Origin of the sequence: Cellulomonas shaoxiangyii (assembly GCF_004798685.1) — a bacterium.
Classification (GTDB): Bacteria; Actinomycetota; Actinomycetes; order Actinomycetales; family Cellulomonadaceae; genus Cellulomonas; species Cellulomonas shaoxiangyii.
Genome location: NZ_CP039291.1, coordinates 286,206 through 516,891 on the forward strand (window position 1 = coordinate 286,206; position 230,686 = coordinate 516,891).

Annotated in this window: 199 protein-coding genes, 3 tRNA genes, 1 other RNA gene, 1 pseudogene and 1 riboswitch (2 of these 205 only partly in view); of the genes and pseudogenes, 112 read left to right on the plus strand and 92 right to left on the minus strand. The window is 75.0% G+C overall.

All coding sequences use genetic code 11. The features are described 5' to 3' along the window. The 3 genes from E5225_RS01330 to E5225_RS01340 form a co-directional block, all read left to right on the plus strand. Nucleotides 1-833, plus strand: partial view of a magnesium and cobalt transport protein CorA gene (locus E5225_RS01330; RefSeq protein ID WP_136225264.1) — the 3' portion only. 256 nt of this gene lie to the left of the window's left edge; 833 of the gene's 1,089 nt are visible here — the last part of the coding sequence; its start codon lies beyond the left edge, outside the window; its stop codon occupies nt 831-833. 80 nt (nt 834-913) lie between these two features. Beyond that, nucleotides 914-2,197 (plus strand): MFS transporter, encoded by a 1,284-nt coding sequence (locus tag E5225_RS01335; protein WP_135974283.1) that lies wholly within the window; start codon nt 914-916, stop codon nt 2,195-2,197. 80 nt (nt 2,198-2,277) lie between these two features. Continuing rightward, complete coding sequence (locus E5225_RS01340; protein ID WP_135974282.1) at nt 2,278-3,843, plus strand: outer membrane protein assembly factor BamB family protein; 1,566 nt, start codon at nt 2,278-2,280, stop codon at nt 3,841-3,843. 13 nt (nt 3,844-3,856) lie between these two features. Here E5225_RS01340 and E5225_RS01345 read toward each other — a convergent pair whose 3' ends face one another. Both E5225_RS01345 and E5225_RS01350 read right to left on the minus strand, forming a co-directional pair. After that, a complete protein-coding gene (locus E5225_RS01345; RefSeq protein WP_135974281.1) occupies nt 3,857-5,323 on the minus strand; it encodes an outer membrane protein assembly factor BamB family protein in 1,467 nt (488 codons plus the stop codon). Between the two features lie 385 nt (nt 5,324-5,708). Further along, on the minus strand, nt 5,709-7,493 hold the full coding sequence (locus E5225_RS01350; protein WP_135974280.1) for a pyruvate dehydrogenase: 1,785 nt from the start codon (nt 7,491-7,493) through the stop codon (nt 5,709-5,711). A gap of 175 nt (nt 7,494-7,668) precedes the next feature. Between E5225_RS01350 and E5225_RS01355 the strand changes: the two genes are divergently transcribed. Then, nucleotides 7,669-8,226: a DUF2231 domain-containing protein gene (locus E5225_RS01355; protein ID WP_135974279.1), complete on the plus strand. Its 558-nt coding sequence runs from the start codon at nt 7,669-7,671 to the stop codon at nt 8,224-8,226. A gap of 37 nt (nt 8,227-8,263) precedes the next feature. Here the strand turns inward: E5225_RS01355 and E5225_RS01360 are convergent, their stop codons facing one another. Then, a complete protein-coding gene (locus E5225_RS01360) occupies nt 8,264-9,598 on the minus strand; it encodes an MFS transporter (protein WP_135974278.1) in 1,335 nt (444 codons plus the stop codon). Nucleotides 9,599-9,699: 101 nt separating this feature from the next. Between E5225_RS01360 and E5225_RS01365 the strand changes: the two genes are divergently transcribed. The 7 genes from E5225_RS01365 (at nt 9,700) to E5225_RS01395 (ending at nt 20,920) form a co-directional block, all read left to right on the plus strand. Continuing rightward, on the plus strand, nt 9,700-9,990 hold the full coding sequence (locus E5225_RS01365) for a GNAT family N-acetyltransferase (protein WP_135974277.1): 291 nt from the start codon (nt 9,700-9,702) through the stop codon (nt 9,988-9,990). Between the two features lie 433 nt (nt 9,991-10,423). After that, nucleotides 10,424-11,944: a glycosyltransferase gene (locus E5225_RS01370; RefSeq protein WP_135974276.1), complete on the plus strand. Its 1,521-nt coding sequence runs from the start codon at nt 10,424-10,426 to the stop codon at nt 11,942-11,944. Beyond that, nucleotides 11,937-13,835, plus strand: a complete 1,899-nt coding sequence (locus E5225_RS01375; RefSeq protein ID WP_244243675.1) for a glycoside hydrolase family 26 protein — start codon at nt 11,937-11,939, stop codon at nt 13,833-13,835. Before E5225_RS01370 ends, E5225_RS01375 begins: the two co-directional genes overlap by 8 nt. 65 nt (nt 13,836-13,900) lie before the next feature. Beyond that, a complete protein-coding gene (locus E5225_RS01380; protein WP_135975470.1) occupies nt 13,901-15,322 on the plus strand; it encodes a UDP-glucose dehydrogenase family protein in 1,422 nt (473 codons plus the stop codon). 510 nt (nt 15,323-15,832) lie between these two features. Further along, nucleotides 15,833-17,392: a glycosyltransferase gene (locus E5225_RS01385; RefSeq protein WP_135975472.1), complete on the plus strand. Its 1,560-nt coding sequence runs from the start codon at nt 15,833-15,835 to the stop codon at nt 17,390-17,392. Then, nucleotides 17,385-19,340, plus strand: a complete 1,956-nt coding sequence (locus tag E5225_RS01390) for a glycosyl hydrolase (RefSeq protein ID WP_136225266.1) — start codon at nt 17,385-17,387, stop codon at nt 19,338-19,340. Before E5225_RS01385 ends, E5225_RS01390 begins: the two co-directional genes overlap by 8 nt. Nucleotides 19,341-19,498: 158 nt before the next feature. Continuing rightward, nucleotides 19,499-20,920: a UDP-glucose dehydrogenase family protein gene (locus E5225_RS01395; protein WP_135972793.1), complete on the plus strand. Its 1,422-nt coding sequence runs from the start codon at nt 19,499-19,501 to the stop codon at nt 20,918-20,920. 91 nt (nt 20,921-21,011) lie between these two features. Here E5225_RS01395 and pgm read toward each other — a convergent pair whose 3' ends face one another. Continuing rightward, nucleotides 21,012-22,697, minus strand: a complete 1,686-nt coding sequence (pgm, locus tag E5225_RS01400) for a phosphoglucomutase (alpha-D-glucose-1,6-bisphosphate-dependent) (protein ID WP_135972794.1) — start codon at nt 22,695-22,697, stop codon at nt 21,012-21,014. A gap of 145 nt (nt 22,698-22,842) precedes the next feature. Next, nucleotides 22,843-23,823 (minus strand): diacylglycerol/lipid kinase family protein, encoded by a 981-nt coding sequence (locus E5225_RS01405; RefSeq protein WP_135972795.1) that lies wholly within the window; start codon nt 23,821-23,823, stop codon nt 22,843-22,845. A gap of 180 nt (nt 23,824-24,003) precedes the next feature. On the opposite strand from E5225_RS01405, the gene E5225_RS01410 reads away from it, so the two are divergent. Both E5225_RS01410 and E5225_RS01415 read left to right on the plus strand, forming a co-directional pair. Continuing rightward, nucleotides 24,004-24,825, plus strand: a complete 822-nt coding sequence (locus tag E5225_RS01410; RefSeq protein ID WP_135972796.1) for a DUF5926 family protein — start codon at nt 24,004-24,006, stop codon at nt 24,823-24,825. A 106-nt stretch (nt 24,826-24,931) separates the two neighbouring features. Then, complete coding sequence (locus E5225_RS01415) at nt 24,932-25,753, plus strand: glycosyltransferase family 2 protein (RefSeq protein WP_424945124.1); 822 nt, start codon at nt 24,932-24,934, stop codon at nt 25,751-25,753. Here E5225_RS01415 and E5225_RS01420 read toward each other — a convergent pair. Continuing rightward, nucleotides 25,677-28,169, minus strand: a complete 2,493-nt coding sequence (locus E5225_RS01420; RefSeq protein ID WP_135972797.1) for a hypothetical protein — start codon at nt 28,167-28,169, stop codon at nt 25,677-25,679. The genes E5225_RS01415 and E5225_RS01420 overlap by 77 nt on opposite strands. A gap of 138 nt (nt 28,170-28,307) precedes the next feature. Between E5225_RS01420 and pheA the strand changes: the two genes are divergently transcribed. Then, the gene (gene pheA / locus E5225_RS01425) at nt 28,308-29,264 is read left to right on the plus strand and encodes a prephenate dehydratase (protein WP_135972798.1); all 957 of its coding nucleotides are present in this window, start codon (nt 28,308-28,310) and stop codon (nt 29,262-29,264) included. Between the two features lie 217 nt (nt 29,265-29,481). Further along, a riboswitch (TPP riboswitch) is annotated at nt 29,482-29,592 on the plus strand. Then, on the plus strand, nt 29,581-30,960 hold the full coding sequence (locus E5225_RS01430; RefSeq protein ID WP_135972799.1) for an MFS transporter: 1,380 nt from the start codon (nt 29,581-29,583) through the stop codon (nt 30,958-30,960). Its footprint overlaps the riboswitch before it by 12 nt. A gap of 64 nt (nt 30,961-31,024) precedes the next feature. Here the strand turns inward: E5225_RS01430 and E5225_RS01435 are convergent, their stop codons facing one another. Then, entirely contained in the window at nt 31,025-32,170 is a 1,146-nt protein-coding gene (locus E5225_RS01435) for a diacylglycerol/lipid kinase family protein (RefSeq protein ID WP_135972800.1), read from the minus strand. Between the two features lie 106 nt (nt 32,171-32,276). On the opposite strand from E5225_RS01435, the gene serS reads away from it, so the two are divergent. The 6 genes from serS to E5225_RS01465 all read left to right on the plus strand — a co-directional run bounded on the left by serS (nt 32,277) and on the right by E5225_RS01465 (nt 38,931). Continuing rightward, nucleotides 32,277-33,587 (plus strand): serine--tRNA ligase, encoded by a 1,311-nt coding sequence (serS, locus tag E5225_RS01440; RefSeq protein WP_135972801.1) that lies wholly within the window; start codon nt 32,277-32,279, stop codon nt 33,585-33,587. After that, on the plus strand, nt 33,584-34,381 hold the full coding sequence (locus tag E5225_RS01445) for an HAD family hydrolase (RefSeq protein ID WP_135972802.1): 798 nt from the start codon (nt 33,584-33,586) through the stop codon (nt 34,379-34,381). The genes serS and E5225_RS01445 overlap by 4 nt, the downstream gene beginning before the upstream one ends. 189 nt (nt 34,382-34,570) lie before the next feature. Continuing rightward, nucleotides 34,571-35,962 carry an ABC transporter substrate-binding protein gene (locus E5225_RS01450; RefSeq protein ID WP_135972803.1) on the plus strand — a complete coding sequence of 464 codons (1,392 nt, stop codon included), beginning with the start codon at nt 34,571-34,573 and terminating at the stop codon, nt 35,960-35,962. Between the two features lie 104 nt (nt 35,963-36,066). After that, nucleotides 36,067-37,056, plus strand: coding sequence for a carbohydrate ABC transporter permease (locus E5225_RS01455; RefSeq protein ID WP_135972804.1), 990 nt, complete (start codon nt 36,067-36,069; stop codon nt 37,054-37,056). Then, nucleotides 37,053-37,991, plus strand: coding sequence for a carbohydrate ABC transporter permease (locus E5225_RS01460; protein ID WP_135972805.1), 939 nt, complete (start codon nt 37,053-37,055; stop codon nt 37,989-37,991). The genes E5225_RS01455 and E5225_RS01460 overlap by 4 nt, the downstream gene beginning before the upstream one ends. Nucleotides 37,992-38,058: 67 nt before the next feature. Next, nucleotides 38,059-38,931 (plus strand): EamA family transporter, encoded by an 873-nt coding sequence (locus E5225_RS01465; RefSeq protein ID WP_135972806.1) that lies wholly within the window; start codon nt 38,059-38,061, stop codon nt 38,929-38,931. Between the two features lie 18 nt (nt 38,932-38,949). Here E5225_RS01465 and E5225_RS01470 read toward each other — a convergent pair whose 3' ends face one another. Beyond that, the gene (locus E5225_RS01470; protein ID WP_135972807.1) at nt 38,950-39,561 is read right to left on the minus strand and encodes a bacterial proteasome activator family protein; all 612 of its coding nucleotides are present in this window, start codon (nt 39,559-39,561) and stop codon (nt 38,950-38,952) included. Between the two features lie 150 nt (nt 39,562-39,711). Here E5225_RS01470 and E5225_RS01475 point away from each other — a divergent pair, with 150 nt between their 5' ends. Then, on the plus strand, nt 39,712-40,944 hold the full coding sequence (locus E5225_RS01475; RefSeq protein WP_135972808.1) for an AGE family epimerase/isomerase: 1,233 nt from the start codon (nt 39,712-39,714) through the stop codon (nt 40,942-40,944). A gap of 19 nt (nt 40,945-40,963) precedes the next feature. Here the strand turns inward: E5225_RS01475 and E5225_RS01480 are convergent, their stop codons facing one another. Beyond that, nucleotides 40,964-41,977, minus strand: coding sequence for an NAD(P)H-quinone oxidoreductase (locus E5225_RS01480; protein ID WP_135972809.1), 1,014 nt, complete (start codon nt 41,975-41,977; stop codon nt 40,964-40,966). A 242-nt stretch (nt 41,978-42,219) separates the two neighbouring features. Here E5225_RS01480 and E5225_RS01485 point away from each other — a divergent pair, with 242 nt between their 5' ends. From E5225_RS01485 to E5225_RS01515, 7 genes and pseudogenes are all read left to right on the plus strand, one after another. Beyond that, nucleotides 42,220-46,626, plus strand: coding sequence for an ATP-binding protein (locus E5225_RS01485; protein ID WP_135972810.1), 4,407 nt, complete (start codon nt 42,220-42,222; stop codon nt 46,624-46,626). A gap of 84 nt (nt 46,627-46,710) precedes the next feature. Further along, complete coding sequence (locus E5225_RS01490) at nt 46,711-47,160, plus strand: roadblock/LC7 domain-containing protein (RefSeq protein WP_062100949.1); 450 nt, start codon at nt 46,711-46,713, stop codon at nt 47,158-47,160. A 10-nt stretch (nt 47,161-47,170) separates the two neighbouring features. Next, entirely contained in the window at nt 47,171-47,548 is a 378-nt protein-coding gene (locus tag E5225_RS01495; RefSeq protein WP_135972811.1) for a DUF742 domain-containing protein, read from the plus strand. Then, nucleotides 47,529-48,140 (plus strand): GTP-binding protein, encoded by a 612-nt coding sequence (locus tag E5225_RS01500; RefSeq protein WP_135972812.1) that lies wholly within the window; start codon nt 47,529-47,531, stop codon nt 48,138-48,140. Before E5225_RS01495 ends, E5225_RS01500 begins: the two co-directional genes overlap by 20 nt. Before the next feature lie 152 nt (nt 48,141-48,292). Beyond that, nucleotides 48,293-48,382 (plus strand) — tRNA-Ser (locus E5225_RS01505). A gap of 56 nt (nt 48,383-48,438) precedes the next feature. After that, nucleotides 48,439-48,807 (plus strand): annotated as a pseudogene (locus tag E5225_RS01510) (NUDIX hydrolase); the annotation flags it as partial. A gap of 192 nt (nt 48,808-48,999) precedes the next feature. Next, nucleotides 49,000-49,461 carry an ASCH domain-containing protein gene (locus tag E5225_RS01515; protein ID WP_135972846.1) on the plus strand — a complete coding sequence of 154 codons (462 nt, stop codon included), beginning with the start codon at nt 49,000-49,002 and terminating at the stop codon, nt 49,459-49,461. Nucleotides 49,462-49,513: 52 nt separating this feature from the next. Here the strand turns inward: E5225_RS01515 and E5225_RS01520 are convergent, their stop codons facing one another. Continuing rightward, nucleotides 49,514-49,969 (minus strand): iron chaperone, encoded by a 456-nt coding sequence (locus E5225_RS01520; RefSeq protein WP_135972813.1) that lies wholly within the window; start codon nt 49,967-49,969, stop codon nt 49,514-49,516. 160 nt (nt 49,970-50,129) lie between these two features. On the opposite strand from E5225_RS01520, the gene E5225_RS01525 reads away from it, so the two are divergent. After that, entirely contained in the window at nt 50,130-51,716 is a 1,587-nt protein-coding gene (locus E5225_RS01525) for an MDR family MFS transporter (RefSeq protein ID WP_135972814.1), read from the plus strand. A 45-nt stretch (nt 51,717-51,761) separates the two neighbouring features. Here E5225_RS01525 and E5225_RS01530 read toward each other — a convergent pair whose 3' ends face one another. From E5225_RS01530 to E5225_RS01540, 3 genes are all read right to left on the minus strand, one after another. Continuing rightward, on the minus strand, nt 51,762-52,601 hold the full coding sequence (locus E5225_RS01530; protein ID WP_135972815.1) for a MetQ/NlpA family ABC transporter substrate-binding protein: 840 nt from the start codon (nt 52,599-52,601) through the stop codon (nt 51,762-51,764). Nucleotides 52,602-52,678: 77 nt separating this feature from the next. Further along, entirely contained in the window at nt 52,679-53,359 is a 681-nt protein-coding gene (locus E5225_RS01535) for a methionine ABC transporter permease (protein ID WP_135972816.1), read from the minus strand. Then, on the minus strand, nt 53,359-54,387 hold the full coding sequence (locus E5225_RS01540) for a methionine ABC transporter ATP-binding protein (protein ID WP_135972817.1): 1,029 nt from the start codon (nt 54,385-54,387) through the stop codon (nt 53,359-53,361). The genes E5225_RS01535 and E5225_RS01540 overlap by 1 nt, the downstream gene beginning before the upstream one ends. Nucleotides 54,388-54,717: 330 nt before the next feature. On the opposite strand from E5225_RS01540, the gene E5225_RS01545 reads away from it, so the two are divergent. After that, nucleotides 54,718-55,647: an Fpg/Nei family DNA glycosylase gene (locus E5225_RS01545; protein WP_135972818.1), complete on the plus strand. Its 930-nt coding sequence runs from the start codon at nt 54,718-54,720 to the stop codon at nt 55,645-55,647. A 36-nt stretch (nt 55,648-55,683) separates the two neighbouring features. Here the strand turns inward: E5225_RS01545 and E5225_RS01550 are convergent, their stop codons facing one another. After that, nucleotides 55,684-56,331: a DUF1684 domain-containing protein gene (locus E5225_RS01550; RefSeq protein ID WP_135972819.1), complete on the minus strand. Its 648-nt coding sequence runs from the start codon at nt 56,329-56,331 to the stop codon at nt 55,684-55,686. 93 nt (nt 56,332-56,424) lie between these two features. Between E5225_RS01550 and E5225_RS01555 the strand changes: the two genes are divergently transcribed. After that, nucleotides 56,425-57,369, plus strand: a complete 945-nt coding sequence (locus E5225_RS01555) for an LLM class F420-dependent oxidoreductase (protein ID WP_135972820.1) — start codon at nt 56,425-56,427, stop codon at nt 57,367-57,369. Between the two features lie 29 nt (nt 57,370-57,398). Here E5225_RS01555 and E5225_RS01560 read toward each other — a convergent pair whose 3' ends face one another. Beyond that, nucleotides 57,399-58,772 (minus strand): glycosyltransferase 87 family protein, encoded by a 1,374-nt coding sequence (locus E5225_RS01560; RefSeq protein WP_135972821.1) that lies wholly within the window; start codon nt 58,770-58,772, stop codon nt 57,399-57,401. 173 nt (nt 58,773-58,945) lie between these two features. Further along, on the minus strand, nt 58,946-59,248 hold the full coding sequence (locus E5225_RS01565) for a hypothetical protein (protein WP_135972822.1): 303 nt from the start codon (nt 59,246-59,248) through the stop codon (nt 58,946-58,948). Between the two features lie 171 nt (nt 59,249-59,419). Between E5225_RS01565 and E5225_RS01570 the strand changes: the two genes are divergently transcribed. Then, nucleotides 59,420-60,754 carry a uracil-xanthine permease family protein gene (locus E5225_RS01570; RefSeq protein ID WP_135972823.1) on the plus strand — a complete coding sequence of 445 codons (1,335 nt, stop codon included), beginning with the start codon at nt 59,420-59,422 and terminating at the stop codon, nt 60,752-60,754. A gap of 51 nt (nt 60,755-60,805) precedes the next feature. Here the strand turns inward: E5225_RS01570 and E5225_RS01575 are convergent, their stop codons facing one another. Both E5225_RS01575 and E5225_RS01580 read right to left on the minus strand, forming a co-directional pair. After that, a complete protein-coding gene (locus E5225_RS01575) occupies nt 60,806-61,435 on the minus strand; it encodes a LytR C-terminal domain-containing protein (protein WP_135972824.1) in 630 nt (209 codons plus the stop codon). A 13-nt stretch (nt 61,436-61,448) separates the two neighbouring features. Further along, nucleotides 61,449-61,745 carry a type II toxin-antitoxin system VapB family antitoxin gene (locus tag E5225_RS01580; RefSeq protein WP_135972825.1) on the minus strand — a complete coding sequence of 99 codons (297 nt, stop codon included), beginning with the start codon at nt 61,743-61,745 and terminating at the stop codon, nt 61,449-61,451. 228 nt (nt 61,746-61,973) lie between these two features. Here E5225_RS01580 and E5225_RS01585 point away from each other — a divergent pair, with 228 nt between their 5' ends. Continuing rightward, the gene (locus tag E5225_RS01585; protein ID WP_166435924.1) at nt 61,974-64,583 is read left to right on the plus strand and encodes a rhamnogalacturonan lyase; all 2,610 of its coding nucleotides are present in this window, start codon (nt 61,974-61,976) and stop codon (nt 64,581-64,583) included. Between the two features lie 119 nt (nt 64,584-64,702). On the opposite strand, the gene E5225_RS01590 is transcribed toward E5225_RS01585, so the two are convergent. From E5225_RS01590 to cspE, 3 genes are all read right to left on the minus strand, one after another. Next, nucleotides 64,703-65,455 (minus strand): DUF1129 domain-containing protein, encoded by a 753-nt coding sequence (locus E5225_RS01590; RefSeq protein ID WP_135972826.1) that lies wholly within the window; start codon nt 65,453-65,455, stop codon nt 64,703-64,705. Then, the gene (locus E5225_RS01595) at nt 65,452-65,871 is read right to left on the minus strand and encodes a PadR family transcriptional regulator (protein WP_135972827.1); all 420 of its coding nucleotides are present in this window, start codon (nt 65,869-65,871) and stop codon (nt 65,452-65,454) included. Before E5225_RS01595 ends, E5225_RS01590 begins: the two co-directional genes overlap by 4 nt. Before the next feature lie 245 nt (nt 65,872-66,116). Next, the gene (gene cspE / locus E5225_RS01600; protein ID WP_135972828.1) at nt 66,117-66,320 is read right to left on the minus strand and encodes a transcription antiterminator/RNA stability regulator CspE; all 204 of its coding nucleotides are present in this window, start codon (nt 66,318-66,320) and stop codon (nt 66,117-66,119) included. A 267-nt stretch (nt 66,321-66,587) separates the two neighbouring features. Between cspE and E5225_RS01605 the strand changes: the two genes are divergently transcribed. Further along, nucleotides 66,588-67,643: a P1 family peptidase gene (locus tag E5225_RS01605; RefSeq protein WP_243738145.1), complete on the plus strand. Its 1,056-nt coding sequence runs from the start codon at nt 66,588-66,590 to the stop codon at nt 67,641-67,643. A gap of 37 nt (nt 67,644-67,680) precedes the next feature. Here the strand turns inward: E5225_RS01605 and E5225_RS01610 are convergent, their stop codons facing one another. Continuing rightward, complete coding sequence (locus tag E5225_RS01610; RefSeq protein ID WP_135972830.1) at nt 67,681-68,190, minus strand: mycothiol transferase; 510 nt, start codon at nt 68,188-68,190, stop codon at nt 67,681-67,683. Between the two features lie 176 nt (nt 68,191-68,366). On the opposite strand from E5225_RS01610, the gene E5225_RS01615 reads away from it, so the two are divergent. Next, nucleotides 68,367-69,395 (plus strand): CPBP family intramembrane glutamic endopeptidase, encoded by a 1,029-nt coding sequence (locus tag E5225_RS01615; RefSeq protein ID WP_135972831.1) that lies wholly within the window; start codon nt 68,367-68,369, stop codon nt 69,393-69,395. 9 nt (nt 69,396-69,404) lie between these two features. On the opposite strand, the gene E5225_RS01620 is transcribed toward E5225_RS01615, so the two are convergent. The 7 genes from E5225_RS01620 to E5225_RS01650 all read right to left on the minus strand — a co-directional run bounded on the left by E5225_RS01620 (nt 69,405) and on the right by E5225_RS01650 (nt 74,047). Continuing rightward, on the minus strand, nt 69,405-70,259 hold the full coding sequence (locus tag E5225_RS01620) for an SDR family NAD(P)-dependent oxidoreductase (RefSeq protein ID WP_135972832.1): 855 nt from the start codon (nt 70,257-70,259) through the stop codon (nt 69,405-69,407). A gap of 42 nt (nt 70,260-70,301) precedes the next feature. After that, on the minus strand, nt 70,302-70,751 hold the full coding sequence (locus E5225_RS01625) for a GNAT family N-acetyltransferase (RefSeq protein WP_135972833.1): 450 nt from the start codon (nt 70,749-70,751) through the stop codon (nt 70,302-70,304). A 20-nt stretch (nt 70,752-70,771) separates the two neighbouring features. After that, complete coding sequence (locus E5225_RS01630) at nt 70,772-71,257, minus strand: hypothetical protein (RefSeq protein WP_135972834.1); 486 nt, start codon at nt 71,255-71,257, stop codon at nt 70,772-70,774. 95 nt (nt 71,258-71,352) lie between these two features. Next, complete coding sequence (locus E5225_RS01635; RefSeq protein WP_135972835.1) at nt 71,353-71,646, minus strand: DUF1905 domain-containing protein; 294 nt, start codon at nt 71,644-71,646, stop codon at nt 71,353-71,355. Nucleotides 71,647-71,710: 64 nt separating this feature from the next. Continuing rightward, nucleotides 71,711-72,811: a DNA glycosylase AlkZ-like family protein gene (locus tag E5225_RS01640; protein WP_135972836.1), complete on the minus strand. Its 1,101-nt coding sequence runs from the start codon at nt 72,809-72,811 to the stop codon at nt 71,711-71,713. Between the two features lie 24 nt (nt 72,812-72,835). Continuing rightward, nucleotides 72,836-73,483 (minus strand): NADPH-dependent F420 reductase, encoded by a 648-nt coding sequence (locus E5225_RS01645; protein ID WP_135972837.1) that lies wholly within the window; start codon nt 73,481-73,483, stop codon nt 72,836-72,838. Between the two features lie 102 nt (nt 73,484-73,585). Continuing rightward, nucleotides 73,586-74,047, minus strand: a complete 462-nt coding sequence (locus tag E5225_RS01650) for a GNAT family N-acetyltransferase (RefSeq protein ID WP_135972838.1) — start codon at nt 74,045-74,047, stop codon at nt 73,586-73,588. 181 nt (nt 74,048-74,228) lie between these two features. Here E5225_RS01650 and E5225_RS01655 point away from each other — a divergent pair, with 181 nt between their 5' ends. Beyond that, the gene (locus E5225_RS01655; RefSeq protein WP_135972839.1) at nt 74,229-76,130 is read left to right on the plus strand and encodes a M48 family metallopeptidase; all 1,902 of its coding nucleotides are present in this window, start codon (nt 74,229-74,231) and stop codon (nt 76,128-76,130) included. Between the two features lie 66 nt (nt 76,131-76,196). Here the strand turns inward: E5225_RS01655 and E5225_RS01660 are convergent, their stop codons facing one another. From E5225_RS01660 to E5225_RS01685, 6 genes are all read right to left on the minus strand, one after another. Continuing rightward, nucleotides 76,197-76,661, minus strand: a complete 465-nt coding sequence (locus tag E5225_RS01660; protein WP_135972840.1) for a ScoMcrA-related endonuclease — start codon at nt 76,659-76,661, stop codon at nt 76,197-76,199. Nucleotides 76,662-76,756: 95 nt separating this feature from the next. Next, nucleotides 76,757-77,374: a TetR/AcrR family transcriptional regulator gene (locus E5225_RS01665; protein WP_135972841.1), complete on the minus strand. Its 618-nt coding sequence runs from the start codon at nt 77,372-77,374 to the stop codon at nt 76,757-76,759. Nucleotides 77,375-77,499: 125 nt separating this feature from the next. Further along, on the minus strand, nt 77,500-78,399 hold the full coding sequence (locus E5225_RS01670) for an SDR family oxidoreductase (RefSeq protein ID WP_135972842.1): 900 nt from the start codon (nt 78,397-78,399) through the stop codon (nt 77,500-77,502). A gap of 93 nt (nt 78,400-78,492) precedes the next feature. Further along, nucleotides 78,493-79,236, minus strand: a complete 744-nt coding sequence (locus E5225_RS01675) for an SDR family oxidoreductase (RefSeq protein WP_135972843.1) — start codon at nt 79,234-79,236, stop codon at nt 78,493-78,495. A gap of 705 nt (nt 79,237-79,941) precedes the next feature. Continuing rightward, nucleotides 79,942-80,628 carry a hypothetical protein gene (locus tag E5225_RS01680; RefSeq protein ID WP_135972844.1) on the minus strand — a complete coding sequence of 229 codons (687 nt, stop codon included), beginning with the start codon at nt 80,626-80,628 and terminating at the stop codon, nt 79,942-79,944. 128 nt (nt 80,629-80,756) lie between these two features. Beyond that, nucleotides 80,757-80,841: transfer RNA gene (locus E5225_RS01685), tRNA-Ser, on the minus strand. A 183-nt stretch (nt 80,842-81,024) separates the two neighbouring features. On the opposite strand from E5225_RS01685, the gene E5225_RS01690 reads away from it, so the two are divergent. The 6 genes from E5225_RS01690 (at nt 81,025) to E5225_RS01715 (ending at nt 88,385) form a co-directional block, all read left to right on the plus strand. After that, complete coding sequence (locus E5225_RS01690; protein ID WP_135972848.1) at nt 81,025-81,762, plus strand: AAA family ATPase; 738 nt, start codon at nt 81,025-81,027, stop codon at nt 81,760-81,762. A 46-nt stretch (nt 81,763-81,808) separates the two neighbouring features. After that, nucleotides 81,809-83,032, plus strand: coding sequence for a hypothetical protein (locus tag E5225_RS01695; protein ID WP_136225271.1), 1,224 nt, complete (start codon nt 81,809-81,811; stop codon nt 83,030-83,032). Nucleotides 83,033-83,091: 59 nt separating this feature from the next. Continuing rightward, nucleotides 83,092-83,188, plus strand: an RNA gene (gene ffs, locus E5225_RS01700) — signal recognition particle sRNA small type. Nucleotides 83,189-83,314: 126 nt separating this feature from the next. Further along, the gene (locus E5225_RS01705) at nt 83,315-84,181 is read left to right on the plus strand and encodes an ABC transporter ATP-binding protein (RefSeq protein WP_135975553.1); all 867 of its coding nucleotides are present in this window, start codon (nt 83,315-83,317) and stop codon (nt 84,179-84,181) included. After that, nucleotides 84,178-85,548 (plus strand): FtsX-like permease family protein, encoded by a 1,371-nt coding sequence (locus E5225_RS01710; protein ID WP_135975554.1) that lies wholly within the window; start codon nt 84,178-84,180, stop codon nt 85,546-85,548. The genes E5225_RS01705 and E5225_RS01710 overlap by 4 nt, the downstream gene beginning before the upstream one ends. A 122-nt stretch (nt 85,549-85,670) precedes the next feature. Further along, the gene (locus E5225_RS01715; protein ID WP_136225273.1) at nt 85,671-88,385 is read left to right on the plus strand and encodes a DNA polymerase III subunit gamma and tau; all 2,715 of its coding nucleotides are present in this window, start codon (nt 85,671-85,673) and stop codon (nt 88,383-88,385) included. Between the two features lie 65 nt (nt 88,386-88,450). Here the strand turns inward: E5225_RS01715 and E5225_RS01720 are convergent, their stop codons facing one another. Continuing rightward, a complete protein-coding gene (locus tag E5225_RS01720; RefSeq protein WP_243738214.1) occupies nt 88,451-88,828 on the minus strand; it encodes a VOC family protein in 378 nt (125 codons plus the stop codon). Nucleotides 88,829-88,905: 77 nt separating this feature from the next. Between E5225_RS01720 and E5225_RS01725 the strand changes: the two genes are divergently transcribed. The 3 genes from E5225_RS01725 (at nt 88,906) to E5225_RS01735 (ending at nt 90,968) form a co-directional block, all read left to right on the plus strand. Further along, nucleotides 88,906-89,631 (plus strand): TetR/AcrR family transcriptional regulator C-terminal domain-containing protein, encoded by a 726-nt coding sequence (locus E5225_RS01725; RefSeq protein WP_135973425.1) that lies wholly within the window; start codon nt 88,906-88,908, stop codon nt 89,629-89,631. 49 nt (nt 89,632-89,680) lie between these two features. Further along, nucleotides 89,681-90,280 carry a recombination mediator RecR gene (recR, locus tag E5225_RS01730; protein ID WP_135973424.1) on the plus strand — a complete coding sequence of 200 codons (600 nt, stop codon included), beginning with the start codon at nt 89,681-89,683 and terminating at the stop codon, nt 90,278-90,280. 82 nt (nt 90,281-90,362) lie between these two features. Next, the gene (locus E5225_RS01735; RefSeq protein ID WP_135973432.1) at nt 90,363-90,968 is read left to right on the plus strand and encodes a DUF5063 domain-containing protein; all 606 of its coding nucleotides are present in this window, start codon (nt 90,363-90,365) and stop codon (nt 90,966-90,968) included. Nucleotides 90,969-91,030: 62 nt separating this feature from the next. On the opposite strand, the gene E5225_RS01740 is transcribed toward E5225_RS01735, so the two are convergent. The 4 genes from E5225_RS01740 to E5225_RS01755 form a co-directional block, all read right to left on the minus strand. Beyond that, nucleotides 91,031-92,236, minus strand: coding sequence for an ABC transporter permease subunit (locus E5225_RS01740; RefSeq protein ID WP_243738213.1), 1,206 nt, complete (start codon nt 92,234-92,236; stop codon nt 91,031-91,033). After that, nucleotides 92,233-93,207 (minus strand): ABC transporter ATP-binding protein, encoded by a 975-nt coding sequence (locus E5225_RS01745; protein ID WP_135973430.1) that lies wholly within the window; start codon nt 93,205-93,207, stop codon nt 92,233-92,235. Before E5225_RS01745 ends, E5225_RS01740 begins: the two co-directional genes overlap by 4 nt. Before the next feature lie 127 nt (nt 93,208-93,334). Further along, nucleotides 93,335-93,943 (minus strand): cellulose binding domain-containing protein, encoded by a 609-nt coding sequence (locus E5225_RS17395; RefSeq protein ID WP_167306011.1) that lies wholly within the window; start codon nt 93,941-93,943, stop codon nt 93,335-93,337. Between the two features lie 25 nt (nt 93,944-93,968). Beyond that, nucleotides 93,969-95,309, minus strand: coding sequence for a cellulose binding domain-containing protein (locus tag E5225_RS01755; protein WP_135973423.1), 1,341 nt, complete (start codon nt 95,307-95,309; stop codon nt 93,969-93,971). A 235-nt stretch (nt 95,310-95,544) separates the two neighbouring features. Between E5225_RS01755 and E5225_RS01760 the strand changes: the two genes are divergently transcribed. Further along, nucleotides 95,545-96,822 carry an aspartate kinase gene (locus tag E5225_RS01760; protein ID WP_135973422.1) on the plus strand — a complete coding sequence of 426 codons (1,278 nt, stop codon included), beginning with the start codon at nt 95,545-95,547 and terminating at the stop codon, nt 96,820-96,822. Nucleotides 96,823-96,825: 3 nt separating this feature from the next. Further along, nucleotides 96,826-97,884: an aspartate-semialdehyde dehydrogenase gene (locus E5225_RS01765; RefSeq protein WP_135973421.1), complete on the plus strand. Its 1,059-nt coding sequence runs from the start codon at nt 96,826-96,828 to the stop codon at nt 97,882-97,884. Between the two features lie 147 nt (nt 97,885-98,031). On the opposite strand, the gene E5225_RS01770 is transcribed toward E5225_RS01765, so the two are convergent. The 5 genes from E5225_RS01770 to E5225_RS01790 form a co-directional block, all read right to left on the minus strand. Next, nucleotides 98,032-98,856, minus strand: coding sequence for a hypothetical protein (locus tag E5225_RS01770; RefSeq protein ID WP_135973420.1), 825 nt, complete (start codon nt 98,854-98,856; stop codon nt 98,032-98,034). Then, on the minus strand, nt 98,853-99,563 hold the full coding sequence (locus E5225_RS01775) for an RNA polymerase sigma factor (protein WP_243738212.1): 711 nt from the start codon (nt 99,561-99,563) through the stop codon (nt 98,853-98,855). Before E5225_RS01775 ends, E5225_RS01770 begins: the two co-directional genes overlap by 4 nt. Continuing rightward, nucleotides 99,560-100,645 carry an amidoligase family protein gene (locus tag E5225_RS01780; RefSeq protein ID WP_135973419.1) on the minus strand — a complete coding sequence of 362 codons (1,086 nt, stop codon included), beginning with the start codon at nt 100,643-100,645 and terminating at the stop codon, nt 99,560-99,562. The genes E5225_RS01775 and E5225_RS01780 overlap by 4 nt, the downstream gene beginning before the upstream one ends. A 35-nt stretch (nt 100,646-100,680) precedes the next feature. Next, nucleotides 100,681-101,289 (minus strand): hypothetical protein, encoded by a 609-nt coding sequence (locus E5225_RS01785; protein ID WP_135973418.1) that lies wholly within the window; start codon nt 101,287-101,289, stop codon nt 100,681-100,683. A 122-nt stretch (nt 101,290-101,411) separates the two neighbouring features. Further along, the gene (locus tag E5225_RS01790; RefSeq protein ID WP_135973417.1) at nt 101,412-103,676 is read right to left on the minus strand and encodes an LLM class flavin-dependent oxidoreductase; all 2,265 of its coding nucleotides are present in this window, start codon (nt 103,674-103,676) and stop codon (nt 101,412-101,414) included. Between the two features lie 75 nt (nt 103,677-103,751). Here E5225_RS01790 and E5225_RS01795 point away from each other — a divergent pair, with 75 nt between their 5' ends. Then, on the plus strand, nt 103,752-104,210 hold the full coding sequence (locus E5225_RS01795) for a MarR family winged helix-turn-helix transcriptional regulator (RefSeq protein ID WP_135973416.1): 459 nt from the start codon (nt 103,752-103,754) through the stop codon (nt 104,208-104,210). Between the two features lie 31 nt (nt 104,211-104,241). Here the strand turns inward: E5225_RS01795 and E5225_RS01800 are convergent, their stop codons facing one another. After that, complete coding sequence (locus tag E5225_RS01800; RefSeq protein WP_135973415.1) at nt 104,242-104,997, minus strand: SDR family oxidoreductase; 756 nt, start codon at nt 104,995-104,997, stop codon at nt 104,242-104,244. Between the two features lie 171 nt (nt 104,998-105,168). On the opposite strand from E5225_RS01800, the gene E5225_RS01805 reads away from it, so the two are divergent. Next, the gene (locus tag E5225_RS01805) at nt 105,169-105,969 is read left to right on the plus strand and encodes a GTP pyrophosphokinase (protein ID WP_243738211.1); all 801 of its coding nucleotides are present in this window, start codon (nt 105,169-105,171) and stop codon (nt 105,967-105,969) included. A 12-nt stretch (nt 105,970-105,981) separates the two neighbouring features. Here the strand turns inward: E5225_RS01805 and E5225_RS01810 are convergent, their stop codons facing one another. Beyond that, nucleotides 105,982-106,467, minus strand: coding sequence for a MarR family winged helix-turn-helix transcriptional regulator (locus E5225_RS01810; RefSeq protein ID WP_135973414.1), 486 nt, complete (start codon nt 106,465-106,467; stop codon nt 105,982-105,984). 104 nt (nt 106,468-106,571) lie between these two features. On the opposite strand from E5225_RS01810, the gene E5225_RS01815 reads away from it, so the two are divergent. The 3 genes from E5225_RS01815 (at nt 106,572) to E5225_RS17400 (ending at nt 108,899) form a co-directional block, all read left to right on the plus strand. Then, entirely contained in the window at nt 106,572-107,669 is a 1,098-nt protein-coding gene (locus E5225_RS01815; protein ID WP_135973413.1) for an alkene reductase, read from the plus strand. After that, the gene (locus E5225_RS01820; RefSeq protein ID WP_135973412.1) at nt 107,666-108,613 is read left to right on the plus strand and encodes an NADP-dependent oxidoreductase; all 948 of its coding nucleotides are present in this window, start codon (nt 107,666-107,668) and stop codon (nt 108,611-108,613) included. Before E5225_RS01815 ends, E5225_RS01820 begins: the two co-directional genes overlap by 4 nt. Nucleotides 108,614-108,752: 139 nt before the next feature. After that, nucleotides 108,753-108,899, plus strand: a complete 147-nt coding sequence (locus E5225_RS17400) for a hypothetical protein (protein ID WP_166435950.1) — start codon at nt 108,753-108,755, stop codon at nt 108,897-108,899. A 6-nt stretch (nt 108,900-108,905) separates the two neighbouring features. Here E5225_RS17400 and E5225_RS01825 read toward each other — a convergent pair whose 3' ends face one another. Then, nucleotides 108,906-109,811 (minus strand): hypothetical protein, encoded by a 906-nt coding sequence (locus tag E5225_RS01825; protein ID WP_135973411.1) that lies wholly within the window; start codon nt 109,809-109,811, stop codon nt 108,906-108,908. 172 nt (nt 109,812-109,983) lie between these two features. Between E5225_RS01825 and E5225_RS01830 the strand changes: the two genes are divergently transcribed. The 7 genes from E5225_RS01830 to E5225_RS01860 all read left to right on the plus strand — a co-directional run bounded on the left by E5225_RS01830 (nt 109,984) and on the right by E5225_RS01860 (nt 117,715). Then, the gene (locus E5225_RS01830) at nt 109,984-110,385 is read left to right on the plus strand and encodes a GntR family transcriptional regulator (protein WP_135973410.1); all 402 of its coding nucleotides are present in this window, start codon (nt 109,984-109,986) and stop codon (nt 110,383-110,385) included. Then, on the plus strand, nt 110,382-111,314 hold the full coding sequence (locus E5225_RS01835; protein ID WP_135973409.1) for an ATP-binding cassette domain-containing protein: 933 nt from the start codon (nt 110,382-110,384) through the stop codon (nt 111,312-111,314). Before E5225_RS01830 ends, E5225_RS01835 begins: the two co-directional genes overlap by 4 nt. Next, nucleotides 111,311-112,051, plus strand: coding sequence for a hypothetical protein (locus E5225_RS01840; protein ID WP_135973408.1), 741 nt, complete (start codon nt 111,311-111,313; stop codon nt 112,049-112,051). The genes E5225_RS01835 and E5225_RS01840 overlap by 4 nt, the downstream gene beginning before the upstream one ends. 62 nt (nt 112,052-112,113) lie before the next feature. After that, nucleotides 112,114-112,893: a hypothetical protein gene (locus E5225_RS01845; RefSeq protein WP_135973407.1), complete on the plus strand. Its 780-nt coding sequence runs from the start codon at nt 112,114-112,116 to the stop codon at nt 112,891-112,893. A 150-nt stretch (nt 112,894-113,043) separates the two neighbouring features. After that, nucleotides 113,044-114,015: an ABC transporter ATP-binding protein gene (locus E5225_RS01850; RefSeq protein WP_135973406.1), complete on the plus strand. Its 972-nt coding sequence runs from the start codon at nt 113,044-113,046 to the stop codon at nt 114,013-114,015. Nucleotide 114,016: 1 nt separating this feature from the next. Next, nucleotides 114,017-114,829, plus strand: a complete 813-nt coding sequence (locus E5225_RS01855) for an ABC transporter permease (protein WP_135973405.1) — start codon at nt 114,017-114,019, stop codon at nt 114,827-114,829. 342 nt (nt 114,830-115,171) lie between these two features. Beyond that, complete coding sequence (locus E5225_RS01860; protein WP_135973404.1) at nt 115,172-117,715, plus strand: glycoside hydrolase family 48 protein; 2,544 nt, start codon at nt 115,172-115,174, stop codon at nt 117,713-117,715. Between the two features lie 160 nt (nt 117,716-117,875). Here E5225_RS01860 and E5225_RS01865 read toward each other — a convergent pair. The 3 genes from E5225_RS01865 to E5225_RS01875 all read right to left on the minus strand — a co-directional run bounded on the left by E5225_RS01865 (nt 117,876) and on the right by E5225_RS01875 (nt 121,741). Continuing rightward, nucleotides 117,876-117,949: transfer RNA gene (locus tag E5225_RS01865), tRNA-Pro, on the minus strand. Nucleotides 117,950-118,189: 240 nt separating this feature from the next. Next, nucleotides 118,190-119,161, minus strand: coding sequence for a metallophosphoesterase (locus tag E5225_RS01870; protein WP_135973403.1), 972 nt, complete (start codon nt 119,159-119,161; stop codon nt 118,190-118,192). 3 nt (nt 119,162-119,164) lie between these two features. Beyond that, nucleotides 119,165-121,741, minus strand: coding sequence for a penicillin-binding protein (locus E5225_RS01875; protein WP_135973402.1), 2,577 nt, complete (start codon nt 121,739-121,741; stop codon nt 119,165-119,167). 188 nt (nt 121,742-121,929) lie between these two features. On the opposite strand from E5225_RS01875, the gene E5225_RS01880 reads away from it, so the two are divergent. The 3 genes from E5225_RS01880 to E5225_RS01890 all read left to right on the plus strand — a co-directional run bounded on the left by E5225_RS01880 (nt 121,930) and on the right by E5225_RS01890 (nt 122,955). Further along, nucleotides 121,930-122,241 (plus strand): WhiB family transcriptional regulator, encoded by a 312-nt coding sequence (locus E5225_RS01880; RefSeq protein WP_424945134.1) that lies wholly within the window; start codon nt 121,930-121,932, stop codon nt 122,239-122,241. 64 nt (nt 122,242-122,305) lie between these two features. After that, nucleotides 122,306-122,461, plus strand: coding sequence for a Sp36 family protein (sp36, locus tag E5225_RS01885; protein ID WP_135973401.1), 156 nt, complete (start codon nt 122,306-122,308; stop codon nt 122,459-122,461). Next, nucleotides 122,458-122,955, plus strand: a complete 498-nt coding sequence (locus E5225_RS01890; protein WP_135973400.1) for a RidA family protein — start codon at nt 122,458-122,460, stop codon at nt 122,953-122,955. The genes sp36 and E5225_RS01890 overlap by 4 nt, the downstream gene beginning before the upstream one ends. Before the next feature lie 82 nt (nt 122,956-123,037). Here E5225_RS01890 and E5225_RS01895 read toward each other — a convergent pair whose 3' ends face one another. Beyond that, on the minus strand, nt 123,038-123,715 hold the full coding sequence (locus tag E5225_RS01895) for a Crp/Fnr family transcriptional regulator (RefSeq protein WP_135973399.1): 678 nt from the start codon (nt 123,713-123,715) through the stop codon (nt 123,038-123,040). A 239-nt stretch (nt 123,716-123,954) separates the two neighbouring features. Continuing rightward, nucleotides 123,955-124,374 carry an RsiG family protein gene (locus E5225_RS01900; RefSeq protein WP_135973398.1) on the minus strand — a complete coding sequence of 140 codons (420 nt, stop codon included), beginning with the start codon at nt 124,372-124,374 and terminating at the stop codon, nt 123,955-123,957. A 137-nt stretch (nt 124,375-124,511) separates the two neighbouring features. On the opposite strand from E5225_RS01900, the gene nth reads away from it, so the two are divergent. Then, on the plus strand, nt 124,512-125,210 hold the full coding sequence (nth, locus tag E5225_RS01905) for an endonuclease III (protein WP_135973397.1): 699 nt from the start codon (nt 124,512-124,514) through the stop codon (nt 125,208-125,210). A gap of 3 nt (nt 125,211-125,213) precedes the next feature. Here nth and E5225_RS01910 read toward each other — a convergent pair whose 3' ends face one another. The 3 genes from E5225_RS01910 to E5225_RS01920 all read right to left on the minus strand — a co-directional run bounded on the left by E5225_RS01910 (nt 125,214) and on the right by E5225_RS01920 (nt 128,438). Continuing rightward, entirely contained in the window at nt 125,214-126,164 is a 951-nt protein-coding gene (locus E5225_RS01910; protein ID WP_135973396.1) for an alpha/beta fold hydrolase, read from the minus strand. An 11-nt stretch (nt 126,165-126,175) separates the two neighbouring features. After that, complete coding sequence (nhaA, locus tag E5225_RS01915; protein WP_243738210.1) at nt 126,176-127,591, minus strand: Na+/H+ antiporter NhaA; 1,416 nt, start codon at nt 127,589-127,591, stop codon at nt 126,176-126,178. 121 nt (nt 127,592-127,712) lie between these two features. Beyond that, the gene (locus E5225_RS01920; RefSeq protein WP_135973395.1) at nt 127,713-128,438 is read right to left on the minus strand and encodes a winged helix-turn-helix transcriptional regulator; all 726 of its coding nucleotides are present in this window, start codon (nt 128,436-128,438) and stop codon (nt 127,713-127,715) included. Between the two features lie 157 nt (nt 128,439-128,595). Here E5225_RS01920 and E5225_RS01925 point away from each other — a divergent pair, with 157 nt between their 5' ends. Further along, nucleotides 128,596-129,330, plus strand: coding sequence for a hypothetical protein (locus E5225_RS01925; protein ID WP_135973394.1), 735 nt, complete (start codon nt 128,596-128,598; stop codon nt 129,328-129,330). A 6-nt stretch (nt 129,331-129,336) separates the two neighbouring features. On the opposite strand, the gene E5225_RS01930 is transcribed toward E5225_RS01925, so the two are convergent. Further along, nucleotides 129,337-129,708: a DsrE family protein gene (locus E5225_RS01930; protein ID WP_135973393.1), complete on the minus strand. Its 372-nt coding sequence runs from the start codon at nt 129,706-129,708 to the stop codon at nt 129,337-129,339. A gap of 283 nt (nt 129,709-129,991) precedes the next feature. On the opposite strand from E5225_RS01930, the gene E5225_RS01935 reads away from it, so the two are divergent. The 6 genes from E5225_RS01935 to dtd are packed head-to-tail and all read left to right on the plus strand — an operon-like array spanning nt 129,992 to nt 134,782. Continuing rightward, the gene (locus tag E5225_RS01935; RefSeq protein WP_135973392.1) at nt 129,992-130,576 is read left to right on the plus strand and encodes a heme-binding beta-barrel domain-containing protein; all 585 of its coding nucleotides are present in this window, start codon (nt 129,992-129,994) and stop codon (nt 130,574-130,576) included. Nucleotide 130,577: 1 nt separating this feature from the next. Continuing rightward, the gene (gene ygfZ / locus E5225_RS01940; RefSeq protein ID WP_135973391.1) at nt 130,578-131,795 is read left to right on the plus strand and encodes a CAF17-like 4Fe-4S cluster assembly/insertion protein YgfZ; all 1,218 of its coding nucleotides are present in this window, start codon (nt 130,578-130,580) and stop codon (nt 131,793-131,795) included. Nucleotides 131,796-131,798: 3 nt separating this feature from the next. Next, nucleotides 131,799-132,911, plus strand: coding sequence for an FUSC family protein (locus tag E5225_RS01945; RefSeq protein ID WP_243738209.1), 1,113 nt, complete (start codon nt 131,799-131,801; stop codon nt 132,909-132,911). A 28-nt stretch (nt 132,912-132,939) separates the two neighbouring features. Continuing rightward, the gene (locus tag E5225_RS01950; protein ID WP_135973390.1) at nt 132,940-133,284 is read left to right on the plus strand and encodes a DUF2516 family protein; all 345 of its coding nucleotides are present in this window, start codon (nt 132,940-132,942) and stop codon (nt 133,282-133,284) included. 8 nt (nt 133,285-133,292) lie between these two features. Continuing rightward, nucleotides 133,293-134,348, plus strand: coding sequence for an asparaginase (locus tag E5225_RS01955; protein WP_135973389.1), 1,056 nt, complete (start codon nt 133,293-133,295; stop codon nt 134,346-134,348). Next, entirely contained in the window at nt 134,345-134,782 is a 438-nt protein-coding gene (gene dtd, locus E5225_RS01960) for a D-aminoacyl-tRNA deacylase (protein ID WP_135973388.1), read from the plus strand. Before E5225_RS01955 ends, dtd begins: the two co-directional genes overlap by 4 nt. A gap of 58 nt (nt 134,783-134,840) precedes the next feature. Here dtd and E5225_RS01965 read toward each other — a convergent pair whose 3' ends face one another. Further along, on the minus strand, nt 134,841-136,328 hold the full coding sequence (locus E5225_RS01965; protein WP_136225275.1) for an outer membrane protein assembly factor BamB family protein: 1,488 nt from the start codon (nt 136,326-136,328) through the stop codon (nt 134,841-134,843). Between the two features lie 789 nt (nt 136,329-137,117). Between E5225_RS01965 and E5225_RS01970 the strand changes: the two genes are divergently transcribed. The 5 genes from E5225_RS01970 to E5225_RS01990 all read left to right on the plus strand — a co-directional run bounded on the left by E5225_RS01970 (nt 137,118) and on the right by E5225_RS01990 (nt 146,323). Then, nucleotides 137,118-137,573, plus strand: coding sequence for a DUF4913 domain-containing protein (locus E5225_RS01970; protein WP_135974069.1), 456 nt, complete (start codon nt 137,118-137,120; stop codon nt 137,571-137,573). A gap of 664 nt (nt 137,574-138,237) precedes the next feature. Next, a complete protein-coding gene (locus tag E5225_RS01975; protein WP_167306012.1) occupies nt 138,238-143,331 on the plus strand; it encodes an RHS repeat-associated core domain-containing protein in 5,094 nt (1,697 codons plus the stop codon). Next, nucleotides 143,312-143,545, plus strand: coding sequence for a hypothetical protein (locus tag E5225_RS01980; protein WP_135974067.1), 234 nt, complete (start codon nt 143,312-143,314; stop codon nt 143,543-143,545). The genes E5225_RS01975 and E5225_RS01980 overlap by 20 nt, the downstream gene beginning before the upstream one ends. 1,400 nt (nt 143,546-144,945) lie before the next feature. Next, nucleotides 144,946-145,509 (plus strand): O-acetyl-ADP-ribose deacetylase, encoded by a 564-nt coding sequence (locus E5225_RS01985; protein ID WP_135974066.1) that lies wholly within the window; start codon nt 144,946-144,948, stop codon nt 145,507-145,509. Between the two features lie 91 nt (nt 145,510-145,600). Continuing rightward, complete coding sequence (locus E5225_RS01990; protein ID WP_135974065.1) at nt 145,601-146,323, plus strand: PIG-L deacetylase family protein; 723 nt, start codon at nt 145,601-145,603, stop codon at nt 146,321-146,323. A 21-nt stretch (nt 146,324-146,344) separates the two neighbouring features. Here the strand turns inward: E5225_RS01990 and E5225_RS01995 are convergent, their stop codons facing one another. The 9 genes from E5225_RS01995 to E5225_RS02035 form a co-directional block, all read right to left on the minus strand. Beyond that, the gene (locus E5225_RS01995; RefSeq protein ID WP_135974064.1) at nt 146,345-147,211 is read right to left on the minus strand and encodes an aldo/keto reductase; all 867 of its coding nucleotides are present in this window, start codon (nt 147,209-147,211) and stop codon (nt 146,345-146,347) included. Between the two features lie 108 nt (nt 147,212-147,319). After that, nucleotides 147,320-148,162: a Cof-type HAD-IIB family hydrolase gene (locus E5225_RS02000; protein ID WP_341765674.1), complete on the minus strand. Its 843-nt coding sequence runs from the start codon at nt 148,160-148,162 to the stop codon at nt 147,320-147,322. A 14-nt stretch (nt 148,163-148,176) separates the two neighbouring features. Further along, nucleotides 148,177-149,379 (minus strand): hypothetical protein, encoded by a 1,203-nt coding sequence (locus E5225_RS02005; protein WP_135974063.1) that lies wholly within the window; start codon nt 149,377-149,379, stop codon nt 148,177-148,179. Beyond that, nucleotides 149,376-150,443, minus strand: a complete 1,068-nt coding sequence (locus E5225_RS02010; RefSeq protein WP_135974062.1) for a vWA domain-containing protein — start codon at nt 150,441-150,443, stop codon at nt 149,376-149,378. The genes E5225_RS02005 and E5225_RS02010 overlap by 4 nt, the downstream gene beginning before the upstream one ends. Beyond that, the gene (locus tag E5225_RS02015; RefSeq protein ID WP_135974061.1) at nt 150,440-151,459 is read right to left on the minus strand and encodes a vWA domain-containing protein; all 1,020 of its coding nucleotides are present in this window, start codon (nt 151,457-151,459) and stop codon (nt 150,440-150,442) included. Before E5225_RS02015 ends, E5225_RS02010 begins: the two co-directional genes overlap by 4 nt. Next, complete coding sequence (locus E5225_RS02020; RefSeq protein WP_135974060.1) at nt 151,456-151,959, minus strand: hypothetical protein; 504 nt, start codon at nt 151,957-151,959, stop codon at nt 151,456-151,458. The genes E5225_RS02015 and E5225_RS02020 overlap by 4 nt, the downstream gene beginning before the upstream one ends. Beyond that, complete coding sequence (locus tag E5225_RS02025; RefSeq protein ID WP_135974059.1) at nt 151,946-152,911, minus strand: DUF58 domain-containing protein; 966 nt, start codon at nt 152,909-152,911, stop codon at nt 151,946-151,948. The genes E5225_RS02020 and E5225_RS02025 overlap by 14 nt, the downstream gene beginning before the upstream one ends. Before the next feature lie 18 nt (nt 152,912-152,929). Next, nucleotides 152,930-153,925, minus strand: a complete 996-nt coding sequence (locus tag E5225_RS02030) for an AAA family ATPase (RefSeq protein WP_208012565.1) — start codon at nt 153,923-153,925, stop codon at nt 152,930-152,932. Between the two features lie 11 nt (nt 153,926-153,936). Then, the gene (locus tag E5225_RS02035; RefSeq protein WP_135974057.1) at nt 153,937-154,512 is read right to left on the minus strand and encodes an alpha/beta family hydrolase; all 576 of its coding nucleotides are present in this window, start codon (nt 154,510-154,512) and stop codon (nt 153,937-153,939) included. A 167-nt stretch (nt 154,513-154,679) separates the two neighbouring features. Here E5225_RS02035 and E5225_RS02040 point away from each other — a divergent pair, with 167 nt between their 5' ends. Genes E5225_RS02040 through E5225_RS02065 form a run of 6 tightly spaced genes read left to right on the plus strand, consistent with a single transcriptional unit; the run spans nt 154,680 to nt 157,880 of the window. Continuing rightward, nucleotides 154,680-154,973 carry a WXG100 family type VII secretion target gene (locus E5225_RS02040; RefSeq protein ID WP_135974056.1) on the plus strand — a complete coding sequence of 98 codons (294 nt, stop codon included), beginning with the start codon at nt 154,680-154,682 and terminating at the stop codon, nt 154,971-154,973. Continuing rightward, a complete protein-coding gene (locus tag E5225_RS02045; protein ID WP_135974055.1) occupies nt 154,970-155,512 on the plus strand; it encodes a hypothetical protein in 543 nt (180 codons plus the stop codon). Before E5225_RS02040 ends, E5225_RS02045 begins: the two co-directional genes overlap by 4 nt. Before the next feature lie 3 nt (nt 155,513-155,515). Then, the gene (locus tag E5225_RS02050; protein WP_135974054.1) at nt 155,516-155,854 is read left to right on the plus strand and encodes a hypothetical protein; all 339 of its coding nucleotides are present in this window, start codon (nt 155,516-155,518) and stop codon (nt 155,852-155,854) included. Continuing rightward, complete coding sequence (locus E5225_RS02055) at nt 155,851-156,624, plus strand: hypothetical protein (protein WP_135974053.1); 774 nt, start codon at nt 155,851-155,853, stop codon at nt 156,622-156,624. The genes E5225_RS02050 and E5225_RS02055 overlap by 4 nt, the downstream gene beginning before the upstream one ends. After that, the gene (locus E5225_RS02060; RefSeq protein ID WP_135974052.1) at nt 156,621-157,370 is read left to right on the plus strand and encodes a hypothetical protein; all 750 of its coding nucleotides are present in this window, start codon (nt 156,621-156,623) and stop codon (nt 157,368-157,370) included. Before E5225_RS02055 ends, E5225_RS02060 begins: the two co-directional genes overlap by 4 nt. A gap of 45 nt (nt 157,371-157,415) precedes the next feature. After that, nucleotides 157,416-157,880 carry an acyl-CoA thioesterase gene (locus tag E5225_RS02065; protein WP_243738306.1) on the plus strand — a complete coding sequence of 155 codons (465 nt, stop codon included), beginning with the start codon at nt 157,416-157,418 and terminating at the stop codon, nt 157,878-157,880. A gap of 3 nt (nt 157,881-157,883) precedes the next feature. Here E5225_RS02065 and E5225_RS02070 read toward each other — a convergent pair whose 3' ends face one another. From E5225_RS02070 to E5225_RS02095, 6 genes are all read right to left on the minus strand, one after another. Continuing rightward, nucleotides 157,884-159,152: an allantoate amidohydrolase gene (locus tag E5225_RS02070; RefSeq protein ID WP_279536559.1), complete on the minus strand. Its 1,269-nt coding sequence runs from the start codon at nt 159,150-159,152 to the stop codon at nt 157,884-157,886. Between the two features lie 2 nt (nt 159,153-159,154). Beyond that, entirely contained in the window at nt 159,155-160,372 is a 1,218-nt protein-coding gene (locus tag E5225_RS02075; RefSeq protein ID WP_243738305.1) for a pyridoxal-phosphate-dependent aminotransferase family protein, read from the minus strand. Beyond that, nucleotides 160,369-162,060, minus strand: a complete 1,692-nt coding sequence (locus tag E5225_RS02080) for an AtzH-like domain-containing protein (protein WP_244243676.1) — start codon at nt 162,058-162,060, stop codon at nt 160,369-160,371. Before E5225_RS02080 ends, E5225_RS02075 begins: the two co-directional genes overlap by 4 nt. 53 nt (nt 162,061-162,113) lie before the next feature. Next, complete coding sequence (allB, locus tag E5225_RS02085; RefSeq protein WP_136225277.1) at nt 162,114-163,580, minus strand: allantoinase AllB; 1,467 nt, start codon at nt 163,578-163,580, stop codon at nt 162,114-162,116. Between the two features lie 64 nt (nt 163,581-163,644). Continuing rightward, the gene (locus E5225_RS02090) at nt 163,645-164,439 is read right to left on the minus strand and encodes an aspartate/glutamate racemase family protein (protein ID WP_135974500.1); all 795 of its coding nucleotides are present in this window, start codon (nt 164,437-164,439) and stop codon (nt 163,645-163,647) included. A 25-nt stretch (nt 164,440-164,464) separates the two neighbouring features. Beyond that, entirely contained in the window at nt 164,465-166,132 is a 1,668-nt protein-coding gene (locus E5225_RS02095) for an NCS1 family nucleobase:cation symporter-1 (protein WP_135974502.1), read from the minus strand. A 208-nt stretch (nt 166,133-166,340) separates the two neighbouring features. Here E5225_RS02095 and E5225_RS02100 point away from each other — a divergent pair, with 208 nt between their 5' ends. Continuing rightward, a complete protein-coding gene (locus E5225_RS02100) occupies nt 166,341-167,039 on the plus strand; it encodes a helix-turn-helix domain-containing protein (protein ID WP_243738350.1) in 699 nt (232 codons plus the stop codon). A gap of 50 nt (nt 167,040-167,089) precedes the next feature. Then, entirely contained in the window at nt 167,090-167,779 is a 690-nt protein-coding gene (locus E5225_RS02105; protein WP_135974504.1) for a YoaK family protein, read from the plus strand. A 111-nt stretch (nt 167,780-167,890) separates the two neighbouring features. Here the strand turns inward: E5225_RS02105 and E5225_RS02110 are convergent, their stop codons facing one another. Together E5225_RS02110 and E5225_RS02115 are read right to left on the minus strand one after the other, a co-directional pair. Next, a complete protein-coding gene (locus E5225_RS02110; protein ID WP_135974505.1) occupies nt 167,891-168,373 on the minus strand; it encodes a PPOX class F420-dependent oxidoreductase in 483 nt (160 codons plus the stop codon). A gap of 64 nt (nt 168,374-168,437) precedes the next feature. After that, nucleotides 168,438-169,337 (minus strand): hypothetical protein, encoded by a 900-nt coding sequence (locus E5225_RS02115; protein ID WP_135974507.1) that lies wholly within the window; start codon nt 169,335-169,337, stop codon nt 168,438-168,440. 390 nt (nt 169,338-169,727) lie between these two features. On the opposite strand from E5225_RS02115, the gene E5225_RS02120 reads away from it, so the two are divergent. The 7 genes from E5225_RS02120 to E5225_RS02150 all read left to right on the plus strand — a co-directional run bounded on the left by E5225_RS02120 (nt 169,728) and on the right by E5225_RS02150 (nt 180,628). Then, nucleotides 169,728-172,307 (plus strand): ATP-dependent Clp protease ATP-binding subunit, encoded by a 2,580-nt coding sequence (locus tag E5225_RS02120; protein ID WP_135974509.1) that lies wholly within the window; start codon nt 169,728-169,730, stop codon nt 172,305-172,307. 193 nt (nt 172,308-172,500) lie between these two features. Beyond that, nucleotides 172,501-173,031, plus strand: coding sequence for an isopentenyl-diphosphate Delta-isomerase (gene idi / locus E5225_RS02125; RefSeq protein ID WP_208012600.1), 531 nt, complete (start codon nt 172,501-172,503; stop codon nt 173,029-173,031). 315 nt (nt 173,032-173,346) lie between these two features. Continuing rightward, nucleotides 173,347-174,639, plus strand: a complete 1,293-nt coding sequence (locus tag E5225_RS02130) for an extracellular solute-binding protein (protein ID WP_135974511.1) — start codon at nt 173,347-173,349, stop codon at nt 174,637-174,639. 9 nt (nt 174,640-174,648) lie between these two features. Further along, on the plus strand, nt 174,649-175,671 hold the full coding sequence (locus tag E5225_RS02135) for a carbohydrate ABC transporter permease (RefSeq protein ID WP_208012601.1): 1,023 nt from the start codon (nt 174,649-174,651) through the stop codon (nt 175,669-175,671). Then, nucleotides 175,671-176,555: a carbohydrate ABC transporter permease gene (locus E5225_RS02140; RefSeq protein ID WP_135974513.1), complete on the plus strand. Its 885-nt coding sequence runs from the start codon at nt 175,671-175,673 to the stop codon at nt 176,553-176,555. The genes E5225_RS02135 and E5225_RS02140 overlap by 1 nt, the downstream gene beginning before the upstream one ends. Before the next feature lie 147 nt (nt 176,556-176,702). Then, a complete protein-coding gene (locus E5225_RS02145) occupies nt 176,703-179,072 on the plus strand; it encodes a beta-xylosidase/alpha-l-arabinosidase (RefSeq protein ID WP_135974523.1) in 2,370 nt (789 codons plus the stop codon). Continuing rightward, nucleotides 179,069-180,628, plus strand: coding sequence for a glycoside hydrolase family 43 protein (locus tag E5225_RS02150; RefSeq protein WP_135974515.1), 1,560 nt, complete (start codon nt 179,069-179,071; stop codon nt 180,626-180,628). The genes E5225_RS02145 and E5225_RS02150 overlap by 4 nt, the downstream gene beginning before the upstream one ends. Before the next feature lie 73 nt (nt 180,629-180,701). Here E5225_RS02150 and E5225_RS02155 read toward each other — a convergent pair whose 3' ends face one another. The 4 genes from E5225_RS02155 to E5225_RS02170 all read right to left on the minus strand — a co-directional run bounded on the left by E5225_RS02155 (nt 180,702) and on the right by E5225_RS02170 (nt 185,561). Continuing rightward, a complete protein-coding gene (locus E5225_RS02155) occupies nt 180,702-181,961 on the minus strand; it encodes a hypothetical protein (protein WP_136225279.1) in 1,260 nt (419 codons plus the stop codon). Between the two features lie 292 nt (nt 181,962-182,253). Continuing rightward, nucleotides 182,254-183,585 (minus strand): ABC transporter substrate-binding protein, encoded by a 1,332-nt coding sequence (locus E5225_RS02160; protein ID WP_135973517.1) that lies wholly within the window; start codon nt 183,583-183,585, stop codon nt 182,254-182,256. A gap of 97 nt (nt 183,586-183,682) precedes the next feature. Beyond that, the gene (locus tag E5225_RS02165; RefSeq protein WP_135973518.1) at nt 183,683-184,624 is read right to left on the minus strand and encodes a carbohydrate ABC transporter permease; all 942 of its coding nucleotides are present in this window, start codon (nt 184,622-184,624) and stop codon (nt 183,683-183,685) included. Beyond that, complete coding sequence (locus tag E5225_RS02170) at nt 184,617-185,561, minus strand: carbohydrate ABC transporter permease (RefSeq protein ID WP_135973519.1); 945 nt, start codon at nt 185,559-185,561, stop codon at nt 184,617-184,619. The genes E5225_RS02165 and E5225_RS02170 overlap by 8 nt, the downstream gene beginning before the upstream one ends. 264 nt (nt 185,562-185,825) lie before the next feature. Here E5225_RS02170 and E5225_RS02175 point away from each other — a divergent pair, with 264 nt between their 5' ends. Then, nucleotides 185,826-187,808: a DUF6807 family protein gene (locus E5225_RS02175; protein WP_243738226.1), complete on the plus strand. Its 1,983-nt coding sequence runs from the start codon at nt 185,826-185,828 to the stop codon at nt 187,806-187,808. Next, nucleotides 187,799-189,094 carry a Gfo/Idh/MocA family protein gene (locus E5225_RS02180; protein ID WP_135973520.1) on the plus strand — a complete coding sequence of 432 codons (1,296 nt, stop codon included), beginning with the start codon at nt 187,799-187,801 and terminating at the stop codon, nt 189,092-189,094. Before E5225_RS02175 ends, E5225_RS02180 begins: the two co-directional genes overlap by 10 nt. A 198-nt stretch (nt 189,095-189,292) precedes the next feature. Here the strand turns inward: E5225_RS02180 and E5225_RS02185 are convergent, their stop codons facing one another. Next, entirely contained in the window at nt 189,293-191,569 is a 2,277-nt protein-coding gene (locus E5225_RS02185; protein ID WP_135973521.1) for a rhamnogalacturonan lyase family protein, read from the minus strand. Between the two features lie 209 nt (nt 191,570-191,778). Further along, on the minus strand, nt 191,779-192,990 hold the full coding sequence (locus tag E5225_RS02190; RefSeq protein ID WP_135973522.1) for an alpha-hydroxy acid oxidase: 1,212 nt from the start codon (nt 192,988-192,990) through the stop codon (nt 191,779-191,781). Nucleotides 192,991-193,195: 205 nt separating this feature from the next. Between E5225_RS02190 and E5225_RS02195 the strand changes: the two genes are divergently transcribed. The 4 genes from E5225_RS02195 to E5225_RS02210 all read left to right on the plus strand — a co-directional run bounded on the left by E5225_RS02195 (nt 193,196) and on the right by E5225_RS02210 (nt 197,332). Beyond that, on the plus strand, nt 193,196-194,521 hold the full coding sequence (locus tag E5225_RS02195; protein ID WP_135973523.1) for an ABC transporter substrate-binding protein: 1,326 nt from the start codon (nt 193,196-193,198) through the stop codon (nt 194,519-194,521). 205 nt (nt 194,522-194,726) lie between these two features. Then, the gene (locus E5225_RS02200; protein ID WP_424945135.1) at nt 194,727-195,623 is read left to right on the plus strand and encodes a carbohydrate ABC transporter permease; all 897 of its coding nucleotides are present in this window, start codon (nt 194,727-194,729) and stop codon (nt 195,621-195,623) included. Beyond that, complete coding sequence (locus E5225_RS02205) at nt 195,620-196,552, plus strand: carbohydrate ABC transporter permease (RefSeq protein ID WP_208012537.1); 933 nt, start codon at nt 195,620-195,622, stop codon at nt 196,550-196,552. Before E5225_RS02200 ends, E5225_RS02205 begins: the two co-directional genes overlap by 4 nt. 108 nt (nt 196,553-196,660) lie before the next feature. Then, nucleotides 196,661-197,332 carry a YesL family protein gene (locus E5225_RS02210; RefSeq protein ID WP_243738227.1) on the plus strand — a complete coding sequence of 224 codons (672 nt, stop codon included), beginning with the start codon at nt 196,661-196,663 and terminating at the stop codon, nt 197,330-197,332. Nucleotides 197,333-197,504: 172 nt separating this feature from the next. On the opposite strand, the gene arfA is transcribed toward E5225_RS02210, so the two are convergent. Further along, nucleotides 197,505-199,043 carry an arabinosylfuranosidase ArfA gene (arfA, locus tag E5225_RS02215; RefSeq protein ID WP_135973525.1) on the minus strand — a complete coding sequence of 513 codons (1,539 nt, stop codon included), beginning with the start codon at nt 199,041-199,043 and terminating at the stop codon, nt 197,505-197,507. 245 nt (nt 199,044-199,288) lie between these two features. On the opposite strand from arfA, the gene E5225_RS02220 reads away from it, so the two are divergent. The 3 genes from E5225_RS02220 to E5225_RS02230 are packed head-to-tail and all read left to right on the plus strand — an operon-like array spanning nt 199,289 to nt 202,598. Next, nucleotides 199,289-200,887 carry a Gfo/Idh/MocA family protein gene (locus E5225_RS02220; protein WP_135973526.1) on the plus strand — a complete coding sequence of 533 codons (1,599 nt, stop codon included), beginning with the start codon at nt 199,289-199,291 and terminating at the stop codon, nt 200,885-200,887. Further along, nucleotides 200,884-201,858, plus strand: coding sequence for a DUF6807 domain-containing protein (locus E5225_RS02225; RefSeq protein ID WP_135973527.1), 975 nt, complete (start codon nt 200,884-200,886; stop codon nt 201,856-201,858). Before E5225_RS02220 ends, E5225_RS02225 begins: the two co-directional genes overlap by 4 nt. After that, on the plus strand, nt 201,855-202,598 hold the full coding sequence (locus E5225_RS02230; RefSeq protein WP_135973528.1) for a cupin domain-containing protein: 744 nt from the start codon (nt 201,855-201,857) through the stop codon (nt 202,596-202,598). Before E5225_RS02225 ends, E5225_RS02230 begins: the two co-directional genes overlap by 4 nt. 55 nt (nt 202,599-202,653) lie before the next feature. Here the strand turns inward: E5225_RS02230 and E5225_RS02235 are convergent, their stop codons facing one another. The 4 genes from E5225_RS02235 to E5225_RS02250 form a co-directional block, all read right to left on the minus strand. Next, a complete protein-coding gene (locus tag E5225_RS02235; protein WP_243738228.1) occupies nt 202,654-203,862 on the minus strand; it encodes a PrsW family intramembrane metalloprotease in 1,209 nt (402 codons plus the stop codon). Between the two features lie 57 nt (nt 203,863-203,919). Then, the gene (locus E5225_RS02240; RefSeq protein WP_135973529.1) at nt 203,920-205,593 is read right to left on the minus strand and encodes a bifunctional 3'-5' exonuclease/DNA polymerase; all 1,674 of its coding nucleotides are present in this window, start codon (nt 205,591-205,593) and stop codon (nt 203,920-203,922) included. Between the two features lie 76 nt (nt 205,594-205,669). Beyond that, entirely contained in the window at nt 205,670-205,996 is a 327-nt protein-coding gene (locus tag E5225_RS02245) for a hypothetical protein (RefSeq protein WP_135973530.1), read from the minus strand. 194 nt (nt 205,997-206,190) lie between these two features. Next, nucleotides 206,191-208,227 carry a beta-galactosidase gene (locus E5225_RS02250; protein WP_135973531.1) on the minus strand — a complete coding sequence of 679 codons (2,037 nt, stop codon included), beginning with the start codon at nt 208,225-208,227 and terminating at the stop codon, nt 206,191-206,193. Nucleotides 208,228-208,345: 118 nt separating this feature from the next. Here E5225_RS02250 and E5225_RS02255 point away from each other — a divergent pair, with 118 nt between their 5' ends. The 4 genes from E5225_RS02255 (at nt 208,346) to E5225_RS18185 (ending at nt 213,218) form a co-directional block, all read left to right on the plus strand. Continuing rightward, nucleotides 208,346-209,443, plus strand: a complete 1,098-nt coding sequence (locus E5225_RS02255; RefSeq protein ID WP_243738229.1) for a Gfo/Idh/MocA family protein — start codon at nt 208,346-208,348, stop codon at nt 209,441-209,443. 456 nt (nt 209,444-209,899) lie between these two features. Continuing rightward, entirely contained in the window at nt 209,900-212,197 is a 2,298-nt protein-coding gene (locus E5225_RS02260; protein WP_135973533.1) for an exo-beta-d-1,3/1,6-glucosidase, read from the plus strand. Between the two features lie 108 nt (nt 212,198-212,305). Then, on the plus strand, nt 212,306-212,755 hold the full coding sequence (locus E5225_RS17405) for a hypothetical protein (RefSeq protein ID WP_166435953.1): 450 nt from the start codon (nt 212,306-212,308) through the stop codon (nt 212,753-212,755). After that, nucleotides 212,745-213,218: a transcriptional regulator gene (locus tag E5225_RS18185; protein WP_135973534.1), complete on the plus strand. Its 474-nt coding sequence runs from the start codon at nt 212,745-212,747 to the stop codon at nt 213,216-213,218. The genes E5225_RS17405 and E5225_RS18185 overlap by 11 nt, the downstream gene beginning before the upstream one ends. A 137-nt stretch (nt 213,219-213,355) precedes the next feature. Here the strand turns inward: E5225_RS18185 and E5225_RS02275 are convergent, their stop codons facing one another. Continuing rightward, entirely contained in the window at nt 213,356-214,399 is a 1,044-nt protein-coding gene (locus E5225_RS02275) for a LacI family DNA-binding transcriptional regulator (protein ID WP_135973535.1), read from the minus strand. A 210-nt stretch (nt 214,400-214,609) separates the two neighbouring features. Between E5225_RS02275 and E5225_RS02280 the strand changes: the two genes are divergently transcribed. The 6 genes from E5225_RS02280 (at nt 214,610) to E5225_RS02305 (ending at nt 223,807) form a co-directional block, all read left to right on the plus strand. Beyond that, entirely contained in the window at nt 214,610-215,008 is a 399-nt protein-coding gene (locus tag E5225_RS02280) for an L-rhamnose mutarotase (protein ID WP_135973536.1), read from the plus strand. Then, entirely contained in the window at nt 215,005-216,222 is a 1,218-nt protein-coding gene (rhaI, locus tag E5225_RS02285; RefSeq protein ID WP_135973537.1) for an L-rhamnose isomerase, read from the plus strand. Before E5225_RS02280 ends, rhaI begins: the two co-directional genes overlap by 4 nt. Before the next feature lie 5 nt (nt 216,223-216,227). After that, nucleotides 216,228-218,291, plus strand: coding sequence for a bifunctional aldolase/short-chain dehydrogenase (locus E5225_RS02290; protein WP_135973538.1), 2,064 nt, complete (start codon nt 216,228-216,230; stop codon nt 218,289-218,291). Between the two features lie 8 nt (nt 218,292-218,299). Continuing rightward, on the plus strand, nt 218,300-219,829 hold the full coding sequence (locus tag E5225_RS02295; protein WP_135973539.1) for a rhamnulokinase: 1,530 nt from the start codon (nt 218,300-218,302) through the stop codon (nt 219,827-219,829). Between the two features lie 356 nt (nt 219,830-220,185). Beyond that, nucleotides 220,186-222,687, plus strand: a complete 2,502-nt coding sequence (locus E5225_RS02300) for a non-reducing end alpha-L-arabinofuranosidase family hydrolase (RefSeq protein ID WP_135973540.1) — start codon at nt 220,186-220,188, stop codon at nt 222,685-222,687. 178 nt (nt 222,688-222,865) lie between these two features. Beyond that, nucleotides 222,866-223,807 (plus strand): diguanylate cyclase domain-containing protein, encoded by a 942-nt coding sequence (locus tag E5225_RS02305; RefSeq protein ID WP_166435954.1) that lies wholly within the window; start codon nt 222,866-222,868, stop codon nt 223,805-223,807. Nucleotides 223,808-223,810: 3 nt separating this feature from the next. Here the strand turns inward: E5225_RS02305 and E5225_RS02310 are convergent, their stop codons facing one another. Further along, nucleotides 223,811-224,116, minus strand: a complete 306-nt coding sequence (locus E5225_RS02310; RefSeq protein WP_135973542.1) for a helix-turn-helix domain-containing protein — start codon at nt 224,114-224,116, stop codon at nt 223,811-223,813. Nucleotides 224,117-224,180: 64 nt separating this feature from the next. On the opposite strand from E5225_RS02310, the gene map reads away from it, so the two are divergent. Further along, on the plus strand, nt 224,181-224,963 hold the full coding sequence (gene map / locus E5225_RS02315; RefSeq protein ID WP_135973543.1) for a type I methionyl aminopeptidase: 783 nt from the start codon (nt 224,181-224,183) through the stop codon (nt 224,961-224,963). Between the two features lie 36 nt (nt 224,964-224,999). On the opposite strand, the gene E5225_RS02320 is transcribed toward map, so the two are convergent. The 4 genes from E5225_RS02320 to E5225_RS02335 all read right to left on the minus strand — a co-directional run bounded on the left by E5225_RS02320 (nt 225,000) and on the right by E5225_RS02335 (nt 229,558). After that, entirely contained in the window at nt 225,000-226,670 is a 1,671-nt protein-coding gene (locus E5225_RS02320) for a leucine-rich repeat domain-containing protein (RefSeq protein WP_136225281.1), read from the minus strand. A gap of 87 nt (nt 226,671-226,757) precedes the next feature. Further along, the gene (locus tag E5225_RS02325) at nt 226,758-227,534 is read right to left on the minus strand and encodes an ABC transporter ATP-binding protein (RefSeq protein ID WP_166436059.1); all 777 of its coding nucleotides are present in this window, start codon (nt 227,532-227,534) and stop codon (nt 226,758-226,760) included. Between the two features lie 123 nt (nt 227,535-227,657). Then, nucleotides 227,658-229,160, minus strand: coding sequence for a multicopper oxidase family protein (locus E5225_RS02330; RefSeq protein WP_243738403.1), 1,503 nt, complete (start codon nt 229,158-229,160; stop codon nt 227,658-227,660). Next, nucleotides 229,157-229,558: a hypothetical protein gene (locus tag E5225_RS02335; protein WP_135975321.1), complete on the minus strand. Its 402-nt coding sequence runs from the start codon at nt 229,556-229,558 to the stop codon at nt 229,157-229,159. The genes E5225_RS02330 and E5225_RS02335 overlap by 4 nt, the downstream gene beginning before the upstream one ends. A gap of 155 nt (nt 229,559-229,713) precedes the next feature. On the opposite strand from E5225_RS02335, the gene E5225_RS02340 reads away from it, so the two are divergent. Then, nucleotides 229,714-230,686: the 5' portion of a sensor histidine kinase gene (locus E5225_RS02340; protein ID WP_208012639.1), read on the plus strand. It continues 197 nt past the right edge of the window; only the first 973 of its 1,170 coding nucleotides appear in the window; it begins with the start codon at nt 229,714-229,716; the stop codon falls past the right edge of the window.

Genomic DNA, 230,686 nt, shown 5'->3' on the forward strand with positions numbered 1-230,686 from the left:
TGCCCCCGCTCGCGGTCGAGGACGCCGTCAAGGCGCACCAGCGGCCCAAGCTCGAGGTGTACGACGACGTGGTGTTCGTCGTGCTCAAGCCCGTGCGCTACGTCGACCACGACGAGGTCGTCGACGTCGGCGAGCTCGCGCTGTTCCTGGGCCCGCACTTCGTCGTGACCGTGCGCCACGGCAAGGGTGACGTGCTGCGGCGCGTGCGCGAGGAGCTGGACCGCGGCGAGGGCCCGGCGGCCGGCTTCGGGCCCGCGGGCGTGCTGTACCGGGCGGCGGACCTCGTGGTCGACGGGTACGAGTCGGCCCTGGGTGAGATCGACATCGACGTGGACGACATCGAGGCGCGCGTGTTCGGGCCCGGGCAGGTCAACCACGCGGAGCGCATCTACAAGCTCAAGCAGGAGGCGGCGGAGGTGCGCCGCGCGGTGCTGCCGCTCGGCCGCCCCCTGCAACGGCTCGTCGACGGCGACGTGCCGCACGTGCCGGCCGAGGCCGCACCGTACTTCCGCGACGTGCAGGACCACCTGCTGCGCGCGGCCGACGCGGTCGAGACCGTCGAGCGCCAGCTCGCCGACGTGCTGCAGGCCAACACCGCACGCGTCACCGTCGCGCAGAGCGAGGTCGCGCTGCGCCAGAACGGTGACATGCGCAAGATCTCCGCCTGGGCGGCGATCGCGCTGGTGCCCACGGCCATCGCGGGCGTGTACGGCATGAACTTCGAGTACATCCCCGAGCTGCGCTGGCGGTTCGGGTACTTCCTCGTGCTCGGCGTGATCGCCGGCGCCTGCGTCGGGCTGCACCGCCTCTTCCGGCGCAACGGGTGGCTGTAGGGGCGGCCGTGCGCGGCGGCGAGGCGCGCGTCACGTCGCCCGCGGCGGGAGCACGGCCTGCGCGCACGTAGCATCACCCGGTGCGCCACCTGCTCGTCGACCTGACCCCCGTCCGGGTCAGCCCGGCGTTCCGGCGCCTGTGGCTCGGCCTGTCGGTCGCCAACCTCGGGTCGCAGCTCACGGTCGTGGCGGTGGGCCTGCAGGTGTACGCGCTCACCGCCTCGACGCTCGCCGTCGGCGTGCTGGGCCTGTGCGCGCTCGTGCCGCTGGTCGTCTTCGGGCTGTACGGCGGGGCGCTCGTCGACCACTACGACCGCCGGACGGTCGCGGTCGTCGCGTCGGTCGTCAGCTGGGTCGCCGTGCTGGCGCTGGTCGCGCAGGCCGTGGTCGGCAACGAGCAGGTCGGGCTGCTGTACGCGCTCGTGGCGGTGCAGTCCGCCGCCGGCGCCGTGAACTCCCCGGCCCGGTCGGCGATCATCCCGCGCCTCCTCGAGCCGCGGCTCATGCCGGCCGCCAACGCCCTGCAGACCATCGGCTGGAACACGGCCCTCACCATCGGGCCGCTCGCGGGGGCCGTGCTGGTCGCGTCCGTCGGGTACGCGTGGGCGTACGCCGTCGACGCGGTCCTGTTCACGTTCGCCCTCACCGCGCTGCTGCGCCTGCCGCCCGTCCCGCCCGAGCCGTCGGCGAACCGCCGCGCGCGCCTCGGCCTGGGCTCGGTCGTCGACGGGCTGCGGTACCTGGGCACGCAGCCGAACGTGCGCATGACGTTCCTCGTCGACATCGTCGCGATGGTCACCGCGATGCCGCGCGCGCTGTTCCCCGCGGTCGGCGTGCTGTACCTGGGCGGCGGCGAGGCGACGACGGGCGCGCTCACGGCCGCGATCGCCGTCGGCGGCATCGGCGCCGGGCTGTTCTCCGGCGGGCTCGCGCGCGTGCGCTGGCAGGGCCGCATCATCGCGGCCGCGATCACCGCGTGGGGCCTGTCGATCGTCGGCTTCGGGGCCGTGCTCGTCGCCGCCGGGCGTACGTCGCCGGACCAGGTGGTGCCGGTCGCGCTCGTCCTCGCGCTGGCGATGCTCGTGCTCGCGGGCGCGTCCGACACCGTCTCGTCGGTGTTCCGCCAGACCATCCTGCAGACCGCGACGCCCGACGACATGCGCGGGCGGCTGCAGGGCGTGTTCGTCGTGGTCGTCGCCGGCGGGCCGCGCCTGGGCGAGCTCGCGCTCGGCGCCGCGTCGACGCGCGTCGGCGAGGGCTGGGCGGCCGTCGCGGGCGGCGTCGCGTGCGTCGTGCTCGTGTGGGTGCTCGTCCGGGCGCAGCGCACGTTCTGGGACTACGACGCGCGCAACCCGACGCCCTGACCCCGGACTCGGCCGGCCGGCGGTGCACCCGCCCGCCGGACCCCGCCCGCGCGGCGCACCCGCGCCGGTAGCGTCCGGCCATGACCCTGCACGACGTCGAGCTGGTCGAGGACGACGAGCCCGCCGCGCCGGCCGCGCGCGACGAGGAGCCGGCCGCACGCGCGTGGCTGCGCCGGCACCCGGGCGTGGTGGTCGCGCTCGCGGTCGTGCTCGTCGGGGCCGTGGGGACCGGGGTGCTGCTCGAGCACCGGACGCGGCAGCGGGACGCGGACCGCGTCGCCGCGCTGCAGGAGGTGCCCGGTGTGCTGCGACCGGTCGACCCGGCGCTGCCCGTCGCCCAGCACCTGACGTGGTCCGCCACGGACGGGCCGTCGGTGGAGAACCAGGCGCTCCTGGCCGGGGTCCAGGTGGGCGACGTGACGGTGGTCGGGGACTGGGACTCCGGGCCCGACGCGGTCGTCGCGGGCGTCGGTGCGCAGGGCGAGCAGCTGTGGCGCACCACCGTCCCGCCGCCCGACAGGGTCGACCGGCAGCAGGGGTCGTACGCCTCGTGCACCGAGCCGCTGCAGGACTCGCCCCCGCGGGACCGCGAGCGGCCACGCGAGCTGACGGCAGACGTCGTCGCGTGCGTGGTGCAGTGGAGCCGGCCGGTCGACGCCGCCACCGCGCCGGACGGCCGCGTCCCGACCGTCGTGGCCCTGCTCGAGCTCGACCCGTCCGACGGGCGCGTCGTCCACCGGGCCGACCAGCCGGACGACGCCTCCGTGACGCGCGTGCCCGGCGGGTGGGTGACGTCCCTCCACGGGGACGACGACGTCGTCGTCAGGCTGCTCGCCGGCGACGGGACGCCGCGCTGGAGCACGACGCTGCCCCTGCCCGGGGCCGAGGAGTACCCGTGGTCGCACGCGACCGTCCGGGACGACCGCGTGCTCGTCATGATGGAGGGCGGTTCGGCGCTGCTCGCGCTCCCGGACGGGGCCGTGCTGGCGCGCTACCCAGGAGGCGGCGGCGGAGGAGGCATGATCCTGCCCGGCGGGTCGGTGCTGCTCCACGACAGCACCGGCGGCGTGCGCCCCGCCGCCCACCTGCACCGCCCGGACGGCACGGCCACGGACCTCGACGGCGAGTCGCTCGGGTGGGTCGCCGTCGACGACGGCAGCCTCGGCGACGTCCTGCTGACGAGCGGCGAGGGCGAGGACGCGCGGACGACCCTGCGCGACGTCGACGGCGCGGTGCGGTGGCGCGTCGACGGCGAGCTCCGCTCGGCCCTGGTCGTCGACGGGAGCGTCCTCGCCGCGGTGGGCGACGAGCTCGTGCGCCTGGACGGCAGCGACGGGCACGCGCGCTGGCGCGTGGCCCTGTCGCACGAGGACGTGCAGCTCATGACCGACGGCGCCGTGGTCCTCGCGACCTCCCCGACGCGCATCGACGCGTGGACGTACGACGGCGCGCCGACCTGGTCCGGGCAGGTGCGGCGCGAGGACGGCGGCGTCACCGTCCGGGCGGGCACGCCCGCACCGTCGCCGTCGAGCGGGCGCCCGCGCGGCGGCGGCGGAGGGACGTGGTGGGTGGCCCTGCGTGACGGGCGGCTCGCGCTGCAGGTGCTGTCCGGCGACGGGGACGAGGAGGTCCTCGTCCTCGGCTGACGGGCGCCGGCCGTCACCGGAGCACGGTCACCCCCGCTGCCTCGAGCTCGACGAGCCGCCCGCCCCACGGGATGACCGACCACACGTCCGGCGGCAGGGAGACGACGCCCCGCTCGGCACCGTCCGCGGGGTCCAGCCCGACGAGCTCCGGCCGCCCGGCCTCCCGGGTCGACGCGCGCGGCTCGTACAGCAGCGTCCCGTCGGTGAGGACCCCGGCGCCCCACACGGTCGACCAGCGCTCCCGCTCCCACAGGCGCGCGCCCGTGCGGCCGTCGAGGGTCACGAGCGTCGCCGGGGAGGGCACGTGCACCCGCCCGTCGAGCACCCCGACGGCGTTCGGCAGCGCCACGGCGGCCTCCCACCGGACCTCGCCGGTGCGCGCGTCGACGGCGTGCACCCGGCCGGCTCCCTCGGTGAACAGGACGCCGGGCACGGAGCCGTCGTCCACCATCACGTTCAGCAGGCGCCCCGGGACCCGGAGGTCGCCCGCGGCGCGGACCACGTCGGCGTCCTCGCCCCGGGGGACGGCCAGGTCGGTGCGTCCGTCGATGTGATGGGTCACCACGGCGGGCGACGTGCCGCGCAGCGGCCCGCGCACGACGCGTGCGTCGGCCGGGTCGAGGACCAGCGCGGAGCCGTCCTGGGCGGCGACGCCGACCGTGCCGTCGCCGAGCGCGTACGGGATGTCGGCGGCGGCGGCCGGCAGCAGGCGGTCGTCGGCGGCGGGCAGAGCCTCGCCCCCGGCCTGCAGCCCGGAGGCGAGGTCGAGCGACCACGCGTGCGACGTGCCGTCCGCGGCCGTGCCGACCAGCACGACCCGCTCGCCCGCCAGCGCGAACGCGTGCGCGTGCACCCCCTCCGCGGAGCGCGCGGCGTGGTCCGCGGCGACCTCTCCGGTGCGCACGTCCACCACGACGACCCGTGACGTCGTGCCGGCGCCGGTGGTGGCGCGCGGCTCGTCGCCCGGGCGCGTCAGCACGGCGTCGCTGCCGAGGCACACGAGCCGGTCGTCGTCCGCCGCCGCGCACCGGCTGCCCACGCGGAAGGCCTGCGCGTCGTCCGCCTCCGGCGCGGGGACGAGGGGGAGCACCCACCGGTCCGCACCCGTGAGCGCGTCGACGGCCGCGACCTCCGTCGCACCGTCGGACGTCGTGCGCAGCCCGGCGAACGTCCGTGGGTCGTGCCAGCCGTCCGCGTAGGGCGGCACGTCCGGCGCCGTCCACAGCACCTCCAGCGCGCCGGCGGGTGGGGCGACCGCGCCGGGGACCTCCCGGACGTCGTCGAGGCGGGCACGCTCCCGGTCGTCGACCACGGCCTGCGCGGCGACCAGCGCGCCCACCAGGACGACCGCGCCGGCGCCACCGACGACCCACCACCGGCGCCGGCCGGCGGGACGACCGTCGCCGTCCTCGCCCGCGGCAGCGCGTGCGGGCTCGTCCTCGACGAGGTCGACCTCCTGCGTGGGGCGTGCGCGCGCCATCCGCGCACGCTAGCGGCGTGGTCCGGGCCGCGTCACGGCCGGGACGGCCCGCCCTGAGAGCGCCCCCGCCCGACCGGACACTCCGCCGACCCGTCCCTCCGCGCGACCTCGTCACCCCCGCCCGACCTCGCCGCTGCGCGCGACCTCGTCACTCCCGCCCGAGCTCGTCACCCCCGCCCGACCTCGTCACTCATGGGTGACGAGGTCGACGCACGAGTGACGAGCTCGCACGCGGCGGGGCTGGGGCGCGGCCGAGGGCGTCGCCGCGTGGCGCGACGCCGGCGGGGCCCGTCGTCAGGGCGTACGCACAGCGTGCGTACGCCCGCGGGAGGACGTCCCGGTCCCGCCCGGCGCACGGGCGACACGCCGGCCGCGCACCCGTGCGCTACGGGCGCGGGACGTTGCGCAGGTTCGAGCGGGCCATCGCCATGACCTCGCCGAGCCCGCCGCCGAGCACCTCCTTGCTCATGGCGGCGGTGAACCCGGCGACCTGCTGGCGCGTGATCTTCGGCGGCAGCGACAGCGCGCGCGGGTCGGTCACGAGCTGGACGAGCGCGGGCCCGTCGTGCGCGAACGCCTCCCGGAGCGCCCCGCGGATCTCCCGCGGGTCCTCGACGCGCGCGGACGGGATGCCGATGGCCGCCGCGATGCCCGCGTAGTCGACCGCGGGGGAGTCCGTGGCGTACGACGGCAGGCCGTCGACGAGCATCTCGAGCCGCACCATGCCGAGCGACGCGTTGTCGAACAGCACGACCTTGACGGGGAGCTCGTAGTGCTTGGCGGTGATGAGCTCGCCGAGCAGCATGGACAGGCCGCCGTCGCCGGCCATCGCCACCACCTGCCGCGGCCGGCCGTCGAGCCCGCCGCCGTCCCGGGCCCGGCCCGCGAACGCCGCGCCGATGGCGTGCGGCACCGCGTTCGCCATCGACCCGTGCCAGAAGGACCCGATGACGCGCCGCCGGCCGTTGGGCGTGACGTACCGCGCCGCCCACACGTTGCACATGCCCGTGTCGACCGTGAAGACCGCGTCGTCGGCCGCCTCCTCGTCGAGCACGACGGCGGCGTACTCGGGGTGGATGGGCCGGTGCCTCTCGACGTCCTTCGTGTAGGCGCCGACGACGCCGGTCATCGCGCGGTGGTGCTTCTCGAGCATCGCGTCGAGGAACCGGCGGTCGCGGTCGCGGGTCAGCAGCGGCAGCAGCGCGCGGACGGTCTCCCCGACGTCGCCGACGACGACGAGGTCGTTGCGCGTGCGCCGGCCCAGGTGCGTCGGGTCGACGTCGACCTGCGCGGTGCGCACGTCCGACGGCAGGAACTGGTCGTACGGGAAGTCGGTGCCGAGCAGCAGGAGCAGGTCCGCACCCTCCATCGCCGCCTGGCACGCGCCGTAGCCGAGCAGGCCGGACATGCCGACGTCGAACGGGTTGTCGACCTGCACGTGCTCCTTGCCGCGCAGCGAGTGCCCGACCGGGGCCCGCAGCGCGTCGGCCAGCGCGAGCACGTCCTCGCGCGCCCCGGCGCACCCGGCGCCCGCGAAGATCGTGACCCTGCCGGCCGCGTCGAGGGCCGCCGCCAGCGCGGCCACCGCACCCGCGTCGGGCACGACGCGCGGCGCGGGCGGCGGCGTCAGCACGTCGACGTCGTCGCCCTCCGCGGGCAGGTCCGCGACGTCGCCGGGCATGGTGAGGACGGCGACGCCGCGGTCGCCGTACGCGTGGTGGATCGCGGTGCGGAACACCCGGGCGGCCTGCGTGGGCGTCGAGACGAGCTCGCAGTACACCGAGCAGTCGGCGAACAGCCGGTCGGGGTGCGTCTCCTGGAAGAAGTTCGTGCCGACCTGCGCGCTCGGGATGTGCGAGGCGATCGCGAGCACCGGAACACCGGTCCGGTTCGCGTCGTACAGGCCGTTGATCAGGTGCAGGTTGCCGGGGCCGGCCGACCCGGCGCAGACGGCGAGCCGGCCGGTCACCTCCGCCTCGGCCGCGGCGGCGAACGCGCCGGCCTCCTCGTGGCGCACGTGCACCCACTGGATGTCGACGCCGGCCTCGTTCGCCCGGCGCACCGCGTCGACCACCGGGTTGAGGCTGTCACCGACGATCCCGTACACGTGCCGCGCACCGGCGGCGACGATCTGGGCGACGAGCTGGTCGGCGACGGTACGGCGCGCCACGGTGGACCTCCTGGGGGTGTGGGGACGGTCCTTCCATCGTCCGACCGTCACCCGCGGGCCGCGACCGGGCGCGGTCGCGCTGCGTGGTGAGCCGCGCACGGCCATGCTGGACGAGGCGTCGAGACCGCGCCGCACCCGACGCACCGAGCCCAGCAGCGACCGCCCGGAGGCCCCCGTGTCCCACTCCCGCTCGTCCGACACCGACAACACCGCCCTGCAGTGGGCCCACGGGCTCGAGGCGGACGCCCGCCTCGACCGCCCCGTGGCGGCCGCGCGCGCGGCGTACGCGCCCCTGCTCTCGCACGACCGCATCCGCGGCCTGCTGAACGGCGAGCCGATCGGCCACGCGCTGCACCCGCTGATGACGGACCTGCCGCTGGGCCTGTGGATCAGCGCGACGACGCTGGACCTCGTCGGCGGCGAGGACGCGGAGCATGCCGCGGACCGGCTCCTCGGGCTCGGTGTGCTGGCGGCGCTGCCCACGGCGCTGACCGGTGCGGCCGACTGGTTCAACGGCAACCGGCGCGTGCAGCGCGTCGGTGCGGTGCACGCCGCGCTCAACAGCGTGGGGCTCGGCATGTACGCGGGCGCCTACCTGCTGCGCAAGAAGGGCAGGCGCGGGCTCGGCAAGGCGGTCGTGCTGGCCGCCGGCGCCGTCGTGGGTGTCAGCGGGTACCTCGGCGGGCACATGACGATCGTGCAGAAGTACCCCGAGGGCGGCCTCGCCGACTGACGTCCCGGCGGGGCGCCGGGGGAGGTGTCCGGGCCCCTCAGGCGTGCGGCGCGCCCGGGCGCGGTGCCGCCTGAGCCGCGGTCTCGCAGGCGGCGACGGTCGCGCCGCCCGTCGCGCTCGGGCTCAGGTCCTCGACCCGCCGCTGGCCGGGTGCGTCCGGCGCCGGCGCGCGGCTGCCGGCCCGCGGCCGCAGCACGGGCAGCGCGACGAGCGTCGCGACGAGCGCGGCGGCCGCGGCGACGACGACGACGAGGAACCCCGCGTGGGCCCCGGCGGCGTCGATGCGCGACCCGGCGACCGACGACCCGACGGACACCCCGACACCGAGGGCCGTGCTGACCCAGGTCAGCCCCTCGGTGAGCCGGCCCGCCGGCACGAGCCCCTGCACCAGCGCGTTGCCGTTGATGAGCGTGGGCGCGATCGAGAACCCGACGACGAACATGACGACGGCCAGCACGGTGAGCGACTGCGCGAGGAAGAACGCGCACACGCCGAACGCCAGGGCGATGACCCCGATCGCGAACCGGCGGTGCACCGGGGAGGCCCAGTGCCGGGCGCCGTAGAGCAGGCCGGACAGGAGCGAGCCGAGCGCGAACACGGCGAGCACGACGCCCGCCATCCCGGGGCGGCCGACCTCCTCCGCGAACGCCACGGTGGACACGTCGGTGGCGCCGAAGATCGCGCCCATGGCGATGAAGACCACGACGAGCACGACCATGCCGGGGGAGCGCAGCACGCTCCCGCGCGGCCGGTCGGCGACGGGCAGGGTGCCCGTGGCGGGTGGCTCGGTGGGGCGCTGCGCGAGGAACCAGATCCCGCCGACGACCATCGCGACGACGGGCACGACGAGCCCGGCGGCGGGCGCCACGGACGTGGCCAGCACGGTCGCCAGCACGGGGCCGATGACGAAGACGAGCTCGTCGAGCGCGGACTCGAGCGAGAACGCGGTGTGCACGCCGCGCGGGTCCTCGCCCAGCGCGTGGGTCCAGCGGGCGCGCACGAGCGCCCCGAAGGACCCGATCGTCGACCCCGCGAGCACGGCGGCGGCGTACAGCCACACCGGGTGCGCCCGCTGCGTGGCGGCGAGGACGAGCAGCACGATCCCGGCGGCGGACACGAGCACCGCGGGCCGCATGACGCGCGCCTGCCCGTACCGGTCGACGAACCGCGCGATCTGCGGGGAGCACGCCGCCTGCGCGACGACGAACACGGCGGAGACCCGCCCGGCCAGGCCGTACGAGCCGTACAGCGCCTCGACCATGAGGACGATGCCGATGCCGACCATCGACATGGGCATGCGGGCCACGACGCCGGCGGACGAGAACGCGAGTGCGCCGGGACGCGCGAGGACGTCCCGGTAGGGCTGGAGCATGCCCTCACTCTCGCACCCGGCGGCGACACCTCCGCGCCCCGGTCCGCGCCGGTGGTTCCTCTCCGGCTGCGGCGCCCGCGCCGGTCGACGATGATCGCGGCATGACCGATGTCGTCGTGACGGACGTGCCGGACGCGCTGCGCTTCGAGGCGCGCACGCCGGGCGGCGACCTGGTCGGCACCGCCGCGTACGAGCGGCGGGGGGACGACGTCGTCCTCACCCACACCGTCGTGGAGCCCGCGGCGGAGGGGCACGGGATCGGCAGCGCGCTCGTGCGGCAGGCCCTCGACCAGCTGCGTGCGGCGGGCGCCCGGGTGGTGCCGCAGTGCGCCTTCGTGCGCGCGTTCGTGGCGGAGCACCCCGAGTACCGCGACATGGTGATCGATCACTGAACGTCCGGCCAGCGCTCGCGCGCGCGTCCAAATGAGTGAGATCTACGTCACACCGCCACGGCCGTTTCGTGCATCCTGGACATTTGTACGACTAGGCCTCTGACCTGCGCAATAACCCGGTCTGTCCGGGGCGGTCATGGACATCTGTCCGATTAGACCGTTTGCGAAATCATGACTGATACGAATTTGTGGTCACTCGTTCGTGCGGTGCATCGTCACCCCATCGAGGCACGGCGACGCACCCAGCGGCGGCCGGTACCGCCGCGGAGCAGGACCGGACGAAGGGGCCGGCCGCACCGCCCGGCCCTCGCGCCACGCGGCCCCGGCCGCTCACGTCCCGACGCCCGGCCGGCCACCCCGACCCGCGCGTCATGCGGCTGCGCCGACGACGCCCCAGCCGGACCGCCGACCGCCCGGTTCTCAGGAGCGCGACTTGTTCATCTTCATCCTGCAGATGCGGCACATGATCGAAGGCCCCCACCACGAGGTGTACCTCTTCGCGGTGTTCTCGGCCCTCGTCTGGGCCCTCTGGATCCTCAAGGTGGTGCTGTCCCGGCGCTACCGCCCCGTCACGGCGCCGTACGCCGTCGGCACGTCCGTCGTCGTCCCGGTCGTCGACGAGCCCCTCGAGCTGTTCCGCGACGTGCTCCGCCGCATCGTCGAGCAGCGCCCCGACGAGGTCATCGTCGTCATCAACGGCGCACCCAACCCCGACCTCGAGTCCGTCTGCGACGAGTTCGCACCCCTGGTCCAGCGCGTGCACACCCCCATCCCCGGCAAGCGCAACGCCGTGAAGATCGGCACCGAGATGTCGCGCGGGGAGATCACGGTGCTCGTCGACTCCGACACCGTCTGGACGGACGGCACGCTCGCCGAGCTGGTCAAGCCGTTCGCCGACGCGTCGGTCGGCGGCGTCACGACCCGCCAGCGCATCCTCGAGCCGAACCGCTCCTGGATCACCCGCTGGGCCGACTGGCTCGAGAACACCCGCGCCCTCTACTCGATGCCGGCGCAGTCGGTCCTCGGGCAGATCGGCTGCCTCCCGGGGCGGACCATCGCGTTCCGCCGCCGCATCCTCGTGCAGGTCATGGACGCGTTCATGCACGAGAAGTTCCTCGGCGTCTTCCTCGAGGTCTCGGACGACCGCACGCTGACGAACCTCACGCTCAAGGCCGGCTACCGCACGGTCTACCAGTACTCCAGCCTCGTCTACACCGACGCCCCGCTGCAGGTGAAGAAGCTGTTCAAGCAGCAGCTGCGCTGGTCGCGGGGCAGCCAGTACAACACCCTGCGGATGCTGCCCTGGATGCTCGGGCACGCACCCGTCCTGGCGATCTTCTTCCTCACCGACATCATCCTGCCGTTCCTGCTCTTCGGGACGATCGCCGGGTGGGTCTACCGCGCCGCCACCGGCACGGGCGTCAACCTCTACGAGGCGATCCTGCAGAGCGGCGCGGGCCTGCACGGCTGGGCGTGGGTCGTCGCGCTCATGATCGTGTCGTCGGTGCTGTCGATGGCGATCCGCCAGATCCGGCACCTGCAGGAGAAGCCCTCGGACTTCTTCCGCCTGCCCGTGTTCATCATCGTCTCGACGCTGTTCCTCATGCCCATCCGGCTCATCGGCTTCTTCCGCATGGCGCACGTCGCCGGCTGGGGCACCCGGGCCGGCGCCTACACGGCGGGCCAGGAGGACAGCGTCGGCGACGACCCCATGGCCGAGCTCGCGAGCACCCCCGGCGACGTCCCCGTCGACCTGGTCGACCGTGACGGCCCCCGCACGCCGGCGACCGGCACCCCGGCGCCGGGCACCGGTGACGGGCGCCTCGCGCTGCGGGCACCGGTCCGGCAGCGCACACGCGTCGAGCAGCCGCGCCGCACGCACAACCCCCTGGCCCTCGTCCCCTACGCGATCGGGATCATGATGTTCGCACTCATGGCGGTGTTCTATGTCTGAGCGCACCGGGAACCACTGGTGGACCATGACGGGCCGGCTGGGCTTCGCGGCCCGGCTCGGCGCCCTCGTCACGGCGCTCGCCCTCGGAGCCGTGACCGGCATCGTGTGGCTGTCCCCGTCGGGCGCGTCGCCCGGCAGCCCCAAGACCGAGGCCGAGCTGCGGCTCGAGCGCGAGGTCGCCGACCTCCAGGCCGTCCTCGCGGACCGTGACGACGAGCTCGCCGCGATCGAGCGCGGCCACACCAAGTCGGCGACCGAGCGCGCCGCGGGGGCCGAGCGCGGCAAGGCGAAGGCGGCGCAGGAGCGCGCCGCGGCGGCCGCCGCCGGCAAGGCGAAGGCGGCGGGCGACCAGGCCGCGTCCGCCGCGGCCGGCAGGGCGAAGGCGGCCGCCGAGCGTGCCGCCGCGGCCGAGGCCGGGCGCACCAAGGCCGCGGCCGAGCGTGCCGCCGCCGACCGGCGCGGCCAGCAGAAGGCGGCGCTCGAGCGCCAGCTCGCCGACGCGCGCGGAGCCGCCGAGGGTGCGGCGATCCGCGAGGCCGTGGCGCGCCAGGCGGCGGACGCGGCGGCGGCCGCCCGTGCGGCCCGTGAGGCGGCGGCCCGGCCGGTGAAGCCGACGGCCCCGTCGCTGGCGAGCCTGCTGCAGCCCGCGGACCGGTACTTCGGCCTGTACACGCCGCAGTCGCCGTTCAACTGGGCCGAGGTCGACGACGTGGCAGGACAGGTCGGCGTCGCGCCCGACATGGCCGGCTACTTCCAGGGCTGGGACACCCCGTTCCGGCCCGACGCGGTGACGCGCTCCTGGAGCAAGGGGATGCTGCCCATGCTCACGTGGGAGTCGCGCCCGATGGCCGCCGGCAACGACCAGGTCGACGAGCCCGAGTACGCGCTGCCGCGCATCATCGACGGCGCGTTCGACGAGTACCTGCGCCAGTACGCCCGTGAGATCCGGGACCTCGGCCTGCCCATGGCGATCCGCCTGAACCACGAGATGAACGGCTCCTGGTACCCGTGGGCCGAGCAGGGCAGCCAGGGCGTGCCGATCAACGGCAACCGCTCGGGCGACTTCGTGGCGATGTGGCGCCACGTGCACGACATCTTCGAGGCCGAGGGTGCGAACGCCCACGTCATCTGGGTGTGGGCGCCGAACATCGTCAACCGGCTCCCCGCGGTCAACCAGTCGCTCGAGTACACGCGGAGCCTGTACCCCGGCGACGAGTACGTCGACTGGGTGGGCCTGTCCGGCTACTTCCGCCCGCCGTACGCGGACGGTCAGCAGCCGACGTTCGACGACACGTTCGGGCGCTCGCTCACGCAGCTGCGGGCCATCACCTCCAAGCCCGTCGTCCTCGCGGAGATCGGGGCGTCGGAGAGCGGCGGGGAGAAGGGCGCGTGGGTCACGGACCTGTTCGACGCGCTCGCGCGTCCGGAGAACACGGACGTCATCGGCATGGCCTGGTTCCACCACTCCGTCACGACGATCACCGGTGGCGAGCGGGTGACGAACGACTGGCGGATCACGTCGCGGGCGGACTCCCAGGCCGCGTTCGTCGAGGGCATCCGTGACCCGGCGGCGAGGTTCCTGCCCGGTGCCCCGCTCGGTGCGGCGAGCACGCTCGCCGCACCCGCGGCCCGGCTCGCCGCGCCGGCCGATCCGGTGGCGGCGGTGCTGGCCCCGGCCGAGCCCGCCCCCGCCGGGCCGGCCCCCGCCGAGCCCGCCCCGCTCCCGGGCGCACCGGCCGATCCGGCCCCGGCCGAGGCGCCCGCCGCCCCGGTGCAGGGCCCGCCCACGCCCGCCCCCGCGGGTCCCACGGCGACGCCGGCCCCGGCGTCCCCGACCCGCACGGACGGCCCGGCTCCCACGCCGACGCCGACCGTGTCGCGCACCCGATGAGCCCCCGCAGCCCCGGTGCGGGCGCGTCCCCCGCGCCCGCACCCCTCGACACCCGGAGCGCCGCCATGGCCACCACCAAGGTCCCCCGCACGACCCCTCGCCCCACCGACGAGCACGCCGTTCCCGCCCCGGAGCTCGCGCCGGCACCCGCCCCCGCGGACGCTCCGCTCCGCATCACGGTGCTGGGCACCGGGTACCTGGGTGCGACGCACGCGGTGGCGATGGCGGAGCTGGGTTTCGACGTGACGGGGGTGGATACCGATCAGTCGAAGGTGGACGCCCTGGCGGCGGGGAAGGTGCCGTTCTTCGAGCCGGGGTTGGACGTGCTGCTGGAGAAGAACCTGGCCACGGGGCGGCTGCGGTTCACGACGGACGTGGCCTCGGCGGTCAGTCAGGGTGATGTGCACTTCGTGTGTGTGGGGACCCCGCAGCAGCGGACCTCGCACGCGGCGGACCTGCGGTTCGTGGAGGCCGCGACGAGCGCGATCGCGCGGCACCTGACCAAGGACGCGGTGATCGTGGGCAAGTCGACGGTGCCGGTGGGGACCGCGGCGCGGCTGCGGGAGCTGGTCGCGAGGGAGGCGCCGGCGGGGGTGGAGGCCGAGCTGGTGTGGAACCCGGAGTTCCTGCGGGAGGGCAAGGCCGTCGCGGACACCCTGCACCCGGACCGGATCGTGCTCGGTGGGACGTCCCCGAAGGCGGAGGCCGTCCTCCGGACCGTCTATGCCGGTCCGATCGCCGAGGGCACCCCGGTGGTGGTGTGTGACCTGCCGACCGCGGAGCTGGTCAAGGTCAGTGCGAACGCGTTCCTGGCGACGAAGATCTCGTTCATCAACGCGATCGCGGGGGTCTGCGAGGCCGCCGGCGCGGACGTGACGGTCCTGGCCGACGCCCTCGGGCACGACGTGCGCATCGGGCGCCAGTTCCTCGACGCCGGGCTCGGGTTCGGCGGCGGGTGCCTGCCCAAGGACATCCGCGCGCTGATGCACCGCGCGAACGAGCTCGGCGCCTACCGGGCGTCGGCGCTGCTGCAGCAGGTCGACGAGATCAACATGGGCCAGCGTGAGCGGGTCATCGACCTGGCCCTGGCCGCGTGCGACGGGTCGGTGCTGAACAAGCGCGTCGGGGTCCTGGGTGCGGCGTTCAAGCCGCTGACCGACGACGTGCGTGACTCCCCGGCGCTGAACGTCGCGGCGGCGTTGCACCTGCGCGGGGCGCAGGTCACGGTCTACGACCCCGAGGCCGGTGACACCGCGCGCCGGCTGTTCCCGACCCTGTCCTACGCGACCTCCGCGGAGGAGGCCGTCGAGGGCGCCGACGTCGTCCTGGTCCTGACCGAGTGGGACGAGTTCCTCACCGCCGACGCCGCGCGGCTGGCGCCGCTGACGCACCGGGCGAAGGTCATCGACGCCCGCGGCAAGCTCTCCGCGGACGCCTGGCGCGAGGCCGGGTGGCAGTTCACCGGACTGGGGCGCGTCGCCGCCTGACCACAGCCGCACCCGTACGACCGTGAGCGCGCGGTCCGGCCCCTCCCGGGGGTCGGGCCGCGCGCTCCTGCGTGGGTGGGCGCGGGCCCGACGCGGACGATCGCGCGCTGCACAACTCCGGACCGCCCGGCGCCGCGCTGGACGCCGGGATCGTCCCGGCCGCGGCCCGCCGGCGGGGTGAGACGTGCGTCACGCGGGCCGTCGCGACGGGCGCCCCATCGGGGGAGGCGAACCGCGTCTGCGACCAGCGAATTCACCCCGTTGCCCGGCTTTGTCCAGGACGCGCGTCCAGAACGAGCGTTCACATCGAATTTTCCCTGGGCGCCTATCGCGGTGCGCGACGGGGCCTGCAAGGTGGGCTCGCACCACTGCACCGGTGGCGCCGCATCCAGCGGCGCTACGGCCTCGAGGCCGTCGACCGCACGCACCGGGTCGACCCTCCGGACCACGCTCCTGCTGCGCGCCGATGACGCCGTCAGCTCATCCGCCACCGGCACCGCCAGGAGACCCATGTTCATCTTCATCCTGCAGCTACGGCACATGCTCGAGGGCCAGAACGAGATCTACCTCTTCGCGGTCTTCTCGGCCCTCGTCTGGGCGCTCTGGATCCTCAAGGTCGTGCTGTCCCGGCGGTACCGCCCCGTCACGGCGCCGTACGCCGTCGGCACGTCCGTCGTCGTCCCGGTCGTCGACGAGCCCCTCGAGCTGTTCCGCGACGTGCTCCGCCGCATCGTCGAGCAGCGCCCCGACGAGGTCATCGTCGTCATCAACGGCGCACCCAACCCCGACCTCGAGTCCGTCTGCGACGAGTTCGCACCCCTGGTCCAGCGCGTGCACACCCCCATCCCCGGCAAGCGCAACGCCGTGAAGATCGGCACGCAGATGTCGCGCGGGGAGATCACGGTGCTCGTCGACTCCGACACGGTCTGGACCGAGAACACCCTGTCGGAGCTGGTCAAGCCGTTCGCGGACCCGTCGGTCGGCGGCGTCACGACGCGCCAGCGGATCCTCGAGCCGAACCGCTCCTGGATCACCCGCTGGGCCGACTGGCTCGAGAACACCCGCGCCCTCTACTCCATGCCCGCGCAGTCGGTGCTGGGCCAGGTCGGCTGCCTGCCGGGCCGGACCATCGCGTTCCGCCGCCGCATCCTCATGCAGGTCATGGACGCGTTCATGCACGAGAAGTTCCTCGGCGTCTTCCTCGAGGTCTCGGACGACCGCACGCTGACGAACCTCACGCTCAAGGCCGGCTACCGGACCGTGTACCAGTACACGAGCCTCGTCTACACGGACGCCCCGCTGAAGATCAAGAAGCTCGCCAAGCAGCAGCTGCGCTGGGCCCGCGGGAGCCAGTACAACACCCTGCGGATGCTGCCCTGGATGGTCGGGCACGCACCCGTGCTGGCCGTCTTCTTCGTCACCGACATCCTGCTGCCGTTCCTGCTGTTCGGGACGATCGCGGGCTGGGTCTACCGCGCCGCGTCCGGCACGGGCACGAACCTCTACGAGGCGATCCTGCAGAGCACGACCGAGCTGCAGGGCTGGGCGTGGGTGGTCGGCCTCATGATCGTGTCGTCGGTGCTGTCGATGGCGATCCGCCAGATCCGGCACCTGCAGGAGAAGCCCTCGGACTTCTTCCGCCTGCCCGTGTTCATCATCGTCTCGACGCTGTTCCTCATGCCGATCCGGCTGCTCGGCTTCTTCCGCATGGCGCACGTCGCCGGCTGGGGCACCCGGGCCGGCGCGTACACCGCCGGTCAGGACGGCGGCACCGACGCCGACCTGATGGCGGAGCTCGAGAGCGTCCGCGAGGCGGACGCCCCGGTCGACCTCGTCGACCGGACCCCGCCCGGCGGCACGCCCGTCGTCGCGGGCGCCGTCACCGGCCCCGCCGGTGCACCCGGTGCGAGCCCCGGCACGGCGCGGCTCGCGCTGCGCACCCGGGCCCGCGACCGCGCCCAGGTCCGCGGGGCGGTCCCCGCCCCACGCCCACGTCGCAACCCGCTCGCCCTCGTCCCCTACGCGATCGGACTCGCGATGTTCGCCCTCATGGCGGTGTTCTATGTCTGAGCCCACGAGCACGCCCACCCGGCACTGGTGGACCCTCACGGGGCGGCTGGGCCTGGCCGCCCGGCTCGGTGCCCTCGTCCTCGCCCTCGCCCTGGGCGCCGTCAGCGGCATCGTGTGGCTCTCGCCCTCGGGCGCGGTCACGTCCGCCGAGAAGACCGAGCTCGAGAAGCAGCTCGAGCTGGAGAACGCCGACCTCAAGGCCGTCCTCGCGGACCGCGAGGACGAGCTGTCCGCCCTGGAACGCTCGCAGGCCAAGGCGAAGACCGAGCGGCAGGCGGCCGTCGAGCGGGGCCGCGAGAAGGGGGCCGCTGAGAAGGCGGCGGCCAAGGCCGCCGAGGAGCGCAGCGCGCAGAAGGCTGCCGCCGAGAAGACCGCGGCGGCCCAGCGCGGCAAGCAGAAGGCCGCCCGCGACAAGGCCGCGGCGGCCCAGCGCGGCAAGCAGAAGGCCTCGGGCGAGAAGGCGACTGCCGGCGCGCGGGCCAAGCAGCGGGCCGCCGCCGAGCGGGCCGAGGCCGAGCGCCGCACCGCGCAGAAGGTGTCGCTGGAGAAGCAGGCGGCCGACGCGCGAGGTGCGCTCGACGCCGCCCGGCAGGCCGCCGCGCACGCCGCTGCGCTGGCCGCGGCCGAGAAGGCGCGCGGCGACGACCTGAGCGACCAGCTCAACAACCCGGCACCCAAGCCGCCGCCCGCGCCGGCGCCCAAGCCGGTGACGCCGTCCCTCGCCGAGCTCATCGCACCGAAGGACCGGTACTTCGGGATGTACACGACCCAGTCGCCGTTCAACTGGGCCGAGTTCGACGACATCACGCGCAAGGTCCAGGCCACGCCCGACATGTCGGGGTACTTCCAGGGCTGGGACGGCGACTTCCGCCCGGACGCCGTCACGCGCTCGTGGCAGAAGGGCATGCTCCCGCTGCTCACGTGGGAGTCGCGGCCCATGAACGCCGCGAACGACCAGGCGATCGACCCGAACTACTCCCTGCCGGTCATCATCGGCGGGAAGTACGACGACTACCTGCGCAAGTACGCCCGCGACGTGGCCGCCCACGGCATGCCGCTCGCGATCCGCCTCAACCACGAGATGAACGGCTCCTGGTACCCGTGGGGCGAGCGCGAGTGGGGCGGCGGCCCGCTCAACGGCAACCGCAAGGGCGACTTCGTGAAGATGTGGCGCCACGTGCACGACATCTTCGAGGAGGAGGGCGCCAACGAGTACGTGCTGTGGGTCTGGGCGCCGAACATCGTCAACGCCCTGCCCGACTACGGCAAGAACTCCTCCTGGTACATGAAGTCGCTCTACCCGGGCGACGAGTACGTGGACTGGGTCGGCCTGTCCGGCTACTTCCGCCCGCCGTACCGCGCCGACCAGACGCCGACGTTCTCCTACACCTACGACCGCTCGCTCGGGCAGCTGCGGGAGATCACGGACAAGCCGATCCTGCTCGCGGAGATCGGGGCGTCGGAGGTCGGCAACCAGAAGCCGCAGTGGGTCGCGGACCTGTTCCGGGGCCTGGCCAGACCCGAGAACCAGGACATCATCGGCATCGCGTGGTTCCACCACACGGTGACGACGATCAGCGGGGGGCAGCGCGTCACGAACGACTGGCGCATCAACTCCCGCGCCGACTCCCTCCGGGCGTTCGTCGACGGGATCCACGACCCGGCCGCCGGCTTCGGGTACGAACCGCTCGCGTCGCCGCTCGCGGCGGCGACGACGGAGGCCGCACCCGCGGCCCCCGCCGAGCCGGCCCCCGCGGCACCGGCGGCGCCGGTCCAGGGCCCGCCGGCACCGGCCGCGCCGTCGCCGACGACCACGTCCCCGCCCGCACCGGCGGCGCCCGTCCCGGCGGCCCCGGAACCGGCGCCCGCACCGGCCCCGGAGCCCACCCCGGAGCCGACGGTCGCGGCCCTGGCGCCCGCCGGCGCCACGCCGTCACCCACGCCCTGACGGCCCCCCCGGCCGGCCGGCCGCGCCCACCGCGCGCCCGGTCGGCCGGGGCACCGGGCGCCCGCGCGCCCGTCGGACGCCCCGCGCGTCCCTCCGCTCTCGCCCGCCGGTCGTGCGTCTCCGCACGCCGGCGCCCCACCCCTACCCAGGGAGACGCCATGAAGAGCCTGCGCACCGCCGTCCGCCCGGACGCCCTCCCCACCCCCGACCTCGCCCCGACCTCGGCCCCGGATCTCGCCCCGCCCCCCGCGGACGCTCCGCTCCGCATCACGGTGCTGGGCACCGGTTACCTGGGTGCGACGCACGCGGTGGCGATGGCGGAGCTGGGTTTCGACGTGACGGGGGTGGATACCGATCAGTCGAAGGTGGACGCGTTGGCGGCGGGGAAGGTCCCGTTCTTCGAGCCGGGGTTGGACGTGCTGCTGGAGAAGAACCTGGCCACGGGGCGGCTGCGGTTCACGACGGACGTGGCGTCGGCGGTGTCGCAGGGTGATGTGCACTTCGTGTGTGTGGGCACTCCGCAGCAGCGGACCTCGCACGCGGCGGACCTGCGGTTCGTGGAGGCCGCGACGAGCGCGATCGCGCGGCACCTGACCAAGGACGCGGTGATCGTGGGCAAGTCGACGGTGCCGGTGGGGACCGCGGCGCGCCTGCGGGAGCTGGTGGCCCGTGAGGCGCCGGCGGGGGTGGAGGCGGAGCTGGTGTGGAACCCGGAGTTCCTGCGGGAGGGCAAGGCGGTGGCGGACACCCTGCACCCGGACCGGATCGTGCTGGGCGGGGTCTCGGCCAGGGCGGAGGCGACGCTGCGCAGGGTCTATGCCGGTCCGATCGGCGAGGGCACGCCGGTGGTGGTGTGTGACCTGCCGACCGCGGAGCTGGTGAAGGTGTCGGCGAACGCGTTCCTGGCGACGAAGATCTCGTTCATCAACGCGATCGCGGGGGTCTGCGAGGCCGCCGGCGCGGACGTCACGGTCCTGGCCGACGCCCTCGGGCACGACGTGCGCATCGGGCGCCAGTTCCTGGACGCCGGGCTCGGGTTCGGCGGCGGGTGCCTGCCCAAGGACATCCGCGCGCTGATGCACCGCGCGAACGAGCTCGGCGCCTACCGGGCGTCGGCGTTGTTGCAGCAGGTCGACGAGATCAACATGGGCCAGCGTGAGCGGGTCATCGACCTGGCCCTGGCCGCGTGCGACGGGTCGGTCCTGAACAAGCGCGTCGGGGTCCTGGGGGCGGCGTTCAAGCCGTTGACCGACGACGTGCGTGACTCCCCGGCGCTGAACGTGGCCGCGGCGTTGCACCTGCGCGGGGCGCAGGTCACGGTCTACGACCCCGAGGCCGGTGACACCGCGCGCCGGCTGTTCCCGACCCTGTCCTACGCGACCTCCGCCGAGGAGGCCGTCGAGGGCGCCGACGTCGTCCTGGTCCTGACCGAGTGGGACGAGTTCCTCCAGGTCGACCCGGCGGCCCTCGCGCCGCTGACCGCCAGCCCTCGCCTCATCGACGCCCGCGGCAAGCTCGCGGCCGACGCGTGGCGCGCCGCGGGCTGGCAGTTCACGGGTCTGGGACGCGTCGCCGCCTGACCCACCGACGCGGGCGCACGCGTGACGCGCCGAGGGCCCGACCGCGTGCCGGCGGTCGGGCCCTCGCGCGTCCGCGGCCGGAGCCGGTGCCTCAGGCGCCGAGCGCGTCGCTGACGACCTGCTTGGCCTCCTCCTGCACCCGCTGCAGGTGCTCGGGGGAGACGAAGGACTCGGCGTAGATCTTGTAGACGTCCTCGGTGCCCGACGGCCGCGCGGCGAACCAGGCGTTGTCCGTCGTCACCTTGAGGCCGCCGATCGCCGCGTCGTTGCCCGGCGCGTGCGTGAGGCGCGCGGTGATCGGCTCCCCGGCGAGCTGGGTCGCGGTGACCTGGTCGGCCGACAGCGCCGCGAGCGTCGCCTTCTGCTCGCGCGTGGCGGGCGCGTCGACGCGCGCGTAGAACGACTCGCCGAACCGGCCCACGAGCTCGGCGTGGTGCTGCGACGGGCTGCGGCCGGTCGTCGCGAGGATCTCCGAGGCCAGGAGGGCGGGCAGGATCCCGTCCTTGTCGGTGGTCCACACGGTGCCGTCGGTGCGCAGGAACGACGCCCCGGCGGACTCCTCGCCGCCGAACCCGACGGACCCGTCCACCAGCCCGGGCACGAACCACTTGAACCCGACCGGCACCTCGAGCAGGCGGCGGCCGAGCGACGCGGCGACGCGGTCGATCAGCGAGGACGACACGAGCGTCTTGCCGATCGCCGTGCCGTCCGGCCAGCCGGGCCGCGCCCCGCCGTAGAGGTAGGAGATCGCGACCGCGAGGGAGTGGTTGGGGTTCATCAGGCCCGCGTCGGGCGTGACGATGCCGTGCCGGTCGGCGTCGGCGTCGTTGCCGGTCGCGATGTCGAACGGCGCGGCGCCGCCCGCACCCGGGCGCATGCGCTCCAGCAGCGACGCCATCGCGTACGGCGACGAGCAGTCCATCCGGATCTTGCCGTCCCAGTCCAGCGTCATGAACGCCCAGCGCGGGTCGACCGTCGGGTTCACGACCGTCAGGTCGAGCCCGTACCGCTCGCCGATCGCGCCCCAGTACTCGACCGACGCGCCGCCCAGCGGGTCGGCGCCGATGCGCACGCCCGCGGCCCGGATCGCCTCGAGGTCGACGACGTTCGCGAGGTCGTCGACGTAGGAGGAGAGGTAGTCGTGCTTGCGCGTCGTGTCCGCGGCCAGCGCCTGCTCGACGCCCACGCGCGGCACGTTGCGCCAGCCGGAGCGCAGGATCTGGTTGGCGCGGTCGGCGATCCAGCCGGTCGCGTCGGAGCCGGCCGGCCCGCCGTGCGGCGGGTTGTACTTGAAGCCGCCGTCGCGCGGCGGGTTGTGCGACGGCGTGACGACGATGCCGTCGGCGAGCCCGGGCCCGGACGTGCGCACGCCCTCGCCGGTGCCGGCGCCGTTGTGCCGCAGGATCGCGAGCGAGACGGCGGGCGTCGGGGTCCAGGAGTCGCGCGCGTCGACGTGCACCTCGACGCCCGCCGCGGCGAGCACCTCGAGGGCGGTCGTGAACGCCGGCTCGGACAGCGCGTGCGTGTCCCGGCCGATGAACAGCGGGCCGTCGGTGCCCTGGCCGCGGCGGTACTCGACGATCGCGGCCGTGATGGCGACGATGTGGGCCTCGGTGAACGCGCCGTCCAGCGCGGACCCGCGGTGGCCGCTCGTGCCGAAGACCACCCGCTGCGCGGGGTCGTCGAGGTCCGGCTCGCGGTCGTGGTACGCCGCGAGCAGGGCGTCCACGTCGACGAGGTCGGACGGTTGGGCGGGGGTTCCGGCGCGCGGGTCCATGCGCCGATCCTCCCGCACGGGAGGGGCGCGCCGCACCCGGTCGGGCGTGCGTCCAACGCCGACACGTCGGGCCGGGCGTGATGTCCGCCGGCGGCGCACGCGCCGTGCGGCGGTCTGCGCGCCCCGGACGGAACGGCGTGCGAGCTCAGCGTGACCCGGCCGACGGGCCGCGCCGCAGGCCCCGCTGCGGGACGCGCACGCGCAGCGCGCCCGCGTCGACGTGCACGAGGAGCGGCTCGTCCGGCCCCACGGTGCCCGTGAGCTCGCCGTCGACGTCGAGGCGCAGGACGCGGTCCGTGACGACCCGGATCTCGGTGCCCGTGACGTGGCCCTTGTGCCCGAGCGGCCGCCACGGCGTCGTCGCCTGGTGCGCCGCCGCGGCGAGCACCGACGCCGGGTGCGCGCCGCCGAGCGCGTACGCGACGAGCAGGCGGTCGTCGATGCCGGCGTCGGCCGCGATGGCCGTGCCCGCGTGCACGCGGCCGTTGGCGACGTTGAGCTGGTGCGTGCGCACGTGCAGCACGCGACCGTCCACCGTCACCTCGGCCTCGAACGGCCGGTGCGTCGCGAGCGCCCGCGCCGCGGTGAGCGCGTACGCCGCCCGCCCGAGGTGCCGCTTGAGCGCGTGCGGCGTGCGCCCGGCCACCTCGGACGACAGGCCGACGCTCACCAGGTTCGCGAACCAGTCCCCGTTCGCGCGGCCGAGGTCGACGCCGACGGTGCGTCCGTGCGCGACGACGTCGAGCGCGGCGCCCAGGCGCAGCGGCAGGCCCAGGCTGCGGCCCGTGTTGTTCGTCGTCCCCAGCGGCAGGTAGCCCAGCACGGTGCGGCGCCCCGCGAGGTGGTCGACGACCGTCGCGAGCGTCCCGTCGCCGCCGCCCAGGACCAGCATCTCCGGGTCGGTCGCCAGCACGCGCGGGAGCAGGTCCGGGAGCTGGGCGGCCGGGTCCCGGACGACGTGGACGTCGAGCACCCGCACGCCGCGCTCGGTCAGCGCCGGCGCGATGCGGTCGTGCAGCGCGGCGCCGCGCCGGGACCGCGCGTTCACCACGACGACGGCCTCGGGCGCGCGCGAGGTCTCCGGCACGGCGGGCGCGGGCACGCGGCGGCGGTCGACGGGTGGCACCGGACCTCCCTGGACGAGGTGGACGTGCCTGGACGAGGTGGACGTGCGTCAAGGATGCCCGAAAGGCCCCGCCCCGCGCCGCGCGGACCCGTGCCGCGAGACCGTCGTCGAGGGGGCGTGAGGTGCCCGCCGACGCGGTCTCACGGGTCGCCGTCGGACGCCGCCCGGTAGCCTCGGCCCGTGCCCGCCAACGACACCTTCGTCCTGCGTCCCTTCGAGGGCCTGCCCGGTGAGCCCGACTGGGTCGCGCTCCGCGAGCTGGTCCCCGCCGCCACCGCGACCGCCCGGACCACCGCCGAGCACGGCGCGCGCGACGTCGTCGTGACGACCGTGCTGCCCAGCTCCTGGTCCGCGCTGCACCGCGCCGACGGCACCGTGCTGCTCGCCCTGCAGACCGGGACGAGCTCGGGCGACGCGAGCCGCGACCTTGCGACCGCGCTGCTGCTCGCGCTCGACGCCGAGCCCGGCACCGCGATCGAGACGATCGGCCTGCCGACGCCGGGTCCCCGCCTGCAGGACGTGCTCGACCTGTCCGTGCCGTTCGAGGTCACGGTCGAGGAGAGCTTCTCCTACTGGCTCGACCCCAGCACCGAGAAGACGCCGGAGCTCGAGGCCGCCATCGAGGAGGCCGACGCCGGCATCATCGACACCCGCAAGCTCGCCGCGGTGGACTCCGCCTACTGGTGCCGGATGGGCGCCAGGGAGTACGTGCGCTGGGCGCAGGCGGAGGACGAGCAGGTCGTGCTCGACGGCCTCGCGCGCCTGCACGGCCGCCGCGAGTCCGGCTTCGACGGCGGGCGCTTCCTCGGCTACTTCCGCGCCGCCGGCCTGGTCGTGCCCGTGTGGGAGCTCGCCCGCGGGTCCGAGGCCGACGACGTCGAGGCGCCCCTCGCCGAGTTCGCGCCGCGTCTGGCCGCGGCCATGGCCGACACCGCACCGCTCGACCCGAACGCCCGCCGCGCCCGTGCCGGGCTGGTCGCGCGGCAGGTCACGCTCCGCTGAATCGTGCGCGACCTGCGCGTCCGTCCGGGTGGCGGCGGGGTCGCACGGCTCGGACGGGGCGTGGTCGTGAGGCGGCCGCGCCCCGTTCGTCGCTAGGGTGGGAGCCGTGACACCCACGGGGAGCGAGGCCGGCCGCAGCCAGGAGAAGGCCGTCGAGAGCCGCCCCCGCGGGCCCCGGCAGCGTCAGCGCGTCGCCGTGATCATCCCGGCGAAGGACGAGTCCCGGCGCATCGCCGCGACCGTCCGCTCCGCGCGCGCCATCCCGCACGTCGACCTCGTCCTCGTGGTCGACGACGGGTCGGAGGACAACACGCAGCACGTCGCGCGTGAGGCCGGTGCGGTCGTCGTGCGGCACTCCCACAACCGCGGCAAGGCGGCCGCCATGGAGACGGGCGCCGCGGTCGTCGCGATGCGCGACGCGCCGGACCGCCTGCCCCGCATGCTCCTCTTCATCGACGGCGACCTCGGCGACACGGCCGTCAACACCGCGCCGCTGGTCGCGCCCGTCCTCGACGGCGTCACGGACCTCACGATCGCCCTGCTGCCGCCGCAGCCCGGTGCCGGCGGCCGCGGGCTCGTCGTCGGCGCCGCGCGCCGGGCGATCGTCTCGATGACGGGGTGGACGCCGACGCAGCCGCTGTCCGGCATGCGGTGCCTCACGCGCGCGGCGTTCGAGGCGGCGACGCCGCTCGCCCGCGGGTGGGGCGTCGAGGTCGGCATGACCATCGACCTGCTGCGGCAGGGCTACCGCGTGCTCGAGGTGCCCTGCGACCTGCGGCACCGTCCGTCCGGCACGGACCTCAAGGGCCAGCTGCACCGGGCCGCGCAGTACCGCGACGTGCAGATCGCGGTCAACGCCCGCCGCGCGCGCTCGGCGGCGTCGTCGGTGCGTCGGACGCTGACGCCGGGGGAGCGCCCGGTCCGCTGACCGTCGGCCGGTCCGCGGCCGCACCGTCCCGCCCGGCCGCGTCGCCGTCCGCGTGGTCGCCGTGCGCGTGGGCGCCGTCGGTCGCGTCCGTCCCCGGCCCGGGGCCGACGCCCGGCGCGTCGTCCGCCGGGTGCGCGAGCCGCCACTGCGCGGCGGCCGCGACGAGGCACGGCACGGCGACGGCGATGCCCGTGGCCAGCACGACGATGCCCGAGTCGTTCATGAGGAACCCGATGGTCAGCGCGACGCCGCTGGCGGCGACGGCCGGGCGCAGCAGCGGGACGGCGCTCTGCAGCCCCGCGAGCGGCGAGCCCTCGCCCATGAGCGCGCCCCGCCGGGGTCGCGGCCCGGCGAGCACGAGCCACGTCAGGGCCACGCCGCCGATCGCGAGGACGAGGTAGCGCCACGACGCGAGCACGCGCAGGTTCACCGAGAGCTTGCGCCACACGACGTCCCACAGGCCGCCGTCGAGCACGGTGGCGAAGAACCGGCCCAGGTGCGTGCGGTCGGCGGGCGCGCGCAGCCAGTCGAGGAACGCGAAGCCCAGCACGAGCGCACCGCCCACCACGCCGACGAGCAGCACGACCTTCCAGGACACCCGCCGCCCGCTCACGGCGACGGCGAGCATCGCGAAGGCCACGAGGATCGCGACCGGCCCGCCGAAGTCGGCGCCCCACTGCGGCGCCCCGTCGACGACGGCGAGCACGAGCCCGAGCAGGACCACGAACGCGACCGCGGCGCGGCGGCGGCCCGCACGCAGGAGGGCGTCGGCGACGACGACGGCGACGAGCACACCGGCGGCCGTGATCAGGGCGAACGCCTGGTTGCTCATGCCGTAGAACCGGGCCGCCATGATGCGCTGCGCACCCATCGGCGCGTCGATCACCAGCGGCGAGCCGACGAGCGCGTCGACGACGAGCGTCACGACGGTCACGCCCGCGACCACGCCGGCCGGCCCGAGGACGTGCCGCCGCCACGGCCCCGCGAGCGCCGCCGCGGTGACCACCGCGATGATGCCGAGCAGCGTCCACCAGAACGCCGTGACCGGCCGATCCGAGCGCCACCAGGGCACGAGCCCGACGAGGAACGACGCGACGGGTGCCGCCCCCAGGGCGAGCGCGGCCACCTGCAGCACCCGCAGCGCGGGGCTCAGCGCGCGGCCGTCGGCCCGTCCCCGGCGCGTCAGCACCACGGCGGCGGCGAGGAACAACGCCGCCTGCGCGAGCACCAGCCGTGCCGAGAACGACCCCGACACGCGCGTGACGGCCGACGCCTCCTGCTGCGCGTCGAGCAGCGCCGCCACGCGGGCCCCGCCCGTCGCGGGCCCGGGGACGGGCCGGATCTCGGCCCCCGGCAGCGCGGGCGCGTCGTCGAGCAGCCCGAGCAGGGCCAGCAGCGTCGGCGTGACGTCCGTGGTCTGCACGACGCCCGCCTGCCGGGTCGACCCGGAGGTCAGCAGGCTCTCCCCGAAGGCCGGCTCGGTCTCGCGCGGGCCGACGGCGGCGGCGACCTGCAGCGCCACGCGCCCCGAGTCGGCCAGCGAGACGACGAGCACGGTCGCGTCGCGGCCGGCCAGCGCATCGAGCACGGCGCCGACCCGGGCGTCCACCGTCACGGCCTGCTGCGCGCGCGACGGCTCGACGATCGACTCGGACCCCGGCAGGTCGGACCCCTCGGGGGCGTCGCCGAGCGGCACCTCGTCCTCGTCCTCCTCGCCGGTGGCCGGGTTCCCTGACGGGTCGGCCGACGGCAGGCGCGGCGCGGTGCCGTAGCCGGGGTCGCGGATCTGGCCCGCGTCGACGACGAGCAGGTCGGCGCCGGCCGCGTCACGCACGAGGCGCCCGAGCGCGGTCGTCGACGTGGGGCTCCGCACGTGCTCGCCGACGGGTACGCCCCGCGGGTCGGCCAGCGCGATCGCCGCGCCCGGGCCGATGCCGACGGCCGTCGCGCCGGCCTCCGCGAGGATGCGTCCCAGCGTGCCGGGGCGGGCGCCGTAGGACTCGGCGTTCGCGGAGGCGAGGAAGTCGTCCCAGCCGGGGACGGTGCCGTCCTCGCCCGGCGCGCGCAGGCTGCGGCACGTGCGGTCGTCCACCGTGAGGTCGGCGGCGCGGGCACCGGCGGACACGGCGAGCCAGCCGTCGGCGGGGCACGAGCGCGTCGCCACGGAGCGCGCCGCCACGGCGCCGACCGACCCGTCGCGGGAGAGCTCCCAGAGCGCCGGCGTCGTCAACGAGCCGACGTCGTCCCAGCGCAGGCCCGTGACACCCACGAGCACGACGGGCCCGGGCACCGGCGTCTCCAGCGCGCTCGCGGCGGGTCCGGGTGCGGCCGCGGCCGGTGCGACGACGCCCACGCCGAGCACGGCCGTGAGCACGGCCAGCAGGACGGGGACGACGGCGCGCAGGGACCGGGGCACCGCCTCAGGGTACGTGCGCGGACTACGCTCGGCGGGGCCGCACGGGCGGCCACGGGCCGCGGTGCGCCCCGTCGCGGCGCCGGTCCGGCACCCGCGGCGGTCGGCGTGCCGAGCCCGCCGCGAGCAGCAGGAGGGTCGATGGGCGTGCCGCGCTACGCGTACCTCGGACCGGCCGGGACGTTCACCGAGGAGGCGCTGCGGCGGGTCGCGTCGCCGGACGAGGCCGAGTACCTGCCGCAGACCGACGTGGGGTCGGCCATCGCGGCGGTGCGCTCGGGCGCGGCGGACTACGCCGTCGTCGCGATCGAGTCGACCGTCGAGGGCGGCGTCACCGCGACGCTCGACGCGCTCGCCACGGGTGTGCCGCTCGTCGTGCTGCGCGAGGTGCTCGTACCGGTGCAGTTCACGCTCGTCGCCGCGCCGGGCACGCGCCTCGAGGACGTCGCGCGCGTCAGTGCGCACCCGCACGCGTGGGTGCAGTGCCGCCGCTGGGTCGCGGCGCACCTGCCCCGCGCCGTGCACGTGCCCGCGACCAGCAACACCGCGCCCGCGGCGCTGCTCGTCGAGGCGCTCGCCGCCGGTGACGCCGGCACGCTGCCGTTCGACGCCGCACTGGTGCCGCCGGGGGCGGTGGCCACCTACGGCCTCGCGCCGCTCGCGGACAGCGTGGCCGACAACGCGTCGGCCCTCACGCGCTTCGTCGTCGTCGGACCGCCGGGCGAGGTCCCGCCGCGTACCGGCGCCGACAAGACGAGCCTCGTCGTGCACCTGCCCGACAACGAGGCCGGTGCGCTGCTCGCGATGCTCGAGCAGTTCGCCGTGCGGGGGGTGAACCTGTCCCGCATCGAGTCCCGCCCGATCGGCGACGCGCTCGGCCGCTACTCCTTCTCCATCGACGCCGAGGGCCACATCACCGACGAGCGCATGGGCGAGGCGATCATGGGCCTGCACCGGCGCTGCCCCTACGTGCGCTTCCTCGGCTCCTACCCCCGGGCCGACGCCGTCGCGCCGACCGTGCACGTGGGCACCGCCGACGCGGACTTCGTCGAGGCACGGGCGTGGCTGGCCCGCCTCCGCGCGGGCGACGCCTCCTGACACCGGCCCCGCCGCCCCGCCCCGCGACCTCGCTCGCCGCCCCCGCCCCGCCCCCGCCCCACGTTCGCCGTGAAGGCAACCTGGTGACCGGTGCGACGCCCGAGACCGCGCGCGAGGTTGCCCTCGCGGTGGCGGTGGCGGTCGCGGTGGCGGTGGCGGTCGCGGTCGCGGTGGCGTGGACGCGTCCGTGCGTCCGCCGGGGGCGTCGCTAGCATCGCCGCGACCACACGGGAGCCCGCACCAGCGGGCTGAGAGGACGGCTGACGGGCCGTCGACCGTTCGCACCTGTCCGGATCATGCCGGCGTAGGGAGTGCCATGCCTGACGTGCGTCCCGTCCTGCCCACCCCCGGTGCCGAGGCACCGTCCGACGGCGCCCGGCCGCCCCGCCGCGGCCCCGACCACCCCACCCGAGCGGCCGCCGACCCCGCCCGCGCGGCCGTGCGCGGCGGCGTGCTCGGCAACTACGTCGACCAGTTCGACATCTTCCTGCCCGTCCTGGCGCTGGCTCCCGTGGCCGCAGAGCTCTACGGCACGCGGGCAGTCGTCACCTACGCGGGCCTGGTGTTCGTCGCGACGCTCGTCGGGCGTCCGCTCGGGGCGGCGGTCCTCGGCTCGCTGGCCGACCGGGTCGGACGGGCGGTCGTCGCGCGGGCCAGCATGCTCGGCCTGGCGGTGACGACGCTGCTCATCGCGGCGCTGCCGGTGGCGGCGATGACGCACGAGGCGGTGCTGCTCGCGGTCGTCGTGCTGCGGTTCGTCAGCGGCGTGCTGATCGGCGGCGGGTACACCTCGGCGGTGCCGCTCGCGATCGAGTGGACGGCGCCGCGCCGGCGCGGGCTCGTCAGCGGGGTCGTCATGGCGATGTCGCCCGCGGCCAACGCGACGATCGCCGCGCTCGTGCTCGTGCTGCTGGGCACGCTGGGACCGGACGGGTACGCGGCGTGGGGGTGGCGCGTGCCGTTCGTCGTGGGCGCGGCCCTCGCGTTCGTCGCGGTCGGGCACTTCCGCCGGCACGTGCGGGACACGCCGGAGCGCGCGGCGGCCGCGCCGGCCGGGCGTCCCCTGACGACCGTGCTGGTCGGCGCGGAGCGGCACCGCCTGTGGCGGCTCATGGTGCTCATGACGGGCCTGTGGCTCTTCACCAACCTGGCCGTCGCGGTGGTGACGTCCCAGCTGGGGGTCGTCGCGGGGCTCGACGGCGCCGCCGTCACGCGCACCATGCTCGTCGCGACGGCCGTGTCGGCGGCGGCGATGGTCGCGAGCGGGCACGCCTCGACCCGCGCGGGCCGGCGGCGGTACCTGACCGCGTTCGGCGCGGCCGCGGCCGTGCTCGCACCGGCGAGCTACCTCGCCGGGTTCGCAGGCCCCGCGTCGCCGGCGGCGCTCGTCGCGCTCGTCACCGTGCTGCAGGTCGTCACGGTGTCGGCGTACGGGCCGATCGGCGCGTACCTGGCCGAGCGCTTCCCGCCCGCGGTCCGCTCGAGCGGGTACGGCACGGCCTACAGCCTGTCGATCGTGCTGCCGGCCCTGTACCCGTTCTGGCTGCCGCCGCTGCAGCGGGCGTTCGGCGACGTCGCCCCCGTGGCGGCCCTGCTCGCGGTGGCGGGCGTGCTCGTCGCGGTGGGCGCGGCCACGTCGCCGGGGGAGGCGATGACCGAGGGGCCGGCGGCGCCGGCGACGCCCGCCGGCGCGTGACGAGCCCGGCGCCCCGGCCCGCGGGCCGGGTGCCGGTCGTCGGCGAGGACCGGTGCCGCAGCCGTCAGGCGGGGACGCGGACGACGAGCGCCTGGCGGTCCACGCGCGCCTCGATCTCCGTGGCGCGGCCCACGACGTCGCCGTCGACCTGCACGGCCTCGGGCCCGCCGGCGCCGAGGCGCACCTTCTTGGCGCGGACGTGGTCGATGCGCCCGATCTTCGCCGGCAGGTCGTTGCGCACGCCGACGCCCTGCAGCACGACCTCGCCGAACAGCTGCGCCCAGCCGGCGATCCCGCCGCGCGTGTCGATCATCGCCACGTCGAGCTCGCCGTCGTCGATCACGGCGTCGGGCAGGAGCGTGATGCCGCCGGGCAGCTTGCCGCAGTTGCCGATGAGCAGGCTGCGCACCCGGATGGTCGACGTGGGCTCGTCGTCGAGCTTCAGGCGCAGCCGCAGCCGGCGGCCGTTGAGGTGGCGTGCGCCGGAGACGAAGTACGCCATCCAGCCGACCTTGGCCTTGAGGTCCTCGTCGGTGTCGGCGACCATCTGCGCGTCGAACCCGAGCCCGGCGATGACGAGGAAGACGTGGTCGCGCGGCTGGTCGGTGTCGGCGGGCATGTCGTCCGCCGCCTCGGCGATGTCGTCGTCCATCTGCGACTCCCACTTCGTGACCCGCAGCCAGCCGACGTCGATCGGCTTGTCCTGGCCGTCCAGCGCGACGGCCATCGCGGCGATCGGGTCGTTCAGCGGGATGTCGAGGTTGCGGGCGAGCAGGTTGCCCGTGCCGAGGGGCATCAGGCCCATCGGCACGCCCGTGCCGGCGAGCGCCTCGGCCACCGCGCGGACCGTGCCGTCGCCGCCGACCGCGATGACGACGTCGGCGCCTCCCTCCAGGGCGGTGCGCGTCTGGCCGACGCCCGGGTCCTCGACCGTGGTCTCGAGCCACAGGGGCTCGGGCAGGTAGCGCTCGGAGGCGGCCTTGTAGACGGCGGCACGCAGCTCGGGCACGTCGGGCTTCGACGGGTTGGCGACGAAGGCGACGAGGCGACCCTCGCGCGGCGCCACCGGCGCCTGCTCCTCCGCCTCGGCCCGCGCGACGTCGGCGTCGGCGCGCTGGCGGCGCTGCTGCGCGAACACGACGCCGGCCAGCGCGAGCGCCAGCACGGCAAGCACGGCGGCGACGACCGAGACCCACTCCACCCAGGACATGGCGCGAACGTACCGGCACGCCCGGGGTCCGGCGATCCGGACGGCGCATCGGCCCGGCACGTCTGCCGGACGCGGCGGTGTCGCCGACGGTCGGTAGTGTCGTCGGGTGATCGATCTGCGGCTCCTGCGGGAGGACCCCGATGTCGTGCGCGCGAGCCAGGTGGCGCGCGGTGAGGACCCGCACCTCGTCGACGAGGTGCTCGACGCCGACGCCTGGCGCCGCTCCGCCCTGACGGAGTTCGAGACGCTGCGCGCCGAGCAGAAGGCGCAGGGCAAGAAGGTCGCGCAGGCGTCCGGTGACGAGAAGCAGGCGCTCCTCGCGCACACCAAGCAGCTCGCCGAGCGGGTCAAGGCCCTGCAGGCGGACGCCGCCGCGGCGGAGGAGCGCGCCACCGAGCTCGCGCGCCGCATCGGCAACGTGGTCGAGGAGGGCGTGCCCGCCGGCGGTGAGGACGACTACACCGTGCTCGAGCACGTGGGCACGCCGCGCGACCTGGCGGCCGAGTACGGGCCCGACTTCGTCGTCCGGGACCACCTCGACCTCGGCGAGGGGCTCGCTGCCATCGACACGGAGCGCGGGGCGAAGGTGTCGGGCGCACGGTTCTACTTCCTCACGGGGATCGGCGCGCGCCTCGAGCTCGCGCTGCTGACCGCCGCGACCGACCTGGCGCTGCGCAACGGGTTCACGCCGATGATCACGCCGACGCTGGTCAAGCCCGAGATCATGGCGGGCACGGGGTTCCTCGGCGCGCACGCCGACGAGATCTACCGGCTCGAGGCGGACGACCTGTACCTCGTCGGCACGAGCGAGGTCGCCCTCGCGGGCTACCACAAGGACGAGATCCTCGACCTGGGCGACGGCCCCCTGCGGTACGCCGGCTGGAGCGCGTGCTACCGGCGCGAGGCCGGCTCGTACGGCAAGGACACCCGCGGCATCATCCGCGTGCACCAGTTCCACAAGGTCGAGGCGTTCGTGTGGACCCGCCCCGAGGACGCCGCGGACGAGCACCGCCGGATCCTCGCGTGGGAGAAGGAGATGCTCGCGCTCGTCGACCTGCCGTACCGCGTCATCGACACGGCCGCGGGCGACCTCGGCTCGAGCGCCGCCCGCAAGTTCGACTGCGAGGCGTGGCTGCCCAGCCAGCAGCGCTGGATGGAGGTCACGTCGACGTCCAACTGCACGACGTACCAGGCGCGCCGCCTGGGCGTGCGTGAGCGCACCGAGGACGGCATGCGCACGGTGGCCACCCTCAACGGCACGCTCGCCACGACGCGCTGGATCGTCGCGATCCTCGAGAACCACCAGCAGGCCGACGGGTCGGTCCGGGTGCCCGAGGGTCTGCGCCCGTACCTGGGCGGCCTCGAGGTGCTGGAGCCCGTCGCGGCGCAGGGGGCGGGTCGGGGGGCCGCCCGATGAGCCGCACCCGCCTGGTCGCCCTCGACGTCGACGGCACGCTCATGAGCTACGACGGCGTCATCTCCGCGGACGTGCGGGCGGCCGTGGCCGACCTCGTCGCCGCGGGCGTGCACGTCGTCGTCGCCACGGGCCGGTCGATGCACTCGGCCGTGGACGTCGCCCTCGACCTCGGCCTCACGCGGGGCTGGGCGGTGTGCTCCAACGGCGCGGTCACGGCCCGCCTCGACCCCGACGCCCCGGGCGGGCACACCGTCGCGCACGCCGTCACGTTCGACCCCGCGCCGGCGCTGCGGGCCATCGCGCTGGAGATCCCCGACGCGCTGTTCGCCGTCGAGAACCTCGGCGTGGGCTTCCTCGTCACCCGGGAGTTCCCGCCGGGCGAGCTGACGGGCGCGCACCGCGTCGTCGGGTTCGACGAGCTCGTCGCGCGGCCCGCGACCCGCGTCGTCGTCCGCAACCCCGCCGGCACGCCGGAGGAGTTCCACGAGCTGGTGCAGCGCGTCGGCCTGCACGAGGTGTCGTACGCCGTCGGGTGGAGCGCGTGGCTCGACCTCACGCCGGGCGGCGTGACCAAGGCGAGCGCGCTCGAGGAGGTGCGGCGCGAGCTGGGCGTCGAGCCGTTCGAGACGCTCGCGGTCGGCGACGGGGAGAACGACGTCGAGATGCTGCGGTGGGCGGCGTGCGGCGTCGCGATGGGCCACGCGCTCGAGCACGTGCGGCTCGCGGCCGACGAGGTCACGGGCACGATCGAGGACGACGGCGCAGTCGCGGTCCTGCGGCGCGTCCTGGCCTGACCTGCGGCGACGCGCACGCCGCGGCCCTCGGGGGTTCCCGCGCACCGTCGCGCCCAACGTTCCCACCGTGACCTGATCGTGACCGGTTCGTCTGTGTTTCGCCCTTGCACGGCTTGCTGAAACGGACTTGTCTCGGTGCAGGCCGGGCCGACGACGGTCCGCCAACGACCACGAGGACGTGGAGGTCCCATGAAGCGGATCCAGAGGAGGCGCGGGCTCACGCTCGCCGCATCGGTCGCCGGGCTCGGGCTCGTGCTCACGGCGTGCTCGGGCGGTGACAGCGGCGACGGGGGCGACGGCGGGACGACCGGGGGCGCCGGGGAGGCGGCCGTCGACTGCTCCGAGTTCGAGGAGTACGGCGACCTCGAGGGCACCACCGTCACGGTGTACACCTCGATCGTCGACCCCGAGGCGGAGCAGCAGCGCGACTCGTACGCCCCGTTCGAGCAGTGCACGGGCGCGACCATCGAGTACGAGGGCTCGCGCGAGTTCGAGGCGCAGCTGCCCGTCCGGCTCGAGGCCGGCAACCCGCCCGACATCGCGTACATCCCGCAGCCCGGCTTCCTCGCCTCGCTCGTGGCGGAGTACCCCGACGTCGTGCAGGCGGCACCGGAGGCCGTGGTCGACAACGCGAACGAGTACTACTCCGAGGAGTGGGTGAACTACGGCACCGTCGACGGGACGCTGTACGCGACGCCGCTCGGCGCGAACGTGAAGTCGTTCGTCTGGTACTCGCCCGCCCTGTTCGAGGAGAACGGGTACGAGATCCCCGCCACGTGGCAGGACCTGCTCGACCTCACCGACCAGATCGTCGAGGACAACCCCGACGCCAAGCCGTGGTGCGCGGGCATCGAGTCCGGCGACGCCACCGGCTGGCCGGCCACCGACTGGCTCGAGGACGTCGTGCTCCGCACGGCCGGGCCTGACGTGTACGACCAGTGGGTCAACCACGAGATCCCGTTCGACGACCCGCAGATCGTCGCGGCGCTCGAGGAGGCCGGCGGCATCCTCAAGAACGAGGACTACGTCAACGGCGGCCTCGGCAACGTCGAGTCCATCGCCACGGCGCCGTGGACCGAGGCCGGGCTGCCGGTCATCGACGGCTCCTGCTTCCTGCACCGCGCGGCCAACTTCTACGCCGCGAACCTCGAGGGCTACGAGGTCGCCGAGGACGGCGAGATCTTCGCGTTCTACCTGCCCGGCCCGACCGAGGACGAGAAGCCCCTGCTCGGCGGCGGTGAGTTCGTGACCGCGTTCTCGGACCGCCCGGAGGTCCAGGCGTTCCACGCGTACCTGTCGAGCCCGCAGTGGGCCAACGCCAAGGCCGAGTCCACCCCGGGTGGCGGCTGGCTCAGCGCCAACAGCGGCCTCGACCGTGACCTGCTGACCTCGCCGATCGACCAGCTGTCGTTCGACCTGCTGACCGACGACGCGTACACGTTCCGCTTCGACGGCTCGGACCAGATGCCGGGTGCCGTCGGTGCCGGTGCGTTCTGGCGCGAGATGACGGCCTGGATCAGCCCCGGGCAGGACGCGCAGACGACGCTGACGAACATCGAGGCGGCCTGGCCGACCAGCTGACGTCGCGACTCGTGCGTGGTGGGGGTCACCGCTCCGGTGGCCCCCACCAGGCTGTCCGCCGTACCCGCCGGCCACGGGCCGGCACGACGAGGGGATGACCTTCCGTGGACTGGTTGCTCCGCCCGGACACGACACCCGAGAAGCTGCTGCTGATGGTCGTGGCCATGGCGCTGTTCGTCGTGGTGATGGGCGCGATCCTGCTCGGGGTGGACCGCCTGAAGCGGGCGCCGACCTGGCTGGTCGTGCTCGGCTTCCTGGGACCGACCCTGCTGTTCCTCACCTTCGGCCTGCTCTACCCGGGCCTGCGCACCGTCGTCGCGTCCTTCCAGGACTCGCGCGGCAACGGGTTCGTCGGGTTCGACAACTACGTCACCGCGTTCACGCAGGACCAGTTCCAGCTCGTGCTGCGCAACACGGCCCTCTGGGTGGTGCTGGTCCCGCTCGCGGCGACGTTCTTCGGCCTCGTGTACGCGGTGCTGGTCGATCGCACCCGGTTCGAGTACGTCGCCAAGACGCTGATCTTCCTGCCGATGGCGATCTCGCTGGTGGGGGCGTCGATCATCTGGAAGTTCGTCTACGAGTACAAGCCCGACCAGGGCAACGTGGCGCAGACGGGCCTGCTCAACCAGCTCCTGGTCTGGATGGGGCTGCCACCGCAGCAGTTCCTGCTCGACCAGCCGTGGAACAACGTCGCGCTCATCGTCGTCATGGTGTGGATCCAGGCCGGGTTCGCGATGACCGTGCTGTCGGCGGCGATCAAGGCGATCCCGGACGACATCGTCGAGGCCGCCCGGCTCGACGGGCTGCACGGCGCGAAGATGTTCCGCTACATCACGGTGCCGTCGATCCGCCCGGCGCTCGTCGTCGTCGTGACGACCATCGCGATGGCGACGCTGAAGGTCTTCGACATCGTCCGGACCATGACCGGCGGCAACTTCAACACCTCGGTCGTGGCGTACGAGTTCTACACGCAGAGCTTCCGGGCGCAGCAGCGGGGGCTGGGTGCCGCGCTCGCGGTCATCCTGTTCCTGCTGGTCATCCCGATCATCGCGTACAACGTCCGGCAGCTGAGGCTCGCGGAGGAGATCCGATGACCGTCATCCCGCCGACGACGCTGGTCGACCCGACCGAGGCCGACACGCGCAAGCTCGGCACGCTCACGCGGGCGGAGCAGCGGGCGATCGCGGCCAAGGGCAGGCTCAGCTCCCCGTGGGCCTCGGGCATCGCGATCGTGCTGGCGATCGCGTGGACCGTGCCGACGTTCGGCCTGCTCGTCACGTCCTTCCGGCCGCGGACCGAGATCCGCTCCTCGGGGTGGTGGACGTTCCTGCAGGACCCGCAGGTGACGCTCGAGAACTACAGCGAGGTGCTGTTCGGCTCCTCCACGAGCTTCGCGACGTTCTTCGTCAACTCCCTCGTGATCACGCTGCCCGCCGTCGTCATCCCCATCGCGCTGGCCCTGCTCGCCGCGTACGCGTTCGCGTGGATCGACTTCCGGTTCCGCGAGCTGCTGTTCGTCGCGGTGTTCGCGCTGCAGGTCGTGCCGATCCAGGTGACGCTCATCCCGCTGCTGTCGCAGTACGTCAGCTGGGGCCTGAACGGGTCGTTCTGGGTGGTGTGGCTGTCGCACTCGATCTTCGCGCTGCCGCTCGCGATCTACCTGCTGCACAACTTCATGAAGGACATCCCGGCGTCGCTGGTCGAGGCGGCGCGCGTCGACGGTGCCGGGCACGTCACCGTGTTCTTCCGCGTGCTGCTGCCGCTCCTGACGCCGGCGATCGCGTCGTTCGGCATCTTCCAGTTCCTGTGGGTGTGGAACGACCTGCTCGTCGCGCTCGTGTTCGTCGGCGGCACCACCGACGTGGCGCCGCTGACGGTCCGCATCGCCGAGCTCGCCGGCACCCGCGGGTCGCAGTGGCACCTGCTGTCCGCCGGGGCGTTCGTCGCGATGATCGTGCCGCTCGTCGTCTTCCTGGCGCTGCAGCGGTACTTCGTCCGCGGTCTGCTGGCGGGGTCCGTCAAGGGCTGACGCGTCGACGAGGGCCCCGGTGCGCGCCGCACCGGGGCCCTCGTCGTGCGCCGCGTAGCCTGACCGCGTGCCCGCCCCGCTGCTGTTCGTCGTCTCGGGGCTGACGCAGTACGTCGGCGCCGCGATCGCCGTCGGCCTGTTCGCGGTGCTCCCTGCGGGCGTCGTCGCGTGGCTGCGGATCGCGGTCTCCGCCCTGGTGCTGCTGGCGTGGCGCAGGCCGTGGCGCGACCGCGGCCTGTGGGAGCCGCGCCGCCTGGGCCTCACCGCGGCGTTCGGCGTCGTGCTCGCGGTCATGAACGTCGCGTTCTACGTCGCCATCGAGCACCTGCCGCTCGGCACCGCCGTCGCGCTCGAGTTCCTGGGGCCCGTCGCCGTGGCCGCCGTGACGGGCGTCGGCTGGCGGGACCGCGCGGCCATCGCCGTCGCCGCCGTGGGCGTGGTGCTGCTGGCGGGCGTCAGCCTCGACGCCGGTCCGGGCGCCGTCACGGGCCTCGTCGCCATCGGCGTCTCCGCCGTCTGCTGGGCGGCGTACATCGTGCTCGGGCGCCGCGTCGCCCGGTCCGGTGCGCCGGGGGCGGGCGGGCTCGCCGTCGCGATGACCGCCGGGGCGCTCGTCCTCGCGCCGTTCCTCGCCGGCGGTGCGGGGCCGGCCCTGCGTGACCCGGGGCTCGCGGCGCTCGTCGTCGCGATCGCCGTGTGCTCGTCCGTGGTGCCGTACGCGCTCGAGCAGGTCGTGCTGCGGCGGGTCAGCGCGGCCACGTTCGCCGTCCTGCTCGCGCTCCTGCCCGCCACCGCCGCCGTCGTCGGCGCTGCCGTGCTGCGGCAGTGGCCGCACGGGCTCGAGCTCGTCGGCCTCGTCCTGGTCTCCGGTGCCATCGCGCTGACCGCGCGGTCCGGCGCCGAGGAGCCCGCCGAGGCGGCGGCGCCCCCGGCCCCCTAGCCGGGAGAGCCGGGGCCGTCAGAGGTACTGCCCCGGCGTGGGTCGCACGTCGCCGCTGTCGGCCTGCGGTGCGGGCATGCCGAACGGGACGCCCGGCCCAGGCGGGCGGGCGCCGGGCGGCAGGGCGCGGCGCATCTGCGTGAGCTGTGCCTGGGCGGCCATCTGCTGGGCCACCAGCGCCGTCTGGATGCCGTGGAAGAGCCCCTCCAGCCAGCCCACCAGCTGGGCCTGCGCGATGCGCAGCTCCGCGTCGGAGGGCGCCGCGTCCTCGGAGAACGGCAGCGCGATCCGCCGCAGCTCGTCGACGAGCTCCGGGGACAGCCCTTCCTCGAGCTCGTGCAGCGACCGCTCGTGGATGTCCGCGAGCCGGGCGCGCGCGGCGTCGTCGAGCGGCGACGCCCGGACCTCGTCGAGCAGCTGCTTGATCATCGTGCCGATCCGCATGACCTTCGCGGGCTGCTCGACCATGCCGGCGACGTCCTCGCGGCGGTCGTCGTCCTGCTCCGGCGGGGCGTCCCCCGCAGGGCCGTCGGGGCCGCCGGGCTCCCCGCCCGCGGGGACCACCACCATGCGCGGGCGGTCGTCGGGCGTGCGGGCCTCGTCGTGCCGGGTGTCGTCCACCCTCGCCATTCTGGCCCCGGGCACGCGTGCCCGCAGCGTGGGTCGGGGTGGTCGCCGACCGGGGCCGGTGCCGGGTGCCCACCCACGGACGGCGGGAGGGCCCGCGACCCCGCCGCCGGCCGCCCGTGCCGCGGCGTCGGCGCTGGCTAGGCTGGCGGCATGGCGTGGCTGAGCACCCCGGCGCATCACCGTTGGCTCGAGGCGGAGGCGGACCGGCTCTGGGAGTTCGGGCACGCGTCCCGGCTCCCGGGCGGCGGCTTCGCCCGCCTCGACGACCGGGGGCGCCCCGCCGACGGGCCGGTCGAGCTGTGGATCACGTGCCGCATGACGCACGTGTACGCGCTCGCGCACCTGACGGGGCGGCCGGGCTCCGCGGCGCTGGTCGACCACGGGCTCGCCGCGCTCGCGGGGATCTTCCACGACGCCGAGAACGGCGGCTGGTACGCCGAGGTCGAGCGCGACGGCACCCCGCGGGACGACGGGAAGGCGGCGTACCCGCACGCGTTCGTCGTGCTGGCGACGGCGAGCGCGACCGCAGCCGGACGTCCGGGCGCGCGGGCGCTGCTCGACGAGGCGCTCGCGGTGCAGGAGCGGCACTTCTGGGACGACGCCGCCGGCATGGCCGTCGAGGCGTGGGACCGGACGTTCACGGACCTCGACACCTACCGCGGCGTGAACGCGAACATGCACACCGTCGAGGCGTACCTCACCGCCGCCGACGTCACCGGTGACCGGCGCTGGCTCGAGCGGGCGGTGCGGGTCGTCGAGCGCGTCGTGCACGGCTTCGCCGCCGGCAACGACTGGCGCATCCCGGAGCACTTCGACGACACCTGGACGCCCGACCTCGAGTACAACGCGGACACGCCCGCGCACCCGTTCCGCCCGTATGGCGCGACCATCGGCCACTGGTTCGAGTGGGCCCGGCTGACGCTGCACGCCCGTGCCGCGCTCACGGCGCGCGGGGACCACCCGCCCGCGTGGATGCTCGACGACGCCGTGGCCCTCTTCGACGCGGGCGTCCGCGAGGGCTGGGACGTCGACGGCGCGCCGGGCTTCGTCTACACCGTGGACTGGGAGGGCCGCCCGGTCGTGCGCGAACGCATGCACTGGGTCGCCGCCGAGGCCGTCGCCGCGACCGCCGCCCTCGCCCACGCGACGGGGGAGCAGCGCTTCGACGACCTGTACACGACGTGGTGGGAGTACATCGGCACCCACGTCCTCGACCGCGAGGGCGGCTCGTGGTGGCACGAGCTCGGCACCGACAACCGGGTGTCGCGCACGGTGTGGGCCGGCAAGGCCGACCTGTACCACGCGGTGCAGGCGACGCTCGTGCCGCGCCTGCCGCTCGCACCCGTGCTCGCGCCCGCCCTCGCCGCGGGCCTGCTCGGCTGAGGCGTCCCGCCGCCGGTCGTCACGGCTCCAGCAGGAGCTTGCCGAAGACGTCGCCGGACGCGAGCAGGCGGTGCGCCTCACCGGCCTCGGCGAGCGGGAGGCGGGCGTGCACCACCGGCCGCACCCGCCCGTCGGCCACCATCGGCCACACGTGCGCGGCCACCTCGGCGAGGATCGCGTCCTTCTGCGCCGCCGGCCGGTCCCGCAGCGTCGTCCCGATGACCGACCCGCGCCGTGCCATGAGCGCCGCGAGGTCCAGCTCGCCGCGGCGACCCTGCTGCAGCCCGATGACGACCAGCCGCCCGCCCTCCGCGAGCACCGCCACGTTCGCGCCCAGCGCCCGCCCGCCGAGCACGTCGAGCACGACGTCCGCGCCCCGGCCGTCGGTGGCCTCCCGCACGCGGTCCGTGACGTCGCCCTCGCGGTGGTCCAGGACGACGTCGGCCCCGAGGGCGGCCACGCGGGCGCACCGCTCGGGGCCGCCGGCCGTCGCGACGACGCGGGCACCGAGCGCGCGCCCCAGCTGGACGGCGACCGACCCGACGCCGCCGGACCCGCCGTGCACGAGCAGCGTCTCCCCGGGCGCGATCCGGGCCGCGCGGAGGTTCGACCAGACCGTGGCGACGGCCTCCGGCAGCGCCGCCGCGTCGACGAGCGGTAGCGCCTCGGGCAGGCGCAGCGCGTGGGTTCCCGCCACGGTCACCCGGTCGGCGTAACCGCCCCCGGCGAGCAGCACCGCGACCCGGTCCCCGACCTGCCACGGGTCACCCGTGGGGCCCACGGCGCCCGGGCCCGGCGCACCGTCCGCACGCGGACCCAGAGCCGCGACGACGCCCGACGCCTCCAGCCCCGGCCACGCGGGTGCACCCGGCGGCGGCGGGTAGCGCCCCTCGCGTTGCAGCAGGTCAGCGCGGTTCACGCCCGCGGCGGCGACCTCGACCAGCAGCTCTCCGGGACCGGGCGACGGCTCGGGCACCTCCTGCACGCGCAGGACCTCGGGCCCGCCGGGCCTCGTCACGACGACGGCTCGCACGTCGCGAACCCTAGGCACCGGCGGCACTCGATGGTGGGATGAGGCGTCGCGGCGGCGTGGGGGATTCGCGAAGTACGCGGCGTATCGGACCAGGTGGCTACCGTGGCAAACTCAGCGCCGGGCTAATGGTCCGGTGTCCAGGTACCGATGAGACGCAGACGGCAGTCACCCGACGCCGGCGCGGCTCGCCAGACGGTGCGTCCGCGAGAGCGTCCGACGTCGGGCGAGAGGAAAGGATCGACATGCTGCGACGGCTCGGCATCCGTGCCAAGGTCCTGGCGGTCCTCGCCGTGCCCATGATCGTCCTCCTGGCCGCCGGCGCGTTCATCTCGAACAACGCGCTCCAGGAGCTGCGCTACGCCCGTGCCTCCCAGCAGGTGGTCCGCACGCTCGACGCATTCGCGCCGCTCGCCGCGGCGTTCCAGCAGGAGCGGACGGCGTCGCTGACGTACGCGCCCAAGGAGCAGGTCGACGCGGCGCGTGCCGAGACCGACAAGGCGCTGGCCGCGACCCGCGAGGTGACGGCGGACCTGGACCTGACGCAGTTCCCGGCCTCCGTGGTGCGCGACTTCCAGGAGGTGCAGGACTCGTACCGGGTCGCGCTGCCCCAGCTGCGGGAGCGCGTCGACCAGAACGCGCAGCGCACCGTCCTCAAGAACGGGTTCGCCACCATCGTCGACGGGCAGCTGCGCGTCGTCGAGGGCGTCGCGAACTCGCTGCGCGACCGTGAGCTCTCGGAGTACCTGACCGCGAACCGCGAGGTCGCCGTCCTCGTCGACGCGCTCGTCACCGAGTACATCGCCGGTGTCGAGCTGCTCAGGGCGGTGACCGACAGCCCCGCGGCCTCCCGCGGGTTCCAGGCCCTGACCACCACGACGGAGCTGGGCCGCGAGCGCGCCCGCATCAGTGTGTCGAACCTCGAGATCGAGGGCCTGCTGGTCTCCAGCGGCGACCCCACCCCGACGCTCCTCGCCCAGCGGTCGCTGTTCGCGCAGGGCAACGTGGCCGCCCTGCGCTCCATCGACGCGCCGGAGTGGTTCGACGAGACCAACCGCCAGCTCGCGATGCTCAACGAGGTCAACGACGGCGTGCTCACCGGCGCCGACCGGCAGGCCGGCGCCGCCGTGGGCGACGCCCGCGACACCGCGCTCGTCACGATCGCACTCGCGGTGCTCGCCGCCGTGGCGTCCTTCCTGTTCGCCACCGTCGTCGCCCGCAGCATCGTCGTCCCGCTGCGCCGCCTGACCAGCGCCGCCGCGGACGTCCGCGAGCAGCTCCCGAAGCTCGTCGAGCAGGTGGCCGTCCCCGGCGAGGGGCCGGAGATCTCGCTGGCCCCCATCCCGGTGACCTCGAGCGACGAGGTCGGCCGCCTGGCCCAGGCGTTCAACGCGGTCAACGCGCAGACCATCACGGTCGCCCAGGAGCAGGCCGCGCTGCGTGGCTCCATCGCCGAGATGTTCGTCAACGTCGCGCGCCGCGACCAGGTCCTCCTGAACCGGCAGCTGTCCTTCATCGACTCGCTCGAGCGGGCGGAGGAGGACCCGGGGACGCTGGCGAACCTGTTCCGCCTGGACCACCTCGCCACCCGGATGCGACGCAACGCGGAGTCCCTCCTCGTCCTCGCCGGCATCGACTCCGGCCGTCGTCTGCGCGACGCCATGCCGCTGTCCGACGTCATCCGCACCGCCTCGTCCGAGATCGAGCAGTACGACCGCGTCGAGCTCGACCTGCAGGTCGACCCGCACATGCTCGGCTTCAACGCCCTCTCCGCCGCCCACCTGCTGGCCGAGCTGCTCGAGAACGCGACCGTGTTCTCCGAGCCGGAGACGCCGGTCATCGTCAGCACGGGTGTGCAGGGCGCATCGGTCATCGTGCGGATCACCGACCAGGGCCTCGGCATGACCGAGGCCGAGATGGCGTCGGCCAACCACAAGATCGCGTCGGTCTCGGCGAGCGACGCCCTCGGCGCCCAGCGCCTCGGCCTCTTCGTCGTCGGCCGCATCGCCCAGCGCCTGGGCGCCGAGGTCACGCTGCGCAAGCGCCCCTCCGGCACGGGCACCGACGCGCTCGTGCGCTTCCCCAGCACCCTGTTCTCCGCGAACGAGGTCGCCGGGTTCGGCGCCCCTCCGCTCACCGGCGCGCCGGCGCAGCAGGCCCCCGTCGCCCAGATCGAGGCCCCGGCCGTCCGCGAGGTCGACCTCGCGGAGCTGACCGACGGCGCCACGTCGCTCGGCCTGCCGCGCCGCCGCCGCGGCGACGACAGCGCCGCGACCCCCGTCGCACCGGAGGCGCCCGCGCCGGACGACGCGCCGATCCCGGTGCCGAGCCTGGGGGGCAACGGCCTCCCGACGCGCTCCCGCAAGACCTTCGACGAGGACAACATCGTCCTCCCCGAGACGCCCGAGGCCACCCTCGCGCCCGAGCTGTCCGCCGACAGGGGCGAGTGGATCCCCGAGGTCGCGGCCGCGCCGCGCGTGATCGGCGGCCTGCCGAGCCGGACCCGCGCAGCGACGTCCGCGTGGGCCGCGCCCGACACGCAGGACGACACGCAGCAGCCGACCCCGGCGGACCCCGCGACGCGTGCCGGGCTGTTCTCCGGCTTCCGCAACCGCGAGGCGCTCGTCACGACGCACGTGGACGAGCGCGAGTCCGCCCCCGCGGCGTTCCACGTGCCGGGCCTCGTGCCCGACGAGGGCGCGTCGTCGTCGTCGGCGCAGTCGCCCGACTCCGGTTGGCCCGTGCCGTCGTGGCGGGAGCCGGCGCAGAGCCCGGCGCCGCTGCCCAGCCGCGGGGCCGAGGGCCTGCCGTCCCGCACGTCGGCCGCTCCCGAGGACGCCACCAGCGCGATCGCGCCGTGGGCGACCGAGGAGCAGCCCGCGCAGGAGCAGCCATGGGCGCAGGCGGAGCCGGAGCCGTGGGCACCGGCCCAGGAGGAGTCGGCGCCGTGGGCGCCGGCCCACGAGGAGCAGCAGCCGTGGGCCCCCGCGGCGCAGGTGACGGACTCGGAGCCGTGGGCCCCCGCGCAGGCTGAGTCGGAGCCGTGGGCTCCTGCGCAGGCTGAGTCGGAGCCGTGGGCCCCGGCGCAGGCTGAGTCGGAGCCGTGGGCTCCCGCGCAGGCTGAGTCGGAGCCGTGGGCTCCCGTCCTGGCCGAGCAGCAGCCGTGGGCCCCTGCTCAGGCCGAGCAGCAGCCGTGGGCGCCCGCCGCCGGCCCCGCGTGGGGCGACCCGCAGCAGGCCGTCGCCGAGGAGCAGGCCCCCGCCGACGAGCCCGCGCCCGCCGACGAGCCCGTGCCGTCGTTCACCGCGTACAGCGGCTACTCCGGCTGGGCCGGCAGCGCCGACCAGCCGACGATCGACTACACCGCGCCGTACGTCCCCTTCGAGCGCACGCTCGACGAGGCCCGCGCGTGGCACACCGGTGCGATCCCGGTGGTCCCCGAGCCCGCACGTCGGCACCCGGAGCCGGCCGCGCAGCACCACGACCCCGCGCCCACGGCCGAGCAGCTGCCCAGCCGCACCGCCGCGACGCCGGCACCGGTCCTGCTCGAGCCCGACCCGGAGGAGGAGGCCCCCGCGGGGCCGTGGGCGCCCGTCCCGGCCCAGCAGCAGGTGGCCGCCGAGCAGCCCGCGTGGGCGCCGACCGCGCCCGAGCCGCCGCGGTGGGAGGCGCCGCAGTGGCAGGACGAGACCCCGCCCGCGCAGGCGCAGCCTGCCCCCGCGGACGACCGTCCGGCCACCCCGGCCTGGAGCCGGCAGGCCACCGGGTGGCAGGCGCCCGTCGAGCAGCCGACGCAGGTCTTCTCGCCGATCGAGGCCGCCGAGGCGGTCGCGCAGACGCAGGAGCCCGTCGAGTACGCCCCGGCACCGCAGTACCAGGCGCCGCCGTCGGCGTCGCGGCCGCTGGTGCAGCGGACCCCCGCCGCGTCGGCGCAGCCCGCGTGGCAGCCGGCCGACTCCGCGCCGTCCGCTGCGACCGACCAGCACGCCCCCGCCTTCGGGGACCTGGTCCGGCCGGTCGACGACAAGCCCAAGCGCCGCTGGGGTGCCTTCTTCGGTCGCCGCAAGGACGACGGCACGGAGCCCGACGCGGGCCAGCAGGCCCCGGTGGCGCCGAGCGCTCCGGTCCGGTCCTCCGCGTGGGGCGCCGAGCCGGCGGCCCCGGCGGCGGACAGCTGGCAGGCACCGACGTGGTCGGCCCCCGCGGCTGCGGCCGCACCGGCGCCCGCGCCCGTGCAGGAGCAGCGCCCCGCGCCGTCGTGGTCGTCGTCCTCGTCCGACTGGTCGGCCCGGCCGGCCCCCGCTGCGCAGCCGGCGTCCGCCGTGCCGCAGCCGTCCGTCCCGCCGTCGGTCGCCCCGCGCGTCGGCACGCTGGACGACGAGGTCGCCGCCATGCTGGCGCTGCGCTCCGACATCCAGGAGCAGGCATTGTCCGAGCTGAGCCAGCTCTCGGCCTACCGGCCGAGTGCGGTCGGGGCAGGCGCCGAGCGCCTGATCAAGCGCGTGCCGACCGCCGTCCCCGCGGCGCCGGCACCGACGGAGGAGCGGCCCGTGCAACGTGACGCGGAGCAGCTGCGCTCGCGACTCTCCAGCTTCCAGTCCGGCACCTCGCGCGGGCGGCGTGCCGCCGGCGACCCGGATGGTGACGCATGATCCCCCCTCTCCTCGCGGTAACGCCCGCGCTACCGTGACGCCCCAGCCCGCAGTCGGCCCTGACTGCACCATGAAGGAGGAAGTGTGACCGCGCTCAGCACCGAGGCAGCCAACTTCGGCTGGCTCCTGGACAACTTCGTCCGGACCGTGCCCGGCACTCGCCACACGCTCGTGGTGTCGGCCGACGGTCTGCTCATGGCGATGTCCGAGCAGCTCGACCGCACCAGCGGCGACCAGCTCGCGGCGATCGTCTCCGGGATGTCGAGCCTGACCCGTGGCGCGTCGCGCCAGCTGCGTGCGGGGGAGGTGCGTCAGGCGATCATCGAGATGGACCAGCTGTTCCTCTTCCTCATGAGCGTCTCCAACGGCTCCGTCCTCGCCGTGGTCGCGGAGTCGACGTGCGACGTCGGCCTGATCGGGTACGAGATGGCGATGCTCGTCTCGCGCACCGAGGCGACGTTGACCCCGCAGCTCATCTCCGAGATGCGTGGTCAGCTCCCCGTCGACGGGGCGACCCGGGCCCCGGTCGCCTGAGGCATCGACGATGAGCGAACACGTCGAGTACGAGGCCAGGACGGTCCGGCCGTACGCCGTGACCGGCGGTCGCGTGCGCTCGGCTCGCTCCGACTGGCCCCTCGAGGCGCTGGTCGAGGTCATGCCGGGCGCCGTGGCCAGCACGGGCCTGACGCCTGAGAAGCGCGCGATCATCCAGCACGCGTCGGCCGGGTACATCTCGGTCGCCGAGCTGTCGGCGCTCCTCCACCTGCCGCTCGGGGTGGTGCGGATCCTCGTGTCCGACCTCACCGACGCCAACTACGTCCGCGTGCACACCTCACAGCCGGTCGAGGTCAACACCGGTGAGTCCCCCGCCCTGTCCCTGAGCGTGCTGGAGAGTGTTCTCAATGGCATTTCCGCCCTCTGACGCCGCCGTCGCCGCTCCGGCGGGGACCGCGGGCGCCATCGCCCCCACCGTCGTCAAGATCGTCGTCGCCGGCGGGTTCGCCGTCGGCAAGACGACCTTCATCGGCTCGATCTCCGACATCGAGCCCCTCAACACCGAGGCCGCCATGACGGAGCACTCGGTCGGCGTCGACGACGCCGGCGGGGTCAGCGACCGCAAGACGACCACGACCGTCGCCATGGACTTCGGCCGCATCGCGCTCCCCGGCTCCCTCTGGCTCTACCTGTTCGGCACGCCGGGCCAGGACCGCTTCCTGTTCATGTGGGACGACCTGGTCCGCGGCGCGATCGGCGCGGTCGTGCTGGTCGACACGGACCGGCTCGACCAGTGCTTCCCGGCGGTCGACTACTTCGAGAGCCGCGGCATCCCGTTCGTCGTCGGCGTGAACTGCTTCGACGGCATCGCGAAGCACCAGCTCGAGGACGTCCGCGAGGCCCTGGCGATCCCCGCCCACGTGCCGGTGCTCTACACCGACGCACGGTCGCGTGCCGCGACCAAGCAGGCGCTCATCGCACTCGTCCAGCTCGCCATGGAGCGCCTGCGCTCCCGGTGACCCCGCACGTCACGACGGCCGGTCACCTGCGGGGGACCGGCCGTCCGTGCACCCGGCACGGGCGGAGCGCCGTGCCGTGCCCGCCCTCCGAGGCGCGCAGGTGCCGTCGGACCGTGTGGGAGACTGCCGCGGACCGGCGCGTGCGCCGGCCGGGAGGGCTGGCTGAGCGGCCGAAAGCGACGGTCTTGAAAACCGTTGGTGCGGTGACCCCGTACTCAAGGGTTCGAATCCCTTGCCCTCCGCCCGGGCGGGCGCGATCCCGTGGTCCCGCTGCGGCCGCCCCCGTAGGCTCCCGCGGGTGCAGACACGGGTCGCGGCGTACGTGGTGGTGCTCGACCAGGTCGGGGGCGTGCCGCACCTGCTGCTCGCGCGGCTCAACGGGGCCGCGGCCGGCCGGTGGACGCTGCCCGGCGGCGGGATCGACCCGGGCGAGGACCCCGCCGACGCGGCCGTGCGCGAGGCCCGCGAGGAGACCGGGCTCGACGTGGTCCTCGACGGGCTGCTCGGCGTCGACTCGCTCGTCGTGCCGGCCGAGGAGCGGTTCAACCCGACCTCCGAGGACGCGCACGGCATCCGCCTGCTCTACCGCGCGCACGTGGTCGGCGGTGTGCTGGCACCGGAGGCGGACGGGTCGACGGACGCGGCGGCGTGGGTCCCGCTGGCGGAGGTGGACGCCCTCGCGCGGGTCGAGCTCGTCGACGTCGCGCGCCGGATGGCGGGGCCGGCGGTGCCGGTGCCGAGCGGCGGGACGCCCGCGCACGTGCTCCCGGACCGGCCCGCGCCGGACACCGCCGACCCCGCACCGCGCGACCCGGCCCCCCTCGACCCCGCCCCGCTGGACCACGCCGCGGCCGCGGCGATGTGGGCCGACTACGTCGCCGCGCACCCGCACGCGGCCGGCGACGAGTACGTCGTGGACCGCTTCGGCGACTCCGCCGCCCTGTCCGACGAGCTCCTGGCCGTGGTGCTCAGCGGCCGCAAGCGCGCGACCGCCGAGCTCGTCAGCGAGTTCGCCGCGCGCGCGGAGCGGCTGCCACGCATCGGTTCCCACTGGGTCGCGTGCGACGGGGCGGGGCGTCCCCGGGCCGTCCTGCGCAGCACCGAGCTGCGCATCGCGACGTTCGGCCAGGTCGACGAGCGGTTCGCGTACGACGAGGGCGAGGACGACCGCACGCTGGCGTCGTGGCGCCGCGAGCACCGGCGCTACTGGGAGCGCACGGTCGCGCGTCGCGGCGGCACGTGGTCGGAGGACGACGAGATCGTCCTCGAGCGGTTCTCCGTGGTGTGGCCGCCGGAGCACGCGGCCGCGGCCGCGCCGTGACGCACCGACCCGCGTCGGCTCTGGGCCGGCACGGGACCTGCGCGCCCTCCGGTCAGCCCGCCGCGCGCCGCACCAGCTCCGCGATGCGCTCCTCCTCGGCCGCGGACAGGCTCGTCAGCGCGTACGCGGTCGGCCACATCGCCCCGTCGTCGAGCGCCGCGACGTCGTTGAAGCCGAGCGTCGCGTAGCGGGAGCCGAACTTCGCCGCGGCCTGGAAGAAGACGAGGACCTTGCCGTCCTTCGCGTACGCCGGCATGCCGTACCAGGTCTTCGGGGTCAGGTGCGGGGCGGCCTCGCGGACGATCGCGTGGATGCGCTCGGCGAGTGCGCGGTCCGCGTCGGGCAGCTCCGCGACCTTCGCCAGGAGGTCCGCCTCGGGGTCGGCCTTCGTGCCGCGCTTGCGCGACTTCTTCACCTCCGCGGCGCGCTCCTTCATGGCGGCGCGCTCCTCGGCGGTGAAGCCCGCGCCCTCCGCGTCCGTGGCCTGCGTCGACGTCGTCCCGGTCATGTCCGTGCTCCTCGTCTCGGTGGCAACGCCCATGCTAGGGGCGGCCCTGACCTGCGACTTCTCGGTTCCTGATCGCTTCGCGGGCGCCACGGTTGCACCGGTGAGGCGTCCGGATGACACTCGGGAGGAGGGTTGTCACCCACGCGAGTGAGGAACGGCGATGAGCCGCACCACGGACTCCGGGGCTGCGACGGGGGAGCCGGAGCTCGTGCTCTCCCCGCGGACGGTCTACGTGATCTTCAGCGCCCTCCTGGCGGCGATGTTCCTGTCCGCCCTCGACCAGTCGGTGGTCAGCACGGCGCTCCCGACGATCGTGGGCGACCTGCGCGCGGCGCAGCACGAGGGCTGGATCATCACCGCCTACCTGCTGGCCATCGCCGTCGTCATGCCGATCTACGGCAAGCTCGGTGACCTGCGCGGGCGCCGGCAGCCGTTCCTCGTCGCGCTGGCGATCTTCGTGGTCGGCTCCACGGGCTCCGCGTTGTCGGCGTCGTTCGTCGACCTCGTGGTGTGGCGCTCGGTCCAGGGCCTGGGTGCCGGCGGGCTGGTGATCCTGAGCCAGGCGATCATCGCGGACATCGTCTCGGCGCGGGACCGCGGCAAGTACATGGGCCCCATGGGCGCGGTCTTCGGGATCGCCACCGTCGCCGGGCCGCTGCTGGGCGGCTGGTTCACCGACGGCCCGGGGTGGCGGTGGTGCTTCTGGCTCAACGTGCCGATCGGCCTGGTCGCGCTCGCCGTCGCGTGGTCCCGCCTCCGGCTGCCGTCGCGCACGCCGAGCAGGCGGTTCGACCTCGGCGGCGCGGTGCTCATGGCGACGGCGACCGCCGGCATCGTGCTCCTGACCAGCTGGAGCTCGATCTCCAGCGACGCGCGGTACGACTGGAGCAGCCCGGTGCTGCTCGGTCTCGCCGCAGCGACGGTGGCGGCGCTGGCGGCGTTCCTGGTCGTGGAGACGAAGGTGGCCGACCCGCTCATCCCGCTCCGGCTCTTCCGGAGCCGCACGTTCTCCGTGTCGGTCTCGATCGCCCTGCTGCTCGGCATGACGATGTTCGCGGCGCTCTCGTTCCTGCCGACGTTCCTGCAGATGGCGCGCGGCTACGACGCCACGGAGGCCGGCCTGCTCATGCTGCCCATGACGGTCGGTCTCATGATCACGGCGATCGGCTCGGGCATCCTCATCTCCGCCACGGGCCGGTACAAGCTCTACCCGATCGTCGGGCTGGGGGTCGCGACCGTCGGGCTGGCGCTGCTGACCCGGCTGACCGCCGACATCTCCATGGTGACCTTCGGGACCATGATCTTCGTCCTCGGGTTCGGCCTGGGCCTGGTGATGCAGACGATCGTGATCGCGGTGCAGAACGCCGTCCCGCCCGAGATGGTCGGCGTGGCGACGTCGACGAACAACTTCCTGCGGGAGATCGGCGCCGCGGTCGGCACGAGCGTGTTCTCCACGGTGTTCACCACGAACCTCACCTCCCGGCTGGCCGAGGCGGTCCGGGACGCGCCCCCGGGCGACGTGCCGCAGGGCTTCGGTGCGGACGCGCTGACGCCGGAGCTGGTCGACCGGCTGCCCACCGCGCTGCGCGAGCTCGTCGTCACCGCGTACACCGACGCCCTCGCCCCCGCCTTCTGGTACCTCGTGCCGCTCGGCGTGGTCGGCTTCGGGATCGCCTTCCTCATGAAGGAGGTGAAGCTCTCCGACAAGGCCGGTCTGGTGGCCCGGGGCGCCGCGGTCGGCGGGTGAGCGGCGCCCGTCGCCGGGGGCGGAGCGGGCGGTCGCGCGCCGGCCTCAGAAGGCGGGCAGCACCTCGCCGGACGGCCAGCGCTCCTCGATGAAGGCCTTCACCTCGTCGGAGTGCAGCAGCTCGTCGAGCGTCACGAGCGCCTCGTCCTGCGCGTCCTGCGACCGGACCGCCAGCACGTTGGCGTACGGGTTGTCGACGCCCGACTCGAGCAGGATGGCGTCCTCGGCGGGGCTCAGGCCCGCCTCGAGCGCGAAGTTGCCGTTGACGACCGCGGCGTCGACGTCCTGCAGCGACACCACGAGCTGCTCGGGGGCCGTCTCGATGAGCTCGAGGTCCTTCGGGTTCTCCTCGACGTCGAGCAGCGTCGCGTCGCCGTCGGTCTCGGCGAGCGTGATCAGCCCCGCCTCGACCAGCAGGTCCAGCGCGCGCGACTGGTTGCCCGGGTCGTTCGTGATCGCGATCGTGCCGCCCACGGGGATGTCCTCGACGGACTCCACCGACTCGGAGTACAGGCCGTAGGGCTCGATGTGCACGCCCTCGAAGTGGTCGAAGTCGAAGCCCTGCTCCTCGACCTGCGCCTCGAGGTACGGCACGTGCTGGAAGTAGTTGGCGTCCAGCTCACCCTCGGCCAGCGCCGTGTTCGGCAGGACGTAGTCGGTGAACTCGCGGATCTGCAGCTCGATGCCCGCGTCCGCGGCGAGCTCGTCCTGGACGAACTGCAGGATCTCCGCGTGCGGGACGGGGCTCGCGCCGACGACCAGCACGGTCGCGCCGTCCTCCGCCGTGGCGCGGCCGTCCGGCTCGACGTCCCCGCCACCCGAGCAGCCCGCCATCACCAGGGCCGCGGCGGACAGGACGGCGGCGGTGCGGAGGGTTCGCTTCATGGGGGTGGTTCCTCTCGGTGCACGCCCTCGGGTCGAGGGCCGGGTCTGCGGACGGGGGCCGGCGCCCGGGTGCGCGCTCACCGGTGGTCCAGGCGGCGCGCGAGGGCGTCCCCGGCGACCTGGACGACCGTGACCAGGACGACGATGACGACGACGGACGTGTAGAGGACGACGGGGTCGAAGCGCTGGAACCCGTAGCTGATGGCGAGGAAGCCGAGGCCGCCGGCGCCGATCGCGCCGACCATCGCGGAGAAGCCGATGAGCGAGATGACGGTGACGGTGAACGCGGACACGATCGACGGCAGCGCCTCGCGCACCAGCACCTGCGAGACGACCGTCGCGGTCGTCGACCCCATGACGCGCGCGGCCTCGACCTTGCCCGCGGCGACGTCCCGGACGGCGGTCTCCACGAGGCGCGCGAAGAACGGGATCGTGCCGATGCTCAACGGCACGACGGCGGCCTCCCAGCCGAGGCTCGTGCCGACGAGCGCACGGGTCAGGGGGATGAGCGCGACCGCGAGGATGATGAAGGGCAGCGCGCGCAGCACGTTGACGACGACGCCGAGCACCGCCGAGACGGGCCGGTTCGGGGTCAGGCCGTCGGGTGCGACGGACCGCAGCAGCAGCCCGAGCGGCAGCCCGACGACCAGCGTCACCAGCGCCGACAGCCCGACCATCTGCAGCGTCTCGGCCGTCGCCGTGGGGAGCATCCCGGCGATCACCCGGTTCGACGTGAGCTCGGCCCACAGCTCGCCCATCAGGTGACCCCCTCGCGGCGGCCGGCCGCGGGGTCGGGGCCCCCCGCCTCGCGTCCCGTGACCACCGGGTCCAGCCCGGCGGCGCGCAGCCGGGCGACCACGGCGTCCGTGCCGGACCGCGGAGCGTCGACGAGCAGGCGCCCGACCCGCCGGCCGGCGAGCGGCTCGACCGTGGCGGACAGCACCTCGACGTCGTCGCCGAGGGCCGCGACGGCGGCGAAGGCGTCGCGGGTCGCGACGTCGTCCGTGGCGTAGGTGACCTCGACGAGGTCCCGGCGCGCCTCGGGCGGCAGGTCGGGCACGGGCACGAGGGCGCGGGACAGCGGCGAGCCCGTGGCCGTGACGACCTCGGTCAGCGGGCCCGACTGCACGACGCGGCCGTGCTCGAGCAGCGTCACCTCGTCGCATACCTCGCGGACCACCGACGGCTCGTGCGTGATGACGACGACGGTGATGCCGAGGCGGTCGCGCAGGTCGCGGACGAGCCCGAGGATCTGGCGGGTCGTCTCGCCGTCGAGCGCGGACGTCGGCTCGTCGCACAGCAGGACGGCGGGCTCGGTCGCGAGGGCGCGGGCGATGCCCACGCGCTGCTTCTGCCCGCCGGACAGCTGCGCCGGGTACGCGCCGGCGCGGTGCCCGAGGCCGACGAGGTCGAGCAGCTCGGCGACGCGGGCCCGGCGCCGCTCGCGCGGCACGCCCGCGACCTCGAGCGGGAACGCGACGTTGGCCGCGATCGTGCGCGAGTCGAGCAGGTTGACGTGCTGGAACACCATCCCCATGCGCCGGCGGGCGGCGCGCAGCTGCTTCTCCGACAGCCCCGTCAGGGTCGTGCCGTCGACCGTGACGGTGCCCGACGTCGGCTGCTCGAGCCCGGTGAGGCAGCGGATCAGCGTCGACTTGCCGGCGCCGGAGCGGCCGACGATGCCGTGCACCACGCCGCGCCCGACGGTCAGGTCGAGGCCGTCGAGCGCGACGACGGGCCCGTCGGCGGACGGGTACACCTTGCGCAGGGCGGACAGCTCGATCACGGGGACGTCCCTTCGTCGAGGCGCAGGGCGCGACGCGGACCGCGGGTGTCGCGGGCGGGAGGGTGGCGCCGGGCGGGGCGCCGACGTGCCGCGGGGGCGGCGGGGCGAGCCGCGGCCCGCGGGGTCACCTCAGCGGCGACACAGGACGCCGCGACACGTGCCCGCCGCGGCGGCAGCCGGGCGCGCGCAGATCGGGGCGTGGCATGACATGTCGGTCATGGAAGCACAGGCCGCTCCGCCCACCCCGTCGGCGTCTCGACGACCGAGACGCCGCGGCCCGGTGCGTCTCACTCCGTGAGCCGAGTGGGAGCCCGCCGTAGGGTGGCGGGCGTGCCCGAGGGTCATACCGTCCACCGCATCGCCCGGCAGCTGACGCTCGACCTCGTGGGCCGGCCGGTGTCCGTGTCGTCGCCGCAGGGGCGGTTCGCGGACGGGGCCGCCCGGCTCGACGGGCGGACGATGCTCGCGGCCACCGCCGTCGGCAAGCAGCTGTTCTGCCCGTTCGACTCCGGCGAGGTGCTGCGCGTCCACCTCGGCCTGTACGGCGCGTGGGACCTGTACGGGCAGGTCAGCCCGCTCACCGCCGGGGACGCGACGCGCGCGAGCCTCGGGGCGCCGCGCGTGCGCCCGGCGACGCGGCTGCGCGTCGGCGAGGACGAGTCCGAGCACGCCGCCGACGACGGCCTCGCGTGGCCCCCGCCGCCGCTCGGGCAGGTGCGCGTGCGGCTCGCCACCGACGCGTTCGTGGCCGACCTGCGCGGGCCGTCGGCGTGCGAGGTGCTCACGCCCGACGACGCTGCGGCGGTGCGCGACCGCCTGGGGCCCGACCCGGTCGCCGTCGACGACGTCGACGCCGCCGGCGAGGTGGTCGTCGAGCGCGTGACGGGTCGCGGCGTCGCCGTCGGGCAGCTGCTCATGGACCAGTCCGTCGTCGCCGGGATCGGCAACATCTACCGCGCGGAGCTGCTGTTCCGCGCGCGCCTCGACCCGTGGACGCCCGGACGCCGCGTGCCCGCCGGGACCGTCCGCGCGCTCTGGCGCGACTGGGCGGGCCTGCTCGCCGACGGCATCCGCGACGGCGTCATGCTCACGCGCGAGGACCTCGACGCCGCCGGCCGCGAGGCCGCCCGGCACGACCCCGCGCTGCGGCACTGGGTGTACGGCCGCGGTGGCCTGCCGTGCCGCGTGTGCGGGACGCCCGTCGTCGTGGAGGACATGGCCGCGCGCCGGCTCTACCGCTGCCCGGCCTGTCAGGTCTGAGCCGGGGCGCCCGCCGGCGGGCCGCCCGCGTACCCGTCAGGTCGCGGTCGTCGCCGGCGGGACGCGCTCGCCGACCGGCACGGGGAGGTCCACCGTGTTCGACCGCGTCGCCAGCGGGCACGCCCAGCGGGGGTCGTACGCGCACGACGGGTTGTAGGCGAAGTTGAGGTCGACGACGAGCCGCTCCACGCGGTCGCAGCCGAGGTCCGCGCCCTTGATCGTGTCGAGCACGTACCGCCCGCCGCCGTACGTGCCGCCCGGCTGCCCCGCCGACGCGTCCTTGAGCGGCAGGAACAGCCCGCCGCCGTACCCGCGCAGCGACCACAGCGTGACGCGGCCGAGCCCCGGCAGGTCGACCGTGCCGATGCGGTCGTACCCGACCACGCCGTCGGTGCCCGTCGCGACGTCGAGGCGCTGCCCGGGGGCCGGGTCCACCGACACCTCGAACCGGTACGCGCGGTCGTACGGCGCCACGTCCAGCCCGCCGAAGTCGGCCCGGGCGTCCGCCGACAACGGTGAGGCGGGGTGCCGGCTGAAGAGCTCGTCGCGCTGCTGGACCCACACGGCGTGCGCGCCCGCCGGGTCGTCCCGCGCGATCGCGCGCACCTGCGCGTAGGTCTCCGCGACCCGGCGTCGCCAGTCGGCGACCTCCAGCGCGGCGGTGAGCGGAGTTGCGTCGTGCACGTCTCCACACTGACGGACGCGGGGCCGACCGGCACGTCGGGCGTGCCGCGGCCCTGCCGGGCGGCGCGCACGGGCCGTGCGAGGCTGAGCGGCATGGATCTGCGCATCTTCACCGAGCCCCAGCAGGGCGCCACGTACGACGACGTGCTCGCCGTCGCACGCGCCACCGAGGACCTGGGCTTCGACGCCTTCTTCCGCTCCGACCACTACCTCACGATGGGCGGGGACGGCCTGCCCGGCCCGACCGACGCGTGGACGACGCTCGCCGGGCTCGCGCGCGAGACCAGCCGCGTGCGGCTGGGCACGCTCGTCTCGTCGGCGACCTTCCGCTACCCCGGCGTGCTCGCCATCCAGGTCGCGCAGGTGGACCAGATGTCCGGCGGGCGCGTCGAGCTCGGGCTCGGCGCCGGCTGGTTCGCCGAGGAGCACGCGGCGTACGGCATCCCGTTCCCGGAGAAGCGGTTCGGCATCCTCACCGAGCAGCTCGAGATCGTCACCGGCCTGTGGGGCACGCCCGTCGGCGAGCGGTTCGAGCACCACGGCGAGCACTACACGCTGACGGACTCGCCGGCCCTGCCCAAGCCGGTGCAGCACTCGCCGCTGCACCCCGACCGTGCCGGCGTGCCCGTCATCGTCGGCGGCGGCGGTCCGCGGCGCACGCCGCGCCTCGCCGCGCGGTTCGCGGCCGAGTACAACCAGGCGTTCCCGGAGCTGGACGGCATCCCCGGGCGGATCGACCAGGTGCGCCAGGCGTGCGTCGAGGAGGGGCGCGACCCCGACACCCTCATCCAGTCGGTCGCGCTCGTGCTGTGCGTCGGCCGCGACGACGCCGAGGTGGCCCGCCGTGCCGCGGCGATCGGCCGCGAGGCGCAGGAGCTGCGGGAGCACGGCATCGCCGGCACGCCCGACGAGGCCGTCGAGCGGCTGCGCACGCTGGCCCAGCAGGGGGTGCAGCGCGTCTACCTGCAGGTGCTCGACCTGCACGACCTGGAGCACCTGCAGCTCGTCGCCGAGCAGGTCGCACCGCACCTGGGCTGAGCGCGAGCGGCGCCCCGGCGGCCGGTCCGTCAGTCGGCGGACCGGCCCGCCGCCGGCGCGCGCTCGGCCGCGCCGTCCTGCGCCGAGCCCCCCGGTGCGTCGTCGACCGGCGCCTCGTCCACGGGCGCCTCGTCCGTCGCCACCTCGTCCGTCGGTACCTCGACGACCGCGCCCCGCGGCCGCCACCGGCGCGCCCCCACGCGGGCGGCGTCCGACGCCGACGGCGGTCGCACCAGGTGCACCACGGACACGACGAGCAGCACGACCAGCCCGACGTTGCGGGCGGCCAGCAGCAGGGTGGTGCCCGGCACGCCCTCCAGCACGTCGAGGTACCACCACGGGTAGACGACCTGCGTCGCCAGCGCGACGGCGGCGACCGTGACCGCCGTGCGGCCCCACCACGGCCGCCGCAGGGCGAGCGCCACCGCCACCGGGGGCGCGAGCCACGTCATGAACTGCGGGCTGCCCACCTTGTTGCCCACGATCAGCACGAGCGCCATGAGGAAGGCGCCGCGCACGACGAAGTCCCCGCGCACGGCGTCGTCCGACCAGAACGTGGCCCCGTCCCGGCGCCGGCACCACCAGAGCACCGCCGTCGCGAGCAGCACGCCCACCACGAGCACCGCGCCGAGCACGTCGGCCATCGTCTGCGTGCCGGGCCCGGTGATCTCGTAGGTGACGAGATCGGCGTTGAGGTACCGCCGCACCGACGTCGTCCACAGCCCGGCGACGAGCCAGGGCGTCGCGCCCACCGACTCGATCTGCAGGCCGCGCGAGCCCTGCTCCAGCACGAACGAGACGACGTGCCGGCCGCCACCGAGCGCGAGGACGATGCCCACGACGACGACGCACACGGCTGCCGCGGGGACGACGACGTCGCGCCACGGCCGGCGGGACGCGAGCAGGAGCGGCACGATCGCGGCCCCCGGCGACACCTTCACCCAGGCCCCCGCCGTGACGAGCGCGGCCGACAGCCGTGGGGCGGACAGCGCGGCGAGCAGGGCGAGCACCGACATCGGCGCGACGACGGAGTCGAGGCGGCCGATCGCGACGGGCCCGAGCAGGACGAGGAAGCCGAGCCACCAGCCCGCCGCGACGGCCCCGCCGGGACGGCGCAGGAGCGCGGCGACAGCGACGGCGTCGAGCGCGGTCACGAGCACGCACCACCCGAGCAGGTACGCGCCGCCCGCGGCGGTGCCGGCCACGAGCGTCGGGGCCAGCAGCGGCACGAGTGCGCCGGCGGGGTAGACCCACGCCTCGTCGAGCGCCGGCCACCGGCCGGTCGTCAGGCCCGTCTCCATCCAGCGCCGGTACAGGTCGACGTCGCCGAAGGACTGGTGCACCAGGACGAGGGAGCCGAGCCGGGTCAGCCACACGTGGGCCGCGACGAAGGCGACCCACACGGCGGCGGTGACGGCACGCGGGCGCGCGAGGGCGGTGGTACCGGGCAGGGTGACCTCCGGGGCCGACGGGAGCGCGTCCAGGCTACGTGACGGGCGCCGCGTGCGGGCGGGGTCGGGGCGGCCGGAGGCGCCGGCGGACGGTCGCGCGCACGACGGGCGCGACCGTCCGGGGGTCAGCGGTCAGCGGTCAGCGGTCGTTTGTCCGGGTCGTCGTCGTCGCGGCGGCCGCCGAGCGGCTCGGCGATCCCGCCGGGCGCCGCGACGGCGAGGCCGCCGGTGCCCGTCCCGGCCATGCCACCCGGTGCGGCCGGGAACGGCGGCACGACGCCGTGGCCCACGTCGGGGTCCGTCTCGTCGACGTCGTCGGGTGCGGGCGGCGCCTGCGGTTCGGTGCTGCTGACCGGGTCGGGCGCCGTCGCGGGCGTCAGGTCGTCGTGCTCGGGGCGCGGCTCGTCGGGTGTCGTGGGGAGGGACATCGTCGGCCTCCTTCGTCTCGGGGAGAGGGGCCACCACGCTGCCACGGGGAGCGTCCGGGCGCCTCCCGGGGTGTCGCGGCGGCGCGGTAACGCCCTCGTGACGCCGAGTGGCTAACGTCGCCCCCGGTGCGCACGCGTGGGCGGCGCACCGACTCGAGGGAGCGTGGTCGCGTGGCGGGCTGGGGATGGACTGTGCACGGGGACGGCAGGTCCGTCGCACCGGGCGAGGTGGTGGCGCCCGGCGAGCGCCTGGCGTGGGGCCGCACCGTCGGCATCGGGATGCAGCACGTCGTCGCGATGTTCGGCGCGACGTTCCTCGTGCCCCTCATCACCGGCTTCTCGCCGCAGACGACGCTGTTCTTCTCGGCGGTCGGCACCGCGCTGTTCCTGATCGTCACGCGCAACCGGCTGCCCAGCTACCTGGGCTCGAGCTTCGCGTTCATCGCACCGATCGGGGCCGCGACGGCGTCGGGCGGGCAGTCGGTCGCGGTCGGCGGCATCCTCGTCACGGGCCTGCTGCTGGCGGTCGTCGGCGTGGTCGCGCACCTCGCGGGCACGCGGTGGATCGACGCGCTGATGCCGCCGGTGGTCACGGGCACGATCGTCGCGCTCATCGGCTTCAACCTGGCACCGGCGGCGTGGGGATCGTGCACCGACGACGGCTGCACGGGCTTCCGCGCGGCGCCCGTGACGGCGATGGCGACGCTGCTCGCGATCGTCCTGGTGACGGTGCTGTTCCGGGGCATCCTCGGGCGGCTGTCGATCCTCGTGGGCGTGCTGGTCGGCTACGCGGTCGCGCTGCTGCGCGGCGAGGTGGACCTGACGACCGTCGGCGAGGCCGCGTGGGTGGGCCTGCCCCCGTTCGTCGCTCCCTCGTTCGACCCCGCCGTGCTCGGGCTGTTCCTCCCCGTCGTGCTGGTGCTCGTCGCCGAGAACGTCGGCCACGTGAAGTCGGTCGCGGCGATGACCGACACCGACCTCGACCCGTACGTCGGCCGCGCGCTGCTGGCCGACGGCCTGGCGACGACGCTCGCGGGCACCGGCGGCGGCTCCGGCACGACGACGTACGCCGAGAACATCGGCGTCATGGCGGCGTCGCGGGTGTACTCGACGGCCGCGTACTGGGTGGCGGCCGCGACGGCGCTGCTGCTGTCGCTGTCACCGAAGTTCGGCGCGCTCGTCGCGACCATCCCCGACGGGGTGCTGGGCGGCGCCGCCACGGTGCTCTACGGGATGATCGGCCTGCTCGGCGCGCGGATCTGGGTGCAGAACCGCGTCGACTTCTCCTCGCCGGTGAACCTGATGCCGGCCGCGGTCGCCCTCATCGTGGGCATCGCGAACTACTCGTGGTCCGTCGGCGAGCTGCGGTTCGAGGGCATCGCGCTGGGCACCGCCGCCGCGATCGGGCTCTACCACCTCATGCGGGTCGTGGCCCGGTGGCGCGGGACGCACGACGAGCCGGCGACGCCGGCGTCCGTGCCGGGCGGCGAGGAGCTGCGGCACTGACGTGAGCCGACGGGGCCCGTGCGCAGCTGCCGCGCGGGCCCCCTCGGCGCGTCAGCCCTCGGGCGCGGGCTCCTCGGGAGCGGGCTGCTGCGCGGCCTGCGCCAGCTCGGCGAACGGCTTGCAGCCCTCGGGGCCGACCAGCGGCGCGGCCGGGTCGAGTGCGACCTGCTCCACGGGGAGCAGCGTGGCGAAGTCCGCGCCGAGCACGAGGTCCACGCTCGCGTCCTCGCGGGTGTCGAGCGCGAGCTGGGCCTCGGGCAGGTGGGCGCGCAGCGTGTAGGCCGCGGCGATGCCGTTGGTGCCGGACACGATGCGCCCGACCCCCGCGGTGTCCGGACCGTTCGCGGTGGACGCGACGACGAAGCCACGCCCCTGCAGGTCCGTGGCGGTGGACGCCGCCAGGCCGGACCGGTTCGCGCCGTTCAGGACGTTGACCGGCACCTGGCCGGCCGGGACCGGCAGCGCACCCTCGGGCGGGCACCACACGGCCTCGGCGGTCGCCGTCGGTGCCGGGCGCGAGAAGTCCCGCTCCAGGAACGGCAGGGAGATGCTCTCGGTGTAGAGGGCGGCGGAGCCCACACCGGCGACCGCCAGCCCGGCCAGCAGCACCCCGAAGACGACGGCCTGCCGCTCGTGCATGTGCCGGCGCCGCAGCTGCCGTGCCAGGTCCTGGTCGCTCACGACGCCCTCCGCCTCAGCTCAGCACCAGCACGCGCGCGTGCAGGAGTGCACGCTGCTGCAACGCAGCTCGGACGGCGCGGTGCAGGCCGTCCTCGAGGTACATCACGCCCCTGTGCTCGACGACGTGCGCGAACAGGTCGCCGTAGAAGGTCGAGTCCTCCGCCAGCAGCGCCGCCAGGTCGAGGGTCCGCTTGGTGGTGACCAGCTCGTCGAGCCGGACCTGCCGCGGGGGCACGTCCGCCCACTGTGCGGGGGTGACGCGCCCGTGGTCCGGGTACGGGCGCCCGTCACCCACCGCCTTGAAGATCACGTGCCGAGTGTAGGGGCAGGCCCCCGCCGCCCGGGCCGTCCCGACGGGCGGGTGCGGCACGTCACCCGCCCGCACGCCCGCGCGCGCGGATACACGCCCAGGTGTTGACCCGGTGGCCACCGGCAGCGTTGAATCGATCAAAACGGACGGGAGAGCGCATTCCTGCGGCTCCCCGCGTCGGTCACCGACGACCGCACCGCGGCCCGTCCGGCTCCGGAAGGGGAACCGATGACCCTGCGCACCCGACGACGTGTGCACCTCCTGACCGCCCTGCCCGCCGCCGTGTGCGTCGGCGCGCTCGCGCTCGCGGGCGCCGTCGCGCCGGCCGCCGCCGCACCCGCCCCCGCGACCGGCGCCCTCGCCGCGAAGGGCGGCCACCGCACCGACGCCGTCCAGCTCGAGCGGCTCGACCGCGGCGTCGTCGCCGTCGCGACGTCCGAGGGCGTGTTCGTGTCCTGGCGCCTGCTCGCCCCCGAGGTCACGGGCGCGACGGCCGACACCCAGACCGGCCCGCAGTTCGCGGTCTACCGCGACGGCGCGCGCATCGCGACCGTCGAGGGCGCGACCAACCTGCTCGACGCGGACGGCGCCGCGACGTCGGTCTACCGCGTCGCGGCGGTCGTCGACGGCGTCGAGGTCGACGTCAGCCCCGACGCGACCCCGTGGGCCGGCCACCACGACATCCCGCTGCGCAGGCCCGCCGACGGCGTGACCCCCGCGGGCGAGGCGTACACCTACGCCGCGAACGACATGAGCGTCGGCGACGTCGACGGCGACGGCCAGTACGAGTACCTGGTCAAGTGGGACCCGTCGAACTCCAAGGACGTGTCGCAGGTCGGCTACACGGGCAACGTCTACCTCGACGCCTACGAGCTCGACGGCCGGCACCTGTGGCGCGTGGACCTCGGCGTGAACGTCCGCGCCGGTGCGCACTACACGCAGTTCCCGGTGGCGGACTTCGACGGCGACGGCCGTGCCGAGCTCATGGTGAAGACGGCGCCGGGCACGACCATCACGACGTACGCGCCGGACGGCTCGGTGCGCGCGACGCGTCCCGTGACGCTGCCGGCCGACGACGTGGCCGCCGGCGTCACGCACGCCGACGACTACCGGATGAGCCGGGCCGACTACTACGAGCACGTCGTGGAGATGTTCCGCGGCTGGTCGACCCGTGAGGAGGTCGTCTCCGGGCAGTGGCCGGCGACGCTCGAGGAGGCCTTCGGCATCGCGCCGCAGTACACCTACCCGCTCTCCGACGCGGACGCCCGCGCGCTGACCGACTACTTCATGGACGTGTACGCGCCCGGCCGCTCGGCCCGCAACGTGCTCCGGAACTTCGAGGGCTTCGTGCTCGAGGGCCCGGAGTACCTCACGGTCGTCGGCGGCGACGGCCGCGAGCTGCAGACGGTCGACTACAAGCCCGGCCGTACCGACGACGGGCTGCTGTGGGGCGACTACGCGATGTCCCGCATCGAGCCCGGCAACCGCGTCGACCGGTTCCTGTCCGGCGTGGCCTACCTCGACGGGCAGCAGCCCTCCGCGGTCTTCGCCCGCGGCTACTACACGCGCTCGACGCTCGTGGCGTACGACTGGGACGGCAAGCGGCTGCAGGAGCGCTGGTACGTGGACTCCGGCTGGACGCCCATGACGAACCCGTTCAACGACGGCCCGCACGGCCGCCCCGGCACGGACCCCGAGTTCGGCCGCATCACGACCCAGGGCTTCCACTCGCTGTCCGCGGCGGACGTCGACGCCGACGGCCGGCACGAGATCGTCTACGGCTCCGCCACCATCGACGACGACGGGTCGCTCCTGTACACGTCGTTCGCCACCATGCCCGAGGGCAGCGCCACCCCGGGCGTCGAGGCGGGCCTCGGCCACGGCGACGCCATGCACGTCACGGACATCGACCCCCAGCGCCCGGGCCTGGAGATCTTCACCGTGCACGAGGGCGGCGCCTACGCGCCCTACGGCATGGCCATGCGCGACGCGGCGACCGGCGAGACGCTCTTCGGCGTCTACTCCGGCCGGGACACGGGTCGCGGCATGATCGGCGACGTGCGCCCCGACGTGCCGGGCCTCGAGGCGTGGGCCAGCCTGCCGGGCGGGTCGGACGCGTCCGGGCTCTACTCCGCGGACGGTGACGTGCTGCAGCCGGAGATCTACGGCACCAACCAGTCGATCCGCTGGGCGGCCGACGGCACGACGCAGCTCGTCAACGGCTCGGGCACGGCCACGCCCACCATCGACGACGCGACGCGCGGCACGCTGCTCACCGCGACCGGCACGCTGACGAACAACGGCACCAAGGGCAACCCGTCGCTCGTCGCCGACGTCCTCGGCGACTGGCGCGAGGAGCTCTTCCTGCGGACCGCTGACTCGTCCGCGATCCGGGTGTTCGCGTCCACCGAGGTCACCGACCGCGGGCTCGTCACGCTCATGCACGACCCGCAGTACCGGGCCGAGGTCGCACGGCAGCAGACGACGTACAACCAGCCGTCCTACCCCGGCTTCTACCTGGCCTCCGACACCGACATGACGACGGTGCCGGTCGCGCAGGCGTGGCTGCCGGGCAGCATCGACGCGCTGCGGGCGACGTTCCAGCAGCTCGTGGCGTCGGGTCAGGTGCGCGGCCTGGCGGTGCTGGAGGGCATCGCGGCGATCGAGATCGCCGACCGGGCGGCCGACCGCGGGCAGACCCGGGCCGCGGTCGCGGCCCTGGACGCGTGGGCCGAGCGGCTCGAGCGGATGCGTGACTCGCGCCTGTCGTCGGCCACCCCGGCGGCCCGCACGACCCTGACCACGCAGATCGACCGCATCACGACCGCCCTCCGCTAACCCCCGCCCCGGAGGCATCGACCTCCGAGGCATCGACCTCCGAGGCATCGAACCCGGAGATCCTCAGCACCGCGCACCTCGGATGCTGAGGATCTCCGGGTTCGGCCACCGCGGGGGCGTCAGCGGGGTGGGAGGAGGGCGATGAGGGCGACGGCCACGGCCGTCGCCGCGGGGACGAACAGTGCGGCGGCCCACGTGAGGCGCCGGGCCCGGCGGGCGGCGGCAGCGATCTCCTGCGGCGTGCGCCCCGGTGCCGTGACGAGGTCGGCGTCGCCGTCCGCGCCACCGGCCAGGAGGGACGCCGACCCGAGGACGAGGAGCACGAGCCCCGTCACGGCGACCGGCACAGGCGTCACCGACAGGACGTGCGCCGGCAGCAGCGCGATCGCGGCGGCGAAGACCGCCACCGGTACGAGGCCGAGCAGGGACGCCTGCCACACGCGCAGGCGTGTGAGCGCGCGGACGATCGAGCCCGGCGCGACCGCGAACGCCACGGCGAGCAGGGTCGCCACCGCCATGGTGGTGGCCGCGCCGGCCGTCAGCGACAGCTCCTCGCCGCGGATCCACGGCGGGACGGACCACGTCGTGGCGAGCACGCCACCGATCTGGACGAACGCGGCGAGCCCGTCGCGCAGGGGTGCGCGGCGCGGCTCGGGCACGGCGACCGCGTCGGCGAGCGTCGCGGCGTAGGCCTCCGGCGCGCCGAACGCCGTCGCGGCGTCCTGGCCGGAGTCGACGCAGTGGGCCTCGACCTCGGCGAGCGCGCTGCCGATGGTCGCTCCCGGCACGTCCCGCAGCCGCAGCTCGAGGACCAGGCGCTCGCGCCACCGCGGCTCCACGTGCGGGGCGATGGTGCGCGGGTCGCTGGTCATCGAGATGCCTCCGGGTCGGGGACGGGCGGGCGGGAGGGGCCGCCGGCGTCGGGTGCAGGGCCGGCGGGTGCGCCGGTGACGAGGCTGCGGGTGAGGTCGGCGAAGCGGGCCCACGCGGCGGCGTCGCGCTCGAGGTGCGCGCGGCCGGCCTCGGTCAGCTCGTAGTACTTGCGGCCGGGCCCGCCGGCGCCGGGGCGCCACTCCTCGCGGACGAGACCCGCCGTGTGCAGGCGCCCGAGCAGGGGGTACAGCGTCCCGCCCTTGACCTCACCGAGGCCGGCGGCGTCGAGCCGCTGCGCGATGTCGTAGCCGTAGGTCGCGCCGTCGGTGAGCACGCGGAGCACGCAGAGCGTGAGCACGCCGCGCAGCCACTCGCCGGGCCAGTCGGCCGGGGGTGGGGTGGCGGTGCCGGGCATGGCTAGACAGTAGGGCTAACTAGATAGCCACGCAAGATAGTGCGGCGTGGACCGGGAGCGCGGGCGTCGATGCCCGCGCAGGCGCCCCGGTACGCGGAGCGCCCACCCGCATGGCCGGCCTGAGGCCGTGGACCGTGCGGACGGGCGCGGGGGCAGGCGTCGCCAGGGCAGACGTCACCTGGCCAGACGCCACAAGGGCGCCCCGGCCGAAGCCGGGACGCCCTCGTGATGAGCTGTGGTGGTGCTCAGACCGGCGCGACGTTGGACGCCTGCGGGCCCTTGGGGCCCTGCTGGACGTCGAACTGCACGCGCTGGTTCTCCTCGAGCGAGCGGTAGCCGCTCGTCGTGATGGCGGAGTAGTGCACGAACACGTCGGCGCCGCCGTCCTCGGGGGCAATGAAGCCGAAGCCCTTCTCGGCGTTGAACCACTTCACGATGCCAGTAGGCATTGTTTCTCCTCATGCGGGTTGCTGCGACCCCGACGACCGGGACCGGTGAATCACGGTGGCCGTCGTCCGCTCCGGAGAACGTGATACCCGGGTTTGCACCCGGACCGACAAGCTATGCACTGCGACTACGTGGACAACACTAACCGCCCTGCGCCCCGAATGCGAGGCCCAGTCCCGGACGGACGTCCCGCGCACGTGTCCAGGGAGGCGTCTTCGCAGGTCAGCACGCCGTGGCCGGAGCGGGATGTGGCGTGCGACGCTGGTCCCGTGACCGACACCCACGCTCCGACGGGCGCTCTCACCGACGTTCCGGGCCTGCGGGTCGGGCACGTGCAGCGCACCGACGACGGCTGGCTCACCGGGGTCACCGTCGTCCTGCCGCCCCCCGGCACCGTCGGCGGCGTCGACGTCCGCGGCGGTGGGCCCGGCACCCACGAGACCGACGCGCTCGACCCGCGCACGCTCGTGCCGACCGTCGACGCGGTCGTGCTCACGGGCGGCAGCGCGTACGGGCTCGTCGCGGCGCACGGGACGCAGCGCTGGCTCGCCGAGCAGGGGCGCGGCTTCGCCGTGTCGCCCGTGCCCGGCGAGGTCGTGCCGATCGTGCCGGCCGCCGCCGTGTTCGACCTCGGGCGGGGCGGGGTGTTCGGGAACCACCCGACGACCGCCATGGGGTACGCCGCCGCCGCGGCGGCGGACGCGTCCGGTGACGGCGCCCCGGTCGCCCGCGGGTCGGTCGGTGCCGGCACCGGCGCCGCGATCGCCGGTGCGGCCTACAAGGGCGGCGTCGGCACGGCGTCCGTGCGGCTGGACGCACTGGGTGTCGTCGTCGCGGCGCTCGTCGTGGTCAACGCCGCCGGTGCGCCCCTGGGCCTGGGGGCCCCCGCGTCCGCGCCGGGCGGGCCGGTCGGCGCGGACGGGCCGCGAGGCACCGGTGGGCCGCTCGGCGCCGCCGGGGCGGCGAGCGCGACGGCGCTGCCGGCGAAGGGCGTGGGCGGTGCGCCGTCGCCGCTCAACACGACGCTCGCGGTGGTCGCGACCGACGCCGCGCTCGACCCGGCCGAGACGTCGCGCACCGCGACCACCGCGCACGACGGCCTCGCCCGCGCGCTGGACCCCGTGCACACGCTCGCCGACGGCGACACCGTGTTCGCGCTGGCCACGGGCGCGGTCGCGCTGCCCGGCGACCGGCCGGACCGCGTCGCGGCGCTCGTGGCCGTCCAGGCGGCGGCGGCGACGGCCGTGCGTGCGGCCGTCGCGGACGCGGTGCGCTCGGCGGCCGGCGTGCGCACGGCGGCCGTGCACCTGCCGCCGTGGTGCTGACGCGCGCGGGTGGGCCGGCGCGGTCGCCGGGGTGGGGTCAGGCCGTGCGGTCGAGGACGCCCCGCAGGTAGGACGCCTGCCCGGTGTGCTCCAGGTCGTCGGCGAGGATGCTGACGAGCCGGACCCCGAGGGTCACGGGCGGGTCCCAGTCCTCGTCGACCACGACGTCGAGGTCGCCGTCCTCGAGCCGCTCGAGGTAGGCCAGCGTCTGCGCGGTCGTCGCCTCGAGGTACCCCAGCAGCAGGTCGGCGGGGGCGCGCACCTGCGCCACGTCGGCGGGGGACTGCCCGTAGCCCGTGGCCGCGTCGTCGAACGGCAGGCCGAACCGCTGCGCCCAGCCCTGGGCCGTCCACACCGCCTCGGTGCCCGCGAGCGGCGCGATCTGCGCGTCCTGCACGCGCGCGACGTGCCAGGCGAGCCACGCCAGCGTGTTGGCGTGCGGGTCCGGGCGGCGCACGAGGAGCTCGTCGTCGGCGCCGTCGAGCGCGGCGCGCAGCTCCTCCCCGATGCGTCCGAACCCGTCGGCCAGGACCTCGCCTGCGCGCATGGTGCCTCCTCCGCTCGTCGTCGCCCGGGGTGCCGGGTGCCTGGCGACGACGCTACGAAGGCTGCGTGCGGTGCGCGACCGGAGGGTCCAGCACGGGCGAATGTTTGATAACTTGTAGAACAAGCGCACCATACATGCCGGTGCGTCGTCACGGTCGACGACCCCGGAGGCCCGCCATGACCGTCCCTCGACCTGTCCCGCCCGCACCGCAGGGCAGCGCCGCCCCGACCCCGCCCCTCGACGCGTCGGTCGGGCCCGAGCGCGTCCCGTGGCGCGCCGTGGCGGTGTTCGTCCTCGTCGCGTGCGGCCTCGCCTGGCTCGTCGCGACGCCGCTGTGGACCGGGGACGGGGCGGACTCGCCGCTGTTCGCGCCGCTCGCCGCGGTGATGATGTGGACGCCCGCGGCCGCCGTGCTGATCGTGACGCTGGTGCTGCGGACCCCCGCACGCGACCGGCTGCGCGCGCTCGGCATCCGGCCGCTGCGCCCGGTCCGCCGCACGCTCGGGCTGACGGCCCTCGGGCTCGTCGCGCCCGTCGCCGTCGTGGCCGCGACCACGTTGCTCGCCGGTGCGCTGGGGCTCGTCGACCTCGACCTGGTCGGCCTCTCGGGGTTCGCCGCGCAGGTCGAGGGTGCGCTGCCCGCGGGCACCGCGATGCCGCCCGTCGGGGTGCTCCTCGCCGCGCAGCTCCTGGCCATCCCGTTCGCCGCGCTCGTCAACAGCCTGGTCGCGTTCGGCGAGGAGGTCGGCTGGCGGGGCTGGTTGCTGCCCGCGCTCCTGCCGCTGGGCACGTGGCCCGCGCTGCTGGTCAGCGGCGCCGTGTGGGGGCTCTGGCACGCGCCGCTCGTCCTGCTCGGCTACAACTTCGAGCGCACGGACGTCACCGGGGTGCTGCTCATGGTCGGCGGGTGCGTGGCCTGGGGCGTCCTGCTCGGGTGGCTGCGGCTGCGCAGCGCGTCGCTCTGGCCGGCGGTCGTCGCGCACGGGTCGCTCAACGCCGTGGGTGCGCTGGTGCTGCTGCTCGTCGCCGCCGGCCACACGCCGGACATGGCGGTCGCCGGGCCGCTCGGGCTCGTCGCGTGGGGGGTGCTGGCCGCCGTGGCGGTGGTCCTCGTCGCCACCGGGCAGCTGGGCGTCCGGCCTGCTCCGGGCCCCGCCACCGCGGCGGTGCCCGCCCCCGGGTCGCCGTCGACGCCGGCGGGCTGACCGCCCCCCTCAGCCGACGAGCTGCTCGCTGCGCTCCCACAGGATCCGCGCGAGCTCCGGGTCGTCCGCGCGCCGGTTCACCCGCGTGATGCGCCCGTCCGCCCAGTACTGGCCCGACGGCCAGTCCACGCCGGGGCGGCCGGACGCCAGCCGCACGAGGTCACGGGCACCCTCCTCGGGCGTGCGCAGCACGCGCTTGCCCAGCGCGGAGCGGTAGAACCAGCCGAACGCGTCCGGCGACGTCCCCGCGAAGCTGGTCGCGACGCCGCCCGGGTGCACGGCGGCCGAGGAGAGCCCGGCGCGGTGGTAGCGCCGGTGCAGCTCCCGCGTGAACAGGATGTTGGCCAGCTTGGCGTCGCCGTACGCGCGGAACGGCACGTAGCGGCGGGTGTCGGCGGGCCCGCCCAGCACCCCCACCTGCTCGGCCGTCAGGCGCGACCGGTGGTGGGCGGTGCTCGACGTCGTCACCACCGCGCCGCCGGCGGCCAGGAGGCGGTCGCGCAGCAGCTGCGTGAGCAGGAACGGCGCGAGGTGGTCGACCTGGAACGTCGTCTCCAGGCCGTCGTCCGTCATCACGCGCTCGGGGAACAGCCCGCCGGCGTTGTTCAGCAGGACGTCGATGCGCGGGTGCGCCGCGAGCAGGCGGGCGGCGAGCTCGCGCACCTGGTCGAGGTGCGCGAAGTCGGCCAGGTACGCGGGTGCGCCCACCTCGGCGGCGACGCGGTGGGTGCGCTCGGGGTTGCGGCCCACGACCACGACCTCGTGGCCCTCGCCGGCCAGCGCGCGCGCCGCGGCGGCACCGATGCCGTCGCTCGCCCCCGTCACGACGATCGTGCGGCGGCTCTGCTGCGGGTCGTCCGTCATGAGGGCTCCTCGGGATCGCGGGTGGGGGGACGCGTCGCGACGCTACGGAGCGGCGGGCGTGCCCGCGAGCCCGGCCGGCCGCACGAGCGCCGTGGCGTCCGGCGCGGCGAAGCCGAAGCGCTCGTACAGGCCGTGCGCGTCCTGCGTGAACAGCACCCAGCGCAGGTCGGCGCCGGGGCCGTCGTCGACCATCGCGCGCACGACCCGGGTACCGAGGCCGCGCCCGCGGTGGGCGTCGACGACGAAGACGTCGGCGAGGTACGCGAACCGCACGCCGTCCGAGACGGCGCGCGCGAACGCGACCTGGCGACCGTCCGGCGCGTAGGCCGCGACGACGCGCCACGCGACGCGCACCTGCTCCTCGACCTCGGCCCGCGTCCGGTCGCGCCCCCAGTAGGCCTCCTGCGAGAGGAAGTCCCAGACGACGTCGAGGTCGACGCGCGCGGGGTCGTCGTCGACCTCGTAGCCGTCGTCGGGCGCGTGTGCGGGCACGGCGGTGGGCCGGTGTCGCGTCAGACGACCGACGCGACGAGGCGCAGCCGCTCGCCGAGCGCGACGTCGTCGACGCGCGGCGCGACGCCGCGGCCCGCGGGCAGGAAGGACGTCACGACGGGGCCGAGGCGGTCGAGGTCGACGTCCACGAGGGTCGCGCCCCCCTCGGACCGGGCCGTCGCGACACCGGCGGGCAGCTTCGCGAGCTGGTCGCGGACGGCGCTGGTGACGAACGACGACAGGTCCATCCGGAGCGTCGGGTGCTGCGCGACGACCGCCACCTGCCACGTGCGGCCGGTGACCCCGCGGTCCTCGATGCGCACGTCGACCGGGCCGGCGAGCCGGGTCGCCATCTTCACGGCGCCGGGCACGCCGGGCAGCTCGTGGACGGCGACGGTCGCGTGCACGGTGCTGCCGGACGCGCGCACGTCACGCACCGCGGTGGGCAGGGCCTGGGCGGCGCGGGCGAGGACGAGGGCCTCGTCGAGGCCGAGGGTGAGCTCCATGCGGGTCAGGCTACGGCGGGGCACCGACGCGCACCGGACGAGCGTGGCGCGGAGCCGTCCGGCGACCCGCGGGCCGGGCCCGCTCGGGACCGGCCTCAGACGTCGAGCAGCCGCAGCGCGATGCGGACCGTGTCCCCCGGCTGCACCCCGGCGGCGGTGCGCACGGCGCGCTTGACGGGCAGCACGAAGGTCTCGCGGCCCTTGTCGGGGAACAGGGACGTGCGCCACGTCGTCGGCCCCAGCGTCACCTCGACGCGCACCGAGCCGAAGCCGCCCGTGCGCCCGCTCGTGAGCTCGTCGACGTCGTCCGCGACGTCGAACGGCAGCGCCGCGAACACCCACGTGCCGCTCTCCTGGAACAGCGGGGCGTCGAACGTGAACTCGCTCACCCGCCGGACGCTAGCGCGCCGGTCCCACACCCGGGCCCCGTCCGCTCGACGCGGGCCGTCGGCGTCACCCCGCGTGCCGCAGCGGACGCCCGAGCAGGCCTGCGAGCCGCGCGACCTCGGCGTCCACGGCGGCGGCGTCGCGCGGTGGGGCGTCCGGGGCCCAGGTGGTCGTCACGGTGTCCCCGGAGAGCACCCACGTGCCGGCGACGCGGCCACCGACCAGCACGAGGTCCGCCCCCCGGCTGACCTCGGGCCGCAGCGCCGGCGGCACCACGTGCGGGTCGGCGGTGCCCGGCCCGAGCACCCACTGGTCGTAGCGCGGCAGCAGCCGCACGGCCCGCGACGGCGGCGTCGCCGCCAGGTCGTCGAGGTCCTCGTCCAGCACGAGCCGTGGCTCGTCGTCGACCTCGACCCAGCGCACGTGCGGGCCGAGCCGGTCGAGCCAGCGGGTCAGCTGCGCGCGCCGGACGCCCAGGCCCTCGCCGAGCCAGTAGTGCAGGTTCGCGGCCGACGCGGGGGCGTAGGCGCGCAGGTAGGTCTCGATCGCGCGCGGGCCCGCCTCGTCCACGTCGACCAGCCCGTGCCAGCGGCGGTTCGTGTCGAGGCGCTGGAGCGTGAGCCGGCCGTCACGGGGCGGCCCGAGGCACACGTCGCCCTGCCAGGCCAGCGGCTTGAGCAGCGTCGCCGACGGGTTGGTGAGCGCGTCCTCGAGGTGGGCGAGGCGCGGGTGGGTCACGACGACCGACGCGAGCTGCTCGCGCGTGAGCGGGCCGTCCACGAGCGCGTCGCGCACCGCCGCCCGCAGCTCCGGCCAGTCCTCGGGTGCGAGCCGGTAGTGGCTCTGCCACCCGGGCCGCTCCCACATCCGGCTCGACGCCCGCAGCGCCAGGTGGACCGCCGCGTCGTCGGGCGTCATGAGGTGCACCGCGCCGCGGAACGCGAACGTCCGCACGAGGCTGCCGTCGGCCAGGGCGCGCGCGACGTCGCCGCGCGCCGAGCGCTGCAGGCGTGCCCGGACGCCGAGCTCGGCCTGCGCGGGGTCGAGCTGCGCCGCGACGGCGCCCAGGGCGCCGACCACGCCGGCGGGCGTCGTCGAGCCCGGCGGGTCCAGCAGCTGCCGCCGCAGGCGCCACGCGAGCGCGCCGGGCCAGGTGATCGGTGCCATGCCGCGGACGCTACCCGCGGCCTCTCACATGTCGCGGTACCGGCGGGCGGCGGCCAGGTCGGCGCGCAGGGAGTCGGCGGGGCCTCGGTTGTCGTAGGCGGGGGTGTCGCGCTGGACGCGCCACCCCTCCGACAGCGGGCTGAGCTCGACGACGTCGAAGCCGATCTCGTCGACGAACGCCGCGACGCGCGCACGGGCGCCGGCGTCGTCCCCCGCCACGGCGACCGCACGGCGTCCCGGGGTGCCCGCGGCGGTGCCGTCGGTCGTCAGCTGGGCCGCGTGCGGGTGGTTGAACGCCTTCACGACGTGCGAGGAGGGCAGGTGCCGCTGGACCAGCTCCGACGTGGTCGTCGACTCGTCGTCCAGCTCCGCGACCCGCCCGTCCCGGTGCGGGTAGTAGTTGGTGGTGTCGATGACGACCTTGCCCGCGAGGGGCTCGACCGGCACGCTGCCGATCGCCCCCAGCGGGATCGTGACGACGACGACGTCGCCGGCCTCCGCCGCCTCGACGGGCGTGCCGGCGCGGGCCCGGTCGCCCAGCTCCGCGACGAGGTCGACGAGCGTCGCGGGGCCGCGCGAGTTGCTCACCACCACGTCAAACCCGTGCCGCACCGCCAGGCGGGCGAGCTGCGAACCGATCTGACCTGCGCCGATGAACCCGATGGTCGTCATGCGGCGTGCAACACCGCGCCGGACCCCCGCTGTTCCGGCGTCACCCACCTGCGGCCGGGCGTTCGTCACCCGCAAGGCGCGTGCGGACCGGCCGGACGGACGTCAGGCCGCCGGACGCACCATCGTGACGTGCGGGATGCCGTCCTCGGAGTAGACGTCGGACGCGGCGGCGAAGCCGAACCGCGCGTACCAGCTCTCGAGGTGCGCCTGCGCGTCGAGGACCTGCTCCCGGCCGTCCGCCGCCGCGACCGCCGCGCGCATCAGCCGTGACGCGACGCCCGTGTTGCGCGCGGACTGCGCCACGCACAGCCGGCCGATCCGCGCCCGCGCCGGCGTGCCCTCGGTGGCCCCGTCCTCGAGCAGGCGCAGGTACCCGACGACGCGTCCCTCGCGCGTGGCGCGCAGGTGCCGCGCGCCCTCCTCGAGGTCGCGGCCGTCGATCTCCGGGTAGGCGCACCGCTGCTCGACCACGAACACGTCGACGCGCAGGCGCAGCACGTCGTACGCCTGGGTCGGCGTGAGGTCGTCCCAGGCGGACCAGGTCAGGGCGAGGGGCGCGGTCACCGGGTGATGGTCCCACCCGCCGCCGTGCCGCCGCGCCGCCGTCCACCGGTGCAGAGAGCAGGAACGGGCACCGTCCCGACGCGTGCCGCGCCGGACCCGCGAACGGCCCCGCGAGCCCCCCGCGCGCCGCTACGCTCCCGGCGACCCGCCGCCCGTGCGGGCTCCGCGAAAGGACCCCGGCATGGTCACCACGCTGCGTGCAGCGCTCTCCGTCCTCCTGCTGGCCGGCTTCTACGTCGCCGCGGGTGGCCTCGTGGCCGTGTTCCTGTGGCTCACCGTGCTGGCCGCCCGTGCCGGTGCGGGGGCCGGGGCCGCCAAGCTCGGGCTCCTCGCGATCGTCGTGGTCGTGGCGCTCCTGCGGGCGCTGTGGCTCGTGGCACGCGCGAAGCCCGCGCCCGACCCGGGCGTCGAGCTCGGCGCCGCCGCGGCGCCCGAGCTGTGGGCGACGGTCCGCGAGCTGGCGGCCGCCGCGGACACGCGCGTGCCGGACGAGATCCGGCTCGTCCCCGAGGTCAACGCGGCCGTCTCCGAGGACGCCCGCCTGCTGGGCCTCGTCGGCGGCCGCCGGCGGCTGTACCTGGGGGTGCCGCTCGTGCAGGCGCTCGACGTCGCACAGCTGCGCTCCGTGCTCGCGCACGAGCTGGGCCACTACTCGCGCAGCCACACGCGTCTCGGGCCCATCGCGTACCGGGGCCGCGCCGTGATCCTCGCGACCGTGCAGCAGCTGTCCGGCGTCGCGGGGTGGGTGCTGCGCGGGTACGCCCGGCTCTACCTGCTGGTGTCGGCGTCGGTCAGCCGCCGCCAGGAGCTGGAGGCCGACGAGCTGTCCGTGCGCGTCGTGGGCCGCGACGTCGCGCAGGGGACGCTGCGCGAGCTGCCCGTCGTCGACACGGCGTGGGCGTTCTACACCGGCACCTACCTGGCGGACGGCTGGGAGTCCGGCCTCGCGCCGACCGCCCGCGGGTTCTTCGGGGGGTTCGGCGAGCTGCTGACCGCGCGCGGCTCGGAGCTCGCCGAGATCCGCACGCAGGCGCCGCCGCAGGAGCAGTCGGTGTGGGACAGCCACCCGTCGGTGGCGGCGCGCGTCGCCGCGATGGAGCGGATGCCGTCCGGTGACGTCCCCCGCGACACCCGCCCGGCGACCGTGCTCGTGCCCGGCTTCGCGGACGCCGCGACGGCTGTCGCCGAGGCGGCCGTCCGGTTCGAGGACCGCACGCGCCTGGAGTGGGACGAGCTCACCGCGCGGTCCGTCGCCACGGGCCAGCAGCGCACCGCGGACTCGGTGCACCGGGCTGCCGCGCGGGTCGCCGGGGTCCCGCGGGGGACGCTCGGGACGGTGCTCGACCTCGTCGCCGCGGGCCGGGGTGCGGAGCTGACCCGGGAGCTCGGCCTCGAGGACCCCGGCGCCGGGGAGAGCGACGGGGACGAGGTCGGTGCGGGCGACGGCGCCGACGAGGTGCCGCCCGTGCAGATGGCGCTGCACGTGGTCGTCCGTGCCGCTGCGGCGCAGGCCGGCGCGGCCCGGTGGCAGCACTCGTGGAGCGGTTCGGCCGAGCTGGTCGGCCGGGACGGTGCACCGTTCCCCGTGGAGGACGTCGTCACGGCCGCGGCGGGTCCGGGCGGCGCACCGGCGGCGCGGACGCTCCTGGCCGCGCTGGGCGTGGACGCCGACGCGGTGGGCCAGGTCGAGGAGCGGGCCACCGCGCACGGCGGCGAGGTGCTCGGGGGCATCGCGAACATGCAGATCGCGAAGGCGCACCACGACGTCGTGATCCTCGACAGGGGCCTGCTGCTCGTCCCGTGCCCCAAGCGGACCGAGGGCGGCCGGGACCGCATCGCCGCGCTGCTCGCGTCGGCGTCGGTCGTGGAGCTCGCGGCGCAGCACCGGTTCGTGCCGTTCGAGGACGTCGCGTCGGCAGCCGTGCTCAAGCGCGTGCCCGTGAAGGTCGCGTTCACGCTGCACGACGGCACGACGCTCGAGCTGAAGGAGCTGTGGTCGGGGGAGCGGCTCACGAAGAACAGCGACGAGCTGATGCTCGGCGCGGCCCAGCAGTTCGCGCCCGAGACGGTCGCGGCGCGCTGACCGGACGCGGCGGGGTCCGCGGCGGGGGGTCGTCCGGGCGGAGTCCCGGACGACCGGTCGCGGGCGTCAGCTGCAGTTGTCGCAGACGCCCGTCCCGGGCAGCACCTGGTTGCACGTCGGGCAGATCGCGGGCGGGCGCTCCTCCCGGGTGGGGGTGCGCGTGCTCGTCGCCGTGGTGCGCGGTGCGCGGGGGGTCGTCGCGCGCTTGCGTGCGGGCTTCGCCGCCGGCGCGGCCACCGCAGCGGGGGCCGGCTCGGGCTCGACGACCTCGAAGCCGCGCTTGCGCAGGATCGCGACGGCCCCGGCCATGCCGTTGCTGAACTCCTCCGACGTGGCCAGCCGCCCGGTCGCGTAGCGGTGCGCGACGCCGAGGATCGCCTTCGAGTCGTAGGTGCGGCCCTCGTGCACGATCGGCAGCTCGCCGGTGGGCTCGAACCCGTACAGCGCGAGGAACTCGTCACCGCCGCGCGCGTCGAACTCCTCGATCGCCTTGAGGATGTGCTGCTGGGTCACGGAGGAGAACGTCGCCATGATGCTCCAGCCTACGGCGGTCCGGGGGGCTCCGGTCACTACCCGGGGCGCACCGCGCACCGCCGGGGTGCGCAGCCGCCGCGTCGCACGGTCGTTCAGTCGCCGCCGACGCCGTCGAGGACGTTGGTGACGAGGGCCGTGATGAAGTCGTCGGTGACCGGCTCGTCGGGGATGAGCATGCGGTGGTAGGCCGCGCCCCACAGCTGGTCGATGACGACCCGGACGTCGACGTCGGGACGGATCTGGCCGACCTGCTGGGCGCGTGCGAGCCGTTCGCCGGCCAGGCGGCGCCGTTCGGAGGAGTAGAGGCTCCGGTAGGCCGACGCCAGGTCGGCGTCGGTCTGGGACTGGCCGATGAGCTCGGTCAGGACCTTGCCGCCCGGGGTCCGGGTCATGATCCGGGACCAGGCCCGCAGCTGGCTGGTCAGGTCGGCGCGGATGTCGCCGGTGTCGGCGAACGCCAGGGGCTCCTCGACGGCGTGGAAGTACCCGTCCAGCGCCAGGGCGCCCTTGGACGGCCACCACTTGTACAGCGTGGTCTTGCTCACCCCGGCCAGTCGTGCGACCCGTTCGAACGTCAGGTCCGCGCTGCCCTCGGTCAGCAGGAGGTGCCCGACGGTCTCGAGGACGTCGGAGCGGACCTCCTCGGCGGGCCGGCGACCTCGACCCCGACGCGCGGGAGGCGCATCGGGTGGGCGGTGCTCACTGGTCACGGTTCTCCTGGGTCGACGGCGGGGCCTGGGGCCACTGTACGAACCGGGACGTGCGCGCTCGGCCGCCGCGCGGTGGCGGCGGGCCGCCCGCACCGCGAGCTCCCGTGGTGCGGGCGGCCGGTGGGTCAGCGGGCGGCGGGGAGCAGGTCCGCGAGGTCCACGCGCGCGAGGAACTCGCGCCGGACGCGGTCCGCGACCTCGGAGACCTCCCGCGAGCCGTCGTCGATGGGGTCGACGTGGACGCGGAACGGACGCGTCCCGGCGGGCAGGGCGACGATGCGGGCGATCTCGTCGGACACCATGGACGCGTCGGCGTCGGCGGGGGACAGGGCGGCCAGCTTCTCGGCGACCTGGTCCATGAGGCCCGGGTACCGGGTCTCGTACGCGGCCTCGACCTCGCGGTCGACCGGCGTGCCGCTGTGGGCGAAGTGGTTCGTGCCGCGGGTGAAGGACCCGGGCACGACGATCGAGGTCTCCACGCCCCAGCGCGCCAGCTCGGCGGAGTAGCTGACGGCCAGGGAGTCCATGGCGGCCTTGGCGGCGAAGTACGGGGCCAGGTACGGCGGCGTCCCGCCCTTGACGCTGGAGCTGGAGACCCACACGAGCAGGCCGGCGCCGCGCTCGCGCATCGCGGGCAGGGCGGCGCGGTTGACCCGCTGGGTCGACAGCACGTTGACGTCGTACAGCTCGGCCAGCTGCTCGGGGGTGAAGGCCTCCGCCGGGCCGACGACCATGTGGCCGGCGTTGTGGACCAGCACGTCGATGCGGCCGTGCTCGGCCAGGACCTGCGCGACGGCGGCGTCGACGGACGGCTGCGAGCTGACGTCCAGCTCGAGGGCGCGCAGGTCCACGGAGTGCTCGGCGGCGTAGTCGGCGGCGTCCCGGACCTGCGGGGCGTTGCGCCCCTCCGTGTCCCGCATGCCGGCGTAGACGGTGCCGCCACCACGCGCCAGGGCGCGCGCGGTGAGGGCACCGAACCCGCTCGACGCGCCGGTGATCAGGACGATCTGCTGCTGTGTGCTCATGATCTGCTCGCTCTCACGATCGGGGTGGGGTCCCACGGGCGGTGGGACCCGAGGCGCGGCGTGCGGCACCGCGGACCGTGTGCACGGCGTCGGTCAGGCGAGACCGCCGTTGGTGAACAGCACCTGGCCGTTGACCCAGCGCCCGGGGCCCGCGAGGAAGGCGACGACCTCGGCGACGTCGTCCGGCTGTCCGAGGCGCTCCAGCGGGACGACCGTGGCGAAGTGCGCGACGGTCGCCTCGTCCTTGCCGTCGAGGAAGAGCGGCGTCGCGACGGGACCGGGGGCGACGGCGTTGACCGTGACGTCCTTGCCGCGCAGCTCGCGGGCGAGGACCAGGGTCATGCCCTCCACGGCCGCCTTGCTGGCGGCGTAGGGCCCGTAGGTGGGCAGCTGGCCACGGGTCTGGCTGGTGGAGAAGTTGATCAGCGCGCCGCCGGGCCGCAGCCGGTTCGCCGCGAGCTGGGAGACGACGAACGTGCCGCGGATGTTCGTGCGGTGCATGCGGTCGAGCGCGTCGAGGTCGAACGTGGCGATCGGCCCCAGGGTCATCGTCCCGGCCGTGTTGACCACCACGTCGACCCCGCCGAGCTCGGCCTCCACGGCGTCGAACGCGGCGGCCATCGCGTGCTCGTCGGCGACGTCCCCGCCGACCGTGATCGCCCGGCCTCCCACCGCGGTGACCGCGGCGGCGACGTCCTGCGCCCGGGCCGGGTTGCCGGCGTAGTGGATCGCGACTGCGATCCCGTCGTGGGCCAGCCGCTCGACGACACGGCTGCCGATGCCACCCGAGCCGCCGGTGACGAGCGCGACGCGGGTGCTGGTGGGTGTGGTGCTCATGAGGCCCTCCGGGGGATCGATCGACCACGCCCTTAGTGGACGCTCAGTCCATATAAGCACCACATGGACGATGTGTCCATATCTGTGGCGATGAGTCCCCTCGGTGCGGGCGTGGAGGCGCCACCGCGCCGGTCCTGGGGCAGGGGCCCCGTGCCTCAGGAGGCACTGGCTCACGCGCGGACGACGTCGGGGTAGAAAGCCGCCGGGTCGCCGCCCATGGCGGCCTTGACCCGCGCTCGCCACGCTAGGAGTTGACGTTGGCGTCAAGGGCAAGCCTGTCCGCGGGCGGCCAGCGAGGAGGAGGCGCTGTGCGCATCGGTGACGTGGCTGCCGCGGCGGGGCGCGCCACCCGCTATCGGAGCCGCTTCAGCGGTATCGCCGAGTGAACGACGAAGGCCCGGGATCTGCACTGCGCTGCCGCAGGCCACGGGCCCTTCGACCGGCGGGGATGGGGGACTTCGAACCGCCGAAGGCTTGTCGTTGACAGGTCAGACGTGCACTCGAGCGTGTTTCCGCGCCCACAAGGCCCCAGTTGACCGCAGTTCCCCGGGGCTCGGTGTTCCCGTGGGACAGGGCGCACGATCGACGAGGGCACACGCCGCGAGGGCGTACGTGCACGAGTCGACGCCGGCGGGTTGGGCTGTCGCCCTGCGCGCCTCGGAGTGCGTCCGTCGTGCAGGTGGACGCCGCACCGAGGCGCTCCCGTTACGCGCTATCCGCGGTCGTCACTTGCCCCGCTGTGTCGAGTACTCGAATCCAATCGAGCAGTTCACGCCCGAAGTCGGTGAGGAGCTGGCGACGGTACGTGGGGGTGAAGATCGCTGCCACGTTGAGTGGGGCGACTCCTGCGCAGCCGACTTGAAACAGGGTCGCGCGGACAGCCGTCGGCTCGGCGGCCCACGCAGCACGTAGGCGCGATTCTACGTTCTGGGCGTCGGAGGGGAGGGCGTCCAGAACCCGGCGCAGACGCTCAAGGGCGCGGAGGTGCGGGGCATCCAGATGGGTAAGCGCCTGCACGTAGAGCTGCGACTCGTCCACCTTGGCGTCGTCGAGGACAGCCGCGGCGACGACCTGCGCAAGCAAAGCGCGCTTCGCATTCACGCCGGTCCGTACGGCCGCCTCCGCTGCGCGGATAAAAGTTGACTCGAGTATCGGATCGTCGGTCAGACGCTGCCCGAGCCGCTCAACCCCGGTGCGCTCGACAACATGCTCGGCGTACTCCGCTGCCCTCGCTCGATCCCTGGCATGGGCTTGCTCGAGCAGGACCGCAAACGAGCCACCAATTCCAGGTAACAGGTTCACGGCGGCGAGCTGCAGGACCTCTGGCCATGGCTTGATGCCGTCGTTGCCCACGATGCCACCGTAGCGACGGACAGCGGGGTCGAGCAGCAAGTCGTACTCCTGAACCGCCCCGGGGTTCAAAGGAGTGGTGTGCCACGTGCTTGCCGGGGTGTTCCCACAGGACAAGCGAACGAGGGCGGTTCACCGCGATTGCGCGGGCGAACCGCCCCTCGTGTCGGCGGAGGATGGGGGATTCGAACCCCCGAGGGCTTGCACCCAACACGCTTTCCAAGCGTGCGCCATAGGCCACTAGGCGAATCCTCCTGGCCGCGGCAGCCGGTCGGGACCGACGAGCCGCGCGGAGAGTCTAGCCGAGCCGACGGCCCGTCCGTACCGCCCCGGACGCGGCACCGGGCCCCGGCGCGTTCGCGTCACCGCGGCCGGCCCTCGCGCGCTGTCGGTCCGGCGTGGTGGGGTGGCCGCGTGGCGAGGGGTCTCGCGGGGAGCATGCGCAGCGCGCTGCCGGTCGTGCGCGTCGAGGTCGCCCCCGGCGGCGACGAGCCGGGCGCGCACGACTGGTACCGCGCGGTGCCCGCCGTCGCGCAGGTGCTGGCCGAGGGGTGGGACCTGTCCGCGGCCACCGTGCTGGTCGGGGACAACGGCGCCGGCAAGTCGACGCTCGTCGAGGGCGTCGCGGGGGCGTACGGCATGGGCCCGGAGGGTGGGGCCATCGGCTCCCGGCACAGCACGCGGGTCACCGAGTCGGGCCTGGCGGACCGGCTGCGCCTGCTGCGCGGCGTGGGGTCGCCGCGGCGCGGCTACTTCCTGCGGGCCGAGACGATGCACTCCTTCTACACGTACCTCGAGGAGAACCCCGGCGCCCGTGGCCCCCAGAACCCGGAGCCCGAGTTCCACGCCATGTCGCACGGGGAGTCGTTCCTCACGCTGATCGGCGACCGCATGATGCTGCCGGGCTTCTACGTGTTCGACGAGCCCGAGTCGGCGCTGTCGTTCACCGGCTGCCTCGCCCTCCTGCAGCACCTGCACGACCTCGTCCGCAACGACTCGCAGGTGCTGCTGTCGACCCACTCCCCGCTGCTCGCCGCGCTGCCGGGCGCCACCGTGTGGGAGGTCGGCGACTGGGGCCTGCGCCGCACCGCGTGGGAGGACCTCGAGCTGGTCCGGCGCTGGCGCGGTTTCCTCGACGACCCGCAGCGTTACCTGCGCCACGTGCTGGACGGGTGACCGGCCGAGCCGGACGAACCGGACGCGAGTCGGTAGCGTGAGGCGCATGGACCAGACCGCCCCGCCCACCGGCACCCCGCCGCACGCCCGCCCGGAGCCGTGGCCCGTCGACGAGTGGCGCCAGCCCGCCATCGGCGCCGCGGTCGCACTGCTGACGCTGCCCGCCGTCGCGAGCGTGCTCGTGGGCGTGCTCGTCCTCGCGGTGCAGGGACGGCTGTCGTGGCTGCTCGTCGTCCTGTCCGCGCTGGTCACCGCGGCGATCGGCGCCCTGGCGGCGACCGTCGCGTTCCGCCGCCGCGACCGCGGGCCCGTGCGCCTGCTGGCGGCGGTGGCCGCCGCATGGGGCCTGGTCACGCTCGTCGCGGGCGTCGTCGTCGGCCTCGAGCTCGAGAGCACCGAGCGGGTGGCCCTCGCCGTCATGCTGGTGATCGGCGGTGCGTGGACCGCGCTGTTCGGCCTGCTGCTGTGGCTCGCGTGGCGCCTGCTGCCCCCGGGCGCGTCCGACGTGCGCACGCCCGCACTCGACGGCGACGACGGGACGCACTCCGACGCGCCCGCCGCCGACGCGGCACCCGGCCGCGCGCCGGGCCGCACGACCGGACGCTCGACCACCGGCCGCCCGCCGGGCGTCACCTCGCCCGGTCCGGCCGCGACCGACGACGCCGCGCCGGCGCCCGCACGGGACGCGGCCCCGGCCGACCCGACCACGACCGGCGACGACGACGCGTCCCTCGCCGACTGGCCCGAGTGGGGCGAGCGCCGCGAGCCGGGTGCCGCCGCCGACCATCCCGCGGCCGACGCGCCGCCCCGCCCCGCACCCGCCGGCGCGACGGCGGTCACGGCCGCGGACCTCGCCGCGGGCTCGGCCCCCGGCAGCCCGGCCCCCGGCAGCCCGGCCCCCGACAGCCCGGTGCACGCCGACCCGGCACCCGTGAGCACCGGCCGTCCCGAGCCGGTCCGCGACGCACCGGCCGGTCCGACGCCGACCGGGGCCACGTCGACCGCGCCCACGCCCGCGGGACGCACCACGTCCTCGGCGACCCCGCCGGCCTCGGCGGTCGACGACACGATGGTCGTCGAGGGCCCCCTCATCGACGACGACGACCTCGACGTCCCCGAGCCGCCGCCCGCGCCCGCGCGCCGCAGCGTCGGATCCCCGTCCGTGCGCACCCGGCGGGCGAGCGCCGGCGGCGAGCCGACGCAGCGCCTGACCGACCCCGGCGCGGAGGGCGGCCCGCCGACCCAGCGGCTGCCGCACGTCGACCGCTGACGACGTGCAGCGCGGACGGGCGCCGTTCCGGCCCCCGTCCGCGCTGCGTTAGGCTGGGTCCAGACCCCTCGTACGGCGTCACCCCGTTGAACCCCCCCAGGGCCGGAAGGCAGCAAGGGCAGGCGGGCTCTGGCGGGTGTGCGGGGGGTCCTTGCATGCCCGGGACGGCCCCGCCGTCGTCCTCCCGTCGCCCCCGAGGTCCGCCCCCGGGCGGACCGGCCCCGCGCCCGGTCGCGACCCCCGGCCCACGACGACGCCCCGCCCGCGGCGCACGATCGGGGCATGACCGCAGCGACCCCGCCTCCCCTCTCCCCGCCGCCTGGCAGCGCCGACCGACTCCCGACGGCGGCACCGGCCCCCGCGCCCACCACGCTGCCCGCCGGCCCCGTGACGTCCGCGTGGGCCGGCGACGTCCCACGCCTGGCGGCGCGCGGCCTCATCAAGCGGTTCGGGGAGACGACCGCGCTCGCGGGCGTCGAGGTCGAGATCCCCGATGGCGCCTCGCTCGCGGTGATGGGCCCGTCGGGCTCCGGCAAGTCCACGCTGCTGCACTGCCTGGCAGGCATATACCAGCCGGATGCGGGCGTCGTGGCGCTGCGCGGCCGGGAGGTCCAGGGCCTGTCGGAGAAGGAGCGCTCGCTGCTGCGCCGCAGCCAGTACGGCTTCGTGTTCCAGTTCGGGCAGCTGCTCTCGGAGCTGACGGCGCTCGAGAACGTGGCGCTGCCGGCGATGCTCACCGGGGCCTCGCGCGTCGAGGCCGAGACGGCGGCCCAGCAGTGGCTCGCGGCGCTCGGCCTGGCCGGCACCGAGGGACGCCGCCCGGGTGAGCTCTCCGGCGGGCAGGCGCAGCGCGTCGCCGTCGCGCGGGCCCTCACCACGCGGCCGGACGTCGTGTTCGCCGACGAGCCGACCGGCTCGCTCGACCGCAGCACGGGCCACGACGTCATGCGCGTGCTGGTCGAGAGCACGCGGGCGGTCGGGGCGTCGCTCGTCGTCGTGACGCACGACGCGCAGGTGGCCGCGTGGTGCGACGCGCGCATCGACATGCTGGACGGGCGCGTCGTGCCGGCCGGCACCACGACCGGCGGCGGCGTCGGCCCCCGCACGGGCGAGCTCGAGGCCATCCGCGCCGCGGCGGTGCCGCGATGAGCCGTCCCGCACTCAACCCCGTCCTCGCGCTCGCGCCGCGCCTGCAGCGCGCGGGCGGCCGCGACGGGCGCACGACCACGCTGCTGGCAGTCACCGCGTTCGCGGCCGCCACGGCGCTCGCACTGAGCGTCCTCGGCGGTCTGCTCGGCTTCATGGAGCGCGCGGCGCACCCGGTCGACGACTACCAGCGCGAGTACGGCTCGTTCTACGTCACGCTCGCGGTCACGGCCGCGATCCTGCTGGTGGTGCCGGTCGTCACGCTGGCAGGCGCCGCAGCCAGGCTCGGCGTCTCCCGCCGGGACGCGCGCCTGGCGAGCCTGCGCCTGCTCGGGGCGACGCCGCGCGAGGTCGTCGCGCTGACGGTCGTCGAGACGGCGCTCCAGGGGCTCGTGGGTGCCGTCGTCGGGTCAGCGGCCTACGGCGTGCTGCTGCTCGTGTGGTCGCAGGTGCCCTTCCAGGGGCGGCCGTTCACGGTCGGTGAGCTGTGGGTGGGCGTGCCGGCCCTGCTGCTGACGTGGCTCGCCGTGCCGGTCGTCGCCGCGGTGAGCGGCATGGTCTCGCTGCGGCGGGTGGTCGTGTCGCCGCTCGGCGTCGCGCAGCGCATGCAGCGCCCGGGCATGCGTGCCGTGCGACTGCTCGTGACGCTCGCCGGCCTCGGCGTGTTCATGGCGCTGTCCGCGCTCGGCGGCGCGCTGGGCGCCGCGCTCGTGGCGTTCCTGCTCGGCGGGCTGCTGCTCGCGTTCGCGACGATGAACGCGGTCGGCCCCTGGCTCGTGGGGCGCATCGGGCGCATCCAGCTGAAGCGCGCGCGGACCCCGGCGCAGCTGCTCGCCGCGCGGCGGCTGCTGGACGACCCGCGCGCCGTGTGGCGCGTCGTCGGCGGGCTGGGCCTCGCGTCCTTCGTGGCGGGCTGCCTCGCGGTCGTGCCCGTCCTCACGGCGGGCGCGGGCGACGACCCCGACATGGTCATGCAGATGGGCGACATCCTCACCGGTGCGCTGCTCACGCTGGGCATCGCGTTCCTCCTGGCGGCCGCGTCCGCGGGCATCGCCCAGGCGGCGCAGATCCTCGACCGCCGGCGCGAGTACGCCCTGGCCACGCTCGCGGGTGTGCCCGCCGACCTGTTCGACCAGGTGCGGCGGCGCGAGGTGCTCGTGCCGGTCGTCTACGTATCGGTCGGGTCGGCCGTCGCGGCGCTGGTCATGTTCTTCCCCGTCTTCGGGTACGCGGCCGTCACCGCGCCGCAGGGGCTGCTCCTGCTGCTCGGCAGCCTGGCGGCCGGCTGCGCGCTCGTGCTGGGCGCCACGGAGTCGGCGCGGCCGCTGCTGCGCCGCGTGCTCGCGGACACGGTGGTGCGCGCGGACTGACGACGGACGACGGGGCAGGACGGACGGGTGGCGACGGGTGCGCGGAGGGCGGGCGCGTCGTCGCCCGTCGCCGTGATCTCGGCGCTTGTCCGGGTGTGGGTGGCGGCACGTAGGGTCAGCGCGTGACGACAGCCCTGTACCGGCGCTACCGGCCCGAGTCCTTCGCGGAGGTCATCGGGCAGGACCACGTCACGGCGCCGCTGCGGCAGGCCCTGCGCTCGGGCCAGACCAACCACGCCTACCTGTTCTCCGGCCCCCGCGGGTGCGGCAAGACGACGAGCGCGCGCATCCTCGCGCGCTGCCTCAACTGCGCCGAGGGGCCGACCGACACCCCGTGCGGCGTGTGCCCGTCGTGCGTCGAGCTCGCGCGCGGTGGGCCCGGGAGCCTCGACGTCGTCGAGATCGACGCGGCCAGCCACGGCGGCGTCGACGACGCCCGCGAGCTGCGCGAGCGCGCCACGTTCGCGCCCGCGCGCGACCGGTACAAGATCTTCATCCTCGACGAGGCGCACATGGTCTCGCCGCAGGGCTTCAACGCGCTGCTGAAGATCGTCGAGGAGCCGCCGCCGCACGTGAAGTTCGTCTTCGCGACGACGGAGCCCGACAAGGTCATCGGCACCATCCGGTCGCGCACGCACCACTACCCGTTCCGGCTCGTCCCGCCCGACGTGCTCCTGCCGTACCTCGAGCAGCTCTGCGCCACCGAGGGCGTCCCCGTGGGCGCGGGCGTGCTGTCGCTCGTCGTGCGGGCCGGGTCGGGGTCGGTCCGCGACACGCTGTCGGTGCTCGACCAGCTCATCGCCGGCTCGGGCGAGCAGGGCATCGACTACGAGGGCGCCGTGGCGCTGCTCGGGTACACGCACGGCTCGCTGCTCGACGACCTGGTCGACGCGGTCGCCGCGCGCGACGGGGCGTCGGCCTTCCGGGTCGTCGAGCGCGTCATCGCGACGGGGCACGAGCCGCGGCGGTTCGTCGAGGACCTGCTCGAGCGGCTGCGCGACCTCATCGTCATCGCCGCCTCGGGCGACGCCGCCGGCGCGGTGCTGCGCGACCTGCCGTCGGACCAGATGGAGCGGATGCGCGCGCAGGCCACGCACCTCGGCATGTCCGAGCTGTCGCGGTCGGCCGACCTCGCGAACACCGCGCTCACGGAGATGGTGGGCGCCACGTCGCCGCGCCTGCACCTCGAGCTGCTCATGGCGCGGCTCCTCCTGCCGGCGACGGACGACTCGCGTGCGGGCCTCGGCGCGCGCATCGACCGGCTCGAGCGCGGGCTGCCCGCCGGCCCCGCGGCGGCACCGCAGGCCACCGGGCCCGCCACGGCTCCCGGTCAGGCGCCCGCGCCGGCCCGGTCCGCCGGTGCCCCGCGGACCGCCCAGCCCGCCTCCGTGCCCGCAGCCGCGCCTCCCGCGGCCACCGCCACCGACCGCCCGGGCGCCGCCGACACGGGCGATGCCGCGCGTGCCGCCGGCCGGGGCACCGCCGACCGTGTCCCGGAGCGGGCGGCCGACGCTGCGGACGCGCGTCCCGCGGTCGCTCCCGAGCCGACCCGACCCGACCCGGTGGAACGGCCCGTGCCCGAGGGCTCCGGACGTGAGGCGCGCACGGAGGCAGGACCCGTCCCCACCGACCACGCGACCGCCTCGCGTGAGCCCGAGCCCGAGCCCGAGCCCGAGCCCGTCCCGCCCGCCGGCCCGACCGGCGCGGCCGCGGACGCGCCGCGGTCCGCCGAGGAGCGCCCGGCACCCGAACCGGCACAGGCATCGGAACAGGCACAGGCACCGCAACCGGCACAGGCATCGGAACAGGCACAGGCACCGCAACCGGCACAGGCACCGCAACCGGCACAGGCGCCCCAACCGGCACCGGCTCCGGCGGCCACCACCGCCCCGCCGGCGACCCCCCCACCGACTGCCGCGCCCCCGGCCCCCGGCAGCGTCGCGACCGCCGCGGACACCGAGATGCTGCGCCGTCGCTGGCCCGACGTGCTGACGACGTTGCGCCGCCTGCGGGTGCCGTCGTGGGCGCTCGTCAACCAGCACGCCCAGGTGCTGGAGCTCGACGCGACGACGCTGCGCCTCGGCTTCCTGCAGCCCGGTCTCGTGACGACGTTCAAGAACAGCGGCCACGGTGAGGTCGTCGCACGCGCGCTGCACGAGACGCTCGGCGTCCGGGTGCGCGTCGAGGCCGCGCTCACGGAGCCCGGCGGTGGGCCGGTGCGCCCCGCCGCCCCGACAGCCGCGCCCGGCGCGCCGGAGGCACCCGTCGCGATGTCGCGCGAGCGGGCCGCCGCGTCGTGGGACCTGCCCGCGACCCCCGCGCCGGCGGCGCCCGCACCGGCCGGCGACGGCCCGCGCGACGCGCGCTCCCGCGCCGACGCGACAGTCCCGGCGGGGGACCGGGACGCCGAGCGGCCCGGCGCGCCGGCCCCGGACGCGGCCGGGTACGGCGGTGCGGACGAGGCGGCCGAGCCCGCGGGTCGTCCGACGTCCCGGCCCGACGCGACCGGTGACGCGGCCGGACGCTCCGCCGCCGGGCCTGCCGACGACATCCCGCTCGGGCCGGAGCCCGAGGACCCCTGGGCGACGCCGCCCGACGACGGGGCGCCGGCGCGGCGCCCGTCCGCGCCCACGCGCCCGGCCGGCGCCGCGCCCGTGTCCGCACGCGAACGCGGCGTGGCCGCCGCCCGGGCGGCACAGAGCCAGGCGCGGACCGCCGAGCCCGACGAGCCGAGCCCCGACGACCCGACGATCGCCTCGTCCGGGCTCGTCGGCGCACCGCTCGTCATGCAGGTGCTCGGCGGCCGGGTCATCGACGAGCAGGTCGACGGGCCGTGACCGGATCCGGTGGGCGGCCGCTCGCGACGGCCGCCCACCGGCCGCGCACCGTCACGCCCCGCGGGTCACACCCACTGGACGAGCTGCCAGACGATGCCGTTCGGGTCGGCGAACTGGCAGTACCGCTCGCCCCACGGCTCCGTCTCGGGCGGGGTGACGACCTGCGCACCGGCCGCCGCGATGCGCGCGAACTCGGCGTCGAGGTCCTCCACCACGAAGGCGAGCAGGAGGCCCTGGCCCGCGGCACCGGCGTGCGACGCGGGGCGGAACGACGACAACCCGGTCCGCAGCAGCGCCACGTGGGCGTGCGCGGCCGGGTGCTCGAGCGCGACGAACCCGTCCGCGGCCATGCCGCGGACGAAGCCCAGGTGCTCGGTGGCGAAGCGGGCGGACGCCTCGACGTCCGCCACGTTGAGGGACACGGTCATGGAGCTGGCGTGCACGGGACCTCCCGGGTCGAGAAACTACGTACGCCGTATAACGTTAGCCGGGCGGGGATGTTCCCGCCGACGGGGGTGAGATGCCGCGCGACCTGATCGACCTGCTCTGGCGGGACCACCCGGACGCCCCGCAGGGCGGTTCCCGCGGTCCGCGCGCACGCGTGAGCACGTCCGAGGCGGTCCGCGCCGCGGTCGCGCTCGCCGACGCCGACGGCCTCGCGGCGGTCACCGTGCGCAGGCTCGCGGGCGGCCTCGGCGTGTCCGCGATGGCGCTCTACACGCACGTCGGCAGCCGCGACGACCTGCTCGTCCTCATGGCCGACGCCGTCCACGCGACCGCGCCGCGCCCGCCGTACGCCGACGAGGACTGGCGCGCCCGCGTGCGCGCGGTCGCCGAGGCGAACCTCGCCCTGCTGACCGCGCACGCCTGGCTGCTCGACGTCGCCGACCAGCGCACCGCGCTCGGGCCCGGGACCATCGCGAAGTACGACCACGAGCTGCACGCCCTCGACTCCCTCGCCCTGCCCGACGTCGACCGCGACGCCGCGCTCACGTTCGTCCTCGACTTCGTCCGCGGCGCCGCGCGCGCCCGCCGGCCGGACCCGCACGGGGCCGCGATGGCCGCGGACTGGGCGACGTGGGGCCCGCGGCTGGCGGCGTACCTCGGCGACGCGCACCCGCTCGCGCAGCGCGTCGGTGCGGCCGCCGGCGCGGAGCAGGGGGCGGCGTACAGCCCCGACCACGCGTGGCGGTTCGGGCTCGACCGCGTGCTGGACGCGCTCGACCGGCTCGCGCCCGGAGCCTGACCGGCTCGGCGTCGCCGCCGCACCCCCACCGACCGCCTACGCTGGTGGGGTGTATGAGGGCGCGATCCAGGACCTGGTCGACGAGCTCGGGCGGCTGCCCGGCGTCGGTCCCAAGAGCGCCCAGCGCATCGCGTTCCACATCCTCGCGGCCGACCCCGCGGACGTGCGCCGGCTGGCGGACGCCCTGAGCGAGGTGAAGGCGCGCGTCCGATTCTGCGAGGTCTGCGGCAACGTCGCACAGGAGCCGCGGTGCCGCATCTGCCGCGACCCGCGCCGCTCGCCGGCGGTCGTCTGCGTCGTCGAGGAGCCCAAGGACGTGGTCGCGATCGAGCGCACGCGCGAGTTCCGCGGCACGTACCACGTGCTCGGCGGGGCCATCAACCCGATCGCGGGCGTCGGCCCGGACGACCTGCGGATCGCCCAGCTCATGACGCGCCTGGCCGACGGCACCGTCACGGAGGTCATCCTCGCCACCGACCCGAACGTCGAGGGCGAGGCGACGTCGACCTACCTGGCGCGGCTGCTCGTGCCGATGGGCCTGACGGTGAGCCGGCTCGCGTCCGGTCTGCCGGTGGGCGGGGACCTCGAGTACGCGGACGAGGTCACCCTGGGCCGGGCGTTCGAGGGCCGGCGACGGCTCAGCGCATGACGACCGGCCGGGGGCGCGGCGGACCGCGCCGCCCGACGACGGCGCCGAGAGGGTGCCGGGACCTGTGAGGGAGAGGACGGAGATGACGGACGACGAGCGCACGCAGGACCGCGTCGAGGACGAGCGGTTGCTGGCCGATGCGGACCTGCGGGAGATCGGCGAGACGGTCGCGGACGAGGCGCGCAGCTTCCTGGCCACGGTGACCGAGGTCGCCGCCGGCTCCGCCCCCGAGGCGTCGATGCCGTTGCTGCTGCTCGCGGTGTCCGACCTGCTCGCCGCCGGCGCGCGGCTCGGCGCGACGACCGACGTGGTGCCGCCGTCCCGCTTCGAGCCGGACGTCGGCCCCGACCCGGACGTCGAGCCGTTGCGCGTGAACCTGGCGAACCTCTTCGACGGCATCGACGAGTACGTCGAGGTCATCGACCCGATCCTCGGCCCGCAGGTCGAGGAGGCGACGATCTCCGGCGACCTCGTCGCCATCGTCGGGGCGCTCACGCAGGGCCTGGCCCACCACGACCGGGGGCACGTGATCGAGGCGCTGTGGTGGTGGCAGTTCAGCTACCTGTCCGACTGGGGCGAGCGCGCCGCGAGCACGCTGCGCGCGCTGCAGACGATCATCGCCCACGTCCGTCTGGACGTGGACGACGACGTCGCGACCGAGGCGGAGTACGACGCCCTCCAGCCCTGAGCTGTCCCGGCTGCCCTGAGCTCTCCCGGCTGCCCTGAGCAGCCCGGCCGCGGGCACCCGCGTCAGGCGACGCGGGTGCCGCGGGGGAGCGTGCGCTGCGGGATCTGCAGGCGGCGGACGGCGACGACGAGGCCGAGGGTGCCCAGCAGCACGTGCGCGCCCAGGCCCCACGGCCATACCGCGGCGCCGGGCTCCGGCTCGGGCACGTCGCTCGATGTGAGCCCCGCCGTGCCGGCGAACCAGCCGCTGCACTCGTCGGCCACCTCGGGCGGGCCGGTGCGCAGGCTGCGGACGCCGGCACCGATCTGACCGAGCGGGTCGACGCGCAGGTCGTCGCCGTCGATCTCGCCCGGGGACGTGCCCGCGCCGTCGGCGAGGACGACGAAGGGGTTGAGCGCGAGCAGCCACCAGATGCGCTCGGTGTGCACGACCTCCCGCTCCTCGGTGTAGGTGGTGCACTCCAGGTCGTCGGGCGTGCCCGCCGCGAGCTCCTCCTCGTCCAGCTCCTGCCACTGCGCGGGGCTGACGCCGTGCACGGTGACGGTCTCGGTCACGCTCGTCGAGGCGAACGCGATCCCGAAGAAGACGGGCGTGAAGACGGCCAGTGCGGCGACGGTGAGGAAGGTCAGCACCGTGGACCCGGCGGGTCGCGCGGCGACCGTGGACCAGCCGAGACCGATCCCGCAGACGGCGGCGAGCACGACCGCGACGACGGCGAGCACGCGGGGCAGCGCCGCCACGGGCACGTCGCCGAGCGCCAGCGCGATGACGAGGAACGGCACGCTCGTCACCAGGAACGCCAGCGCCGCCGCCCACGCGGCGAGCAGCTTGCCGAGCGCGATCTCGGCGGCCGACAGCAGGGTCACCTGCAGGGTGGCCAGCGTGCCCGCGCCGCGGTCCCCGTTGACGGCGGTCGACGTGAGCGTCGGGGTCACCAGCAGCCCCAGCCCGAGCACGAGGGCCGAGACGATCGCGAAGAGCAGCGGCCCCCGGGACGGCCCGCCGTCGCCCGAGCTGAGCGCCGTCAGCGCCCCGGACGACAGCAGCGTGATCGCGCCGACCGCGACGACCCACACGACGAGCGCCGTCTTCCAGCGGGACGAGCGCACACGCTGGCGCAGCTCGAGCGCCGCCACCGTCCGCACGCCGTGCCACGTGAGCGACCACGCACCGCCGCCGGCCCCGGCCGCCGGACGCGCCGGCTGGTCCACCGTCATGACGTCTCCCGTCCCCACGCCGCCACCGCTCCGCCCGTCCACGCCGCTCACCGTCGCTCCTCGTCGAGGGCCAGGTACGCCTGCTCGAGCGCGCCGCCGGCGGGGGTGACCTGCACGACCGGCACGCCGGCCGTCACCGCGTCCCGCACGAGCGCGGCCGCGGCCGCGTCGCCGTCGAGCTCGACCAGCGCCCCGCCGTCGTCGTCGGCGCGCCAGACGGTCCCCGAGGCGTCGAGCCACGCGACCAGCGGTGCGCGGTCGAGCGCCCGGAGCCGCCACGTCCGCCGCGCGGCCGCCGCACCGTCGGCGACGTGCCCGGCGACCGTGCGCCCGCGCGAGAGGAACACGGCGTCGTCGGCCATCTCCTCCAGCTCCGAGAGCACGTGGCTGGAGACGAGCACCGTGCGGCCCTGGTCGGCGAGCCGGCGCAGCAGGACGCGCAGGTCGACGCGGGACCGCGGGTCGAGGCCGCTCGCCGGCTCGTCGAGCAGCAGGACCTGCGGGTCGTGCACGAGCGCGCGCGCCAGGCCGAGCCGCTGCTTCTGCCCGCGGGACAGGACGGCGGCGGGACGGTCCGCGTACTCGGACAGGTGCACGGTCGCGAGCAGCTCCTCGACGCGGCCCGTGATCGCCGCCGGGGGGACGCGGTACGCCTGCGCGAACGTCGTGAGCACCTCGCGGGCGGTCAGGGAGTCCCACGTGCCGAACGCGTCGGGCATCCACCCCGTGACGGCCCGGGCGGCGCGGGACTGCGTCACCGGGTCGACGCCCGCGATCCGCACCTCGCCGGTGTCCGGCACGAGCAGCCCGGCGAGCACCAGCAGCAGCGTCGTCTTGCCGGAGCCGTTGGGCCCGACGAGCGCGGTGACGGCGCCGGCACGGGCGACGAGGTCGACGCCGTCGAGGGCCTGCACGGAACCGAAGGCGCGGCGCAGGCCGCGCACGTCGATGCCGGGCGTCGGGGCGGGCGCCGGGCCGGTGCCGCCGGGCGGGACGTCGGGTGCGCGGGGGTCGTCGGGCATGCCCGGAACGCTAGGCCCGTGCCCTGCGCGCCGGGGTCCACCCGTGGGCGGACAGCGGGGGGCGACGGGCCGACCAGGGGCCGACGGGCGCCGCCGGCGGGGAGGGCGCCCGCGGGGGGGGGGGGCGCTACGGGGTCGGTGCGGGGGTCGTGGTCGGGAGCACCGTGGGCGAGGGAGTGGGCGTGGGCGTCGGCGGCGGCGTGGGGTTCCAGGTCCGCGTCGGGGTCGGCGTCGGCGAGGGCGGCGGTCCGCCCCAGCCCTCCGTCGGCGTCACGTAGCCGGTGCAGGGCTCGCCGTTCAGGCGCACCCCCATCGGGTCGCGCGGTGCGGCGCTCGTCGTGCCCTGGAAGCCGAACTCCACCGCGCCGCCCGCCGGGACCGACCCGTTCCACGCGAGGTAGCGCGCCGTGTACTCGGAGCCCGAGTACGACGTGCCCTGCCGGGGCGTCGCGGTGACGGTCGCGTTCCACGCCTGCGTGGGCCGGGTGCCGGGGACCACGTCCATCCACTCCACGACCCAGCCGCCGGACAGCGCCTGTGGCGTGGTGACGCGGACGTGGGTGACGAAGCCGCCTGCCCAGGCGTACGTCGTGAAGGCGGCGCTGCACCGCTCGACGGTCAGCCCCAGCGCGCTGCCGTGCTGGGCGGCCGTCGTGAGCCCCGCCGCGGTCAGGACGGACCCGGCGAGCACGGCGACGAGCGCGCGGGTGCGTGCGGTGAGACGGGTGCTGGTCATGGGGTCCGTCCTCGGGTGGGTGGGCTCAGCAGCCCGTGCGTCGGGTGCCGGTGACGACGTCGTCGAACCAGAGGGTGTCGGCGCCGTCGCCGTAGCTCTCCCAGCCGAGCCGCAGGTCCGTGAGCCGCGGGGCCCACGCCTTGGCGTACCACTGCCGGTCGACGTCGTGGGTGGGCGTGCCGTCGGCCACGAGACCCGGCACCTCGGTGCCGTCGAGCCACGTGGTCAGGCGGCCGGCGGTCCCGTCGACGAGCGCCTCGACGCAGTGCCACTGCTGGGTGGGCAGCGGGCGGGACAGGGCCACGCCCGCGGGGCTCTGCTCCGGCAGGGTCGCGTCGTCGGACGAGCGGTTCCACTGCAGCGCGCCGTTCTGGCCGCCCATGCGCAGGTCCTTGCCGCCGTCCGCCGCGTCGCGCATCGCCAGGAACGTCACGTGGGAGGCGGGCAGGGCCGTGGTGTGGCGGACCCAGAAGCGGACGTAGGTGGTCGGGGGCGGCGTGGCACCCGCGGGCAGCGCCGCGGTCTGCGCCTGGACGAAGACGTGGTTGCAGTAGCCCACCGCACCGTCGACGCGCAGGGAGCGGCTGCCGCTGCGGGCCACCGCCGAGTCGATGCTCGCGCGCCCCGTGCCCGAGCAGTCGGGGTGGGTCACCGTCCACGGCGCCGACGGGGTGGTGGAGGTCTGCGTCTCGAAGCCGTCGCAGAACGTGCCCGTGCAGGTGCCGGGCGGGGTGGTGGGTGTCGGGGTGGGCGTCGGGGTGGGTGTCGACGTGGGCGTGGGGGTGACGGTCGGCGTCGGCGTGGGCGTCACGGTCGGGGAGGGGGTCGCGGTCGGCGTGGGCGTCACGGTCGGGGAGGGCGTGACGGTCGGGGATGCGGTGGGCGTGGGCAGGGACGTCGTCGCGGTCGGCGTCGGCAGGCCACCGTGGTCCGTGGGCACGGGGAGCGTCTCGCCCTCGCACAGCACGCCGTTTAGCAGGAACGGGCCGGGCCGCGGCGCCGGGTTCACGGTGGAGGTGCCCTGGTACCCGAACGTCACGGTCCCGCCCGCCGGGATCCGGCCGTTCCACGCCGCGTTCGTCGCGGTCCAGGACCCGCCGCGCTCGGTGACCTGGGCGCTCCACGCGTTCGTGAGGGTGTGCCGGCCCGATCCCCACGTCAGCGTCCAGCCGTCCCGTGCCGGCCCGGTCGTGATGCGGACCTCGGCGACGAAGCCGCCCGGCCACGAGCTCGCGGTCCACTGCACGGCGCACGTCTCGACCGCCTGGGCGGAGGTGGCGACGTGCACGCCGAGGGACGTGAGCATCGCGGCGACCAGGACGGCGACGAGTGCGCGGGCGCGTGCGGTGAGGCGGCTGGTGGTCATCGTTCTCCCCGGGCGGGCGCCGTGGCGGCGCGGTGCAGCGACGACCTGCCCGGGGGCGGGGCGGTGTCGCACTCGACGACGCAAGCGTGCGCCCGCGGCCGAGCGGGGACCAGGCCGCGAACCGCTTCACCTGCCCGGACGCCACCGTCCGTCATGCGAAATCACGCCCGTCCGCATCCTGGTCCCGACCTACACTCGCCGGGTCCCCGACCCACCTCCCGGAAGCACCCGAACCGTGGCCCTCATCGTGCAGAAGTACGGCGGCTCGTCCGTCGCCGACGCCACCGGCATCAAGCGCGTCGCGAAGCGGGTCACGGAGGCGAAGAAGGCCGGGCACGACGTGGTCGTCGTGGTCTCCGCGATGGGGGACACGACCGACGAGCTGATCGACCTCGCCCAGCAGGTCACGCCGCTGCCGCCGCAGCGCGAGATGGACATCCTGCTGACCGCGGGCGAGCGCATCTCGATGTCGCTGCTGGCCATGGCCATCAACAACCTCGGCGTCGAGGCGAAGTCGTTCACGGGGCAGCAGGCCGGCGTCATCACCGACGAGGTGTACGGCAAGGCCCGCATCATCGACGTCAGCCCCAGCCGCATCCGCGACACGGTCGCACGCGGCGAGGTCGCGATCGTCGCCGGCTTCCAGGGCGTCAACCCGTCGACCAACGACGTGACGACCCTCGGCCGCGGCGGGTCGGACACGACCGCGGTCGCGCTCGCGGCCTCGCTCAAGGCCGACGTCTGCGAGATCTACACCGACGTCGACGGCGTGTTCACGGCCGACCCCCGCATCGTGCCGAACGCGCGCAAGCTCGACCGCATCGCCTACGACGAGATGCTCGAGATGGCGGCCAGCGGCGCCAAGGTCCTCGTGCTGCGCTGCGTCGAGTACGCGCGCCGCTACGGGGTGCCCGTGCACGTGCGCTCGTCGTTCTCCACGCACACCGGCACGCTCGTCACCGACGAGCCCGACCCGAGCAAGGACACGACCATGGAGCAGCCGATCATCGCCGGCGTCGCGCACGACCGCAGCGAGGCCAAGATCACCGTCGTCGGGGTGCCGGACGTCCCCGGCAAGGCCGCGCGCATCTTCGAGGTCGTCGCGGCCGCGGGCGTGAACATCGACATGATCGTGCAGAACGTCTCGGCCGCCGCGACCGGCCTGACGGACATCTCGTTCACGCTGCCCGCGAGCGACGGCGCGACGGGGACGCAGGCGCTCATGGCGCACCAGCCCGACATCGGCTTCCACTCGCTGCAGTACGACGACGCGATCGGCAAGCTGTCGCTCATCGGCGCGGGCATGAAGTCGCACCCCGGCGTCTCGGCGCGGCTGTTCGCCGCGCTGTCGGAGGCCGGGATCAACATCGAGATGATCTCCACCTCCGAGATCCGCATCTCCGTGGTGACGCGCGCGGACTCGCTGGACGACGCGGTGCGCGCCGTGCACACCGCGTTCGAGCTGGACTCCGAGCAGGACGAGGCCGTCGTGTACGGCGGGACGGGGCGCTGAGGCATGGCCACCACCGGGCTGCGGGTCGCCGTCGTCGGCGCGACGGGGCAGGTCGGCGCCGTCATGCGCCGGCTGCTGGACGAGCGGGACTTCCCGCTCGCGTCGATCAGGTTCTTCGCGTCGGCGCGGTCGGCGGGCACGACCCTGCCGTGGCGTGGTGAGGACGTCGTCGTCGAGGACGTCGCGACGGCGGACCTGTCGGGCATCGACCTCGCGCTGTTCTCCGCCGGCGGGTCGACGTCCAAGGAGCACGCGCCGCGGTTCGCCGAGGCGGGCGCGATCGTCGTCGACAACTCCTCCGCGTGGCGCCGCGACCCGCGCGTGCCGCTCGTCGTGTCCGAGGTGAACCCGGACGCGCTCGACGAGATCCCGATCGGCATCGTCGCGAACCCGAACTGCACGACCATGGCCGCGATGCCGGTGCTCAAGGTGCTGCACGACGAGGCCGGCCTGCGCCGCCTCGTCGTCTCCACGTACCAGGCGGTCTCCGGGTCCGGCCTCGCGGGTGCGCGCGAGCTCGACAGCCAGGTCCGCGCGGCCGTCGAGCAGGACACGCTGGGTCTGGTGCACGACGGCGGCGCCGTGGCGTTCCCGTCGCCGGAGAAGTACGTCGCGCCGATCGCGTTCGACGTCATCCCGCTGGCCGGGTCGATCGTCGAGGACGGCCGGCACGAGACCGACGAGGAGCAGAAGCTGCGGCACGAGTCGCGCAAGATCCTCGACATCCCGGACCTGCTCGTCTCCGGCACGTGCGTGCGCGTCCCGGTGTTCACGGGGCACTCGCTGTCCGTCAACGCCGAGTTCGAGCGCGAGATCACGGTCGAGCGCGCCACCGAGCTGCTCTCGACCGCACCGGGCGTGCAGCTCGCCGAGGTCCCCACGCCGCTCGTCGCCGCCGGGCAGGACCCGTCGTTCGTGGGCCGCCTCCGGCAGGACGAGGGCGCGCCCGAGGGCCGCGGCCTGGCGCTGTTCATCAGCAACGACAACCTGCGCAAGGGCGCGGCGCTCAACGCCGTGCAGATCGCGGAGGTCCTGGTGGCGCGGCGGTTCGCGACCGTCTGACCCGCACGCGCTCGCCCGCCTCCTCCGTCACCTCGTCAGCTGTGCGCGACCTCGTCACGTGTGCGCGACCTCGTCACTCCGGAGTGACGAGGTCGCCGCGGGAGTGACGAGGTCGACGGTGGGAGGCGCACGTGGTCGAGGGCGGCGTCACCGCTCGCTCGGGGGCGGCCCGTCGGACGGGCGGACCGGCACGTCGTCGCGGGCGGGGTCCGAGGGGCGGACCGGTGCGTCGTCGCGGCTCGGGTCGGCCGGGCGGGCCGGTCCGTCGTCGCGGCTCGCCCCCGACGGCGGGACGGGCACCTCGCCGCCGTCGAGGAGCGTGCGGCCGACGCGCGCCTTGACCTCCAGCTCCTCGCCCTCCCAGACCGTCATGAGGCGGCGCAGGTCGTCGATCGTGTACCCGGCGGCCCAGAAGGCGGCGAGCTCGTCGTCCCGGCGCATGTCCGCCGCGACCCCGGGCGCCGCGAGCAACGCCTCGTCCACGGGCGGTGCCTGGCCCTCCAGCAGCATCTGGCCGGCCCGCGCCTTCGCCTCGATCACGTCGACCTGCCACAGCTCGCTCAGCGCCTGGGCCTCCTGGATGCCGTACGCGTCCCAGTACGTGTCGTACTGGTCGCGGGAGTAGCCCTCGGGCATGGGCGACCAGTCGATCCCGGCCGCCTGCACGGCGCCCTCGACCGCACGCGCCACGTCCGAGTACGGGTTCGTGGCGGCGGCCGCACCGGCCCCCGCGATCGCGAGCGTGCCCGTGACGACGCCCGCCGCGACGATCTTCCCGCCGCGGTGCAGCGCGCGCACGGGTGCGGGCGGGGCGTCCCGGGCCGCCGCGCGCAGGCGCGCGGCGACGTCGTCGAGGTCGGGGTGCTGCGCGGCGGCCCGCGCGTGCAGTGCGCGGGTGATGCGTGCGGCGAGCTCGTCGTCGGTGGCCGGGAACGGGGGCGGGTCGTCCGCCGCCCGCTGCTGCTCGCTCATCGGTGCTCCGGTGGGGTGGTGAGGTCGGTCTGGCGCAGCGCGGCCAGGGCGCGGGAGGCGTGGGACCGGACGGTCGCGGAGGACGTGCCGAGCACGGTCGCGATCTCCGGGTCGGACAGGCCCTCGTAGTACCGCAGCACGAGCACGGCGCGCTGCCGTGGCGGCAGCGCGGCGAGGTGCTGCCACATGGCGTCGTCGTGCACCACGTCGTCCGCGTGGTCGGCGTGCGGGTCCGCGTGCGTGGCGAGGACGTCGTCCGCGGCGGGGTGGATCGTCCGCACGTGCCAGCGCCGGCGCCACGACAGGTGCTCGTTGGTCACCATGCGGCGCAGGTACAGGTCGGGGCGCTCCATCAGCGAGATGCGCGTCCAGCGCAGGTGCGCCCGCAGCAGCACCTCCTGCACGAGGTCCGCCGCCGTGTGGCCGTCGCCCGTGAGGACCGTCGCATAGCGCAGCAGGCCCGGGAGGTGGTCGCGCACGACGTCGTCGAGGGCGCGGGCCGCGACGCGGGTGAGGGGCGCCGGACCGGTGGCCACGGCGTCCGGCACGCCCCGCGCGGACGCACCGTGATCCGGTGGGTGGTGGTCCGGTGGGCCGGGGTGCGTGCCGGGGTGCGTGCCGGCCGCCCCGCGCTCGCGCACGCGGCCGGCCCCGACGAGCGGGATCGCCGCGGAGTCCGGGCCGGCGGGCCGCATCCACGTGGTCACCGGACCACCACGCCCGCGAGGTCCGCGAGCGCCGCGCGCGGGTCGTGGGCCGCGGCGGCGCCGGGCCGGGGGAGCGGCGCGGGGTCGAGGCAGCGCAGCAGCAGCCGCTCGACGAGCGCCGCACGGCGGACGACGGCGTGGCCGTCGATCTCGCCGGGCAGGACCCGGACCTCCACCGTGTCCCGCACCGGCCGGTCCGTGACGAGCTGCGTGAGGTTCACGTCCGCGTACTTGGTGAGGCCGACCGCCCGCGCCTCGGCGCGCAGGCCGGCCCACCCGGCGTCGTCGTCGGCCCAGGGACGCTCCACCAGCGCCACGAGTGCGTCGGGCAGCGGTGCGAGGCGCCGGCACGCCGGGTTGGTCCCGAGCGCCGCCCACAGCGGCTCGCGCCAGTGCGCGAACAGCCGCACGAGGTTGGCGAACGCCGCCGGCCGCCGGAACGGGGCGCCGTCGACGTGCACGTGCACCGCCGCCTCGTGGGGCACGGTGAACCCGAGGGCCCGTGCCGGGGCGAGCAGCCGCTCGAGGGCGGCGGCGTGGTCCGTGCCGATCGGCGGCGTGACCACCTCGCAGGGGCGCTCGCGGCCGGCGGGCAGCGGGAGGGCGACCGCGATCGTCGCGCCCGTCGGGTCGTTGACCCGCGCGGCGCCGGGGAAGACGTCGGCCCGGACGTCGAACAGGTCCGCGACCGGGTCGAGCACCGTCGCGAGCGGCGCGGCCGGGTCCGCGTGGTGCGCGACGAGCCGCAGCAGCCGCGCGTCGTCGGACAGCAGCCGGTACCACCCCCGGTGCCCGGGCCGCGCCCGCGACCCGGGCACCGGGGCGAGGTCCGCCTCGATGGTGATGTCGTCCACCAGCCGGGCGACCGGCGCACCGGCCGCGTCGACCACGTCGAACGCGGGCGACAGGTGGCGGAAGACGCCCACGCCCGGCACCGCCGACGGCTCGCTGTCCGTGTGGAAGGAGCGGTGCACGGCGCCGCCGTGGCGCTCGGCGAGCACGACCGCCAGCTCCTGCCGGTCGGAGCCGGCGGGCGCCAGCAGCTCGATCTCGAACCCCGTGCGCAGCGACAGCTCGTCCACGTCGGTCCTCTCGTCGGGGGTGCCGGGCGGCGGGGTCAGGAGCCGGCGACGGTGCTGCCGGGGGCGACGGGGAGAGTCTGCCCGTCGAGGAGCGCCTGGCCGGCGCGCGCCTTGGTCTCGATGATCTCCGTGCCCCACAGCGCCGCGAGGGCCAGCGCGTCGTCGTACGTGTAGCCCGCGTCCCAGAAGGCGTCGTACTGCGCGGGGGTGTACTCGACGGCGGGCGGCGCGTCGGTCGCCGGCGCGGCGCCCTCGGCACCGTCGGCGGGGGCCGCCGCCGGGGCCGGCGCGTCCTCGGGCGCCTCCGGCCGGGACGTCTCCATGATCGAGAACGGCGTGGACCCCGGCGCGACGGGCAGCTCCTCGCCGTCGAGGATCATCTGGCCCGCACGGGCCTTCGTCTCCGTGTACCCGGTGCCCCACAGCTCGGCCAGGGCGGTGGCGTCATCGTGCGTGTAGCCGGCGCCCCAGAAGGCCTCGTACTGCTCCTTGGTGTAGCCGTCCGGCATGCCGGACCAGTCGACGCCGACGGCGTCGAGCGCGCTGCCGACCGCCTTGCCGGCGGCCGAGTCCGGGTTGGCGGCGATCGCCGCGCCGGCGCCGCCGACGGTGAGCGTCGCGGCGATGACGCCGACCGCCACCATGCGGCGGCGGCGGGGCTGGTCGTGGTGCTCGGGTTCATCGGGTCCTCCGTGAGGGCTCGTGGATGCGTGCCCCCTCAGAACGCGGCTCGACCCGGATGTGTGGAGTCGCCGGGCCCGCGGTCTCAGCCGCGGGGGTCGATGGGGAAGTTCTGGTCGAAGACGTGGTCCGGGTCGTACGTGCGCTTGAGCGCGCGCAGGCGGTCCAGCGTGGCGGGCGGGAAGGCGTCGAGCAGGCGCTCGGGGCGCGGATCCGTCTCGAAGGACAGGTACAGCCCGTCCATGTGCGGGTACGCGAGCCGGTCCCAGGTGCCGTCGAGACCCGCGCGGCCCGGCCGGCCCGCGAACGCGGTGACCGAGAACGCCTGGTGGCGGTGCGCGTAGGCGGTGGCGTCGGGGGCGAGGTCGTTCCCCGCGCCGCCCGTCGCGCGCAGCTGGAGCAGCATCGCCTCGCCGGACTCCAGCACGCGGCCGAGGTCCGCGGCGGCGTCCGCGGTCATGGTCGGCAGCAGCCCGGAGCGCGAGACCGGCGGCGCCGCGCCGTCGTGGTGCCGGGCGACCGGCCCGACGATCCCCGCGTACGGCGTCAGCTGGGCCCGCTGGTCGAGCACGGGCGCGACGCCGAGCATCGGCTCGAGCGCCTCGACGGCCGCCTGCGCGTCGTCGTCCGCCCACACGGTCATGGCCTGCGCGATCGGGCCGCGGCCGGGCGACGACGCCTGCAGGTGCAGGAAGCTCGTGAGCCGGCGCGGCGACGCCTCGACCATCCGGCCCCACCGCTCCAGCAGCACACCCGGCTCGGAGGCGTCGAAGACCATGGTCGCGAAGACGACGTCCGGCACCTCGGCGGCCTCGACCTCGACCCACGTGACGACGCCGAGGTTGCCGCCGGCGCCGCGCAGGCCCCAGAGCAGCTCCGGCTCGTGCTCGGCGTCGACGCGACGCACGGTGCCGTCGGCGGTGACCACCTCGGCCGCGACGACGTGGTCGATCGTCAGCCCGTACGAGCGCCCGAGCAGCCCGATGCCGCCCGTCGTCGCGAGCCCGCCGACGCCCACGCCGCCGTAGTCCCCGGACGAGATCGCCCACCCGCGCGGTGCGAGCGCGGCCGCCACGGCGCCCCACGTCGCACCGGCGCCGAGCCGGACGCGTCGCGTCGCCTCGTCGACCACCTCGACCTGGTCGAGCCGCCGGACGTCGAGGACCACACCGCCGTCGTTCGTCGAGCGGCCGCTGATGCCGTGCCCGCCCGACCGCACCGCGAGCGGCCCGCGCTGGGCGCGTGCGTACGCGAGCGCGTCGACGACCTCGTCGTGCGTGCGGGGGAGCAGGACCAGGCCCGGCTCGCCGCGACGCATGTACGTCGAGCGCAGGGCCCCGTACCGGCGGTCGCCCGGCTCGACGGCGTCGAGGCCCGCGGGCGCCGCGTCGTAGTCGATGCCCTCGACCCGCTTCGCGAGCCGCGAGACCGACCGCACGGGACCGGTCCGCGTGCCGGCGGCCGCACGGGCCGCGGCGACCTGGTCGCGCACCGCCGGCGCCACCCGCTCGGCGAACGTCCGGATGTCCCGCGGGTCGTCGGTGCCGAGGACGAACGTGCCGATCCCGTCCTCGAGCGCGAGGCGGACGAGGTCGTCGACCCACCGCTCGGGCGGGCCGACGAGCAGGCCGTCGGAGGCGGGCGTGAACCGTCCCGAGAGGTTGAGCAGGCGGCGGATCTCGCGGGGGTCGCGGCCGGCGGCGGTGGCCGCCTCGTCGATCGTCGCGTTGCCGCGCACGAGGTCGCCCGGCTGCAGGTAGCCCATCGACGGCAGCCAGCCGTCGGCCTTCTCGGCGACGAGCCGCAGCATGCGCGGCTTGTACGCGCCCAGCCAGATGCCGACGTCGTGCAGCGGCGCCGGCCCCCGCTTCGCGCCGCTGACGTGGTGGTGCTCGCCGCCGGCGCGCAGCGGACGCCGCTCGTCGGCGTCCCACAGCCCGCGGATGACGTCGATGGCCTCGCTCAGCGCGTCCACGCCCTGCCCGGGGGTGAGCCGGCGTCCGCCCATCGCCTCGATCGCGTCCCAGAACGCGCCGGCGCCGAGGCCGAGCTCGGCCCGCCCGCCCGAGAGCAGGTCCAGGCTCGCGACGGACCGCGCGAGCACGGCCGGGGGGCGCAGCGGGAGGTTGTGCACGTTCGCCGCCAGGTGGACGCGCTCCGTGCGGGCCGCCGCCCAGGTCAGCAGCGTCCACGTGTCGAGGAACGCCGGCTGGTAGGGGTGGTCCTGGAACGTCACGAGGTCCAGGCCGGCGTCCTCGCTGAGCACGGCGAGCGCGACGGGCGCCTGCGGGTCGGCGGCCTGCGGGGTGAGGAACGTGCCGAACGTCAGCTCGTGGCCGTAGTCCGTCATGGGGGTCTCCTGTCGTCTGCGGTGATGATCGTATGCACAGCAGACGATCTGTGTCACTGCAGGTACGCTGGTGGCATGAGCACGCCCGACGGTGACCTCGGCCGGCAGCTCGGCACCCTGCTGAGCCGGTGGCGCGCGGCCGTCGGGGACGTCCTCGCCGCCGTGCCGTCCGGTCCGCGCGGCTTCCACGTGCTCGGCGCCGTCGTGCACGGCAGCCCGCCGACGCAGGCCGCGCTCGCCGCCGACCTGGGGATCGACCGCACGGTCATGACCTACCTCGTCGACAGGCTCGTGGACTGCGGGCTCGTGGAGCGGCAGCCCGACCCCACCGACCGGCGCGTGCGGCGCATCGTCCCCACGGCCGCCGGCCGCGCGACCCACGCCGACCTCGCCACGCGCATCGCCACGGCCGAGGACCACGTGCTCGCCGCGCTCGACCCGGGCCAGCGCGCCACGCTGCGCACGCTCCTGTCGCGCGCGAGCGGTGCGCCCGCGCACGGCGAGGACGTGTGCGCGGTGGTGTCCGTCGGCTGACGCGGCTGCACGGCGCGGCTGCTCGGCGCCGCTACTCCCGGTCGGCGAGGAACTGCGCCCACGTCCGCCCCGTCCGCAGCGCGTCGGGGCCGGACAGGTTCGCCCGTTCCCGGCAGGCGCGTCCCACGGGCCCGGGCACGCCGACCCGGACGACGCGCCGTGACCGCCCGCGTGCGGCCAGCAGCGCGCGCAGGACCTCCTCGCCGGTCAGCACCTGGGGGCCGACCACGTCCGGCACCCGTCCCTGCGGTGGGGCGAGCGTGACCTCGACGAGCTGGCGGGCGACGGCCGGGACGTCGACGGGTTCGACCCACAGGTCGCGCGGCGCGGGGACCACGGGCAGCGTCGCCAGGCGCCCGAGCGTGCGCAGCACGAACCCGTGGAACTGCGCGGGGCGCAGCACGGACCACCCCACGCCGGACGTCGCGACGGCCTGCTCCGCCGCGGCCTTCGCCCGGTAGTAGCCCAGCGGGATCCGGTCGGCGGCCGTGACGGAGACCAGCACGAGGTGGCGCACGCCGGCCCGGCGCGCGGCGGTCGCCACCTGCACCGCCGCGCGGTCGTCCCCGCGTCCGCCGGCCATGTGCAGCACCGTCGCCATGCCGTCGACGGCGGCCGCGAGCCCGCTGCCCGTGACGGTGTCGCCCACGACGTAGGTCGTGTCGGCGGTGTCGGCGTGCGGCCGCCGGCTGAGCACGCGTGGGCGCACCCCCGCCGCGTGCAGCAGGGGCAGCACGGACGCACCGAGGGTCCCGGTGCCGCCGGTCACGAGCACGGTGTCGGTCATGGCGCCTCTCCCTTGCGGGGGCGGGGCGGGTGGCGGGCGCACGCACCCTGCCACGTCCGCGCCGCGACGGACGTACGGGCCGACGCTACGCCCGCGGGCCGCGCCGCGGGGCCGGTCCCGGGCCCGCCGGGGAACACGCGCACCGCGGCGACCGTTCGACCGGGCGTGGACGTGGAGCGGACGCCAGGCACCGACACGCACGCGGACGGGCTGCCGCCCGTGCGGCAGGGGGCGCGGCCCCGCGAGGCGCACCCCGACACCGGTGCGCAGGGTCGCGTCCTCGCCGAGCTGGTCCACGTGCGCACCGACCGCCTGATGCGCCCCGACGCCGACCCCGACGAGCTGCCCCGGCGCATCCGCGAGCTGCAGCGCGAGCTCACGCGGTTCCTGATGACCTACCAGTTCGGCATCGACGAGCTGCTGACGAAGGTGAACATCCTCCGCGAGGAGTTCGAGCAGACGCACGACCACAGCCCCATCGAGCACGTCCGCTCGCGCCTGAAGTCGATGGACTCGCTCGTGCAGAAGGTGCTGCGCACGGGGTGCGAGCCGACGCTGCCCGCGATCCGCGAGCGCATCCGCGACGTCGCGGGCGTGCGGGTCACGACGAGCTTCGTCTCCGACGCCTACTGGGTGGTGCGGATGCTCTCGCGCCAGCCGGACGTCGAGGTCGTCGAGGTGAGGGACTACATCGCGCACCCGAAGCCGAACGGGTACCGCTCGCTGCACGTCATCGTGCGCATCCCCGTGTTCCTGTCCGACCGGACCGAGCACGTGTACGTCGAGCTGCAGGTCCGCACGATCGCGATGGACTTCTGGGCGAGCACCGAGCACCAGCTGTACTACAAGTACGACCGCGAGGTGCCGCCCCACCTGCTGGGCGAGCTCGAGGACGCCGCCCGCGTCGCGGCGGACCTCGACCGGCGCATGGGCCGGCTGCGCGACGAGCTGCGGGACCTGTCGACGCCCTGACCCGTACGGGCGTCAGTGCGCGCGGCCCCGTTCCTCCGCCGTGGTGGCGTTCGCCTCCAGGCGCGCAAGCACGTCGAGCGCCGCCGCCTGCTCCTGCGTGCTCATCCCGGCGACCGTCGCGTCCTCGAGCGTCCGCCACATCGCCTCGACGCGTGCGCGCAGGGCCTGGCTCGCGGCCGTGGGCTCGACGAGCGAGACGCGCCCGTCGTCCGGGCTGGGGACCCGGCGCACGTACCCGGCGCGCTCGAGCCGCTGGACGGTACGCGTCATCGCGGCGGAGTCGGTCGAGACGAGCCGGGCGAGGTCGGCCTGCCGCTGCGGCCCGTGCTCCCACAGGTGCAGCAGGAGCAGCTCCTGGCCGGGGTGCAGGCCGATCTCCCGCAGCAGGTCGGCGGCCAGCGCGCGGTGCGCGCGGGCGAGGCGGAAGACGGCGAGGCTGACGGGCCCGGGCGTGGCGTCCTCGTCCTCCCGGCCCGGGCCGGCTCCCGTCGTCGCCACCGGCCCAGGCTACGCGCGCGCACCGGCACGGTCGGCGGAATACCTGTCCCAGACAGGTAGTTACCTGTCTCGAACAGCAAATTGCTGTCGAGGAGGAGAGTCCCATGTCCGTCGCGTTCACCCCCGGCCGCATCGGCGGCCGCACCACGCGCAACCGCGTCGTCATGGCGCCGATGACGCGCAGCCGGGCGTACGGCCCCGGCAACAGCCCCACCGAGCTCATGGCCACCTACTACGCGCAGCGCGCGTCCGCCGGCCTCGTCGTGACCGAGGGCACCCAGCCCTCGCCCGCCGGGCAGGGCTACGTCGACACGCCGGGCCTGCACTCGGACGAGCAGGTCGCCGGCTGGCGCCGCGTCACCGACGCCGTGCACGCGCGCGGCGGCCTGATCTACGCCCAGCTCATGCACACGGGGCGGGTCGGCCACCCCGACATCACCGGACGCACGCCCGTCGGCCCGTCCGCCGTGCGCGCCGCCGGCGTGGTCCACACCCGCAGCGGACCGCAGGAGATGGTCGTCCCCGAGGTGCTCGACGCGGCCGGGATCGCGCGCACCGTCGAGGACTTCGCGTCCGCCGCGTCCCGTGCCGTCGAGGCCGGGTTCGACGGCGTCGAGCTGCACGGCGCGAACGGCTACCTGCTGCACCAGTTCCTGTCCACCAACGCCAACCGACGCACCGACGCGTGGGGCGGGGACGTCGTGGGCCGCACGCGGCTGACCCTCGACGTGGCCGGCGCCGCCGCCGACGCGATCGGCGCCGACCGGGTCGGCCTGCGCATCTCCCCGACCAACCCGCTCAACGACATCGAGGAGGAGGGGCACCGCGCCACGTACACGCACCTCGTCGAGGCGCTCGACCCGCTCGGCCTCGCGTACCTGCACCTCGTCGAGGCGTCCGACGTCGAGCTGACCGGACTGCTGCGCGCCCGCTGGTCCGGGTCGCTGGTCCTGAACCCGTGGACGCCCGGCCGCATGACCGGCCCCGAGGACCTCGAGCGGCTCGACCGGGGCGACGCGGACCTGCTCGCGTTCGGCGGGCTGTTCCTCGCCAACGCGGACCTGCCGGAGCGCCTGCGCCGCGGCGGTCCGTTCAACGCCCCCGACTTCGCCCGCGCCTACGGCGGGGACGGCGCGGGGTACACCGACTACCCGACGCTCGCCCCGGCCCCCGACGTCGACGACGTGGCGGTCGGGGCATGAGCGCCGTCGCGCACGACGGCGCGGCGCCGGTGACGGTCCGCGCGGTCGTCCTCGAGGAGTTCGGCGGTCCGGAGGTGCTGCGCCTCGCGACGACGACGGTGCCCGCACCCGGCCCGGGGCAGGTGCGCGTGCACGTCGAGGCGGCGGCGGTGAACGGGTTCGACGGGAAGGTGCGCGCCGGCGTGCTGCGGGACGTCGTCCCGGTCGCGCCGCCCACCGTGCTGGGGCTCGAGGTCGCGGGGACGGTGGACGCGGTCGGCGCGGGCGTCACGGGTGTCGCCGTGGGCGACCGGGTCGCCGGCTGGACGGACCCGCCCGGAGGCGGGTACGCCGAGCAGGCGCTCCTGCGGACGTTCGCCCGGGTGCCCGAGGGCCTCGACGCCGTGCGGGCCGTGACCGTGCCCGTCGCGGGGGAGACCGCGGCGCGCGTGCTGCGCCGGCTCGGGGTGCGCGCCGGCGAGACGCTGCTCGTGCTCGGAGCGAGCGGTGCGGTCGGGGAGGTGACGGTGCAGCTCGCCGTCGCGGCGGGCGCACGCGTGGTGGGGACCGCGTCGCCGCGCCACCACGACCGCGTGCGTGCCGCCGGCGCCGTGCCGGTCGCGCACGGCGACGGCTGGGCCGACCGCGTGCGGGCGCTCGCCCCGCAGGGGGTCGACGCCGTCCTCGACGCGGCCGGGCGCGGCGGGCTGGTGGACGCGGTCGCGCTCGCGGGCGGCCCCGACCGCGTCGTGACGATCGCCGACGGACGCGGCCCCGGGTTGGGGGTGGAGTTCAGCGACCGCGCGGAGCCGTCGGTCGACGCGCTCGCCGACCAGCTGGTGCGCGTCGCCGACGGCCGCCTGGTGACCACCGTCGGCGCGGTGCTGCCGCTCGCCGACGCGCCCGCCGCGCACGCGCTCGTCGACGGCGGCCACCCTGGCGGCAAGGTCGTCCTCGTGCCGTGACGGCGTCACCCGGACGCGCGCCGGCCCCGGCCCCGGCGCGCGTTCGGGTGAGGCTCCCGCCGCAGCGGCGGCCGACGGCCTACCGTGGCGTCCGCGGCGGGCCGGCGCGGTCCGTGCACCCAGCGACCGAGGAGGTCACGTGCGCACGCACCGACGGCGGCACCCGAGCCGCCCCCGGCGGTTCCTGAGCCGGGCCGTCGAGACGGCCGACGTCCTCGAGTTCGGCGTGGCGGTCGTCCGCGTGATCAGCTGGCCGGTCCGGCTGCTGATGCGCCTGCTGGACTAGAACCCGTCACCACGGGTCGTACGGGCCGTCCTCGACGAGCCGGCGCCGTCCGCGGTCGTCGTCGAGCTCGGCGCGCGCGCCGGGGTCGCGCGCCCAGCGGTCGAGCGAGCGCAGCAGCGCCGACGGGCGCACGTCGAGCAGCGGCAGCGGCACGGCGAGCCGGGGCGTGCGCGGCGCGCGGGGGAACAGGCCCCGGCGTCGCCGCCACGTCCACGACGGCGCGTCCGGGTGTCCCTCGACGACGAGCTCCACGTGGCGCCCGGTGTCCGCGAGCCGGACCCGCGCGACGTCGTCCCACACGAGCGAGCCCGCCCCGTCCGGGCCGTGCAGGTGCACGCCCTCGCGGGTGAGCACGAGCCGCCCGCCGCGCCGCACCCGGACCCACAGGTCCGGCACGCACGCGGCGACCGGCAGCGCGAGCAGCCACAGCAGCAGGGCGCCGCCGGACCGGCCCGCGGCGGTGGCGACCGCCACGAGCGCCACCGCGACCCCGGTCGCGCCGACGGCATGGTAGCGGGGGAGCGTGCCGTCGAGGCGCAGCACGACGGCGGGCCACCCCTGCACCCTGGCGACCTCCACCCGCGCGCCGTCGGCCGGCGGCGTCCGTCGCAGGTGGAGCACGCCGAACCCGACCCCGACGCCGACCCACGCCGTGCCCGCCACGACGCCCGCGGCCCAGCCGGCTCCCTCGCCCGCCGCGAGGGCCGCCGCCGCGCCCGCGGCCAGGGCGGCGCCGAGCAGCACGTTCGTCAGCGTCAGGAGCCACAGGAGGCCGGTGCCCGCGGGGCGGCGGCCGTCGGCCACGAACGCCGCCAGCTGGGGCACCGTCCCGAGCGGCAGCCGGACGCGACGCAGGTCGTCGTCACCGCGCCCGGCCAGGGGGTTCCTGGGGTCGTGGCCCGCCCAGCGCATGCCGTCCTCCGTCCGTGCGGCCCCGCGGACCGGCCGCCGCGGGTCCCCAGCGCGCCGATCCTGCCACCCCGCCCGTGCCGCGGGCCGGTCCGCGGGAAGGGTCTTGCGCTCCCGGCGGTTCGGTGGTTCATTAGTCATGTAATGAACCACGGAACAGGTAGGGAGGGACGACGTGTTCGACGGTCGTGACCCCGTGTACCTGCAGATCGCCGACCAGATCCGTCAGGACGTCCTCGCCGGCGACCTCGCGGCCGAGGAGCAGGTCATGTCCACCACGCAGTACGCGACGACGTTCCGGATCAACCCGGCTACCGCCGCCAAGGCCTTCAACCAGCTCGTCGACGAGGGCGTCCTCTACAAGCGCCGCGGGGTCGGCATGTTCGTCGCACCGGGCGCCCGCGAGCGCCTCCTCGCCGAGAGCCGCGAGTCGTTCTTCACCGACACCGTCGACCCCGTCGCCGACGCGGCGCGGGTGCTCGGCATCCCGCTCGAGGACGTCGTCGCCCGCCTGCGCGAGCGCGCCGCCCACCTCGACGTCACCGCCCCCACGACCGACACGGAGGCCGCACGATGACCGCCACCAGCCCCGGCTACGGCGTCAGCCTGCGCGGGGTCACCCAGCGCTTCGGCGACGTCGTCGCGCTCGACGACGTCGACCTCGAGATCCGTCCCGGCACGATCACCGGGCTGCTCGGCCGCAACGGCTCGGGCAAGACCACCCTCGGCGCGCTCGTCGCCGCGTTCCGCCGGCCGACGTCGGGCCAGGTGCTCGTCGACGGCGAGGACCCGTGGGAGAACGAGCGCACCGCCCCGGGCGTCTGCCTCGTCCGCGAGTCGGGCGACGTGCTGGACGACGACCGGCTGCGCGACAACCTCGAGTTCTTCGCCGGTGCGCGCCCCACGTTCGACCGCGCGTTCGCCGCCGAGCTGATGGACCTGTTCGAGCTCGACCCGAAGAGCAAGCCGAGCAAGCTGTCGCGCGGCAAGAAGTCGGCCTTCGGCATCACGATCGGCCTGGCCGGCCGGGCGCCGCTGACCGTGCTGGACGAGGTGCACCTCGGCCTCGACGCGCCGAGCCGGTACGCGTTCTACGACGCGCTGCTCGCCGACTACCTCGCCCATCCGCGCACGATCGTGCTGTCGAGCCACCTCATCGAGGAGATCGAGCGGCTGATCGAGGACGTCGTCGTGCTGGACCGCGGCAGCGTCCTGATCCGCCAGGACGCGGACTCGCTGCGCGCCGAGGGCGTGTCCGTCACCGGTCCCGTCGACGCGGTCGAGGCCTTCGTCGCCGGCCGCACGGTGCTCGGCACGCAGCGCCTGGGGCGCACGGCGCAGGTGACCGTGCGCGGCGTGCTCACGGACGCCGACGTCGCGCAGGCGCGGACGGCCGGGCTGGAGCTCGGGCCCGTGCCGCTGCAGGACCTGTTCGTGCACCTCACCGACCCACGCCGGCGCGGTGACCTCGCGTCCGGCCGCACCGGCAGCGCGGTCCTGCCGTGAGCGCCGCCGTCGCGGGCGCGCCCCCGGCCGCGCGTCGGCCCTCGCCCTTCGCGCACGCGCTGCAGCGCCAGCTCGGGGTCGCCGTCTACCTGGCGGCGTGGTTCTGGGCCGTCGCCCTCGTGTGCCTCGTCGCCGCGAGCCTCGTCGTCTGGCGGGTCAACGGGTCGGTGGACGTCTCGGTCGTGCAGTACGCACGCCAGGCGACGATCTGGTTCCCCTTCTCGCAGGCGATCCTGCTCGTCGCGGCCCTGCTGCGCCCGCACGTCGCGGCGGGCATGACGCGGCGGACGTTCCTGCGCGCGAGCCTCCTCACCGCGGTCGCCACCGGCGTCCTCTACACGCTGGTCCTGGTCGGGCTGCTGCTCGTGGAGCGCGCCGTGCACGGGGCGCTCGGCTGGGACACGGAGGTGTGGGACCTCCCGGCGAGCGCCGACCCGGAAGCCGGTGAGCTCCTCGGCCTCTTCGGCCCGGCGATGGTGCTCGCGAACCTGAGCGGCCTCCTCGTGGGTGCCGTGTACCACCGCGGCGGCGCCTGGTGGGGCACGCTCACGCTCCCGCTGACCGTCGCACCCGTGCTCGTCGCGCTCGCGGCCGGCGGCGAGTGGTTCACCTGGGACGCGCTCGACCCGTGGGCCGGTGCGACCGCCGGCGTCGTCGTCGCGCTCGTGCTCGGTGCCGTCACCGCGGTCGCCTACGTCCTGGTCCTGCGCAGCATCGCCATCCGCACGCCGCGCTGACCGCACCCGCCGGCCCCCGCACGCGCGCCGCCCCGCACCCGCACCCGCCCCCGGAGGACACGATGAGCACCGCCACCCCGGCTCCGCCCCACACGCGCCCGTCGCGGGCGGTCCCGGCCGGCACGCGCACCGCCCCCGTGCGGCACGCGCTGCGCGCGCAGCTGCGCCCGGTCGCCTCGCTCAGCGCGTGGTTCTGGGCCGTCGTCGTCGTCGGCGCGGTCGTCGGCACGCTCGTGCTGGCGGTCCTCGACGGCCGGGTGGACGTCTCCGTCGTCGCGGTGGCGCGGCACGGCGGGGTCTGGCTGCTGTTCGCCCTCTCGATCGGGCTGGTGACGCTCCACCTCCCGGTCCACGTGGCCGCCGGCATGACGCGCCGGACGTTCGCCCGCTCGAGCGTCCTGACGGCGACCGTCGCCGGCATCGGCTACGGCGCTGTCCTGACGGTCCTCGTGCTCGTCGAGCGCGCCGTGCACACCCTGCTCGGCTGGGACACCCGCCTCGCCGACGCGCTCCTGCCGGGCCCGCACGGCACGGTCGGCGCGCTGCTCGCCGAGCTCGTGCCCGTGCACCTGGTCGCGAGCGTCACGGGCCTGCTCGTCGGGTCCGTCTACCAGCGGGTCGGCGCCTGGTGGGGCACGCTCGCCCTGCCGTTGACCTGCCTGCCGCTCCTGCTCGTGGTCACGCTGGAGGACGAGCGCCTCGGTCCCGTCGCGCTCGCCGAGCCGCTCGCGGCCGGGCATGCCGCCGCGGCGCACGTGCTCGGCGGGGTCGCCCTCGCCGTCGCGACGGCCGGCGTCCACGCCGCCGTGGTCGGCGGCGTCGCCATCCGCAGCAGGCGCTGACCTCCCGGCCCCGGCCGCACCCGCAGCACCCCGCACCACCCGCCCACGTCCCCACGGGTCCGGCCCGCGCCGGTCCCGCGGCACCCTGCACCCTCGCACCGCCCGTCCGCACCGCCCGTCCGCACCACCCGTCACCCACCGGAGGGCACCATGAGCACCCCAGTCGTCCAGGCCGAGCGCCTGCGCAAGGCGTACGGCAGCACCGTCGCCGTCGCCGACGTCAGCCTCACCGTCGAGCGCGGCGAGATCTACGGCATCCTCGGCCGCAACGGCGCCGGCAAGACCACCACCGTCGAGATGCTCGCCGGGCTGCGCACCCCGGACGCCGGCACGGTCCGCGTCCTCGGGCTGGACCCGACGCGCGACGCCACCGCGCTGCACGAGCGCGTCGGGCTGCAGCTCCAGGAGAGCGCGCTGCCCGACCGGCTGCGCGTGCGCGAGGCGCTCGACCTGTACGCGTCCTTCTACGCCCGTCCCGCGGACCCCGCGGACCTGCTCGACCTGCTCGGGCTCACCGCCAAGGCGGGCACCGCGTTCAAGGACCTGTCCGGCGGGCAGAAGCAGCGCCTGTCGGTCGCGCTCGCGCTCGTGGGCCGGCCCGAGGTCGCGATCCTCGACGAGCTGACGACGGGCCTCGACCCGCACGCGCGCCGCGAGACGTGGGCGGTCGTCGAGGCGATCCGGTCCGCGGGCGTGACGATCGTGCTGGTCACGCACCTGATGGAGGAGGCCGAGCGGCTCTGCGACCGCATCGCCCTCATCGCGTCGGGGCGCGTCAGCGCGGTCGGCACGCCCGAGCAGATCGTCGCGCTCGCGCACGGCGAGCAGGTGCTGCGGGTGCGCCCCGACGGCGCGGTGACCGACGACGTCCTGCTGGGTGCCCTCGCGGGCGTGCCCGGCGTGCGGGACGCGTCGGTCGACGACCGCACGCTCGTCGTCCGCGGCGGCGGGACGCTCGTGCAGGACGTGCTGGTCGCCCTCGACCGGCACGGCGTGCGCACGTCCGACGTCCGCCTCGACCGCGCGTCGCTCGAGGACGCGTTCGTCTCCCTCACCGGCGACGGGCCCGGTACCGCCGCCGACGCCCGTCCGTCCGTCCCCGCGTCCGCCTCGGAGGTGTGACATGACCACGACCCCCACGACCCCCATGACCCCCACGACCCCCGCGCCGACCCGCCGCGGTGCCGTCCTCGCCCGCATGACCGCGGTCGAGGGCCGCCTGCTGGTCCGCGACCCGTCGGTCCTGTTCTTCGCCCTGCTCTTCCCCGCGACCGTCCTCACGGTGCTCGGCCTCGTCATGCCGTGGGCCGACGAGCCGTACGACACGTCCGACCCGCTGCTGGCGCGGATCACGGCCATCACCGGCTACACGCCGATCGTCCTGAGCATGGCCGTCGCGACGGTCGCGCTGTCGACGTTCCCGTCGATCGTGGCGACGTACCGCCAGCGCGGCGTCCTGCGGCGCCTGTCGACCACGCCGGTGGGGCCCTACCGGCTGCTGGTCGCGCAGGTGCTGGTCAACCTCGCGACCCTGCTCGCCGCCGCGGCGCTCGCGGTCACCGCGGGTGCGGTCGTCCTCGGCATCAGCCTGCCGGTGCAGCCGCTGCTGGTGCTGGGCGTGTTCGCGCTCGCCGTGCTGTCGTCGTTCGCCCTCGGCTCGCTCGTCGCCGCGCTCGCGCCGACGGCGGCGGCCGCCAACGGGTGGGGCATGACGCTCTACTTCGTGTCCCTGTTCTTCGCCGGCGTGTGGCTGCCGCTGCCGGTCATGCCGCAGGTCGTGCAGGACATCGCCGCGTACACCCCGCTCGGCGCCGCGTCGCAGGCGATGACCGCGGCGTGGGTGGGCCAGCCGTTCCCCACCACGCAGGTCCTCGTCATGGCCGCGTGGGCGCTGATCGCCACGCCGGTCGCGGTGCGGCTGTTCCGCTGGACGTGACCGGGCCGCCGGCGTCCGGACGGACGCCGGCCACCGACCGGCACGGGCCGGGCCGCACGACGCCGTCGGAGGGGACGGCGCCGGACGGCCCGGCCCGTCGCCGTCCCGGTGGGCGCGCTCCCACCAGTTCCTCCCACTAATCGTTTCGCGACCTTCCCCGGTCCCGGCGCGCTCAGGAGAGTGAGCCCGGTACAGACCACGATCGCGGGCGCACCGAGGCGCCCGCCCCGTGCGTCCGTTTCTTCGTGCACCGCACCGGCGCGCGCACCCGCGCCCGCCGGGACACCGGGGACCGCCCGCACCGACGCGCGCGCCCCGGACGCCGAGAAAGGTACGGAAACGATGTCCTCATCCACCCGACGGCGTGCCGTCAGGACGGCCTGGGCCGTCCTGACCGCCACGTCGCTCGTGGGCATCGCGGGCGTCCAGTCCGCGATCGCCCTCGCGGGGCCGACGGCGCAGAACGCGCCCGTCGCCGCGGCGGCCGCGCCGGCCGACTCCGAGTACGCCCAACGGTTCCTCGAGCAGTACGAGAAGATCAAGGACCCGGCCAACGGGTACTTCAGCCCGCAGGGCATCCCGTACCACGCGGTCGAGACCCTCATGGTCGAGGCGCCCGACTACGGCCACATGACGACGTCCGAGGCGTACAGCTACTGGCTGTGGCTCGAGGCGCTCTACGGCCAGGCCACCGGTGAGTGGGCCCCGCTGAACGAGGCGTGGGCCACCATGGAGACCTACATGATCCCGCAGGCTGCGGACCAGCCGACGAACTCGTTCTACAACCCGCAGAAGCCCGCCACGTACGCGGCGGAGTACAACCACCCGAGCGGCTACCCCTCGCAGCTCAACACGAGCGGCACGGTGGGTGTCGACCCGCTCGCCAACGAGCTGAAGTCGACCTACGGCACGTCGGACATCTACCAGATGCACTGGCTCGCGGACGTCGACAACGTCTACGGCTTCGGCAACGCGCCCGGCCCCGGCTGCCAGCTCGGCCCGGACCACGAGGGCGTCTCGCTCATCAACACGTTCCAGCGCGGCCCGCAGGAGTCGGTCTGGGAGACCATCCCGCAGCCCACCTGCGACGACTTCACGTTCGGCGGGCGGAACGGCTTCCTCGACATCTTCACCGGTGACGCGTCGTACGCGAAGCAGTGGAAGTTCACGTCCGCGTCGGACGCCGACGCACGCGCCGTCGAGGCCGTCTACTGGGCCAACAAGTGGGCGACGGAGCAGGGCAAGGCGGCCGAGGTGGCCGGCACGGTGGCCAAGGCCGCCAAGCTCGGTGACTACCTGCGCTACACGCTGTTCGACAAGTACTTCAAGACGATCGGCTGCACCTCGCCGTCGTGCCCCGCGGGCACCGGCCGCGACAGCGCGCACTACCTGCTGTCCTGGTACATGGCGTGGGGCGGCGCGACCGACGCGGCGGCCGGCTGGTCGTGGCGCATCAGCTCCTCGCACGCGCACTTCGGGTACCAGAACCCGTTCGCGGCGTGGGCGCTGTCCAACGACGCGAAGCTGACGCCGAAGTCCCCGACCGCCAAGTCGGACTGGACGAAGGCCATGGACCGCCAGCTCGAGTTCTACACGTGGCTGCAGTCGAGCAACGGCCCGATCGCCGGTGGCGCCACCAACAGCTGGGACGGTGCGTACGCGCAGCCCCCGGCCGGCACCCCGACGTTCTACGGCATGGCCTACACCGAGGCGCCCGTGTACGTCGACCCACCGTCGAACCAGTGGTTCGGCATGCAGGCGTGGGGCGTGCAGCGCGTCGCGGAGCTCTACTACGAGACCGGCAACGCGAAGGCCAAGCGGGTCCTCGACAAGTGGGTCCCGTGGGTCGTCGCGAACATCAAGGTGAACGGCGCCGACTGGTCGGTGCCGAGCGAGCTCACGTGGTCCGGCAAGCCCGACACGTGGAACGCGGCGAACCCGGGCGCCAACGCGGGCCTCACCGTCACGCTGAAGAGCTCGGGCCAGGACGTCGGCGTCGCCGGCGACACCGCCCGTGCGCTCCTCTTCTACGCCGCCCGCTCGGGCGACACCGCGTCGCGCGACAAGGCGAAGGCCCTGCTCGACGCCATCTGGGAGAACAACCAGGACGAGCTCGGTGTCGCGGCGCCGGAGACGCGCGGGGACTACCAGCGCTTCGACGACGCGTACGTGGCGAACGGCAACGGCGTGTACGTGCCGTCGTCCTTCTCGGGCACGATGCCGAACGGCGACGTCATCAAGCCGGGCGTCTCCTTCCTCGACATCCGGTCCTTCTACAAGCAGGACCCGCAGTGGTCGAAGGTGGAGACCGCGCTGCGCACGGGCGTGAACCCCACGTTCACGTACCACCGGTTCTGGTCGCAGACGGCGATCGCCGGCGCACTGGCCGACTACGCCCGCCTGTTCGAGGGCGGCGGCCCGACGCCGACGCCCACCGTGACGCCGACGCCCACGGTCACGCCCACGCCGACGGTGACGCCGACGCCGACGGTCACGCCGACGCCGACGGTCACGCCGACGGTGACGCCGACCCCCACGGTCACGCCGACCCCGACGCGGAACCCGACCGCGGCCTGCTCGGTCCGCTACACCAGCAACGAGTGGAACACGGGCTTCACCGCGTCGGTGCGCATCACCAACACCGGCACGACGGCCCTGTCCGGGTGGAACCTGCGGTTCGACCTGACGGGCGGTCAGCGGGTGCAGCAGGGCTGGAGCGCCCAGTGGGCGCAGTCCGGCCAGACCGTGACGGCGACGAACGCGGCGTGGAACGGCACGCTCGCGGCCGGCGCCTCGGTCGAGATCGGGTACAACGGCTCGCACACCGGCCAGAACCCGAGGCCGACCGCGTTCAGCCTGAACGGCTCCACCTGCACCACCGGCTGACGCACGACCGCTGACCCCGCCGCGACCCCATGCGCGGCGGTGGCGAGGGCCGGTCCCGGGACTCCCGGGGCCGGCCCTCCGTCGTGTCCGCACGTCGGCAGGACGCACGAACGACGAAGCCCCCGGTCGGCATCTGCCGACCGGGGGCTTCCTCGCACTGTCGGGGTGGCGGGATTCGAACCCACGACCTCTTCGTCCCGAACGAAGCGCGCTACCAAGCTGCGCCACACCCCGTGGAGCCCCATGAGAATAGCGGACGTTCGGGGCGGGAGTGAAACCGGCCTCGGGCGGGCGCGGGAGGGGCGTGTCGACTCGCGTGTCGTCCCCGGAACCGGTGTCCTCCCGCGGGCGTACGCACGCCGTGCGCACACCCCCGGGACGAGGTCCCGGCCGCGGCCGACGCACCCCGGTGACACGCCGACCGACGCGGCGCCCGGGCGACGACGAACGCTCTCGTGGGCGCCGGCCGCGACGTCAGGCGGCGACGAGCGTCAGCAGCGTCGCCTCCGGCCGGCACGCGAACCGCACCGGTGCGTACGGCGACGTGCCCAGGCCGGCCGACACGTGCAACCACGCCGACCCGGCGCCGCCCGCCCGGTCGGGGCGCGCCCCCGGCCAGCCGTGCAGGCCCTTGGCGCGCCCGGTGTCGAGGTCGCAGTTCGTCGTCAGCGCGCCCCACAGCGGCACGGTGAGCTGCCCGCCGTGGGTGTGCCCGGCGATCATCAGGTCGACGCCGTCGGCGTGCATCGCGTCCAGCACCCGGCGGTAGGGCGCGTGCGTGACGCCGACGTGCAGGTCGATGTCCGGTGCGTCCCGGCGGTCGCTGCGCGCCCGCGCGTCGTCGGGTCCGCCCGCCGCCGGGAAGCGGTCCTGCTCGAGGTGGGCGTCGTCGGTGCCGACGAGCGACAGCCGGCGGCCGTCGACCTCGAGAGCGTCGCGGCGGTTGGACAGGTCCGTCCACCCGGCCGACGTCAGCCGGGCGACGAGCTCGCGCCACGGCAGCTCCACGGGCGGGCGGGCCGGCGCGCGGCGCGCGTCCGGGAGCAGGTACCGCGCCGGGTTCTTCGGCATCGGGGCGACGTAGTCGTTCGACCCGAGCACGAACGCCCCGGGCAGGGCCAGCAGCGGCTCGAGCGCCCGCAGCAGGGCCGGCATGGAGTCGCGGTGCGCCCAGTTGTCCCCGGTGTCGACGACGAGGTGCGGGTCGAGCGTCGCGAGGTCGCGGACCCAGTCGACCTTGCGCCGCTGACCGGGGGTCAGGTGCAGGTCCGACACGTGCAGGACGCGCAGCGGGGCCTGACCGGCCGGCAGCACCGGGACGGTCACCTCGCGCAAGGCGTACCAGCGCGCCTCCACGAGCGACCAGGTGACACCGGCGCCGCCGGCGAGCGCGAGCCCGCCGACGGTGCGCAGGGCAGGGCGGAGCGCGGTGAGCGAGGGGTGCACGCGTCAGCCGTTGCCGCGGCCGGCGTTGCCGCCCTGGCCGCCGCCCTGCCCGCCACCCTGGCCACCGCCCTGGCCGCCGCCTTGCCCGCCGCCCGGGCCGCCGCCCTGCCCGCCGCCCGGGCCGCCACCCTGCCCGCCGCCCGGGAAGCCGGGCTGGACCTGGTTCGGGTCGGGTGCGGGAGGCTGCCCGTTGGACAGCCGCAGGGTGATGGTGGCACCGCGCGACGCCGTGCCGGCGGGCGACTGGTCGGCGACGGTGCCCGCGGGCACCGGGGACGCCACCTGCTCGTTCGAGACCGTCACGCGGAAGCCCGCACGCTCGAGCCTGCTGCGCGCGTCCTGCTCGGTGAGGCCGACCACGGACGGCACGTCGCGGCGCTCGCCGAACACCTGACGGTCGTTGGGCGAGACGAACCCGGGCACCTCGACGCCGCTGAGCGTGCTGTCCATGTACCGCTTCCACGTCGGCGCCGCGATGGACGAGCCGTACGGGCCGCGGGTGTACTTCTTGCCGTTGATGACCAGGCCGCCCATCGAGCGCATCCCGTCGCTGTGGCCGACCCACACGACGGTGGCGCGCAGCGGGTTGTAGCCCGCGAACCAGTTGTTCTCGTTGTTCGAGGTCGTGCCGGTCTTGCCCGCGGCCGTGTAGGACGGCTTGCCGACGCTGATCGCCGTGCCGGTCCACACGTTGCTCAGGGCGAAGTTCATCGCCGCGGCGATCTGGGGCTCGACGGCACCCTGGCGGCAGTCGGCGGACGGGACCGGCAGCTCCTCGCCGGCGGGGTTCTGGACGGACGTGATCGCGATCGGCTTGCAGTAGGTGCCGCCCGAGGCGAACGTCGCGTACGCCGCCGCCATCTGCAGCGGAGACGTGGACTGCGAACCGAGGACGTTCGCCGGGGTCGCCGTGAACGGTGCGTTCATGGGGGTGCCCCACGACGGGTCGATCGCGTTCGGGTCTCCGGCCTGCGTCACGCCGAGCTCGGCGGCCCCGCGCATGATGTCGCAGAGGTTGAGCTCCTTGGCCATGGCCATGTACGCCGAGTTGACCGAGTTCCGCGTGGCGTCCAGGACGGACTGCGGGATCGCGCGCCCGCCCTCGGAGTTCGCGAACGGGTAGTCGCCCACGAGCCGGATGCAGTTGGGGAACTCGCGCTGGTCGTACTTCATCCGGGTCCCGTTGACCGTCTCGTTCAGCGCGTGCCCCTTGCGCAGCCACTCGAGCAGCGTGAAGACCTTGAACGTCGACCCGGGGGAGAAGCCCGACGATCCGCCGTACTCGAACGACGCGTTGTAGTTGACGGCCGTCTCCTGCGCCGGGCGGTCCTTCAGGTTCGAGTAGATGCGGTTCTGCGCCATCGCGAGGATCTTGCCGGTGCCCGGCTCGACCGTGACGATCGAGGAGGCGATGCCGGACGAGTCGTCGACCGGGACGCCGGCCTTCACCTCGGCGTCGGCGATGGCCTGCTCGCCGGGCAGCAGCGTCGTCGTGATCCGCAGGCCCCCGCGGTACAGCAGGTTGAGCCGGTCCTGCCGGGTCGGGCCGAACGCGGGGTCGTTGATGATCACCTTCGTGACGTAGTCGCAGAAGAAGCCGGAGCCCGCGACGACGTCACCGGCGGCCATGCACCCCTGCTTGAGCGGCTGCGGGCGCAGCGTGTCGGCGATGGGCGTCGCGACCCCCGCGGCGAGCTCCTCCTGGGTGATGTACTTCTCGCGCGCCATGTCACGCAGCACCTGGTCACGCCGCTTCTGCGACTTCTCCAGCCGCGCGGCGCGCTCCTCCTCGGTCTGCTCCGCGGGACCGACCGGGTCGAGCGCCGACGGGCTCTGCGTGATGCCGGCGATGGTCGCGGCCTCGAGGTAGGTCAGGTCCTTGGCCGGCTTGCTGAAGTAGTACTGCGCGGCCGACTCGACGCCGTACACGGAGGCACCGAACGGCGCGATGTTCAGGTAGCTCTCGAGGATCTCGTCCTTCGACATGGACTTCTCGAGCGTGATCGCGATCTTCGCCTCGCGGATCTTGCGGGCGACGCCCTCGGCGCCCTCGCTCTCCCGCGCGGCGTCGATGAGCGCGAGGCGCTCCGCCTCCGACCCGGCCTGCTCGGCGGCGTCGACGAAGACGTTCTTGACGTACTGCTGCGTCAGGGTGGACGCACCCTGCGTGTCGCCCATGAGGGTCGCGACCGCAGCGCGCGCCATGCTGGGGACGTCGACGCCCGAGTGCTCGTAGAAGCGCCGGTCCTCGACCGCGATGACCGCCTGCTGCATGATCGGCGCCATCTCCGCGAGCGGCACGATCACCCGGTTCTGCACGTAGAACGTCGCGAGCAGCGTGCCGTCGGCGGCGAGGATCTCCGACTTCTCGGGCAGGTCGCGCTGCTCGAGCTGGCTCGGCAGCTCCTCGAACGCCGTGACGGACAGGTCGGTCGCGCCGTTGGTCACGGCCACGGCCGGCAGCAGCATGCCGGCGGCCAGCACCCCGCCCACGACGGCGACGAGGCAGAAGGAGACGAGCAGTGCCAGCGCCTGCACGGCGCTGACGCTGCGTCCGCGGGCGCGGGCAGGGGTCGGCATACCCGTGAGGGTACCGGCGGGCGCTGACGCGCGGGGGTGGCGCTCGCCACCCCCGCGCCTCCTCCACGCGACCTGCACAGCCCGACGCGCGGACTGCGCCGGGTGGCGGAAACCGGCGGGCGGGTCTATACGGGCGCCTGCTGACCCGCTAGCGTCCCCGGTGCTATCGGCAGGGACGGAGGTCACAGGTGACGGTGCTCGAGGTGGACGGCCACTGGACCGCGCGCGCAGCGTGCGGGTCCAACAATCTGGCGCCCGACGCGCTCTTCGTCGAGGGCTCGGCGCAGCGGGACGCCCGCAGCGTGTGCGTGGGCTGCCCCGTGCGCCTGGACTGCCTGGCGGACGCGCTCGACAGCCGCGCCGACTTCGGCGTGTGGGGCGGCATGACGGAGCGCGAGCGGCGGGCGCTCCTGCGCCGGCGTCCCGACGTGGTGTCGTGGCGCAACGAGCTCGTCGGCTCGGACATGTCGCTGGCGTCGCTGTCGTCCGCGCGTGTGTGAGCGCTCCCACCAGGGACGCGGCAGCCGACGTCGGCGGGCGGGCGCCCGCCACTAGGGTGGGCCCATGGCCACCCAGTGGGAGTACGCGACCGTTCCGCTCATCATCCACGCCACCAAGGCGATCCTCGACCAGTGGGGGTCCGACGGGTGGGAGCTCGTGACGGTCATCCAGGGCCCGGACGCGGGGCTCGTCGCCTACCTCAAGCGGCCGAAGCCGTGAGCGGTGCCGCGCGGGTCGGTACCCGGCTCTCCGAGCTCGGCCTGACCCTGCCCGGCGTCGCGGCGCCCCTGGCGGCGTACGTGCCCGCCGTGCGCGACGGCCGGCACGTGTGGACCTCGGGGCAGCTGCCCTTCGTCGACGGCGCGCTCCCGGCCACGGGCAAGGTCGGCGGCGACGTCACGCCGGAGGACGCGGCCGACCTGGCGCGCGTCGCGGCGCTCAACGCCCTCGCGGCCGTGGGCGCCCTGCTCGCCCAGGAGGACGGGACCGACCCGGTGACGGCGCTCGACCGCATCCGGCGGGTCGTCAAGCTCGTCGGCTTCGTCGCGAGCGACCCCGCGTTCAGCGGGCAGCCGGCCGTGGTCAACGGCGCGAGCCTGCTGCTGCACGAGCTGCTCGGCGAGGCCGGCGTGCACGCGCGGTCCGCGGTGGGCGTCGCGGTGCTGCCGATGGACTCCCCGGTCGAGCTCGAGATCGTCGTCGCGGTCGACTGACCCCGGCGCGCCGACGGCACGCCGGGGCGGACGGGCACGCGGTGGCACGCCGGTGCACACGGGCACCCCGCGTGCGGACCCGTCAGCGGGCGCGGCGCTCGAGCCGGTCGACGTCCAGCAGCACGACCGCACGGCCCTCGCGGCGGACCCAGCCGCGCGCGGCGAAGTCGGCGAGCGCCTTGTTCACGGTCTCGCGCGACGCGCCGACGAGCTGCGCCAGCTCCTCCTGCGTCAGGTCGTGGGCGACCCGGATGCCCTCGTCGACCTCCTGCCCGAAGCGGGTCGACAGGTCGAGCAGGGCCTTGGCCACGCGTCCCGGCACGTCGGAGAACACCAGGTCGGCGAGCGCCTCGTTGGTGCGGCGCAGCCGGCGGGCCAGCGCCTGCAGCAGGTGCTCGGCGACCGTCGGCTTGTCCTCGAGCCAGCGGATCAGGTCCGGGTGGCCGAGCTCGAGCACGACGGCGTCGGCGACCACGGTCGCCGTCGCGGTGCGCGGGCCCGGGTCGAACAGGGACAGCTCGCCGAACATCTCGCCCGGGCCGAGCACGGCGAGCAGGTTCTCGCGGCCGTCGTTCGAGCGGCGGCCGAGCTTGATCTTGCCCTCGCGCACGACGTAGAGGCGGTCACCCGGCTCGCCCTCATGGAACAGGACGTCGCCCCGACCGGCATCGATCTCCTTCATCGACGCGATGAGCGCTCCCGACGACTCCGCGTCCAGACCCGCGAACAGCGGGGCCGTCAGCACGATGTCATCCGCCACAGCGGCACCTTCTCTCTCCCGGACCTTGCCGGCCTTGCGTCCCGCACCCTCGGCAGCACGGTGTGGTCGACCGCGCGGCGACGCCCGCGGAGTGCGCGGGACGGCGCGGCGGGGGCGGTGCGTGCGGTCGTGCCCGCCCCTGCTGTCACATGTCAGTCTGCCGCATCGCACGCGGGTCGCGCGTCGGGCGCCCGTGCGCACGCGCAGCGGCGGCCCGGTGGGACTGCCCGCCGGGCGGCTCAGCCGCGACCGGTGGTGCGCGCCAGGAGGCCGGCGACGGCCCCCGGGTCACGCGCGAGGCGCTCCACGAGGCGGTCCGTCACGCGGTGCAGCGCCTGCTCGACGCCGTCCTCGTAGCGCGCGAGGCGCGCGTCGAGGTCGCGCAGGGCCGGCAGCACGCCGACCTCGCGCACGGCGGCGGTGCCCTCCAGCGCCCCTGCCAGCGCGGCCGGCGGCGGCGCCTCGAGAACCACGTCGACCGGGAGCACGGACGCCATGCCGGCGCCGAGGTCCTCGGGCCGCGCGGCGCTCGCCACCACCAGGTCCATGCGGGCACGCACGACGCGGCGCCACCGCCCGACGCGGGCCTGCTCGGCCCGCAGCGCGCGCCGTTCCTGGCGGAGCTCGTCCAGCGGGTGCCCGAGGGCCGACGACGTCACGTGAGGGGGATCGGCCGGGTCGCGTCGGACTTGAGCGTTCTGCCCCACGGCGGGGAGTACGTCACCCGGGGGGAGCAGCGCCCGGCGGGCACGCGCCGGGCGGGTGCGGCGTCGGTGCCCCGGCGTAGCCTGCCCGCGTGGACAGCACCAGCCCCGAGAGCCCCCTCGCGCGCACCCGGCGCGCCCGGCGCATCGACCGTGCGCTCGCCGTCCGTTACCCGGACGCGCACTGCGAGCTCGACTTCCGCGACCCGTTCGAGCTGCTGATCGCCACGGTGCTGTCGGCGCAGACCACGGACGTGCGGGTCAACCAGACGACCCCCGAGCTCTTCGCGCGGTACCCGGACGCCGTGGCGCTCGCGGCGGCGGACCTCAGCGAGCTCGAGGAGATCCTGCGGCCGACCGGGTTCTACCGGGCCAAGTCGCGCGCCGTCATGGGCATCGGCCAGGCGCTTGTGGAGCGCTTCGGCGGGGAGGTGCCGGCGCGCCTCGAGGACCTCGTCACGCTGCCCGGCGTGGGACGCAAGACCGCGAACGTCGTGCTCGGGAACGCGTTCGGGGTCCCGGGCATCACGGTGGACACGCACGTCGCGCGGCTGTCGAGGCGGCTGGGCTACACGACGAGCGAGGACCCGCTCGTCATCGAGCAGGACCTGCAGCCGCTGATCGAGCGGCGCGACTGGACCATGGCCTGCCACCGGCTGATCTTCCACGGACGACGCACGTGCTTCGCGCGGCGGCCGGCGTGCGGGGCGTGCCCCGTCGCGGCGCTGTGCCCGTCGGCCGGCATCGGCGAGACCGACCCGGTCCGCGCGACCGCGATGCTCAAGGGCTGAGGCTCAGGCCCCGACGCGCCGGTCGCGGGCCCGTGCGCTGCCGACCTCCGCGAGCCAGTCGACGAGCAGCTCGCCGACCTGCTCGGGCGCCTGGTCGGTGAGGAAGTGCCCGGCGCCGCGCAGCAGCTCGTAGCGGTAGGGGTGGGCGAGGGCGCGCGTCGGCGTGCGCAGCGCCGCGTGCGAGGCCGGGCGCAGGCCGTCGCGGGCCCCGTGCACCTGCAGCACGGGTACCGGCCGGGCGTCGCGCAGCACCGCGCGGTACCGGCGACCGTCGGGGCGCGGGGTCGACCGGACGAGCCAGCGCACCTGCTCCAGCTGGCTGTGCGCGGCGAACGGCACCCGCAGCGCGCGGCGGTACGTGTCCACGGCCGTGACGTCGGGGCGGCCGGGCATGCCGCCCCACTGCGTGAACATGCGCTCGACGAGGTCGCCCTCGACGACCGCGCGCTCCGGCAGCGACGGGAGCTGCGTGAACGCGAGCAGCGCGGCCGCGGCCGGGTGCGGGGCGGTGCGTGGCTCGAGGACGCGGTCGAGCGGGTGCGGGCCCGCGAGCACGCCGAGCGCCCGGACCACGTCCGGGTGGGCGGCGGCGGTGGCCCAGGCGACGTCGGCGCCCGTCCCGCTGCCGACGACGACCGCGTCCGACTCGCCCAGCGAGCGGATGACGCCCGCCGCATCGGCCGCGAGCGTCGGCACGTCGTAGCCCTGCGGGGGCTTGTCGGAGCCGCCGGTGCCCCGTAGGTCCATGGCGGCGACGCGGTAGCCCGCGGCGGCGAGCACCGGCAGCTGGTGGCGCCAGGCCCACCAGAACTGCGGGACGCCGTGCAGCAGCAGGACGAGCGGCGCGTCCTGGTCGCCCGCCACGGTGACGTGGAAGCGGGCGCCGTTCGCGGTGACGAAGCGGTGCTGCCAGGGGCCGTCGAAGAGCAGAGCGGCGGAGTCGACGGTGGTCATCGGGTGCGAACCTACCGGCTCGGCCCCCGCTCGTGACCCCCCTCCGCCGCACCGGGGGCCGGGGCGGCCGTGTCCTCGGCCACGGGAGGCGCCTGCGGGTCGACCGCGGCCGTCGCGGCCCGGTCGGTCGCGTCCGGCCCCGCGGCGCCCTCGGCGAGCGCGGTGTGCACGCGCCCGCGCCACGCGAGCACGGACCCGCCCAGCAGGGCCGCGAGCAGCGACGCCGCGAGCACGCCGACCACCACGTGGTCGGCCAGGACCGTGCCGGTACCGAAGGCGAGCGACCCGACCAGCAGCGACACCGTGAACCCGATGCCGGCGAGCAGGCCGACGCCCGTCACGTCCCACCAGCCCAGGCCCGGCGCGAGCCGTGCGCGGGTGAACCGCGACACCAGCCACGTCGCGAGCACGATGCCCAGGGGCTTGCCGAGCACGAGGCCGAGCACCACGCCCAGCCCGACCGGCTCGGTGAAGGTCGCGCCGATCGTGGCCGGCTCGACGGCCACGCCCGCGGCGAAGAGCGCGAACACCGGCACGGCGAACCCGGCGGACACCGGCCGCCACAGGTGCTCGTAGCGCTCCGCGAGGGAGTGGTCGGAGTCCGCGTCCTGGGCGTCCGACCCCGGGACGGCCGAGCCCACGGCGGCGGGGACGGCGAAGCCGAGCAGCACGCCGGCGATCGTCGCGTGCACGCCCGACGCGTGCAGCAGCGCCCACGCGGCGAGCGCGAGCGGGACCAGCACGAACGGCGAGCGCAGGCCGCGGCGCAGGGCGAGGGCGAAGACGGCCACGCACGCGAACGAGCCGAGCATGAGCCCGAGCGTCACGGTGTCCGTGTAGCCGACGGCGATGATGACGATCGCCAGCAGGTCGTCGACCACCGCGAGCGTCAGCAGGAACGCGCGCAGCGCGACGGGCACGCCGCGGCCGACGATGGCGAGGACGCCCACCGCGAACGCGATGTCGGTGGCGGTCGGCACCGCCCAGCCCTCCGGTGCGCCGTCCGGCATCGCCGCGTTGACGGCGAGGTAGATGCCCGCCGGCACGATCATGCCGCCGACCGCCGCGGCCGCGGGCAGCGCCGCCGTGGCCACGTGCCGCAGCTCGCCCACGACCATCTCGCGCTTGAGCTCGAGGCCCACGACGAAGAAGAAGATCGCGAGCAGCCCGTCGGCGGCCCAGTGCGCGAGGTCGAGGTCGAGGTGCAGCGCGGCGGGACCGACGACGGTCCCGCTCACCGCCTCGTACGACGCGGGGGCGAGGTTGGCCCAGAGCAGCGCCACGACGGCGCCGACCAGCAGGAGCATGCCGCCGATGCGCTCGTCGCGCAGCGTGTCGGCCAGGTTGCGCTCACCACCGGGGGTGAGGGCGGAGAAGAGCGTGCGCGCGGGGCGCTGCGCCGGGATGCCGGACGGGGGCGTGGGCACAGGTGTACCTCTCGGTGGGGTCGGTCGAGACGTTGCCGACCAGACTTCCCGGCGCACCGGGAGTCCACCTTACCGACGACGAGGTGACGCACGCCCGGTGAGGGCGGCGCGGCCGCTCGTGTCAGGCGTCGGCCGGCTCCGGCACGTCCGCGCGGTCGTCCTGACCGCGGCGGTCCTTCGGCGGGTCGAAGCGGTAGCCGACGTTGCGCACGGTCCCGATCAGCTGCTCGTGCTCGGGTCCGAGCTTCGCGCGCAGGCGCCGCACGTGGACGTCCACGGTGCGGGTGCCCCCGTAGTAGTCGTAGCCCCAGACCTCCTGCAGGAGCTGGGCGCGCGTGAACACGCGGCCCGGGTGCTGCACGAGGTACTTGAGGAGCTCGAACTCCTTGTACGTGAGGTCGAGCGGGCGCCCGCGCAGCCGGGCGGTGTAGCCGCCGGCGTCGATGGTCAGCTCGCCCGAGGAGATCTCCTGCGGTGCGTCGTCGAACGACGCCGTCGCGGCGCGCTCCATGACGAGCCGGAACCGCGTCTCGACCTCCGCCGGCGTCGCGTGCTCGAGCACGATGTCGTCCGCGCCCCACTCCGCCGTGACGACCGTGAGGCCGCCCTCGGTGAGCACGAGCACGAGCGGCACCGTCAGGCCCGTCGCGCGCAGCAGCCGGCACGTGGTGCGGGCCGTCACGAGGTCACGCCGTGCGTCGAGCACGACGATGTCCGCGTCCGGTGCGTCCACGAGCGCCGACGGTTCGACCGGCAGGACCCTGACCCGGTGGGACAGGAGCCCCAGGGCGGGCAGCACCTGTGCCGAACCACCGGACGCTGGCGTGAGCAGCAGCAGGTCCGCCACGTTCACCTCCTGGCGTGCGAGTGGGCACACGGTACCGCGTGCTCCCACGCAGTCGCGTCGACCGACCGGGGGGTGGCGTCTGAGAGAATCCCGGCGTGCTGACCCGCCCGGCCCTCCGCCGTCCCTGCAGGCCCGCGCCCGGGTGCCCGGTGCGGCCGTGAGCGTCGAGACCCGCTCCGTCCTGACGGCCGTCCTCGCCGCCGCCGTCGCAGTCGCCGGCTTCCTCGACGTGCTGCCGCTCGCCGGCCTCGCGGCCGTCCTCGTCGTCGTGCTCGCCGCGGGGTGGCCCGCGCTCGCCGGCCTGCCGTTCGTGCCCGGTTCCGTGGCGGTGGTCGCCCTCGGTGGCCTCGGTGCGGTGGCGGCCGTGACGTTCACGCCCCTGCAGCCCTACCTCCAGCACATGCCCCTCGTCTTCGCGGCTGCCGTCGTGCTCGCGTTCGTCAACGAGCTCCTGCGCCGCGACGGGCGGGTCCGCCTCGTCGAGTCGGTGTCCGGGACCGTGACGGGCACCGTGCTCGCGGTGTGCGTGACCGGCTGGGTCGCCACGGCGCGCCTGGAGGGCGGGGCGGCCCTCGTGGTCGCCGGGGCGGTGGCGCTCGCGCTCGGCTCGGCCGCCGTCGCGCTGCACGGCCGCCGGGGCCTGGTGTACCTGGTGACGGTCGTCGCCGCGACGGCCGGCGGGACGCTCGTGGGAGCCGTGCTGCCGACGGTCGAGCTCCTCACGGGCGCCGTGCTGGGCTTCGGTGTGGGCGTGCTGGTCGCCGCGATGCACGCGCTGTTCGACCGGGTCCCCGCGCTCGCGCGCCGCCTGCCGTCGCTCGCGGTGGCGGTGCTGCCCGTGACGGTCAGCGGCGTGCTGGTCTACGTCGCCGGGCGCGTGCTCGCCGGCTGAGACCGGTCAGTACACGAGGGCCTGCGCGTCGGGCCGCAGCGTCTCCTCCACGAACACCGCGGCGCCCGCGACCCGCACGCCCGGCAGGACGTCCTGCGCGGTGATGCCCCGACGCGCCGCGCACTGCGTGCACACCGTCACGCGGCCCTCGGCGAGGAGCAGGTCGAGCAGCTCGGGCAGCGGCGTGGCGTGCTCGAGCACGAGCCCGGCGGCGCGGCCGGGCAGCGCGAACCACGCCGACTCCCCGGTGAGCCACAGGCTGACCTCGGCGCCGGCGGCGACCGCGGCGGCCGCCACCGTGAACGCCTGGTTGGCCGCCTCGGGCCGGTCGGTGCCGCTGGTGGTCTTCACGACGAGGGGACGGGGGGTGGGGGTCACGCGCCCAGCGTAGGGAGCGCGGGCGCCGTGGGAAGAGGTGGGCCCCGCCGGTCGTTAGGATCGGTGCATGACTGCGCTCGAGGGCTTCTTCATCGGCCTGCTCGTGGCCGCCACGCTGGCGATCGGGTGGTTCGCCGTGTTCGTCGTCTACCGCCTGTACAAGGGCCAGCGCTGACCCGTCGACGGGTCGTGCACCCGCTGCGGGTGACCGGTCGGGGCACCCGCAGCGCGCAGGTCCGGGCCGGCGTCCGTCCCGGGCCGGCGTCCGAGTCGAGGAGGCAACGTGCCGTTCGTCCTGCCCGAGGGCCTGGCGCCCGAGGTCTACCCGCTCGCCTGGCTGGTCGGGCGCTGGCGCGGTGAGGGCGTCGTCGGGTACCCCGGCGTCGAGGAGAGCGCCTTCACGCAGGAGCTCGACATCACGCACGACGGCGGGCCGTACCTGGCGTACACGACGACGCTCCGGCTCGTCGTCGCACCCGACGACGCGGCCGCGCTCGACGACGCACCCGCGCCCGCCGCAGGCGAGGACGCGGCGGCCGGCGACGGCCCCGTCTGGTCGACCGAGTCCGGGTACTGGCGCGTGCCGCCGGAGCGCCCCGAGGGCCTCGCCGACGGCCAGCACCCCGTCGAGCTGCTGCTCGCCGACCCGTCCGGCCACGTGGCCGTGTACGTCGGCGCCGTCGGCAACGGCCGCATCGACCTCGTCTCCGACCTCATCGCGCACACCGCCACGGGCGCGGCCGTGAACGCCGGCAAGCGCCTGTACGGGCTGGTCGACGGGGAGCTCATGTGGGCGCACGACCTGGCCGCGTTCGGCCACCCGATGCAGTCGTACGCGTCCGGCCGGCTCGCGCGTGTGGAGGACTGACGTGACCACCACCCCCGCCGACGCCGCTCCCGCGCCGGGACCCCGCCACCGCAGCCCCCTGCTGGCCCGGCACGGCGCGGTCGCCGCGGCCGGCCCCGACGCCGGCGTCGCGTGGCACTACGGCGACCCGACCGCCGAGCAGCGGGCCCTCACGCGCGGCGGTGCGGTCGTCGACCAGTCGCACCTCGGCGTCGTCACCGTGACCGGCCCGGACCGGCTCAGCTGGCTCCACTCGCTCACGTCGCAGGAGCTCACCGACCTGCCGCCCCGCACGTCGACCGAGCTGCTCGTGCTCGACCCGCAGGGGCGCCTCGAGCACGCGGCCGGCGTCGTCGACGACGGCAGCACGACGTGGCTGATCACCGAGACGGCGCCCGCGCTCGCGGCCTGGCTGGACCGGATGCGGTTCATGCTCCGCGTCGAGGTCGCCGACGTCACCGACGACTGGGCCGCCGTCGCCGAGCCGCTCGACGCGGAGGGCGGCGAGGGCGAGCCCGTGACGTGGCGCGACCCGTGGCCGCGCACCGGGCCGGGCGGGACCCGCTACGGCCCGTCGGACGCCGACCACCCCGGCGCCGACCGGCGGTGGCGGCTCGTGCTGGTGCCCCGGGACCGGCTCGTCGAGGAGGTCCGTGCGCGCGAGGCCGCCGGCTGGCCGCTCGTCGGGACCTGGGCGTCCGAGGCCCTGCGCGTCGAGGCGTGGCGCCCGCGCACGTCGCGCGAGGTCGACGAGCGCACCATCCCGCACGAGCTCGACTGGCTGCGCACGGCCGTGCACCTGCACAAGGGCTGCTACCGCGGGCAGGAGACGATCGCGCGCGTGCACAACCTCGGCCGCCCGCCGCGCCGGCTCGTGATGCTGCACCTGGACGGCTCCGGGCACCTCGTGCCGGAGGCCGGTGCCGAGGTCTTCCTGCCCGACCTCGACGAGCGCGGCGCCGTGACGCGCGCCGGGGACGCGTCGGAGGGCGGCACGCCCGGGCGCCCCGTCGGGCGCGTGACGTCGGTCGCGCGGCACCACGAGCTGGGGCCGATCGCGCTCGCCGTCGTGAAGCGGTCGGTGCCCGAGGACGCGGTGCTGCTGGTCGACTGCGACGGCGGCGCCGTCTCGGCCGGCCAGGAGGTCGTCGTCCCGGGCGAGGGCGTGTCGGCCGACCGCCCGGCCGCGCGCGGTCCGCTCACCCGCGGGCTCGGCCACCACCCGATGCTCGGCGGCTGAGCCGTGGGCGCGGCCGCGTCGTCGCTGCGGGGGTCCGCCGCGGTGCGCGTGCTCGTCGCGTCGCGCGTGCGGGCCGGGCGGGCGCGGGTCCGGGCGTCGTGGGCGTTCGTGCTGCAGGCGTCTGTCGCGGCGGGCGTCGCCTACGCGATCGGCCGGTACGTCTTCGGGCACGAGCTGCCGTTCTTCGCGCCCGTCAGCGCGTGGATCGCGCTGGGCTTCTCGCGGGACCGGTCCGTGCGGCGGGTCGCCGAGCTCGCCGCGGGCGTCGCGATCGGCGTCGCCGCGGGGGACCTGGTCGTGCACGTGATCGGCTCCGGGGCCTGGCAGATGGCGCTCGTCCTGTTCCTGTCGGCGCTGCTCGGGCGGTTCCTCGACGCGGGCCCGATGCTGACCACGCAGGCGGGCGTGCAGGCGATCGTCATCGTCGGGCTGCCGTCGATCCCCGGCGCCGGGCCGTTCAGCCGGTGGGTCGACGCACTCATCGGCGGCGGCGTCGCGCTCGCGGTCGCGCTCCTGACGCCCACGGACCCGCGGCGCCACCCGCGCCGCCTCGCGCGCGCCGCGGCGGAGGAGCTCGCGGGGGTGCTGCAGGGCGTGTCCCGGGGGCTGGCGCGCCGGTCGGGCGACGACATCGGCGCGGCGCTGCTGACCGGACGCGCCTCGCAGCCCGCGCTCGACGAGTGGCGGTCCGCGGCGTCGTCGGCCGCGGAGCTGGCCCGGCTCGCGCCCGCCCACCGCCGCCACCGGCCCGAGCTCGAGCGGATGGTCCTCACCGCCGTGCTCCTCGACCGGGCCATGCGCAACGCGCGCGTCCTGGCCAGGCGCGCCCGCCGGACCGTCGCCGACGGCCACGACGCGCCGGCGCTGGCCGACGCCCTCGCCTCGACGGCCGGCGCGGTCGAGGAGCTCGCCGACGCGCTCGGCACCGGTGCGCCGCCGCGGGCCGCCCGCGAGCGGCTGCTCACGGTGGCCGCGTCGCTCGACCCGCACGCGCTCGCGCCCGGGGACTGGCAGGTGCAGTCGCTGGTGCTCCTGCTGCGCTCGCTCGTCGTCGACCTGCTCGAGGCCGCCGACGTCCCGCCGGCGGAGGCGCGCGACGCCCTGCCGGAGCTGTAGCGGTCGGCGCAGTGCGTAGGCTCGCCGCGTGGACATCATCGGCTTCGCGCAGGTGTGGCTCTTCGTGCTCTTCTACCTGGTGATCTTCGGGTTGAGCGCGTGGGCGCTGGTCGACTGCCTCCGCCGTCCCCCGCAGGCCTTCACCACGGCCGGCAAGCGCACGAGGACGTTCTGGACGTGGGTGCTCGTGGCCGCGACCGTCGTCGCCTTCATCTGCATCCCGCCGCCGATCGGAGTCGGGCTGCCGTTCCCGAGCTTCCTCGCGCTCGTCAGTGCCGCCGCCGCGATCGTCTACCTCGTCGACGTGCGTCCGGCCGTCGCGCCGTACACGCGCCGCCGCGGCCCCGGCGGCCCCTCGCGCGGCGGCTGGTGACGGGGACCGTGGCCACGGGGGCAGCACCCGCGCACGTCGGGACGGCCGCCGTGCCGCTCGCGCTCGTGCGGCGCGGGGACCTGGTCGAGTCGGTCCACAGCGGCCACGTCGTCGTGCTCGCGCCGGACGGCACGGTGCGGCTCGCGCTCGGGGACCCCGACGTCGTCGTCTGGCCGCGCTCGTCGCTGAAGCCGCTGCAGGCGGTCGCGATGCTGCGCAGCGGGCTCGACGTCGACGGCGAGCGGCTCGCGCTGGCCTGCGCGTCGCACAACGCTGAGGACGGCCACCTCGACGTCGTCCGGCGGATGCTCGCGGCCGCCGGCCTGACCGAGGACGACCTGCAGAACACCCCCGACTGGCCGCTGCACGCCGAGGCCGCGTACGCGTGGCGCACCGCCGGGCACGGGCCGGCGTCGCTCACGCAGAACTGCTCGGGCAAGCACGCGGCGATGCTCGCGACGTGCCGGGCGGCCGGCTGGGACACGGCGACGTACCGGGACCCCGCGCACCCCCTGCAGCGCGCGGTGGTGCGTGCCGTCGCCGACCTGACGGGCGACGCGCCCGCGCACGTCACCGTCGACGGGTGCGGTGCGCCGGTGCTCTCGACGACGCTGCGCGGGCTCGCGCGGGCGTTCGGTCGCATCGCGGCGGCGGCCGGCACGGGGGACGGCTCGGGCGACGGAGCCGGGCACGGGGCGGCGCCGGAGGCGCGCGTCGGGCGGGCGATGTCCGCGCACCCGTGGCACGTCGGCGGCACGGGCCGGGACGTGACCGCGGTGATGGCGGCCGTGCCGGGCCTGGTCGCCAAGGACGGCGCCGACGGGGTGTACGCGGCCGGGCTGCCGGACGGCGGGGCGGTCGCGCTCAAGGTCGCCGACGGCGGCTCGCGGCCCCGGCCCGCGGTGCTCGCCGCCGCGCTGGCCGTGGCGGGCGTCGACCCCGCGGTGCTGCGCGACCTCGCCGCGACGCCCGTGCTGGGGCACGGCGTGCCCGTCGGCGCGGTCGTCGCGACGTTCGGTCCGGGCGCGGCGGTGGACGGTCGCGCGCCGGGCGGCGGCGCGTGAGGGCGGTCGTCCAGCGCGTCACGCGCGCGGCCGTGCGGGTCGACGGCCGGGTCGTCGGCGAGATCACGCGTCCGGGGCTGGTCGCGCTCGTCGGTGTCACGCCCGGCGACGGGCCGGCGCAGGTCGAGGTCGTGGCGCGCAAGATCGCCGAGCTGCGGATCCTGCGCGACGAGCAGTCGGCCGTCGACGTCGGGGCGCCCGTGCTCGTGGTCAGCCAGTTCACGCTCTACGCGGACGTGCGCAAGGGGCGGCGGCCCACGTGGAACGCCGCCGCGCCCGGGCCGGTCGCGGAGCCGCTCGTCGACGCGGTCGTCGACGCGCTGCGGGCGCGGGGCCTCGAGGTCGCGACGGGGCGGTTCGGTGCCGACATGCAGGTCGAGCTCGTGAACGACGGGCCCGTGACGATCCTCGTGGAGTCGGCGCCCGCGGTCTGACGCCCCGCTCGCCGCGGCGGCCCACGCGGCCGGCGCGGCCGGCGCCGGTGGCCGCGGGTCAGCCGAGTCCCACGACCTCGCCCGCGGCGTTCCGGCCGAGGACCGGCCCCGGCCCCGTCGACAGTCCGGACAGCCCCGGCGGGACCGCGACGGGCGTGCTCGGGCGCCCGTCCGGCAGCGCGAGCCGCAGCAGCCGGACCGCCTGCTCCTCGCCCTCGTCGGCGACCGGGACGTACAGGTCGCGGCCGTCCGTGCCGACGGTCCCGGCGGCGGCCTCGTCGTGCACCGCGTGCAGGTGCTCCCACAGCGGCGCGCCCGTCCGCGCGTCGTAGGTGTGCACGCCGTCCGCGGCGACGGCGTGCACCCGGCCCTGCACGACCAGGGCCGAGTGCACCTCGTCCACGGAGACGGTCCACCGCTGCCGTCCCGTCGCGGTGTCGACCGCGTGCAGGCCGGCGCGCGTCGCCGCGAGGACGAGGCGGCCGCCGCTGCCGTCGTCCACGGGCACGTCCACGGGCGGCCTGGGCAGCAGCACGTTCAGGCGCTGCGTCACCAGGTGCCACTGCTCGCCGTCGGTGACGAGGAGCCGGCCCCGCCCGTCGGCGCCGTCGGTCCAGGCGACGGTCGCGTCGGCGGGCACCCGGGCGCGGCGCACCAGCGTGCCCTCCGCGTCGAGCAGCTCGACCCCATCGACGTCGCGCACGGCCGCCGCACCGTCGACGCGGCGCACCCCCCGGGCGTCGAGACCGAGCAGGGGCCGGCCGGTCGGCGGCTCGCGGCGCCACCGCTCCTCGCCGGTGGTCACGTCGACACCCCGGACGAGGAGGGTGTCGGGCTCCACCGGGTGGCCCAGCACGGCGACCTCGCCCAGCAGCGCGAGCGACGTGGCGGGCGTGCCCGGCCCGGCGTCGGTGGCGTGCTCGGCGACGACGGTGCCGTCCGTCGCGCGCACCACGACGAGCCGCGAGGTCGTGGGGGGCACGTCGTGCGCGAGGACGCCCGCGTCCCGTGACCAGGCGTCGGTGACGAGGCAGACCAGCAGCGCCGGCCGGCCCGTGGTCGCGGCACCGGCGTGGCACGTGGGTTGCGGCGTGCCGAGCGTGTCCACGGCGTCGGCGGGGGCGCTGGTGAGCGGCACGACCCACGCGTCCGCGCCGGTGGCGGGCGCGAGCGCGACGAGCTCGCTGCCGTCGGGGGTCCCGCGGACGCCGGTCAGCGGGTCACCCGTGGGGACGACAGGGCGGGGCAGCCGGTCGAGCGGCAGGCGCCAGACCTCCGTGAGCGCGTCCGGGAGGGGCGCCCGCACGCCCGGCACCGTCCGCAGCTCGGCCAGGGCGGCGCGGTCGCGCGCGTCGGTGACGAGCTGGGCGCCGAGCAGGACGACGGCGAGGGCCGCGCCGGCGACGGCGAAGCGGCGCCGGCGGCGCCGGGCGGGGGCGGGCGACGGCGCGGCGTGCTCCGGGCCCGCGTGCGGGCGCGCGGGGGCCGGGGCGGCCCCGTCGTCCTCGACGAGCTCCACCTCGGTCCGGCCGCGGCGCAGCACCATGCGGGCACGCTACCCAGTCCCGGACGGATGGTGGCACCGGGTCGGTGCGCCCGGTCGGGTGCTCGTCCACATGTTCGTCCACAGCTGTGCGCAGCCGCTCACCAGGCGTGCCGCGGGCCGGACACAGGGGTGTGGACAGCAGCTGTGGACGGCGGGGCGTCGCGGCACGGCGCGCGCCGTGCCGCGACATGGCATCGGTCGTGTACGCGAACGGCACGTCCGTCGCGGTCGGGCGCGACGGCGCGGGTGCGCTGCAGCAGCTCGCCTGGTCCTTCGCGGCGGGGTCTGCGCCGGTGACCGACGCGGTGGTTCGCTCGCAGTCCGGGCGGGTGCTGCGCAACACGCTGACCGACGGTGCAGTGCAGGACGTGTCGTCGTCCTGGTACGACACGACCGGTCGACTGGTCCGGGCCGCGATCCCGCGGCACGTGCTCACGTACGGGTTCGCCGCGTCGGGCGGGTGCGGGGCCAGCCCGGGCGCCGGCCTGAACGGGAACCGGACCTCCTCGACCGACGTCCTCGACGGCGGCGCCCCGACGACGGTGACGTCGTGCTACGACCACGCGGACCGGCTCACCGCCACGACGGTCACGGGTGCGCCGACGGGCGCGAGCCCGGTCGCGGGGCTGAACCTCGGCGGCACGTCGCTCCAGTACGACGCGAGCGGGAACACCACGGTTCTCGCGGACCAGATCCTGACGTACGACGCCCGCAGGCCGACGACACCATCGCCGGTGCCCGGACCGAGTTTGCTGCCGCCACGGCCGCTGACGACTCGCAGGTGGCGTCGTGAGCGACTGGGGCCAGGACGCGTACGGCGACGACGCGCTACGCGTCGACATCGACGACGAGCAGGCAGCCGGCGGTGCTGGCGCGGATGTACCGAGCCTGTACTACGGGTCGGTCGACGAGTTCGTACGCGAGTACCTGCGCAACGTCTACCGCCGCCGCATCGACGGCCGGCACCGCTACTGGGCCGCCGAGTGGTGGCGCTACGACGAAGCCGTCATCCGTCTAGAAGCCCTCTGGCGCGCCTGGGAACACTTACGCCTCGACCCCGGCACCGGGAAGAGCTTGTGGTGGCGTGACCACGCCGACCACCACATGCCGGCGCTCATGGACCCGGACGGACCCTTCGGCGCGGCGGATGCCCCGCACGACTTGTGCAAGAGAGGCGAGCCGCTGCCCTACATGGCGCCTCCGGACGGCTTGTTCGTCGACCTTCGTGCGAAGCTCGCACCATAGGCGCCTGCCGCCCCTCCCGAGGCCCCAGCGCCCACGCATAATCGCGTTCCACTCGGCTGAGCGAGTGATCACGCGCGCGAGCCGGTCACACGGACGTCCCTCCCCTCTAGGGTCATGCGCGACCGTCCGCTGAAGCCCAGCATCATGAGGAACTTTGAACAAGCCGTCCGCACGTCGCCCTACCAGCCTGCGTCGCGGTATGACCGCTCTCCTGGCCACACTCGCGGTCACGCTGACGATCGCGGGCCTCTCCCTTGTGGCAGGCCATCAATTCTTGCCGAGCGCGACGGCCGTCGTCAGCGATACGTCAGTCCTGAGTCTCAGCGCGGCGAGTCATGCGGTCGATGCCAATAGCCCCGCTACCACCTTCACGGTGAGGCGCCACGCAGGCATCTCCTCACCCTATCGATTGAGCGTCTACGACGAGACCGGACGCCGCGTCTACAACTGCAGCCCGAGCACCAGTAGCCTTTGTCGATCCACTCAAGACATCACTTTCACAAGTCGCACACCAAATAACACAGTACGCACATACACCGCGTACATCGCGCAAGATAGCCCCACCACTGGGCCACCGGTCACCGACGTCCGTGCTTCCTCTAGCGTGACGGTCAGCAATCTTGGGTGGACCGGCGCGCTGTCATTGACAGCGGACCGAGCCGATGTGGACGCGAACGGCCCAACCACAACCTTCACCATCACGCGAACGAAGGGCACTCCAGACCCGTATCAATTGAGCGTGTATGACGATACTGGACGAAAGTTGTACAACTGCTCCTCGACGTACGAGCACTGCCGGGCAGATAACCCGATCACTTTCACCGCACGCACGGCGAATAACGCCTCCCGCACATACACGGCCTACGTGGCTCAGGACGCGCCCACGACAGGGCCGCCGGTGCAGGACGTGCGCTCCCCCTCCTCAGTTGAGGTGAGGAATCTCGGCTGGACGGGGACCGTGAGCCTGCGTGCCCACCCCATCGACAACCTCCACATGGGAACCGATGTCCACGCGGACGATCCCGCCACTACATTCACCATCAATCGCACCAAGGGCATTCCGGAACCATACAGACTGAGCGTCTACGACGACACTGGCCGCAAGGTCTATAGCTGCACTCCGACATACGAGCACTGTCGGTCCGACGACCCCATTACCTTCACCGCGCACACCCCGAACAACGCCGAACGCGTTTACACGGCGTACGTCGCTCAAGACGCCCCTAACACTGGCCGACCGGTGAACGACATTCGCTCAACCTCTGCGGCCAAGGTGCGTAACGTCGGCTGGACCGGCTCTGTCATACTCGACTACCTTGGCGACAGCCGGTATCGGGTGAAGTTGAGTAGGGCTCTGGGCGACCCCTACAACGTCAGCATATATGACGAGAAAGGCCGACGCTTTCACACCTGCTACGCGGATTACAACTTCTGTGGAAAGACGGATCCGTACGAGGTTGCCATCGCAACCTCGCCCGAAAACCCGCGCGATCTCACTGCCTATGTAAGCCAAGGCGGCGCGGTGGGCGGATCTGGAGAAGATGTCCGTGCGCACAGTAAAGGTCTGACCAGCCAGGATCCACCGCCTGAGGAAGTAAGTGAGACGGATGGCGGTTTCAACCCCTCGCAGCCATGCACTCAGTTGTGCCATGGCGACCCGATAAACTCCGCTACCGGTGAGTTCTGGGAAGACGTCACAGACCTCTCCGTCGAGGGAGTTGGCCCCTCTCTCTCGTGGACTCGCAGCTATGGCGCCACGCGTGCATCCATTCCAGGATCTCTGGGTTGGGGTTGGACGTCCAACCTAGACATGCGTCTAGAAATCGGGGCTGGGTCTGCAGAGGCGACCCTAGAGAATGCGGATAGCGTCCGGGTGCTGCAGGAGAACGGCAGCTCCATAGTCTTCCGACGGGACTCGAACGGCCATTACACAAGCTCTTCGCAGACGCTTGCGACGCTGACAACGCAAGCCGACGGGTCCTTCCTGCTCAGCCGTCGACAAACGGAGAACTTCCGATTCGACGCTAGCGGTCTCCTGATCGCCGTATTCGACCGCCTAGAGAATCAGCTTGATGTCGGGTACAACAGTGCCGGCCGGGTCGGTCGGATCGGCGATTCGAAAGGTCGATTCATCACCGTTCGTTGGAACGGTGCAAACGTCGCTTCCGTTTCAGATCACTCTGGCAGGACGGTGGTGTACGCGTACAACGCCAACGGCGAGCTCACGAATGTAACCCTTCCCGATGGCTCGACGAAGGTGTACACGTACGACCACTCGCACCGCGTCCTCAGCTTGACCAGCGCAAGCGGAGGCACAACGACGAACGTCTATGACGGCGATGGGCGCATCACACAGCAGACAGATCCTCTCGGACGCGTTCTTACTTTCGCCTACGACATCTCCCCGGTTGATGAGTACAACGAAACAACCATCACCGACTCCACGGGAGCGAGCACCGTCGAGCGGTACAGCAGTGGGCGCCTGATGTCCCAAATCAGAGCCGCGAAGACCACTGAAGAGGCAGTCACTCACTACACCTACGATGCAAGCAATAACGTTGTGTCGATCAGAGACCCGCTCGATCGGCTCACACAGTTCACATACGACCGGCGCGGGAATCGCATCATGGTCACCGATCCGCTTGGGCGAATCTCCACCACGACGTATGACGAGTTCAATAACCCGCTTGTGGCCACGAACGCCGCGGGGGAGTCGACGACCTTCACCTACGACGAGCGGGGGAACCTGCTGTCGATGACCGACCCGACCGGCACGGTGACGACCTTTACGGTCAACCCGGACGGCACGGTTGCGACCGCGACCGACCCGCTCGGCCGGGTCACGACCTACGCCTACGACGCGCGAGGCTTCATTGCGTCGTTCACCGGCCCGGACGGTGCGGTGGTGACCACCGTGCACGACACCCTCGGCCGGGTTACCTCGACCACCGACCCGCGTGGGGCCGCTCCGGGCGCTGACGCTGGCGACTTCACCTCGACGTTCACCTACGACGCCGCCGGGCGCCGGTTGACCGCCACCGACCCGGTGGGCGCGGTCGTAGCGTCGGCATACGACGCGGCCGGTCGCCCGACGAGCGTCACGGACGCGTCCGGTGCGACGACGACGACCGAGTACGACGTCGCCGGTCAGGTCACGGCCGTCGTCGACGCCGAGGGGCAGCGCACGACGTTCACCTACGACGGCGCCGGCCGGGTCACCACGGTCACCGACCCGACGGGGGCGACGACGACCACCACCTACGACGTCCTCGGGCGCGCAACCAAGGTCACCGACGCCCTGGGGCGGATCTCGCGCAACGAGTACGACGCAGCCGGCCGCGTCACCGCGACCGTCAGCCCGTCGGGCGCGCGCACGACGTACACCTACGACGCCGGCGACCAACTGGTGTCGGTGACCGATGCCCTCGGCAAGGTCACCACCACCGCTTACGACCCGGCCGGTCGCCCGGTCACGGTGACCGACGCCGACGGGCGGAAGGTGACTACCAGCTACGACCGTGCCGGCCGACCGGTGAAGGTGCTACGCGCCGACGGCAGCGCCCTGCAATGGGAGTACGACGCCACCGGCAAGGTCACCGCGACCGTCGACGCCTCCGGTGCCCGCACCACCTACACCTACGACACCGCCGGCAGGCGGGCCACGGCCACCGACACCGCGGGGCGGACCACGACGTTCGGGTACGACCGGGCCGGACTGCTGACCACCGTGACCCGGGCCGACGGCGCCGTCACCACTTACGCGTACGACGCGGCTGGTCGTCGCACCGGCACGGACTACTCCGACACCACCCCGGACGTGGCCACCGTCTACGACGTCGCCGGGCGCCCGACGTCGGTCACGGACGGCACCGGCACCACCACCTACGCCTACGACAACCTCGGGCGTGTCCTTGAGGTCGACCGCGGCGCCACTTCGGTCGGGTACGCCTGGGACGTGCTGGGCCGGCTGACCGAGCTGACCTACCCCACCGGAAACACGGTGCAGCGCGAGTACGACGCAGCTGGGCAGCTGACTACCGTCACCGACTGGGCGAACCGCGAATACACCTACACCTATGACGCCGACGGCCTGGTCGAGCAGCTCGCCTACCCCAACGGCGTGACCACCGACTACGACCACGACGCCAACGGTCAGACCCTTGTCGTGACCACCAGCGGCAACGGGACCGACCTGCTCGAGCTCGCCTACGGCTACACCGACGCCGGTCTGCTCGCCGACCAGGCCACCACCCGCTCCCCCCACTCCCGCGCGCCGCCCACCACCCCGGCGACCAGCACCACCTACGCCTGGGACGACCTCGCCCGCATCAGCGAGGTGACCGGGGACGACGCCGGCACGTTCACCTTCGACGCCGCTGGCTCCGTCACCACCCTCGCCGACGGACGCGCCATGGCCTACGACACCGCACGCCAGCTCACCACCCTGGTGACCCCGGCCGCGGCAGCCGGCGACGCTCCCGCCACGACGACGTACACGTACGACGGGCGCGGCAACCGCGCCAACGCCGTCACCGACACGGGCGCGGCCGCCGGCACCGTCGCGCACGCCTACAACCAGGCCAACCAGCTCGCCAGTCTCACCGCAGCCGACGGCATCACCACCACGTACACGTACGCCGCGGACGGGCTACGAGCCAGCGCCACCACCGTCGCCAACACCGAGCAGTACACCTGGGACACCCTCGCCGGTGTCCCGCTGCTACTCACCGACCACGCCCACGCCTACATCTACGGCAACGGCACTACACCCCTCGCACAGGTCGACCTCGCCGATGCCTCCATCGACTACCTCCACACCGACACACTCGGCTCCGTGCGCAGCACCACCGACGCGACCGGTGGCGTCACCTCCGACGCCGACTACGACACCTACGGACGCGCTCAAGACGTCACCAGCGCGCGAAGCTCGGCGGTCACGCGGTTCGGGTACGCCGGGGAGTACACCGACCCCACCGGCTACCTCTACCTGCGCGCCCGCTACTACGACCCCACCACCGCCCAATTCCTTACCCGCGACCCCCTCGAAGCCACCACCGGCAACCCCTACGGCTACACCGACGGGAATCCCCTGCAGTACACCGACCCGTTAGGTTTGTTTTGGGGCGACGTCGACTGGGACATGCTTTGGGGGGACCTTGACACCGCAGCACGTGGTGCGAACCAAGGGATCGCTGATGTCGTCAACCCCTCCCACTGGGCTGACGGATTACAGCAACTTCCCACGGCTATCGAATCCGCATACCGCGAGGGCGGGCTCTTGCTCGCTGTGAACCAGTTCAACCCGGTTTTTCACCTTCTGGTCAACACTTCTCGCGGATGGGAGCTGGGACAGAAGGGCTGCGTTTACGAGTCGGCACGAGCTTTTGCCCATGCATCGTTTGATGCTGCAGGCGCTGTGTCCCTCGCAGCGGGAGGTACCTCTGCAGTTCGGGGGCCAGCGACACCCAAGCCGCCCGTGGTCCCGCCGCGCGCAGCCTCCGTGGCGTTCGACGAGTCAGCACTGTCACACATATTCCGAACGGATCGCGGACACCTCGCCCACGACACCCCCGCTAACCGAGCGCTGATTCAGTCCGCTGTGCGCCCGGGCAATATCTCGACAGTCGTCAACCTGCCCGACGGCGCTACCATCACCACGTACTTGCGCGCGCTACCTGACGGCACTCAAGCGTGGGCGAGGGTTCACAGTTCGAGAGGCATAACGAACGGAGGCCTCAATGAGCGCATCTTACGATGACCGCGGGGAGAATCTCACCGCGCAGGAAGCATTCTTGGCCATGACCGATTTCGTTTGGCAATATGCACGCAGGAACCCTGAATACATGATGACCATCCTCGCTGACATCCAAATTTACCCTAACGGCGAGACTGCTGATCCGGCAGCCTGGACTGATTGGCTTGACAGCGTGGCATGGGTGAAGTCTGGCAAACCGCCGCGAACTGGCTCCTGAAATGGTGCCAACCTGAAGCGCCAGGGCGTCGATCCGTACGGTATGTAACTCGCCGACCGCTCGCGATCGAGTCCGGCGGATGGTTCTAGGCGCGTAGGCGAAGCGTCGGGATGTAGGCCGCCAGACACACCGCCGCCACACTGGCTCGGAAGAGACTGGAGACGACGCCGCCCGTTCGTTCTAACCCGCTTCATGCATCGCCGATAACCGCCGTTACGACATTAGTGCGCTCCTGAGAGCGGACGCCACCCAGGTGTTAGCCGCCGTTCGGCGCAGGCGCCGCTCTGAGGTAGTCGAGCACGCGCTCCCCGAGCTCGGTCGGGACCCAGTGGGCCGACGGTGCGCGGAAGCTATCCGGAAGAGCGCTCCGTGGACGGCGGACGAAAGGTCGCTCCGTAGCGCTTGAGTCGGACCTCGACGGACGAGCCATCTTCGTTCCGCTCCTCCTCATCGGCGGACGTGTCGTGCTCCAGTTCGCCGCTCGAAGTTCACACAGCGAACCACCCAACATGCAGGGCAACAGGCCGCGACAGGGCTCCGATCCCGGTTGACGACCACCATCAGGCACAACAACATCGTGCGCATTGGTCCCGTGACCAAGGGTGGACCGTTCAGGGTGTCGCTAGGCGCGCAGCGAAAGCACTGGCTGAAGCTTCCCGTCTGGCGGCAGAAGGTTCAGCCGATTCACGTGCATGGAACGCTCCAAGGGTGGTGTCACGCACAATCCGAGCAACTCCTCTCGGAGACTTTGGGGTAGGTGGAATGGGTAACTACGCAATGCGGGATCTCATGGCCGAGCTCGCACCAGACATCGAAGGCGTCTCATCGGAGGTGGGAACTCGGGGAGAGGTGGCTTTCCTCCGCGTGTACCGCACCGCTGCTCCCGAACGTTGGGCGGTTGTGAGTACACCAGGAGACAGGTGGTTCTCCCTCGAGATCGACGGGGGTTTTTCCCTCGACCATTTCGAGGAGGAGACGCCTACCGGTGACGCGCGGCGCGTCGTGGGTCTGTATGTGCGTCTCGCGGCAATTTACCTGACTGAAGGAGGAGTGACAGTTGCGGCTCGTGGTGGCCGCCGGACGCGCTCGGTACGTCTCGCGGCGGCGGGTGAGGAATATGTCCTGCGCAGGTCGATCGGTGGTCAGATTCGGAACTTGCTGCGTTTTTGCGACTCGCGAGAGAGAGCCTAGTCGTCGTGCCTTCTCGCCTCGTCTTGCGTGGCTGCGTGGAGGACGCGCAGGCGCAGGCTTACGGGCTGCCGTATCGGTTACCCACCCGGCGAGACCGAAACGTGATACATCAAGGGCTTCGACGTTCGTGCGCTCGTCGGAGCGACCAGGACCATTCGACCGAACCGGCCGGGTGGCACGGCGGGCGACCGGGCCGGGAGGATGACGGGATGCGGGTCGAGGCGGTCGAGGGCGACATCACGCGCGAGCACGTCGACGTGGTGGTGAACGCGGCGAACTCGTCGCTGCTGGGGGGCGGGGGCGTCGACGGCGCGATCCACGCCGCGGCGGGACCGGGCCTGCTGGCCGCGTGCCGGGAGCTGCGGCGCACCACGCTGCCCGGCGGCCTGCCCGTGGGCGACGCCGTCGCGACGCCCGCGTTCGACCTGCCGGCGCGCTGGGTCGTGCACACGGTGGGGCCGAACCGGCACGCCGGCGAGACCGACCCCGCCCTGCTCGCCTCGTGCTTCGAGCGATCGCTCGAGGTCGCCGCCGGGCTCGGTGCGACGAGCGTCGCGTTCCCCGCCGTGGGCGCGGGCGTCTACGGATGGGACGCGGACGAGGTGGCCCGCGTCGCGGTCGGGGCCGTCCGCGCGTGGCCGGACGCCACGGGCACGGGCACGACCACGGGCGCGGCGGCCGGTCGGCGGCGGCCCGCCTGTGTCGAGCTCGTGCGGTTCGTGCTGTTCTCGCCGCGCGTCCACGACGCGTTCGCGCGCGCGCTCGGCGCCTGAGCGGCCCCTCGACCGCTGATCGCCCCCGTCGGCGCCGGAGCCCCGGGTCGGCGCGTGGCCCGCCGGCGGTCCCGTGCCTAGGCTCGCGACCATGGCCGACGTGCTGCCCGCGCTGCCCGAGGACGACCTGACGCGCGTGCTGTGCGTCGTCGCCCACCCCGACGACCTCGAGTACGGCGCGTCGTGCGCCGTCGCGCGGTGGACGGCCCACGGCGTCGACGTCGCGTACCTGCTGCTCACGCACGGCGAGGCCGGGATGGACGCGTCCCCGCCGGCCGAGACGGGCCCGCTGCGCGCACGCGAGCAGGTGGCTGCAGCCGCGGAGGTCGGCGTGCACGAGGTCGAGCTCCTGGACCACCCCGACGGCGTGCTGGAGCCGGGGCTCGCGCTGCGCCGCGACGTCGCGGCGGCCGTCCGCCGGTACCGCCCCGACGCGGTGCTGACGATGACCTGGGAGGCCGAGGTCGGCTGGGGCCTGAACCAGGCGGACCACCGCGCGGCGGGCCTCGCGACGCTGGACGGCGTGCGCGACGCGGGCAACCGGTGGGTCTTCACGGACCTGCTCGACGAGGGCCTGGAGCCCTGGGGCGCCCGCCGCCTGCTCGTGCACGGGCACACGCGCCCCACCCACGCCGTCGACGTGACGGGGGAGCCGCTGCGCCGCGGCGTCGCCTCGCTCCAGGCGCACGCGTCCTACCTCGCGGGCCTGCCGTGGCACCCGGACCCGGCGGAGATGGTGCCGGCCATGGCCGCCGAGGGCGGGCGCGCCGCGGGCGTCGAGCACGCGGTGCTGCTGCGCGCGTACGACCTCTGACCCGGGCGCGCCCGCTCCGGGTCAGTCCGCGGTGGAGTTGAGGCGGTCCAGCTCCTCGGCGGTCAGCTCGAGGTCGGCGGCGAGGACCGAGTCCTGGATCGACGCCGGGCGCGAGGCGCCCGGGATCGGGACGACGACGTCCGCCTGGGCGAGCTCCCACGCGAGCGCGACCTGGTGGGGGCTGACGCCGCGCGCCTGCGCGACCTCGGCGAACGGCGCGAACCGGTCGCCCAGCTCGCCGGCCCGGGCGATGCCGCCGAGCGGGCTCCACGGCAGGAACGCGATGCCGAGCTCGGCGCACAGGTCGAGCTCCGGCTGCGAGGAGCGGAACGCGGGGGAGTACTGGTTCTGCACGGACGCCAGGCGCCCGCCGAGGACCTCCTGCGCGAGGCGGATCTGCTCGGGGTTCGCGTTCGAGACGCCCGCGAGGCGGATCGTGCCGGCGTCGAGCAGGTCGGCGATCGCGCCGACAGACTCCTCGTAGGGCACCTCGGGGTCGGGGCGGTGGAACTGGTAGAGGCCGATCGCCTCGACGCCGAGCCGGCGGGCCGACTCCTGCGCGGCCTGCTTGAGGTACTCGGGCCGGCCGTTCAGCGTCCACGTGCCGTCGCCCGGGCGCAGGTGGCCGCCCTTCGTGGCGACGAGCACCGACGACGCGTCGCCGTGCCACGTGCGCAGCGCCTCGGCGATCAGCTCCTCGTTGTGGCCGACCTCGTCGGCGTGCAGGTGGTACGCGTCCGCGGTGTCGATCAGCGTGACGCCCGCGTCGAGCGCGGCGTGGATGGTGGCGACCGAGCGCTCGCGGTCGGGGCGGCCCTCGATGGACATGGGCATGCCGCCGAGGCCGATCGCGCTCACGGGGACGTCGGCGATGTGTCGTGTCTGCATGCCCCCATCCCACGCCCGGGGCGACCCGAGCGCACGCGGGGGCGCCCGGCCCGGCCTGCCGGGACGCGTGCGGTGCGCCAGGCGCTCCCGGCGCCCGGGCGGGCCGGGTCAGAGGCCGGGGACGTCCAGGCGCAGGACCGAGGCGATGGTCCGGACCACGCCGTTCTCGTCGTTCGACGGCGCGAGGAACCGCGCACCCGCGCGCACGTCGGGGTGCCCGTTGGCCATGGCGAACGACCAGTCCGCCGCCGCGAGCATGCCGACGTCGTTGAGGTAGTCGCCGAACGCCATGGTGTGCTCCGGGCCGACGCCCAGCGCCGCCTGCACGGCCCGCAGCGCGGTGCCCTTGTCCGCCGTGGGGCTCATGACGTCCACCCAGTGCTCGCCCGAGACGAGCACCCGCGCGACGTCGCCGAACGACGCGAGCGCAGGGCCCGCGCCCGCCTCCGCGTCCCCGAAGTCGTGCACCGCGACCTTGAGCACGGTGTCCTGCACCGCCGTGAGGTCGTCGACCGTCTCCAGCAGGGCGTAGTACGGCGTGCACTGCGCGAGGAACGCGTCGTCGGTGCGCTCGACGTACGCGCTGCGCTCGCCGCAGAGCACGACCCCGACGTCGAGCGTCGCCGCGGCCCCGCGCACCCGGCGGACGACGTCGCGCGCCACCGCGAGGTCGAGGCCGTCGACCGCGACCGCCACGCCGTCGCGGACGACGTGCGCGCCGTTCTCCGCGATGTACACGAGGTCGTCGCGGCCCATCGTGCGGCGCAGCGTGGGGTACGCCCGCCCGCTCGCGGGGGCCACCGTGACGCCCCGCGCGAGCAGCGCGTCGAGCAGCGGCCAGAACGTCGGGTGCACCCGCTTGGCGCCGTCGAGCAGCGAGCCGTCCATGTCGAGCGCGATCAGCCGCACGTCCGGGACGTGGTCGAGAACGGGCGGGTCGGCGACGGTCACCGGTCGAGCATGCCTCACCAGTTCCGCCCGCCCGGCGCGCCGCCGCCCGCACCGGGGTCCCGCCCGGTGCCCGGCGCACCGCCGCCGGAGGTGCCGCCCGACGGGCCGTCCGGCGCGCCGTCCCCGCCGGTCCCGTCGTCCGGTCCGGCGCCCCCGCCGGTCGCGTCGTCGGCTCCTGCGCCCCCGCCGTTGGCCTGCTGGTTGCGCTCCGCGACCTGGGCCTGGCGCTCGGCCTCCGCGTCCTGCGGCGCCGGGGCCTGGTCCGCCCCGGTGGGCGCGTCCGCGTCCGCGCCCTCGTCGGGTGCCGGTGCCCCCGGCGTCGGGCCGATCTCCCCGGCGTTCATGGCCCTGCCGACGTTCTGCGCGCGCTCGCTGAGCTCCGCGAGCTGCTCCTGCGCGGCCTGCTGCTCCTGCTCGCGCTCCTCGTCACCGCCACCACCGCCGCCGCCACCGGCACCGGACGACGGCGGGGTCGGGCAGGCCGGGTCCGCGAGCGCCTCGGCCCGCAGCGCGGCGTGGTCGGCGGCCTCCTCGAGCAGGTAGTGCGCCCAGCGCAGCTCCTCGGAGTACACGGGCGGGTCCGCGCCCTCGTACGGCGGCTCGAGGACCTCCTCGTCGTACGGCTCCCCGGCGGCGCGCGCGACCAGCGCGACGCCCACGGCCACGGCCTCCGCGAGCGCATCGTCGGCGGCGGCCTCCATCTCGGTGGTGTACGCCTCGAGGACGGTCGCGCGGTTGGTCTGCACGGCGCAGCGGTGCTCGTCGGGCACGCCGACCAGCGCCTGGTCGAGCGCGTCGAGGGCGGACGACCACAGCCCGGCGCGCGCACGCGCCGTGCCGGCGTTGAAGTCGGCCTTCCACTGCTCGACCGGTACCGCGGACCGCTGCCGGTCGAACACCTCCATGGCCGCCCCGTCGTCGCCGGCGTCCCACGCCGCCCGACCCTGCCCGTAGACCGGGAGCAGCACGAGCATGTGCACGCCGAAGAACAACAACACGGCGGCCGGCAACCAGGTCCAGAACAGCAGGCGCCGGCGGCGCCGGACGTGCGGCGGCTCGGCCGCGCGTGCCGCCCGGCGTGCGGCGCGGCGCCCGGCGGTGGTCCGCAGCCTGGCCCGCGACCTGCGGTCCTGCTCGTCGCGTTCGGCCTTCGCCAGCTCCTTCCGGCGTCGTGCGGCCGCCTGCGCGGCGCGTGCCCGGTCCTTCTCGCGGCTCATGCGGACCGCCGGCGGCTGGACGCCCGGCCCCACGTCCAGGCCTCCGCCGCGAGCAGCAGCGCGGCGAGCAGGGCGAACGGCCAGACGACGTCACGCGTGCCGATCACGTCGGTGCGCCCGTCGGCGGCGATCGCCGCCACGTCGACGTCGGCGACGAGGGACCCCGTCGGCGTGGGTGCGGTGCGGTGGACGTACGGCACGCCGAGCTCCTCGGCGACGGCGCGCAGGCCGTCCTCGTCGATGCGGGACACGGCGTCGCCGCCCGCGGGGTCGGTGATGTAGGGCGGGTCGGGGTCGACCGTGCCGTCGTAGCTGCGCATGCGGCCGCCCTGCGCGGTGCCGTAGCCCAGCACGGCGCCGCCGTCGACGAGCGGCGCCAGCTCGGCGAACGACGCGGCGTCGCCCTCGCCGGTCTGCTCCCCGTCGGACAGGTAGAACACCAGGCGCACCATCGCCGGGTCGCGGCGGGCCGCGTCCTCGAGCGAGCGGCGCAGCACGTCGAGCGGCCGGTCGCGCAGCGTGCCCGTCGAGGAGGCGGTCACCTCCTGCGTGACGGTCTGCGCCCACGACCGCACGGCGTTCACGTCGTCCGTGAGCGGCAGCTGGGAGCCGGCCTCGTCGGCGAAGGCGATGACGGCGAAGGACCCGCCGGACAGGTCGGTGGCGAGCGAGACGACGTCGTGGCGGGCGCCGTCGAGGCGGCGCACGGTCGGCTCGGGCGGCAGGCCGGGCTGCCGCGGCGCGGGCTCGCCCGGGCCCCAGTCCTCGGCCGCCATGGAGCCCGTGCGGTCGACCACGAAGAAGGTCTGCACGCCGGCGCGGGCGCCGCCCGGCTGCGTCGTCGTCACGGCCGGTGTGAGCCCGACGACCGCGACCGCGGCGACGAGCAGCGCACGGCGCCACCACGTCCAGGGCCCCGCGCGGAGCGCGCCGTCGCGCACCGGGCGCGCGCGCCGGTCCTGGCGCACCACGCGCACGCCGAGGGCCTGCACCACGCACAGCACCAGCAGGGGCAGCGCCGTGACCAGCACGACGCCCACCGGGACCACCGCCCGCCACGTCATGCGCGCACCCGCCAGGCCAGGACGACGGCCAGCAGGCCGGCGACGTACAGCAGGGCGACCCACCCGTCGGAGTCGTCCACGACGAGCCGCTCCGGGTCGGCCTCCATCGTGACGAGCTCGGCCGCCTGCACCTGCGCGAGGATCGCGGGCACCGCGCCGGGGTCGGACGCCTGCGCGAACACGCCGCCGGTGTCCTCGACCGCCAGGCGCATGCGGGCGCGCACCCCGCTGCCGCCCGACCCGGCGTCGCGGTCCGGGTACAGGCCGTGCACGACGGCGCCGCGGTCGGCCGCCAGCACCGTCGCCTCCTCGAGGGAGTACACCGGGTCGCCCGACAGCTCGTTGTCGGTCGCGAGCACCACGGACCGCGACCGGTCCGCGTCGAACTGGTCGAACAGCAGCGCGCACGTCGCAAGGCCGTCACCGATGAGCGACGCCTGCATCTCCAGCCCTTCCGTGCCGCCGCGGAAGAAGTCCTCCACGTCGTCGGGCGCGTCCCCCTCCAGGACGTCGCGCGCCGTGCGCAGCTGCTCGCGCACCAGGTCGTAGTCGTCGGTGAGCGGGAAGACGGTCCGCGAGGTCGAGTTGAACAGCGACAGCGCGACGCGCTCGCCCTCGAACTCCTCGACCAGGCGCCCGAACGCGGCGACGACGGCCGCGTCGTACTCGATCATCGAGCCGGACACGTCGAGGCACAGGACGATGTCGCGGTTCGCCAGGTCGCGGGTGCGCTCCTCGACGGCGACCGGGCGCGCGACGAGCACGGCCGCCGCGAGGGCGGCGGCGCCGACGGCGAGCACGAGGCCCGCGCGCAGCGCGTGGTAGCGCACGCGCCAGGCCCGCATCGCCGGCACGTGGCGCAGCTCGGCGGTGTTCGCGACCCACGTCGTCGTGGCACCCCGCCGCCGCCACAGCAGGCCCGCGGCGAGGGCGGCGACGGCCAGCGCCACGAGCGCCGGCACCGCCCACGGCGTGGTCAGGGTCGTGCCCGCGCCCAGCGGGACGGCGGCGGTCACCACCTCGTCACCACCCGGCGCGCCTCCGCGAGCGACGTCCGCACCGACGTACGGCTGTGCGCCGCGAAGGACGGCTTCGCGTACCGCTCGAGCAGGCCGGCGAGGCGCCGCACCCGCCTGTCCTCGCGCGCCAGGCCCGCGGTGAGGGACGCGGTGCGCACGCCCGTGCGGGCCGCCGCGAACTCCCGCACGACGAACTGCAGCTCGAGGTGCACACCGCGCTCGTCCAGCTCGCCGGCGCCGTGCCGGCCCTCGATCGTCGCGATCCGGTCCAGCGCGACGCCCCGCGCGGCGGCGTACGGGTCCCCGCCGCCACGCCGGTGCCGGGGGGCCGACCCCTCGGCCGCGGCGGGCGCGGCCGGCGCCGGTGCGTCCGCGGGTGGGCGCGTCGAGCGCAGGACCCACCAGAACCACCCGCCGACCACGGCCACGAGCAGCAGGCCGACCAGCGGCCACCACCCGTGGTACGCCATCGGCTCGACCAGCTCACCGCCGGGCACGTCGCGCCCTCCCCAGCAGCGCCGCCATCTCGTCCAGCACGTCGTGCGTCGACTCGACCGTGACGGCCTCGACGCCGACGCGCCGCAGCCGCGCCCGCACGGCCAGGTGCCGCTCCGCGCGCGCCTGCGCGACCGCCTGCTGCACGCCGCGGCGCCCGCGCAGGTACGCGGGCAGCGTCCAGCCGGACACGATGTCGCGCACCGCGCGGACGGGTCCGGTCACCGCGACCGGGCGGCCGCGCTCGCGGGCGTCGGACGCCCCCGCGAGCGTCGCGGGCGCGGGGCCGAGGTCCGCCCCGAACAGGTCCGCGTCGGCGACCTGCACGACCATCACCTCGTGCCGCGTCCGCACGCGCGCGAGGGCCCGCGCGTCGGCCTCGGTCGGCCGCGCCTCGTCCGTGACGACGACGACGAGCGAGCGGCGGGCCGTGCGGCGCAGCACGCGGTCGAGCAGGCGCGCGAGGTCGCCGTCGCCGGCACCGGGGTCGAACGTCCGCTCGACCCGCCGCAGCAGCACCTCGAGGTGCGTCGACCCGGCGCGCGGCGGCAGCTCCAGGACCCGGCTCGCATCGCCCGCGACGACGCCGACGCGGTCGCCCCGCCGGTGCGACAGGTGCGCGACGACGTCCGCGACGAGCAGGGCGACGACGTCCTTGCGCTCCCCGCCCGCGGACGTGGCGCACATGTGCCGGCCGGTGTCGACGACGAGGACCACCGACAGGTTCGACGTCGCGACGTACCGCTTGACCACGGGCTGCGCCGACCGTGCCGACGCCCGCCAGTCGATGTCGCCCACGTCGTCACCGGGCGTGTAGAGGTGCAGGTCGTCGACCTCGTCGCCGTGGCCCTTCCACACCGCGCGGTGGCGCCCCTCGAGCAGCCCCGTGGCGCGGCGCACCGTGGGCAGGTCGAGGCGGGCGCGCACGAGCGCGAGACGGGACCGGTGGGGCATGGGTCAGCGCACCGGCGGTCAGGGCACCGGGACCGCGTCGAACACGGCGTCGACGATCGACTCGGGCGTCACGTCGTCGGCGAGCGCGTCGAACGTGCGGACCACCCGGTGGCGGAGCACGGCGTGGCGCAGCGCGCGCACGTCGTCCGGCGTGACGTGGCTGCGGCCGTCCCGCAGGGCGACCGCCTGGGCGACGCGCATGAGGGCGATGGACCCGCGCGGGCTCGCGCCCATGCGCACCAGCCGGTCGTGGCCGGGCACCTGCACGGGCCCGCGGCCGCGCGTGGTCGCGACGAGGTCGACGACGTACCGGCGGATCGACGCGTCGACGTAGACCTCGTCCACGCGGGCCTGCAGCCAGCGGACCTCGTCGAGCGTGAGCCGGTCGGCGTCGAGCGGGCGGGTCATGCGGCCGTCGGAGATGCGGTCCAGGATCTCGACCTCCTCCGCCGGCTCGGGGTAGTCGAGCACCTCCTTGAGCAGGAAGCGGTCCATCTGGGCCTCGGGGAGGACGTGCGTGCCCTCCTCCTCGATGGGGTTCTGCGTGGCGAGCACCATGAACGGCGTCGGGACCGGGTGCAGCTCGCCCGCGATCGTCGTCTGCTTCTCCTGCATCGCCTCGAGCATCGCCGACTGCGTCTTCGCGCTCGACCGGTTGATCTCGTCGAGCAGCACGACGTTCGCGTGCACCGGCCCGAGCTGCGTCGTGAACGTCGACGTGCCGTAGTTGAAGACCTGCGTGCCGACGATGTCCGACGGCATGAGGTCCGGCGTGCACTGGATGCGGTGGAACGACCCGGACACGGCGTGCGCGAGCGTCTGCGCGGCCGTCGTCTTGGCCAGGCCCGGGACCGACTCGAGCAGGATGTGCCCGCCGCACATCAGCGCCGTCACGAGCGACGTGCGCAGCCCCGCCTGGCCGACGACGCGCTGGTCGAAGACCCGGCCGATGCGTTCGGTGAGCGCGACGGCTCGGTGGAGGTCGCGGGAGGTGAGCGTGTCGCGGGGAGGCACGGGCCGGGAGGCTACCCCGCGGCCGGCCACCAGAGGCGCACCGCCGCGACCACCGCCGTGTCGCGGGGCGCGTGCGTGCCGGGCACGAGGGCGAGGGTCCACGGGCCGCCGAGGCCCGCGAGGTGCCTGGTCAGCTCGTCGGGCGTGCCGAAGGGGTCCTGCTCGCCGCTGACCGCCAGCACCGGCACCCGGACCTCGGGCAGGTGGGCCGTGCGCAGCCGGTCCGGCCGCCCGGGCGGGTGCAGCGGGTAGGACAGCAGCAGGAGCCCCGCGGCCGGCAGCCCCTCGGCGACGGCGACCGACGCCATCCGCCCGCCGAACGACCGCCCGCCGACGACGAGCCGGTCGGTGCCCACGCCGAGCTCGGCGGCGAACGCCTCGGCCTCCGCCCGGACGCGGTCGACGGCGGCCCGCCCGCGCGGCAGGTCGGCGCGGCGGACCGCGACGTGCGGGGACAGGGCCGCGTCGAGCGCGACGAGCGTCGCGTGGTCCCGCGTGGCGCTCGCGCCGGGGGTCAGGAGCACGCCGGCGACGTCGGCGGGCGCCTCGCCCGCGTGGACGACGCGGGGAACAGGGCTCGGTCGCACGGACCGACGATCCCACGTGCCGCGGTGCGCGGCCGGGTGCCCACCGGCGCCGGCGGTGCGCCGATGGGGCGAATCCGGTCGCGGGCGGGTGCAGGGCCTTTCTGCGCCCGCCCGCCGCCGATACGCTGCCGACCGCGTGCCCTCGGGCCGTCGACGAGGGAGGGGCGATGCCGCGCTTCAAGGTGGACCCGGACGGCCTGCTGCGGACCGTCGAGGCGCTGCGCGTCGCGAACGCCGGCATCGAGGCCGAGCTTGAGCGCCTGGACGCGCAGGTGCGCCGGCTGGACGACGCCTGGTCGGGCGAGGCGCGCGACGCGTACGCCCGGGCCCAGGCGCAGTGGCGCCAGGAGCTGGCGGGCATGAACAGGACGCTGGCCGACGCGGCGCGCCGCGCCGCGAACGTCTCCGCCCGGTACACCGCGACCCGCGAGGCCGTCGCCGCGCGCTGGAGCGGCGCGTGAGCGCGGCGGAGCAGCACGTGGGCGCGGCGGAGCAGGCCGAGCCCGTGCTGGCGCGCGTCGACGCGCTCGTCGCCCGTGGCCGCGCGCTCGAGGAGCGCACGCGCGCCGTCGAGCGCGAGATCGCCGAGATGCTGCCGGACACGGCCACCGACCTCGCGACCGCGACCTGCGACGAGCACGGCGTGCTGACGGCCCTGGCCTTCGCACCGGCCGCCGCCGAGGCCACGCCGCAGCAGGTCGAGGACGCGGTGAACGTCGCGATCGGGCGCGCCGCGGGCACGGCCGGCGTGCTGGGCGACGCGCTCGCGGCCGCCGTCCTCGGCGCGCTCGCGGGCGGCACGATGCCGCGGCCGACCGAGCACGTCGCGCTCGGCGGCGCGATCCGCGTCGAGGCGTTCCTCGGCCGTCCCGGCCGCGTCCACCTGCGCCCCGACCTCGTGGAGCGCACCGCCCTCACCGCCGTCGCGGAGGCGGTCGTCGCCGCCCACGCGGCCGCTGCCCGCGAGTCCGCACCCGTCCCGCCGGCCCCGGAGGTCTGACCCGTGTCCGAGATGGAGGTCGACACCGACGACCTGCGCAGCGACGCCACCGACTACTGGGACCCCTGGTCCGGCAAGGTGCTCGAGCTCGAGCGCGCCACCCGCGCGGCGTACAAGCCGCTCACCGCGGCGGACTGGTCGGGCATCCCCGGCGCGCAGGACGTGCGCGTGGCGTTCGAGCAGTTCCTCGGTGACGTCGCCGAGTTCCTGCACACGGGCTCCGAGGTGATGGAGGGCATCGCCCGCACGCTCCTCGAGGCGTCCGCCGACTACGTGAAGCTCGAGGACGGCAACGTGGCCGAGCTCGCCGAGATCCAGGCCGAGCTGGAGGCACTGCAGTGAGCTACGTCGACACCATCAAGGCGGTCGAGATGGCCAAGCTCCGGGGCGCCCGCGTCTCGGTCGAGACGCTGCGCGACGGGTGCGAGCCGCTCGTGCGCACGCTCGTCGACGTGTACCTCGGCACGTTCCCGCCGTTCCCCTTCAAGGACCGGGTGGCGGACGAGATCACCGAGCGGCTCGTCGGGGTCGTGCGGGAGTTCTGCGGCTACGTCCTCGAGGTGATCGCGTTCTTCGAGCAGCTCGTCGACTGGATCGGCAGCCCCGTGGCGCTGCGCGCGGCCGCCGACGCGCTCCTCGCCGACGTCGACAACCCGGCGAACGCGCTGCTCCTGCAGATCAAGGAGAGTGCGGTGCCGAGCCGCCACTCCTGGAACGACCCACCGGCCTCGGACGACTACGCCGACGCGCGGGAGGCGCAGCCGGGCGAGCTCGAGCGCCTCCTGCCGTTCATCGGGTCGATGCGCGAGATCCTCCGGGAGATGGCGAGCTCGATCGAGACGTTCTACATCGAGCTGACGATCGCGATCGTCGGCCTCGTCGGCGCGATCGCCGGCCTGGTCGTCACCATCGGCGCGGGTTCGACCGGCATCGGCCTGCCCGTCGCGGTCGGCACCGCCGTCGCGACGGTCGCGAGCCTGCTCGCCGCCATCGGCGGCATCGTCGCGCTCGCGGTCACGACCTCGCAGGTGCAGGGCGGGCTGCTCGACTCCGCGAAGGCGGGCTTCAGCCACACCTGGGCGAACCACGCGCAGTTCGCGACGGTGCGATGACGGCACGTCAGGTCAGGGTCCTGTCCGTCGCGCTCGCGGCGGTCGTCGCCGTGGCCGTCGCCGGACTCGTGGCCGCGCTCGTCGTCCTGCCGGCGGTGAACCGGGCGGACCCGCCGCCGCCCGTGCGTCCGGTCGTCGAGGCGTACCTCGCGGCCGTGGCCGACGGGGACGCCACGGCCGCGCTCGCGGTGTCGCGCGCGGACCAGGAACGGTTCGACGGCGCGTCGACCGGGCTGCTCGGCGACGACGTGCTGCAGGGCGCGCGCGAGCGCATCACCGACCCGCGCGTGGAGGCCGAGGACGTCCGGGGGACCGGGGCCACCGTCGCGGTCGGCTACACGCTCGCGGGGGAGCGTCAGCAGGCCGACCTGCGGCTGCGGTACGACGAGGACGCGGCGGAGTGGCACGTCGTCGACGGGCTTCTCGGCACGGTGCGCGTCGAGGGGCTGGGCGGCGACACCGTGCCGGTCGAGGTGGCCGGCGTGACGCCGGACCCGGGTGCCGAGTGCACCGGGGAGTGCGCGGAGACCGCCACCTACACGCTGTTCGCCGCGGTGTACGACGTGCGAGCCGACCTGTCCGGGTTCGAGGTGCACCCGCGGAACACGGAACCCGCCGAGCAGCTCGTGACCGTGGGTCCCGGCACGACGCAGAGCGTGCGCTACCTCGCCGTGCCGCAGGGCGACGACTGGCCGGTCGTCAACGGCAACCCCACGGACCCGAGCCCGGACGCGACGGACGGCTGACCGCCGCCGTCCGCTCGCCGGGTTACGCGTCGGTACGGTGGTCGCGTGAGCACGGAGGACGGGCCGGGGGCCGGGCGCGGACGCGTCGTCATGCAGGTGCGCTGGTCCGACGTCGACCTGTTCGGGCACGTCAACAACGCCGCGTTCCTGCGCTACCTGGACGACGCCCGGTTCACGCTGTTCCCCCGCATGGGCGTCGACGAGGCGGGGGCGATGACCGCGTCGCTGCTCGTCGTCGTCAAGCACGAGATCGACTACGTCGCGCCGCTGCGCTTCCGGCTGGCACCCGTCGTCGTCGAGGTGTGGGTGCCGCGGCTCGGGCGCTCGTCCGCGGACTTCGCCTACGAGGTGCTCGACGGGGACGGGCCGGACGCCGGCGTCGCGCTGCGCGCGCGCTCGCGGATGGTGCAGCTCGACCGCGCGACGCACACGCCCCGGCCGTTCACCGACGAGGAGCGCGCGACGTTCGCCCGGTACCCCGGGCCGGAGCCGGTGCTGCGCGGCTGGTGACGCTCACGCGGAGGCGAGGTGCAGCACCGCCGCGGTGAACGCCTGCAGCCCGGCCGCGACGTCCGCCGCGGCGACGGACTCGTCCGGGTGGTGGCTGATCCCGTCGGGGTTGCGCAGGAACAGCATCCCCACGTCCGTGAGGCCACCGAGCGACATCCCGTCGTGCCCCGCGCGGCTGAACAGGTGCGGCGGGTCCACCCGGCCGGTCGTCGCGACGCCCGCGGACAGCACGTCCCGCAGGCGGCCCGCGCACACGAGCGCCGGCGCCTCGTGCACGTCCCGGGCGTGCCAGGACAGGCCGCGGCGGCCGGCCACGGCCTCCACGTCGGCCCGGATCGCCGCCCAGGCGGCGTCGCGGACGTCGTCGTGCTCGGCCCGCAGGTCGACCGTCAGGACCGCCTCGCCCGGCACGACGTTGACGGCCCCCGGGAACGCCTCGAGCCGCCCGACCGTGCCCACGACGTGGTGGCGCGCGCGGCACACGCGCTCGACCGCGAGCGCGACCTCCGCCGCGCCGAGGAGCGCGTCGCGGCGCCGGTCGTACGGTGTGCCGCCCGCGTGCCGTGCCTCGCCCCGCACGCGCAGCTCGTACCGGCGGGCGCTCGCGACCGACGTGACGACGCCGAGCGGCTCGCCGGCGTCGTCGAGCTCGGGGCCCTGCTCGATGTGCGCCTCGAGGTAGCCGACGAGCTGGTCCGGGCGGCGCGCCGCGGCGCCGACGCGCCCGGGGTCGAGGCCGAACGCGGCGAACGCGTCCCGCAGCGCCGTGCCGTCGCCGTCGCGCAGGTCCCACCAGGCCTCGTCCCACCGCCCGCCGAACGCCGCCGACCCGAGCAGCGCCGTGCCGAACCGGGCGCCCTCCTCGTCCCAGAAGCCGGCGACCTCGAGCGCGAACGGCAGCGGTGCGCGCCGGCCCCGCACGAGCCGCACGACCTCGAGCGCCATGAGCACGCCGAGCGTGCCGTCGTAGCGGCCGGCGTCCCGCACGGTGTCGAGGTGCGAGCCGAGGACGAGCGCCGGGGCGTCGGGATCCGGCGCGTCGAGGCGGCCGCAGAGGTTGCCCGCCTCGTCCTGCCACGCGTGCAGACCCGCCTCGCGCATCCACCCGGCGACGACGCGGTTGACGCGGGCGTGCTCGGGCGAGAGGTACACGCGCTCGATCGCACCGGGTGTCGCCGAGTGCCGCGCCAGCGCGTCGCAGCGCGCCATGACCCGCGCGGCCGCCGCGTGCACGGCCTCCGCGGGCAGCACGGTCGGGTCGGGTGCCGGCACGCTCAGCCCTCCGCCCAGGCGTCGGCGGCCGCGTCCACGCCGCCGGACGGCGGCACGGGCACGCCCGCCCGGCGCAGCACGTGCTCGAGCGCGGCGAGCGTCGTCAGCACCGTGTCGAGCCGCGCGTTGACGCCCATCGTGCCGATCCGCCACACGCGCCCGCGCAGCGGCCCGAACGACGTGCCGATCTCGATGCCGAAGTCGTGCAGCAGCGCGCCGCGCACGCCCTCGCCGTCGACGCCGTCGGGGATCACCGGCGCGACGACGTTGTGCATCCGGTGCCCGAGGTCGCCGAACACGCCCAGCCCCAGGCCCCGCACGCCCGCGAGCATCGCGCGGCCGGCGCGCGCGTGCCGGTCGACCACCTTCTGCCGGCCCTCGTCGAGCAGCACGCGGGCGCACTCGTGCGCGGCGTAGAGCATGCTCGTCGCCTCGGTGTGGTGGTTCAGGCGCCGCGGCCCCCAGTAGTCGAGGACCATCCCGAGGTCGAAGTAGTTGGAGCCGATCGGCTCGCCGACGTCCTCGTCGTCGTCCTCGCGGATGCCCGCCTCCACGCGCCGGCGGCCGCGCACGACCTCCACCGCGCGGTCCGAGAGCGTCAGCGGCGCGCTGCCCGGCGGGCCGGACAGGCACTTCTGCAGCCCGGCCGTCGCGGCGTCGAGTCCCCAGGCGTCGGCCTCGAACGGGTTGCCGCCGAGCGACGCGGTCGCGTCGGTGTAGAAGAGCGCACCGTGCCGCGCGCACACGTCGCCGAGCTCGTCGAGCGGCTGGTTCATCGTCGTGGACGTGTCGCCCTGCACGACCGCGAGCAGGTGCGGGCGCACGCGTCGCACCGCCTCCTCGACGACCGACGTCGGGAACACCTGCCCCCACGTCGTGCCGATCGTGTGCACCTCCGCGCCCGCGCGCTGCGCGATCTCCGCGAGCAGGTGCCCGAACCGCCCGAACACCGGCACCAGGACGCGCTGCCCCGGCCGGACGAGGGACACGAGCGCCGCCTCGATGCCCGCGCGCGACGTGCCGTCGACCAGCAGCGTCGCGTCGTTGCGGGTCGCGAACACCTCCCGGTACAGCGCCTGCGTCTGCGCCATGTACCCCGTCATCACCGGGTCGTACTGCCCGACCAGGGGCGTCGAGAGCGCCCGGAGCACGCGCGGGTCGGCGTTGACGGGCCCCGGGCCCATGAGCAGGCGGGCCGGTGGGTCGACCGGTGCGGTCATCGGGGTCCTCCCGTGGTGGTGCGGTCGGCCGGCGCGGCCGCCGCCGTGGCGGCGGCGGCGGCTCGCGCGGGGACGGCTGTCGCGGCGGCGAGCCGGCGGCCCAGCGCGACGAGCGCGAGGTCGGTGCGCGGTGCGCCGACCAGGCAGACGCCGACGGGTGCGGGGCCGAGCGGCGACGGCACGGTGAGCAGCGGGACCGACAGCGCCGGGAGCCGGCCGACGGCGGCGGGCGCGGTCAGCCGCAGCGTGGCGGCGCGCACCGCGTCGAGCGCCGCCGGGTCGAGCGTGCGGGCGGGGGCCGGGCCCGGGGTCGTGGGCAGGACGAGCACGGCGTCGGCCACCAGCGCACGGACCCGCGCGCGCAGGCCGTCCAGTCGCTCCCGCGCGGCGCGCTCCTGCGCGGGCGTGACCTGCGCCGCCGTCGCGAACCGCCCCGCCACGGCCGCTCCCAGCGCCCCGGGGTGCGCGCGCACCCACGCGCCGTGCAGCCGCCACGCCTCGGCCGCCTGCACCGTGCGGAAGTCGGCGGCCCACGCGTCGAGGGGTCCGAGCGACGCCTCCGCGAGCGTGCAGCCGGGCAGCGCGGCCGCGGCCGTCCGCAGCCACGCGCGGAACGCCTCCGCCGTGCCGGGGTCGCACGCCTCGACGGCCTCGACCGGCACGACGAGCCGCGTGCCCGCGCCGTCCGTGCTGCCGTCCGTGCTGCCGTCCCCCGGGGCCGCGTCGTCGCCGTCCGCGAGGCACCACCGCACCACGCGCTCGAGCGTCGCGCCATCCCGCGCCAGCCACCCGACCGTGTCGAACGACGGCGCCAGCGGCAGCACGCCCTGGCGCGGCACCAGCCCGTGCGTCGTGCGCAGGCCCCAGAGCCCCTGATAGGACGCGGGCACGCGCAGCGACCCGGCCGTGTCGGTGCCGAGGCCCACGTCGGCCTGGCCGGTCGCGACCGCGCTCGCGGGCCCGCTCGTCGACCCGCCGGGCAGCGCGCCGGGCAGCGCACCGTTCGGCGGGGTGCCGTGGTGCGGGTTGTCGCCGGCGACGGAGTACGCGAGCTCGTCGGTGCGGGCGATGCCCCGCACGGACGCCCCGCCCTGCAGCAGGTCGAGCACCGCCGGCGCGTGGTGACGCTCGGGGGTCGCGCCGTCCAGCCACGTCGGGTTCCCCGCGCCGACGCGGTAGCCCTTGACCGCGACGACGTCCTTGACCGCGACCCGCAGCCCGCGCAACGGCCCGTCGTACGCGCCCTGGTACATCGGGTCGCCCACGGTGCGCCACACGGTCCGGTCGAAGGCGCGGGTGCGTCCCGTGACGTGCGCGGCGACGACGCGCCACCGGTCGGGGTCGCGGCGCCACACCTGCGTCTGCAGCCCGCTGCCCCCGCCGTCGTAGGCGTGCACGCTCACGAGCAGCCAGCAGTCGTCGGCGAGCCGGCGCGCCTCGAGCCGCCGCGTGGTGCGCGGGGCGACGCCGCCGCGCGTACCGCGGAAGGCCCGGATCGCGTCGGCGCCGACGAGCAGGCCGGCGGCGTCGCCGCGCAGCGTGGTGGGCTCGTCGGCGAACGCGTCGTCGAGCGCGGGCAGGTCGTCGGCGGCGAGCGCCCGCTCGTAGTCGTCGAGGGCCGCGCGCAGGTCGGCGGGCAGGTCGGCGGGTGGGTCGGCCGGCACGTCGGCAGGCAGGTCGGCGGGCACCGCGCGTGCCGTCGCCGCGTCCGCGGGGACGCGGCCCGCAACCGGGTCGGGCGTCACGCGGCGGGCCGGCCGTCGCCGGGGCGCGGCCGCGGCGCGGGGTCGGCGTCCGGGCCCCGGGCTGCGGTGGCGGCGGCGGGCGCGGGCACGAGCCGCCGGCCGTGGTCCGGCGCCACGACGGCACCCCGCGCGACGATGCGGTCGCCCCGCAGCCACACGGTGCGCACCGCGCCGGTGAGCGTCGTGCCGTCGTAGGGGCACACGGGGTGCCGGTGCTCCAGGCGGGTCGCGTCGACGTGCAGCGGGGCGTCGGGCGCGAACGCGAGCAGGTGCGCGGGCGCCCCGACCGCGATGCGGCCCGCGTCGGGCAGGCCCGCGACGCCCGCGGGGCCGGTGGTCAGCAGCGGCAGCAGCTGCGCGAGCGTGAGGCCCCGGGCGCGCGCGGCCGTCCACACCACCGGCAGCCCCAGCTGGAGCCCCGCGATGCCGCCCCACGAGCGGCCGAAGTCGCCGGCGTCCGGCGTCCCCGCCGGGGCGTCGGCGGGCACGCGCTTGAGCGCGGCGGGCGCGGGGGAGTGGTCCGACACGACGGCGTCGACCGTGCCGTCGGCGACGGCCTCCCACAGCAGGTCCTGGTTGGCGGCGTCCCGGATGGGCGGGCAGCACTTGAACTGCGTCGCGCCGTCCGGCACGTCCTCGGCCCGCAGCGCGAGGTAGTGCGGGCACGTCTCGACCGTCAGGGGCAGACCCTCGGCCTTGGCGGCGCGCACGAGCGGCAGGGTGCCCGCGTCGGACAGGTGCAGCACGTGCGCCCGCGCGCCGGTGCGGCGCACGCCCGCGACGACGCACGCGACGGCGGCGCGCTCGCCGGCGGGCGGACGGCTCGCGAGGAACGCCGCGTACGACGGGCCGAGCGCGCCGTCGGGGTGCGGTCCCGGGTGCACGTGCGCGGGGTCCTCGGCGTGCACGAGCAGGACGCTGCCGAGCGCGGCGACCTCGGTCAGCGCGGCCTCCAGCCCGGCCGGCGTCAGGTGGCCGAACTCCGGCACGCCGGACGGGACGAGGAACGCCTTGAACCCGCGCACGCCCGCCTCGTGCAGCGGCCGCAGGCGCCCGAGGTTCTCCGGCACGGCACCGCCCCAGAACGCGACGTCGACGCTCGTGCCGGACGCCGTGGCCGCGGCGAGCTTCGCGTCGAGCGCCTCGACGCTCGTCGTCGGCGGCACCGCGTTGAGCGGCATGTCGACGATGGTCGTCACGCCGCCCGCCGCCGCCGCACGCGTCGCCGAGGAGAACCCCTCCCACGCGGTGCGGCCCGGCTCGTTGACGTGCACGTGCGAGTCCACGAGCCCGGGCAGGAGCACCTCGTCGTCGGGCACGTCGCTCACCGCGGCGCCGTCGGGCACGGGGGCGTGCCAGGGGGCGAGCGCGGTCACCCGCCCCCCGGCCACGTGCACCTGGGCAGGCCGCAGCCCGCCGTCGAGCCACGTCCGCCGGGCACGGACGACTGCGGTGGGCTGCACGGGGGCCTCCTCGGGACGGGCGGGGCGCGGGCGCGGGACGGGCGGGGGACGGGCGGGCGACCGGTCAGAGGACGACGGCCGCCCGCGGCCGGGCGAGCGCGGGCAGCGCGGTGCCGGGGGCGATCGCGAACGGCGCGAGCAGCCCCGCCATCGCCTTGGGCGGCGGCGGGGCGTGCTCGCCGTGGCCGGCGGGCCGGGCGCCGATCGCGAGCAGCGACGCCGCGAACGTCGTCCCCGCGACGACCCCGTCGACGACCGGCACGCCGACCGCGGCCGCGATGTGCCCGGTGAACTCCGCCATGCCGGCGCACCCGAGCACGACCGCGTCGGCGTCGTCCTCGGCCACGGCGCGCACGCACGCCGCCGTGACCCGGGCGAGCGCGTCCGAGGCGGGGTCCTCGAGCGCGAGCACCGGCACCTCGCACGCGTGCACGCCGACGCAGGCGCCGGTCATGCCGTAGCGGGCGAGCAGCTCGTGCGCCCGGGGCACCGTGCGCGCGAGCGTCGTGACGACCGTGAACCGGCGGCCCACCATCGCGGCGGCGTGGAACGCGGCCTCGGCGAGACCGAGGACGGGCCCACGGGCGAGCTCGCGCGCCGCGTCCAGCCCGGGGTCGCCGAAGCACGCGAGCACGTACGCGTCCACGCCCTCCGCCTCGCCGAGGGCCACCTGCTCGAGCACCCCCGGCACGGCGAGCGCCTCCTCGTAGTGGCTCTCGATCGAGGCGGGGCCCATGGTGGGCTGCACGGCGTCGACGCGGACGCCGGGCAGGGTCGTCCCCGCCACCGCCCGGGCGGACCGGCCGACGAGGTCGGTCATCGCCCGGGTGGTGTTGGGGTTGATCACGCGCACGTGCACGGTGCCGCTCCCGTCGTCCGGCGCGTCAGGCCGGGACCGTGCCGCTGGTGACGGCCCGCTCGTCCCGCGTGCCGTCGGACACGTGCGGGTCGTCGGCGTCGAGCACCGGCATCTGCGGGTTGCGGCGCTCGAGCCACGTGAACACCGCGAACCCGAGCCCGCAGCCGATGAACCACGAGTAGCTCGCGATCCACGTGACGTCGACGAGACCGAGGTCGGCGACGAGCTTGGGCAGCACGGCCGTCCCGACCGCGACGAGGCCGGAGCCGACGACCGCCGCGACCGCGTTGCGGTTGTACCCGCGCGTGTAGAAGTACCGGCCGGTCGGGGACATCGTGAACATGTCGTCGACGTGCACCCGCTGCTTGCCGATGACGTAGTAGCCGGCGATGAGGATGCCGAACAACGGGCCGATGAGGGCGCCCAGGACGCCGAGCGTGTAGTGGATCGCGTCGTCGTTCGAGTACCAGTTCCACGGCGTCAGCAGCACGGAGCCGACGGCCGCGATCATGCCGCCCGTCCGCCACGAGATGCGCTGCGGGGACACGTTGGAGAAGTCGAACGCGGGGGAGATGAAGTTGGCGACGATGTTGATGCCGACCGTCGCGGTGACGAACGTGAGCCCGCCGAGCAGGATCGCGAAGGGCGTGTCGATGGCCTCGACCGTGCGGATCGGGTCGGTGAGGAGCTCGCCGAACACGGGCACGGTCGCCGACGCGCACACCACGGTCAGCAGCGAGAAGAACAGGAAGTTGATCGGCAGGCCGAGCAGGTTGCCCTTCTTCACCGCCGCGAACGAGCGTCCGTAGCGCGAGAAGTCGCCGAAGTTCAGCATCGGGCCCGAGAAGTAGGAGACGACGAGGGCGATCGCCGAGAACATCACGGGGATCGAGGCCGCGAACGACATCGGCTCACCGGTCGAGAGGTTGAGCGAGATGTTCGACCAGCCGGCCTCCGAGGCGAGGTAGATCGCCAGGACGATCATGACGACGTACACCGCGGGCCCGGCCCAGTCGATGAACCGCCGGATCGTCTCCATGCCGTTCCAGAACAGCGCCGCCTGCGCGCACCAGAGGATCGCGTAGGAGATCCACCCGAGCGCGTTCAGGCCCACGAAGGTCGGTGCCAGCAGCGCCTCGGCGCCGGGCACGAACTTGAGGAAGACGATGTTGAGCGACTCGGCCGCGAGGAACGTCTGCACGCCGTACCAGGCCACGGCGATGAGCCCGCGGATGATCGCGGGGATGTTCGCGCCGAGCACGCCGAACACGGCGCGGTTGATGACCGGGTACGGCACGGAGGTGCGCTGGCTCGGCTTGGCGACGAGGTTGCAGAAGACCTGCACGATGAGGATCCCGACGACGAGCGCGACCAGCACCTGCCAGCTCGCGATGCCGAGGGCGAACAGCGAGCCGGCCGTCACGTAGCCCCCGACGCTGTGCACGTCGGACATCCAGAACGCGAAGATGTTGTACGACGACCAGGTCTGCTTGCGCAGCGGCGCGAGGTCCTCGTTGGTCAGGCGCGGGTCGTACGTCACCTTGATCTCGCCCGCGCCGACCGGCATGCCGGCGGCCTGCACGAGGTCGTGGTGGTGGGCGCCGAGCGGTGCGGAGGGTGCGGGGTCGGCTGCCGGGGCCGTGGTGGCGAGGGGCGTGACGCCCGGGGGCGTCTCGGGCTGGGGAGCGGGCATGGGGTCCTCACACGGGCGTCGAGGCCTGGCGACGCGGGGGGCGTCGCGGGGCGGGCGGACCGGTACGGTGAAGCGGTCACTGCAGGCGATCGAGCTGGTGCGCGCAGTTGTGAACCTATTGCTTCACGCGCGCCGGTCGGTTTCGGCGCTGTGAATTTCCTGCTTCACGCGTGGGTCGTGACCGCGACGACCAGGACGGAGACCACCGGTGAGCAGCGGCGAGAGCACCGCCCCCGGCACCGCCGCCATCGGCACGGCCCCCGATGCGGCCGGCGACGACCCCGGACGGCTGCTCGCGCGGTTCGACACCGAGGAGCTCGGTGCGCGCCTGCGCGGTCTGCGCGAGGCCCGCGGCCTCACGCTGCGGGAGGTCGGCGCCCGCCTCGGCATCTCGGCGAGCGCGGTCTCCCAGATCGAGCGCGGCGTCCTGCGGCCGTCGGTCCACCGTCTGTTCGAGCTCGTCACGGCCGTCGACGCCACCCTCGTCGACGTCTTCGGCGGCGCGGACCGGCCCGAGGTCGAGCTGTCCGCACCCGTGCCCGACGGCTACGTCGTGCGCCGGGCCGTCGAGAGCGAGCAGGTCACGCTCGAGGGCGGGGTCGTCTTCCGCCGCCTGTCACCGGGCGTCTCGCGCGACGTCGACCTGTTCGAGTCGACGTACCCCCCGCACACCGTCGCGGGCCGCCAGCACCAGCTCGTCACGCACCGCGGCTACGAGATCGGGACCGTCACCCGCGGCGAGCTGACCATCGACTTCGCCGACGAGCGCGTCGTGCTGCGGCCCGGCGACACCATCTCCTACGCGTGCACGACCCCCCACCGGCTGAGCAACCGGTCCGACGACGTCACGGTCGCCACCTGGCTCATCGTGCACCCGGGCGCCGGGCCGTCGGCGGCGCCGGCGTGACGGACGCCGCACCGGCGCGCCCTGGTCGCGCCCGGCGTGCGCCCGGGACGATGGCGCCCGTGACGACCTCCCGCCTGCACCTCGTGCTGATGCTCGCCCTGACGTTCACGACGGGGATCATCGACGCGGTCGGCTACCTCGGCCTCGACCGCGTCTTCACCGCGAACATGACGGGCAACGTCGTCATCCTCGGCATGGCGCTCGCGGGCGCCCAGGACCTGCCCGTCGCCGGCCCGGTGCTCGCGCTCGTCGGGTTCATGGCCGGTGCGGCCGTCGGGGGCCGGCTGCTGCGCCGCGCCGCGCCCGGCTGGTCCGGCCGCACGACCGCCACGTTCGGCGCCACCGGGGTGATGGCGGTGCTCCTGGGCGTCGGCTCGCTCGTGGAGCACCCGGTCGAGGGCACCGTCTGGGCGCTGACCGTGACCACGGCGCTGGCGGTCGCGATGGGCCTGCAGGCCGCGTCGGCGCGCCGGCTCGCCGTCAAGGACGTGACGACCGTCGTCGTCACCTCGACGCTCACCGGCCTGGCGGCCGACTCGCGGCTCGCGGGCGGCACCGGCGACAGCTGGGCCCGCCGCGCGCTCGCGGTCGCGCTGATCCTCGTCGGCGCGGGCGTGGGCGCGCTGCTGCTGCAGCTCGGCGACGAGGGCGTCGGCATCGGCATGCTCGTCGCGGGCGCGCTGGCCCTGGCGGTCACCCTGATCGGCCACCGCCACGGCACCCCCTCCACCCCGGCCTGACCCGGTTTCACCCGCCCCGGCAACCCCCACCCGTCGAAGGGGGCGTGGTGCGTGGTGGGAGAGCCGGATCGACGAACGAGAGCCCCTTCGCGGGGGAGGGGGGCCCGGGCGTCAGGGGGTCGCGTCCAGGCGGGCCGCCACGTCGGCCGGGAAGCCGCCCGTCGCGATCGGGCCCCAGCGCTCGGGGGTGATGCGCAGGAGGCTCTTGCCCTGCAGGCGCATCGCCGCGCGGTACTCGTCCCAGTCGGGGTGCTCGCCCGCGATGCAGCGGTAGTAGTCGACGAGGGCGTCCTCGGCCTCGGGCATGTGCAGCACCTCCGCGGTGCCGTCGACCTGCACCCACGCGCCGTTCCAGTCGTCGGACAGCACGCACACCGAGACCCGGGCGTCGCGCTCGGCGTTGCGGGTCTTGGCGCGGCCGGGGTAGGTCGAGACGACGATCCGCCCCTCCGGGTCGACGCCGCCGCTCACCGGCGAGAGTTGCGGGCGGCCGTCGGCGCGGGCCGTCACGAGCAGCATGTGGTGGCGCGGGCGGACGAAGTCGAGCAGCCCGGCGAGGTCGACGGTCGTGGACGTGGCGACGGGACGCGGCATGGGGACGACGCTACGACGCCCCGGCCGGTCCGCGCGCGGGCGCACGCGCGGACCGGCGGGCGCGTCAGGCGCGGCAGCCGATCTGCTCGGTGCCGAACGCGACGTCGTCGAGCCACAGGTCGAACTCCGCGGGCGTGGTGCCGCCCTGGTAGAGCTGCCAGCCGACCTTCACCTCCGTGACGTCGGGGAAGACGAACGGCACGTCGGCGCCGCCGGCGGTCTCGGTGTCGACCGTCAGCTCCTCCTGCAGGTCGCCGTCGATCCACACCTGCACGCGGTTGTCGGAGGCGTCGAGCTGCCACTCGATGCACTGCCAGCGGTCGGCCACGGACGGCGACGACTCCTGCCAGCTCGTCCAGTCGCCGGTCGGGCCGCCGTCGGAGCCGACGCCCCAGAAGACCCCCGGCACCGTGGGCGCGTACTGCCCGCCGACGGGCCGCACGACGCCCGCGCCCACGCCCGACGCCTCGACGAGCGTGTAGTGCGCCCAGTCGGGCGCGGTCGGGAACTCCTCGACGCGCACCCGGATCCGGCCGTAGAAGCTGTTGTCCGGCGGGTCGACGGGGACGACCATGAACGCCCGCCCGTTGTCGGCCGTGTGCACGCGCAGCGCCTTGGCCTGCGGCCCGCGCCGGTCGGTGCGCACGCGCTCCACCGTCAGCGTGCCGTTGCGGGTGTCGACGCCCCAGCGCATCGTCGCCGCGCCGCCCGTCGGCAGGGCCTCGAAGTCCTCGCAGAACAGCAGGCTGCGGTCGGCGCACACGGTCCGCGGGCCGTGGCCGCCGCGACCGCCGTCGAGCGTGGCGCCGCCGTCGGTGCCGCTCCCGGCGGCGGCCCCCGACGTGCCGAGGCCCAGCGCCGCCACGGCGGCGAGCGCCGCGGCGGCGACCGTGGCGGCCCGGCGCCGGCGCCGCAGGGTTGGGGATGCGGCTGTCGTCGTGCGGGCGGGGGTCGGCGTCGTCATGGAGGCTCCTCTGCTCGGGGTGTGCCCGTGGTGTCGGGTGGGTCGTGCGGGCGCCGACGCTCGGGGGCAGAGGACCTCGACGCCCGGGCAGCGTAGGGACGCGTCCCCCGCGCGCGGAACCCGCCCCGGCGGCCCGGCCGCGACTTGTGCGTTTAGGTGCGGCACCCGTGCGCGCGGCGCCCGCGCGCTGCGCGCCGCGCGTCGCCTCGCTGACCCACCGCCCGGGGCCGCGGCGTGCACCCGTCCCGGGGAGGCGTATCCGCCTGCGGCGAACACGGGACGTCCCGGGGGTACCCCGCCGTTAGCATCGAAACACGCCGCCTTCGTCGGCACCGCGCGCACCCCTGCCGCGCGGTTCCTGGCGGGGCACGCCGCTCGTGAGGAGTGCACATGTTCGAGAGATTCACCGACCGAGCCCGCCGCGTGGTCGTCCTCGCCCAGGAGGAGGCGCGGATGCTGAACCACAACTACATCGGCACCGAGCACATCCTCCTGGGTCTCATCCACGAGGGTGAGGGCGTCGCGGCCAAGGCCCTGGAGTCGCTCGGCATCTCGCTCGAGGCGGTCCGCGCGCAGGTCCAGGAGATCATCGGCGAGGGTCAGCAGGCCCCGTCGGGCCACATCCCCTTCACCCCGCGGGCGAAGAAGGTCCTGGAGCTGTCGCTGCGCGAGGCGCTGCAGCTCGGCCACAACTACATCGGCACCGAGCACATCCTGCTCGGCCTGATCCGCGAGGGCGAGGGCGTCGCCGCCCAGGTCCTCAACAAGCTCGGCGCCGACCTCAACCGCGTGCGCCAGCAGGTCATCCAGCTCGTCTCCGGCTACCAGGGCAAGGAGCCGGTCGCCTCGGGCGGCCCGGCCGAGGGCCAGCCGGCCGGCTCGGCCGTGCTCGACCAGTTCGGGCGCAGCCTCACGCAGGCCGCGCGCGACGGCAAGCTCGACCCGGTCATCGGGCGCGAGAAGGAGATCGAGCGGGTCATGCAGGTGCTGTCCCGCCGCACCAAGAACAACCCCGTGCTCATCGGCGAGCCCGGCGTCGGCAAGACGGCGGTCGTCGAGGGCCTCGCGCAGGACATCGTGCGCGGGGACGTCCCGGAGACGCTCCGCGACAAGCAGCTCTACACGCTGGACCTGGGCGCGCTCGTCGCCGGGTCCCGCTACCGCGGTGACTTCGAGGAGCGCCTGAAGAAGGTCCTCAAGGAGATCCGCACGCGCGGCGACATCATCCTGTTCATCGACGAGATCCACACGCTCGTCGGTGCGGGTGCCGCCGAGGGCGCGATCGACGCCGCGTCGATCCTCAAGCCGATGCTGGCCCGCGGCGAGCTGCAGACCATCGGCGCCACGACGCTCGACGAGTACCGCAAGTACGTCGAGAAGGACCCGGCCCTGGAGCGCCGCTTCCAGCCGATCCAGGTCTCGGAGCCGAACCTCCAGCACGCCATCGAGATCCTCAAGGGCCTGCGCGACCGGTACGAGGCGCACCACCGCGTGTCCATCACGGACTCCGCGCTCGTGGCCGCCGCGACGCTGGCCGATCGCTACGTCAACGACCGGTACCTGCCGGACAAGGCGATCGACCTGGTCGACGAGGCCGGTGCGCGCCTGCGCATCCGCCGCATGACGGCTCCGCCGGAGCTGCGCGAGCTCGACGAGCAGATCGCCGAGACGCGCCGCGACAAGGAGTCGGCGATCGACGAGCAGGACTTCGAGAAGGCCGCGCGCCTGCGCGACGAGGAGAAGCAGCTCGGGCTCAAGCGCGCCGAGAAGGAGAAGGCCTGGAAGAACGGCGACCTGGACGCCGTCGCCGAGGTCGACGAGGAGCTCATCGCCGAGGTGCTGGCGAACGCCACCGGCATCCCGGTGTTCAAGCTCACCGAGGAGGAGTCGAGCCGGCTGCTCCACATGGAGGAGAACCTGCACAAGCGGGTCGTCGGCCAGGACGCCGCGATCAAGGCGCTGTCGCAGGCCATCCGCCGCACGCGTGCGGGCCTCAAGGACCCGAAGCGCCCCGGTGGCTCGTTCATCTTCGCCGGCCCCACGGGTGTCGGTAAGACCGAGCTCGCCAAGGCGCTCGCCGAGTTCCTCTTCGGGGACGAGGACGCGCTCATCCAGCTCGACATGTCGGAGTTCTCGGAGAAGCACACCGTCTCGCGCCTGTTCGGCTCGCCCCCCGGGTACGTCGGGTACGACGAGGGCGGTCAGCTCACGGAGAAGGTGCGCCGCAAGCCGTTCTCGGTCGTCCTGTTCGACGAGGTCGAGAAGGCCCACGCGGACATCTTCAACTCGCTGCTGCAGATCCTGGAGGACGGTCGCCTGACCGACTCGCAGGGCCGGGTGGTCGACTTCAAGAACACCGTCATCATCATGACCACGAACCTCGGCACGCGGGACATCGCCAAGGGCGTCCAGACCGGCTTCCAGGCCGGCGGCGACCTGTCGACGTCGTACGAGCGCATGAAGGCCAAGGTCAACGACGAGCTCAAGACGCACTTCCGTCCCGAGTTCCTCAACCGCGTCGACGACGTGGTCGTCTTCCCGCAGCTCTCGCAGCCGGAGATCTTCCAGATCGTCGACCTGATGATCGAGAAGCTCCACAAGCGCCTGCGCGACAAGGACATGGGCATCGAGCTCACGCCCGCGGCGAAGAAGCTCCTGTCGGAGAAGGGCTACGACCCGGTGCTCGGTGCGCGTCCGCTGCGCCGCGCGATCCAGCGGGAGATCGAGGACGTCCTGTCCGAGAAGATCCTGTTCGGGGACCTCAAGGCCGGCGAGCACGTGATCGTCGACGCCGAGGGCGAGGGTCTGCTCGGGGAGTTCTCGTTCCGCGGCGTGCCGCGCACCGAGCGCGACAAGGAGCCGGTCCCGATCGGCGCCTCCGTCGGAACGCCCGGCTCGGGCACCGACGTGCCGGCCGCTCCGCCCGCGGCCACCCGCGGCGACGGCGGCACGGGGCTCGCCCCGCTCTGACGGCCAGTCGACGACGAGGCCCCGACCCCCCGCCCGGGGGGTCGGGGCCTCGTCGCGTCCGGGCCGGCGAGACGGGGCGCGTGCGGGGCGGCGGGCGGGTGAGCTCCGGCCTGCCGGCGGGGCGGCGGGCGGGTGACGGGGATGCGATGCTGGCCGCGAGGTCGGGCGGTCGGACGATCGGACGGAGGCGGACGTGGCGGAGACGGACCTGGTCGAGCTGGTCGACGAGCACGGTGCCGTGACGGGCGAGATGCAGGTCGGCGCGGCGCACACCGCCCCCGGCACGCTGCACCGCGCGTTCTCCGTGGTCGTCGTCGACGACGCCGGCCGGATGCTGCTGCAGCAGCGCGCCGACGCCAAGCTCCGGTTCCCCGGCCTGTGGACGAACAGCTGCTGCGGGCACCCGGCGCCCGGGGCCGACCTGGCCGCCAGTGCCGCACGGCGCGTGCACGAGGAGCTCGGTGCCGACCTCGTCGACGCGCACGCGGTCGGCACGTTCCGCTACCGCGCGCTCGACGCGGGGTCGGGCCACGTCGAGACGGAGTTCGACCACGTGGTCGTGGGCCGGTTGAGCGGCGAGCCGCGGCCGGACCCGGACGAGGTGGGCGCGACGCGGTGGGTGTCGGCCGAGGAGGCGCGCGCCCTGGTCGACGCGGGCGTCACGACGCCGTGGTTCGTCGACGTCCTGCGGATCGTCGCCCCGCACGACGCCGACGCGCGCTGACCGCTGCGGCGATCCCCGCCACCGGCCTGCGGCCCCCGGTGAGATCGGTCACCTCGGGCATCCAGGGCGCCCCCTTTCGGGAGGATTCACCCCGGTCTGGCCACCGATAACGTTATCGATAACGTTTGCATCCGCCGTTCCCACGATGGATGGTCGGAGCGGCCGCCCCGTCAGCGATGACGCCGGGCGGCCCGTGCGCCACCAGGGGGCGGCCCCGGCGTCGAGCGCGACGCCCGGTCGGCCGGTGCACGCCGCGCACGGAGCACCCGCGGGTGCTCCGCCACGCAGTTCAGCTCAACGAAGAGGAACGACCTGATGAAGGTGACGAAGACCCTCGCGGTCTCGACCGCTCTGCTCATGGGGGCCCTCGGGCTCACCGCCTGCAGCGGCAGCTCGGACGACGCCGGCGGCTCCGACGGCGGCGCCGTCGAGCTGACGTTCTGGCACAACTCCACCACCGGGGACGGCAAGGCGTACTGGGAGAGCACGGCGGCCGCGTTCGAGGAGGCCAACCCGGACGTGAGCATCACGGTCCAGTCCATCCAGAACGAGGACATGGACGGCAAGCTCCAGACCGCCCTGAACTCCGGCGACGCGCCGGACATCTTCATGGCGCGCGGCGGCGGCAAGCTCGCCGACGTCGTCGAGGCCGGCCAGGTCATGGACCTCACGGACGTGATCAGCGACGAGACCCGCACGGCGGTCGGTGACGCGGCGCTCAGCGCCTTCACCGTCGACGGCAAGGTCTACGGCATGCCCACCGCGGTCCTGCCCGGCGGCATGTACTACAGCAAGGACCTGTTCGCGCAGGCCGGCATCGACGCGCCCCCGACGACGTTCGCGGAGCTGGACGACGCCGTCACGAAGCTCAAGGCGGCCGGCGTCTCGCCGATCGCGCTGGGCGCGAAGGACGCGTGGCCCGCCGCGCACTGGTACTACTTCTTCGCCCTGCGCGCGTGCTCGCAGGAGACCATCGCCGGCGCCGGCGACCTGTCGTTCGAGGACCCGTGCTGGACCGAGGCCGGCGAGGCGTTCGCCGACTTCGCCGGGACGGAGCCCTTCAACAACGGCTTCCTCACCACGTCGGCGCAGCAGGGCGCCGGCTCGTCGGCCGGCCTGCTCGCCACCCACCAGGCCGCCATGGAGCTCATGGGCGCCTGGAACCCGGGCGTCATCGCCGGCTTCACGCCGGACGAGCAGCCGCTCGCCGACCTCGGCTGGTTCCCCTTCCCGGCGGTCGACGGCGGCGAGGGTGACCCGACGGCCATGATGGGCGGCGTCGACGGCTACGCGTGCCACGTGGACGCGCCGACGGAGTGCGCCGACTTCCTCAACTTCTTCATGCAGAAGGAGTACCAGGAGGGCTACGCCGAGGCGTTCGTGACGCTGCCGGCCAGCAAGGACGCGCAGGGTGTCGTCACCGACCCCGCGCTGCAGGAGGTGCTCGCCGCCTACAACGACGCCGCCTACGTGTCGGTGTGGATGGACACGCTGCTCGGCCAGAACGTCGGCAACGCGCTCAACGGCGCGGTCGTCGAGATGCTCGCCGGCAACGGCGACGCCGAGAGCATCGTCGACGCGGTCACCGCCGCGGCGGCCAAGGAGTAACGAGCAGTCATGAGTGACTCCCAGGGCGTGAACGCGCTGGTCATGACGACGTCGCCCGAGGGTCGCCCGGCGGCCGGGGACGGGGCCCGCACGGCCCCGTCCCCGGCCCGCCGGACCCGGCGGTCGCGGGGTGGCTGGCGCCAGCGCGCCGAGATCGCGCTCCTCGCCGGTCCCGCGATCGTCGTGTTCGTCGCGTTCGTGATCTTCCCCGTCGTCATGGCGGCGTACTACGGGTTCTACAAGTGGAAGGGCTTCGGCGCCCCGACCGACTTCGTCGGCCTGGAGAACTACGTCACGATCCTGCAGGACACGACGTTCCACGACGCGCTGCTGCACAACGGCTTCATCGTCGTGATGTCGCTGGTGCTGCAGGGGCCGGCCGCGGTGATCCTGGCGCTCCTGCTCAACCGCAGGATGCGCGGGCGCTCCGTCATCCGCGTGCTGATCTTCGTGCCGTACGTGGTCTCCGAGGTCATCGTCGGCACCGGCTGGAGCCTCATGCTCCAGACGTCGGGCGCCGTGAACGACATCCTGGCCAAGGTCGGCCTCGAGGGCTGGGCGGTCGACTGGCTGTCCGACCCCGACATCGCGATCTGGTCGCTGCTGCTCATCATCACGTGGAAGTACATCGGCTTCGCCGTGATCCTCTTCCTCGCGGGTCTGCAGTCCATCCCGGAGGAGCTGCACGAGGCCGCCGCCATCGACGGCGCGTCGTACTGGCAGTCGCAGCGCGCCATCACGCTGCCGCTGCTCGGGCCGACGGTGCGCATCTGGGCGTTCCTGTCGGTCATCGGCTCGCTGCAGCTGTTCGACCTCGTCTACATCATCTGGGGCCAGTACGTGTCCGCCACCGCCGGCACCTCGACGATGGCGACCTACATGGTGCTCAACGGGCGCAACGCCGGGAACTACGGCTTCGGCAACGCCGTCGCCGTCCTGCTGTTCCTGATCTCGCTGGTCATCGCCCTGACCTACCAGCGGTTCGTGCTCCGGCGCGACACCGAGGGTGCGCTCACGGAAGGGAAGAAGTGATGGCCGCCATCGCCGTGCAGGCAACGCCCGCACAGGCCCCGCCCCCGGTGCGCCGGCGCGGGAAGTCGCTCGACCGGGTCAACCCGCTGGTCTACGTCGTCGCGTGGCTGCTCGTCGGCGTCTGCATCGGCCCGGTGGCGTTCATCGTCCTCGGTGGCCTGCGCACCAACGCGCAGATCACGGCGGACCCGTCGGGCTTCCCCAGCACGTGGGAGTTCGGCAACTACGCCGACGTGCTCGGCAGCTCGCTGTTCTGGCAGCAGGCGGCCAACTCGGCGATCGCCGGCATCGCCACGACGGCCGGCGTCGTCGTGCTGGGCGTCATGGCGAGCTTCGTCCTCGCGCGGTACGACTTCAACGGCCGCGGCGCGATGTACTCGCTGTTCGCGGCGGGCCTGATGTTCCCCATGACGGTGGCCATCACGCCCCTGTACCTGATGATCAAGAACCTCGGCCTCATGAACAGCCTGGCGGGGATCGTCCTGCCGCAGATCGCGTTCGCGCTGCCGACCACGATCATCATCCTGGTGCCGTTCCTGCGGGCCATCCCGAAGGAGCTGGAGGAGGCCGCGTCGATCGACGGCGCGAGCCGGCTCGGGTTCTTCTTCCGGATGGTCGTCCCGCTCTCGGTGCCCGGCGTCGTGACGGTCGGCATCCTGGCGTTCGTTGCCAGCTGGAACAGCTACATGCTGCCGCTGTTCGTCCTCAACGACGAGGTGATGTACACGCTGCCGCTCGGCGTGCAGTCGTTCGCGTCGCAGTACTCCGTGGACACGGCCCGTGTGCTGGCGTTCACGTCGCTGTCCATGATCCCGGCGCTCATCTTCTTCTCGATGTTCGAGCGCCGCATCGTCGGCGGCCTCACCGGCGCCGTCAAGGGCTGACCCCGACCCCGGGTGCGCACCAGCGCACCCGGGGTCCGGCGCGTCCCCGTCCCCCCCGCATGCCTTCGAAGGAGCTCTACCCGCGTGACCGAGACCACCCGCACCGTCGCGAAGCACGTCGCGTCCGCCCCGTCCGTCCCCCCCGCCATGCCCGTCGTCTCCGACCGGGTCCGTGAGCTGCACGCGCGCATGACGCTCGAGGAGAAGCTCGCGCAGCTCGTCGGCTACTGGCTCGACCAGCACGGCACCGTCGCGCCGATGCAGTCGGAGATGGCCGCCGGCCAGAAGGACCCCGGCCAGCTCGCGGACATCACGCGGCACGGCCTGGGCCACTACACCCGCGTCTACGGCACCCGCCCCGTCGAGCCCGCCGAGCGCGCGGCGTGGCTGTGGGCGGAGCAGCGGCGCCTCAAGCGCGAGACGCGCCTGGGGATCCCCGCGCTCGTGCACGAGGAGTGCCTGACCGGCCTCGCCGCCTGGCAGGCCGCCACGTACCCGACGCCGCTCGCGTGGGGCGCGTCGTTCGACCCGGAGCTCGTGCAGGAGGCGGCGCGCGCCATCGGGGACTCGATGCGCGAGCTCGGCATCCACCAGGGGCTCGCGCCCGTCCTCGACGTGGTCGGCGACCCCCGCTGGGGCCGCGTGGACGAGTGCATCGGTGAGGACCCGTACCTGGTCGGCACGGTCGGCACCGCGTACGTGCGCGGCCTGCAGGAGGCGGGGGTGCACGCGACCCTCAAGCACTTCGTCGGCTACTCCGCGTCGGCCGCGGGGCGCAACCACGCGCCCGTGCACGCCGGCCCGCGCGAGCTCGCGGACGTCTACCTGCCCCCGTTCGAGATGGCCGTGCGCGACGGTGGCGTCCGGTCCGTCATGAACTCCTACGCCGACGTCGACGGCATCCCGATGGCCGCCGACCCGCACTACCTCACCGAGGTGCTGCGCGAGCAGTGGGGCTTCGACGGCGTCGTCGTCGCCGACTACTTCGCGGTCGCGTTCCTCCAGGTCATGCACGGCGTGGCGGCCGACCGCGGCGAGGCGGCGGGCCTCGCGCTGGCCGCGGGCCTGGACATCGAGCTGCCCACGGGCGACGCGTTCCTCGAGCCGCTGGCCGAGCGCGTGCGCGCCGGGCTGGTCGACGAGGCGCTGGTCGACCGGGCGGTGCTGCGCGCGCTCTCCCAGAAGGAGGAGCTGGGCCTGCTCGACCCGGACGCGTTCGAGGACGAGCCGCCGACGCACGTCGACCTCGACTCCCCGCGGCACCGCGCGCTCGCGCGCCGGCTCGCGGAGGAGTCCCTGGTGCTGCTGTCCAACGACGGCGTGCTGCCGCTCGCGCAGCCGCGCCGCGTCGCCGTCGTGGGCCCGAACGCCGCACGCCCCGAGGCGCTCATGGGCTGCTACTCGTTCGCCAACCACGTGCTGGCGCACCACCCCGACCTGCCGCTCGGCTTCGAGATCCGCAGCGTGCACGAGGCGCTGCAGGCGGCACTGACCGGCGAGGTGACGTACGCCGAGGGGTGCACGGTCGAGGGCGACGACACGGCCGGCTTCGCCGCGGCGGTCGCCGCGGCGGCCGACGCCGACGTCGCGGTCGTCGTGGTCGGCGACCAGGCGGGCCTGTTCGGCCGCGGGACGGTCGGCGAGGGCAACGACGTCGAGTCGCTCGAGCTGCCGGGCGTGCAGCGGGCGCTGGTCGAGGCCCTCGTCGCGACCGGCACGCCGGTCGTCATGGTGCTGCTCACCGGGCGTCCGTACGCGCTCGGGTGGGCGCTCGACGGCGAGGGGCCGCGACCCGCGGCGGTGCTGCAGGCGTTCTTCCCGGGGGAGGCCGGCGGCGAGGCGATCGCCGACGTGCTCACCGGCGCGGTCAACCCGTCCGGCCGGCTGCCCGTCACCCTGCCGCGCGCCGCGGGCGCGCAGCCGTACCGCTACCTGCACCCCGTGCTCGGCGGCCCGTCGGACGTGACGTCCACGGACCCGACGCCCGTGCGGCCCTTCGGCTTCGGGCTGGGCTACGCGGAGTTCGCCTACGGCGACCTCGAGGTCGACGGCACGGTGGACTCCGCCGGTGTCTTCACCGCGGCGGTCACGGTCACCAACACGGGCGACGTCGCCGGTGCGCACGTCGTCCAGCTCTACGGGCGCGACGTCCTCGCCTCGACGGTCCGGCCCGTGGCGCAGCTGCTCGGCTACGGCCGCGTGCAGCTGGCGCCCGGCGCGTCGCAGCGCGTGACGTTCCGCGTGCCGACGACGCGGCTCGCCCTCGCCGACCGCCGCCTGGTGCGCGTGGTCGAGCCGGGCGAGGTCCACGTCTGGGTCGCGTCGCACGCGGCCGTCGCGGAGCCCGCGGCGGTCGGCGACACGACGGGCGGGGCGATCAGCAGCAGCCGCGCGCGCACGGTGCGTACGCTGCCCGGGGCCTCCACGCCGCGTGCCGTCCTGCACGTGACGGGCGAGGTGCACGAGATCTCGGCGGCCGACCGCCGCATCGTCGACGTGGAGGTCAACGACGCATGAGTACCGTCACCAACCCGCTCCTGCCCGGGTGCTACCCGGACCCGTCGATCTGCCGGGTGGGCGACGACTACTACCTCGTCACCTCGACGTTCGAGTACCTGCCCGGCCTGCCGGTGCTGCACAGCCGTGACCTGGTGAGCTGGGAGCAGATCGGGCACGTCGTCGACCGCCCGGGGCAGCTCGACTACACCGGGGTCGCGTCGTCCGGCGGCCTGTACGCGCCCACGATCCGGCACCACGACGGGGTCTTCTGGATCATCTGCACGCTCGTCGACCAGCGGGACGCGAGCCGGGGCGGCAACTTCCTCATGACGGCGACGGACCCGGCCGGCCCGTGGTCCGACCCGGTCTGGCTCGACGCCGGCGGCATCGACCCGTCGATCTTCTTCGACGACGACGGCCGCGTGTGGGTGCACGGCACCCGCCTCGCCCGCGAGCCGCGGTGGCACGACCAGACCGAGGTCTGGGTGCGCGAGCTCGACCCGGTGAGCAAGTCGCTCGTCGGGCCCGAGCACGTGATCTGGCACGGCGCCGTCGAGGGCGTCGTGTGGGCGGAGGCGCCGCACCTGTACAAGGTCGACGGCACCTACTACCTGCTCGCGGCGGAGGCCGGCACCGAGTTCCACCACGCCGAGAGCGTGGCGCGGGCCGACTCCGTCACCGGCCCGTACGTCGGGTACAAGGGCAACCCGGTCCTCACCCACCGCCACCTCGGCCGGGGCAGCGACGTGGTCGGCACCGGGCACGCCGACCTGGTGCAGGCCGCCGACGGCAGCTGGTGGGCCGTGCTTCTCGCCATGCGCACCTACGGCGGCTACCACTACCCGCTGGGGCGCGAGACCTTCCTCGTCCCGGTGGAGTGGGAGCAGGGGTGGCCGGTGTTCGCGCCGGGCGTCGGGCGTGTCCCCACCGAGGTCGACGTCCCGTTCGCGACCGACCCGAGGCCGGGCCTCGTGCAGGGCGGCACGTCCGGCGTCGTGCCGTCCGCCGACCCGCGGTGGACGGCCGTGCGCGCGCTGCCGACCGAGGTGGCGACGCCCGCCGGCGACGGCTGGGACCTGCCGCTGCGCGCGGCGACCCTCGCCGACGTCGAGGTGCCCGCGTTCCTCGGGCTGCGGCTCCAGCACCGCGACGCCGACCTGACGGCGCGGGTGCGCGCCGACCTGGCCGACGGCGAGGAGGTCGGGCTGGCCGTGCGCCAGTCCGAGAAGGACCACGTGCGGCTGGCGGTCGGCCCCGACGGCGACGGCCTGCGGGCGCGCGTGGTGCACCGGCAGCGCGGCGAGGACCGCGTGCTCGGGGAGACGTCGCTCGCGGCGGGTGCGGGGGCGACGCTGACGCTCTCCGTGCGTGCACGTGGCGCCGACCTGGAGCTGCTCGTCGGCGCCGGTGACGGGGCACCCGTCGTGGTGGGCACCGCCGCCACCACCGACCTCGACACCGTGGCGACCGGCGGGTTCCTCGGGCTGTGGCTCGGGGTCTACGGCACGAGCGCCGGGCGTCCCACGCAGACGGTGGCGCACGTCGACGGCGTGGAGTACGTCCCGGCGGTCTGACCCCGGACGCGGACGGAGGGGGACGGCCACGCGGCCGTCCCCCTCCGTCGTCCCGCGCCCCGTCCCCCGCGGGTCAGCGGCGGCGCGGTGCGGGGTCGGTCAGCGCCGGGTCGGTCAGCGCCGGGTCGTCCGCGACGGTCCACCACGCGCGCCCGTCCGCCGGTCCACCGGCCGCCACGGGCGCGCGGACGCCGCGCGCGCGCCCGACGCGCAGCGGGGAACCGGTCGCCGAGTGCACGAGCCGCACGCGCGCGCCCGACCGCCAGCAGCTGCCTGCCTCGACCTCGACGCGCCACGTGTCGCCCGCTCCGGGCCCGACCGCGGGGCCCATGGGGGACAGGGTCAGGCCCGCGCCCGTGCGGGAGTCCACGAGCCGCACGGCGTCGCCGTCGACGATGGGCGGGGGGCGGTGCCCCGGCCGCCCCGACGGGTCCGCGTCCGGCGCGCGGGGGCCGCGCGGCTCCGCGGCCGGCGCGCGGGGGCCGCGCGGCTCCGCGAGGGCCGCGGCCGGCGCGTGGTCCTTGCCGACCCGGTCGTCCGCGTGCGCCACCAGCAGCACCGTCCAGGCCGGCGCGACGTCGGCGCAGGCCACGGCCGTCGTCCCGCGGGGCCCGAGCGACCGCCCGCTCCACACGTGCAGCAGCCCGACGGCGTCGCCGTCCCGGACCGGCCGCGAGGGGTGCCGCGACGCGCTCGGGAGCGCCGGAGGCCGGCGGGCGGCGTACGCGTGCAGGAAGAGCGCGCGCCACGTGCGCCCGTCGGACCCCCGCCAGCCGGTGCCGGTGTCGGTCAGCGTCACGTCGTCGCCGGGGTGGTTCGGATCGAGGACGTGCAGGCGCAGGCGGCCCGCGCCGTCGCGGTCGTGCGCGTGCGCGACGACCTGGTGGTTGTCGCCGGCGTGGACGACCCCGCGTGCGACGACCAGGCCGAGCACCACCGGCCGCCCGGCGGTGAGCGCCGACACGACGCCGGGGACCTCCGCTCGCGTCAGCGTGCGCACGCCGCGCAGCGGGCCCGCGTCGCCGTCCGGCAGCACCGACCAGGTGAGGAACCGCAGCGCCGACCACGACGCGAACGAGTCGAGCTGCCGGCGCTGCAGCAGGTCGGCGACGAGGTGGCCGTCCGGCGGGACGCGTCCCGGCGCGAACAGGCGTGCGGGCCAGTGCGGCGCCGGCCGGCCCGCCAGCAGGTGGTCGAGCGACGCGTACGACATGCCGCCGCACCGCCCCGCGGTGGCGACGCGCGTTCCCGTCGGCAGCGTCGCGAGCACGTTGACGAACCCGTTCGCGAACGCGAACGCCGCCGCCCCGGGCTCCACCCGTCCCTCGTCCACCCCGCACCTCCGCGTCCGAGACCGCGACCACGGCCGCCCCGAGCCTGCCACCACGCCGCCCCACCACGTCCACCCCCGCCCCACCACCCCCGCCCCACCACCCCCGGGTTCACCGCCGTCGGCGGCGGCGAACCCGGAGATCGTCAGCGGCGCGGCACCCCGGTGCTGAGGAGCTCCGGGTTCGGCGGAGGGGATCCCGGCAGGACGACGACGGCCCCGGTGCCGGAGCACCGGGGCCGTGTCGGTCCCTACCTCACGGTGGGCCGGCGGGGGAACGACGGCCCGCCGCGCGTCAGCCGATGGCCGCCTGGACCTCGGTGACGAACTGCTCGGCGCCCTGCTCGGGAGTCAGGGAACCGAAGAGCACCTCCTGGTTGACGCGGCGGATGATCTCCGCGACCTCACCGGCACCGACGGGGGGCACCGCGGGGCCGTCGACGATCTCGTCCTCGAGGTCCGCGAGGAACTCGGCGGCGAGCTTGTCGGTCTCCGCGAACTCGTCCTGGACCGCGGCGCGGACGTCCGTGTTGGCCGGCAGGCCACGGTCGGACAGCAGGATCTCGCCGGCCGCCGTGTCGTTGAGCAGGAAGTCGACGAGCAGCGCCGCCTCCTCCGGGTGCTCGGAGCGCGCCGAGACGGAGTAGTACATGGCCGGCTTGAAGTACATGCCGGTCCGCTCGCCGGCGGCCTCGCCCGGCACGCGCAGCAGCTGCAGCTCGCGGCCGGACGCCTCCTGGATGGCGGTGAGCTGGTTGGACCAGAACCACGCCATCGCACCCTTGTTGGTGCCGATGAGCGACTGCTCCGGGCCGCCCGCGTCGACCTCGACCGACGTCGCCGCGTCGGGCGTGCCGCCGCCCGTCTGCATGTCGAGCGAGTGCTGCCACCACTGCGCCATCGTCTCGGGCTCGAACCCGAGCGTGCCGTCCTCGGTGTACAGCGCCTCGCCCTGCTGGCGGGCGAAGATCGAGAAGCCCGGCTCGTTGAAGCCGTAGTCCTGCGCGCCGCGGATCGCACCGTCGGTCTTCGTGCTGATCTCGTTCGCGATCTCGACGTAGTCGTCCCACGTCCACGTGGAGTCGTCCGGCATCTCGACGCCGGCCTCGGCGAACGCCTGCGGGTCGGCGACCACGGAGTACACGTTGACCCCGGTGGCGACGCCGTACAGCTTGTCGTCGATGGTCCCGGAGGCGAGCACGTTCTCGTCGATCTTGGACGTGTCCACGTCGAGCTCGTTGACGTCGGCCAGGACGCCGCGGTCGGCGTAGTCGGCCAGGAACCGCTCCTCCTGGGTGATGACGTCCGGCGCGTCGCCGCCCGCGACGCCGACGGCGAGCTTGTCGAAGTAGCTCGTCCAGTCCGTGTAGTCGGGCTCGACCGTGATGTTCGGGTACTTCTCCTCGAACGCGGCGATGACCTCCTGGGTCAGCGCGTGCCGGCTGTCCGAGCCCCACCACGACCAGCGGATCGTGACGGGCTCGTCCGAGTCGGAGCCGGGGTCGCCGCTCGGGGCGGCGCCGCCGGTGTCGCCGGAGCCCCCGGCGCAGGCGGTCAGGACGAGGGCGCCGGCCGCGAGCAGCGCTCCGGTTCGCAGCAGGTGACGACGGGGGTTGGGGGTGCGCATGGCTCTCCTTGGGTGAGCGGACGGCGGTGTCCGTGCAGGGATGGGGAGGTGCTGACCGCTGTTGTGCAGGGGTGGTGCTGTGCGTGGGCCGGGACGGCTACTTGATGCCGGTCGTGGCGATGCCCTTGACCAGGTACTTCTGGCCGAAGAGGAAGGCCAGGAACACGGGGACGATCGACACGATCGACATGGCGAACATCGGCCCCCACGAGCTCTGGCCCGTGGAGTCGAGGAAGGTGCGCAGCGCGACGGGTGCGGTGTGCATCTCGGGGCTGGTCAGGAAGATCAGCTGGCTGAAGAAGTCGTTCCAGGTCCAGATGAACGTGAAGATCGCGGTGGTGGCGAGCGCCGGCAGCGCGAGCGGCATCATGATCAGCGTGTAGATGCGCCCGTGCCCGCAGCCGTCGAGCCGGGCGGCCTCGTCCAGCTCGCGGGGAATTCCGCGGAAGAACTGCACCATGAGGAACACGAAGAAGGCGTCCGTGGCGAGCAGCTTGGGCACGACGAGCGGCCAGAACGTGTTGATCCAGCCCACCTGCGAGAACATGATGTACTGCGGGACGATGATCACGTGGATCGGCAGCATGATCGTCATGAGCATGATGGCGAACCAGACCCTGCGGCCCCGGAACTCCAGGCGCGCGAACGCGTAGGCGGCCATCGAGCAGGCGATGAGGTTGCCGACGAGGGAACCCAGCACCACGATCGCCGAGTTCATCAGGTAGTGCCCGAACGGCCTGCCGAGCGCGTTCCAGCCCTCGGTGTAGTTCGAGAGGTCGGTCTCGGCGGGGATGAGCGACAGGTCCCGGAAGATCAGGTCCGTCGGCTTGATCGAGCTCACGAGCAGCCAGATCAGCGGGTAGATCATCACGACCGCGAGGGCGACGAGCCCCACGTGCTTGAGCACGGAGCGGACGTGGGAGCGCCACCGCGAGGGGCGGCGGGAGTGGCCGGCCTCCGCGGCGAGCGCGCTGGTGCGGGCGGCGAGCGCGCCCGGGGTGGCGGTGGCGGGTTCGGTGCGCACGCGGACCTCAGTCATCGTAGAAGACCCAGAACTTGGAGGCGACGAAGTTGATCGCCGTGAGCGCGGCGACGATGAGCACGAGCAGCCACGCCATCGCGGACGCGTAGCCCATGTCGAACGCGGTGAACCCGCGCTGGTACAGGTAGAGCGTGTAGAACATCGTCGAGTCGGCCGGGCCGCCCGTGCCGCCGCTGACGACGAACGCCTGCGTGAACGACTGGAACGCGCCGATCACCTGCAGCACGAGGTTGAAGAACACGATCGGCGTGAGCAGCGGCAGCGTGATGTGGAAGAACTGCCGCACGCGTCCCGCACCGTCGATCGACGCCGCCTCGTAGTACATCTCCGGGATCTGCCGCAGGCCGGCGAGGAAGATGATCATCGGGGCACCGAACGTCCACACGTGCAGCAGCACGAGCGTCCACAGCGCCGTCTCCGGGTCGGAGACCCAGCCGCGGCCGGGAACCCCGAAGAACGCCAGGAACGCGTTGACGAGACCCTCGACGCCGAACACCTGCCGCCAGAGGATCGCGATCGCCACGGACCCGCCCAGCAGCGACGGCAGGTAGAACACCGAGCGGTAGAACGGCAGGCCGCGCATGCCACGGTCGAGCAGCAGCGCCAGCCCGAGCGCGGCGAGGAGCTGCAGCGGCACGCCCACGAGCACGTACGTGAAGGTCACGCGCAGCGCGTTGTGCAGACGCGTGTCCTCGAGCATCCGCGTGAAGTTCTCCGTGCCCACCCACTCGGGTGGCGCGAGGAGGCTGTAGTCGGTGAACGACAGGTACGCCGACGCGACCATCGGGCCGACGGTGACCAGGAAGAGCCCGGCGAACCACGGGGCGAGGAACACGGCGGCGGCCCGGCCGTCACCGCGGCGCAGGGGCGCGCGACCGGGCGAGCGGCTCGGGCCTGAGCGCGCCGTGCGGCGCAGCTCGGAGACCACGGACATCGTCGATCACCTCTTCGTGCTCGGCGTCACTCCCGCGCGTCGTCGCCCGGGAGGCCCTGGTTCGCGGTGTCCCGTTCGTCCGGTTCCCGCTCGGCGGGCGGGCGGTGCGGACGGTCCGGAAACCGGTTCCCGGCCGGGACGCTACCACGCGGCGGCGGCCGTGGGAACCGGTTTCTGGTGGTGTATGGTCCGGACGAGCGGGGCCCGGACGCGTCGACGGCGACGCGGTCGGCGGGGCCCGCCGGAGCGAGCAGGAGGCCGCACGTGCCCACAGAACGGCCGCAGACCCGCTGGCCGCGCGGCGCCACGACGATCGCCGAGGTCGCCACGGCCGCCGGCGTGTCCCGCGCGACCGTCTCGCGCGTCATGAACGGGCGCGACACGGTCGACGCGGAGCTCGCGGCGCGCGTCAAGGAGGTCGCGGCCCGGCTGCAGTACCGCCCCAGCAACGTGGCGCGCAGCCTCTCGCTCGGGCGCACCGACACCGTGGCCGTCGTCGTCCCGGACCTCGCCAACCCGATGTTCCAGCAGGTGCTGCGCGGGGTCGCGGCGGCCGCCGCGGACGCCGGCTACCGCGTGCTCGTGGCCGACACCGCGGAGCACGCCGGGGACGAGGAGAAGGTCGTCGTCGACGCCCGGATGCGCTGCGACGCGCTCGTGCTCGTCTCGCCCCGCATGCCCGAGCGCGCGCTGCGCGCCCTGCTGCCCCAGGTGCGGCCGGCCGTCGTCGTCAACCGTGCGCCCGACGGCACGACGCCCACGCTCGAGATCGACTACGCGCACGGCATCGGGCAGATCGTCGACCACCTGCTCGGGCTCGGCCACCGCCACCTGCTCTACCTGGCCGGCCCGCCCGAGAGCGCGTCGCACCTGCGCCGCCTGGAGGCGCTGCGGGTCGCCGCGGCCCACCGCTCCGGCGTCCGGCTCTCCGAGATGCCCGCGGGCGCCAGCGTCGAGGCCGGCTACGCCGTGGCCGGCGACGTGCTCGCGGCGCGGCCCACCGCGGTCGTCGCGTACAACGACCTCGTCGCGTTCGGCCTGCTCGCGCGGCTCAACGAGCTGGGTGTGGCCGTGCCCGGCGACCTGTCCATCGTCGGGTTCGACGACATCGAGCTGGCGCGTTTCGCCACCCCGTCGCTGACGACGGCGGCGGTGCCGCAGGCCGAGCTGGGACGGCTGGCGTGGGAGCACCTGCGCCCCCTCCTGGCGGGAGGAGAGCCCGTGCAGGACCCCGCGCCCATCCGCCCGACGCTCGCCGTGCGCGCGAGCACCGGCCCCGTGCCCCCGTCCGTCCGCCTCGCCCGCGCCGCCGAGGGCGGCGCCCCGCAGGCCGCGGCGGACCCGCTGCGCGACGTGGCGTGGCGGCTGGAGGCCGGCGTGCCCGCCGCCGAGGCGACCGCGGACCTGATCGGCGCGTCCAGCGCCGCGCACCACGGCGAGCTGCCGCTCGCGCGCTACGTCACCGGTGCCGACCTGCCGCCCGTGCACGCACGGCGCCCGTACCTGCACCCCGTGCACACCGCGGGCGGGACCGCCCTCACCGACGTCAGCCCCGTCGACCACCGCCACCACTACGGGATGTCGTTCGCCGTGCCCGTGGTCAACGGCACGTCCTACTGGGGCGGGCGGACGTTCCTGCGCGACGAGGGCCCGACGCTGCTGCCGAACCACGGCCGGCAGGTGCCGCGGTCGCGTCGCGTCGTTGGCGGCACCCTGGTCGAGGACGTCGCCTGGCTCGACGAGCGGGACGAGCCGCTGCTGCGCGAGGACCGCACGCTCGAGGCGCACCCGTGGGCGGACGCCCGCGCGTGGCTGCTGCGCTGGTCCAGCACGCTGCACGCCGAGCACGGCGAGCTGCGCATCGAGAGCCCCGCGACCAACGGGCGGCCGCAGGCCGGGTACGGCGGGCTGTTCTGGCGGCTCGCCGCCGCCGACACGACGTCCGTGCTGGGCGAGGGCCTCGCGGGGGAGCAGGCCGTGCACGGCAGCCGCTCGCCGTGGCTGGCGTTCGTGCAGCGGCGCGAGCTGGCGTCCGCGACGCTCCTGCTGGTGCAGCCGCCCGAGCAGCTGCGGCCGTGGTTCGTGCGCGTGGCCGAGTACCCGGGTGCCGGCCCGGCGCTCGCGTGGGACTCGGTGACGCGCGTGCCGGCCGGCGGGACGCTCGAGGCCGGCCTCGCGGCCGTGCTCGTCGACCGGGCGCTCGGCGCCGACGAGGCGGCCGAGCTGGCGGCGCGGGCATGGGCGTGACGGGCCGGGACGCGGGTGCGGACTCGGTGGGTGCGGGCGCCGTGGGTGGGGACGCCGTGGGTGCGGGCGGGTCGGGCTCCGACGCGCCGGGCGTGCGCGCGGCCCACGTCGCCGAGGTCGCCGTCGTCGGCGTGCACGGCCACGGCGCGTCCCACCTGCGGACCGTGCGGGCGCTGGCCGCCGCCGGACGCGCGCGGCTCGCGGCCGTCGTCGACCCGCGGCCCGTCGCCGGCACCGGGCTGACCGAGCCGGACGCCGACGGCGCCGGTCCGCTCGTCCCGCCGGACGCGCGCTGGTACCCGTCCCTCGACGCGCTGCTCGCCGCCGCGCCGCCGGACGTCGTCGTCCTCTCCACGCCGATCCACACCCACCTGCCGCTCGCGACCGCGGCGCTGCGGGCCGGCTGCGACGTGCTCCTCGAGAAGCCGACCGTCGCGACGCTCGCGGAGCACGCCGAGCTGGTCGACGTCGTGCGTGCCACCGGGCGGCGCTGCCAGGTCGGGTTCCAGACGTTCGGCTCCGGCGCCGCCGACGAGCTGACGCGCCTCGTCGCGTCCGGCGAGCTCGGCGAGGTCACGACCGTCGGGGCGGTGGGCACGTGGGTGCGCCCCCGGGCGTACTACGCCCGCGCCGCGTGGGCCGGCCGACGCTCGCTCGACGGCGTGCCGGTGGTCGACGGCGTCGTGACGAACCCCCTCGCGCACGCGGTCGCGACCGCCCTGAGGGTCGCCGGCGCGACGCGTGCCGAGGACGTCGCGTCGGTCGACGTCGAGCTGTTCCACGCGCACCCGATCGAGGCGGACGACACGTCGTCCGTCGTCGTCACCACGACGAACGGGCGCACGGTCGCCGCCGGGCTCACGCTGTGCGCGCCGGAGCGGTCGCTCGCGACCGTCGTCGTGCGCGGCACGCAGGGCGAGGCGACGCTGCGCTACGAGGCGGACGAGCTCGACGTGCGCACCGCGCGGGGCGCCCGCACGATCCGGACGGGCCGGCGTGACCTGCTCGCCGACCTGCTCGACGCGCGGCTCGACCCGGCCGTGCGCCTGCGCTGCGACGTCGAGGCCACGGGCGCGTTCATGGCCGTGCTCGAGGCGGTGCGCACCGCGCCGGACCCGCGGGCCGTGCCGGACGCGCTCGTCACGTGGGTCGGCGCGGGCCAGGAGGCGCACCCGGTCGTCGCCGACGTCGAGGCGTGGTGCGCCGCCGTCGCCGAGCGCGGCGCGGGCTTCGGGGCCGTCGGTGCACCGTGGGCGACGGCCCTGCGCCCGGCCGCCGCGCCCTGACGGCGTCGCACGGGTCCCGCCGAGGTCGCTGGTTCCGCGTCGAGATCGCCGCCCGGCACCGGCGAACTCGGCGCTGCACCGGCGAGCTCGGCGCTGGACCGGCGAACTCGGCGTTGGACCGGTGGGCGCGGCGTTGGGCCGGTGGGCGCGCCGCGGCCGGTGCCGGCGCGGGGTGTCCGCACCGGCACCGGCCGTCGGTCAGCGCACGTACAGCCGCTGCTGCGGCGGTGCCGTGAACGGGTCGCCCAGGAAGAACGACGGGTGCGGCGGCTGGTTGTAGGCGGTGTTCTGCCAGGCCAGCGCGACGCGGTACATCGGGTCGTGCAGGAGGGTCGGCACCCGCAGCGACGTCCGGTTCGGGGTCGCGTAGATCCGCAGGGCCGCCTCGTCGGACCGCGCCCAGATGACCTCCTCGCGCCAGTCGCCGAGGATGTCGCCCGACAGCACCGGCGTCGACTTGGTGCCGTTGTTGGACCGCACGGACGCCCCGGTCAGCAGGCGCGTGTCGCCGCCCGTGCCGTACTTGTCGATCCGGGTGCCGTCGAGGAGCTCGCGCACCGGGTCGGCGTCCCACCAGGCCAGGAAGTTCGCCGACGACGGCTTGCGGCCGACCGCCGCGCCCGTTGCCGCGTTGCGCAGGTCCGCCTCGGAGTTCGACCACGCCTCGGCGCCCGGGCTGCCCGCCCAGATGTCCGCCGCGACGCCGCGTCCGTTGTCGGTGCCGGACGGGGAGCGCCAGAGCGTCTGGCCCGTGCGCGCGTCCGCGACCCACATGTTCGGCTGGTTCGACGACTCGGTGACCTTGAAGTACTCGAGGCCCGCGCGGCCGGGGACGAGGTCACCGACGTGCCCGGCGTCGCCGTGGCCCGTTCCGTTGGTCCACAGCCCGCGGCCGTCGTCGTCGATCGCCGCCGCGCCGTAGAGGATCTCGTCGCGGCCGTCCCCGTCGACGTCGGCGACCGACAGGGAGTGGTTGCCCTGCCCGGCGTACGCGCCGTTGCCCGAGCTGCTGGAGTCGAACGTCCACCGCCGGGTCAGGCGCCCGTCGCGGTAGTCCCACGCCACGACGACGGCCCGCGTGTAGTAGCCGCGCGCCATGACGATCGACGGGCGCTGCCCGTCGAGGTACGCCGTGCCGGCGAGGAACCGGTCGACCCGGTTGCCGTAGGTGTCGCCCCAGCTGCCCACGTTGCCGCGCGCCGGGACGTAGTCCGTCGTGGCGCCGATCGCGCCGGTGTCGCCGCGGAAGACCGTGAAGTACTCCGGCCCGGACAGCACGTAGCCGCTGCCGTTGCGGTGGTCGGCGCTCGCGTTGCCGATCACCTGGCCGGTGCCGGACCGGGTGCCGTCGGCGGTCTTCACCGCGACCTCGGAGACGCCGTCGCCGTCGTAGTCGTAGACCTGGAACTGCGTGTAGTGCGCGCCGGCGCGGATGTTGCGGCCCAGGTCGATGCGCCACAGCCGCGTGCCGTCGAGCCGCAGACCGTCGAGGTACACGTTGCCCGTCACGCCGGACTGGCTGTTGTCCTTGGCGTCGGTCGGGTCCCACTTGAGGACGACGTCGAGGTCGCCGTCGCCGTCGAGGTCACCGACGCTGCCGTCGTTGATCACGTGGTTGGACGACGGGCGCGAGACGGGCACGTCGAGGTAGCCGTCCGCGAAGGTGAGGGACGTGGCGGACGGGGCCTGCTCGGCCCCGTTGACGACCGCGCGCACCGTGTACCGGGCGCCGGCCGCGGCGCCCTCGTCGCGGTAGTTCGTCGAGTCCGTGACGGGGGACGACGTGATGCGCGTGCCGTCGCGGTACACGTGGAATCCGGTGGCGCGGTTCTCCCAGCCGTACAGGCGCCACTGCACGAGGTTGCCGCTGCCGGAGCGGACCGAGACGAGGCCGCGGTCGAGGTCCTCGACCTGCTTGGCACCGGCGGTGGGGGTGGTCGGCGCGGGGTCCGGCCCGGTCGTCGGCTGCGGCGTGGGCGACGGCGTCGGCTGCTGCGTGGGGGTCGGCTCGGTGGTCGGCGTCGGCGACGTCGTCGGCTGCTGCGTCGGCGTGGGGGAGGCCGTCGGGCCCACGGAGCCGGTGCAGGCCGTGCCGTTGAGGCTGAACGACGTCGGCACGGGGTTGGACCCGGACCACGCGCCGTTGAACCCGAACCCGACCGTGCCACCCGCCGGCACGGCCGCGTTGTAGCCGGCGTTGCGGGCGGTGACCGTGGCGCCCGACTGCGTCGTGACGGCGTTCCACGCCTGCGTCACGGTCTGCCCGGCGCCGAAGTCCCAGGTGAGGGTCCACCCGTTCAGCGGGTCGCCGAGGTTCTCGATGCGGATGTCGGCGCCGAAGCCGCCGCCCCACTGGTTCGTCACCGCGTACGTGACGCGGCAACCGACCGCGGCCTGCGCGGCCGGTGCGAGCGCGAGCCCGGTCACGGCCGTCGCGAGCGCGGCCGCGGCGGCGCCGGTCCGGAGTGCTCTCATGTCGTCCCCTTCGACGAGCGACGGCCTGTGCGCGTCGCGTGCGAGGGAACCGTAGGTGGGAGAACGTTTTCCAGATCCAGCCTATGAAACCTTTCATGCCGGATCGGCGCGCAGGTGCCCCGCGAGCGGCGGGTCCGAGGGCCGGGGCGCGGGGCGGGCGGCGAGCTCGAGGTTCGTCCCGCGTCCGTCTCGGTGGCGCACGTCGCCCGTCAGGGCAGGCGCACGTGCCGCTCACCGAGCTGGGTCACGTCGGTGACGCCCAGCAGCGCCATCGTGCGGCGCACCTCGCGCGCGAGGATCTCGACCGCGCGGTCGACGCCGCGCTCGCCGCCGGCCATGAGCCCGTACAGGTACGCGCGCCCGACCAGCGTGGCCCTCGCGCCGAGGGCGAGGGCCGCGACGACGTCCGACCCGTTCGTGATGCCCGTGTCGACCCACACCTCGGTGCGGTCGCCGACGGCGTCGACGACGTCGGGCAGCAGCCGCAGCGGCACGGGCGCCTTGTCGAGCTGGCGGCCGCCGTGGTTGGACAGCACGACGGCGTCGGCGCCGGCGTCGGTCACGCGGCGGGCGTCCTCGACGGTCTGGACGCCCTTGATGATGAGCGGGCCGTCCCACGAGGCGCGCAGCCACTCGAGGTCCGCGATCGTCATGGTCGGGTCGAACAGCTTGTCGAGCAGGTCGCCGACGGTGCCGCCCCAGGAGTTGAGCGACGCGAACGTCAGGGGCTCGGTGGTGAGCAGGTTGAGCCACCACGCCGGGTGCATGCCCGCGTCGAGCACCGTCTTGACGGTCAGCGCCGGCGGGATCGAGAAGCCGTTGCGGGTGTCCCGCAGGCGGGCGCCCGCGACCGGGACGTCGACCGTGAGCATGAGCGCCTCGTACCCGGCGGCCTTGGCACGGGCCATGAGGTCCTCGCCGGCGGACCGGTCCTTCCACACGTACAGCTGGAACCACTTGCGCGCGTCGGGCGCCGCGGCGGCGACGTCCTCGATGGACGTCGTGCCCATGGTCGACAGCGCGTACGGGATGTCGCGACGCTCGGCGACGCGGACCACGGCGCGCTCGCCCTCGTGGTGCATCATCCGCGTGAAGCCGGTCGGGGCCAGCGCGAACGGCAGGGCGGACGGCCGGCCGAGGTACTCGGTCGTGGTGTCGACGCGGCTGACGTCGTGCAGGACGGACGGGCGCAGCTCGAGCTCGCGGAAGAGGCGACGCGCGCGGCGCAGGGTGATCTCGGCCTCGGCGGCGCCGTCGGTGTAGTCGAAGACGGACCGGGGGGTGCGGCGCTTGGCGACGCGGCGCAGGTCCGCGATCGTGAGGGCGTCCTCGAGGGCCCGGCGCGTGGGGTCGAGGCGCAGCGGCTTGGGCTGCAGCAGCGGCGCCAGCTCGGACCACTTCGGGAGCTGTCGGCGGGTCATGGCGGTCACCTCGTGCGCGTCGTCGGGCGGTGGGAACCGGGGTTCCCGGGAGGGTAGCCCGACGCGGGGGCGACCGGTCGCGAGGGTCGGGTTGCCGGGCCGGACGTCAGGATTGTAACGTTTCATCGTGAGGCGTTGACACCCTTGGAGTGGCGCACCTAGCGTGCGGAATGCGCTTTCACCCCGAGCAAGGAGGCTCACCGCAATGATGCGATCCGTCCTGAAGGCCAGCGGCCTGGCCGCCGTCGCCGCCCTCGGCCTCGCCGCGTGCAGCGGCGGCAGCGGGGGTGAGGCCTCGCCCGCTGCCAGTGGCGGTGCCGACGACACCACCCCCGTCACCCTCGACTTCACCTGGTGGGGGAACGACGACCGTGCCGCCCGCTACACGGAGGCCCTCGAGCTGTTCAACGAGGAGTACCCCCACATCACGGTGAACCCGAACTTCGCGGCGTTCCCCGACTACTGGACCCAGCGGTCCACCGAGGCGGCGGGGCGCAACCTGCCCGACGTCATGCAGTTCGACCTGTCCTACCTGCGTGAGTTCAACCAGAGCGGTCAGCTGCTCGACCTGCAGGAGCACATCGACAACGGCACGATCGACATCTCGGGCTTCGACGAGACCCTGGTCGAGTCGGGCGTGCTCGACGGCAAGACGATCGGCATCCCGACGTCGACCAACACGCTCGGCATGTTCTACAACCCCAACCTGCTCGAGCAGGCGGGCGTGGAGTTCCCCGACCCGGAGACGTACACGTACGACGAGTTCAACGAGTTCATCTCGAGCGTCTCGGGCGCCGGCCTGACCACGCCCGAGGGCTACCAGGTCTACGGCGGCGGCGACTACACGGGCACGTTCTGGTTCTTCCTCCAGTACCTGCTGCAGAAGGGCGTCACTCCGTTCGAGGAGGACGGCACGCTCGGCTTCGACGAGGGCGACGTCACGGAGTTCCTCGAGCTGACGTCCGACCTGCGGACCGACAAGGCCGTCTACCCGGTCGAGCGGGGCGTGGCCCTCAAGCCCCTGGGCGGCTTCACGGTCAACGAGAACGCCACCGAGATGAGCTGGGACAACTTCCTCGCCGGCTACGTGGCGGACTCCGGCACCGAGAACCTCGAGATCACGCAGATCCCGTCGATCGAGCCGGGCGAGAAGGCGCTGTTCTTCAAGCCCTCCATGCTCTACTCGATCGGCGCGAACACCGAGCACCCGGAGGCCGCGGCCACGCTCGTGAACTTCCTGCTCACCGACCCCGAGGTCGGCGCCGTCTTCGGCACGTCGAAGGGCGTCCCCGCCGACGAGGAGCAGCGCGCGGCCGTCGAGGCGCCCGAGGGCTCCGTCGACGCGAAGGTCATCGCGTACGAGGAGGCCGTGGCCGAGGAGGTCACCGAGAGCACCCCGATCCCGGTCAAGGGCTTCGGCACCCTCGAGGCTAAGTGGCTCGAGCTCGGCGAGAACCTCAACTACGGCACCATCTCGATCGAGCAGTTCGTGGACGAGTGGTTCGCCGAGGCCGAGATGGCCACGATGTGACCGCCGGTCCGGGCCGCCGCCCCGCGCGGCGGCCCGGACCGCACTGCCGGCACCGACGCCGGCACCCGTGCCCGGGGCGTCCCGGTCCTGCCCGGCGGGACCGCGGCGCCCGACGGCCCCGGCCGTCGCACCACACAGATCGGACAGCACCGTGACCCTCACCGCCGAGGCGAGCGCGACCCGGACGCCCACGTCCGCATCGCCGATCCGGCGCCGCCGCAAGGCCGCCGAGACCCGAGCCGGCTACGCGTTCCTCGCCCCCTGGCTGCTCGGCTTCGTCCTGCTGACCGCGGGGCCCATGATCGCGTCCCTGTACCTGGCGTTCACGAACTACAACCTGTTCACGTCGCCGGAGTGGGTCGGGCTCGACAACTTCCGCCGCCTGGTCAGCGACCCGAACTATATCCAGGCGTGGAAGGTCACGGCGCTCTACGCGCTCATCGGGACGCCGCTGAAGCTCATCTCCGCGCTCGCCGTCGCGATGCTGCTCAACAACAACCGCCGCGGGCAGGGCTTCTACCGGTCGGCGTTCTACGCGCCGTCGCTGATCGGCGCGAGCGTGTCGATCGCGATCGTGTGGAAGGCGATGTTCATCGACAACGGCATCGTCGACCGTGCCGGCCAGACGCTGGGCCTGCCGGCCGGCGGCTGGGTCGGCGACCCGGGCCGCACGATGCCGATGCTGATCCTGCTGACCATCTGGCAGTTCGGCGCACCGATGGTCATCTTCCTCGCCGGCCTCAAGCAGGTCCCGGCCGAGCTGTACGAGGCCGCGTCGGTCGACGGCGCCGGGCCGATCCGCAAGTTCGTCAGGATCACGCTGCCGATGCTCTCGCCGGTGCTGTTCTTCAACCTGCTGCTCGAGACCATCCACGCGTTCCAGATCTTCGCGTCGGCGTTCATCATCTCGTCCGGCACGGGCGGGCCCGCGCGGTCGACGCTCTTCTACACGCTGTACCTGTACTTCCGCGGGTTCCGCGACTTCCAGATGGGGTACGCCTCGGCGATGGCCTGGGTCCTCGTCCTGGTCGTCGGAGCCATCAGCTTCGTCATGTTCCGCACCCAGAACCGGTGGGTGCACTACTCGGGGGAGTCCAAGTGAGCACGACAGCACCGGCGCCGTCGCCGGCCACGTCCGGCCGCGCGGGCCTCCCCTCGGAGCAGCACTCCGCCGACCTGCGCCGCCGCAACCAGTCCCGCGGCCGCGTCCGGTCCGTGCTGTTCCACGCCCTGTCGCTCGCGGTGGTCGCCGTCATCCTCTACCCGGCCGTGTGGATGTTCGTGTCCACGCTGAAGCCGTCGAGCGAGATCATCGGGTCGGTCAGCATCATCCCGACCACGGTCACCCTCGACAACTTCGTCAAGGCGTTCGCCGGCATCGGCGGCGTGTCGTTCTGGCAGTTCTTCCTGAACTCGCTCGTGCTGGCCCTCGGGTCCGTCGTCGGCATCACGCTGTCGTGCTCGGTCAGCGCCTACGCGTTCGCGCGGATCGACTTCCCCGGCCGCGGGCTGTTCTTCACGCTCATGATCGGCACGCTGCTGCTGCCGTTCCACGTCGTGATCATCCCGCAGTACATCGTGTTCAACCAGCTCGGCCTGGTCGGCACGTACGTACCGCTGCTCATCGGCAAGTTCCTCGCCGCCGAGGCGTTCTTCGTGTTCCTCATGGTGCAGTTCATGCGCAACCTGCCGCGCGAGCTGGACGAGGCGGCGCGCATCGACGGCGCCGGGCACGTGCGGATCTTCCGGTCGATCATGCTGCCGCTGATGAAGCCCGCGCTCGTGACGAGCTCGATCTTCGCGTTCATCTGGTCGTGGAACGACTTCTTCGGCCCGCTGATCTACCTCAGCTCGCCCGACACGTTCCCGCTGCCGCTCGCGCTGCGCCTGTTCGTCGACCAGACGACGGTCTCGGACTACGGCGCGCAGATGGCGATGGCCGTGCTGGCGCTGCTGCCGGTGCTGCTGTTCTTCCTCGTGTTCCAGCGCTACCTGGTCCAGGGCGTCGCCACCCAGGGTCTCAAGGGCTGACCCTCGACCCGGCGGCGGCCGGTCGGTGGCCCTCCCGGGGGCCGCCGGCCGGCCGTCCGTGCGTGCGGGCCCGGCCGGGCCGCCCCCGCGACGTGTGAGGCTGAGCGCATGACCGACCCGACCGACGACGACCGCCGCGGTCCCGGCCCGACGGCACCCGACCCGACGGCACCCGACCCGACGGCACCCGACCCGACGGCGCCCGAGCAGCGCGCGACGTTCGGCGGCGGACGCTTCGGGTTGTTCAGCGAGGTGCTCGTCGTCGGGCTCGGCGTCTCCGTGCTCAGCCTGCCGGTCGTCACCGTGCTGCCCGCGCTGGCCGCCGGCGCCGCGCACGTCCGGCGCCACCTGACCGGTGAGACCGACCGGATCGTCGACCTGTGGCACGACTTCGTCGCCGCGCTGCGCGGCGTGTGGCCCTACGCGCTGGGCTCGCTCGCGCTGCTCGTCCTGCTGTGGTTCAACGCCGCCGTCGTCAGCACGGGCCGGCTGCCCGGGGGCGCGGGGGTGCTCGTCCTGTCCGGCGCGGTCGCCGTGATGCTCGCGGTCGTGCTGCTGCGCGCGGCGGGCGGGTGGCGGCGCGGGGCGTCCTGGCGGCAGGTGCTGCGGGACGCCGGCGCGCGGGCGGGCGACGACCTGGTCGGGTCGGGGCTGCTCGTCGTGGCGATGGGCCTGTGCGGCGTCATCGTCTGGATGCTGCCCCCGCTGGCGATCCTGGTACCGGGCCTCCTGGCCCTGGCAGTCGTCGCGGTGGAGCACCGCCTCCCACCCCGCCGCTGACCCCCGCCGCTCCCCCCTCCCCACCCCCACCCGCGAACCCGGACCTCCTCAGCATCCGAGGGGCGTGGTGATGAGGAAGTCCGGGTTCATCGCCCGCAGGCGGGGAGGGGTGGCGGGGCGGGAGGGGCGGTCGGTCGTGGGGCGGGCGCGACCGACCGACCTCGAGCGTCGGTCAGGCCGTGCGGGCCGTGCCCGACAGGGCCGTCCAGGACTCCGGGGCGAGCGTGAGCGTCGTCGTGCCGACCGCCGACGCGGTGACGGGCGCCGCGTCGAGCGTCGTCACGTGCTCCGCCTCGACCTTGGCCGCGTGCTCGGGGCCCCGCACCGCGGGCTCGTGGTCGGCCGTCACCTGCAGGCCGCCGCCGAGCGACAGCGCCAGGCCCGGGTGCCGCAGCTCGACCTCGACCGGCTCGGCGGTGCGGTTGACGAGGAAGACGGCGACCTGGCCGTCCGTCTCCGCGCCGTCCCACGTCGCCGCGGCCGTGACGGCAGGCACGTCGCCGTACCTGGCGGTCGTGATGGTCGGGGCCTGGACGCGCACGTCGAGGGCGTCGCCGCGGGCGAGGCGCGCGGTGGTCGCGAACGGGTGGAACGTCGGCTGCTTCCACGCCGGGCCGTCCGGCTCCGTCATGATCGGCGCGATCACGTTGACGAGCTGGGCGAGCGCCGCGACGGGCACGCGGTCGGCGTGGTTGAGCAGCGTGAGCATGAGGTCGCCGACGACGACCGCGTCGAGGCCCGAGTAGACGTCCTCGATGATGCGCGGGGCGTCGCGCTGCAGGGGGAGGTTCTGCTCGCCCGGGAAGCGGGTCTCGAGGTACCAGACGTTCCACTCGTCGAACGAGATGGTGATCCGCTTGTCGGAGCGGCGGCGCGCGCCCACGGCGTCGGCCGAGGCGACGACGCGGTCGATGAACCGGTCCATGGCGGTGCCGGAGCCGAGGAACGACGCGCGGTCCCCGCCGACCTCCTCGTAGTAGGCGTGCATGGAGATGTGGTCGACCAGGTCGTACGTGTACGACAGGACGGTCTGCTCCCACTCGCCGAACGTCGCCATCTGCATGGACGACGAGCCGCACACGACCAGCTCGATCGACGGGTCGACGAGCTTCATGGCCTTGCCGGCCTCGGCGGCGAGCTTGCCGTACTCGTGCGCGTCCTTGTGGCCGATCTGCCACGGGCCGTCCATCTCGTTACCCAGGCACCAGAGCGTCACGCCGTACGGCTTCTCGCGGCCGTTCGCGATGCGCAGGTCCGCCCAGCGGGAGCCGGCCTCGCCGTTGCAGTACTCGACCAGCGCGGCCGCGGCGGCGACGCCCCGCGTGCCGAGGTTGACGGCCATCATCGGCTCGACGCCCTCGCGCTCGGCCCACTGCAGGAACTCGTCGGTGCCGATGGTGTTCGGCTCGACGGTCCGCCACGCCAGGTCGATGAACGGCTTGCGGTCCTCGACGGGACCGACCGCGTCCTCCCAGACGTAGTTCGACACGAAGTTGCCGCCGGGGTACCGCACGACCGTGACGCCGAGCTCGCGCGTGAGGTCGGCGACGTCGCGGCGGAAGCCGTGCTCGTCGGCGGTCTCGTGGCCGGGCTCGTAGATGCCGGTGTAGACGGCGCGGCCGAGGTGCTCGACGAACGAGCCGAACAGCCGGCGGTCGATCGTGCCGGTGCGGAAGGCGGGGTGCAGCAGGACGCTGGCGCGCTGGGTCATGGGTCTCCGATCGGGCGACGCCGCCCGGTGGCGACGTGTACAACGTTGTAGTGGAGCCAGCATACGCATGCCCGCACGCCCGCCCCGCGCCCGTCCCGTGGTCCGCCGTGGAGGTGGGCGCGGCCGTCGGCTAGGGTGGTCCGCACTACGGAACGCGCTTTCCCGACGCGTGCGCTGGCCCCGGGTGGGCCGTGCGCTCCCGCCCGGGAGCGGCTCGCCATCGCCGACGTCGTCGAAGGACCCCCGTGAACGAGTCCGACCAGAACCCCACCGCACCCCGTCCGGCGTCGAGCCGGGCCACCGAGGGCGACCCGGCGGTCGTGCCCGCGTTCGCCCCGCCGCACGCCGGCCGCCGCCGCCTGCGGTACGCCGTCGTGGGCACCGGCCACCGCGCGGGCATGTACGTCGCGGCGCTGACGGGCGACCACGCCGACGTCGGCGAGATCGTCGCGTGGTGCGACACCAACCCCGGCCGCATGGACTGGTACGACGCGCAGGCCGGCGAGGCGCTCGGCCTCGGCGGCCCGGCCGGCCTGCCGCAGTACGGCGCGCAGGACGTCGAGCGCATGGTCGACGAGCAGCGCGTCGACGTCGTCGTCGTCACGACCCCGGACGTCGCGCACGCCGGCGTGGTCGCCCGCGCGCTCGACGCCGGTGCCGACGTCGTCGTCGAGAAGCCGCTGACGACGACCGTCGAGGGCTGCCGCACCGTCGTGCGGGCCGTCGCCCGCACCGGCCGGGACGTCGTCATGACGTTCAACTACCGCTACGCGCCGCGGAACTCCTCGCTGCGGGACGTGATCGCGTCCGGCCGGATCGGCCGCGTGACGAGCGTGCACTTCGAGTGGGCGCTCGACACCGTGCACGGCGCGGACTACTTCCGCCGCTGGCACCGCGACAAGGCGAGCTCGGGCGGGCTGCTCGTGCACAAGTCCAGCCACCACTTCGACCTCGTCAACTGGTGGCTGCACGACGTGCCGTCCCGCGTGTACGCGTCCGGCGGGCTGCGCTTCTACGGCGACGCGAACGCCGCCGCGCGGGGCATGGGCCCGCGCCCGGAGCGGGGGACCGGCACCACGGGCGACCCGTGGTCGCTGGACCTCACCCACGACCCGCGCCTGCAGGGCCTCTACCTCGACACCGAGCACCACGACGGGTACCGGCGCGACCAGGACGTCTTCGCGCCCGGCATCACGATCGAGGACAACATGTCCGTCGTCGTCGACTACCGCGGCGGCGCGACGCTGACCTACTCGCTGAACGCGCACGCGCCGTGGGAGGGGTACCGCGTCACGGTCAACGGCACGGAGGGACGCGCCGAGCTCGAGGTCGTCGAGCGCGGTGCCGTGATCCTCGACGCGGACGGCCGCGCGGTCCTCGACCCCTCCGCCACACCCGAGGGCGTCGCCGCCCAGGCAGCCCGGCCCGAGGGTGAGCGCCTGCTCGTGCAGCGCCACTGGGAGGCCGCGCGCGAGTGGCGCATCCCCCGGGGCGTCGGCGGGCACGGCGGCGGTGACGCGATCCTGCTCATGGACGTCTTCCGCCGCGACCTGCGCCTCGCGGCCGACCCGCTCGGCCGGGCGGCCGGGTACCGCGACGGCCTGCGCGCGGTCGCCGTCGGCATCGCGGCGAACCGCTCGATGGTCACGGGGCAGCCCGTCCTCGTCGACGACCTCGGCCTCGGCGACCTCGCGCCCGCGGTCGACACCGAGCCGGCCGCGGTGCCCGCGACGCCACCGGCCGGCACGGCGACCACCGCCGACCCCACCACCCCCGACCCCACCACCCCCGACCCCACCACGCCCGACCCCACCACCCCCGTCACGACCGGAGCCGCCCGATGACCGACACCCTCCTGCCCCGCCTCGACCTGAGGCCCGCCACGCGTGCGGTCCACGACGTGGGGCACGCGGTCGACGTCGTCCACGACGGCACGACGCTCGCCCGGTACGTGTACGTGCCGGACGACGTGCAGCTGGAGTCGCCGCGGCCCTACGTGCACCCACTGCGCACGCGCGGCGGCGACCTGGTCAGCGAGTTCCGCCCGCACGACCACGTGTGGCACAAGGGCGTCGCGTGGTCGCTGCCCGTCGTCGGCGAGGAGAACTTCTGGGGCGGGCCGACGTTCGTCTCGCTCGAGGCGTCCGAGCACGGGTACGTGCAGCTCGACAACGACGGCTCGATGGACCACCAGGCGCTCACCCGCCTCGACGTCACGACCGGGCCGGCGGGCGACCGGGTCGACATCGCGCACACCCTCGCCTGGCACACCCAGGCCGGTGAGCACGTCGTCGACGAGGAGCGGGCGCTGTCCGTCGTGGTCCCCGCGGACCGCGACGACGCCTGGGTGCTGCTGTTCGACACGACCATGACGAACGTGTCCGGCGCCGCGATGCCGATCGGCTCGCCGACGACGCGCGGCCGCGAGAACGCCGGGTACGGCGGCCTGTTCTGGCGGGGCCCCCGCTCGTTCACCGGCGGCACCCTGCTGGCGCCCGACTTCGCCGGCGGCGAGGAGGTGCGGGGGCAGCGCGCGCCGTGGATGGGCTTCACGGGCCGCCAGGACGGCACGGGTAACGCGGCGACGATCGTCATGGTCGACGCCGGGGACAACCCCGTGCACCCGCCGCAGTGGTTCGCGCGGCGCGACATGTTCGCGTGCCTGTGCCCGGCGCCGTTCTTCAGCGAGGAGGTGCCGTTCGACGCGGGTGCGTCGCTGCGGTTCCGGTATGCCGTGATCGTCGCCGACGGAACGGGTGATCCTGCGTCGGCCGCGGCCCTGGCCGAGCTGGGGACGGGCATCCTGTCCGCATGACCACCCTGCCCGGCGGCGTGTCCGTCAGCCGTCTGCGCGTGTACGACTGGGCCGCGCCCGACGGCGTCGGGCTCGCCGGCGGCGGCACCCCGCACATGCACCTCGCCTCCGCCGAGGCGTACGTCGTCCTGTCCGGCACCGGGGCGGTGCACACGCTGGGCCCCGACGGGTTCGCGGTGCACCCCCTGGCGCCCGGCGTGATCGTCCAGATGCGCCCGGGCGTCATCCACCGGGCGGTCAACGACGGCGAGCTCGAGGTCATGGTCCTCATGTCGAACGCCGGTCTGCCCGAGGCCGGCGACGCCGTCATGACGTTCCCGCCCGAGGTGCTGGCCGACGGGGCGGCCTACCGCGAGACGGCCGCCCTGCCGACCGGCGGCACGCGCGGCACGGTCACCGACGCGGACGTCGCCGCCGCCGCCCGCGCGCGCCGCGACCTCGCCCTCGAGGGGTACGCCGCGCTGCTGGCCGCCGCCGAGCGGCAGGGCCCGCGCGCGGCGCTCCTGCCGTTCTACGAGGCAGCCGTGCGGCTCGTGCGCCCGCAGGTGCCGCGCTGGCAGGACCTGTGGGGACGCACCGCCTTCGCCGACACCGACGGCACCGCCCGGGTGCTCGAGGGGCTCATGCGCGGCGTGGCGCCGCACCTGCAGCTCGCACGCTCGGAGCGGGTCGAGGCGCAGCCCGCGCCCCGGCGGTACGGGATGTGCGGGCGGCTGCAGACGTGGGACCTGGGGTCCTGAGGGCGACCGGCGCGGAGGGTGATGCCTCCGGTGGACGTGCGGGTGGACGTGCTAATCAGAGCGTCCCGGCGGACGCCAGCACGCGTCCGCGGTCGGCCGTGAGCGACGCGAGCGTCTCGCGCTCGTCGAGGCCGTGCGTGCGCAGGTCCGCCCGGCCGTTGACCGCGAGCTGACGGCGGAACGCGAGCGTCGTCGCCCGCCGCTGGAAGTCGCGCATGGCCTCGGCGGCGACGGGCCCGCCGACGCGGCCCGCCCAGGCCACGGCGGCCCGGCGCAGCCGCAGGGACGAGAGCATCTGCACCTCGTGCGGGGCGAACCAGCCGGCGCGCGCGTACTCCGTGAGGCGCACCTCCACGACCTGGCGCTCCTTGCCCCGCAGCCACAGCGCGATGCCGACGACGCCGAGGAAGACGGGCACCTGCACGAGCAGGTAGATGCCGATGTACGAGCCGCCCGCGAGGATCGACGTCAGGTTCCACAGCGAGTGCGCCACCATCGCGGCGAGCAGGCCCAGGGGCAGCAGCCACCAGATCGCGCCGCGGCTGCGGGACCGGGCCGCGAGGCCCAGCGCCGCGCCGATGCAGGCGGTGAACAGCAGGTGGGCGAACGGCGTCGCGAGACCGCGCAGCACGAACGTCTCCGCCAGCGCGCCGCCGGCGCGGCCGAAGTAGAGGATGTTCTCCGTGAACGCGAAGCCCGCGGCGACCACCCCGGCGTAGACGATCCCGTCGACGACGCCGTCGAAGTACCGGCGCCGCGTGAGGAAGAGCAGCAGGACGCCCGCCCCCTTGGCGGACTCCTCGACGATCGGCGCGGACACCACGGCGGCGGCCATGACGCCCGCGTCCAGGCTGCCCGTGGCGTTCGCGACGGTCCACGCCGCCAGGTCGTTGACGACCGCCGAGACGAGGACGGCGACACCCGCACCCCACAGCAGGGCGAACACCAGCGCGCCGCGCGGCTCCGGCTCCCACCGGTCGAGCCACCGCACGCCCGCGAGCACGAGCGCGAGCGGGACCAGCGCGAGCAGCGTGCCCGTCAGACCGGGGCCCATGCCCACCTCGAGCATGACGAACGCGATGCCGGCCAGCGCCGCGAGCCCCGCCAGCGCGATCCCGACGGCCGCGACGACCGTGGCCCCGGCGGACCGCCCGCGTCCGCCCGCCCACTGCGTGGGCATGGCAGCGGGCTGGTGGGAGGTCGCGGTGCTGGGGGTGCCGGGCCACCCGGACGTACCGGTGGCGGCGTAGGGGCTCGTGGACACGCTGGAACCCTAGTGCCGGCCCCCGACGAGCGCCGCCGACCACCCGGGTGGGCGGTGTCAGGTCGCGGCGGCGTACGAGTCGACGACGGACAGGTCGAGCGCGAACTCGACCGGGGCGTCGCCGAACAGCAGGCGCCCCGCCTCGTCGGCCGAGTCGCGGACGGCGGCGGCGACCTCGTCGGTCACGTCGGCGGGGGAGTGCACGACGACCTCGTCGTGCAGGAAGAACACGAGGTGCGGGCGCCCGTCGATGCCGCGCAGGCGCCGCCGCAGGGACGCCATCCAGCACATGGCCCACTCGGCGGCGGTGCCCTGGACGATGAAGTTCCGGGTGAACCGCCCGCGGTCGCGCGCCCGGCGGCGGGTCTCGCGGACGTCGTCGGCGCCCGCCCCCTCGCCCGTCGCGGCCGTCAGCGCCGACCGCAGCGCGTCCGACGCCGGCGGCGACGACCGGCCCAGCCACGTCGTCACGACCTCTCCCCGCTCGCCCGCCCGCGCGGCGCCCTCCACCAGCGCGACCGCCCGCGGGAACGCCCGCGCCAGGTGCGGCATGAGCTGGGCGGAGGCGCCGGTCGTCGCGCCGTAGATCGCGCCGAGCATCGCGTACTTGGCGTCCTTGCGGGTCGGCACGACGCCCGCGTCGGCGACGCCCTGGTACAGGTCGGCGTGCCGGGCGGCGGCCGCCATGTCGCGGTCGCCGGACATGGCGGCGAGCACGCGCGGCTCGAGCTGGGCGGCGTCGGCGACGACGAGCCGCCACCCGGGGTCGGCCCGCACGGCGTCGCGCACCTGCGCGGGCAGCTGCAGCGCACCGCCGCCGTCGGACGCCCACCGCCCGGTGACCACCCCGCCGACGACGTAGTCCGGCCGGAACCGCCCGTCGTGCACCCACTGGTCGAGCCACGCCCACCCGTTCGCGGACAGCAGCCGGGACAGCTTCTTGTACTCCAGCAGCGGCCCGACGACGGCGTGGTCGAGGCCGCGGATCTCCCACTTGCTCGTGGACTGCACGTCGAACCCCTGCAGGCGCAGCGCGCGCAGCAGGTCCGGCGGGGAGTCCGGGTTGAGCGCGGGGGCGACGAGCGCGGTGCGGACCTCGTCGGCCAGCGCCTCGAGCCGCTGCGGGCGGGCGCCGCCCCACGGCCGCGGGCCCAGGAGGTCCGTGAGGATGCGGTCGTGCACGGCGGCGTCCCAGGGCAGGCCGTCGTGGTGCATCTCGGCGGCGACCAGGGCGCCGGTGGACTCGGCCGCGAGGAGCAGGCGCAGGCGGCCGGGGTGGCGGGAGCCCGCGACGGCGCCGAGCTGGGCGCGCAGCTCGGCGAGCGGGTCGCGGACGGCGGCGGGGGCGTCGTCGTCGAGGGCGTCGAAGAGCGACGGTGCGTGCGGGACGGGCACCGGGGCGTCGGCGTCCCACGGGCCCGGTGGCGCCTGGGCGAGGTGCGAGGCCGCGCAGGTCGCGGAGTGCCGCAGGATCGCGTGGCACAGCCGCAGGTCGTGCGACCGCTCGACCCGGACGCCCGCGGTCAGCAGCGCCGGGTAGCGGGTGCGCGTGTCGTCCCACACCCACCGCGGCGGGGCGCCGGCGTGGGCGTCCTCGACGCGGCGGACCTCCGCCGGCAGGGCGTCGGCGGCGACGGTGCGACGCCCGGTCTCGGCCGCGTGCTCGTCGAGGTCGACCAGCGTGACGGTACGCCCGGGCGCGTCGGGGGCGACGAGCACGTACGCGGGCACGGCTCATCCTCCCGCCTGCCACCGACGCCGGGCGCACGCGGCGCCGGCGCGAGACGACCGGCGCGGCCGGCGCGGGTCAGCGCGTCAGCGCCGCCCGGACGGCTGCGCCCGGGATCGCCATCCACAGGTCCCCGTCGGGGCCGTCGAGCGTGACCAGGACGTCGCCCGTGGCCTCGTCGAGGAGCACCGCCGCGAGGCCCGCATCGTAGGCGGTGCCGGGTGCGAGCATCGCGTCGAGCACCGGGTCGGACGGCCACGCGAGCGTCGTCACCCCGTCGACCGTGAACACGTGCGCGACGAGGGTCGGCCCGTCGCGGTGCAGCGTCGCGGTCACCGTCTCCGACGTCCGCAGCAGCACGCACGCCGCGTGCGTGAGCGCCGACGTGGCCGTGATCCTGTGCATGGTGGTGCCCTCCCGTCGGTCCGTCCGAGGGGTAGGGGGCCGGCGGGGTGCCGCTGATACGTCCGCGCTGGTCGGGATGCGCGTCGCGGACCGACCGGGACGCGTTCGGGGTCCGCGCGACGCGGCCGCGGCGCCCGGGGGTCCCGTGCGCCGCGGCCGTCGTGCGTCCCGCGGTGCGTCCGCGTCGGTGCCCGTCAGTGGGTCTCGCGCACCACCTCGACGGCGCCGGCCGCGACGTCGAGCGTGCCGTCGACGTCGCGCGGGTCGACGAGGGCCCGCCCGGACGCCGCCACGCGCACCGGCGCGTCGGTGTGGTTGAGCACGAACAGCCACGTGCGGCCGTCGTCCGCGACGCGGCGCGTGACCTCGACGCCCTCGGGCAGGTCCGCGACGACGCGCGGCACGCCCGACTCCTCGACGAGCGCGTCGACGACCCGCTGCAGCCCGTCCGCGTCGCTCGGCCACGTCGCGAGGTACCAGGCGGCGCCCGCGCCGACGGACCGGCGCGTCACGGCCGGCACGCCGTCGAGCGGGCCGCCCGCGAACGTGCGGACCACCTCGGTGCCGTCCAGCGCGTGCACCTTCTCGCTCCACAGCTCGGCCTCGGTGCCGTCGTCGAGGCGCACGCGCTCGTCGGCCTGCAGCGCCCAGAACTCCTCCGTGCGCACGCCCAGCAGGTCGCGGAACGCGCCCGGGTAGCCGCCGAGGCGCACGTGGTCGTTCTCGTCGACGATCCCCGAGAAGAACGTGACCAGCACCGACGCCCCGCGCTCGGCCGCGGCGGCGACGGCCGCCGCGCCCTCGTCGCTCAGCAGGTACAGGGCCGGCACGAGGACGACGTCGTAGCCGGACAGGTCCGCCGTGGCGCGCACGACGTCCGCCTCGACCGCCCGGCGGGCCAGCGCGCGGTGCAGCGCGACGGCGAGCTGCCGCGGGTCCAGCGCGTCCGTCGGGTGGGAGCCGAGCTGCGTCGCCCACGCCGAGGGCCAGTCGAACAGCACCGCGGCGCGCGGCCGCTGCGTGGCACCGCGGACCTCGCCGACCGCCTCGAGGAGGCGTCCCAGGCGCACGGTGGTGCGCCACACGTCCGTGTCGGTGCCGGCGTGGGGCAGCATCGCCGAGTGGTACTTCTCCGCGCCCGCGGCGGACTGGCGCCACTGGAAGAACATGATCGCGTCGGCGCCGTGCGCGAGGTGCTGCACGGAGTGGCGCAGCGACTCGTCGGACGGGCGCGTGCGGTTGCGGCCCTGCCAGTTCACGGCGGAGGTCGAGTGCTCCATGAGCATCCACGGCCGCCCGCCCGCGACCGACCGCGTGAGGTCGGCGCTGAACGCGAGCTCGACCTGCGGCGCCGGGTCGTCGGCGAAGACGTAGTGGTCGTTGGAGACGACGTCCTGCTCGTCGGCCCAGCGCGCGTAGTCCATGTTCCCGGTGACCCGCTGGACCATGAAGTTGGTCGTGCACGGGACGGTCGGCGTGACCTCGTTCAGCACGTCCCGCAGGTCCGTGCAGTACGAGAGCAGCTCGTCGGAGGAGTACCGCGCGAAGTCGAGCCGGTGGGTCGGGTTGACCAGCGTCGCGGCGGTGCGGGGCGGCAGCACCTCGTCGAACGACCCGTACTGCTGCGACCAGAACGCCGTGCCCCACGCGTGGTTGAGGGCCTCGACGGTGCCGTAGCGGGCGACGAGCCAGGCGCGGAACGCCGTGGCCGCGTCCTCGGAGTAGTCGTGCGGGACGTGGCAGCCGATCTCGTTGTCGACGTGCCAGACCGCCAGCGCCGGGTGGTCGGCGTACCGCTCGGCGACCCGGCGGGCCATCGCGACGGCGTACCGGCGCCAGACGGGCGAGGCGATCCGGTAGTGCTGGCGCGAGCCCGGCGAGAGCACGGCGCCGTCGGCGCGTACCGGCAGGATCTCGGGGTGCTTCGTCGTCAGCCACGGCGGCGGGCTGGCGGTCGCGGTGGCGAGGCTGACGCGGATGCCGGCGGCGTGCAGGCGGTCCATCGTCTCGTCCAGCCAGGTCCAGTCGAGCTCGCCCTCACGCGGCTCGATGCGCGCCCAGGAGAAGATCGCGAGGCTCACGATCGTGACGCCCGCCTCCTGCATGAGGCGCACGTCCTCCTCGCGGACGTCCTGGGGCCACTGCTCGGGGTTGTAGTCGCCGCCGAAGCCGATGCCGTCGAGCCCCAGGGGCCATCGTGCGCGGTCGGGGTGCTGCGCGGATGCTGTCACGGTGTCGCTCTCTCCTCGTCGAGTGGCGGGCGTCACCTACAGTAGTGAACCGATTCACCGTCGCCGACGACGGCCCCGGCCCTCGTCGTGGCGGACCCACGACCCGGAGGGACCCCTCGTGCACGAGACCATCGTCGTCGGTGGCGGAGCCATCGCCCACGCGCACGTCCACGCCGTCCGCGAGCACGCCGAGCGGGCCCGGGTGGCTGCCGTGGTCGACGTCGACGCGGACCGCGCCCGCGCGTTCGCCGACGAGACGGGCGTGCCGCGCTCCGGCACGGACCTGGCGGCCGCGCTCGCGGGCGTCGACGGCGTCCGGCCCGCGCTCGCGCACGTGTGCACGCCGCCCGGCACGCACGTCGCGCTGGCGACGCAGTGCCTCGAGGCCGGGGTGCCGGTGCTGGTGGAGAAGCCGCCGGCCCTGTCGCTCGCCGAGATGGACGAGCTGCTCGCCGCGAGCGAGCGCACCGGCGTCGACGTCGCCGTGGTGTTCCAGCACCGGTTCGGGCACGCCGGCCTGCGGGTCGCCGACGCGCTGGGCGAGGGGCGCCCGCTCGGACGTCCGCTCGTCGCGGTGTGCGACACGCTGTGGTTCCGCGGGGACTCGTACTGGGACGCGCCCTGGCGCGGGTCGTGGGAGGTCGAGGGCGGCGGCCCGACCATGGGGCACGGCATCCACCAGATGGACCTGCTGCTCGCGCTGCTCGGGCCGTGGGAGGAGGTCACCGCGATGGCCGCCCGCCGCGCCCGGCCGACGCAGACCGAGGACGTCTCCGCCGCCGTCGTCCGCTTCGCCGACGGGACCCTCGCGACCGTCATGAACTCGCTGCTCTCGCCGCGCGAGACGTCCGCGATCCGCGTCGACACCGAGAACGCGACCGTCGAGGTCGAGCACCTCTACGGCTACACCGACCAGGACTGGCGCGTGACGGCGGCCCCGGGGCACCCCGAGGCGGCGTCGTGGTGGACGGACGGCCTCGACCCCGACGCGCCCGGCAGCTCGCACGCCGGCCAGGTGGGTGCCGTGCTGGACGCGCTCGACGCCGGCACGGCCCTGCCCGTGAGCCTCCGCGAGGCCCGCGACACCCTCGACCTGGTGGCGTCGATCTACGCGTCGGCGTTCACGGGCCGCCCGGTCCGCCGCGGCGAGATCGCCCCGGGCCACCCGTCGTACACGACGATGGCCGGCCCGGGCGCCCCCTGGTCGCGCGCCTGACGCGTACCGGACCGGGGCCTGACGCCCACGGGTTCGCCCGCGTGACGTCCGCAGGCCCGCCGCCCGCCGCCCACCCCGGTCGCACGCCTCACGTCCCGCCCCGGCGTCGCCGAGTTCGCCGGTCCGGCGCCGAGTTCGCCGGTCCGGCGCCGAGTTCGCCTCTCACGAGCGGCGACCTCGGTGCGGAACCGGCGATCTCGGCGCGTGCTGCGGTCCGCGCGCGTCGCGGCCACCGCCCGCCATGGCGATCGGCGACCTCGTCACTCTGACGCGACCTCGTCATCCAGGAGTGACGAGGTCGGCGCGCGAGTGACGAGGTCGGGGCCTGGGCGGCGGCCGGGCAGGTGGGCGCGCCGCGGGCGGCCGGGGAGGGGCGCAGCGGTGGGGGCGGAGGGTGCCGTCCGCTAGCGTCGTCCTGCCGGTCGTAACGATCCGAACGTCGAAGAGGACACCGTCGTGGACACGCTCCCGTACCAGGACCCGTCGCTGCCGATCGGTGAGCGGGTCGCCGACCTCGTCAGCCGCATGACGCTGCCCGAGAAGGTCGGGCAGATGCTGCAGCTCGACGCGCAGCCCGGGGTCGACGACCTCGTCGAGGACATGCACGTCGGGTCGATCCTGCACTCGTCGCCGCAGCGGGTCCTCGAGGCGCTCGACGCGGTGGGGCGCACGCGCCTGCGCATCCCGCTGCTGGTCGCCGACGACGCGATCCACGGCTACTCGTTCTGGCGCGGTGCGACGATCTTCCCGTCCCAGCTCGGCGTGGCGTCGTCGTGGGACCCGGCCGCCGCGGAGCTGATGGCGCGCGTGACGGCCGTCGAGGTGTCGTCGACGGGCCTGCACTGGACGTTCTCGCCGGTCGTCTGCATCACGCGCGACCTGCGCTGGGGGCGCGTGAACGAGACGTTCGGCGAGGACCCGTTCCTGCTCGGCGAGCTCGCGGCGGCGATGGTCCGCGGGTACCAGGGCGACGGCCTGACCGACCCGACGGCGATCCTCGCGTGCGCGAAGCACTTCGCGGGGTACTCCGAGACGCAGGGCGGGCGGGACGCGTCCGAGGCGGACATCTCGCGGCGCAAGCTGCGCTCGTGGTTCCTGCCGCCGTTCGAGCGGGTGGCGCGCGAGGGCGCGCGGACGTTCATGATCGGCTACCAGTCGACGGACGGCGTGCCGATCGTCGTCAACAGCTGGCTGCTGCAGGACGTGCTGCGCGGCGAGTGGGGCTGGACGGGCACGCTCATCACCGACTGGGACAACGTCGGGCGCATGGTGTGGGAGCAGAAGATCGCCGCGGACCACACGCAGGCCGCCGCGATGGCGGTGAACGCCGGCAACGACATGGTGATGACGACGCCCGGGTTCTTCGAGGGGGCGCAGAAGGCGGTCGCGGACGGGCTGATCACGGAGGCGCAGATCGACGCCGCCGTCGCGCGCATCCTCACGGTGAAGTTCGAGCTCGGGCTGTTCGAGGACCCGCGCCGCCCGGACCCGGCCCGCCAGGCGCAGGTCATCGGGTCGGCCGCGCACCAGCAGGCGAACCTCGAGGTCACGCGTCGCTCGCTCGTGCTGCTGCGCAACGAGGGTGGCGTGCTGCCGCTCGGCGGCGACCTGGTCGCGGGCGACGACGGACGCGCGACGGGCCCGGCCGGCGCGCCGGCGCCGCGGACGGTCGCGGTCGTCGGGCCGAACGCCGACGACGTCGACGCGCAGCTCGGCGACTGGGCCGGCCGCTCGGGCCAGGTGGACTGGATGCGCGAGGAGGGCCACCCGCGGCACATGTCCGAGACGGTGCTCGACGGCCTGCGCGCCGTCGCACCCGCCGGCTGGACCGTCACGTACGCGCAGGGCGCCGAGATCGGCGAGCTGGGCCCCGACCCGGACGGCGAGGTCTACCCGGACGGCCAGCCGCGCATGCCGATCATGCACGCGGCCGAGCCGGACGCGGCCATGGTCGCCGGGGCGGTCGCGGCGGCGGAGGCGGCCGACCACGTCGTCGCGGTCGTCGGCGACACGATCGGCCTGATGGGTGAGACGCGGTCCACCGCGACGCTCGAGCTCGTCGGGGGCCAGGTCGCGCTGCTCGACGCGCTCGCGGCGACGGGGACGCCGATGACCGTGGTCGTCATCGCCTCCAAGCCCCTGGTCCTGCCGGACTCGGCGCTCGGCGCGGACGCGGTCGTCTGGGCCGCGAACCCCGGCATGCGCGGCGGGCGGGCGATCGCGGAGCTGCTGCTGGGCCTCGTCGAGCCCGCCGGGCGCCTGCCCGTCACGTTCGCGCGGCACGTCGGCCAGCAGCCCGTCTACTACAACCAGCTGCGCGGCCAGCACGGCACGCGGTACGCCGACCTCACGCAGGACCCGGCGTTCGCGTTCGGCGAGGGCGTGTCGTACTCGAGCGTCGAGTACACGGACCTGACGGTCGCGGAGCAGACGCTCGGCGCGGACGGCACCGTCCGTGCGCAGGTCACCGTGACGAACACCGGCACGCGCCCGTCGCACGAGGTCGTGCAGGTCTACGTCAGCGACCTCGTGACGTCGCTGACGTGGACGGAGAAGGAGCTCAAGGCGTACCGGCACGTCGACGTGGCGCCGGGGGAGTCGGTGACGGTGGACGTCGAGGTGCCCGTCGCCGACTGCACGATCGTCGACGCGGAGGGCCGGCGCGTCGTCGAGCCCGGCGACTTCGAGCTGCTGGTGGGGCGGTCGTCGCGCGACCGCGACCTGCTGCGCGCGGGGTTCACGGTCGCCGGCTGACGCCGCACGCCGCCCCGGTCCGGCGTCCCGGCGACGTCGGACCCGGGCGGCCGTGCGCGGGCGCGGCAATGACTTGCCCTGGCGGAAAGAAACACTAGAGTTACCGACATGGAAAACGACTCGACCGACCCCCGACGCGCGAGCGAGCTGCTCGCGGACCTCGAGGGCGACCGCGCCGCCCTGGCGCAGCAGGCGGCGGGCCCCGCCTGGTACGTGCCCGCGGTCTCCGCGCTCGCTGCCGCGTACGTGGCCGTGCCGCTGCTCGGCGACGACCCCACGCCGGTCGTCTCGATGATCTTCGGCGGCGTGCTCGCGCTCTCCGTCCTCGCCCACCAGCAGCGGCTCGTGCGTCCGCGGGGCGGCGGCGTCGCCGGAGCGGGCCTGGTCGTGGCGCTGCTCGCCGTCGTGCTGCTGCTGCTCAGCGTGTCCTTCGGGCTCGTGGCCGGGGGTCTGCACGCGTGGGTCGTGCTGCCGGCGCTCGCGGCCGGCGCGGCGACGTACGCGCTGGTGCGGCGCCTGGAGGCCGTGGTCCGCCGGGACGTGCACCGTGTCCGCTGACGCCGCCGGGGCTGCGCGGGCCGGCGCCGCGGGCGACGACGGCGGAGGGCCCCGCGACGCGGCCGGTGGCCGGGCGCCCGGCGAGCATGCGGCGGCGCCCGCGGACGGGGCGCTCGACGGGTGGCCGGACGACGCGCCCCCGGACGCCGCCGAGGAGGTCGTCCCGCAGTTCGACGAGGTCATCCACGCCCCGGTGCGCCTGCGGGCGTGCGGGCTGCTCGCCGGCGTCGACCACCTGGAGTTCGCGGTCGTGCGCGACGCCCTCGGCGTGTCCGACGCGACGCTGTCCAAGCACCTCAAGGTCCTGGCCGACGCCGGCTTCGTCGAGGTGCGCAAGGCCGCGTCGGTGCACCGCCTCGACCGCCGCCGGACGACCTGGCTGCGCCTGACGCGCGCGGGACGGCGGGCGTTCTCCGCCCACGTGGCCGAGCTGCGCGCGATCGCCGAAGGCACCACGGGCTGACCCCGCACCGGCCGCGCGCCCCTGCCGTCCGCGCATGCCAGGCGGCGAGGTGCAGATGTGCCGGCTTCTCGACGCCATACGCCGGCTCCTCCGCACCTCGCCGGGGCGCCTTACCCGGCGGACCAGGGGCCGGTTCGTCAGGGGCCGGCGGTGCTCGTGCGGACGACCAGCTCGGGCTGGAAGAGGACGCGCTGGTGCTCGGTGTCGCCGTCGGCGGCCGCCTCGCGCAGCAGCAGGTCGGCGGCGGTCCAGCCCAGCGTGTGCGTCGGCTGGTGCACCGACGTCAGCGGGACCGTGAGCATCGGCGCGATCGCGACGTCGTCGTACCCGACGACGGCCATCTGGTCGGGCACGCGCACGTCCGCCCAGCGCAGGGCGCGCAGCGCGCCGAGCGCGGTGAAGTCGTTGACGCAGAACGTCGCGGTCGGCCGGCGCGACGGGTCGATGTCCAGCAGCTCGTGCATCGCCTTCTCGCCCGCGTCGGCGTTGAGCGACCCGACGGTCACCTCCGTCAGCACGTCCGCCGGGTCGCGCCCGGCCGCCACGAGCGCCGCGACGACGCCCGCGCGCCGGTCGACGCACTGCCGGATGCTGTCGGGGCCGTTGATGAACGCGATGCGCTCGTGCCCGAGGTCGAGCAGGTGCTCGACGGCCAGGGCGGCGCCCCGCACGTCGTCCACGCCGACGCTGGAGACGTCCTCGACCGCCGTCGTCGCGTCGAGCAGGACGACGCCGATGCCGCGCTCGCGGAGCGCCAGGATCGTCTCGAGCGAGCCCTGCGACGGTGTCACGAGCACGCCCCGCACGCCGTGCTCCTCGTACAGCCGCAGGTAGCGGGCCTCACGCTCGGGGTCCTCGTCCGACGACGCGAGCATGAGCGTGTACTCGTCGGGGGCCAGCCGGTCCTCGATGCCGCGCGCGACCTCGGTGAAGAACGGGTTCGCCAGGTCGAGCACGATCGCGCCGACGGTCCGGATCGTGCCGGCGCGCAGCTGCCGTGCGGACGCGTTGCGGACGAAGCTGAGCTCGTCGATCGCGGCCTGGACGCGCTCGCGGGTGGTGGGCGTGACCTGGTCGGGGCGGTTGAGGACGTTGGAGACGGTGCCGACGGAGACGCCGGCGCGGCGGGCGACGTCGGTGATCGACGGACGTCGTGGGCGGCCGTTGCCCTTGGTGGCCATCGACGCCCCTTCCTGGTCGCGGCTGGTGCAGCGATCGTATCGACGCCCGCGCGGCGGCCGTGCAGGCGGGCCGGGACAGCGGGGCCGCCGCGGTGCCATGATGGCGGAAAGCGCGATCCGTGGTCAGGCGGGCCCGTGGTTGACACCGTCGGCGGGCCGTCCTTACAGTGACCATGAATCGTTTCAAGGGCGAACTTCCGGAGGTCGACGATGACCCGCGTGTGCTTCGTCTCGCACGTGCACCCGGACCACCTCGAGGAGTACCGCCGCCGGCACGCCGCCGTGTGGCCGGACATGCTCGAGGCGCTGCGGGACACCGGGTGGCGGGACTACCGCCTCTTCCTGTCGCCCGACGGCCTGCTGGTCGGCGTCCTCGAGACCGACGACTACGCCGCCGCGCAGGCCGCGATGGCGGCCACCGACGTCAACGCCCGCTGGCAGGCACGGATGGCCGACCTCTTCGTCGACGACGGCAACCCCGACGAGGGCTTCGTCCTGCTGGACGAGGTCTTCCACCTCGAGGGCCAGCTCGCCGCCGCCGGGCTCCCCACCGGGCCCTCCGCCCCGGCACCGCCCCCCACCGAGAGCACACAGGAGCAGCACCGATGAGCGACACAGCAGCCGGCAGGACAGCAGCCGGCGGCACCGGCACGCGCGAGGAGCGCGCGCTCGCCGCCCTCGCGCAGCAGACCATCGAGCTGCCGTCCTGGGCGTTCGGCAACTCCGGCACGCGGTTCAAGGTGTTCGCGCAGGCGGGCGTGCCGCGCGACCCGTACGAGAAGATCGCCGACGCCGCGCAGGTGCACCGCTTCACCGGAGCCGCCCCGCGCGTCTCGCTGCACATCCCGTGGGACAAGGTCGACGACTTCGACGCGCTCGCCCGGCACGCGGCCGACCAGGGCGTGGCGATCGGCGGCATCAACTCGAACCTGTTCCAGGACGACGACTACATGCTCGGGTCGCTCACGCACCCGGACCCGCGCGTGCGCAAGAAGGCCGTCACGCACCACCTCGAGTGCATCGACGTCATGGCCGCCACCGGCTCGCACGACCTCAAGATCTGGCTGCCCGACGGCCTGAACTACCCGGGGCAGGACTCGATCCGCGGCCGGCAGGACCGCCTCGCCGAGTCGCTGCAGGAGATCTACGCGGCACTGACCGCGGCGGACCCCGCGCACCGGCTGATCCTGGAGTACAAGTTCTTCGAGCCGTACTTCTACACGATGGACGTGCCGGACTGGGGCACGTCGCTGCTGCACTGCCTGGCGCTCGGCGAGCGCGCGATGGTCGTGCTCGACACCGGCCACCACGCGCCCAACACGAACATCGAGTTCATCGTCGCGCAGCTGCTGCGCGTCGGCCGGCTCGGCGCGTTCGACTTCAACAGCCGCTTCTACGCCGACGACGACCTCATGGTCGGCGCCGCGGACCCGTTCCAGCTGTTCCGGATCCTGCACGAGATCGTCCAGGGCGGGGCGCTCGCACCCGACTCGGGCGTCAACTTCATGCTCGACCAGTGCCACAACATCGAGCCCAAGATCCCGGCGCAGATCCGGTCGGTCATGAACGTGCAGGAGGCGACGGCGAAGGCGCTGCTCGTCGACGCCGACGCGCTCGCCCAGGCGCAGCAGGACGGCGACGTCCTCGGCGCGAACGGCCTGCTCATGGACGCCTACAACACCGACGTGCGCCCGCTGCTGGCGGGGCTGCGCGAGTCGCAGGGGCTCGACCCCGACCCGCTGGGCGCCTACCGCCGCAGCGGCTACGCCGAGACGATCGTGGCGATGCGCGTCGGTGGCGCGCAGGCCGGATGGGGAGCCTGACCGCCATGACGACGACGAACCCGTCGCCCGCCGCGCAGCTCATCGCCCGCTCGAACCGCCTGGGCGCCGACCCGCGGGTCACCAACTACGCCGGCGGCAACACCTCGGCCAAGGGGATCGCGACCGACCCGGTGACGGGCCAGGACGTCGAGCTGCTGTGGGTCAAGGGCTCGGGCGGCGACCTCGGCACGCTCACGGAGAAGAACCTCGCGGTGCTGCGGCTGGACCGCCTGCGCGCGCTCGTCGACGTCTACCCGGGCGTGGACCGCGAGGACGAGATGGTCGCCGCGTTCGACTACTGCCTGCACGGCAAGGGCGGCGCGGCACCGTCGATCGACACGGCCATGCACGGCCTCGTCGACGCCGCGCACGTCGACCACCTGCACCCGGACGCGGGCATCGCGCTGGCGACCGCGGCCGACGGCGAGGCCCTGACCTCCGAGGTGTTCGGCGACCGCGTCGTCTGGGTGCCGTGGCGCCGCCCCGGCTTCCAGCTCGGCCTCGACATCGCCGAGATCAGGGAGAAGAACCCGCAGGCGATCGGCTGCGTGCTCGGTGGCCACGGCATCACGGCGTGGGGCGACACGTCGGACGAGGCCGAGGAGCGCTCGCTCGAGATCGTCCGCACCGCGGAGCGCTTCGTCGCCGGGCGCACGGCCGCGCTGGCCGCCGGGGGCACGCACCCGTTCGGTGCCGTGCGTCCCGGGTCCGAGCCGCTGCCCGAGGGCGAGCGGCGGGAGCGGGCGGCCGCGCTGGCGCCCGTGGTCCGTGGCCTCGCGTCGACGGACCGCCCGCAGGTCGGCCACTACACGGACACGGACGTCGTCCTCGACTTCGTGGCCCGCGAGAAGCTCGCGCACCTGGCCGCGCTCGGCACGTCGTGCCCCGACCACTTCCTGCGCACCAAGGTCTCGCCGCTGGTCGTCGACCTGCCCGCCGACGCGCCGCTCGAGGACGTCGTCGCGCGCCTGCGGGAGCTGCACGCGCGGTACCGCGCGGACTACGCGGCGTACTACGAGCGCCACGCGACGCCCGACAGCCCCGCGATCCGCGGTGCGGACCCGGCGATCGTGCTGGTGCCCGGCGTGGGCATGTTCTCGTTCGGCAAGGACAAGCAGACCGCGCGCGTCGCGGGCGAGTTCTACGTCAACGCCATCAACGTCATGCGCGGCGCCGAGGCGGTCAGCACGTACGCGCCGATCGACGAGGCGGAGAAGTTCCGCATCGAGTACTGGGCGCTCGAGGAGGCCAAGCTCGCGCGGATGCCGAGGCCGAAGCCGCTGGCCACGCGCGTCGCGCTCGTGACGGGCGCGGGCTCGGGCATCGGCCGGGCGATCGCCGAGCGGCTCGCGGCCGAGGGCGCGTGCGTGGTGGTCGCGGACGTCAACCTCGCGGGGGCGCAGGAGGTCGCGGACGCGCTCGGCGGCCCGGACGTGGCCGTCGCGGTGCACGCGGACGTCACCGACGAGGACGCGGTGGCCGGGCTGGTCCGTGCCGCGAGCCTCGCGTTCGGCGGCGTCGACCTCGTCGTCAACAACGCCGGCCTGTCGATCTCCAAGCCGCTGCTCGAGACGACCGTGGGGGACTGGGACCTGCAGCACGACGTGATGGCGCGCGGCTCGTTCCTCGTCGCCCGCGAGGCGGCGCGCGCGATGGTCGCGCAGGGTATGGGCGGCGACATCGTCTACATCGCGTCGAAGAACTCGCTGTTCGCCGGCCCCAACAACATCGCCTACTCCGCGACCAAGGCCGACCAGGCGCACCAGGTCCGGCTGCTCGCCGCCGAGCTCGGCGAGCACGGCATCCGCGTCAACGGCGTCAACCCCGACGGGGTGGTGCGCGGGTCCGGCATCTTCGCCGGCGGCTGGGGCGCCAAGCGCGCCGCGGTCTACGGCGTGCCGGAGGAGAAGCTGGGCGAGTACTACGCGCAGCGCACGCTGCTGAAGAAGGAGGTCCTGCCCGAGCACGTCGCCGCCGCGGTGTTCGCGCTCACCGGCCCGGACCTCGTGCAGACCACCGGCCTGCACGTGCCCGTCGACTCCGGCGTCGCCGCCGCGTTCCTGCGCTGAGGTCGGGCGTGACGGGACGGCAGCCGGCCGCGTTCGCCGCGGTCGACCTCGGGGCGTCCAGCGGGCGCGTCATCGTCGGGCGCGTGCACGACGACGGCGCCGGCCCGCGGGTCGGCCTGCACGAGGTCCACCGGTTCCCCAACGGGCCCGTGCCCGTGCCGGGGGCCGGCGGTACGACGCTGCACTGGGACGTCCTCGCGCTGTGGCGCGGGGTCCTCGACGGCCTGCGGGCGGCCACGCGCGAGGCGGGGCCGCTGGCGGGCGTCGGGATCGACTCGTGGGCCGTCGACCACGGCCTGCTCGACGCGGACGGCACGCTGCTCGGCAACCCCGTGCACTACCGGGACGGGCGCACCGACGGCGTCCCGGAGCGCGTCTTCGGCGTCGTGCCCGCGGCCGAGCTGTACGCCCGCACGGGCCTGCAGGTGCAGCCGTTCAACACGGTGTTCCAGCTCGTCGCGGCGCAGGGGACGGCGCAGCTCGACGCGGCCCGGCGCGCGCTGCTGGTCCCCGACCTGCTGGGCGCGTGGCTCACGGGCGAGCAGGTCGCCGAGGTGACGAACGCGTCGACGACCGGCCTGCTCGACGCCACGACCCGCACGTGGGCGACGGACCTGGCCCGGCGGCTCGGCGTCGACGCGGGCCTGCTGCCGCCGCTGCGCGACGCCGGCGAGCTGCTCGGGCACGTCCGCCCGGACCTCGCGGAGCAGATCGGCCACCGCGCCCCGCTGCCCGTGTGGACGGTCGGCTCGCACGACACCGCGTCGGCGGTCGTCGCGGTGCCCGCCACGGGGGACGACTTCGCGTACGTCTCCTGCGGGACGTGGTCGCTCGTCGGGCTCGAGCTGCCCGCGCCCGTGCTCACCGAGGAGTCGCGCGCCGCGAACTTCACCAACGAGGCCGGCGTCGATGGCACCGTCCGGTACCTCAGGAACGTCATGGGCCTGTGGGTGCTCTCGGAGTCGCTGCGGACGTGGCACGAGGCGGGGCTGCCCGCGGAGCTGCCCGACCTGCTGGCGGCCGCCGCGCAGGTGCCGGGCCTGACGACGGTCGTCGACGTCGACGCCCCCGACTTCCTGCCGCCCGGCGACATGCCGGCGCGCATCGCCGCGGCCGCGGCACGCACGGGCCAGACGCCGCCGCGGTCGCAGGCCGAGACCGTGCGCTGCGTCCTCGACTCCCTCGCGCTGGCGTACCGGCGCGCGGTGCGGCAGGCGACGGCGCTGTCCGGGCGGGACGTGGCGGTCGTGCACCTCGTCGGCGGCGGCGTGCGCAACACGCTGCTGTGCCGGCTGACCGCCGACGCCACCGGGCTGCCGGTCGTCGCCGGCCCGGTCGAGGGCGCCGCGCTGGGCAACGTGCTGGTCCAGGCGCGCGCCGCGGGCGTCCTGAGCGGGTCGCTGGCGGACCTGCGGGCCGTCGGCGCGCGCGGACTCGACCTCGTCCGGTACGAGCCCGACCCCGCCGCAGCCGCCCGGTGGGACGCGGCCGAGCGCCGGCTGTGGGGCACGGGCGACCGGGGCGGCGTCCCGGCCTGACGGGTCCGGCGGCGAGGTCCCCGCGGTGCCGCGGCCCCGTGGGCCCTTCTGCACGGATGTAGGAATCGGGCCGGTGAAGCGTTTTTGATCCGACGCACGCGCTTCGACGACCCCGCCGGGGCTGCATTGTTAGCGCAAACAACGGCCGTTCCGGGGCACCACCGCACCCCCTCGGCCGACCGCCGCGGAGGGCCACGACACCCCCCGCGCGGCCGGACCGGCGCGCCGGCGCACCCGAGCCCCGCACCCCGTGCGCGGCCCGCGCGCGCCTCGTGCCGGCGCACCGAGGAGGCGCGTCCCGGTCCGCCGTCCGTCCCGCCCGCCGCCTGCGGCGGGCGACGCAGAGAGGCTGACGCATGCACCAGACGACGCGACGCGGACGACGGGTCCTCGTCGCCGCGACCACGGTCGCGACCCTCGCGCTCACGGGGGCCCTCGCGGCCCTGCCGGCGCAGGCCGCGGCGAGCACCCTCGGTGCCGCCGCCCAGCAGAGCGGCCGGTACTACGGCGCCGCGATCACGGTCGGCAAGATGAACGACGCGACCTACATGGGCATCGTCGACCGCGAGTTCGACTCGATCGTGGCCGAGAACGAGATGAAGATGGACGCCACGGAGCCGAACCAGAACCAGTTCAACTTCACCAACGGCGACCGGATCGTGAACTACGCCCTCGGCAAGGGCAAGAAGGTGCGCGGTCACACGCTCGCGTGGCACGGCCAGCAGCCCGGGTGGATGCAGAACATGTCCGGCCAGGCGCTGCGCAACGCCATGCTCAACCACGTCACGCGGGTCGCGACGCACTACCGCGGCAAGATCCACAGCTGGGACGTGGTCAACGAGGCCTTCGCCGACGACGGCCGCGGGTCGCGCCGTGACTCGAACCTGCAGCGCACCGGCAACGACTGGATCGAGGCCGCGTTCCGCGCCGCCCGCGCCGCGGACCCGGCCGCGAAGCTCTGCTACAACGACTACAACACCGACGGCGTCAACGCGAAGTCCACGGCGGTCTACAACATGGTCCGCGACTTCCGGTCCCGTGGCGTGCCGATCGACTGCGTCGGCTTCCAGTCCCACCTCGGCACGACCGTGCCGGGCGACTACCAGGCGAACCTCCGGCGGTTCTCCGACCTCGGCGTCGACGTGCAGATCACCGAGCTCGACATCCAGCAGGGGTCGAACCAGGCCACCGCCTACCGGCAGGTCACGCAGGCGTGCCTCGCCGTCCCGCGCTGCACGGGCATCACCGTGTGGGGCGTGCGGGACAACGACTCGTGGCGCACGGGCACGAACCCGCTGCTCTTCGACTCCGCGGGCAACAAGAAGGCGGCCTACACCGCCGTGCTCGACGCGCTCAACGCGGCGCCGCCGACGCAGCAGCCCACCCAGCAGCCGACGCAGCAGCCCACCCAGCAGCCGACGCAGCAGCCGACGCAGCAGCCCACGCAGCAGCCGACCCAGAACCCCGGCACGGGCGTCTGCCAGGTGACCTACCGCGTGCCGTCGCAGTGGCCCGGCGGGTTCACGGCGAACGTGTCGGTCACCAACCGGGGGGCGGCGCTCGACGGCTGGACCCTCACGTTCGCCTTCCCGGGCAACCAGACGGTGCAGCAGGCGTGGAACGGCGTCGCCACGCAGAGCGGGCAGCAGGTCACGATCCGCAACGCCGACTACAACCGCTCGCTGCCCACGGGCGGCACCGTGGAGATCGGGTTCAACGGCGGCTTCTCCGGCTCGGCGAAACCCCTCCCGACCGCGTTCGCGCTGAACGGCGTCCCGTGCAACGGTGCGGCGCAGCCGACCGCCACGCCGACGACGCAGCCGACCGCGTCGCCGACGACGCAGCCGACCGCCACGCCGACGACGGGACCCACCCCCACCCCGACGCTCCCCACGGGCGCGCTGCCGACGAGCTTCCGCTGGTCGTCGTCGGGGGCGCTCATCAGCCCGCGGTCGGACGCCTCGCACACCACCGCCTCCGTGAAGGACCCGTCGGTCGTCTTCCACGACGGCAAGTACCACGTCTTCGCGACGGTGTGGGCGAACAACGGCTACAACCTGATGTACACGAGCTTCACCGACTGGTCGCAGGCATCCTCGGCCCCGCACCACTACCTCGACCGGACGGCGATCGGCACGGGCTACCGGGCCGCGCCGCAGGTGTTCTGGTTCGAGCCGCAGAAGCTCTGGTACCTCGTCTACCAGACCGGCAACGGCTCGTACTCGACGACCACGAACATCGCCGACCCGTCGTCGTGGTCCGCGCCGAAGAACTTCTACGGCAGCCAGCCGCAGATCATCCGCGACAACATCGGCAACGGTCACTGGGTGGACTTCTGGAACGTCTGCGACGCCCAGAAGTGCTACCTGTTCTCCTCCGACGACAACGGGCACCTGTACCGCTCCGAGACGACGCTGGCGAGCTTCCCGAACGGGTTCACCAACACCGTCATCGCGATGCAGGACGCCAACCGCAACCGGCTGTTCGAGGCGGTGAACGTCTACAAGGTCGCCGGGCAGCAGCAGTACCTGATGGTGCACGAGGCCATCGGCTCGGACGGGCGCCGCTGGTTCCGCTCGTGGACGGCGCCGCAGATCACGGGGCCGTGGACGGACCTCGCGGACGAGGAGAGCAACCCGTTCGCGCGGGCGAACAACGTGTCGTTCCCCGGCGGCGTCTGGACGAACGACATCTCGCACGGGGAGCTGGTCCGGCGTGGTGTGGTGGACCAGACCATGGAGATCAGCCCGTGCAAGCTCGAGTACCTCTACCAGGGGCTCGCACCCGGGTCGGGCGGCGACTACAACTCGCTGCCGTGGCGCCTCGGCCTGCTGACGCAGACGAACTCCACCTGCTGACGCCAGGCCTTCCCACCTGCTGAGGCAGGCGGTCCGGCCGTCGCTCTCGGTGACGGCGGCCGGACCGGGGCGTCCGGGGCGACCACGCGGCGCCGGGGTCGTGAAGTCTCGGCCAACGCTGCACGGCCACCGGACGACCGGGCCCCGCACCGGGCGCGCGGCCCCGATCATGGCGTGCGTGCCGACCGCCACCCCCGCCCTGCCGGCCCCCGCCCCCGCGCCCGCCCGCCTCGGCGAGGTCAGCGCGCCCGTGCAGGTCGTGTCCGCGCTCGACGTGATGAGCGACATCGAGGTGCTGTTCCGCGCGCCCCGGCGCAGCTGCGTCGTCGTGCACGACGCCCAGGGCGGGAGGGTCGGCCTGCTCACCCGGCACCGGTACACCGAGGTGATGACCGGGCGGCTGGGCTACGGCCGTGCCGTGATGACGCGCCGTGAGGTCGGCCGCGCCGCGGACTGGGCGCCGCTCGTGCTGGACGCGGGGACGAGCGTCGTCGACGCCGCCCGGGCCGCCATGGCCCGGGACGCGACCGTCCGGCACGACGACGTGCTCGTCCCCGGTCCGTCGTGGTCCGCGGCGTCGACGGCCGACCTCGTGCAGGCGCTCACCTCGGCCCTCGCCGACCGCGCCGCGCGGGACCCGCTCACGGGTGTGCTCTCCCGCGCGCACCTCGTCGCGACGACGACGCAGTGGGCTGCCGGTGCGGTCCCCGGCACGCGGCGCCGGCTGCTCCTGGTGGGGCTCGACGTCGACGGCATGGCGCACCTCAACGCGTCCGCGGGGCTCGACGCCGGCGACGACGCGCTGCGCACGGTCGCGTCCCGGCTGTGCGACGCGGCGCCCGCGGGCTGTGTCGTCGGGCGGATCGACGGCGACGCGTTCGGCGTCCTGGTGCTGCTGCCGGCCGTGTACGACGACCGCGCCACCGAGCTCGCGGCCACGCTGGGCGCGCGGCTCGTCGGGGCGTGCGCGGGGCTGCCGGTGACGCTGCGCGCCACGACGTCGACGTCGCTCGCGGGGTGGGCGGACCCCGGTCTGCTGCTCCTGGAGGTCGAGCGGGGACTGCGCTCGGCGCCGCGCGCGTCGGCGCCCGCGGGCCTGCCGACGCGGGACCGGCACTGACGCCTACGAGGCCAGCCGCGCGCCCCGGTCGAGGGCGGCGCCCGGGGCGGCGCCGTCGGCGGCCTCGCCCCGGCTGACCTCCGCCCACACCGCGTCGAGGGAGAGGCCGAGCACGGCAGCGACCGCCGCGACGGTCGCGAACGACGGCGTCGGGACGCGGCCGGACTCGATCTTGCGGAGCGTCTCGGGGGAGACGCCCGCGTCGAGGGCGGTCGCGAGCATCGGGCGCTCGGCACGGGCGCGGCGCAGCAGGGCGCCGAGGCGCCGGCCGCGTTCGACGTCGGCGGGGGTGAGCGGCAACCGGACCATCCCGGGATTCTAGTACCGGGATAGCATGACCGGGATAGTTGTCGCAGGACACGGAAGGCGCCCCATGATCGAGATCCTCAGCCCCACCGAGCTGGCCCGTGCGCGCGTCACCGGCGCCCTCGTCGCGGACATCCTGCAGACGCTGCGCAGCCGCACCGCCGTGGGCACGAACCTGCTCGACATCGACCGCTGGACCCAGGCCATGATCACCGAGGCCGGTGCGCAGTCCTGCTACGTCGACTACGCGCCCTCCTTCGGGCGCGGCCCGTTCGGCCACTACGTCTGCACGTCCGTGAACGACGCCGTGCTGCACGGGCTGCCGCACGACTACACGCTCGCCGACGGCGACCTGGTGTCCCTCGACCTCGCCGTGTCCAAGGACGGCGTCGTCGCCGACTCCGCCCTCAGCTTCGTCGTCGGGGCGACGCAGCGTCCCGAGGACCTCGCGATGATCGACGCCACCGAGCGGGCGCTCGAGGCGGGCATCGCCGCGGCCCGGCCGGGTGCCCGCGTCGGGGACCTCTCGCACGCGATCGGCACCGTGCTCGCCGCGGCCGGCTACCCGGTCAACACCGAGTTCGGCGGGCACGGCGTCGGGTCGACGATGCACCAGGACCCGCACGTGGCCAACGCCGGGCGGCCCGGCCGCGGCTACCCGCTGCGCCCCGGGCTGCTGCTCGCGCTCGAGCCGTGGGTCATGGCGGACACCGACGAGCTCGTGACGGACGCGGACGGCTGGACGCTGCGCAGCGCGACGGGCTGCCGCACGGCCCACCGCGAGCACACGATCGCGATCACGGACGACGGGGCCGAGATCCTCACGCTCCCGTCGGACGCGCACCGGTAGCCCGAGGGAGCGCGTCCCGCGGCCGGGCGGCACCCGCTACGCGAGGCCGCCCACGTACACGCCGGCGGCGCGCAGCTCGTCGATGCCCGGCGTCGCCGGGTCCAGCCCCTCGACGTCGACGCCGAGCAGCGCGGGCATGCCGAGCAGCGGGCGCAGGTCGGCCACGGGGTTGCCGCCGAGCCACAGCTCGTCCACGGCGGGCAGCGCCACGAGCGTCGCGGCGTCGGTGATCCGGTTCTCGCGTACGTCGAGCATGGTCAGGGCGGGGAGCGCGGCCAACGGGGACGGGTCGGCGACCCGGGCCCGGGCGAGCGTGAGCCGCGTCAGGCCGGTCAGCGCCGCGAGGGGCGTGACGTCGGCGACCGCGGTGCCGGACAGGTCGAGCTCGGTCAGGCCGGTCGCGCCGGCGAGCGGCGTCAGGTCGGCGACGCCGGTGCCGGCGAGGCCGAGCCGGCGCAGCCCGGGTGCGCCCGCGAGCGGCGTCAGGTCGGCGACGTCCGTGCCCGACAGGCCGAGGTCGGTGAGCGGCAGACCGGTGAGCGGGGTCAGGTCCGCGACGGGGTTGTGCGTGAGCGTGAGCGTGCTCAGGTGCTCCGCGGCCGCCAGCGGGGCGACGTCGGCGACCGCGTGGCCGCTCAGGTCGAGGTCCACGAGCTCCGGCAGTGCGTCGATGCCCGTGAGGTCACGCACGCAGGGGTCGACGGGCGCCGCGCTCGCGGCCCCTTCGGCGGCGGGGAGCCGGGGCGACTGGTCGCGGCAGGCGACGGTGGCGGGTGCCGAGGCCGGCGCCCACGTCGCGGAGTCGTCCCGACGGCACTCGACCGTGCGCACGGCGTCGAGCGCCGAGCGCGAGACGGAGGCGTCGGGAGCGACGTCGAGGACGTGGGCGAGGCACGCCGCCAGCGCCGGGTCGGGGACGAGGTCCGCGAGCCGCAGCCGCGGCGCGGTCCGTGCGACGACGACACCGGTCACGACGAGCACGGCGACGACCGCGCCCGCCCCCGCGGCGAGGGCGCCCCGCCGCGCGCGCGTGCGGCGTGCCGCCGGGTCGAGCGCGGCGACCGGCGCGGGCACCCAGTGCGCGAGCCGGCGCGGTGCCCGGACCGCCGCCCACGTCGCGACGACCGCCGCGACGAGCGCGACGGCCCCCACGGGCACGTAGCCGTCGGCGAGCAGCGCCGCGACCGGCGCCGCGGTGCGGTACCGGGCGAGGGCGACCGCGGTGGCGACGGTCTGCGCGCCGACGCCGACGACCGCGCCGAGCGCGACGGCAGCGGACGTGCCCGCCGCGAGGGCCACGGGCAGCCGCCGCCGACGCAGCACACCGGTGCCGACGAGGACGGCGGCGACGCCCAGCAGCGCCACGCCCACCGGGGCGAACGCCGTCACCGCGGTGACGGTGAGCCGCCAGTGGCCGAGCGCGAGCCGCAGGTCGAGGAAGCCCAGCGGCGACGCGGCGAGGACGCCGAGCGCGGCGAGCAGGGTGCCGAGCGCGACCGCGGACACGGCGGCGGCGCGCGTGCGGCGCGTCGGCGGGGTGCCGGCGGTGCCGGCGGCGAGGCAGGCGAGCGGCACGAGCCCCAGCAGCAGGGCGAGCCCGGCGACGGGAAGGGTGTGCGACGACGACGTCCACGGCGCGGCGGCGGCCGCGCCGAGCACCGCGAGGGCGCCTGCACCCGCGCGCCGTCGACCCGCTCCGTGCAGCACGGCGTGCAACCTACCGGGGCCGGGCGCGACCCGTCCGCGTCCCGGGCCGGCTCAGCCCAGCCGGCCGGCTCAGCCCAGCCGGCCGACTCAGCGCAGCCGGCCGGCGACCGCGTCCGGCAGGGCCTCGACCAGGGCCCGGGTGTCCTCGTGCTGCGGCGCGCGCAGCAGGTCGCCCAGCGGCCCGGACTCGACGATGCGCCCCTCCGCGAGGACGAGCACGGTGTCGGTCAGGCGGTCCAGCAGGCGCACGTCGTGCGACGCGACCAGCAGGCCGATGCCGTCGGCGCGCACGAGGGCGCGGACGTCGGCGGCGACCTCCTCGCGCATGGCCTGGTCCACGGCGGTGAGCGGCTCGTCGAGCAGCAGCAGGTCCGGCTTCGCGGCCAGGGCGCGCGCGATCGCGACGCGCTGGCGCTCGCCGCCGGACAGCGACTGGACGGTGCGCGTGACGAACCGGACCGGCAGGCCGACGACGCCGAGCGCCGCCTCGACGTCGTTGTTGGTCGAGCGGCCGGCCTTGCGCGCCTCGGTGAACGCGTCCTGGATCGTCTTCTCGACCGTGCGCTGGGCGTCGATGCCCGCCAGCCCGTTCTGGTGCACCGTGCGCAGCCGCGCCTTGATGGCCTTCTTCTGGCGCAGCGGGGGCTTGGAGACGTTGACGCCGTCGAGCGTGACCTGGCCCTGCCAGGGCCGCTGGTGGCCGCCGAGGATCTCGACGAGCGTGGACTTGCCCACGCCGGAGCGCCCGAGCAGCCCGACCGCGTCGCCGGGGCGCAGGGTGAGGCTGACGCCGTCCAGGACGGGCGGGCCGCCGTAGCCGGCGTGGACGTCGGTGGCCTGGAGGACTGCGGGGGTGCTGCTCATGTCACTGCTCTCGTCGTCGCGTCCGGCCGCGCGGGGCCGCTCACTGCCCCTCAACGTACGACCCGGCGTCCAGGATCCCGGCATCGGGGGCTGGTCGCCGCCCGACGCCGGGTCCGGTGCGCGTCACCCGTGGTGGTGCCCCGCGCCGGACCCGGGCACGCGCGCGGCCTCGTCACCCGGCTCCACGACCACGAACTGCGCCATGAGGCCCTCGTCCTCGTGCAGGAGCAGGTGGCAGTGCACCATGTACGGCGTGTCGGGGTCGGCGTAGTCGTCGAACCGCATGACCAGCCGGTACGTGCGCTGCGGCTCGAGGTAGACGGTGTCCTTGGCGCCGGCCAGCGGCGGGGGCGGCGCCTCGCCGTCGATGTCCGCGACGCGGAACTGCACGTCGTGCACGTGCAGGTTGTGCGGCACGAGGTCGAGGTTGCGGACCTCCCACACCTCGGTCGCGCCGCGCTCCACGGTGGCGTCGATGCGGTCCATCGCCATGCGCCGGCCGTTGATCTCCCGCCCGCTGACCGTGAACGTGCGCGTCACGGTCGCGTCCTCGGCGCGCAGCGGCTCGAGCGCCGTCAGCGCCCCCGCCACCTCCGGCGACGGCTCCAGGGTGGCGGCCGCGCGCAGCTCCAGGACGTCGAACTCGTCGTTCGCGCCCGCGGCGAACCCGGCGGCGATGCGCCCCAGGTCCGGCCGGAACGAGCGCAGCCGCACGCGCTCGCCGGGTGCCATCGCGACGACGACCTCCGCGCGCTCCCCGGGCGACAGCTGCACCCGGGTGGTGGGCACGGGCGCCTCCAGCAGGCCGCCGTCGGACGCGACCTGGGTGAACGTGCGGTCGTCGGCGAACCCGAAGGCGTACGTGCGCGCGGTCGAGCCGTTGAGCAGCCGCAGGCGGACGTGCTCCGTCGTCACCGGCACGTGCGCGCCGCGCACGCCGTTGGCCGTGACGACCGAGCCGAGGATGCCGACCTCCGCGCGCTCGGTGGTGAGCGTGCCGTCCGCTGCGACGTCGCGGTCCTGCACGACGACGGGGACGTCGTCGACGCCGTACTCCTGCGGCAGCCCCACGTCGGGCGCGTCCGGGTCGTCCAGCAGGAAGAACCCCGCGAGGCCCTTGTAGACGTGCTCCTCGGTGCGCCCGTGGGGGTGCGGGTGGTACCAGAGCGTCGCGGCCGGCTGGTCGACGCGCCACGTGGGCCGCCACGTCGCGCCGGGCTCGACCTCCTGGTGCGGCCCGCCGTCCATGGCGGCCGGCAGGTGCATGCCGTGCCAGTGCACGCTCGTGGGCTCGGGCAGCTCGTTGCGCACCTGCACCGCCACCTGCTCGCCGCGCGACGCGCGCAGCGTCGGGCCGAGCAGGTCGCCGTCGAAGCCCCACGTCGGGGTGTCGACACCGTCGAGGAACTGCGTGGTGCCCTCCTGCGCCGTGAGCGAGAAGACGCGCGTGCCGTCGGGCGCGACCGCGGACGGCGCCAGCGGCGGCACGGGCATGGGCGTGTCGAAGTCGGCCGGCTCGTCGACCGACGACACCGACACCGACCCGCAGGCGGCGAGCGTCCCGGACAGGACGACCGCCGCGGCGAGCGCAGCCGCGACCCGGCGGGCGCCGGCGGCGCGGCTCACGGCCGCGCCCCCGCCCGCCACTGCGCGAGCGCGCGGCCCAGCAGGCCCGCGCCGGCGCCGAGCAGCGCGGCCCACGCCATCTCCCACACCGTGGCGAGCGCGACCATGCCGGGCGTGAACCCGGTGCCGCCGCCGACGAGCGTCGAGACGGTGACGAGGCTGGCGCCGTACAGCAGCCCGGCGAGCGTGCCCGTGCGGACGGGCCGGGGGACCGCGCGCAGGCCGAGGACCGCGACCCAGGTGACCGCGGTGGCTGCGAAGACCACCGCGGCGAAGGCGGCGCCGTCCCACCCGGTCACGCCGACGAGGGGCCACGCGAGCACGGTCGCGGCGAGGCCCAGGACGGTGCGCCACCGCACGGGCGGCGCCGATGTGCTGGTCAGAGTCATGTTCTCCATGCACTCGACGCTAGGAACGGCGCCGCGCGGGCACATCCGCCGGGTGTCGACGCCGGGCCCTCGTCCTGCTCGGGGGCCGGTGTCGTCACCAGGCGACGTCCGGGGTCGACCACCGGGAGATGTCCCGGAGCGCCGGCCCTTCCTACGCTCGGGGGATGGACGGCCCTCCCGCGACGTCGCGCCGCGTCGACGTGCTGCTCGCCGTCGCGACCTGCGCCGCCGTGGCGCTCACGGTCGGGTCGGGGGTGGCGGCCGAGCGCGCGCCGTCCCCGGTCGCGTACGCGTTCGCGCTCGGGTTCGGCGCGCTGCTGCTCGTGCGCCGGCGGTGGCCCGTCGCGGTCCTCGTCGTCACGGTGCTCGGCATCTTCGCGTACTACGCGCTGGGGTTCCCCGCGATCGGGCAGGCCCTGCCGGCGGCCGCGGCGCTGTACTCGGCGGCGGAGCTCGGGCGCACGCGCGTCGCCGTGGTCGCCGGGGCGGTGCTCGTGGGCGTCGCGGCGTACTTCCGCATCGACGAGGGGCTGCCCACGTCGTACCTGCTCAGCTACGAGCTGCTGACGAACGTCGCGCTCGTCGTCGCCGCCGTCGCGCTCGGCGTGAGCGTCCGGGTGCGGCGGCGCTCGCGCGACGACCAGGAGCGGCTGCGTGCCGCGGCCCTCGCGGAGCAGCAGGCGCAGGCCGAGCAGCGGATGCAGGACCAGCGCGTGCGCATCGCGCGGGACCTGCACGACAGCGTCGGCCACTCGCTCGCCGTCATCGCGGTGCACGCGCACGTCGCGCAGGAGGCCGTGGGGCGTGACGACGCGCTCGTCGGGGAGTCCCTCGAGCGGATCACCGCCGCGACGGCGTCGACCCTGCGCGAGCTGCGCTCGACGGTCCGGGTGCTGCGCACCGCCGGGGACGACCCGGCGCGCGGCACGGCCGGCCTGGGCGCCGTGGACGCGCTCGCCGAGTCGACGCGCGCCGCCGGCGTGGCCGTCGACCTGGCCCTCGACGTGCCCGACGGCGCGGTGGACGGGGCGATCGGCGCCGCCGCCTACCGGATCGTGCAGGAGGCGCTGACGAACGTGCTGCGGCACGCGCGGGCCCGGCGCGTCGCGGTCCGCGCGGCGGTCGTCGACGGGTGGC

Bases quoted from the DNA above. Each gene is read 5' to 3' on its own strand.
- E5225_RS01340 (WP_135974282.1), top strand. From the start codon at position 2,278: ATGACCCTGCACGACGTCGAGCTGGTCGAGGACGACGAGCCCGCCGCG.
- E5225_RS01345 (WP_135974281.1), bottom strand. From the start codon at position 5,323: ATGGCGCGCGCACGCCCCACGCAGGAGGTCGACCTCGTCGAGGACGAG.
- E5225_RS01360 (WP_135974278.1), bottom strand. From the start codon at position 9,598: ATGCTCCAGCCCTACCGGGACGTCCTCGCGCGTCCCGGCGCACTCGCG.
- E5225_RS01365 (WP_135974277.1), top strand. From the start codon at position 9,700: ATGACCGATGTCGTCGTGACGGACGTGCCGGACGCGCTGCGCTTCGAG.
- E5225_RS01375 (WP_244243675.1), top strand. From the start codon at position 11,937: ATGTCTGAGCGCACCGGGAACCACTGGTGGACCATGACGGGCCGGCTG.
- E5225_RS01380 (WP_135975470.1), top strand. From the start codon at position 13,901: ATGGCCACCACCAAGGTCCCCCGCACGACCCCTCGCCCCACCGACGAG.
- E5225_RS01385 (WP_135975472.1), top strand. From the start codon at position 15,833: ATGTTCATCTTCATCCTGCAGCTACGGCACATGCTCGAGGGCCAGAAC.
- E5225_RS01390 (WP_136225266.1), top strand. From the start codon at position 17,385: ATGTCTGAGCCCACGAGCACGCCCACCCGGCACTGGTGGACCCTCACG.
- E5225_RS01395 (WP_135972793.1), top strand. From the start codon at position 19,499: ATGAAGAGCCTGCGCACCGCCGTCCGCCCGGACGCCCTCCCCACCCCC.
- pgm (WP_135972794.1), bottom strand. From the start codon at position 22,697: ATGGACCCGCGCGCCGGAACCCCCGCCCAACCGTCCGACCTCGTCGAC.
- pheA (WP_135972798.1), top strand. From the start codon at position 28,308: ATGGGCGTGCCGCGCTACGCGTACCTCGGACCGGCCGGGACGTTCACC.
- E5225_RS01430 (WP_135972799.1), top strand. From the start codon at position 29,581: ATGCCTGACGTGCGTCCCGTCCTGCCCACCCCCGGTGCCGAGGCACCG.
- E5225_RS01435 (WP_135972800.1), bottom strand. From the start codon at position 32,170: ATGTCCTGGGTGGAGTGGGTCTCGGTCGTCGCCGCCGTGCTTGCCGTG.
- E5225_RS01445 (WP_135972802.1), top strand. From the start codon at position 33,584: ATGAGCCGCACCCGCCTGGTCGCCCTCGACGTCGACGGCACGCTCATG.
- E5225_RS01450 (WP_135972803.1), top strand. From the start codon at position 34,571: ATGAAGCGGATCCAGAGGAGGCGCGGGCTCACGCTCGCCGCATCGGTC.
- E5225_RS01460 (WP_135972805.1), top strand. From the start codon at position 37,053: ATGACCGTCATCCCGCCGACGACGCTGGTCGACCCGACCGAGGCCGAC.
- E5225_RS01470 (WP_135972807.1), bottom strand. From the start codon at position 39,561: ATGGCGAGGGTGGACGACACCCGGCACGACGAGGCCCGCACGCCCGAC.
- E5225_RS01475 (WP_135972808.1), top strand. From the start codon at position 39,712: ATGGCGTGGCTGAGCACCCCGGCGCATCACCGTTGGCTCGAGGCGGAG.
- E5225_RS01485 (WP_135972810.1), top strand. From the start codon at position 42,220: ATGCTGCGACGGCTCGGCATCCGTGCCAAGGTCCTGGCGGTCCTCGCC.
- E5225_RS01495 (WP_135972811.1), top strand. From the start codon at position 47,171: ATGAGCGAACACGTCGAGTACGAGGCCAGGACGGTCCGGCCGTACGCC.
- E5225_RS01500 (WP_135972812.1), top strand. From the start codon at position 47,529: ATGGCATTTCCGCCCTCTGACGCCGCCGTCGCCGCTCCGGCGGGGACC.
- E5225_RS01515 (WP_135972846.1), top strand. From the start codon at position 49,000: ATGTGGGCCGACTACGTCGCCGCGCACCCGCACGCGGCCGGCGACGAG.
- E5225_RS01520 (WP_135972813.1), bottom strand. From the start codon at position 49,969: ATGACCGGGACGACGTCGACGCAGGCCACGGACGCGGAGGGCGCGGGC.
- E5225_RS01525 (WP_135972814.1), top strand. From the start codon at position 50,130: ATGAGCCGCACCACGGACTCCGGGGCTGCGACGGGGGAGCCGGAGCTC.
- E5225_RS01530 (WP_135972815.1), bottom strand. From the start codon at position 52,601: ATGAAGCGAACCCTCCGCACCGCCGCCGTCCTGTCCGCCGCGGCCCTG.
- E5225_RS01535 (WP_135972816.1), bottom strand. From the start codon at position 53,359: ATGGGCGAGCTGTGGGCCGAGCTCACGTCGAACCGGGTGATCGCCGGG.
- E5225_RS01555 (WP_135972820.1), top strand. From the start codon at position 56,425: ATGGATCTGCGCATCTTCACCGAGCCCCAGCAGGGCGCCACGTACGAC.
- E5225_RS01565 (WP_135972822.1), bottom strand. From the start codon at position 59,248: ATGTCCCTCCCCACGACACCCGACGAGCCGCGCCCCGAGCACGACGAC.
- E5225_RS01585 (WP_166435924.1), top strand. From the start codon at position 61,974: ATGACCCTGCGCACCCGACGACGTGTGCACCTCCTGACCGCCCTGCCC.
- E5225_RS01590 (WP_135972826.1), bottom strand. From the start codon at position 65,455: ATGACCAGCGACCCGCGCACCATCGCCCCGCACGTGGAGCCGCGGTGG.
- E5225_RS01595 (WP_135972827.1), bottom strand. From the start codon at position 65,871: ATGCCCGGCACCGCCACCCCACCCCCGGCCGACTGGCCCGGCGAGTGG.
- cspE (WP_135972828.1), bottom strand. From the start codon at position 66,320: ATGCCTACTGGCATCGTGAAGTGGTTCAACGCCGAGAAGGGCTTCGGC.
- E5225_RS01610 (WP_135972830.1), bottom strand. From the start codon at position 68,190: ATGCGCGCAGGCGAGGTCCTGGCCGACGGGTTCGGACGCATCGGGGAG.
- E5225_RS01615 (WP_135972831.1), top strand. From the start codon at position 68,367: ATGACCGTCCCTCGACCTGTCCCGCCCGCACCGCAGGGCAGCGCCGCC.
- E5225_RS01620 (WP_135972832.1), bottom strand. From the start codon at position 70,259: ATGACGGACGACCCGCAGCAGAGCCGCCGCACGATCGTCGTGACGGGG.
- E5225_RS01630 (WP_135972834.1), bottom strand. From the start codon at position 71,257: ATGGAGCTCACCCTCGGCCTCGACGAGGCCCTCGTCCTCGCCCGCGCC.
- E5225_RS01640 (WP_135972836.1), bottom strand. From the start codon at position 72,811: ATGGCACCGATCACCTGGCCCGGCGCGCTCGCGTGGCGCCTGCGGCGG.
- E5225_RS01645 (WP_135972837.1), bottom strand. From the start codon at position 73,483: ATGACGACCATCGGGTTCATCGGCGCAGGTCAGATCGGTTCGCAGCTC.
- E5225_RS01655 (WP_135972839.1), top strand. From the start codon at position 74,229: ATGGTCACCACGCTGCGTGCAGCGCTCTCCGTCCTCCTGCTGGCCGGC.
- E5225_RS01660 (WP_135972840.1), bottom strand. From the start codon at position 76,661: ATGGCGACGTTCTCCTCCGTGACCCAGCAGCACATCCTCAAGGCGATC.
- E5225_RS01670 (WP_135972842.1), bottom strand. From the start codon at position 78,399: ATGAGCACACAGCAGCAGATCGTCCTGATCACCGGCGCGTCGAGCGGG.
- E5225_RS01675 (WP_135972843.1), bottom strand. From the start codon at position 79,236: ATGAGCACCACACCCACCAGCACCCGCGTCGCGCTCGTCACCGGCGGC.
- E5225_RS01690 (WP_135972848.1), top strand. From the start codon at position 81,025: ATGCGCAGCGCGCTGCCGGTCGTGCGCGTCGAGGTCGCCCCCGGCGGC.
- E5225_RS01695 (WP_136225271.1), top strand. From the start codon at position 81,809: ATGGACCAGACCGCCCCGCCCACCGGCACCCCGCCGCACGCCCGCCCG.
- E5225_RS01705 (WP_135975553.1), top strand. From the start codon at position 83,315: ATGACCGCAGCGACCCCGCCTCCCCTCTCCCCGCCGCCTGGCAGCGCC.
- E5225_RS01710 (WP_135975554.1), top strand. From the start codon at position 84,178: ATGAGCCGTCCCGCACTCAACCCCGTCCTCGCGCTCGCGCCGCGCCTG.
- E5225_RS01725 (WP_135973425.1), top strand. From the start codon at position 88,906: ATGCCGCGCGACCTGATCGACCTGCTCTGGCGGGACCACCCGGACGCC.
- E5225_RS01735 (WP_135973432.1), top strand. From the start codon at position 90,363: ATGACGGACGACGAGCGCACGCAGGACCGCGTCGAGGACGAGCGGTTG.
- E5225_RS01745 (WP_135973430.1), bottom strand. From the start codon at position 93,207: ATGCCCGACGACCCCCGCGCACCCGACGTCCCGCCCGGCGGCACCGGC.
- E5225_RS17395 (WP_167306011.1), bottom strand. From the start codon at position 93,943: ATGACCAGCACCCGTCTCACCGCACGCACCCGCGCGCTCGTCGCCGTG.
- E5225_RS01755 (WP_135973423.1), bottom strand. From the start codon at position 95,309: ATGACCACCAGCCGCCTCACCGCACGCGCCCGCGCACTCGTCGCCGTC.
- E5225_RS01765 (WP_135973421.1), top strand. From the start codon at position 96,826: ATGGCCACCACCGGGCTGCGGGTCGCCGTCGTCGGCGCGACGGGGCAG.
- E5225_RS01770 (WP_135973420.1), bottom strand. From the start codon at position 98,856: ATGAGCGAGCAGCAGCGGGCGGCGGACGACCCGCCCCCGTTCCCGGCC.
- E5225_RS01785 (WP_135973418.1), bottom strand. From the start codon at position 101,289: ATGGTGGCGGTCGGCGTCATCGCCGCGACGCTCACCGTCGGCGGCGCC.
- E5225_RS01790 (WP_135973417.1), bottom strand. From the start codon at position 103,676: ATGACGGACTACGGCCACGAGCTGACGTTCGGCACGTTCCTCACCCCG.
- E5225_RS01795 (WP_135973416.1), top strand. From the start codon at position 103,752: ATGAGCACGCCCGACGGTGACCTCGGCCGGCAGCTCGGCACCCTGCTG.
- E5225_RS01800 (WP_135973415.1), bottom strand. From the start codon at position 104,997: ATGACCGACACCGTGCTCGTGACCGGCGGCACCGGGACCCTCGGTGCG.
- E5225_RS01815 (WP_135973413.1), top strand. From the start codon at position 106,572: ATGTCCGTCGCGTTCACCCCCGGCCGCATCGGCGGCCGCACCACGCGC.
- E5225_RS01820 (WP_135973412.1), top strand. From the start codon at position 107,666: ATGAGCGCCGTCGCGCACGACGGCGCGGCGCCGGTGACGGTCCGCGCG.
- E5225_RS01825 (WP_135973411.1), bottom strand. From the start codon at position 109,811: ATGCGCTGGGCGGGCCACGACCCCAGGAACCCCCTGGCCGGGCGCGGT.
- E5225_RS01835 (WP_135973409.1), top strand. From the start codon at position 110,382: ATGACCGCCACCAGCCCCGGCTACGGCGTCAGCCTGCGCGGGGTCACC.
- E5225_RS01845 (WP_135973407.1), top strand. From the start codon at position 112,114: ATGAGCACCGCCACCCCGGCTCCGCCCCACACGCGCCCGTCGCGGGCG.
- E5225_RS01850 (WP_135973406.1), top strand. From the start codon at position 113,044: ATGAGCACCCCAGTCGTCCAGGCCGAGCGCCTGCGCAAGGCGTACGGC.
- E5225_RS01855 (WP_135973405.1), top strand. From the start codon at position 114,017: ATGACCACGACCCCCACGACCCCCATGACCCCCACGACCCCCGCGCCG.
- E5225_RS01860 (WP_135973404.1), top strand. From the start codon at position 115,172: ATGTCCTCATCCACCCGACGGCGTGCCGTCAGGACGGCCTGGGCCGTC.
- E5225_RS01875 (WP_135973402.1), bottom strand. From the start codon at position 121,741: ATGCCGACCCCTGCCCGCGCCCGCGGACGCAGCGTCAGCGCCGTGCAG.
- sp36 (WP_135973401.1), top strand. From the start codon at position 122,306: ATGGCCACCCAGTGGGAGTACGCGACCGTTCCGCTCATCATCCACGCC.
- E5225_RS01910 (WP_135973396.1), bottom strand. From the start codon at position 126,164: ATGACCACCGTCGACTCCGCCGCTCTGCTCTTCGACGGCCCCTGGCAG.
- E5225_RS01965 (WP_136225275.1), bottom strand. From the start codon at position 136,328: ATGGTGCTGCGCCGCGGCCGGACCGAGGTGGAGCTCGTCGAGGACGAC.
- E5225_RS01980 (WP_135974067.1), top strand. From the start codon at position 143,312: ATGAGCGCATCTTACGATGACCGCGGGGAGAATCTCACCGCGCAGGAA.
- E5225_RS01985 (WP_135974066.1), top strand. From the start codon at position 144,946: ATGCGGGTCGAGGCGGTCGAGGGCGACATCACGCGCGAGCACGTCGAC.
- E5225_RS01990 (WP_135974065.1), top strand. From the start codon at position 145,601: ATGGCCGACGTGCTGCCCGCGCTGCCCGAGGACGACCTGACGCGCGTG.
- E5225_RS01995 (WP_135974064.1), bottom strand. From the start codon at position 147,211: ATGCAGACACGACACATCGCCGACGTCCCCGTGAGCGCGATCGGCCTC.
- E5225_RS02005 (WP_135974063.1), bottom strand. From the start codon at position 149,379: ATGAGCCGCGAGAAGGACCGGGCACGCGCCGCGCAGGCGGCCGCACGA.
- E5225_RS02010 (WP_135974062.1), bottom strand. From the start codon at position 150,443: ATGACGTGGCGGGCGGTGGTCCCGGTGGGCGTCGTGCTGGTCACGGCG.
- E5225_RS02025 (WP_135974059.1), bottom strand. From the start codon at position 152,911: ATGCCCCACCGGTCCCGTCTCGCGCTCGTGCGCGCCCGCCTCGACCTG.
- E5225_RS02040 (WP_135974056.1), top strand. From the start codon at position 154,680: ATGCCGCGCTTCAAGGTGGACCCGGACGGCCTGCTGCGGACCGTCGAG.
- E5225_RS02060 (WP_135974052.1), top strand. From the start codon at position 156,621: ATGACGGCACGTCAGGTCAGGGTCCTGTCCGTCGCGCTCGCGGCGGTC.
- E5225_RS02075 (WP_243738305.1), bottom strand. From the start codon at position 160,372: ATGACCGCACCGGTCGACCCACCGGCCCGCCTGCTCATGGGCCCGGGG.
- E5225_RS02095 (WP_135974502.1), bottom strand. From the start codon at position 166,132: ATGCCCGCTCCCCAGCCCGAGACGCCCCCGGGCGTCACGCCCCTCGCC.
- E5225_RS02105 (WP_135974504.1), top strand. From the start codon at position 167,090: ATGGCGCCCGTGACGACCTCCCGCCTGCACCTCGTGCTGATGCTCGCC.
- E5225_RS02110 (WP_135974505.1), bottom strand. From the start codon at position 168,373: ATGCCGCGTCCCGTCGCCACGTCCACGACCGTCGACCTCGCCGGGCTG.
- E5225_RS02115 (WP_135974507.1), bottom strand. From the start codon at position 169,337: ATGACGACGCCGACCCCCGCCCGCACGACGACAGCCGCATCCCCAACC.
- E5225_RS02120 (WP_135974509.1), top strand. From the start codon at position 169,728: ATGTTCGAGAGATTCACCGACCGAGCCCGCCGCGTGGTCGTCCTCGCC.
- E5225_RS02130 (WP_135974511.1), top strand. From the start codon at position 173,347: ATGAAGGTGACGAAGACCCTCGCGGTCTCGACCGCTCTGCTCATGGGG.
- E5225_RS02135 (WP_208012601.1), top strand. From the start codon at position 174,649: ATGAGTGACTCCCAGGGCGTGAACGCGCTGGTCATGACGACGTCGCCC.
- E5225_RS02140 (WP_135974513.1), top strand. From the start codon at position 175,671: ATGGCCGCCATCGCCGTGCAGGCAACGCCCGCACAGGCCCCGCCCCCG.
- E5225_RS02145 (WP_135974523.1), top strand. From the start codon at position 176,703: ATGCCCGTCGTCTCCGACCGGGTCCGTGAGCTGCACGCGCGCATGACG.
- E5225_RS02150 (WP_135974515.1), top strand. From the start codon at position 179,069: ATGAGTACCGTCACCAACCCGCTCCTGCCCGGGTGCTACCCGGACCCG.
- E5225_RS02160 (WP_135973517.1), bottom strand. From the start codon at position 183,585: ATGCGCACCCCCAACCCCCGTCGTCACCTGCTGCGAACCGGAGCGCTG.
- E5225_RS02165 (WP_135973518.1), bottom strand. From the start codon at position 184,624: ATGACTGAGGTCCGCGTGCGCACCGAACCCGCCACCGCCACCCCGGGC.
- E5225_RS02170 (WP_135973519.1), bottom strand. From the start codon at position 185,561: ATGTCCGTGGTCTCCGAGCTGCGCCGCACGGCGCGCTCAGGCCCGAGC.
- E5225_RS02180 (WP_135973520.1), top strand. From the start codon at position 187,799: ATGGGCGTGACGGGCCGGGACGCGGGTGCGGACTCGGTGGGTGCGGGC.
- E5225_RS02185 (WP_135973521.1), bottom strand. From the start codon at position 191,569: ATGAGAGCACTCCGGACCGGCGCCGCCGCGGCCGCGCTCGCGACGGCC.
- E5225_RS02190 (WP_135973522.1), bottom strand. From the start codon at position 192,990: ATGACCCGCCGACAGCTCCCGAAGTGGTCCGAGCTGGCGCCGCTGCTG.
- E5225_RS02195 (WP_135973523.1), top strand. From the start codon at position 193,196: ATGATGCGATCCGTCCTGAAGGCCAGCGGCCTGGCCGCCGTCGCCGCC.
- E5225_RS02210 (WP_243738227.1), top strand. From the start codon at position 196,661: ATGACCGACCCGACCGACGACGACCGCCGCGGTCCCGGCCCGACGGCA.
- arfA (WP_135973525.1), bottom strand. From the start codon at position 199,043: ATGACCCAGCGCGCCAGCGTCCTGCTGCACCCCGCCTTCCGCACCGGC.
- E5225_RS02225 (WP_135973527.1), top strand. From the start codon at position 200,884: ATGACCGACACCCTCCTGCCCCGCCTCGACCTGAGGCCCGCCACGCGT.
- E5225_RS02230 (WP_135973528.1), top strand. From the start codon at position 201,855: ATGACCACCCTGCCCGGCGGCGTGTCCGTCAGCCGTCTGCGCGTGTAC.
- E5225_RS02245 (WP_135973530.1), bottom strand. From the start codon at position 205,996: ATGCACAGGATCACGGCCACGTCGGCGCTCACGCACGCGGCGTGCGTG.
- E5225_RS17405 (WP_166435953.1), top strand. From the start codon at position 212,306: ATGGAAAACGACTCGACCGACCCCCGACGCGCGAGCGAGCTGCTCGCG.
- E5225_RS02275 (WP_135973535.1), bottom strand. From the start codon at position 214,399: ATGGCCACCAAGGGCAACGGCCGCCCACGACGTCCGTCGATCACCGAC.
- E5225_RS02280 (WP_135973536.1), top strand. From the start codon at position 214,610: ATGACCCGCGTGTGCTTCGTCTCGCACGTGCACCCGGACCACCTCGAG.
- rhaI (WP_135973537.1), top strand. From the start codon at position 215,005: ATGAGCGACACAGCAGCCGGCAGGACAGCAGCCGGCGGCACCGGCACG.
- E5225_RS02290 (WP_135973538.1), top strand. From the start codon at position 216,228: ATGACGACGACGAACCCGTCGCCCGCCGCGCAGCTCATCGCCCGCTCG.
- E5225_RS02300 (WP_135973540.1), top strand. From the start codon at position 220,186: ATGCACCAGACGACGCGACGCGGACGACGGGTCCTCGTCGCCGCGACC.
- E5225_RS02310 (WP_135973542.1), bottom strand. From the start codon at position 224,116: ATGGTCCGGTTGCCGCTCACCCCCGCCGACGTCGAACGCGGCCGGCGC.
- map (WP_135973543.1), top strand. From the start codon at position 224,181: ATGATCGAGATCCTCAGCCCCACCGAGCTGGCCCGTGCGCGCGTCACC.
- E5225_RS02325 (WP_166436059.1), bottom strand. From the start codon at position 227,534: ATGAGCAGCACCCCCGCAGTCCTCCAGGCCACCGACGTCCACGCCGGC.
- E5225_RS02335 (WP_135975321.1), bottom strand. From the start codon at position 229,558: ATGGAGAACATGACTCTGACCAGCACATCGGCGCCGCCCGTGCGGTGG.